At 64.5% G+C, this 224,243-nt stretch carries 223 protein-coding genes and 2 pseudogenes (2 of these 225 only partly in view); 112 read left to right on the top strand and 113 right to left on the bottom strand.

Annotated features, from left to right (window positions below; translation table 11 throughout):
- The 5 genes from AB4Y82_RS01890 to AB4Y82_RS01910 all read left to right on the top strand — a co-directional run.
- A protein-coding gene (locus AB4Y82_RS01890) for a GNAT family N-acetyltransferase (protein ID WP_441604171.1) crosses the window boundary here: on the top strand, positions 1-479 show its 3' portion. 130 nt of this gene lie to the left of the window's left edge; 479 of the gene's 609 nt are visible here — the last part of the coding sequence; its start codon lies beyond the left edge, outside the window; it ends in the stop codon at positions 477-479.
- A 207-nt stretch (positions 480-686) separates the two neighbouring features.
- The gene (gene mfd, locus AB4Y82_RS01895; RefSeq protein ID WP_441604172.1) at positions 687-4,139 is read left to right on the top strand and encodes a transcription-repair coupling factor; all 3,453 of its coding nucleotides are present in this window, start codon (positions 687-689) and stop codon (positions 4,137-4,139) included.
- An 814-nt stretch (positions 4,140-4,953) separates the two neighbouring features.
- Positions 4,954-5,871: a LysR family transcriptional regulator gene (locus tag AB4Y82_RS01900; RefSeq protein WP_441604173.1), complete on the top strand. Its 918-nt coding sequence runs from the start codon at positions 4,954-4,956 to the stop codon at positions 5,869-5,871.
- A gap of 59 nt (positions 5,872-5,930) precedes the next feature.
- Positions 5,931-6,350, top strand: a complete 420-nt coding sequence (locus AB4Y82_RS01905; protein ID WP_441604174.1) for a VOC family protein — start codon at positions 5,931-5,933, stop codon at positions 6,348-6,350.
- A 12-nt stretch (positions 6,351-6,362) separates the two neighbouring features.
- Positions 6,363-7,517, top strand: coding sequence for a calcium:proton antiporter (locus tag AB4Y82_RS01910; protein ID WP_441604175.1), 1,155 nt, complete (start codon positions 6,363-6,365; stop codon positions 7,515-7,517).
- A gap of 38 nt (positions 7,518-7,555) precedes the next feature.
- On the opposite strand, the gene egtD is transcribed toward AB4Y82_RS01910, so the two are convergent.
- From egtD to AB4Y82_RS01935, 5 genes are all read right to left on the bottom strand, one after another.
- Positions 7,556-8,542: an L-histidine N(alpha)-methyltransferase gene (egtD, locus tag AB4Y82_RS01915; RefSeq protein WP_441604176.1), complete on the bottom strand. Its 987-nt coding sequence runs from the start codon at positions 8,540-8,542 to the stop codon at positions 7,556-7,558.
- On the bottom strand, positions 8,539-9,792 hold the full coding sequence (gene egtB / locus AB4Y82_RS01920; RefSeq protein ID WP_441604177.1) for an ergothioneine biosynthesis protein EgtB: 1,254 nt from the start codon (positions 9,790-9,792) through the stop codon (positions 8,539-8,541). The genes egtD and egtB overlap by 4 nt, the downstream gene beginning before the upstream one ends.
- Before the next feature lie 246 nt (positions 9,793-10,038).
- Positions 10,039-10,392 carry a hypothetical protein gene (locus AB4Y82_RS01925; protein WP_441604178.1) on the bottom strand — a complete coding sequence of 118 codons (354 nt, stop codon included), beginning with the start codon at positions 10,390-10,392 and terminating at the stop codon, positions 10,039-10,041.
- A gap of 127 nt (positions 10,393-10,519) precedes the next feature.
- On the bottom strand, positions 10,520-12,715 hold the full coding sequence (gene rlmKL, locus AB4Y82_RS01930; protein WP_441604179.1) for a bifunctional 23S rRNA (guanine(2069)-N(7))-methyltransferase RlmK/23S rRNA (guanine(2445)-N(2))-methyltransferase RlmL: 2,196 nt from the start codon (positions 12,713-12,715) through the stop codon (positions 10,520-10,522).
- Positions 12,712-13,236: an alpha/beta hydrolase gene (locus AB4Y82_RS01935; protein ID WP_441604180.1), complete on the bottom strand. Its 525-nt coding sequence runs from the start codon at positions 13,234-13,236 to the stop codon at positions 12,712-12,714. Before AB4Y82_RS01935 ends, rlmKL begins: the two co-directional genes overlap by 4 nt.
- Positions 13,237-13,317: 81 nt before the next feature.
- Between AB4Y82_RS01935 and AB4Y82_RS01940 the strand changes: the two genes are divergently transcribed.
- Positions 13,318-13,884, top strand: a complete 567-nt coding sequence (locus AB4Y82_RS01940; protein WP_441604181.1) for an N-acetylmuramoyl-L-alanine amidase — start codon at positions 13,318-13,320, stop codon at positions 13,882-13,884.
- On the opposite strand, the gene AB4Y82_RS01945 is transcribed toward AB4Y82_RS01940, so the two are convergent.
- Positions 13,874-14,131 (bottom strand): helix-hairpin-helix domain-containing protein, encoded by a 258-nt coding sequence (locus tag AB4Y82_RS01945; RefSeq protein WP_441604182.1) that lies wholly within the window; start codon positions 14,129-14,131, stop codon positions 13,874-13,876. The two genes, AB4Y82_RS01940 and AB4Y82_RS01945, sit on opposite strands and share 11 nt — an antisense overlap.
- A gap of 126 nt (positions 14,132-14,257) precedes the next feature.
- On the opposite strand from AB4Y82_RS01945, the gene tesB reads away from it, so the two are divergent.
- The 3 genes from tesB (at position 14,258) to AB4Y82_RS01960 (ending at position 16,394) form a co-directional block, all read left to right on the top strand.
- Positions 14,258-15,121 carry an acyl-CoA thioesterase II gene (gene tesB, locus AB4Y82_RS01950; RefSeq protein ID WP_441604183.1) on the top strand — a complete coding sequence of 288 codons (864 nt, stop codon included), beginning with the start codon at positions 14,258-14,260 and terminating at the stop codon, positions 15,119-15,121.
- Positions 15,122-15,211: 90 nt separating this feature from the next.
- Entirely contained in the window at positions 15,212-15,604 is a 393-nt protein-coding gene (locus AB4Y82_RS01955; protein ID WP_441604184.1) for a putative signal transducing protein, read from the top strand.
- 79 nt (positions 15,605-15,683) lie between these two features.
- On the top strand, positions 15,684-16,394 hold the full coding sequence (locus AB4Y82_RS01960; protein WP_441604185.1) for an arginyltransferase: 711 nt from the start codon (positions 15,684-15,686) through the stop codon (positions 16,392-16,394).
- Between the two features lie 128 nt (positions 16,395-16,522).
- On the opposite strand, the gene AB4Y82_RS01965 is transcribed toward AB4Y82_RS01960, so the two are convergent.
- Positions 16,523-18,040: an FMN-binding glutamate synthase family protein gene (locus AB4Y82_RS01965; protein ID WP_441604186.1), complete on the bottom strand. Its 1,518-nt coding sequence runs from the start codon at positions 18,038-18,040 to the stop codon at positions 16,523-16,525.
- A 118-nt stretch (positions 18,041-18,158) separates the two neighbouring features.
- Positions 18,159-19,340, bottom strand: coding sequence for a formate-dependent phosphoribosylglycinamide formyltransferase (gene purT / locus AB4Y82_RS01970; protein WP_441604187.1), 1,182 nt, complete (start codon positions 19,338-19,340; stop codon positions 18,159-18,161).
- A 145-nt stretch (positions 19,341-19,485) separates the two neighbouring features.
- Here purT and AB4Y82_RS01975 point away from each other — a divergent pair, with 145 nt between their 5' ends.
- The 5 genes from AB4Y82_RS01975 (at position 19,486) to AB4Y82_RS01995 (ending at position 22,940) form a co-directional block, all read left to right on the top strand.
- The gene (locus tag AB4Y82_RS01975) at positions 19,486-20,982 is read left to right on the top strand and encodes a transglutaminase-like domain-containing protein (protein WP_441604188.1); all 1,497 of its coding nucleotides are present in this window, start codon (positions 19,486-19,488) and stop codon (positions 20,980-20,982) included.
- A 60-nt stretch (positions 20,983-21,042) separates the two neighbouring features.
- Positions 21,043-21,918 carry an SPFH domain-containing protein gene (locus AB4Y82_RS01980; RefSeq protein WP_441604189.1) on the top strand — a complete coding sequence of 292 codons (876 nt, stop codon included), beginning with the start codon at positions 21,043-21,045 and terminating at the stop codon, positions 21,916-21,918.
- Positions 21,908-22,099 (top strand): Arc family DNA-binding protein, encoded by a 192-nt coding sequence (locus AB4Y82_RS01985; RefSeq protein ID WP_121878824.1) that lies wholly within the window; start codon positions 21,908-21,910, stop codon positions 22,097-22,099. Before AB4Y82_RS01980 ends, AB4Y82_RS01985 begins: the two co-directional genes overlap by 11 nt.
- A gap of 92 nt (positions 22,100-22,191) precedes the next feature.
- Positions 22,192-22,395, top strand: a complete 204-nt coding sequence (locus AB4Y82_RS01990) for a hypothetical protein (protein WP_441604190.1) — start codon at positions 22,192-22,194, stop codon at positions 22,393-22,395.
- An 80-nt stretch (positions 22,396-22,475) separates the two neighbouring features.
- Positions 22,476-22,940: a DUF1203 domain-containing protein gene (locus tag AB4Y82_RS01995; RefSeq protein WP_441604191.1), complete on the top strand. Its 465-nt coding sequence runs from the start codon at positions 22,476-22,478 to the stop codon at positions 22,938-22,940.
- 6 nt (positions 22,941-22,946) lie between these two features.
- Here AB4Y82_RS01995 and AB4Y82_RS02000 read toward each other — a convergent pair whose 3' ends face one another.
- The gene (locus AB4Y82_RS02000; RefSeq protein WP_441604192.1) at positions 22,947-23,333 is read right to left on the bottom strand and encodes a DUF423 domain-containing protein; all 387 of its coding nucleotides are present in this window, start codon (positions 23,331-23,333) and stop codon (positions 22,947-22,949) included.
- A 111-nt stretch (positions 23,334-23,444) separates the two neighbouring features.
- Here AB4Y82_RS02000 and AB4Y82_RS02005 point away from each other — a divergent pair, with 111 nt between their 5' ends.
- Both AB4Y82_RS02005 and AB4Y82_RS02010 read left to right on the top strand, forming a co-directional pair.
- Entirely contained in the window at positions 23,445-24,032 is a 588-nt protein-coding gene (locus AB4Y82_RS02005) for an SCO family protein (RefSeq protein ID WP_441604193.1), read from the top strand.
- A complete protein-coding gene (locus tag AB4Y82_RS02010) occupies positions 24,029-24,478 on the top strand; it encodes a copper chaperone PCu(A)C (protein WP_441604194.1) in 450 nt (149 codons plus the stop codon). The genes AB4Y82_RS02005 and AB4Y82_RS02010 overlap by 4 nt, the downstream gene beginning before the upstream one ends.
- Before the next feature lie 114 nt (positions 24,479-24,592).
- Here the strand turns inward: AB4Y82_RS02010 and AB4Y82_RS02015 are convergent, their stop codons facing one another.
- From AB4Y82_RS02015 to AB4Y82_RS02045, 7 genes are all read right to left on the bottom strand, one after another.
- Positions 24,593-25,456, bottom strand: a complete 864-nt coding sequence (locus AB4Y82_RS02015; protein WP_441604195.1) for a cytochrome c oxidase assembly protein — start codon at positions 25,454-25,456, stop codon at positions 24,593-24,595.
- Between the two features lie 101 nt (positions 25,457-25,557).
- On the bottom strand, positions 25,558-27,456 hold the full coding sequence (locus AB4Y82_RS02020; protein ID WP_441604196.1) for a GldG family protein: 1,899 nt from the start codon (positions 27,454-27,456) through the stop codon (positions 25,558-25,560).
- A complete protein-coding gene (locus tag AB4Y82_RS02025) occupies positions 27,453-28,187 on the bottom strand; it encodes an ABC transporter permease subunit (RefSeq protein WP_441604197.1) in 735 nt (244 codons plus the stop codon). Before AB4Y82_RS02025 ends, AB4Y82_RS02020 begins: the two co-directional genes overlap by 4 nt.
- Positions 28,184-29,116: an ABC transporter ATP-binding protein gene (locus AB4Y82_RS02030; protein WP_046970580.1), complete on the bottom strand. Its 933-nt coding sequence runs from the start codon at positions 29,114-29,116 to the stop codon at positions 28,184-28,186. Before AB4Y82_RS02030 ends, AB4Y82_RS02025 begins: the two co-directional genes overlap by 4 nt.
- Positions 29,117-29,272: 156 nt before the next feature.
- Positions 29,273-30,619 (bottom strand): polyketide cyclase, encoded by a 1,347-nt coding sequence (locus tag AB4Y82_RS02035; RefSeq protein WP_441604198.1) that lies wholly within the window; start codon positions 30,617-30,619, stop codon positions 29,273-29,275.
- Positions 30,620-30,884: 265 nt separating this feature from the next.
- Positions 30,885-31,526 carry a response regulator gene (locus AB4Y82_RS02040; protein ID WP_046970578.1) on the bottom strand — a complete coding sequence of 214 codons (642 nt, stop codon included), beginning with the start codon at positions 31,524-31,526 and terminating at the stop codon, positions 30,885-30,887.
- A gap of 105 nt (positions 31,527-31,631) precedes the next feature.
- Positions 31,632-32,861, bottom strand: a complete 1,230-nt coding sequence (locus AB4Y82_RS02045; RefSeq protein ID WP_441604199.1) for a sensor histidine kinase — start codon at positions 32,859-32,861, stop codon at positions 31,632-31,634.
- A 210-nt stretch (positions 32,862-33,071) separates the two neighbouring features.
- Here AB4Y82_RS02045 and AB4Y82_RS02050 point away from each other — a divergent pair, with 210 nt between their 5' ends.
- The 9 genes from AB4Y82_RS02050 (at position 33,072) to AB4Y82_RS02090 (ending at position 40,955) form a co-directional block, all read left to right on the top strand.
- Positions 33,072-33,695 (top strand): GNAT family N-acetyltransferase, encoded by a 624-nt coding sequence (locus AB4Y82_RS02050; RefSeq protein WP_121878804.1) that lies wholly within the window; start codon positions 33,072-33,074, stop codon positions 33,693-33,695.
- Between the two features lie 8 nt (positions 33,696-33,703).
- Positions 33,704-34,471: a septum site-determining protein MinC gene (minC, locus tag AB4Y82_RS02055; protein ID WP_441604200.1), complete on the top strand. Its 768-nt coding sequence runs from the start codon at positions 33,704-33,706 to the stop codon at positions 34,469-34,471.
- Between the two features lie 43 nt (positions 34,472-34,514).
- Positions 34,515-35,330, top strand: coding sequence for a septum site-determining protein MinD (gene minD, locus AB4Y82_RS02060; protein ID WP_046970574.1), 816 nt, complete (start codon positions 34,515-34,517; stop codon positions 35,328-35,330).
- 5 nt (positions 35,331-35,335) lie between these two features.
- Entirely contained in the window at positions 35,336-35,605 is a 270-nt protein-coding gene (gene minE, locus AB4Y82_RS02065) for a cell division topological specificity factor MinE (RefSeq protein WP_441604201.1), read from the top strand.
- Between the two features lie 74 nt (positions 35,606-35,679).
- Positions 35,680-36,189, top strand: coding sequence for a hypothetical protein (locus AB4Y82_RS02070; RefSeq protein WP_441604202.1), 510 nt, complete (start codon positions 35,680-35,682; stop codon positions 36,187-36,189).
- Between the two features lie 90 nt (positions 36,190-36,279).
- Positions 36,280-37,650, top strand: a complete 1,371-nt coding sequence (locus AB4Y82_RS02075; protein ID WP_441604203.1) for an NfeD family protein — start codon at positions 36,280-36,282, stop codon at positions 37,648-37,650.
- A 23-nt stretch (positions 37,651-37,673) separates the two neighbouring features.
- On the top strand, positions 37,674-38,423 hold the full coding sequence (locus AB4Y82_RS02080; RefSeq protein WP_441604204.1) for a slipin family protein: 750 nt from the start codon (positions 37,674-37,676) through the stop codon (positions 38,421-38,423).
- Between the two features lie 142 nt (positions 38,424-38,565).
- On the top strand, positions 38,566-39,825 hold the full coding sequence (locus AB4Y82_RS02085) for a TIGR03862 family flavoprotein (protein WP_441604205.1): 1,260 nt from the start codon (positions 38,566-38,568) through the stop codon (positions 39,823-39,825).
- A gap of 188 nt (positions 39,826-40,013) precedes the next feature.
- Positions 40,014-40,955 carry an HDOD domain-containing protein gene (locus AB4Y82_RS02090; RefSeq protein ID WP_441604206.1) on the top strand — a complete coding sequence of 314 codons (942 nt, stop codon included), beginning with the start codon at positions 40,014-40,016 and terminating at the stop codon, positions 40,953-40,955.
- A 9-nt stretch (positions 40,956-40,964) separates the two neighbouring features.
- Here AB4Y82_RS02090 and AB4Y82_RS02095 read toward each other — a convergent pair whose 3' ends face one another.
- The 7 genes from AB4Y82_RS02095 to thpR form a co-directional block, all read right to left on the bottom strand.
- Positions 40,965-41,957, bottom strand: a complete 993-nt coding sequence (locus AB4Y82_RS02095) for an LLM class flavin-dependent oxidoreductase (RefSeq protein WP_441604207.1) — start codon at positions 41,955-41,957, stop codon at positions 40,965-40,967.
- 473 nt (positions 41,958-42,430) lie between these two features.
- Positions 42,431-43,606, bottom strand: a complete 1,176-nt coding sequence (locus AB4Y82_RS02100) for a YVTN family beta-propeller repeat protein (RefSeq protein ID WP_441604208.1) — start codon at positions 43,604-43,606, stop codon at positions 42,431-42,433.
- Between the two features lie 33 nt (positions 43,607-43,639).
- Positions 43,640-44,452, bottom strand: coding sequence for a creatininase family protein (locus tag AB4Y82_RS02105; RefSeq protein ID WP_441604209.1), 813 nt, complete (start codon positions 44,450-44,452; stop codon positions 43,640-43,642).
- Positions 44,453-44,635: 183 nt separating this feature from the next.
- Positions 44,636-44,848, bottom strand: coding sequence for an oxidoreductase-like domain-containing protein (locus AB4Y82_RS02110; RefSeq protein ID WP_441604210.1), 213 nt, complete (start codon positions 44,846-44,848; stop codon positions 44,636-44,638).
- Between the two features lie 20 nt (positions 44,849-44,868).
- Entirely contained in the window at positions 44,869-45,636 is a 768-nt protein-coding gene (locus AB4Y82_RS02115) for a class I SAM-dependent methyltransferase (protein WP_441604211.1), read from the bottom strand.
- Positions 45,637-45,730: 94 nt separating this feature from the next.
- The gene (locus AB4Y82_RS02120; protein ID WP_441604212.1) at positions 45,731-47,128 is read right to left on the bottom strand and encodes a M20/M25/M40 family metallo-hydrolase; all 1,398 of its coding nucleotides are present in this window, start codon (positions 47,126-47,128) and stop codon (positions 45,731-45,733) included.
- Between the two features lie 86 nt (positions 47,129-47,214).
- Positions 47,215-47,814, bottom strand: a complete 600-nt coding sequence (thpR, locus tag AB4Y82_RS02125) for an RNA 2',3'-cyclic phosphodiesterase (protein ID WP_441604213.1) — start codon at positions 47,812-47,814, stop codon at positions 47,215-47,217.
- Between the two features lie 150 nt (positions 47,815-47,964).
- Here thpR and AB4Y82_RS02130 point away from each other — a divergent pair, with 150 nt between their 5' ends.
- The 3 genes from AB4Y82_RS02130 to AB4Y82_RS02140 all read left to right on the top strand — a co-directional run bounded on the left by AB4Y82_RS02130 (position 47,965) and on the right by AB4Y82_RS02140 (position 49,503).
- Positions 47,965-48,366, top strand: a complete 402-nt coding sequence (locus AB4Y82_RS02130; RefSeq protein WP_441604214.1) for an ExbD/TolR family protein — start codon at positions 47,965-47,967, stop codon at positions 48,364-48,366.
- 192 nt (positions 48,367-48,558) lie between these two features.
- Positions 48,559-48,909, top strand: a complete 351-nt coding sequence (locus tag AB4Y82_RS02135) for a hypothetical protein (protein ID WP_441604215.1) — start codon at positions 48,559-48,561, stop codon at positions 48,907-48,909.
- A 36-nt stretch (positions 48,910-48,945) separates the two neighbouring features.
- Entirely contained in the window at positions 48,946-49,503 is a 558-nt protein-coding gene (locus AB4Y82_RS02140; RefSeq protein WP_441604216.1) for a Spy/CpxP family protein refolding chaperone, read from the top strand.
- Between the two features lie 52 nt (positions 49,504-49,555).
- Here the strand turns inward: AB4Y82_RS02140 and AB4Y82_RS02145 are convergent, their stop codons facing one another.
- Complete coding sequence (locus AB4Y82_RS02145; RefSeq protein ID WP_441604217.1) at positions 49,556-50,164, bottom strand: 2'-5' RNA ligase family protein; 609 nt, start codon at positions 50,162-50,164, stop codon at positions 49,556-49,558.
- Positions 50,165-50,332: 168 nt separating this feature from the next.
- Here AB4Y82_RS02145 and AB4Y82_RS02150 point away from each other — a divergent pair, with 168 nt between their 5' ends.
- From AB4Y82_RS02150 to AB4Y82_RS02160, 3 genes are all read left to right on the top strand, one after another.
- A complete protein-coding gene (locus AB4Y82_RS02150; protein ID WP_441604218.1) occupies positions 50,333-50,788 on the top strand; it encodes a hypothetical protein in 456 nt (151 codons plus the stop codon).
- Positions 50,789-50,899: 111 nt separating this feature from the next.
- The gene (locus tag AB4Y82_RS02155) at positions 50,900-52,420 is read left to right on the top strand and encodes a tetratricopeptide repeat protein (protein ID WP_441604219.1); all 1,521 of its coding nucleotides are present in this window, start codon (positions 50,900-50,902) and stop codon (positions 52,418-52,420) included.
- 83 nt (positions 52,421-52,503) lie between these two features.
- Positions 52,504-52,782: a GIY-YIG nuclease family protein gene (locus AB4Y82_RS02160; RefSeq protein WP_441604220.1), complete on the top strand. Its 279-nt coding sequence runs from the start codon at positions 52,504-52,506 to the stop codon at positions 52,780-52,782.
- An 81-nt stretch (positions 52,783-52,863) separates the two neighbouring features.
- On the opposite strand, the gene AB4Y82_RS02165 is transcribed toward AB4Y82_RS02160, so the two are convergent.
- Positions 52,864-55,170 (bottom strand): transferrin receptor-like dimerization domain-containing protein, encoded by a 2,307-nt coding sequence (locus AB4Y82_RS02165; RefSeq protein ID WP_441611092.1) that lies wholly within the window; start codon positions 55,168-55,170, stop codon positions 52,864-52,866.
- A gap of 266 nt (positions 55,171-55,436) precedes the next feature.
- Here AB4Y82_RS02165 and AB4Y82_RS02170 point away from each other — a divergent pair, with 266 nt between their 5' ends.
- The gene (locus AB4Y82_RS02170) at positions 55,437-56,057 is read left to right on the top strand and encodes a hypothetical protein (protein ID WP_441604222.1); all 621 of its coding nucleotides are present in this window, start codon (positions 55,437-55,439) and stop codon (positions 56,055-56,057) included.
- 4 nt (positions 56,058-56,061) lie between these two features.
- Here the strand turns inward: AB4Y82_RS02170 and AB4Y82_RS02175 are convergent, their stop codons facing one another.
- The gene (locus AB4Y82_RS02175) at positions 56,062-56,514 is read right to left on the bottom strand and encodes a GyrI-like domain-containing protein (RefSeq protein ID WP_441604223.1); all 453 of its coding nucleotides are present in this window, start codon (positions 56,512-56,514) and stop codon (positions 56,062-56,064) included.
- A gap of 233 nt (positions 56,515-56,747) precedes the next feature.
- On the opposite strand from AB4Y82_RS02175, the gene AB4Y82_RS02180 reads away from it, so the two are divergent.
- Entirely contained in the window at positions 56,748-57,458 is a 711-nt protein-coding gene (locus AB4Y82_RS02180; RefSeq protein ID WP_441604224.1) for a DUF899 family protein, read from the top strand.
- Between the two features lie 57 nt (positions 57,459-57,515).
- On the opposite strand, the gene AB4Y82_RS02185 is transcribed toward AB4Y82_RS02180, so the two are convergent.
- The 3 genes from AB4Y82_RS02185 to AB4Y82_RS02195 form a co-directional block, all read right to left on the bottom strand.
- The gene (locus AB4Y82_RS02185) at positions 57,516-58,490 is read right to left on the bottom strand and encodes an RDD family protein (RefSeq protein ID WP_441604225.1); all 975 of its coding nucleotides are present in this window, start codon (positions 58,488-58,490) and stop codon (positions 57,516-57,518) included.
- A gap of 105 nt (positions 58,491-58,595) precedes the next feature.
- A complete protein-coding gene (locus AB4Y82_RS02190) occupies positions 58,596-59,006 on the bottom strand; it encodes a VOC family protein (protein WP_441604226.1) in 411 nt (136 codons plus the stop codon).
- A gap of 170 nt (positions 59,007-59,176) precedes the next feature.
- Complete coding sequence (locus AB4Y82_RS02195; protein ID WP_441604227.1) at positions 59,177-59,560, bottom strand: nuclear transport factor 2 family protein; 384 nt, start codon at positions 59,558-59,560, stop codon at positions 59,177-59,179.
- A 199-nt stretch (positions 59,561-59,759) separates the two neighbouring features.
- Here AB4Y82_RS02195 and AB4Y82_RS02200 point away from each other — a divergent pair, with 199 nt between their 5' ends.
- On the top strand, positions 59,760-61,358 hold the full coding sequence (locus AB4Y82_RS02200) for an MFS transporter (RefSeq protein ID WP_441604228.1): 1,599 nt from the start codon (positions 59,760-59,762) through the stop codon (positions 61,356-61,358).
- A 34-nt stretch (positions 61,359-61,392) separates the two neighbouring features.
- Here the strand turns inward: AB4Y82_RS02200 and AB4Y82_RS02205 are convergent, their stop codons facing one another.
- Positions 61,393-61,935 carry a lipocalin-like domain-containing protein gene (locus AB4Y82_RS02205; protein ID WP_441611093.1) on the bottom strand — a complete coding sequence of 181 codons (543 nt, stop codon included), beginning with the start codon at positions 61,933-61,935 and terminating at the stop codon, positions 61,393-61,395.
- Between the two features lie 137 nt (positions 61,936-62,072).
- On the opposite strand from AB4Y82_RS02205, the gene AB4Y82_RS02210 reads away from it, so the two are divergent.
- Together AB4Y82_RS02210 and AB4Y82_RS02215 are read left to right on the top strand one after the other, a co-directional pair.
- Positions 62,073-63,005 (top strand): LysR family transcriptional regulator, encoded by a 933-nt coding sequence (locus AB4Y82_RS02210; RefSeq protein ID WP_441604230.1) that lies wholly within the window; start codon positions 62,073-62,075, stop codon positions 63,003-63,005.
- Between the two features lie 30 nt (positions 63,006-63,035).
- Positions 63,036-63,986: a Dyp-type peroxidase gene (locus AB4Y82_RS02215; protein WP_441604231.1), complete on the top strand. Its 951-nt coding sequence runs from the start codon at positions 63,036-63,038 to the stop codon at positions 63,984-63,986.
- Between the two features lies 1 nt (position 63,987).
- Here AB4Y82_RS02215 and AB4Y82_RS02220 read toward each other — a convergent pair whose 3' ends face one another.
- The 3 genes from AB4Y82_RS02220 to AB4Y82_RS02230 all read right to left on the bottom strand — a co-directional run bounded on the left by AB4Y82_RS02220 (position 63,988) and on the right by AB4Y82_RS02230 (position 67,011).
- Positions 63,988-65,763 carry a tetratricopeptide repeat-containing diguanylate cyclase gene (locus tag AB4Y82_RS02220; RefSeq protein ID WP_441604232.1) on the bottom strand — a complete coding sequence of 592 codons (1,776 nt, stop codon included), beginning with the start codon at positions 65,761-65,763 and terminating at the stop codon, positions 63,988-63,990.
- Positions 65,764-65,772: 9 nt separating this feature from the next.
- Positions 65,773-66,063 carry a hypothetical protein gene (locus AB4Y82_RS02225; RefSeq protein WP_441604233.1) on the bottom strand — a complete coding sequence of 97 codons (291 nt, stop codon included), beginning with the start codon at positions 66,061-66,063 and terminating at the stop codon, positions 65,773-65,775.
- Positions 66,064-66,201: 138 nt separating this feature from the next.
- Positions 66,202-67,011 (bottom strand): SAM-dependent methyltransferase, encoded by an 810-nt coding sequence (locus AB4Y82_RS02230; RefSeq protein ID WP_441604234.1) that lies wholly within the window; start codon positions 67,009-67,011, stop codon positions 66,202-66,204.
- A 471-nt stretch (positions 67,012-67,482) separates the two neighbouring features.
- Between AB4Y82_RS02230 and AB4Y82_RS02235 the strand changes: the two genes are divergently transcribed.
- A complete protein-coding gene (locus tag AB4Y82_RS02235) occupies positions 67,483-67,761 on the top strand; it encodes a hypothetical protein (protein WP_121878735.1) in 279 nt (92 codons plus the stop codon).
- A 50-nt stretch (positions 67,762-67,811) separates the two neighbouring features.
- Here the strand turns inward: AB4Y82_RS02235 and AB4Y82_RS02240 are convergent, their stop codons facing one another.
- Positions 67,812-68,807, bottom strand: coding sequence for a zinc-dependent alcohol dehydrogenase family protein (locus AB4Y82_RS02240; protein WP_441604375.1), 996 nt, complete (start codon positions 68,805-68,807; stop codon positions 67,812-67,814).
- A gap of 122 nt (positions 68,808-68,929) precedes the next feature.
- On the opposite strand from AB4Y82_RS02240, the gene AB4Y82_RS02245 reads away from it, so the two are divergent.
- Positions 68,930-69,784: a LysR family transcriptional regulator gene (locus tag AB4Y82_RS02245; RefSeq protein ID WP_441604235.1), complete on the top strand. Its 855-nt coding sequence runs from the start codon at positions 68,930-68,932 to the stop codon at positions 69,782-69,784.
- A gap of 12 nt (positions 69,785-69,796) precedes the next feature.
- Here the strand turns inward: AB4Y82_RS02245 and motB are convergent, their stop codons facing one another.
- Positions 69,797-70,825, bottom strand: coding sequence for a flagellar motor protein MotB (motB, locus tag AB4Y82_RS02250; RefSeq protein WP_441604236.1), 1,029 nt, complete (start codon positions 70,823-70,825; stop codon positions 69,797-69,799).
- Positions 70,822-71,691, bottom strand: coding sequence for a flagellar motor stator protein MotA (gene motA / locus AB4Y82_RS02255; protein ID WP_441604237.1), 870 nt, complete (start codon positions 71,689-71,691; stop codon positions 70,822-70,824). The genes motB and motA overlap by 4 nt, the downstream gene beginning before the upstream one ends.
- A 347-nt stretch (positions 71,692-72,038) precedes the next feature.
- Between motA and AB4Y82_RS02260 the strand changes: the two genes are divergently transcribed.
- Positions 72,039-72,605 (top strand): cytochrome P460 family protein, encoded by a 567-nt coding sequence (locus AB4Y82_RS02260; protein ID WP_441604238.1) that lies wholly within the window; start codon positions 72,039-72,041, stop codon positions 72,603-72,605.
- Positions 72,606-72,705: 100 nt separating this feature from the next.
- On the opposite strand, the gene AB4Y82_RS02265 is transcribed toward AB4Y82_RS02260, so the two are convergent.
- A complete protein-coding gene (locus AB4Y82_RS02265) occupies positions 72,706-73,056 on the bottom strand; it encodes a hypothetical protein (RefSeq protein WP_441604239.1) in 351 nt (116 codons plus the stop codon).
- A 223-nt stretch (positions 73,057-73,279) separates the two neighbouring features.
- On the opposite strand from AB4Y82_RS02265, the gene AB4Y82_RS02270 reads away from it, so the two are divergent.
- Positions 73,280-74,332, top strand: a complete 1,053-nt coding sequence (locus AB4Y82_RS02270; protein WP_441604240.1) for an alpha/beta fold hydrolase — start codon at positions 73,280-73,282, stop codon at positions 74,330-74,332.
- 21 nt (positions 74,333-74,353) lie between these two features.
- On the top strand, positions 74,354-74,719 hold the full coding sequence (locus AB4Y82_RS02275; protein WP_441604241.1) for a bleomycin resistance protein: 366 nt from the start codon (positions 74,354-74,356) through the stop codon (positions 74,717-74,719).
- Positions 74,720-74,804: 85 nt separating this feature from the next.
- Here AB4Y82_RS02275 and AB4Y82_RS02280 read toward each other — a convergent pair whose 3' ends face one another.
- On the bottom strand, positions 74,805-75,632 hold the full coding sequence (locus AB4Y82_RS02280; RefSeq protein WP_441604242.1) for a transporter: 828 nt from the start codon (positions 75,630-75,632) through the stop codon (positions 74,805-74,807).
- A 175-nt stretch (positions 75,633-75,807) separates the two neighbouring features.
- Between AB4Y82_RS02280 and AB4Y82_RS02285 the strand changes: the two genes are divergently transcribed.
- A complete protein-coding gene (locus tag AB4Y82_RS02285) occupies positions 75,808-75,996 on the top strand; it encodes a DUF1737 domain-containing protein (protein ID WP_441604243.1) in 189 nt (62 codons plus the stop codon).
- A gap of 70 nt (positions 75,997-76,066) precedes the next feature.
- On the opposite strand, the gene msrA is transcribed toward AB4Y82_RS02285, so the two are convergent.
- On the bottom strand, positions 76,067-76,576 hold the full coding sequence (gene msrA / locus AB4Y82_RS02290) for a peptide-methionine (S)-S-oxide reductase MsrA (RefSeq protein WP_441604244.1): 510 nt from the start codon (positions 76,574-76,576) through the stop codon (positions 76,067-76,069).
- A 573-nt stretch (positions 76,577-77,149) separates the two neighbouring features.
- Between msrA and AB4Y82_RS02295 the strand changes: the two genes are divergently transcribed.
- Entirely contained in the window at positions 77,150-78,529 is a 1,380-nt protein-coding gene (locus AB4Y82_RS02295; RefSeq protein ID WP_441604245.1) for an Hsp70 family protein, read from the top strand.
- A gap of 169 nt (positions 78,530-78,698) precedes the next feature.
- Complete coding sequence (locus tag AB4Y82_RS02300; protein ID WP_441604246.1) at positions 78,699-80,060, top strand: DUF2252 domain-containing protein; 1,362 nt, start codon at positions 78,699-78,701, stop codon at positions 80,058-80,060.
- 56 nt (positions 80,061-80,116) lie between these two features.
- Here AB4Y82_RS02300 and AB4Y82_RS02305 read toward each other — a convergent pair whose 3' ends face one another.
- The 9 genes from AB4Y82_RS02305 to AB4Y82_RS02345 all read right to left on the bottom strand — a co-directional run bounded on the left by AB4Y82_RS02305 (position 80,117) and on the right by AB4Y82_RS02345 (position 92,675).
- Complete coding sequence (locus tag AB4Y82_RS02305; protein ID WP_441604247.1) at positions 80,117-81,247, bottom strand: SRPBCC domain-containing protein; 1,131 nt, start codon at positions 81,245-81,247, stop codon at positions 80,117-80,119.
- On the bottom strand, positions 81,244-81,627 hold the full coding sequence (locus AB4Y82_RS02310) for an ArsR/SmtB family transcription factor (protein WP_441604248.1): 384 nt from the start codon (positions 81,625-81,627) through the stop codon (positions 81,244-81,246). Before AB4Y82_RS02310 ends, AB4Y82_RS02305 begins: the two co-directional genes overlap by 4 nt.
- 123 nt (positions 81,628-81,750) lie before the next feature.
- Positions 81,751-83,082: a hypothetical protein gene (locus AB4Y82_RS02315; RefSeq protein ID WP_441604249.1), complete on the bottom strand. Its 1,332-nt coding sequence runs from the start codon at positions 83,080-83,082 to the stop codon at positions 81,751-81,753.
- Between the two features lie 165 nt (positions 83,083-83,247).
- Entirely contained in the window at positions 83,248-84,360 is a 1,113-nt protein-coding gene (locus tag AB4Y82_RS02320) for a glycosyltransferase family 4 protein (RefSeq protein WP_441604250.1), read from the bottom strand.
- Complete coding sequence (locus tag AB4Y82_RS02325; RefSeq protein WP_441604376.1) at positions 84,357-85,064, bottom strand: polysaccharide deacetylase family protein; 708 nt, start codon at positions 85,062-85,064, stop codon at positions 84,357-84,359. Before AB4Y82_RS02325 ends, AB4Y82_RS02320 begins: the two co-directional genes overlap by 4 nt.
- Positions 85,065-85,984: 920 nt before the next feature.
- Complete coding sequence (locus tag AB4Y82_RS02330; protein WP_441604251.1) at positions 85,985-86,653, bottom strand: glutathione S-transferase; 669 nt, start codon at positions 86,651-86,653, stop codon at positions 85,985-85,987.
- Positions 86,654-87,324: 671 nt separating this feature from the next.
- Positions 87,325-90,792, bottom strand: a complete 3,468-nt coding sequence (locus AB4Y82_RS02335; protein ID WP_441604252.1) for a methylmalonyl-CoA mutase family protein — start codon at positions 90,790-90,792, stop codon at positions 87,325-87,327.
- A 219-nt stretch (positions 90,793-91,011) separates the two neighbouring features.
- The gene (locus tag AB4Y82_RS02340) at positions 91,012-91,947 is read right to left on the bottom strand and encodes an alpha/beta fold hydrolase (protein WP_441604253.1); all 936 of its coding nucleotides are present in this window, start codon (positions 91,945-91,947) and stop codon (positions 91,012-91,014) included.
- Positions 91,944-92,675: a TetR/AcrR family transcriptional regulator gene (locus tag AB4Y82_RS02345; RefSeq protein ID WP_441604254.1), complete on the bottom strand. Its 732-nt coding sequence runs from the start codon at positions 92,673-92,675 to the stop codon at positions 91,944-91,946. Before AB4Y82_RS02345 ends, AB4Y82_RS02340 begins: the two co-directional genes overlap by 4 nt.
- A gap of 68 nt (positions 92,676-92,743) precedes the next feature.
- Between AB4Y82_RS02345 and AB4Y82_RS02350 the strand changes: the two genes are divergently transcribed.
- The 5 genes from AB4Y82_RS02350 to AB4Y82_RS02370 all read left to right on the top strand — a co-directional run bounded on the left by AB4Y82_RS02350 (position 92,744) and on the right by AB4Y82_RS02370 (position 98,587).
- Positions 92,744-93,070 carry a YXWGXW repeat-containing protein gene (locus tag AB4Y82_RS02350; RefSeq protein WP_441611094.1) on the top strand — a complete coding sequence of 109 codons (327 nt, stop codon included), beginning with the start codon at positions 92,744-92,746 and terminating at the stop codon, positions 93,068-93,070.
- 207 nt (positions 93,071-93,277) lie between these two features.
- Complete coding sequence (locus AB4Y82_RS02355) at positions 93,278-93,643, top strand: YXWGXW repeat-containing protein (protein ID WP_441604256.1); 366 nt, start codon at positions 93,278-93,280, stop codon at positions 93,641-93,643.
- Between the two features lie 255 nt (positions 93,644-93,898).
- Positions 93,899-95,002, top strand: a complete 1,104-nt coding sequence (locus AB4Y82_RS02360) for a Glu/Leu/Phe/Val dehydrogenase dimerization domain-containing protein (protein WP_441604257.1) — start codon at positions 93,899-93,901, stop codon at positions 95,000-95,002.
- Positions 95,003-95,180: 178 nt separating this feature from the next.
- A complete protein-coding gene (yccS, locus tag AB4Y82_RS02365; protein ID WP_441604258.1) occupies positions 95,181-97,343 on the top strand; it encodes a YccS family putative transporter in 2,163 nt (720 codons plus the stop codon).
- An 86-nt stretch (positions 97,344-97,429) separates the two neighbouring features.
- Positions 97,430-98,587 (top strand): isovaleryl-CoA dehydrogenase, encoded by a 1,158-nt coding sequence (locus tag AB4Y82_RS02370; RefSeq protein ID WP_441604259.1) that lies wholly within the window; start codon positions 97,430-97,432, stop codon positions 98,585-98,587.
- 751 nt (positions 98,588-99,338) lie between these two features.
- Here AB4Y82_RS02370 and AB4Y82_RS02375 read toward each other — a convergent pair.
- Both AB4Y82_RS02375 and AB4Y82_RS02380 read right to left on the bottom strand, forming a co-directional pair.
- Positions 99,339-102,269 (bottom strand): annotated as a pseudogene (locus AB4Y82_RS02375) (S8 family serine peptidase).
- Positions 102,270-102,455: 186 nt separating this feature from the next.
- Positions 102,456-105,299 carry a S8 family serine peptidase gene (locus AB4Y82_RS02380; RefSeq protein ID WP_441604261.1) on the bottom strand — a complete coding sequence of 948 codons (2,844 nt, stop codon included), beginning with the start codon at positions 105,297-105,299 and terminating at the stop codon, positions 102,456-102,458.
- 225 nt (positions 105,300-105,524) lie between these two features.
- Here AB4Y82_RS02380 and AB4Y82_RS02385 point away from each other — a divergent pair, with 225 nt between their 5' ends.
- The 3 genes and pseudogenes from AB4Y82_RS02385 (at position 105,525) to AB4Y82_RS02395 (ending at position 108,917) form a co-directional block, all read left to right on the top strand.
- Positions 105,525-106,709, top strand: coding sequence for an acetyl-CoA C-acyltransferase (locus tag AB4Y82_RS02385; protein WP_441604262.1), 1,185 nt, complete (start codon positions 105,525-105,527; stop codon positions 106,707-106,709).
- 146 nt (positions 106,710-106,855) lie between these two features.
- Positions 106,856-107,116 (top strand): annotated as a pseudogene (locus AB4Y82_RS02390) (hypothetical protein); the annotation flags it as partial.
- A gap of 193 nt (positions 107,117-107,309) precedes the next feature.
- On the top strand, positions 107,310-108,917 hold the full coding sequence (locus tag AB4Y82_RS02395) for a carboxyl transferase domain-containing protein (protein ID WP_441604263.1): 1,608 nt from the start codon (positions 107,310-107,312) through the stop codon (positions 108,915-108,917).
- A gap of 60 nt (positions 108,918-108,977) precedes the next feature.
- On the opposite strand, the gene AB4Y82_RS02400 is transcribed toward AB4Y82_RS02395, so the two are convergent.
- Positions 108,978-109,163 carry a hypothetical protein gene (locus AB4Y82_RS02400; RefSeq protein ID WP_441604264.1) on the bottom strand — a complete coding sequence of 62 codons (186 nt, stop codon included), beginning with the start codon at positions 109,161-109,163 and terminating at the stop codon, positions 108,978-108,980.
- A 134-nt stretch (positions 109,164-109,297) separates the two neighbouring features.
- On the opposite strand from AB4Y82_RS02400, the gene AB4Y82_RS02405 reads away from it, so the two are divergent.
- The 3 genes from AB4Y82_RS02405 to AB4Y82_RS02415 all read left to right on the top strand — a co-directional run bounded on the left by AB4Y82_RS02405 (position 109,298) and on the right by AB4Y82_RS02415 (position 111,651).
- Positions 109,298-109,645 carry an ArsR/SmtB family transcription factor gene (locus AB4Y82_RS02405; RefSeq protein ID WP_441604265.1) on the top strand — a complete coding sequence of 116 codons (348 nt, stop codon included), beginning with the start codon at positions 109,298-109,300 and terminating at the stop codon, positions 109,643-109,645.
- A 6-nt stretch (positions 109,646-109,651) separates the two neighbouring features.
- Positions 109,652-110,605, top strand: coding sequence for an SRPBCC domain-containing protein (locus AB4Y82_RS02410; RefSeq protein ID WP_441604266.1), 954 nt, complete (start codon positions 109,652-109,654; stop codon positions 110,603-110,605).
- 137 nt (positions 110,606-110,742) lie between these two features.
- Complete coding sequence (locus tag AB4Y82_RS02415) at positions 110,743-111,651, top strand: tetratricopeptide repeat protein (protein ID WP_441604267.1); 909 nt, start codon at positions 110,743-110,745, stop codon at positions 111,649-111,651.
- A gap of 4 nt (positions 111,652-111,655) precedes the next feature.
- On the opposite strand, the gene AB4Y82_RS02420 is transcribed toward AB4Y82_RS02415, so the two are convergent.
- The 3 genes from AB4Y82_RS02420 to AB4Y82_RS02430 are packed head-to-tail and all read right to left on the bottom strand — an operon-like array spanning position 111,656 to position 114,038.
- Positions 111,656-111,955 carry a DUF6587 family protein gene (locus AB4Y82_RS02420; RefSeq protein WP_441604268.1) on the bottom strand — a complete coding sequence of 100 codons (300 nt, stop codon included), beginning with the start codon at positions 111,953-111,955 and terminating at the stop codon, positions 111,656-111,658.
- On the bottom strand, positions 111,952-113,796 hold the full coding sequence (gene feoB / locus AB4Y82_RS02425) for a ferrous iron transporter B (protein WP_441604269.1): 1,845 nt from the start codon (positions 113,794-113,796) through the stop codon (positions 111,952-111,954). Before feoB ends, AB4Y82_RS02420 begins: the two co-directional genes overlap by 4 nt.
- Positions 113,793-114,038 carry a FeoA family protein gene (locus AB4Y82_RS02430; protein WP_441604270.1) on the bottom strand — a complete coding sequence of 82 codons (246 nt, stop codon included), beginning with the start codon at positions 114,036-114,038 and terminating at the stop codon, positions 113,793-113,795. The genes feoB and AB4Y82_RS02430 overlap by 4 nt, the downstream gene beginning before the upstream one ends.
- 266 nt (positions 114,039-114,304) lie before the next feature.
- Between AB4Y82_RS02430 and AB4Y82_RS02435 the strand changes: the two genes are divergently transcribed.
- From AB4Y82_RS02435 to AB4Y82_RS02505, 15 genes are all read left to right on the top strand, one after another.
- Positions 114,305-115,351, top strand: a complete 1,047-nt coding sequence (locus AB4Y82_RS02435) for an MBL fold metallo-hydrolase (protein WP_441604271.1) — start codon at positions 114,305-114,307, stop codon at positions 115,349-115,351.
- Positions 115,352-115,425: 74 nt separating this feature from the next.
- A complete protein-coding gene (locus AB4Y82_RS02440) occupies positions 115,426-116,220 on the top strand; it encodes an enoyl-CoA hydratase-related protein (protein ID WP_441604272.1) in 795 nt (264 codons plus the stop codon).
- A 43-nt stretch (positions 116,221-116,263) separates the two neighbouring features.
- Positions 116,264-116,656, top strand: coding sequence for a VOC family protein (locus AB4Y82_RS02445; protein WP_441604273.1), 393 nt, complete (start codon positions 116,264-116,266; stop codon positions 116,654-116,656).
- Positions 116,657-116,692: 36 nt separating this feature from the next.
- Entirely contained in the window at positions 116,693-117,211 is a 519-nt protein-coding gene (locus AB4Y82_RS02450) for a cupin domain-containing protein (protein ID WP_441604274.1), read from the top strand.
- Positions 117,212-117,383: 172 nt separating this feature from the next.
- Positions 117,384-119,372 (top strand): ATP-binding protein, encoded by a 1,989-nt coding sequence (locus AB4Y82_RS02455; RefSeq protein ID WP_441604275.1) that lies wholly within the window; start codon positions 117,384-117,386, stop codon positions 119,370-119,372.
- Positions 119,373-119,456: 84 nt separating this feature from the next.
- Positions 119,457-120,167, top strand: a complete 711-nt coding sequence (locus AB4Y82_RS02460; RefSeq protein ID WP_441604276.1) for a hypothetical protein — start codon at positions 119,457-119,459, stop codon at positions 120,165-120,167.
- 37 nt (positions 120,168-120,204) lie between these two features.
- A complete protein-coding gene (locus AB4Y82_RS02465) occupies positions 120,205-121,101 on the top strand; it encodes a hydroxymethylglutaryl-CoA lyase (protein WP_441604277.1) in 897 nt (298 codons plus the stop codon).
- Positions 121,102-121,242: 141 nt separating this feature from the next.
- Positions 121,243-122,499: a sensor histidine kinase gene (locus AB4Y82_RS02470; RefSeq protein WP_441604278.1), complete on the top strand. Its 1,257-nt coding sequence runs from the start codon at positions 121,243-121,245 to the stop codon at positions 122,497-122,499.
- On the top strand, positions 122,496-123,260 hold the full coding sequence (locus tag AB4Y82_RS02475; RefSeq protein ID WP_441604279.1) for a LytR/AlgR family response regulator transcription factor: 765 nt from the start codon (positions 122,496-122,498) through the stop codon (positions 123,258-123,260). The genes AB4Y82_RS02470 and AB4Y82_RS02475 overlap by 4 nt, the downstream gene beginning before the upstream one ends.
- 42 nt (positions 123,261-123,302) lie before the next feature.
- On the top strand, positions 123,303-123,677 hold the full coding sequence (locus AB4Y82_RS02480) for a hypothetical protein (protein WP_441604280.1): 375 nt from the start codon (positions 123,303-123,305) through the stop codon (positions 123,675-123,677).
- 112 nt (positions 123,678-123,789) lie between these two features.
- Positions 123,790-125,064 (top strand): amidohydrolase family protein, encoded by a 1,275-nt coding sequence (locus AB4Y82_RS02485; protein ID WP_441604377.1) that lies wholly within the window; start codon positions 123,790-123,792, stop codon positions 125,062-125,064.
- On the top strand, positions 125,061-125,546 hold the full coding sequence (locus AB4Y82_RS02490) for a GNAT family N-acetyltransferase (RefSeq protein WP_441604281.1): 486 nt from the start codon (positions 125,061-125,063) through the stop codon (positions 125,544-125,546). The genes AB4Y82_RS02485 and AB4Y82_RS02490 overlap by 4 nt, the downstream gene beginning before the upstream one ends.
- A gap of 9 nt (positions 125,547-125,555) precedes the next feature.
- The gene (locus tag AB4Y82_RS02495; RefSeq protein ID WP_441611095.1) at positions 125,556-126,155 is read left to right on the top strand and encodes a YdeI/OmpD-associated family protein; all 600 of its coding nucleotides are present in this window, start codon (positions 125,556-125,558) and stop codon (positions 126,153-126,155) included.
- Positions 126,149-126,616 (top strand): GNAT family N-acetyltransferase, encoded by a 468-nt coding sequence (locus AB4Y82_RS02500; RefSeq protein ID WP_441604283.1) that lies wholly within the window; start codon positions 126,149-126,151, stop codon positions 126,614-126,616. Before AB4Y82_RS02495 ends, AB4Y82_RS02500 begins: the two co-directional genes overlap by 7 nt.
- Complete coding sequence (locus tag AB4Y82_RS02505) at positions 126,613-127,176, top strand: GNAT family N-acetyltransferase (RefSeq protein WP_441604284.1); 564 nt, start codon at positions 126,613-126,615, stop codon at positions 127,174-127,176. Before AB4Y82_RS02500 ends, AB4Y82_RS02505 begins: the two co-directional genes overlap by 4 nt.
- Positions 127,177-127,207: 31 nt before the next feature.
- On the opposite strand, the gene AB4Y82_RS02510 is transcribed toward AB4Y82_RS02505, so the two are convergent.
- Positions 127,208-130,288, bottom strand: a complete 3,081-nt coding sequence (locus AB4Y82_RS02510) for a hypothetical protein (protein WP_441604285.1) — start codon at positions 130,286-130,288, stop codon at positions 127,208-127,210.
- Here AB4Y82_RS02510 and AB4Y82_RS02515 point away from each other — a divergent pair.
- The 5 genes from AB4Y82_RS02515 (at position 130,287) to AB4Y82_RS02535 (ending at position 136,205) form a co-directional block, all read left to right on the top strand.
- Complete coding sequence (locus tag AB4Y82_RS02515; protein ID WP_441604286.1) at positions 130,287-130,694, top strand: hypothetical protein; 408 nt, start codon at positions 130,287-130,289, stop codon at positions 130,692-130,694. The genes AB4Y82_RS02510 and AB4Y82_RS02515 overlap by 2 nt on opposite strands.
- Before the next feature lie 194 nt (positions 130,695-130,888).
- Positions 130,889-131,650, top strand: a complete 762-nt coding sequence (locus AB4Y82_RS02520) for an SDR family NAD(P)-dependent oxidoreductase (RefSeq protein WP_441604287.1) — start codon at positions 130,889-130,891, stop codon at positions 131,648-131,650.
- Positions 131,651-131,822: 172 nt separating this feature from the next.
- A complete protein-coding gene (gene efpL / locus AB4Y82_RS02525) occupies positions 131,823-132,386 on the top strand; it encodes an elongation factor P-like protein EfpL (RefSeq protein WP_121878629.1) in 564 nt (187 codons plus the stop codon).
- 114 nt (positions 132,387-132,500) lie between these two features.
- Entirely contained in the window at positions 132,501-133,298 is a 798-nt protein-coding gene (locus tag AB4Y82_RS02530; RefSeq protein ID WP_441611096.1) for an N-acetylmuramoyl-L-alanine amidase, read from the top strand.
- Positions 133,299-134,120: 822 nt separating this feature from the next.
- Positions 134,121-136,205, top strand: a complete 2,085-nt coding sequence (locus AB4Y82_RS02535) for an FUSC family protein (protein WP_441604289.1) — start codon at positions 134,121-134,123, stop codon at positions 136,203-136,205.
- Between the two features lie 462 nt (positions 136,206-136,667).
- Here AB4Y82_RS02535 and AB4Y82_RS02540 read toward each other — a convergent pair whose 3' ends face one another.
- Positions 136,668-137,042, bottom strand: a complete 375-nt coding sequence (locus tag AB4Y82_RS02540; protein WP_121881800.1) for a YciI family protein — start codon at positions 137,040-137,042, stop codon at positions 136,668-136,670.
- Between the two features lie 196 nt (positions 137,043-137,238).
- On the opposite strand from AB4Y82_RS02540, the gene AB4Y82_RS02545 reads away from it, so the two are divergent.
- The 3 genes from AB4Y82_RS02545 to kynU are packed head-to-tail and all read left to right on the top strand — an operon-like array spanning position 137,239 to position 140,112.
- Positions 137,239-138,273: an amidohydrolase family protein gene (locus AB4Y82_RS02545; protein WP_441604290.1), complete on the top strand. Its 1,035-nt coding sequence runs from the start codon at positions 137,239-137,241 to the stop codon at positions 138,271-138,273.
- Positions 138,270-138,776, top strand: coding sequence for a hypothetical protein (locus AB4Y82_RS02550; RefSeq protein ID WP_441604291.1), 507 nt, complete (start codon positions 138,270-138,272; stop codon positions 138,774-138,776). Before AB4Y82_RS02545 ends, AB4Y82_RS02550 begins: the two co-directional genes overlap by 4 nt.
- 55 nt (positions 138,777-138,831) lie before the next feature.
- Positions 138,832-140,112 carry a kynureninase gene (gene kynU / locus AB4Y82_RS02555; protein WP_441604292.1) on the top strand — a complete coding sequence of 427 codons (1,281 nt, stop codon included), beginning with the start codon at positions 138,832-138,834 and terminating at the stop codon, positions 140,110-140,112.
- On the opposite strand, the gene AB4Y82_RS02560 is transcribed toward kynU, so the two are convergent.
- Positions 140,113-141,372 carry an MFS transporter gene (locus AB4Y82_RS02560; protein ID WP_441611097.1) on the bottom strand — a complete coding sequence of 420 codons (1,260 nt, stop codon included), beginning with the start codon at positions 141,370-141,372 and terminating at the stop codon, positions 140,113-140,115.
- Between the two features lie 116 nt (positions 141,373-141,488).
- Here AB4Y82_RS02560 and AB4Y82_RS02565 point away from each other — a divergent pair, with 116 nt between their 5' ends.
- Positions 141,489-142,394 carry a LysR family transcriptional regulator gene (locus tag AB4Y82_RS02565; protein WP_441604294.1) on the top strand — a complete coding sequence of 302 codons (906 nt, stop codon included), beginning with the start codon at positions 141,489-141,491 and terminating at the stop codon, positions 142,392-142,394.
- A 93-nt stretch (positions 142,395-142,487) separates the two neighbouring features.
- Complete coding sequence (locus AB4Y82_RS02570; protein WP_441604295.1) at positions 142,488-142,979, top strand: nuclear transport factor 2 family protein; 492 nt, start codon at positions 142,488-142,490, stop codon at positions 142,977-142,979.
- 92 nt (positions 142,980-143,071) lie between these two features.
- Here the strand turns inward: AB4Y82_RS02570 and AB4Y82_RS02575 are convergent, their stop codons facing one another.
- The 11 genes from AB4Y82_RS02575 to AB4Y82_RS02625 all read right to left on the bottom strand — a co-directional run bounded on the left by AB4Y82_RS02575 (position 143,072) and on the right by AB4Y82_RS02625 (position 154,575).
- Positions 143,072-144,337 carry a glutamate-5-semialdehyde dehydrogenase gene (locus tag AB4Y82_RS02575; protein WP_441604296.1) on the bottom strand — a complete coding sequence of 422 codons (1,266 nt, stop codon included), beginning with the start codon at positions 144,335-144,337 and terminating at the stop codon, positions 143,072-143,074.
- Positions 144,334-145,506 (bottom strand): glutamate 5-kinase, encoded by a 1,173-nt coding sequence (gene proB, locus AB4Y82_RS02580; RefSeq protein WP_441604297.1) that lies wholly within the window; start codon positions 145,504-145,506, stop codon positions 144,334-144,336. The genes AB4Y82_RS02575 and proB overlap by 4 nt, the downstream gene beginning before the upstream one ends.
- 44 nt (positions 145,507-145,550) lie before the next feature.
- Complete coding sequence (gene argH, locus AB4Y82_RS02585; protein WP_441604298.1) at positions 145,551-146,846, bottom strand: argininosuccinate lyase; 1,296 nt, start codon at positions 146,844-146,846, stop codon at positions 145,551-145,553.
- A gap of 65 nt (positions 146,847-146,911) precedes the next feature.
- On the bottom strand, positions 146,912-147,868 hold the full coding sequence (gene argC / locus AB4Y82_RS02590) for an N-acetyl-gamma-glutamyl-phosphate reductase (RefSeq protein WP_441604299.1): 957 nt from the start codon (positions 147,866-147,868) through the stop codon (positions 146,912-146,914).
- A 3-nt stretch (positions 147,869-147,871) separates the two neighbouring features.
- The gene (locus AB4Y82_RS02595) at positions 147,872-149,188 is read right to left on the bottom strand and encodes an acetylglutamate kinase (RefSeq protein WP_441604300.1); all 1,317 of its coding nucleotides are present in this window, start codon (positions 149,186-149,188) and stop codon (positions 147,872-147,874) included.
- Positions 149,189-149,195: 7 nt separating this feature from the next.
- Positions 149,196-150,290 (bottom strand): acetylornithine deacetylase, encoded by a 1,095-nt coding sequence (locus tag AB4Y82_RS02600; RefSeq protein WP_441604301.1) that lies wholly within the window; start codon positions 150,288-150,290, stop codon positions 149,196-149,198.
- A gap of 77 nt (positions 150,291-150,367) precedes the next feature.
- Positions 150,368-151,561: an argininosuccinate synthase gene (locus AB4Y82_RS02605; RefSeq protein ID WP_441604302.1), complete on the bottom strand. Its 1,194-nt coding sequence runs from the start codon at positions 151,559-151,561 to the stop codon at positions 150,368-150,370.
- Positions 151,562-151,602: 41 nt separating this feature from the next.
- The gene (locus AB4Y82_RS02610) at positions 151,603-152,082 is read right to left on the bottom strand and encodes an OsmC family protein (RefSeq protein ID WP_441604303.1); all 480 of its coding nucleotides are present in this window, start codon (positions 152,080-152,082) and stop codon (positions 151,603-151,605) included.
- Positions 152,079-152,702 (bottom strand): FMN-binding negative transcriptional regulator, encoded by a 624-nt coding sequence (locus tag AB4Y82_RS02615; RefSeq protein ID WP_441604304.1) that lies wholly within the window; start codon positions 152,700-152,702, stop codon positions 152,079-152,081. The genes AB4Y82_RS02610 and AB4Y82_RS02615 overlap by 4 nt, the downstream gene beginning before the upstream one ends.
- Before the next feature lie 2 nt (positions 152,703-152,704).
- A complete protein-coding gene (locus tag AB4Y82_RS02620; RefSeq protein ID WP_441604305.1) occupies positions 152,705-153,712 on the bottom strand; it encodes an N-acetylornithine carbamoyltransferase in 1,008 nt (335 codons plus the stop codon).
- 326 nt (positions 153,713-154,038) lie between these two features.
- A complete protein-coding gene (locus AB4Y82_RS02625) occupies positions 154,039-154,575 on the bottom strand; it encodes a glycine zipper 2TM domain-containing protein (protein WP_441604306.1) in 537 nt (178 codons plus the stop codon).
- Positions 154,576-154,806: 231 nt separating this feature from the next.
- Here AB4Y82_RS02625 and cysS point away from each other — a divergent pair, with 231 nt between their 5' ends.
- Both cysS and AB4Y82_RS02635 read left to right on the top strand, forming a co-directional pair.
- Complete coding sequence (gene cysS / locus AB4Y82_RS02630) at positions 154,807-156,195, top strand: cysteine--tRNA ligase (RefSeq protein WP_441604307.1); 1,389 nt, start codon at positions 154,807-154,809, stop codon at positions 156,193-156,195.
- Between the two features lie 657 nt (positions 156,196-156,852).
- On the top strand, positions 156,853-157,293 hold the full coding sequence (locus AB4Y82_RS02635) for a SufE family protein (RefSeq protein ID WP_441604308.1): 441 nt from the start codon (positions 156,853-156,855) through the stop codon (positions 157,291-157,293).
- A gap of 111 nt (positions 157,294-157,404) precedes the next feature.
- Here AB4Y82_RS02635 and dksA read toward each other — a convergent pair whose 3' ends face one another.
- On the bottom strand, positions 157,405-158,508 hold the full coding sequence (dksA, locus tag AB4Y82_RS02640) for an RNA polymerase-binding protein DksA (RefSeq protein ID WP_441604309.1): 1,104 nt from the start codon (positions 158,506-158,508) through the stop codon (positions 157,405-157,407).
- Between the two features lie 125 nt (positions 158,509-158,633).
- Here dksA and yidD point away from each other — a divergent pair, with 125 nt between their 5' ends.
- Positions 158,634-158,894, top strand: coding sequence for a membrane protein insertion efficiency factor YidD (gene yidD, locus AB4Y82_RS02645; protein WP_441604310.1), 261 nt, complete (start codon positions 158,634-158,636; stop codon positions 158,892-158,894).
- Complete coding sequence (locus tag AB4Y82_RS02650) at positions 158,884-160,221, top strand: dihydroorotase (protein WP_441604311.1); 1,338 nt, start codon at positions 158,884-158,886, stop codon at positions 160,219-160,221. The genes yidD and AB4Y82_RS02650 overlap by 11 nt, the downstream gene beginning before the upstream one ends.
- A 162-nt stretch (positions 160,222-160,383) precedes the next feature.
- Here AB4Y82_RS02650 and AB4Y82_RS02655 read toward each other — a convergent pair whose 3' ends face one another.
- The 8 genes from AB4Y82_RS02655 to efp all read right to left on the bottom strand — a co-directional run bounded on the left by AB4Y82_RS02655 (position 160,384) and on the right by efp (position 166,597).
- On the bottom strand, positions 160,384-160,845 hold the full coding sequence (locus AB4Y82_RS02655; protein ID WP_441604312.1) for a YbaY family lipoprotein: 462 nt from the start codon (positions 160,843-160,845) through the stop codon (positions 160,384-160,386).
- Between the two features lie 70 nt (positions 160,846-160,915).
- Positions 160,916-161,869 (bottom strand): GTP cyclohydrolase FolE2, encoded by a 954-nt coding sequence (folE2, locus tag AB4Y82_RS02660; protein WP_441604313.1) that lies wholly within the window; start codon positions 161,867-161,869, stop codon positions 160,916-160,918.
- Positions 161,870-161,986: 117 nt separating this feature from the next.
- Positions 161,987-162,826, bottom strand: coding sequence for a squalene/phytoene synthase family protein (locus AB4Y82_RS02665; protein WP_441604314.1), 840 nt, complete (start codon positions 162,824-162,826; stop codon positions 161,987-161,989).
- Positions 162,823-163,494: a phosphoglycolate phosphatase gene (gene gph / locus AB4Y82_RS02670; RefSeq protein WP_441604315.1), complete on the bottom strand. Its 672-nt coding sequence runs from the start codon at positions 163,492-163,494 to the stop codon at positions 162,823-162,825. The genes AB4Y82_RS02665 and gph overlap by 4 nt, the downstream gene beginning before the upstream one ends.
- Complete coding sequence (ubiG, locus tag AB4Y82_RS02675) at positions 163,491-164,213, bottom strand: bifunctional 2-polyprenyl-6-hydroxyphenol methylase/3-demethylubiquinol 3-O-methyltransferase UbiG (RefSeq protein ID WP_441604316.1); 723 nt, start codon at positions 164,211-164,213, stop codon at positions 163,491-163,493. Before ubiG ends, gph begins: the two co-directional genes overlap by 4 nt.
- Positions 164,214-164,244: 31 nt before the next feature.
- On the bottom strand, positions 164,245-164,499 hold the full coding sequence (locus AB4Y82_RS02680) for a YciI family protein (protein WP_441604317.1): 255 nt from the start codon (positions 164,497-164,499) through the stop codon (positions 164,245-164,247).
- 10 nt (positions 164,500-164,509) lie between these two features.
- Positions 164,510-165,850 (bottom strand): TRZ/ATZ family hydrolase, encoded by a 1,341-nt coding sequence (locus AB4Y82_RS02685; RefSeq protein WP_441604318.1) that lies wholly within the window; start codon positions 165,848-165,850, stop codon positions 164,510-164,512.
- A 177-nt stretch (positions 165,851-166,027) separates the two neighbouring features.
- Entirely contained in the window at positions 166,028-166,597 is a 570-nt protein-coding gene (gene efp, locus AB4Y82_RS02690; protein WP_441604319.1) for an elongation factor P, read from the bottom strand.
- Positions 166,598-166,678: 81 nt separating this feature from the next.
- On the opposite strand from efp, the gene epmB reads away from it, so the two are divergent.
- The gene (gene epmB / locus AB4Y82_RS02695; RefSeq protein WP_441604320.1) at positions 166,679-167,689 is read left to right on the top strand and encodes an EF-P beta-lysylation protein EpmB; all 1,011 of its coding nucleotides are present in this window, start codon (positions 166,679-166,681) and stop codon (positions 167,687-167,689) included.
- 152 nt (positions 167,690-167,841) lie between these two features.
- Entirely contained in the window at positions 167,842-169,884 is a 2,043-nt protein-coding gene (locus tag AB4Y82_RS02700) for an EAL domain-containing response regulator (RefSeq protein WP_441604321.1), read from the top strand.
- 665 nt (positions 169,885-170,549) lie between these two features.
- Here AB4Y82_RS02700 and rplS read toward each other — a convergent pair.
- From rplS to ffh, 5 genes are all read right to left on the bottom strand, one after another.
- Positions 170,550-170,942, bottom strand: coding sequence for a 50S ribosomal protein L19 (rplS, locus tag AB4Y82_RS02705; RefSeq protein WP_204635229.1), 393 nt, complete (start codon positions 170,940-170,942; stop codon positions 170,550-170,552).
- Positions 170,943-170,969: 27 nt separating this feature from the next.
- Complete coding sequence (gene trmD / locus AB4Y82_RS02710) at positions 170,970-171,737, bottom strand: tRNA (guanosine(37)-N1)-methyltransferase TrmD (RefSeq protein ID WP_426271161.1); 768 nt, start codon at positions 171,735-171,737, stop codon at positions 170,970-170,972.
- A gap of 33 nt (positions 171,738-171,770) precedes the next feature.
- Positions 171,771-172,286, bottom strand: coding sequence for a ribosome maturation factor RimM (rimM, locus tag AB4Y82_RS02715; RefSeq protein WP_441604322.1), 516 nt, complete (start codon positions 172,284-172,286; stop codon positions 171,771-171,773).
- A gap of 2 nt (positions 172,287-172,288) precedes the next feature.
- Entirely contained in the window at positions 172,289-172,543 is a 255-nt protein-coding gene (gene rpsP, locus AB4Y82_RS02720) for a 30S ribosomal protein S16 (protein ID WP_109125566.1), read from the bottom strand.
- 142 nt (positions 172,544-172,685) lie between these two features.
- Entirely contained in the window at positions 172,686-174,068 is a 1,383-nt protein-coding gene (gene ffh / locus AB4Y82_RS02725; protein ID WP_441604323.1) for a signal recognition particle protein, read from the bottom strand.
- 172 nt (positions 174,069-174,240) lie between these two features.
- On the opposite strand from ffh, the gene AB4Y82_RS02730 reads away from it, so the two are divergent.
- From AB4Y82_RS02730 to AB4Y82_RS02740, 3 genes are read left to right on the top strand one after another with little or no spacing between them, the layout of a single operon-like run.
- Positions 174,241-175,059, top strand: a complete 819-nt coding sequence (locus AB4Y82_RS02730) for a cytochrome C assembly family protein (RefSeq protein WP_441604324.1) — start codon at positions 174,241-174,243, stop codon at positions 175,057-175,059.
- A 10-nt stretch (positions 175,060-175,069) separates the two neighbouring features.
- Positions 175,070-175,930: a formyltetrahydrofolate deformylase gene (purU, locus tag AB4Y82_RS02735; protein ID WP_441604325.1), complete on the top strand. Its 861-nt coding sequence runs from the start codon at positions 175,070-175,072 to the stop codon at positions 175,928-175,930.
- Positions 175,931-175,941: 11 nt separating this feature from the next.
- A complete protein-coding gene (locus AB4Y82_RS02740) occupies positions 175,942-176,550 on the top strand; it encodes a glutathione S-transferase family protein (protein WP_441604326.1) in 609 nt (202 codons plus the stop codon).
- Between the two features lie 43 nt (positions 176,551-176,593).
- Here AB4Y82_RS02740 and radA read toward each other — a convergent pair whose 3' ends face one another.
- The 9 genes from radA to AB4Y82_RS02785 all read right to left on the bottom strand — a co-directional run bounded on the left by radA (position 176,594) and on the right by AB4Y82_RS02785 (position 183,360).
- The gene (gene radA, locus AB4Y82_RS02745) at positions 176,594-177,955 is read right to left on the bottom strand and encodes a DNA repair protein RadA (protein WP_441611098.1); all 1,362 of its coding nucleotides are present in this window, start codon (positions 177,953-177,955) and stop codon (positions 176,594-176,596) included.
- Positions 177,956-178,060: 105 nt separating this feature from the next.
- Complete coding sequence (alr, locus tag AB4Y82_RS02750; RefSeq protein WP_441604327.1) at positions 178,061-179,149, bottom strand: alanine racemase; 1,089 nt, start codon at positions 179,147-179,149, stop codon at positions 178,061-178,063.
- Positions 179,150-179,359: 210 nt separating this feature from the next.
- On the bottom strand, positions 179,360-179,575 hold the full coding sequence (locus AB4Y82_RS02755; protein WP_441604328.1) for a hypothetical protein: 216 nt from the start codon (positions 179,573-179,575) through the stop codon (positions 179,360-179,362).
- 10 nt (positions 179,576-179,585) lie between these two features.
- Entirely contained in the window at positions 179,586-179,738 is a 153-nt protein-coding gene (locus tag AB4Y82_RS02760; RefSeq protein ID WP_121878546.1) for a DUF3309 domain-containing protein, read from the bottom strand.
- A gap of 149 nt (positions 179,739-179,887) precedes the next feature.
- Positions 179,888-181,315, bottom strand: coding sequence for a replicative DNA helicase (locus tag AB4Y82_RS02765; protein WP_441604329.1), 1,428 nt, complete (start codon positions 181,313-181,315; stop codon positions 179,888-179,890).
- A 196-nt stretch (positions 181,316-181,511) separates the two neighbouring features.
- Positions 181,512-181,961 carry a 50S ribosomal protein L9 gene (rplI, locus tag AB4Y82_RS02770; RefSeq protein WP_441604330.1) on the bottom strand — a complete coding sequence of 150 codons (450 nt, stop codon included), beginning with the start codon at positions 181,959-181,961 and terminating at the stop codon, positions 181,512-181,514.
- A 220-nt stretch (positions 181,962-182,181) separates the two neighbouring features.
- A complete protein-coding gene (gene rpsR, locus AB4Y82_RS02775) occupies positions 182,182-182,412 on the bottom strand; it encodes a 30S ribosomal protein S18 (RefSeq protein ID WP_017462785.1) in 231 nt (76 codons plus the stop codon).
- Positions 182,413-182,426: 14 nt separating this feature from the next.
- Positions 182,427-182,864: a 30S ribosomal protein S6 gene (gene rpsF, locus AB4Y82_RS02780; protein ID WP_046972958.1), complete on the bottom strand. Its 438-nt coding sequence runs from the start codon at positions 182,862-182,864 to the stop codon at positions 182,427-182,429.
- A 169-nt stretch (positions 182,865-183,033) separates the two neighbouring features.
- Entirely contained in the window at positions 183,034-183,360 is a 327-nt protein-coding gene (locus AB4Y82_RS02785; protein WP_441604331.1) for a HesB/IscA family protein, read from the bottom strand.
- A 134-nt stretch (positions 183,361-183,494) separates the two neighbouring features.
- Between AB4Y82_RS02785 and asnS the strand changes: the two genes are divergently transcribed.
- The 7 genes from asnS (at position 183,495) to AB4Y82_RS02820 (ending at position 189,659) form a co-directional block, all read left to right on the top strand.
- Positions 183,495-184,910 carry an asparagine--tRNA ligase gene (gene asnS / locus AB4Y82_RS02790; protein ID WP_441604332.1) on the top strand — a complete coding sequence of 472 codons (1,416 nt, stop codon included), beginning with the start codon at positions 183,495-183,497 and terminating at the stop codon, positions 184,908-184,910.
- A gap of 8 nt (positions 184,911-184,918) precedes the next feature.
- On the top strand, positions 184,919-185,800 hold the full coding sequence (locus AB4Y82_RS02795; RefSeq protein ID WP_441604333.1) for a MalM family protein: 882 nt from the start codon (positions 184,919-184,921) through the stop codon (positions 185,798-185,800).
- Positions 185,801-185,838: 38 nt separating this feature from the next.
- Positions 185,839-186,153 (top strand): hypothetical protein, encoded by a 315-nt coding sequence (locus tag AB4Y82_RS02800; protein WP_441604334.1) that lies wholly within the window; start codon positions 185,839-185,841, stop codon positions 186,151-186,153.
- A gap of 25 nt (positions 186,154-186,178) precedes the next feature.
- Positions 186,179-186,967 (top strand): SDR family oxidoreductase, encoded by a 789-nt coding sequence (locus tag AB4Y82_RS02805; RefSeq protein ID WP_441604335.1) that lies wholly within the window; start codon positions 186,179-186,181, stop codon positions 186,965-186,967.
- Between the two features lie 142 nt (positions 186,968-187,109).
- On the top strand, positions 187,110-188,561 hold the full coding sequence (locus AB4Y82_RS02810) for an aldehyde dehydrogenase (RefSeq protein ID WP_441604336.1): 1,452 nt from the start codon (positions 187,110-187,112) through the stop codon (positions 188,559-188,561).
- A 13-nt stretch (positions 188,562-188,574) separates the two neighbouring features.
- A complete protein-coding gene (can, locus tag AB4Y82_RS02815) occupies positions 188,575-189,243 on the top strand; it encodes a carbonate dehydratase (RefSeq protein WP_441604337.1) in 669 nt (222 codons plus the stop codon).
- Positions 189,240-189,659, top strand: coding sequence for a RidA family protein (locus tag AB4Y82_RS02820; RefSeq protein ID WP_441604338.1), 420 nt, complete (start codon positions 189,240-189,242; stop codon positions 189,657-189,659). Before can ends, AB4Y82_RS02820 begins: the two co-directional genes overlap by 4 nt.
- Positions 189,660-189,722: 63 nt before the next feature.
- Here AB4Y82_RS02820 and AB4Y82_RS02825 read toward each other — a convergent pair whose 3' ends face one another.
- The 4 genes from AB4Y82_RS02825 to AB4Y82_RS02840 all read right to left on the bottom strand — a co-directional run bounded on the left by AB4Y82_RS02825 (position 189,723) and on the right by AB4Y82_RS02840 (position 193,668).
- Positions 189,723-189,977, bottom strand: coding sequence for a hypothetical protein (locus tag AB4Y82_RS02825; protein WP_441604339.1), 255 nt, complete (start codon positions 189,975-189,977; stop codon positions 189,723-189,725).
- 198 nt (positions 189,978-190,175) lie between these two features.
- Positions 190,176-190,958, bottom strand: a complete 783-nt coding sequence (gene hutG, locus AB4Y82_RS02830) for an N-formylglutamate deformylase (protein ID WP_441604340.1) — start codon at positions 190,956-190,958, stop codon at positions 190,176-190,178.
- Between the two features lie 44 nt (positions 190,959-191,002).
- Entirely contained in the window at positions 191,003-192,349 is a 1,347-nt protein-coding gene (gorA, locus tag AB4Y82_RS02835; RefSeq protein WP_441604341.1) for a glutathione-disulfide reductase, read from the bottom strand.
- Positions 192,350-192,408: 59 nt separating this feature from the next.
- Positions 192,409-193,668, bottom strand: coding sequence for an NAD(P)/FAD-dependent oxidoreductase (locus tag AB4Y82_RS02840; RefSeq protein WP_441604342.1), 1,260 nt, complete (start codon positions 193,666-193,668; stop codon positions 192,409-192,411).
- A gap of 80 nt (positions 193,669-193,748) precedes the next feature.
- On the opposite strand from AB4Y82_RS02840, the gene AB4Y82_RS02845 reads away from it, so the two are divergent.
- The 4 genes from AB4Y82_RS02845 to AB4Y82_RS02860 all read left to right on the top strand — a co-directional run bounded on the left by AB4Y82_RS02845 (position 193,749) and on the right by AB4Y82_RS02860 (position 196,788).
- Positions 193,749-195,083, top strand: a complete 1,335-nt coding sequence (locus tag AB4Y82_RS02845) for a hypothetical protein (RefSeq protein WP_441604343.1) — start codon at positions 193,749-193,751, stop codon at positions 195,081-195,083.
- Between the two features lie 95 nt (positions 195,084-195,178).
- Positions 195,179-195,751 (top strand): C40 family peptidase, encoded by a 573-nt coding sequence (locus AB4Y82_RS02850; protein ID WP_441604344.1) that lies wholly within the window; start codon positions 195,179-195,181, stop codon positions 195,749-195,751.
- Positions 195,752-195,896: 145 nt separating this feature from the next.
- Entirely contained in the window at positions 195,897-196,355 is a 459-nt protein-coding gene (locus AB4Y82_RS02855; RefSeq protein ID WP_441604345.1) for a MarR family winged helix-turn-helix transcriptional regulator, read from the top strand.
- A 4-nt stretch (positions 196,356-196,359) separates the two neighbouring features.
- Positions 196,360-196,788 carry an organic hydroperoxide resistance protein gene (locus AB4Y82_RS02860; RefSeq protein ID WP_046972943.1) on the top strand — a complete coding sequence of 143 codons (429 nt, stop codon included), beginning with the start codon at positions 196,360-196,362 and terminating at the stop codon, positions 196,786-196,788.
- Positions 196,789-197,593: 805 nt separating this feature from the next.
- Here the strand turns inward: AB4Y82_RS02860 and AB4Y82_RS02865 are convergent.
- Together AB4Y82_RS02865 and AB4Y82_RS02870 are read right to left on the bottom strand one after the other, a co-directional pair.
- A complete protein-coding gene (locus AB4Y82_RS02865) occupies positions 197,594-198,079 on the bottom strand; it encodes an FKBP-type peptidyl-prolyl cis-trans isomerase (protein ID WP_441604346.1) in 486 nt (161 codons plus the stop codon).
- Between the two features lie 48 nt (positions 198,080-198,127).
- Positions 198,128-199,369: an MFS transporter gene (locus AB4Y82_RS02870; protein ID WP_441604347.1), complete on the bottom strand. Its 1,242-nt coding sequence runs from the start codon at positions 199,367-199,369 to the stop codon at positions 198,128-198,130.
- 154 nt (positions 199,370-199,523) lie between these two features.
- Here AB4Y82_RS02870 and AB4Y82_RS02875 point away from each other — a divergent pair, with 154 nt between their 5' ends.
- From AB4Y82_RS02875 to AB4Y82_RS02885, 3 genes are all read left to right on the top strand, one after another.
- The gene (locus tag AB4Y82_RS02875; RefSeq protein ID WP_441604348.1) at positions 199,524-200,189 is read left to right on the top strand and encodes a class I SAM-dependent methyltransferase; all 666 of its coding nucleotides are present in this window, start codon (positions 199,524-199,526) and stop codon (positions 200,187-200,189) included.
- 171 nt (positions 200,190-200,360) lie between these two features.
- Positions 200,361-201,698: a DEAD/DEAH box helicase gene (locus AB4Y82_RS02880; RefSeq protein ID WP_441604349.1), complete on the top strand. Its 1,338-nt coding sequence runs from the start codon at positions 200,361-200,363 to the stop codon at positions 201,696-201,698.
- Between the two features lie 249 nt (positions 201,699-201,947).
- Positions 201,948-202,418 (top strand): pilin, encoded by a 471-nt coding sequence (locus AB4Y82_RS02885; RefSeq protein ID WP_441604350.1) that lies wholly within the window; start codon positions 201,948-201,950, stop codon positions 202,416-202,418.
- Positions 202,419-202,437: 19 nt separating this feature from the next.
- On the opposite strand, the gene rimJ is transcribed toward AB4Y82_RS02885, so the two are convergent.
- The 3 genes from rimJ to AB4Y82_RS02900 are packed head-to-tail and all read right to left on the bottom strand — an operon-like array spanning position 202,438 to position 204,633.
- Positions 202,438-202,989: a ribosomal protein S5-alanine N-acetyltransferase gene (gene rimJ / locus AB4Y82_RS02890; protein WP_441604351.1), complete on the bottom strand. Its 552-nt coding sequence runs from the start codon at positions 202,987-202,989 to the stop codon at positions 202,438-202,440.
- On the bottom strand, positions 202,986-203,834 hold the full coding sequence (fghA, locus tag AB4Y82_RS02895; RefSeq protein WP_441604352.1) for an S-formylglutathione hydrolase: 849 nt from the start codon (positions 203,832-203,834) through the stop codon (positions 202,986-202,988). Before fghA ends, rimJ begins: the two co-directional genes overlap by 4 nt.
- A gap of 49 nt (positions 203,835-203,883) precedes the next feature.
- A complete protein-coding gene (locus AB4Y82_RS02900; RefSeq protein WP_441604353.1) occupies positions 203,884-204,633 on the bottom strand; it encodes an SDR family NAD(P)-dependent oxidoreductase in 750 nt (249 codons plus the stop codon).
- Positions 204,634-204,752: 119 nt separating this feature from the next.
- Here AB4Y82_RS02900 and AB4Y82_RS02905 point away from each other — a divergent pair, with 119 nt between their 5' ends.
- Together AB4Y82_RS02905 and AB4Y82_RS02910 are read left to right on the top strand one after the other, a co-directional pair.
- A complete protein-coding gene (locus tag AB4Y82_RS02905) occupies positions 204,753-206,645 on the top strand; it encodes a DEAD/DEAH box helicase (RefSeq protein WP_441604354.1) in 1,893 nt (630 codons plus the stop codon).
- A gap of 473 nt (positions 206,646-207,118) precedes the next feature.
- A complete protein-coding gene (locus AB4Y82_RS02910; RefSeq protein ID WP_441604355.1) occupies positions 207,119-207,919 on the top strand; it encodes a dioxygenase family protein in 801 nt (266 codons plus the stop codon).
- Here AB4Y82_RS02910 and AB4Y82_RS02915 read toward each other — a convergent pair.
- Both AB4Y82_RS02915 and AB4Y82_RS02920 read right to left on the bottom strand, forming a co-directional pair.
- Positions 207,906-208,262, bottom strand: coding sequence for a cupredoxin domain-containing protein (locus tag AB4Y82_RS02915; RefSeq protein ID WP_441604356.1), 357 nt, complete (start codon positions 208,260-208,262; stop codon positions 207,906-207,908). The two genes, AB4Y82_RS02910 and AB4Y82_RS02915, sit on opposite strands and share 14 nt — an antisense overlap.
- Positions 208,259-209,200, bottom strand: coding sequence for a metallophosphoesterase family protein (locus AB4Y82_RS02920; protein ID WP_441604357.1), 942 nt, complete (start codon positions 209,198-209,200; stop codon positions 208,259-208,261). The genes AB4Y82_RS02915 and AB4Y82_RS02920 overlap by 4 nt, the downstream gene beginning before the upstream one ends.
- Positions 209,201-209,362: 162 nt before the next feature.
- On the opposite strand from AB4Y82_RS02920, the gene AB4Y82_RS02925 reads away from it, so the two are divergent.
- Both AB4Y82_RS02925 and AB4Y82_RS02930 read left to right on the top strand, forming a co-directional pair.
- Positions 209,363-209,911, top strand: a complete 549-nt coding sequence (locus AB4Y82_RS02925; protein WP_441604358.1) for a sigma-70 family RNA polymerase sigma factor — start codon at positions 209,363-209,365, stop codon at positions 209,909-209,911.
- Positions 209,898-210,683, top strand: coding sequence for an anti-sigma factor family protein (locus tag AB4Y82_RS02930; RefSeq protein WP_441604359.1), 786 nt, complete (start codon positions 209,898-209,900; stop codon positions 210,681-210,683). The genes AB4Y82_RS02925 and AB4Y82_RS02930 overlap by 14 nt, the downstream gene beginning before the upstream one ends.
- Positions 210,684-210,685: 2 nt before the next feature.
- On the opposite strand, the gene AB4Y82_RS02935 is transcribed toward AB4Y82_RS02930, so the two are convergent.
- The gene (locus tag AB4Y82_RS02935; protein WP_441604360.1) at positions 210,686-211,048 is read right to left on the bottom strand and encodes a YkgJ family cysteine cluster protein; all 363 of its coding nucleotides are present in this window, start codon (positions 211,046-211,048) and stop codon (positions 210,686-210,688) included.
- A 91-nt stretch (positions 211,049-211,139) separates the two neighbouring features.
- Positions 211,140-212,006 carry a KPN_02809 family neutral zinc metallopeptidase gene (gene ypfJ / locus AB4Y82_RS02940; protein ID WP_441604361.1) on the bottom strand — a complete coding sequence of 289 codons (867 nt, stop codon included), beginning with the start codon at positions 212,004-212,006 and terminating at the stop codon, positions 211,140-211,142.
- A 108-nt stretch (positions 212,007-212,114) separates the two neighbouring features.
- Here ypfJ and AB4Y82_RS02945 point away from each other — a divergent pair, with 108 nt between their 5' ends.
- Entirely contained in the window at positions 212,115-212,510 is a 396-nt protein-coding gene (locus tag AB4Y82_RS02945) for an MAPEG family protein (RefSeq protein ID WP_441604362.1), read from the top strand.
- A 78-nt stretch (positions 212,511-212,588) separates the two neighbouring features.
- Here AB4Y82_RS02945 and AB4Y82_RS02950 read toward each other — a convergent pair whose 3' ends face one another.
- On the bottom strand, positions 212,589-214,142 hold the full coding sequence (locus AB4Y82_RS02950) for a hemolysin family protein (RefSeq protein ID WP_441604363.1): 1,554 nt from the start codon (positions 214,140-214,142) through the stop codon (positions 212,589-212,591).
- A 229-nt stretch (positions 214,143-214,371) separates the two neighbouring features.
- On the opposite strand from AB4Y82_RS02950, the gene AB4Y82_RS02955 reads away from it, so the two are divergent.
- Positions 214,372-215,178 (top strand): CPBP family intramembrane glutamic endopeptidase, encoded by an 807-nt coding sequence (locus tag AB4Y82_RS02955; RefSeq protein ID WP_441611099.1) that lies wholly within the window; start codon positions 214,372-214,374, stop codon positions 215,176-215,178.
- A 14-nt stretch (positions 215,179-215,192) separates the two neighbouring features.
- On the opposite strand, the gene AB4Y82_RS02960 is transcribed toward AB4Y82_RS02955, so the two are convergent.
- The 8 genes from AB4Y82_RS02960 to AB4Y82_RS02995 form a co-directional block, all read right to left on the bottom strand.
- Positions 215,193-215,762 (bottom strand): Maf family protein, encoded by a 570-nt coding sequence (locus tag AB4Y82_RS02960; RefSeq protein ID WP_441604365.1) that lies wholly within the window; start codon positions 215,760-215,762, stop codon positions 215,193-215,195.
- Positions 215,763-215,792: 30 nt separating this feature from the next.
- A complete protein-coding gene (locus AB4Y82_RS02965) occupies positions 215,793-217,304 on the bottom strand; it encodes an acetyl-CoA hydrolase/transferase family protein (RefSeq protein WP_441611100.1) in 1,512 nt (503 codons plus the stop codon).
- 83 nt (positions 217,305-217,387) lie between these two features.
- Complete coding sequence (locus tag AB4Y82_RS02970; protein ID WP_441604367.1) at positions 217,388-217,837, bottom strand: GNAT family N-acetyltransferase; 450 nt, start codon at positions 217,835-217,837, stop codon at positions 217,388-217,390.
- A 113-nt stretch (positions 217,838-217,950) separates the two neighbouring features.
- Complete coding sequence (rlmH, locus tag AB4Y82_RS02975) at positions 217,951-218,421, bottom strand: 23S rRNA (pseudouridine(1915)-N(3))-methyltransferase RlmH (RefSeq protein WP_441604368.1); 471 nt, start codon at positions 218,419-218,421, stop codon at positions 217,951-217,953.
- An 85-nt stretch (positions 218,422-218,506) separates the two neighbouring features.
- Positions 218,507-218,899, bottom strand: a complete 393-nt coding sequence (gene rsfS / locus AB4Y82_RS02980) for a ribosome silencing factor (protein WP_121878472.1) — start codon at positions 218,897-218,899, stop codon at positions 218,507-218,509.
- A gap of 320 nt (positions 218,900-219,219) precedes the next feature.
- Positions 219,220-219,522 carry a hypothetical protein gene (locus AB4Y82_RS02985; RefSeq protein WP_441604369.1) on the bottom strand — a complete coding sequence of 101 codons (303 nt, stop codon included), beginning with the start codon at positions 219,520-219,522 and terminating at the stop codon, positions 219,220-219,222.
- Positions 219,523-220,014: 492 nt separating this feature from the next.
- On the bottom strand, positions 220,015-220,674 hold the full coding sequence (locus tag AB4Y82_RS02990; protein WP_441604370.1) for an NrsF family protein: 660 nt from the start codon (positions 220,672-220,674) through the stop codon (positions 220,015-220,017).
- Positions 220,675-220,679: 5 nt separating this feature from the next.
- Positions 220,680-221,261: a sigma-70 family RNA polymerase sigma factor gene (locus AB4Y82_RS02995; protein ID WP_441604371.1), complete on the bottom strand. Its 582-nt coding sequence runs from the start codon at positions 221,259-221,261 to the stop codon at positions 220,680-220,682.
- A gap of 306 nt (positions 221,262-221,567) precedes the next feature.
- Between AB4Y82_RS02995 and AB4Y82_RS03000 the strand changes: the two genes are divergently transcribed.
- The 3 genes from AB4Y82_RS03000 to msrB form a co-directional block, all read left to right on the top strand.
- A complete protein-coding gene (locus AB4Y82_RS03000; RefSeq protein WP_441604372.1) occupies positions 221,568-222,263 on the top strand; it encodes a hypothetical protein in 696 nt (231 codons plus the stop codon).
- Between the two features lie 124 nt (positions 222,264-222,387).
- Complete coding sequence (locus AB4Y82_RS03005; RefSeq protein ID WP_441611101.1) at positions 222,388-224,106, top strand: cytochrome c biogenesis protein DipZ; 1,719 nt, start codon at positions 222,388-222,390, stop codon at positions 224,104-224,106.
- A 29-nt stretch (positions 224,107-224,135) separates the two neighbouring features.
- Positions 224,136-224,243, top strand: the 5' end (the start) of a protein-coding gene (gene msrB, locus AB4Y82_RS03010; protein WP_441604374.1) for a peptide-methionine (R)-S-oxide reductase MsrB. 513 nt of this gene lie beyond the right edge of the window; the window shows 108 of its 621 coding nt (coding positions 1-108); it begins with the start codon at positions 224,136-224,138; its stop codon lies beyond the right edge, outside the window.

Below are 224,243 nucleotides of genomic sequence, written 5' to 3' on the forward strand. Positions count from 1 at the left end.
GTCGCGAGCTGTTCCTGCGCGGTATTGAGCCGGGCGATATGGCCGCCCTCAAGCGCCAGTTCTCGCGCCTGTCGCCGGAAGACATCCGCCGCCGCTTCCTGCACTCGATGGGCGAGCTGCCCGATTCGATGGCCCTGCGCCTGACGAATATCGATCCCGAGCTGGAAACGGCCTTCGTGCTGATGGACGAAACGGTGCAGCCGGCCGAGCTGCGCGGCGTCGGCCGCATCTTTGTGGACGAGTCCGCCAACAGTGCCGAGTTCTCGGTGCTGGTCGAGCATGACTGGGCCCGCCAGGGCCTGGGCGCCCTGCTGATGCAGCGCCTGGTCGACGATTGCCGCAAGCGCGGCCTGAGCGAGATCTGGGGCTATGTGCTGCTGGAAAATCGCCCCATGCTGCAGCTGTGCAAGGAACTGGGCTTCGTGCGCCGCCTGACGCCGGACGAACCCGGCACCGCGCAGATCTCGCTGCAGCTCTGAGGCGCCAGCCGCCCGGGCTTGTCGCGCACCCGGCGCGTGCCCATATAGAGAAGTCCATCCGCCCCGGCTCGTCCGGGGCGGTCGCGTTACACTTGCGCGCTTTCCGGTGTGGCTGGGGATGCTCTGATCAAATGCGCATGGGCGGCATGACTCCATGCGCATTTGATCGGCATCCCTGGCCGCCACGCCTCTGATTGTCGGGTTCGCATGACCAAGTCGATTCCCCACCCTTCCCTGCCCACCAGCCCCAAGCAGCGCCGTTTCTGGACGTCGCCGCACGGCTCCTCGCGCGCCCTGCTGGTCGCCGAAGCCGCGCGCACGCACCAGGGCCTGCTGGTCGCCGTTACGCGCGACACCCAGCGGGCGAGCGCGCTGGAGGACGAGCTGCGCGTGTTTGCGGGCAACCTGCCGGTGCTGCATTTCCCGGACTGGGAAACACTGCCCTACGACGTCTTCAGCCCGCACCCGGACATCGTCTCCCAACGCATCGCCACGCTTTACCAGCTGCCTACCGTGCAGCGCGGCGTGCTGGTGGTGCCGATCGCCACGCTGATGCAGCGCATCGCGCCGCGCAGTCACATCACCGGCGCAGGCCTGGTGATGAAGAAGAGCCAGAAACTGGATCTGGCCGCCGAACAGCGCCGACTGGAAGCAGCCGGCTACCGCAACGTGCCGCAAGTGGCCGAGCCAGGTGATTTTGCCGTACGCGGTGCGCTGATCGACATCTTCCCGATGGGTTCGGCCCAGCCCTACCGCATCGAGCTGTTCGACGACGAAGTGGAATCGATCCGCAGCTTCGATCCGGAAACCCAGCGCTCGCAACAGCAGGTCGACCACATCGAACTGCTGCCGGCGCGCGAATTCCCGCTCACCGAAAACGCCGCCAAGGATTTCCGCACGCGCCTGCGCGAACGCTTCCCGATCGACGTGCGCCGCTGCCCGCTCTATCAGGACATGAAGGAAGGCGTGACGCCGGGCGGCATCGAATACTACCTGCCCATGTTCTTCGAGCAGACCGCGACCTTGTTCGACTATCTCGCCGACAACGCCGTGTTCCTGCTTGGCGAAGGCGCGCTCGAATCGGCCGAACAGTTCTGGACGCAGACCGGCGAGCGCTACGACCAGCGCGCACACGATATCGAACGTCCGGTGCTGCCGCCGGCTGAGTTGTACCTGCCGCCCGAACTGCTGCGCGAACAGCTCAACAAGCGCCTGCGCATCGAAGTGGTGGAAAGCGGCCACGAGCATGCCCTGCCCACCGGCACGCAGCCCGCGCCTGAGCTGCCGCTCAACCGCAAGGGTGAGGAGCCGGGCACGTCGCTGCGCCACTTCCTGTCCAATTATCCGGGACGCGTGCTGATCACCGCCGATTCGGCGGGCCGCCGCGAAGCGCTGATCGAACAACTGGCCGGCGCAGGTCTCAAGCCCGAGACACTCGATGGCTGGCCGGCGTTTCTGGGCAACGACAAGCTGCGTCTTGCCATCACCACGGCAGGACTGGAACAAGGCTTCGCGCTGAACGATCCGGCGCTCACCGTACTCACCGAACGCGAACTGTTCGGCGAGCGCGTGCGCACGGAGCGCAAGCGACGCCGCGGCGCGGCGCGCGATCCGGAAAGCATCATCCGCGATCTCACCGAGCTGACCATCGGCGCGCCCATTGTCCACGTCGATCACGGCGTGGGTCGCTACCAGGGCCTGGTCTCGATGGAACTGGGAGGCATGGACGGCGAGTTCCTCATCATCGAATACGCCAAGGGCGACAAGCTCTACGTGCCGGTGGCGCAGCTGGGTCTGGTCAGCCGCTATACCGGTACCGCGCCGGAACTGGCGCCGCTGCATTCGCTGGGCGGCGATGCGTGGGAACGTGCGCGCAGGAAAGCTGCAGAGAAAGTACGCGACGTGGCCGCCGAACTGCTCGGCATCTATGCGCAACGCGAAGCACGCGGCGGCGAATCGATGCCGATCGATCGACAGATGGTGGAAGAGTTCGGCGCCACCTTCCCGTTCGAAGAGACACCCGACCAACAGCAGGCGATCGACTCCGTGCTGCACGATCTGGCCGCGCCACGCGCGATGGATCGCGTGATCTGCGGCGACGTGGGTTTCGGCAAGACCGAGGTCGCACTGCGTGCCGCCTTTGCCGCCGCCACGGCCGGCCGCCAGGTCGCGGTGCTGGTGCCCACCACCCTGCTCGCCCAGCAGCACTACCGCAACTTCGCCGACCGTTTTGCCGACTGGCCGGTCAAGGTCGACGTGCTGTCGCGCTTCAAGTCGGGCAAGGAAGTCAACGACGCACTCAAGCGCCTCGCCGACGGACAGATCGACGTGATCGTGGGTACGCACAAGCTGCTCGCGCCGGAGATCAAGTTCAAGAATCTCGGCCTGGTCATCGTCGACGAAGAGCAGCGCTTTGGTGTGCGCCAGAAAGAACAGCTGAAGAAGCTGCGTGCCGAAGTCGACCTGCTCACCATGACGGCCACGCCGATCCCGCGCACGCTCAATATGGCGATGGCCGGCTTGCGCGACCTGTCGCTGATCGCCACGCCGCCGGCCCATCGCACGGCCGTGCGCACCTTTGTTGCGCAATGGGAACCGGCACTCGCGCGCGAAGCATTCCAGCGCGAACTGCAGCGCGGCGGCCAGGTGTACTTCCTGCACAACGAGGTCGACACCATCGAGCGCGCCGCGCGCGAAGTGCAGGAGCTGATCCCCGAGGCACGCATCGGCGTAGCCCACGGCCAGCTTCCCGAACGCGAACTCGAACGGGTGATGGCGGATTTCCACCGCCAGCGCTTCAACGTGCTGGTGTGCACCACCATCATCGAAACCGGCATCGACATCCCCACCGCCAACACCATCATCATCAACCGCGCCGACCGCTTCGGCCTCGCGCAGCTGCATCAGCTGCGCGGACGCGTGGGCCGCTCGCATCACCGCGCGTATGCCTACCTCGTGGTCCCCGATCGCAAGGCGATGACGGCCGATGCCGAGAAGCGCCTTGAAGCGATCGCTTCGCTGGAAGAACTGGGCGCGGGCTTCACGCTTGCCACGCACGACCTGGAAATCCGCGGTGCCGGTGAGTTGCTGGGCGACGAGCAGTCCGGCCAGATCCAGGAAATCGGTTTTGGTCTATACACCGAGCTGCTGGAACGCGCCGTGCGCGCACTGAAGTCCGGCAAGGTGCCCGACTTCGATCTCAGCAGCGAACACGAAACGGAAGTTGAACTGCACCTGCCGGCGCTGATTCCCGATGACTACCTGCCCGATGTACACACCCGCCTGACGCTCTACAAGCGCATCGCCAGCGCCCGCAACGACGACCACCTGCGCGACCTGCAAGTGGAAATGATCGACCGCTTCGGCCTGCTGCCCGACCCCGCCAAGCAACTGTTCGCCATCGCCCAACTCAAGCTGATGGCAACCCCGCTAGGCATCCGCAAACTCGACTTCGGCGCCAATGGCGGACGCATCGTTTTCCGCGACAAGCCGGAAGTCGACCCCATGGCCATCATTCGCCTGATCCAGGGGCTGCCGCGCGTTTACAAGCTCGATGGCCAGGACAAGCTGAAGGTAAACCTGGAGCTGCCGGGGGCGACAGAGCGCATTCGCTCGGCGCATGAGGTATTGGTGCAGCTGGGAGCGCGCAGGCCGAACTGAAAGCCCGCGCGCTTTTCTCGCGACCTTCGATGAGCGCAGCGCGGACAACTCGCGCTGGTCTGTGGGAGCGCACCCTGTGCGCGACAGCCATGCTGCGGTGTACCGCTCCGTAGGTTTGTCGCGCACAGGGTGCGCTCCCACAAAGAGCCGACCGCAACTCCAGGTCCACGCCCCACGGCGTGCGCGCTCCCTTGTAGGAGCGGACTTGTGCGCGACCGCGGAGCGTGGGTGTATCGCTCCGTAGGCTGGTCGCGCACAAGTGCGCTCCTACAAAAAGACACCCGGCAAGACAAGCGTTGTTTTTCTCTTGATCCGGCTTTTGGCTCTACCCCCGGGGTCCCCGTATGACGCGGCGGGCGGGTGGAGGAAAGCCCGCAGGGTGGCCGCATGGATGCGGCCAGTTTTTCGACAGGACAGGGATGTCCTGTCGAAAAACCCCGTAACCCGCACGCGCACCTGGAGGGCCAAAGGCCCGGAAGGCGCGTCATCCGGGGGGCCCTTCTCTTTGGTTACTTTCTCTTGGGCAAGCAAGAGAAAGTAACCCGGCCTCCGGCAGGAGGACGGAAGCCCGCGGCAGGCGAGCCAGATCGCGATAACGCGACAACTAAATACCGAGGCTCTTGGTTCCTGCCGCGCAAGAACTACAAATAGAAACGTTCCCGCGAGCACCCGCCCCTCACCCCAACCCTCTCCCCTGCGGCGAGAGGGAGAAAGTCGCAGTCTGACGGGCACCCAAGCCAGCCGAAAGAAAGCCCACAACCAAACCCAACCCCTTGTCGTACCATCCCCCCACACTCGTTCGAAAGGCCCGAACATGTTGTCCGAAGACGAACTGGCCCTGCTGGAAGCCATTCGCGAAAGCGGCAGCCTCTCCCGCGCCGCCGCACGCCTCGGCAAAGCCCCCTCCACCATCTCGCACGCCGCCCGCCAACTCGAAACCCGCTTCGACGCCCTGTTGTTCGACCGCCGCCGCTACCGCCTGCAACTGACTCCCGCCGGCCAATTGCTCGCACTGGAAGCTGCGCGGCTGATGCAGGACGTGTCGCGCCTAAGCCGCCGCGTGAAGCAGATCGCCAGCGGCTGGGAAGACCGGCTGTGGATCGTCACCGATGAAATCATCGAGTTCGAACTCTTCTCACCCGTGATCCGCAGCTTCGATGCTCTGCAATCGGGTGTAGCCCTGCGCATGACGCACGAGGTGCTCGGTGGCACCTGGGAGGCGCTGCGCGATGGCCGTGCCGACCTCATCGTGGGCGCCACCAACGAGCCGCCGGTCATTCCGAAATTGCGCTGGTTCGAATTGGGCGTGATGGATTGGGTGTTCGCCATATCGCCGAGGCATCCGCTGGCCAAGGCTGGCGAGCCGCTGGAACGCGAAGTGGTCACGCGCCACCGCAGCGTGGTGGTGGCCGATTCATCGCGCAGCTCCGGCGGTCGCGCCTATGGCATGATCGGTGGGCAAGCCACGCTGGCGGTGCCGAGCATGGCGGCAAAGATCCATGCACAGAAAGAAGGCCTCGGCGTGGGCTGGCTGCCTCGCCAGCGCGTCGCCGGCTTGCTCAAGAGCGGCGAACTGGTGGAAAAACGCATGGCCGATCCACGCGAACCCAATGTGCTTTACGTGGCCTGGCGTGGCGACCAGGAAGGACGCGCCCTGTCGTGGTGGCTGGAACAACTGCGCCAGCCGCGCCTGGCCAAGCGACTGGTGCGCGGCATCGAAATCACCGGCTGAGCACGCCGCGTGACGCATCGTGGCAAGCTTGTTCGTGCATCGCGACCAGGAAGGTTTCCATGATCAGCAACCGCTCCATGCCGCCGGGCGTCATCATTCCCGAGCTGGCCTATCCCGATGTCCTGGCGGCCTCGGCCTGGTTATGCCGGGCGCTCGGCTTTCGCGAGCGCTTGCGCATCGGCGATCACCGCGTGCAGTTGATCTATGAGGGCACCTGCATCGTGGTCACGGAACGCGCCGATGGCGGCCACGTGGTCGATCATTCGCACGGTGTGATGGTTCATGTGGCAAATGTCGACGAGCATCATGCGCAGGCCACAGCCAACGGTGCGCGTGTGCTTCGCCCGCCTGCAGACTACCCCTATGGCGAACGCCAGTATTCGCTTGAAGACATCGGCGGCCATCGCTGGACGTTCTCGCAATCGATCGCCGATGTCGACCCTGCCAGCTATGGCGGCATACTGAGCGATACCCACTGAGCCGGAGCCATCATGACACTCGACTCGACTCTCACCGAAGAGCAGCCACTGTTGCAGCCGAAGATGTTCCTGCGCCCCGCCATTGCGTGGGCCACCGTGGCGATGTTCCTGATCTTTGGCTCGGACTGGATGCAGCACCTCAGCAACCACGCCATCGGCATCTCGCTGTTCGCGTGGCTGTTCGTGGTGATCGTATGGGGCTCGTTCGGCGTGGTGCACGAGGCGGAGGAACTGGCGGGCCTGCTCGGCGAGCCGGTAGGCACGCTGGTGCTCACGCTGTCCATCGTGTTGATCGAGGTGGTACTGATCTCCGCAGTGATGCTCGGCGCGGGCGATACGGCGACGCTCGCCCGCGACACCATGTACGCGGTACTGATGATCGTATTGAACGGCGTGGTGGGAATAGGCTTGCTGATCGGCGGCATGCGCCATCACGAGCAGGCGTACAACCTGCATGGCGCCTCCGCCTTCCTCGCGGTGATCATTCCGCTGGCGATGATCGCGCTGGTGCTGCCCAGCTTCACCGCCTCGACCCCGGACGGCTCGCTGACGCCAGTGCAGGCGGTGAGCTTCTCCATCCTCACCATCGGCCTCTATGGCTTATTCCTGTGGCTGCAGACGGGACGCCACCAGGGCTACTTCGTGGCGCCACGCTCGGACACCGACGCGATCGTGCCCGAAGAGCCTCCCGCGCCTCCGCGCCGCGCGCGCAAGGGCGAGATGGCGCTGCATCTGATCATGCTGCTGGTCAACATCCTGCCCATCGTGATTCTCTCCAAGAGCCTGGCCAAGGTGCTCGATTACGGGATCGCGGCGACGGGCGCGCCGCATGCGCTGGGCGGCGTCATCATCGCCATGCTGGTGTTCACGCCCGAAGGCATTTCGGCGCTCATCGCAATACGCCGCGACCAACTCACGCGCGCGATCAACCTGTGCCTGGGCGGCGCTGCATCGACGGTTGGCCTCACCGTGCCGGCCGTACTCGCCATCGGGCTGTTCACGGGCAAACCCGTAGTGCTCGGCCTGCCGCCGGCCAGCATGGTGGTGCTCGCTTCCACCCTGGTGCTGAGCACGCTGACCTTCTCTGGCTGGCGCACCACCATGCTCGAAGGCGCGGTGCACCTGTCGATGTTTGTGGTGTTCCTGGTGCTGGTGTTCAGCCCTTGAGAGTGTGAGCGCGCTTGTGCGCAAGCGCGCTCCATCGCTCAGGCGACGCGGGCGCCGGCGCGTACGAGATAGTAGACGGCGAACATGCCCTGCGGGTCGGTCCACTCATGGGCAATGGCGAGACCCGCCTTGCCGGCCAGCGCGGCGAAATCCTCGGGCGAGTACTTGCAGCTGTATTCCACCTGCATCGCCTCCTCCGCAGTGAAACCCACCTGCTGCTTGCCCACGCGCACCTTCTGGTCCTTGCTGCTCACGATGAAGGTTTCGATGCGGCCAGCCATCGCGTTGTAGTGCGCGCGATGACGGAACGCCGACAGGTCGAAGTCGCTGCCCAGTTCGCGGTTCAGACGCATCAGCAGGTTGAGGGTGAACTCCGCGGTGACGCCCGCCTTGTCGTTGTACGCCGCCTCGATGGTGGCGGTGTCCTTCTTCAGGTCGGCGCCGATCAGGATGCCGCCGTTGTCGCCCATCTCGCCGCGCATCTTGCGCAGCAGTTCGGCGGCGTCGCGCGCCTCGAAATTGCCGATGGTGGAGCCGGGGAAATAGATCACCGTGCGGCGCGGCGCACGCGGCGGGATCGGCAAGCGCAGCGGACGGGTAAAGTCCGCATGCAAGGCTTGCACCGGCACGCCCGGGAAGCGCTCGTTCAAGGCCTGGGTGCTGTTGCGCAGCGGCTCGGCGGAAATCTCCACCGGCACGTAGGACACCGGCGCGTGCAGATGTTCGAGCAGCATGCGCGTCTTGATCGCGTTGCCGCTGCCGTATTCGACCAGGCGCACGTCCTCGCCCAATACATCGGCGATATCGCCCGCATGCGCATCCATCAGCGCGATCTCGGCGCGCGTCAGGTAGTACTCGGGTTGCTCGCAGATCTCTTCGAACAACTGCGAGCCACGCTCGTCATAGAACAACCAGGAGGGCAATCGCTTGGGCTGCGCGCGCAGCCCGCGCTGCACGATGCCGAGCAGGTCGTCGACCGGTGGGCGGCGGTCATCGTCGCGGATATCGAAAGCTTGCACACTCATCGGTCCTGTCCCAGGCGTATCCCCATGAACTGCCAGCGGGCATGGGGAGGAAAGAAATTCCGGTACGTCGCACGTAGGTGTTCGCGGGGCGTCGCGCAAGAGCCACCGCGCAATACCCACTGTCCGTTCATGAATTTGCCGTTGTATTCGCCCAGCGCGCCAGCCAGCGGCCGGAAGCCGGGATAGCTCACATAGGGTGAGGCCGTCCATTCCCAGACATCGCCAAAAATCTGGAGCAGGCCGTCCCCGCCCTTCGCTGCTTGGGGATGGAACGACGTGGTATCAAGTAGGTTGCCCTGCACCGGCAAGGTGGCAGCCGCACTTTCCCACTCCGCTTCGGTGGGCAGGCGCATGCCGGCCCAGCGCGCAAACGCGTCGGCTTCGAAGTAGCTGATATGGCTCACCGGCGCATTCGGGTCGATCGCCTGCACGCCGGCCAGGGTGAATTCGCTGGCGAGATCTTCCTGCCAGTAGAACGGCCGCTGCCATTGTTCGCGGCTTATGGTGTCCCACCCTTCGGACAACCAAAGCGAGGGCTCCTCATAACCGCCGTCGTGCACGAAGGCCGCGTACTCGGCATTGGTCACCGGCCGGTTCGCCAGCGCATGCGGCTGCAACAGGCTGCGGTGCCGTGGCGATTCGTTGTCGAACGCGAAACCGCCGCCGCGGTGGCCGATCTCCACGATGCCCTCCTGGCCCGCGATGAAGCTCATGGGCACCGAGGTCGTCGCCGACGACGAGCTCAGCGGAGCGGTGTAGGCAGGCAGCAGCGGGTTGATGAAAAACGCATGCTTGATGTCGGTGAGCAATAGCTCCTGGTGCTGCTGTTCGTGCTCCAGCCCCAGTTCAATGATGCCCATCGTGGTGGCGTCCACATCCCGCGACAGCCAGTCGCTGACCGCCTCGTCCACCTTCGCGCGGTAGTCGCGTATCTGCGCGACGCCCGGGCGCGAGAGCAGGCCGCGGCGCGGGCGGGCGTGCATCGGACCCACACTCTGGTAGTAGGAGTTGAACAGGTAGTTCCACTCCGGATGCGGCGACCGGTAAGCCGGATCGCGCTCGAGCACGAAGCGTTCGAAGAACCAGGTGGTGTGCGCAAGATGCCACTTCGCGGGGCTGGCGTCCGGCATCGACTGCACCATCATGTCTTCGGGGGTGAGCGACGCACACAAGGCCATGCTGCGGGAGCGGATTCTCCGGAATCGCAGCGTCAGCGCCTCGGCTTGCGCGGCCGAATGCGCCAAGGTCATCGGGGCCTCCGGGAGGCGGTCACGGGGCCGTCGGACATGCCAGAGATTTTATGAAGACTCATACCGCGATCATTGCGCCGTGACATACGTAAACGATGCCGGACAGAACGTTCAAACGGTGTGATGTGAAGATGGCGAAACGTTGAAAAGTGCGCACCCGCGATGCTCCTTTGGTATCGCCACTGCCACAAAAAAGAAACCCGGCGCCAGGCCGGGTTTCTTCCGTATCAACGAACGCCTGCGCGATCAGTGACCGTAGTAGCGGTAGCCGCCGCGATTGTAGTAGCCGCGGTCGTGGTAACCACCGTGATGGTAGTAGCCGCCATGGCCACCCACCACGACGCCTACGGCCGGGTAAACCACCGGGCCACCGTAGACGGGACCGCCGTAGACGACCGGAGCCGGCGCGTAATACACCGGCGGAGGCGGTGCGTACACCACCGGGGCCGGAGCGTAATAACCCACGCCAACGGCCGGCAGACCGATGCCCACGTTCAAGCTGACGTGGCCCGCGAACGCCGGGGCAACGGCGACACAGCCAACGATCATGGCCGCGGCCACTGCAACGCGCTTGATGGTGGAAATCTTCGTCTTATTCATGAGTTTGTCTCCCAAGGGAGGCTTGATTCCGACAGAAGGATTGGACGTTGCCTTCTATCGCTCTTTGCCGGGATCAATGCTGTGACTTTTGCGCTGAATCCGGACTGAGTAGAAAGCGTGAAAATGCTTAACGCCTGGCCTTGTTCCTGACGTGGTTCACACTCTCGCCCCAAGGCGATTCCTGGGGATGCAGGCGCAGCAGCCAGCAGCCGTGGATATCGGACCGGCGGGTGAAATCAAACGGGATGCTGGGGGCACTCCAGTCCTCGATGATGAACCGTTCAGCCAGCGCCTCATGGTTCAGCTTGAAGCGGCGGAAGTTGTTCGAAAACACGATCACGCCATCGCTGGAAAGACGTTCCGCGCAAGCCAGCAGGAGCTGGGCGTGATCGCGCTGGACATCGAAGTCTTCCGCCCGCTTGGAGTTGGAGAAGGTCGGCGGGTCGACATAGATCAGCCCGTAGCGTTCCTTGTCCTGCTTGAGGAAGCTCATCGCGTCTGCCTGCATCAGGCGATGCTTGCCGCCGGTGAAGCCATTGAGCGCAAGATTGCGCGACGCCCAGTCCAGGTAGGTGGCCGACAGGTCCACGCTAGTGGTATCGCGCGCCTCGCCCGCCGCCGCATAGACGCTGGCCGTCGCCGTATAGGCAAACAGGTTGAGGAAGCGGCGGCCCGAGGCCAGCTCGCGGAGCTTGCCGCGCACCAGCCGGTGGTCGATGAACAGGCCGGTGTCCAGGTAATCGGTAAGGTTGGCAAGGAAGCGCAGGCCGCCTTCGGCCACCTCGATGAACTCGCCACGCTGGTCGAACTGGCCGTACTTGGAGCCGCCCTTGCCGCGCTCACGCGTCTTCAGCGCAATGCGGTCGCGCGGGACGCCCAGCACTTCGCCGGCCACGCGCACGATCTCGCGCAGGCGGTGGCGTGCCGTTTCGACGGGGATCTCGGCCGGTGCCCGGTACTCCTGGATGTGCAGCCAGGGCTCCGCGCCTTCCCTGCCGTAGACGTCGATGGCGGCCGCGTATTCGGGCAGGTCCTGGTCGTAAGCGCGCCAGCAATGGATGTCTTCGCGGTCAAGGCGCTTGCGCAGGTTGCGCAGGTTCTTTTCGAGGCGATTGCGCAGCATCTGCGCGCCTTCGGAAAGCGGCTTCACTTCGCGCGGGGTCTCGCTGCGCGCGTGCAGTTCAAACACCAGCAGCTGCGTTTCCAGGGCGCCGTTGTAGAGCGCGTATTTCTTTTCGGCGCGCAGCGGGATCGCCTGCCCCAGTTCCGCATCGCCTGCCAGCACGGCGGCGCGCCAGCCGGCAAAGCGCTCGCGCAGGGTTTCGCCCAGGGCGCGGTAAAGGCGCGGCATTTCCACGCGGTCGCCCAGACGCTCGCCGTACGGCGGGTTGGTGATCACCAGTCCGCGCGTATAGCCCGGCGGCGGCGACACATGGGTGGCGTCGTGCTTGTCTAGCGTGAGGAAGCCGGCGACGCCCGCTTCCTGCGCATTGCGCTTGGCCGTCTGCACCATGCGCGAATCCGCATCGCTGCCGAAGAAGCAGCTACGCAGGGAACGCAGGCCCGCTTCGGCACGCTGGCGCGCGTCATCGAGCAGGCTGCGCCAGACGGCGATGTCGTGCTGCGCCCAGCCCAGGAAACCGTAGTACTCGCGGTGCAGGCCAGGTGCCACATCCGCGGCCATCCAGGCGCCTTCGACCAGCAGCGTGCCCGAGCCACACATGGGATCGAGCAGCGCGCCGCCTTCGGCATAGATCTCCGGCCAACGCGCGCGCAACAACATCGCAGCGGCCAGGTTTTCCTTCAGCGGTGCTTCGCCCTGCACTTCGCGCCAGCCACGGCGATGCAGCGGCGAGCCGGCCAGGTCGAGCGACAGCGTCGCGCGGTCACGGCGCAGGCGAAGATTGATGCGCACGTCCGGCTCGTCGGTATCCACAGCGGGGCGCGAACCATCGCGCTGGCGGAACTGATCGACCACTGCGTCTTTCACGCGCTGGGCGATGAACTGGCTATGGGTGAGCTTGCTCTGCGCCGAATTGGCGTCGACCGCCAGGGTGGCGTGCGAGGCGAGGTGCTTTGACCAGTCGATCGCCTGCACGCCCGCGTAAAGCGCGTCGTCCGTGGCGGCGTCGAAGTCGGCCAGCGGCAATAGCACACGGCTGGCCAGGCGCGACCACAGGCAGGCCCGGTAAGCGGTCTCCAGCGTGCCGGCGAAATGCACGCCGGCCAATGCCTCGCGCACGTCTTCGGCGCCCAGCGCCACCAGTTCGTCGCGCAGCAGGTATTCGAGGCCCTTGGGGCACGTGGCAAAGAAAGCGCTCATGCGGCCGCCAAAGAAGTAAGGAACAAGCCGAACTGGTCGACGATGCGATCGACGCTGTCGCTCAGGCGGTGGTCGTCATCGACCACGATCAGAGGCAGTCGACGGCGGGCGGAGAAGCTGATCACCCCTTCGGGCGGGCAGACGTCATCGCGCCAGCCGTGGTAGAGCAAGGTGGGCACGCCCTCGGCCAGATCGAATGCCTGGCGGTAGCCGGGGATCTCGCTGGGCGTCGCCAACAGGAACAGGCCGGCCACCGGGCGCTGCAACGAGGCCAGGCCGGACACGAAGGAACCCATGCTGGAACCGACCAGGATCGGCGGCGCGTCGAGCGTATCGATGGCCGCCAGCAGACGCTCCACGCGCGGAGCCACCGAACCCGCGTAGCCCGGCAGGTCGTCGCTGCGATAGTCCGGACGCTGGGTTTTCCAGCCCAGGGACTCGGCGAAGCCGGCCAGCACGCTGACCTTGGTGGCGTCCGGACCGGAATCCGAACCGTGCGAAAGAATGATCTGGCCGCGCATCGCGGTCTCCACTACTGCGTCCATCTGGCCGCGCATGGTAACAGGCGACGTCCCGGCCCACCGTCGCTAGACTGCCAGCCCATGCCTCTGACCATCACAGATCAGCCCCTCCCCTACGTCTCCCTGCTGCCAGAGCGTCCCGCTGACGCGGTGGAGATGGTGGTCATCCACTGCACCGAACTACCCGATCTGGCCACGGCCCGCGAGTACGGCGAGCGTGTGCTCTATGACAGCGGCGCGGGCGCCAGCGGGCATTACTACATCGACCGCGACGGCAGCATTTACCGCTATGTGCCAGGCACCCGCGTGGCCCACCACGTGCGCGGCCACAACCCGTATTCCATCGGCATCGAACTGGTGAACCTGGGTCGCTACCCGGAGTGGTGGGATTCCCGCCGCCAGACCATGACCGAGCCCTACCCGCCTGCCCAGCTCGCCGCGCTGCGTGCCCTGCTGGCCCAGCTGAGGCAGGACTTCCCTCGCCTGCAGCTGATCGCCGGCCACGAGCAGCTGGACACGGACCGTCTGCCGGCCACCGACGATCCGGCCCTGGATGTGCCGCGCAAGCTCGATCCAGGCCCGCTGTTCCCCTGGGCCGAGGTGCTGGAAGGCAGTGGGCTGACCCGATGGACCCCGCCTAACGGCTAGACGTCAGCGGGGGCGAATGGCGAGCCAGCGCCACGGCCAGCATCACGGCGACGCGCGCCTGCGGGCTGCTGCGCCAACAGGTGGCGCCCAGCAGGGTGCTGATCTGCAGGAGCACGTCGTCGACCTCAACGCCGGCGAGTTGGTCCAGCGTGCTGATGCCGATCTGCTCCAGGCGGGATACCACCGCCAGGCCAACGCCTGGCACATCCAGCAGGCATTGGCGTTCCCAGTCTGAAAAGTGTTCCATCACCGCCCCCTTGGTCGTGGAGCGATGAATACCGTCGGCGCTATCCGCCCGTCTGCCAGCCCTTCCCGATCGCGACGGTCGGCGCGTCGCTATAATTCCCGGCCACCTATACCGAGCCTGCTCTCCATGACGGAAAACCACGTCCGCGAACTCGTCGACCTGCTCGAACTGGAGCGTCTGGAGGACAACCTGTTCCGCGGCCAGAGCCGGGACATCGGTACGCATTTCGTGTTCGGCGGCCAGGTGCTGGGCCAGGCCTTGTCTGCCGCCCAGCGCACCGTGGATGCCGATCGCGAAGCCCATTCGCTGCACGCCTATTTCCTGCGCGCGGGCGACATCAAGGCGCCCATCGTCTACAACGTGGAGCGCACGCGCGACGGCGGCACGTTCTCCTCCCGCCGGGTGGTGGCGATCCAGCACGGCCAGCCCATCCTCAACGGATCGATTTCCTTCCAGGTGCCGGAGACCGGCTTCGAGCATCAGTCCTCGATGCCCGAAGTGCCCATGCCCGAGGACATCGAGCCGATGCAGGCCGTGCCGCCGGAGCAGCTGACCAAGCTGCCGGAGAAGCTGCAGCGCTGGCTGGGCGTGGATGCGCCGTTCGAATTTCGCCATGTCTGGCCGCAGGACAAGCTGCATCCGACCAAGCGGCCGCCGATCCAGCACATCTGGTTCCGTCTTACCGCGCCGGTCAGCGATTCGCCGATGCTGCAGCGCTCGCTGCTGGCCTATGCCTCGGATTTCAACCTGATCGGCACGGCCACCCTGCCGCACGGCATCTCCTACTACACGCACAACGTGCAGATGGCGAGCCTGGACCATGCGCTGTGGTTCCATCGCCCGTTCCGGGTGGACGAGTGGCTGCTCTACTCGTTCGACAGCCCGACCGCCCAGGGTGCCCGCGGTCTGGCCCGCGGCCAGATATTCACCCGCGACGGCGAGCTGGTCGCATCGACCGCCCAGGAAGGCCTGATCCGCCTGCGCGGCTGAAGGGCCGCATCACCGTAGTAATATCGGGCTGGCCCTTCCCCGCGGCCAGCCATTCCCGTACCTGCCCGCCCGGCGAACCAAGGTTTCCTTATGCGTCAGCTCTATACCTCGCCCCGCCAGGAAAACATCGACCGGGTTGCCAAGCTCCTCAAGGAGCAAGGCATCGAGTGCACCATCGAAAACCGCTCGAACTACAACCGCGGGACCTACCAGCGCTTCAGCTATACCCAGCGTCAGGAGAACCGGGATAACTGGGCCCAGGTCTGGGTGACCCGGGCGGACGACTACACCCGGGCCCGCGCCCTGCTCAAAGAGCTGGGCATCGAGCCGGTGGTCCGGCACGCGGAGGAGCTGGCCCTGGCCCGCAACGCCACGCCGGACATGAAGCGCCAGGGCATGGCCAACCGGGTGCGCCGCATTGTCATGTTGGCGGTAGCGGGTGCCTTTGTGGTCCTGATGCTCCGGTATATGGGCGTCATCTGACACCGATTCGGCTCAGCCAATCGCCATATCAGATTTCCCCTACTGACACAGTGACGTGGACCGGACATAGAATCAGGCCATGCGCTCTGACCGTGTCCGCCTCTTCCAAACCCTGCCGCACGCCTGCGGCTACTTTGCCGAGCGCACGGCACAGAACCTCGTGATCGATCCGGCCGCGCCGCAGCTGGACCAGCTCTATGGTCCGGCGCTGGAGCGTGGCTTCCGCCGCGCGGGCGGACACCTCTACTACCCCTACTGCACCAGTTGCCGCGCCTGCACGCCCTGCCGCATCGACGTGGAGCGGTTCACGCCGGATCGCAGCCAGCGCCGCTGCCTCAAGCGCAACGAGGATGTGCAGGTGGTCGAATCGATGGCCGGCTACAACGCCGAACGCCACGCGCTCTACGAACGCTACCTGCGCCAGCGCCATCCCGGCGGCGGCATGGACGAGGCGGACGCCAGCGATTTCCGCCGCTTCCTCACCGCGCCGTGGAGCCCGACCATGTTCCTGGAATTCCGCCAGGGCTCGCGCCTGCTCGGCGTGGCGGTGACGGACGTTTGCCAGCAAGGGCTTTCRGCCGTCTACACGTTCTACGAGCCGGAGGAAACGTCGCGAGGCCTGGGCACCTTCGCGATCCTGCAGCAGGTCGCGCTGGCCAAGCGCCGCGGCCTGCCGTGGATTTATCTCGGCTTCTGGATCGCCGGCCATCCGAAGATGGACTACAAGCGCAAGTTCCGCCCGATGCAGATACGTACCAGCGAAGGCTGGACGGAGATGGCGGAAGGCTGAGGCTGGCGTTGCCTCTCTCAAACCCTGTGGGAGCGCACCCTGTGCGCGACAAGCTGACGGAGCGATGCGCCGCAGCGTGACAGTCGCGCACAGGGTGCGCTCCCACAGGTGTGGCGACTTTGTCGCGATTACGCCTGCGTCGCCCTCGGCACCACCGGATACGGATACAGCTTCACCAACGGTACCGAGATGCCGTCATCCCCCACCACGCGACAATGCGTGCGATTGAGCTGCCGCGGCTCATCGACACCGCAACTGTGCGCGATGATGCCGACCTCGTGCATCAGGTTGGTGGCGTAGTTGGCCACGCGCTCGCTCTTGTCGGCGACCACCAAGCCACGCTGCAGCTTTGGATTCTGCGTGGTCACACCCGTGGGGCACGTATTGCGGTTGCACTGCAGCGACTGGATGCACCCCAGCGACAGCATGAAACCACGCGCCGAATTGACGAAGTCCGCGCCCATCGACAACGCCCACGCCACGTCGTACGCGGTGATGCACTTGCCCGAACAGATCACCTTGATGCGTTCGCGTACGCCTCGCACCACCAGCAAGTCGACCAGTGCGGGCAAGGCCTCGTGCAAGGGCAGGCCCACGCCTTCCATCAAGGTTTGCGGCGCGGCGCCGGTGCCGCCTTCCGAACCGTCGACGATGATGAAGTCTGGTGCGTGTTCGATGCCGCGCTTGCCGATCTCGTCGCATAGATCCGCAATCCATTCCACGCCGCCAAACACCGCCTTGAAGCCGACCGGTTTGCCGGTGAGCTCGCGGATGTGATGGATCGCATCCATCAGCTCCTGCACGTTGCCGATGTCGAGATGACGGTTGGGACTCTGCGAATCCTGTCCCACCGGGATGCCGCGAATCGCAGCGATTTCCGGCGTTACTTTCGCGGCCGGCAATAATCCGCCCATGCCCGGTTTGGCGCCCTGGCCGAGCTTGATGCTGACCATCTTCACCTGCGGGTGCGCACAGATATCCAACAGCTTGTTGTCGTCGAGTTTGCCGTCGGGCGTGCGCACGCCGTACTTGGCCGTGCCGATCTCGAAGATGATGTCGCAGCCGCCTTCCAGGTGGTACGGCGCGAGACCGCCCTCGCCCGTGTCCATCCAGATGCCGGCTTTTTTCGCGCCGCGAGACAACGCACGCACGGCCGGCGCCGACAAAGCGCCGAAACTCATCGCCGAGATGTTGAAGAACGCGGCATGCGAATACGGTTCGCGAGAATAAGGGCCCAGCGTCACCGGCAGCGGATCGACGTGTTTTTCGCCCAGCGCGGGAAATGGCGCATTGACGAAAAACGGCACGCCCTCGCCACGCAGGTCGCGCGTGGAACCGAAGCTGTTGGTGTTGTCCACGTTCTTGGCCGCGCGATACACCCAGGTGCGCTGAGCACGGTTGAACGGCAGTTCTTCGCGATCGCTGGAATACAGGTACTGGCGGAAAAATTCACCCAGGTGCAGAAACCAGTAACGGAAGTGGCCGATCACCGGGAAGTTGCGCAGCACGGAGTTGCTGGTCTGGTTGCGGTCGACCAGCCAGACCACTGCGATGACCACGACCAGCAGCGCCAGCAGCACGAGGAACAGGGCGGCGAAAGTTTCCACCATCACCACCAGCCAATGGGCGAAGCCTGTCGGTTGCATCAATGTCTCCGTATGTTCGGCGTCTTGCAGGTCATCCATGCGGGGCTGGCACGATCTCCGGCACCCGCGACTCGTTCAACGATACAAGCGTATTCCTTTCACGCCATGCGCGAGGGCGTCAAAACGTAACGCGGATGAACTTGGCAGCGCGGATCGCTTTTGCCTTCGCGGCCTCCACATCTTCGTCGCGTGCCAGCGTCACCGCCATGCGACGACGGCCCTTCACGGCCGGCTTGCCGAAGATGCGCAGCTGGGTGTCTGGCTCCTGCAAGGCGTCGGCCAGCCCGTGGTACTGGGGCGCCTCGCCCTCGCCTTCCACCAGCACGGCGCACGATGCCGACGGACCCAGCTGGCGGATCACCGGAATCGGCAGCCCAAGGATGGCGCGCGCGTGCAGCGCAAACTCCGAAAGGTCTTGCGATATCAGCGTCACCAGTCCGGTGTCGTGCGGACGCGGGCTCACCTCCGAGAAGATGACGCTGTCGCCCTTCACGAAAAACTCCACGCCAAACACGCCCCAGCCGCCCAGCGCGCCGGTGATCGCCGCCGCCTGTCGCTGCGCCTCCTCCAGCGCGGCCGCGCTCATCGCCTGCGGCTGCCAGGATTCGCGATAGTCGCCGTCTTCCTGGCGATGGCCGATAGGTGCGCAGAAACTCACCCCATCCTTGTGTCGCACGGTGAGCAAGGTGATTTCGTAGTCGAAATCGACGAAGCCCTCGACGATCACGCGTCCCTTGCCGGCGCGACCGCCCGATTGCGCGTACTCCCAGGCGTGCTGCAACTCGCCAGCCTGGCGCACCACGCTCTGGCCCTTGCCGGAGGAGCTCATCACCGGCTTGATCACGAACGGCAGGCCGATGCTGGTTGCGGCGTCCTGGTACTCCGCTTCGGTGTCGCAAAACCGGTAGCGCGACGTCGGCAGCTTCAGTTCCTCGGCGGCGAGGCGGCGGATGCCTTCGCGGTCCATGGTGAGCCAGGCGGCGCGCGCGGTGGGAATGACGCGCAGGCCTTCTTTCTCCAGCTCGATCAGGGTGGGGGTGTGGATGGCTTCGATCTCCGGTACCACGAGATCGGGCTTTTCCTTTTCGATCAGCGCGCGCAGTGCGGCACCGTCCAGCATGTCGATGACGTGGCTGCGATGGGCCACCTGCATCGCCGGCGCGTTGGCATAACGATCCACGGCGATCACCTCGACCGCGTAGCGCTGCAACTCGATCGCCACTTCCTTGCCCAGTTCGCCCGATCCCAGCAGCAACACCCGCAGCGCATGATCGGAATAAGGCGTGCCAAAGGGCTTCATCGATGTCTCCGCGGAGGTGGCAAAGAACCATTGTAGACGGCAGCTCGCGCGATCGCGCGCGACTGCTTCGTCATCACGCAAATTCCATTGACGAAACACACGGACCGGCATTGACTGTAGGTGCACCGTCCCCACGGAGCGACCTATGCGCTACTGGCTTGCCGCGCTATGGATGGCATTCGCGCTGAGCTCTCCCCCTGTCGCCGCCGCCGGGGCGATGGAGAGCGGGCCCACCAGCAACACGACCTGGATGACAGTCATGCTGGCCGGCCGTCGCATCGGCCATCTGCGGATCGATCGCGTCAGCGACGGCAAGATCATTACCACCACGCAGGACCTGCAGATCGAGATCAACCGTTCCGGCCGCACCGTGCCGATGGCGGTGCTGACCCGCAGCGTGGAGACCCTCGACAGCCAGCCGCTGGGCTTTTATTCGCGCAGCACGCTTTCCAGCTCGGACAGCATCGTCGACGGCCAGCGCCAGGCCGATGGCCGCTACGCCATCACCACCACCGTGGCCGGACTAGCCAAGCAATCGACGCTGGCCTGGCCCACGGGTGCCCTGCTGAGTGATGGACAGCGACAAGCCATGGCTGGGGCGGCCAGTCGCCCGGGGCACTACGCGTTGAACTTGTTTGATCCGGCGAGCCAGGACGTGGCCACGGTGGACATCGAGGTGCTGGGCAACGAGCGCGTGTCGCTGCCCGATGGCGCTGAGGTCCTGAACCACCAGCGCGAAGTACTGCAGACGCCCCGCGGCGTTCAACGCATGGACCTGTGGGTCAATGCACGAGGCGAGACCCGCAAGGGTTCGCTGCAAATGCTCGGCCATCCCCTGGACATGCTCGCCTGCAGCCAGGCCTGTGCGCTGGCCCCGGTGCAGGACATCGACATGCTGCGCGCCTCCATGGTGGATTCGCCGCAGGGACTCTCATCGTCCATGCGCGCGGGCTTCCTGCGCTACGTCATCCACGTCACCGACGGCGATGCGCAGCCCCTGATCAGCACGGACGAACAACGCGTCACCTCGCTGGGGCATGGCAACTGGCTGGTGGATGTGGGCAACCCCGTCGCGGGCGGCCAGCCGGCGCCGGTGCCGGAAGACACGCAGCCCAATGCCTGGGTCCAGTCTGACGCACCGCCGATCCGCAAGCTGGCGGCGCAGGCGGTAATCGGGGCCGAAGACGATCTGCAGAAAATGATCCAGCTGCGCGATTTCGTCAGCGCCTATATCCCGCCCCATAGCCGCGACATCGGCTACGCGTCCGCCATGGAGGTGGTACGGGAGCGTGCGGGCGACTGCAAGGAACACGCCGTGCTGCTGGCGGCGCTGGCCCGCGCCGAACATATCCCCGCCCGCGTGGTGACCGGCATGGTCTATGCCGACCGCTACGCCGACAGCTCGCGCGTGTTCGTGCCGCACGCCTGGGTGCAGGCCTGGGTGCACGGGCGCTGGCAGAGCTTCGACGCTGCCCTTGGGCACTTCGACAGCACCCATATCGCGCTGGACAGCGGCGACGGCGATCCCTGGCACTTCTTCAACCTCGCCAACTTGTTCGGACAGATGCGCATTGCCCAGATCGGCACCGCGCCGGAGCAGACCGCGGCCACCATGAGCGGCACAGTCGCCACACGAGATTGACCCCTCCTTGAATTAGATATCATTTTGATATCTAATTGCCGCTCCCAGGGAGGAACCCCCATGAACGAACAGCAAGGCTTTTCGACCGCCGGCATCCCCACGGTCTTCTTCGTGCTACTCCTCGGCGCCCTCGGCCTGGCGCTGGAAGGCTACGGTCTGGTGCACGAGGCACCGGTCGTCGTCGCGATCGGCCTGGGCATCGCCATCCACCTGCTCGCCGGCTTCATGGCCAAGGGCTTCTTCCAGGTGGCCCCGAACGAAGGCCAGGTGCTGCAGTTGTTCGGCAAATACCACGGCACCGTGCGCGAGGAAGGCCTGCGCTGGACCAACCCGTTCTGCAGCCGCCGCCGCGTCTCGCTGCGCGTGCGCAACTTCGAAAGCAGCAAGCTCAAGGTCAACGATAGCGACGGCAATCCCATCGAGATCGCTGCCGTGGTGGTGTGGGAAGTGATCGATACGGCCGAAGCGGTGTTCTGCGTGGACGACTACGAGAACTTCGTGAACATCCAGAGCGAATCGGCTTTGCGCCAGATGGCCCAGAACTACCCGTACGATGCGCACGACGACGGCAAGCCTTCGCTGCGCAGCCACGGCGAGGTCATCAACAATCACCTGCGCGATGAAATCCAGGCGCGCCTGGAAAAAGCCGGCGTGCACGTGATCGAAGCGCGCATCAGCCACCTCGCCTATGCCCAGGAAATCGCCCAGGCCATGCTGCAGCGCCAGCAGGCCAACGCCATCGTGGCCGCGCGCGAACGCATCGTGGAAGGCGCTGTAGGCATGGTGGCGATGGCGCTGGACAAGCTCAAATCGCAGGGCGTGGTGGAGCTGGACGAAGAGCGCAAAGCCGCCATGGTCAGCAACCTGCTGGTAGTGTTGTGCGGCGATCGTTCCACGCAACCGGTGGTGAATGCCGGCACACTCTATGGCGGTTGAGAAAAAGGCTTATCCACTGCGTATCAGCGCTGCCGTGCTTGAAGCCATGCAGCGCTGGGCCGACGATGATCTGCGCAGCGTCAACGCGCAGATCGAATTCGTACTGCGCGAGGCCTTGCGCAAGCAGGGCCGCCTCAAGCGCGAGGCGTCCGAACCTGTACAGGATGACGACACCGATTGAAGTTGGCGGCCAGCGGCGTTTATCCCGCTTCGACGCAGCCTGCACGACACCGGCGCTACTTTCGTCGCTTCAGTGACGTCCGGAGAACCGCCATGGCCGAGAGCCAAACCTATCGCCTGCTGCCTGACGGCCCGGTGCTGTGCGAAACCTGCTCCAGCACAGGCGAGAGCGTGGAAATGGAACGCTACGATCCGCTGCCCGCCGAAGCGCAGCGGTGGTCGCAGGAACAGCGCACGGAACTGCAAAGCTACCGTTGCCCGGAGTGCGAAGGCGTGCAGGTGTTTCGCGTCGACTGAGCCAGCAGGCGCAAGAATCGGATGGCCGGAAAGGCTTGATCGCGCGACGCTGGGAGCCGTCCAATCCCAGGAGCTCCGTCATGCATTTCCGTCTTTCCGGCCTGCCCGCCGAACCGTTTGCCGAACTGTTTTCGCTGTCCGACGAAGCTCTAGCCCAGCGCCAGGCCATGCGCGTGGTGGCCGATCAGCCCCACGGCTATCCGTGCCGCATCAGCCTTACCGATGCCGAACCCGGGCAGCCGCTGGTCCTGCTCAACTATGAACACCAACCGGCCAACTCGCCGTTTCGTTCGACCCATGCGATCTACATCCGCGAAGGCGAACAACAATACGACCGCATCGATGAAGTGCCCGATCAATTGCGTCGCCGGCTGCTCTCGGTGCGCGGGTTCGACGAGCAAGGCATGTTGCGGGACGCCGACGTGGCCCAGGGCACGGCGCTGGAACCGCTGATCGAGCGCTTGTTTGCCGATCCGATCGTCGCCTACCTGCATATCCACATGGCGCGCCCCGGTTGCTACGCGGCGCGCGTGGATCGGGCCTGACTTTTTTCAGGCAGCGTCGCGGCCGGCCCGGGTAGACAGCGCGACGCCAAGCGCGATCCAGCCCACGATAAAGGCCACGCCGCCCAGCGGCGTGATCGCCCCGAACCACCGCGGCGCACCCAGCGCCAGCGCGTAGAGGCTGCCGCTGAACACCACGATGCCGCTGGCGAAAGCGGAGACGGCGACCCGGCGTGCGCGCCCCTTCGCCGTCATCACGGCGAAGGCGAGCGCGAGCGCATGCCAGAAGTGGTAGCTCACCGCCGTATGCCACAACTCGCTGCCGCGGGCATCCAGCACGTCACGCAGCGCGTGCGCACCGAACGCCCCCAGGATCACGGCGCTGGCGCCGGCCAGGCCGACCAGCACGCCTGTCGCATAGGCAGGTTGTCGCATGCGCATAGCTCCTCGGTTCGCCGCCATCCGGGCGGGCGGCCAGTGTCGTATGCTGCCCGGATGATTCCTATCGATTCTCGCACGAAGCGTTGTCGCACCCGCCGGTGGCTGATGCTGCTGATGCTTGCCGTCGGCACCTGCTTGCTGGCCGGCTGTCATCGCGACGACAACATCGAATGGCGACTCACCAATGTCACCGGCCACATGCCGGACCTCGACTTTCAGCTGGTCGACGACCACGGCAAGAAAGTCTCTGGCCAGGACTTCCGCGGCAAGGTGGTGCTGTTGTATTTCGGCTACACGCACTGCCCCGATGTCTGTCCGCTGACGCTCGCGCAACTGCACGTAGTGATGCAGCGTCTTGGCCCCTTGGCCGATGGCGCGCGCATCCTGTTCGTGAGCGTCGACCCCGCACGTGATACGCCCGAGATCATGCATGCCTACGTCAATGCGTTCGATCCGCGCGCGGTCGGCTTGTCCGGCACGCCGCGCGAGATCGAAGCGCTGAGCAAGCGCTATCGATCCGCCTTCACCCGCGAGCCTGATCGTGCCGACGGCCAGTATGAAGTGAGCCACAGTTCGGCCATCTATCTGTTCGATGACCAGGGCAAGGCACGCCTGCTGTCCACGCCCAACAACACGCAGGACGAAATGGTTCACGACCTGCATCTGCTGCTGAGTCCGGGATCATCGTCATGAGTCGTCGCATCACCCTGCCCTTGCTGGTTGCCAGCCTGCTGCTGACCACCGGCGTCGGCGCCACCGAAGCGGAACACATCCGCGCCAGCGGTGCATGGATTCGCGTGCTGCCCGGCGATCTTCCCGCCGGCGCTTACGTGGTGTTGGAAAATACCGGCGACCAGGCGGCCAGCCTGCGCGGGGCACATAGTTCGCGTTATGGCGAGGCCATGCTGCACCAGAGCAGCGGCGCGGGTGGCGTCAATCGCATGGCGATGGTCGATGAGCTTGCCATCCCGGCTCATGGGAAGGCTGAGCTATCGCCTGGCGGTTACCACTTGATGCTGATGAAGGCTGCTGCGCCGGTAACGATTGGCGAAAAGGTCAAAGTGACGCTTACCTTCGGTGACGGCAGCACGCTGGATGCCGATTTCGTGGCGCGACCGGCCAACGCCACCGGCGGATAAAACTCGCCCCACCACCTGTGGGAGCGCACCCTGTGCGCGACAGGTTCGGCAGCCGAGCGCTTGGAGGCTTCGCAAGCCCCGAGTCGCGCACAGGGTGCGCTCCCACAGTGAGGGTTATTGCTGTGCTGTTGCGGCAGATCGCCGAGACGGCCACGGCTTGCGCCGAATTCGCCCGCTGCGTGAGAGCCGCAACCATTGGCGCATCGCCAGCAGCCCACCGATGGATTCGATCAAGGCCGCCGGCACCCACATGATCACGCCGCCCACCAGCTGCGCGGTGAGCACGTTGAAAGTGAAGGCGCGGCCGCAGATTTCGAAGATCGGATAAAGGTCGGTCTTGGAGAAGGTGACGATGGCGCCGGCCAGGATCTGCGGCGTCATGGTGATGCCAGGCGACAGCACGCGGATGCCCGGCGTCATGCGGCCCGGTGGACGCGGCCGATGGTCGAGAACCAGCCACCAGTAGGTGAATCCGCTGGCCAGCATCGACCAGTTCATGAAGCGATAGATGCGCCAATCGAGCATGGCGAGCGTCTGCATCGACGGGATCAGCCAGACCAGGATGAACGCGACGAACAGCACCGTGGCCACCGCCGGGTTGCACCACACCGCACTCGCCATACGCCACGGCGCCGAACGCCGGATGGGATGCAGCAGGCGCAGGCGCCATGCGAACGGCAGGCCTTTGTGCAGCACCGTGCCGGGATACGAGGCAATGATCAGCAGGGGCGCCAGATGGTGCAGCAGGATCTGCTGGATGCGATGCATGAAGAACTCATGCTCGAAGAAGTAATCCAGATAGGTGTGCAGCGACACATAGATCAGCGCCATGCCCGTCCAGAACGACAGGCGGCGGCCAAAGCTCACCGGCAGGCGACGGCAGCCGCGCACATACAGCACGCAGCAGGCGATAAAGCCGAGCAGGAACACCCAGGAAAACTCCCAGGGCACGATCCACTTGAGCACGCTATCGATCATCGAACGTACCGGACCGTATCAGTGGCGACCAGCCATCATACGCGCCGTCCCGGACGCATCCACGGCAAGCGGCTGCGACACTTCAGCACTGCCTGTCACCTTCACGCGCGCCGCCTGCTGCGCCGCGAGCGACGCCAGCCATAGAGCAGGCCGATCACCGTCACCAGCGCCGGGATCAGCACGATATTGATGAACTTCAGGCGCAGGCCGAGCGCGTCGATCTCGGCGTTGAACTGGTGCTGCACATCGCGCAATTCCTTGTTGATCGCCAGCTGGCGCTGCAGGAACTGTTCGATCTCGGCGCGCTGCTCGGGACTGGCGGTGTCGCCCCGCCCTGCCGCCTTGGCCGGCTGCAGTTCGCTCAGGCGGGTACGCGTGACGGCAAGTTCGCGTTGCAGCTCCTGCTTCTTGGCCAGGTATTTCTGGTCGGCCGCGCTTTGCAAGGCGAGCACGCGCGTGAAGGGCCGCTGCGAACTCACCCGGCCATGGATGGAGAGCAGCGCCGAGGAACCACTGAGGTTATCGGCGATATTGGTGATCAGGTCGCCGTTGTTGGCGATCGCGCTCAACTGCGGCTGGCCCAGCAGGCTTTGCGCGTACGACACCCACAGGCGATCGCTCAGCAGGTCGGTATCAGCCACCAGGATCACTTCCGCATTGCCGACGCCCGGCACGTGCCCCTTCTGGCCGGCGCGTTCCGGGAAGGCGCTGGGAAACTGTCCGCGCACGCGTGCGGCGATCACATAGTGCAGGTTGTCGGGCTTGTAGTTGTCCAGCAGCCCGGCCGGGTTGTTGAGCGACTCGCGCACGCGCTCGCTCGACACCACCTCGGCATCCGTCGTCGACTGCATCAGTGGCTGCAGGCGCGAGGTGGTGCCCGGCGCGAGGTCGAAATAACCCACGCTGGACACATTGATGCGCTGCAGGCTCGCTGTGGTCACGTCATCGTGGTTGAGCTCCTGCTGGCCCAGGCCGAGCATTGCCGGATGGCTCATGGAGCTATTGTCGGCCAGTTCGATGCGCAGCGCGCGCGAACGGTCGAGCACCACTTTTTGCGGATCGTATTGCACGCCCCAGGCATCGAACAGGCGCGACAGATTCGAGTTGTGGTCGTCGGTGACGCCGCTGCTGTCGATGAACGGCGTGTTGTCCATCTCGGCCACCGGGTCCACGAACACCACCAGATGACCGCCGTTGAGCACGTATTGATCGATCGCGTACAGCGCATCGGCCGGCATGTGCTTGGGATGGATCACCAGCAACGCCTTGATGTCGGCGTCGATGTGGGTCAGCTTGCTCGGGTCGAACGACTTCACGTCGAACTGCTGGCCCAGCTGACGCATCACGGCCCACGGCTCCTCGCCGATCACCGGATTGCCCTGCACCGGCAGGCTGCTGATCACGCCGATATGCGGCTTGGACGGCTGGTCCAGCTCGTACAGCAGCTTGGCAATGTCGTATTCGAGGAAGGTTTCGCGCGATGGATCGAACAGCGCAATCGACTGCACCTTGGTGGGCAAGTGCGTCTCGCCGTCGCCATCGCCGTCCGCGTTCGAAGGCAGCGTGCTGCCCACCAGGCCGAAAAACACGCGCTCGCCGTTGGTGCCGCCGCTGATGGGCGACAAGCCATAGCCTTCCGCGCTGGCCTCGTCATCGGAATACGGCACGGGGTCGACAATCTGCAGGCGCAGGCGGCCATGCGCGCGCGCCACCATCTCCTGCAACATCTCGGCCACGCGCTGCTCATAGCTGCGCAGCTGCGGCAGGTCGCGCGTGGCATGGCTGGAGAAATAAAGCGTCAGGCGCAGCGGCGCATGCAGCCCATCCACGATATGCACGGTGCCCGGCGTCAGCGTGTAGAGCTTGTCCGAGGTAAGGTCGATGCGCCCCATGCGCCAGCGGCTGCTGGCAAGCACGAAAGTCACGAACACGATCGCCAGCAGCACCAGGGCCGCCGACAACACGGCGCGACGACTGAAATGGATGCGCCGCATGCTCATGGCGTCCTTTTCAGGTCGAGCGTGAGTACGCCGGCGATGAGCCAGGCAGCCATGCTCGCCACGAAGTACAACAAGTCACGCAGGTCGAGCACGCCACGCGAGATCGCTTCGAAGTGACGCACCATGCTCAAGTGCGCGAGGCCGTTCACCAGCTTGCGCGGCAACGCGCCCTGGAAAAACTCCATCACCTGCGGCTGCCCCACCAGGATCAGCAGGAAACACACCACCAGGGTCAGCACAAAGGCCACCACCTGGCTCTGCGTCACGGCGGACAAAGACGCGCCGATGGCGAGGAACGCCCCGGCCATCAGCCAGCTGCCGATATAGCCGGCGAGGATCACGCCGTTGTCAGGCGAGCCGAGATAATTGACGGTGATCCAGATCGGCAAGGTCAACACCAGCGCCAATCCTATGAACAGCCACGCGGCGAGGAACTTGCCCAGCATCGCCTGCGCCAGCGTCAACGGCAGGCTCATCAGCAATTCCAGCGTGCCGCCCTTGGCTTCTTCGGCCCACATGCGCATCGACACGGCAGGCACCAGCACCAGATAAAGCCACGGATGCATCACGAAGAAGGGCTGCAGGTCCGCCTGATTGCGTTCGTAGAAATCGCCCGCGTAAAACGTGAGGATGCCCGACAGCACCAGGAAGATCACCAGGAACACATACGCCACCGGCGTCACGAAATAGCTGCGCAGCTCACGGCGTGTCACCGCTGCGATCGGACTCATTCGCGGTTCTCCGCGCCGGTGGTGATCTGGCGGAACACTTCGTCGAGTCGGCCGCGTTCGAGCTGGATCTCCGACACTTCGAGCCCTTGCTGACGCAGCAGCGTCTCCACCGGTTCAAGGATGCGTTCACCCGGACGCGGAAACACGGTGATGCGACCGTCCATCGGATCGACCTCGATCGAGGACACCTGCGGCAGCCGCCCAAGCATTTCCTGCGATACGCCGCTGCCCGGCGCGCTGAAGGACACAGCGCCGTGATAGCGCGAGCGCGATTCGAGCTCGGCCGGCGTGGCATCCACCATCAGGCGGCCGTTGGCGATGATCACCACGCGATTGCACAAGGCGTGCACTTCCTCCAGCAAATGCGTGGAGATCAGGATGGTGCGATCGCGCGCCATCTGGTCGATCAGCTGGCGCACCGTGTGCTTCTGGTTGGGATCCAGACCATCGGTGGGCTCGTCGAGCATCAGCACCTGCGGGTTGTGCACGATCGCCTGGGCCAGGCCCACGCGGCGCTTGAGACCCTTGGACAAGGTATCGATGCACTGGTCGAGCACGCTCTCCAGTTGCAGCCCGCCAACCACGCGATCGAAGCGCCGCGAGCCCTCGTCGCGCTGCAAGCCACGCATGCGGATGATGAAGGACAGAAATTCGCGCACGGTCAGCTCGCCATAGCTAGGCGCGCCCTCCGGCAGATAGCCCAGCGCGCGCTTGGCCTTCAGCGGCTCCTTGCGCACGTCGTAGCCGCACACGCGCGCCGTGCCCGAGCTGGGCTCGAGGAAGCCCGCGATCATGCGCATGGCGGTGGTCTTGCCGGCGCCGTTGGGGCCCAGCAGCCCGAGCACCTGGCCCGGTTCGGCGCGGAAACTCAGCGAGTCCACCGCCGTGAGGGCACCATAGCGTCGAGTGAGCAGTTCGGTTTCGATCATGTCCTGTGGAGTCAGTCGCGTGCAAGTGCTGCGCGCATGGCTGCGGGATCGACCCGCACTGTAACCGAAAGTTCGCCCGGCCCGGCCCGCGCAGGGCCTGAAAATGAAAAGGCCCTTCCGAAGAAGGGCCCTTTCGAAGCTTGCCGCCGGAGCGACTTACTTGCCGGCGCTGGCGGCGCTGGCCGGAGCGGCGGTGCTGGACGAGGCCGGAGCCTGGTCGCTGCCGGTGTCGTCGAGCGACGGCGGCTTGATGCCCGCAGCCTGTTCCGGGGTCTGGTCCGGAGCCCAGCTCAGCGGCAGGTACACGTCGAACTCGGCGTACTGCGTGACCTGGTCGCCCTGCTTCACTTCCGGCTTGGCTTCGATGTCGTAGAAGCGATTGGTCACTTCGTCGAACTTGTAGCCGTGGGTCTGGGCATAGGCCTTCATCAGGTCGCGGGTCTGCGGCACGCCAGCGGCGGTACCGTTCCACACGGCCTTGAGGGCCGGGCCACCGAAGGCCAGATAAGCACGCACATCGTTGTCGACGATCAGGCGGCCGAAGCGGTCATGACCACCCGGAGTCGTGTCGCCGGCGGTGCTGCTCGCATCGGCGCTGGTGCTGGCCGCGGCGGCGTTGAGGTCCGGCGCCTTGGCGGCCACCAGCTCGACGGTCTGGCCGGCAACGTTCAGGCTCGTCGCGCTGATCGGCATGGCCACGTCGAACGAGTAGTTCTGGTCGCCGTAGTTGGTGGTGTAGATGATGCGCGGACCGGTGGTGGTCACGCCCAGCTTCTTGGCGGCGGCCTGGATCTGGCCAATCGCCTTGTCCGTCGCGTCATTGAGGGCCTCGAGGCCACCCTTGCGCTCGATCGAGGAGGACACCATCAGCACCGGCGTGGGCTGGGTCTGCTCGATGTACGGGATCAGCTTGGTGTAGTCCACGTTCTGGACCGCAGCCAGCACGTTCTGCAGGTTGTTCAGGCTGAACTGGATGAAGGCATCCGGGTCGCCATGAATGTACAGATTGGAATAGCGGTTGATCAGGTTGAAGCCGTAGTCGACGTCATACGACCAGGTCACCTTGGTCAGCTGACCGCGGCTGCCGTTGCGCTCCAGATCAAGCGTGAAGTGCTTGTCGTTGCCGCGCCAGTCGTTGTCGACGTTCCACACGATGGTGGACTTCTTGGCGGTCGAGTCGACCTTGTCGAAGCTCGGATCAGCGGAGGCGATGGTGAACTTGCCGTTGCCGACCTTGCCGTCATCGCTGGCCCAGCTGATTTCGGCGCCCGGGCCATAAGCCTTGCCCGAGAAATCAAACTTGATATTGCGGTCGTACTCGCGCTGCACGGAATACTCCGGGAAGCGGCGGAAATTGTTGAGCACGTCGTAGACCTGACGCATGTCCTTGCCAACGACCAACGACCGTTCGACATGGCCGCTGCCAGGCATCACCACGCCCACGACCACCGCCACGACGATGACGATGATTAGGGCAACAATAAACTCAAGAACACGCATCATTCCAGGATTCTCCGCACGTCTCTTCTGGTACACGGCACAAGGGCAGCCGCCGGAGACCGGCCCGCCACGGGAGATTCCCGAAGAATCACTGCCTGAACGGGGGTCGGCCAGCGCCGAAGTTTCCGATACTACTTGCTCCGGCGTCCAGCCGTAAAGACTGCCTGACACGGGGCTTCCAGACGCCTGCGAATGGCGTCCGGCAAGGCTCCGCAAGGATTCAGAGCCGGTTTGCGACCTCCGCTAGGTGAAGATCGCAAACAGGCTCTCAGACGATGCCGAGCTCCAGCGCCTTGAGCACCGCACGCGTGCGGTCGCGCACGCCCAGCTTGGAAAGAATGTTGGAAACGTGGTTTTTCACCGTTCCCTCCGCCACTTTCAAGGAGTTGGCGATCTCCTTGTTGCTGTAGCCGCCCGACAGCAGGCGCAGGATTTCCGTCTCGCGCTCGGTCAGCGGGTCGGGCTGTTCCAGGCTGGTGAACTGGTTCTGCATGCGGCCGACGCCGGCCAGCAGGCGCTGGGTGACCATGGGCGCCACCAGCGAACCGCCGGCAGCCACGGTGCGCACGGCCTCCACCAGTTGTTCCAGCGAGACGTCCTTGAGCAGATAGCCGCGGGCGCCGGCCTTGAGGCCTTGCAGCACGAGCTGATCGTCATCAAAGGTGGTGAGGATGATGGTGGGCGGCAATTCATTGCGGGCGGACAGCGCCTGCAGCACTTCGAGCCCGCTCATGTTGGGCATGCGCAGGTCCAGCAGCACCACGTCGGGCCGGATCCGCGGGATGTCCTGCACGGCCTGGGCGCCATCGGCGCATTCGGCCACCACGCGGATGTCCTCGGCCAGGTCCAGCAGTGATCGGACACCCTGGCGTACCAGGTTCTGGTCGTCAACGAGACAGACGGAAATCATCGCGGATCCTCGAAACGTAGGTGGCCGGCGTGCGATGCCCGCGGCCAACGGAGAAAACGATGCGGCTATCCAAGCAGCACATTTTTACACGACAACCCAGCAAGGCTACAGCATGCCCAGCGCGGGTGGCTCGAACCGTGACGGGGTGTGCGCGAGTTCCGGCAGCTCGCCCAGCGGCAGGCGCACGGTAAGCGCAAAACCCTGCAGCAGCGCCGGATCGACCATCACACTGCCCTCGAATTCGACCAGTCGCTCGCGCATGCCCGACAAGCCATTGCCCGGGCGGAAGTTGGTCGCGCCGCGGCCATCGTCGCGCGCGTAGAGCTCCAGCAGGTTGGCGTTGACGTAATCAAAGCGTAGCCACAGGTTGCGCGCGCCGGCATGGCGCGCGGTATTGGTGATGATTTCCTGGGCACAACGCAGCAGCACCTGGGCGCGACGGGGATCCTCCACGCTGAAGCGCGGCGGCGTTTCCATGTGGACGTTCAGGCCTGGCACGCCCTCGGTCAGGCTGCGCAAGGCGACGGTGAGGTCGATCGCGTCGTCCTGGCGCAGCTCGCTAACCACTTCGCGCACGTCCGACAGCAGATGCTTGGCGGTCACCTGCGCTTTCTGCACATGTTCGGCGGCCTGCGCGTTGACCAGGTGGCTGGCCACTTCCAGATTGAGGCTGAGCGCCGTCAGGTGATGGCCGACCAGGTCGTGGAGGTCGCGCGCAATGCGCATGCGCTCGGCGATGCGGGTGGACTCGGCCAGCAAGGCGCGGGTGGCGCGCAGCTCGGAATTGAGGCGCCGCTGCACTTCGCGCTCTTCGGCCTGCAGGCTGGCGATCATCGAGGTGAAGAACACCAGGGCCGAGATGCCCAGGTACATGCACACCTGCAGGAACGCCGTGACGATGGTCCAGCCCATGTAACTGGCGATGATCGGGATCAGCATCAGGTTCTGCAGCAGCATCCAGGCCAGTCCCGCGCCCACCGGCAGCTGCCAGGGCAGCACCACGGCGATCACCAGCATCAGCATGGCCGACAGGCCGCTCTGGCTGAACCAGCCCATGGCCACCGCCGAACCGGTCAGCACCACCAGCCCGAGCAGCTGGACGATGGAGGGGTAGCCGGTCTGGCGCGTCATGCCCGAGCGCCGGGTCAGCAGCAGATAGGTCACGCCGAAGATCAGGTAGGAAAGAATCCAGCCCGTGATATTCGGGTTGCTCCACCACGCACTGACCTCCGCCAGCCCGCCAGGACCGGAGAGCAGCGGCAGCGCGACGCAGAGGTACGTGAACAGACCAGCGTACCGGAGCAGCCGGATGTGATTAATGTTTGACCAGGCCATATGCGCATCATTCGCTACCCGCAGACTTGGTGCAATGCGTGAGAAGTCATTGCTCCACCCCTGCCAGAAGGCACAAAGGTTGGCGCTTTACAAAGGTTTTACATGGTGCGCCGTGTTATGTGCGGCCGCGTGGCGCATGTCATAATGCCGCCGTCACGCGGGGCCGATCCAACGGTCTTACTCTTCGAACCACACACAGCGGAGCAACGAATGGCCCTTGCCATCCGCGACGTGCGAGAGCACGACCTGGATGCCGTACTGGCGCTCAACAACGCCGCCGGCCGCACCATCCTCGCCCTGGACACCGCACAGCTGCGCTATTTCTACGACCACGCGGACTATTTCCGGGTGGCCGAAATCGATGGCCATCTTGCCGGTTTCCTGGTCGCCTTCCGCGAAGGTCGGGACTATGACAGCCCCAACTATCGCTGGTTCTGTGAGCACTACCCGCAATTTGCCTATATCGACCGCATCGTCATCGCCAACGCCTACCGCCGCCACGGCCTGGGTCGCATTTTCTATTGCGACGTCACCAGCTATGCGGAAGTGCGCGTGCCGCTGCTGACCTGCGAAGTGTTCCTGGAGCCCCGCGACGACGTGGTGGTGCTGTTCCACGGCACCTACGGCTTCCAGGAAGTGGGCCAGCAGCGCATGGGCAGCGACGGTCCCCAGGTGAGCCTGCTCGCCAAGGACCTGCCCAGCTACGCCTTCGTGCGAGAAACCTATCTGGACCACGACGGCCTTCCCGATGTGCCGTGGCTGGCCGAACGCCAGCACCCGTCCTCCTCCCCCGATACCACCCGGCGCCGCCTCGCGGGAGAGCGCCGCCAGTGAATGCAAAGATGGATCAACAAGACGCCTGTGACCTGCGCTTCGGCCAGGTCGGCATCGCCAACGTGCGCATCAAGCGCGTGGACGCAGCGGCGCTGTGCGAAGAGCTGGAACGCCGCGTTCGCGCCGCACCCCAGCTGTTTGCCCGCGCCGCCGTGGTGCTGGACCTCAGTCACCTGATGAACCTGCCCGACGACGGCACGGTCGACGCGCTGCTCGAAGCCGTGCGCAGCGCCGGCATGCTGCCCGTGGGCCTGGCCTATGGCACCAGCGAAGTCGATGCGCTCTCCCAGCGCATGGGCTTGCCGCTGATCGCCAAGTTCCGCGCCGCCTATGAGCCCGCCGACGGCGGCAGCATCGCACCGCCGGCACCGCCTGCCGCCGCTGCCGAACCCGTGCGTCGCACGGAGCCTGTGCGACAGGAAGCCGAGCCTGCTGCGCCGGTCACCAACGCCGGTGCGCAGCACTACGAAGGCACCGTGCGCTCTGGCCAGCAGGTGTATGCGCGCGATCGCGATCTGGTCGTCACCGGCGCCATCGCCAATGCTGCCGAGGTGATTGCCGACGGCAGCATCCATATCTACGGCAGTTTGCGCGGTCGTGCGATGGCCGGCGCACAGGGCGATGAGAAAGCGCGCATATACATTTCAGACTTCCGCGCGGAGCTGGTGGCCATCGCCGGTCACTACCGCGTGTTTGAACAAATTCCAAAAGACCTCGAAGGCCAGTCTGTGCGATGCTGGCTCGAAGGGGAAAAATTGCTGATCGCTAAGCTTTGACGATCAGTCATTACAACTACAAAGAACCATGCGGAGATGAGCCTTGACTGCTGAGATTATCGTTGTCACCTCGGGCAAGGGTGGCGTGGGCAAAACCACGACCAGTGCCTCGCTTGCCACGGGCCTCGCCATGGCCGGCAAGAAAGTCGCGGTGATCGATTTCGACGTCGGCCTGCGCAACCTCGACCTCATCATGGGCTGCGAGCGGCGCGTGGTGTACGACTTCGTCAACGTCGTGCACGGCGAAGCCACGCTCAAGCAGGCGCTGATCAAGGACAAGCGCTACGAGACCCTCTACGTGCTTGCCGCCAGCCAGACGCGCGACAAGGACGCGCTGACCCAGGAAGGCGTCGAGAAAGTGCTCGAAGACCTGGGCAAGGAAGGCTTCGATTACGTCGTGTGCGATTCGCCGGCCGGCATCGAAAAGGGTGCGCACCTGGCGATGTATTTCGCCGATCACGCCGTCGTGGTGGTGAACCCGGAAGTGTCCTCGGTACGCGATTCCGATCGCATCCTGGGCCTGCTCGCCAGCAAGACGCGCCGCGCCGAACGCGGCGACGGCGCGATCAAGCAGCACCTGCTGCTGACGCGCTACAACCCGGCCCGCGTGGCCGTGGGCGAAATGCTCAGCGTGAAGGACGTCGAGGAAATCCTCGGCATCAACGTGGTGGGCGTGATTCCCGAATCGGAAAACGTGCTGGCCGCCTCCAACGCCGGCGTGCCGGTGATCCTGGACGACAACTCGTTTGCCGGCCAGGCATACAGCGACACGGTTGCCCGCATCCTTGGTGAAGAACGTGCCCTGCGCTTCCTCGAGGTGCCGAAGAAGGGCTTCTTCCAGCGCGTATTCGGAGGCTGATCGGCATGGGTATTCTTGATTTCCTGAAGCGCAAGCCGGAACCCACCGCTGGACTCGCCAAGGAGCGTCTTCGCATCATCGTGGCTCAGGAGCGCTCCACCCGTGGCGCTCCCGACTACCTGCCGTTGCTGCGCAACGAGCTGCTCGAAGTGATCAAGAAATACGTCCACGTCGACCTCGACGCCATCAACATCAATGTCGAGCGCGACAGCGGACACGAGATCCTCGAGCTCTCCGTGGCGCTGCCCGAGAACACGCCAGCCAAGTCCATCTGAGATCGTGGCGCGGCACTGCCGCGCCACGCACTTCGCGATGTGCGTCGCCGCTGAACCACGGCGACTCTTTCCTCATGCCAGTTCCCACCTCTCCTCCTGACGAAGCCAGCGTGATGCGCCTAGCCGAGATCGGCTTCGATGCGCCTGCGCGCTTGCTTGCGCGTTACGGGCTTGCCCTGCAGCGCGTCGATATCGGCACGCCCATCCCCGGCAGTTTCTGGGGCGATGAGGAAGCTGGCATCATCGGCACGACGGTCTACGCACGCGATGACACCCCCGTGCATTCGTTGCTGCATGAAGCCGGTCACCTGATCGTGCTGCCGCCTGAGCGCCGCAGCGAGGTGCATACCGACGCCACCGATTCCGTAGCCGAGGAAGACGCCACCTGCTACCTGCAGATCGTGCTGGCGGATGAACTGCCCGGCGTGGGCCGCGAGCGCCTGATGGACGATATGAATGCCTGGGGCTATACGTTCCGGCTCGGCTCGGCCCAGGCCTGGTTCGGCGAGGATGCCGCCAATGCCCGGCAGTGGCTGGTGGAACACGGCCTGCTGAACCCGGACGGGCAGCCCGCGTTTAGCTGACCCAAGCGGGCCAAGCAAAACCTCCCGCTTATCTCACACCCAGACAACACCCGCTGGCGCAGTGTGATATCGCCAAACGGGAGACCGTGCGTGACACCATGGCTGAAGACAGCGGCCAGTGTGCTATGTGCCGCGATGCTGGCCTCAACCACGCTTGCCGGCGATGCCGCCGGTGGCTCGGCGCGTTCCGACGGTTTCGTGGCGCGCATCGAACTCAACGGCCCGATCGGCCCCGCCGCCGCGGAATACGTAGACACCTCTCTTCAACACGCCAGGCGCGACGGCGCAACGGCAGTGCTGATGCAACTGGACACCCCGGGTGGCCTGTCCGATTCGATGCGGCAGATCGTTGCCAGCATTCTTGCCTCCCCTCTTCCGGTAATTGGTTACGTGGCACCGGGCGGTGCCCGCGCCGCATCGGCAGGAACCTATATCCTCTATGCCTGCCCCATCGCCGCGATGGCGCCCGGCACGCATCTGGGTGCGGCCACGCCGGTATCGCTGGACGGCAGCGGCAAGCTTCCGCTGCCGTCGCCGGCGACATCCGCACCGGACGCAGCGCCACTGACGGGCGCCGATGCGGAATCCAACAAGGTGATCAACGACGCCAATGCCTTCATCCGATCGCTGGCGCAGCTCAACGGCCGTAATGCCGACTGGGCCAGCAAGGCCGTGCAAGGCGCGGCCACGCTGACCGCCGACGAAGCCCTGCAGAAGCATGTGGTGGATCTGGTGGCGCCCGATGCTTCATCGCTGCTCGCGCGCCTCGAAGGGCGTCGCGTGCACGTCGATGGCCAGGATGTCACGCTGCATCTGGCGGGGCTGCCCTTGCGCGACTATGCGCCGAACTGGCGCACGCATCTGTTGGGGCTGGTCACCCATCCCACCATCGCCTATCTGCTGCTGCTCGCCGGCATCTATGGCCTGGTGCTCGAGGCCTTCCATCCGGGCGTACTGCTGCCGGGCGTGGCCGGGGCCATCTGCCTGCTGGTCGGGTTATATGCCTTGCAGCTATTGCCGGTGAACTACGCCGGACTCGCCCTGATGATGCTCGGCGTGTGCCTAGTGCTGGCGGAAGCCTTGATGCCATCGGTGGGCGCCATCGGCATCGGCGGCGTGCTCTCCTTCGTCATCGGCTCGATCATGCTGTTCGATGCCGGTGTGCCCGGTTACGCCGTGAACCTGGGCGTGATCGCCGGCATGGCGCTGGCTGGCGTGGTGGTGCTGGCGCTCTTGTTGCGCCTCGTCGCGCGCGCCCGCCACACACGCAAGTTCAATGGCGACGAACGCATGCTGCTCAGCACCGGCGAATTGACCGAGCCGCTCGACGCGGCAGGCGATGGCTGGGCGCGCATCGGCGGCGAGCAATGGCGCGTGCATGGCGACGCCCCGCTGCCGGCCGGCTCACGTATCCGCGTGGTGGGGCGCGACGGCTTGCTGTTGCGCATCACCCGCGCCTGACATCGGCAACAAAGGAGAGGCTCATGTTTGGTTTCGTCGGCGTGATCGTGATCTGGGCTGTGGCGATGCTGTTCCTTTCGATCAAGGTGCTGCCCGAATACCAACGCGGCGTAGTGCTCACGCTGGGCCGCTACACCGGCACCAAGGGGCCGGGACTGGTGATCCTGATTCCCATCGTCCAGCGCATGATGCGGGTGGATTTGCGCGTCACCGTGATGGACGTGCCGCCGCAGGACGTGATCTCCCGCGACAACGTCTCGGTGCGTGTCAATGCAGTGGTGTACTTCCGCGTGGTGGAACCGGACAAGGCGATGCTGCAGGTGGCGGATTTCTTCCAGGCCACCAGCCAGCTGGCGCAGACGCGTCTGCGCTCGGTGCTGGGCCAGCACGAGCTGGACGACATCCTCTCGCAGCGTGATTCGATCAACCACAGCCTGCAGCAGATCCTGGACGAAGCCACCGATCCCTGGGGCATCAAGGTCAGCAATGTCGAGATCAAGGATGTGGATCTCAACGAGACCATGGTTCGCGCGATTGCCCGCCAGGCGGAAGCGGAACGCGAGCGCCGCGCCAAGGTGATCCACGCAGAGGGCGAATTGCAGGCGGCCGAAAAACTGCGCGATGCCGCGGCGATGCTTTCGCAGCAACCGCAGGCGCTGCAGCTGCGCTACATGCAGACCATGTCGGACATGTCCAATAGCGGCAAGGCCTCGACTATTGTGTTTCCGCTGCCGCTGGATTTGTTGAGGCCGCTGCTCGGCAAGGGCGACTGACCTTGTAGGAGCGCACTTGTGCGCGACCGCGTCGCGTGAGCGACGCCACCTTTCCGCCCGCCCGGTCGCGCACAAGTGCGCTCCTACAAGGGTGCGGTTGGCCTGGCTGTACAATGCCCGACCACCCGCCATCCGCCCCGCCATGTCCAGCACGCCCACCCACGTTCGCCTCGCCGTCATCGGCGGAGGCCCTGCCGGCCTGATGGCGGCGGAAGCGGCGCACGCGGCGGGCGTGGCGGTGGATGTGTTCGACGCCAAGGGCTCGGTGGGACGCAAGTTCCTCATCGCCGGCAAGGGCGGCATGAACCTCACGCACGGCGAAGCCAAGCCGGATTTCGTGCAGCGTTACGGCAAGCGTGCGCGAGAAGTGGGGGCATGGCTTGAGGATTTCGATGCGGACGACTTGCGCGCCTGGGCACGCCAGCTGGGCGTGGAGACCTTTGTTGGCACGTCCGGTCGCGTGTTTCCCAGCGATCTGAAAGCCGCACCTCTGCTGCGCGGCTGGGTACGCCGCCTGCGCGAGGATGGCGTGCGCTTTCATGTGCACCGCCGATGGCTAGGCTGGACGGACGACGGCTTGCTGCGCTTCGCCACGCCCGATGGCGAACATGCGGTGCGCGCCGATGCAGCGGTGCTTGCCATGGGCGGCGGCAGCTGGCCGGAACTGGGTTCGGAGGGTGCATGGCAGTCGCCGTTGCTTGCCCGCGGTGTCGATGTATCGCCCTTGGTGCCTTCCAACTGCGGCTTCGATATCGCCTGGAGCGAACATATCGCCGGTCGTCATGCCGGCGCACCGCTCAAGCCGGTAGTGATCCATCTGCGCGATGAGCATGGCCGCGAGCACGCGCGCCAGGGCGAATGCGTGATCACCGCCCACGGCATCGAAGGCAGCCTGATCTATGCTTTTTCCGCCTTGATCCGCGACGCCATCGCCGCGCACGGCCCCATCACCATCGAACTCGATCTTGCACCCGATCGCACGCTCGATCGCCTGCGCGCCGATCTGGCCAAGCCGCGCGGCAAACACTCCATGAGCGACCACCTGCGTCGCCAGACCGGGCTCACCGGGGTGAAGGCCGCGCTGCTGCACGAGGTGCTCGACCGGCAGCAATTCCACGATGTCGACACGCTGGCCCGCAGCATCAAGCGCCTGCCGCTGCGACTCACCCGCGCCCGTCCCATCGAAGAAACCATCAGCAGCGGCGGCGGCGTGCGGCTGGAAGCGCTGGACCCGCAACTGATGCTCGCCGCCCTGCCCGGCGTGTTCTGCGCCGGCGAAATGCTCGACTGGGAGGCGCCCACCGGCGGCTACCTGCTCACCGCCTGCTTTGCCAGCGGCCGCCGCGCCGGACTCGGGGCGGCGGCATGGATCAAGCATTTGCCCCCTGCTGCCGATAACTGAGCAGAGCGTCGCAGCGCGGCACAGTCGCACTACATTTTTTCCGCCAGCTGCCGATACCCCCAGCGTAGCGGGGGCCACACAGGGGAGCTGGCAGCACGATGATGGGAAACTGGTGGCGGGTATTCGGGCGTGAGCGCGCGGCAGAACCAGCAGCGACGCGGCCGGCTGCGCCCGAGCCGGAACTCCCGGTGGAAACCAGCCTGCCCCACGGGATGGTCTCGGGTGACGAGCTCGCGGAGCGTTTTTTCCGCTTCATCCTCAACCAGCCGGTCAACGCCGGCGACAGCGCCAACAAGCCGCGCGAACAGGCCGTTCTCCAGCGCCTGAAGGACCAGTGCGAGAACGGCCGCTTCGACGTACGCAGTCTGCCGCGCATGCCAACGGTGCTGCCGCAGCTGATGCGCGCCATGAAGAACGACAAACTCAGCGGCGCCCAGCTGGCCGACCTGATCAAACGCGATCCGGTGCTGGTGGGCGAAGTCATGCGCGTCACCGGCAGCGTCACCTATCGCACCGCCCATCCGGTGGGCAGTCTGCAGCACGCGGTCGTACTGCTCGGCCAGATCGGCCTGCGCCACGTGGTGACGTCTTACGTGATGAAGCCCATCCTGATGGCCAGCGCCGGTGCCAACGGGCAGATCGTGGGCCAGCGTCTATGGGATCACGCCGAACGCTGCGCGCACGCGGCGGTGTATCTCAGCAAGGGCCAGTGCGACGCTTTCGAAGCCTATCTGGTGGCCCTGGTCGGCTATAGCGGCCTGGGCGCCGTGGCGCGTTTGCTGGACAAGGAATTGCAGAACAGCGAACTGCCCGCCAGCTCAACGGCCTTCATCGATGGCTGCGTGCAGCTCGCCGCCGAACTCACCGTGCAGGCAGGCCAGCATTGGGATCTGCCGCCACCCGTGCAGGAAGCGCTGGTGGAACATTGCGAGCACGGCCATGCCGCGCTCACGCTGCCGATGAGTCGCGTGCTCTACGTCTCCCAGCGCCTCGCCATGAACCAGCTCCTCGCCGAACAAGGCCTGCTCGACAGCGAGGCTGGTTACAGCGAGGACCCGGTGGCCGCGTTTCCCGCGCAGCTGCTGGCGCGTTGCCAGCAGGACTTGCGCAGGAGTTTTGCGCCGGCCTGATCGGCGGCGTCAGCTCGACAGACGCTGCTTTACATCGGCCACGATGGCGTACGAGCGACAACGCGCCTCGTGATCGAACACGTTCGCGGTGATCATCAGCTCGTCCGGGCGATGGCGTTCGACAAACGATTCGATGCCCTGCTTCACCGTCTCGGCGCTGCCGATCACCGCGCAAGCGAGCGCATGCTCCACGCCGAATTTTTCGGTGGGCGTCCAGAAGTCTTCGATATTGTCGATCGGCGGCGGGATCAGGCCCGGGCGGCCACGACGCAGGTTGACGAAACTCTGCTGCTGGGTAGTGAACAGGCGCTTCGCTTCCTGGTCGCTTTCCGCCGCGACGATATTCACGCCGAGCATCGCGTACGGCGCGGCCAGGCGCGCCGAGGGACGGAAATCGCGGCGATACAGGGCCAGCGCATCGTCCATCGCGTCCGGCGCAAAGTGCGAGGCGAAGGCGAACGGCAAACCCATCGCAGCCGACAGGCGGGCGCTGAACAAGCTCGAGCCCAGCAGCCACACCGGCACATTGATGCCGGCACCGGGCACGGCGCGCACGGGTTGATGGGGTGTCGCCGGCTCGAAATACGCCAGCAATTCAGCCACGTCCTGCGGGAACTGCTCCGCGCTGTCGAAATAGCGGCGTAGCGCCCGTGCCGTGGCGTGATCGGTACCGGGCGCGCGCCCCAGTCCCAGATCGATGCGCCCCGGATACAGCGACGCCAGCGTGCCGAACTGTTCGGCCACCTGCAGCGGCGCATGGTTCGGCAACATGATGCCGCCCGCGCCGACACGTATGGTCGAGGTCCCACCCGCCACGTGACCGATCAGCACGGCGGTGGCCGCGCTGGCGATGCCTGGCATGTTGTGGTGCTCGGCCAGCCAATAGCGATGGTAGCCAAGCGCCTCGGCGCGACGGGCCAGATCCAGCGTGTTGGCGAAGGCCTGGGTGGTATCGCTGCCTTCGGTGACCGGTGCCAGATCGAGGACGGAGAACGGAATCATGGGGCTTCCTCATGCGGGAAGCCCCGATATTGGGGACGCTGTCCCCAATTGCCAGTGAGGCCGACCGACGTCTCAGCCCATTCGCCAGTTGCGCTCCTCGACGCGACCGCAGCGGCTGCATTCGCGGCGACCGGGTTCCGGCCGAGCCCATTGATGCTTGAAAACACGGCATAAAAGCCGTTCGAGCCACTGCTTCCCCTTCATGCCCACTCCCTGAATCGCATGCCAAAACGTGCTCTACGTCACAATTTAACAGTGGCATTCAGAAAAGGCGATAACAGCCGCATGACAGTTGGAAACTCGCCGTGTTTGACGCAAGTGCTTGCACCGGCCTGACTTTTTTCAGGCCGGTGCGGTCAACAACGACGGGAGACAGGCGTGGAACGCAGCATCAGCGTCCGCGCGGTCAATCGACTCCCGCTGCGGTTGAAGGACAGCAGCGGGATCGCGCGCCTATGCCAGCGCGCTCATGCTCAGCGCATGATGCCCGTGTGGCCCAGCGAGTAACGGCCCGGCTGCGGCCATACGGCGAGACCGTGCGGCTCCTGGCCCACCTTGATCTTGCGGATCTGGCCCGTGGCGGTGTCGATCGCATAGACCTCGTCGTCGAAGCGACCCGACAGCCAGAGCGTCTTGCCATCGGCGCTCACATTGCCCATGTCCGGGCTGCCGCCACCGGGGATCGGCCAGTTGGCCACCACCTTCTGCGAGGCGAAGTCGATCACCGACACGCTGCCCTTGCCGCCGCGCGGACCGTGCACCTTGTTGGAGCCGCGGTTGGCGACATACAGCTTGGTGCCGTCGCGGCTCGGGTACAGGCCATGCGTGCCCACGCCGGTCTTGACGAAGCCCACCTGCTTGAAGCTGGCGCCGTCGATCAGGTACACGCCATCGGCCATCATGTCGGCGACGTAGAAGGTCTTGCCGTCCGGGGACGAGCGGATGTCCTGCGGCATGCCCTTCTTGGACAGGTCCAGGTAACCGAGCACCTTGCGGTTGACCATGTCGATCTTCACCAGCTTGCCGGTGAACTCGCAGGTGAAGATGGCATAGCTGCCGTCGATGGCGAAGTCGGCGTGGTTGATGCCCTTGCAGTCCGGCGCGCTGAGGCTGGAATGCTCTTTCATGCTGTGAGCATCGCGGAAATCCAGGCGCGCGAACGCTTCGGCAACGACGATCGCTTCCTTGCCGTCCGGCGTGAAGTACATGTTGTACGGATCGTCCACCGGCACCGCCGTGCCCGGCTTGCCGGTGGCTGCGTCGATCGGCGTGAGGCTGCCGGTCTTCTTGCGCTCGGCATTGTTGGTGACCCACAGCGTGCGCAGATCCCACGACGGCACGACGTGCTGCGGGCCCTCGCCCACTTTGAACTTGTCCACCACCTTGTAGGTGGCCGGATCGATCACGTAGACATCGTTCGAACGCAGGTTGGGCACGTAGATGCGCGCCGGGTCGTTCTTCACGGCGGCGCTGAGGTGATTGAGCCCCGCTTCGCTGTACATGTTGGCGGCGTTCACCACCGGCGGCATGCCAGGGACGGTGGTGACGGACGAAGCCGCCAGGGCAGTGCCGGCCAGGCACGCAGCGGCAAGCGCCAACGGTGCGAGGCGGAACAGACGGGAGGAACGCAGGGATTTAGCGATGGCCATGGCTCACAACTTAGGTCGGGTGATTCGGGGAGGTCAGTGCGCCTGCGTGTCGCGACGCAAGGCATTCACTGTATTTACCACAATAGCATTCACGCCCAGCTGACCGAGGTCAGCCGCGGAGCGGCGCGGGTCGCCGCCATACACGCCATCGGCGGCGCCCAGCTTGGGGCCATCCTGCAACTGGCCAAGGCGCACCATCTGCGGGGCCACGGCAAGCTGCAGGGACGTATCGGCCAAACCGGCGTGCGTGCCGATCTCGTCATCCTTGATGCCGTGCTGGCGAAGGATCTGGTTGAAACCCTCCGATGAGGTGGCGTAGTACTCCGGCGGCACGATGACGCGCGCCTTGCCGCCCCAGGCTTTGTTCAACCTGGCGGCGACGCGGTCCAGATCCTTCAGATAGCCGCCGTGGTCGCCCAGCAGGACGATGTTGCGGAAGCCATGCACGGCAAAGCTTTGCGCGGCCGATTCCAGCATCTGCTCGAACACGGCATCGGGGATGGTGATGGTGCCGGGGAAACGCATATGCGAACTGGGTGGCGCGGTGCCACCTTCGGGCACGTAGGTCACCACGGGCGCCACCAGCGCATTGCCCAGACGTTCGGCGATCTTCTGCGAGAGGAAAGCTGCACGTGCGTTGTGCTTGCCCACGGCGATGTACGGGCCACTCTGCTCGGTGCCGCCGATGGGAATGATGATGGTGGTCTTGCCGGCCTGGACCTGATCGCGAATTTCGGTCCAGGTGAGGTCCTGCAGCTGCACGGTGTGCGGTGTCTGGGCGAAGGCGGCGTGGGCGCTCAGCAACAGCAGCCCGCAGGCAAGGGTTCGCAACGACGGGAAAGGCATCGGATGGTCCTGAAAAGCAGGCGCCAAGTGTAGAACGCCCCCCTGTGGGAGCGCACCCTGTGCGCGACAGCAATTTATCAGCGCCCCCCGCCCGTCGATCATCGCCAGGCGAATGATCAACACTGAGGCAGTCGCGCACAGGGTGCGCTCCCACAACAGTACGGCCTCGCGGTACCGCGACAATCAATCGGGCGAATGCAGCGGATGCCGCTCTTTCCACGCCGCCAGCGCTTCGCGGTATTTGCCCATGGCTTCATCGTAGAAATCGAAGATGCAGGGCACGCAGCCCTGGCCGCAGCAGTCTTCGTCGTCGGGGCGTTGCGGCGGAGTGGGTGGTGGATCGTCGGAGGGCGCGTTCGCGCCCTCCGTTACGGTGGTTTGCTGTAAATCAGTCAAATCGTAAGTACCGCTCAGAGTCAGCCGGGCTTGCGGAAACGATAGACGAACTGGTCGGTATGACCACGGATCGACTTGTCGAATACCTTGATGTTGTGCGGGTCTTTGGGATTGCGCAGCACGTCGCTTTCGCCGTCGAACACAAAGCCCACGGACTCGACCTGCTTCTTGACGATGGCCGGATCGATGCGATGCAAGGTGTCGGTGTCGCGCATCCCCGAACCGGCTTCGGCGACATGATCGACCACCACGAACAGGCCGCCGGGCTTGAGCGAATCGAACACCTGCTTGTCGAAGGTCACCGGATCGACGTTGCCCATGAACTTGTCCGGGTAGTCGTGGTAGTTCTGCGACGTGAAGACGAGGTCAACCTTGACCGGCGTCTTGAACTCCTTGGCCGGCACCATCAGTACACCGACATTGGCGTAATGCGGGTTGGCTACCAGCGCCTTGGAAGCCTGCACATCCGACTGCGCTTCCTTGCCGTATTCGTTGGGCCACACGGCGAAGACCTTGCCCTGGGGGCCGACCACGCCGCTGAACACGCGCGTGAAGTAACCGCTGCCGGGAATCAGGTCGACGACCGACTGGCCCGGCTTGACCTCGGCGAAGGCCATCAGATCGGCGATCTTGCGGCGATCATCGTTGACGGTGTCGTCCTTGCGCGCGGGATCGTTGACCGCGGCGGTGACGTACGAGGGGACCTCGGCTGGCGCCGGCGGGGTCGCCAGCGCCGCGGTGACAGGGAAAGCAAGAGCTACCAGCACTGCAAGGACGGTCGGACGCATGACGAACTCCGTTTTCAGTTGGGTATTGGGGGCGCTAGTTTGCGCCCCCTCAGCATAAACCGCTGCAGGAGTTTCGGCACGGTCCCAGGTCGCGTTATTTGCCGACCGCCGGACCCGCCAACGTGGTGAGCAGCACGTGCCAATAGGTCACGTCGTCATAGAACGACTTCACCGGCACGCGCTCGTTGAGGCCATGCGCGAACGCGTCGCTGTTCTTCATGAACATGCCGTTCACGCCATAGGTCGGGATGCCTGCTGCGCGGAAGTAGATGCCATCGGTGGCGCCCGATTCCTGCACCGGCGTGATCGCCACGCCCGGACGAATGGCATGCACCGCCTTGGTCACGGCCGCAACCACATCCGGACGCAGCGGCGAGGCATCGCTGGAAACCGCCTTGCCGATCAGGTTGACCTCTACCTTGGGACCCACCTGATCGGCCAACGTCTTGCGCACCGTCTCGATGGACACGCCAGGGAAGATGCGGCAGTTGATATTGGCGGTGGCCGATTGCGGCAAGGCGTTATCGGCGTGACCACCGCGCAGCATGGTGGCGACGCAGGTGGTCCGCGTCTTGCCCACTTCAGTAGGATCGGCCGCCAGCACGCTCGCTGCGTTGGCGTCATGCGGGTCCTTGGCGAAGTCGCGCATGGCCTGCCCCACTTTGCCTTGCGTGGTTGCGCCAAGTGCCTTGAACGAGGCGATGGTGGTGTCGTTCCACATCACCGGAAACTGATAACCCTGCACTTTCTTCAGCGCGTCCGCCAGTTCATAGATGGCGTTGTCGGCACGCGGCAGCGAACTGTGACCGCCCGCGTTGCGCGTGGTGAGTTCGAAATCCGCATAGGCTTTCTCAGCCGTTTGCAGGCCGAACACGAGCGGCTTGCCGTCTTCGCCGAGCTCGCCGCCGCCGGCATCGGTATTGAGCGCGAACTCCGCATCGACCAGGTCGCGATGATTCTTCACCAGGTCGTCCATGGTGTCCTGCGAGGTTTCCTCATCGCCCGTGTAGACGATGATGAGGTCGCGCGTGGGCACGAAGCCGGCCTTCTTGAGCTGGATGAAGTTCGCCGCGAGCACGGTGACGCCGCTCTTGATGTCTTCGGTGCCGCGCCCGTAGAAATAACCGTTTTCTTCGATCAGCTTGAACGGGTCGCGCTGCCAGTCTTCCGGCTTGGCGGTCACCACGTCCATATGCGCCATCAGCGCGATGGGCTTGCCGCCGGTGCCGTTGCCGCGATAACGCACCACCATCGCCGCCGTCTCGCCGTGCGGGATGATATGGATATCCGCATCGGGGAAACCCGCCGCGCGGAACTGGTCGGCGAGGTAGTTCGCCATCACCGGCACCTGCCCCTGCCCGATCTCCGTCTTGAACGCGATCAGGTGACTGAAGATGTCACGCGCCTGCGCCTGGTTGGCGTTCGGCGCGGCAGCCATGACGGGAAGCGCGACCGAGCAGGTCAGCACAGTAGCGAGCAAGGGTTTCAACATGGGCATCTCACCGGCGTCGGAAGGAGCCGTGAGTATGTCGTGTTACCCGGCCGCACGGCATCCTGCGGCGCGCCATGGCCCGCGGGCTATGGTGCCCGGAACCGCCAGGTGTCCAAGATCCGGTAGTCACCGCCGCCAACGACACTGTGCACCAACGAAAATCCTTCCACGCGCCAGCTGATCGGCGCGATCGCCATGGGCTCCGGCAGGCGGCCCCGGCTATAGGCAAAGGTCACATGCGGGGTGAACTGGCGTGACAGGTGTCGCCCCAGGCCGGCCAGCGACAACGTCTGTTGGAGGTCATTCCACAGTCGCTGCAGGCCTTCGGGTATGTGCAAGCAGCGCAGCACGCAAGGTGGTTCGCGACCATGGAAGGCCGCCGCCGAATCCAGCACCAGCTCAAAGGGCTGGGCCTGCACCTTGGCCCCGGCCGCCATCGCCGCCTTGGCGATGTCTTCGCGCAACATTGGGTGATCGCCAAGGAAATGCAGCGTGGCGTGATAGCGCGACGAGCGGATCATGCGCGCATGCAGATGCTGCTCGGCCGCCACCCGCGCAGCCGCGGCCTCGATGCGTTGAGCCACGGCAGCGTCCGGCATCAGGGCGAAGAACAGGCGGTGGACTTGCGGCGGGGTGTGGCCACCCAGCAGATCAGGCTGGCGATCGGAAGAAGATGGGCGGTTCATGCAGACACGACGTGGGGCTAGCGGTACACGATACCGCACACGACGACCCTACTTGCGCGACACCCGGCCGTCGGGAGTAATCTGGTCCCGCCGGCTCATCCCCAGGTCCGGCGTCCCACATCGATGCCATTCACGCGGTAAGGAGGAAGTATGGCTTTCTCTGCACGTGTTTCCGATGCTCCGCTCGCCCAGATCAACGTGACGCCACTGGTGGATGTGCTGCTGGTGCTGCTGGTCATCACGATGATCACCTCGCCCGTACTCACCCACAAGTTGAAACTCGACCTGCCGCAGCCGGGCCGCAGCAACCACGCCGCGACGTCCGAAGCGGTACGGTTGTCGATCCAGGTGGACGGCTCGATGACCTGGAACGATGTGCCGATCGATGCCGCGATGCTGTCATCGCAACTGGCGATCGCCGCGCACCAGGGCGAACCGCCGCGACTGCAGCTTGATCCCGCCGATGGTGCGCCCTATCAGTCTGTGGCCAGCGTGATCTCGGCGGCCAAACGCGCAGGCCTGGAGAAGATCGACTTCGTATCCACGCGCTAGCATCAACACCGGCGAGGACGTTGCGGCGTCCTCGTCGCTGTCGTGACAACGCAAATGTCACGCGGCAGCGACATAAGCAAACCGTTCCCAAAGTCGTATGAAAATGCGGCGACGTATTGTGCTGGCGTGCACATGGCCAGACCTACGCTTCCCACGTGCGACACCACCGCCGCACGGCCGGAGGGAACGTAGATGAAACACCACTCGTCCATCGCACTACATCACAAGCTTGCCGCCGCCGCGATGGCTGTGGCCTGGATGGCGCTGCCGCTGCCGGCGCTGGCGCAGTACCACCATGGCCCGCCGCCGCATTACGACCACCACGATTATCACAGTCATTACGACAATCACTACGACTATCACCATGACCACTACGACCATTACGACAATGGCGGAGCCGTGGTTGCCGGCGCACTGCTCGGCGTGGCCGCAGGCGTAGCGATCTCCAACGCCAATACGCCGCAGCCGCCGCCGACGGTGATTTACACCTCGCCGCCGCCACCGCCGCCGCCGGGTGTCGTCTATTACAACGACGGCTACTAGAACGCTGCCGCCATCCACTGCACAGGAACTCCGACGATGAAAACCACTCTTCGCAGTTTGACCCTGCCGGCGCTGGTGTCCTTTGCGCTGGTGGCCGCTCCCGCATGGGCGCAACAAGCCGCACCAACCACCGCGCCTGCCGCGCAGAAATTGCCCACGGCCACGCCGCCGGGTGCGCAGGACCATGGGCAGAAACACGCTGATGCGGTCGAGCGGCGCATTGCTGACCTGCACGCGCAACTGAAGATCACCGACCAGCAGGCCAAGCCCTGGGATGCCTTCGCGCAGACCATGCGCGACAACGCACGCAAGGCCGACGAGGCGTTCCGCGAACGCGCGCAGAAGCTGCCGACCATGAGCGCTGCCGACGCCATGAAGTCCTATGCCGATCTCACCGAGACGCATGCGGACAATATGAAGAAGCTCTCTTCCTCCTTCAGCGATCTGTATAGCGCGCTCTCGCCTGAGCAAAAGCAGATTGCCGATGCGATGTATCGCAACCCCGCCGGCGGCCCGAAGGGCGCCGGCCCTCACAAGGGCGGCAAGGCGAGCAAGAGCGTACCGGCTGGGGCTACTTCAAGCGCGCATAGCTGATCCACCGCTGCACCAACGAGACGCGGCACGGCAATCGTCGTGCCGCGCTTTTCTATTGCGCGCTGCGGGCGGGTTCCTGTGCATCTTCGAGCGCAACACGGCGAACGCATTGCAATGGCCCAAGTTGATCGCGAGCGTCGTAGGTGACGTACTGGAGCTCGCTGGCCTGCAGCGAGGGAGGTGGCGCCCTGACATCATCCAGCCGTTGCCGCAGTTCAGCCGCGGATACGCAGCGGCGATACAAACCCAGGGTGATGTGCGCGACATAGGGCGACTGCCTGATTTCGGCGCTGCATTCCCCCAGGACACCCCGCCACCTCGCCAGTCGTCCCATGGGATCGCCCACGGGAATGAAGGCAGCGCTGGCGAAGCTGTCCACTCTTGCGAGAGGCAGGCTGCACGCGACACCTGCGTCTGCCTCAAGCAGAGCCACCTGCTGCCCGAGCCGTTGCAGGGGAAAATCGTCGTCACGCTCTCCTTCGCCATGAAAGCCGCAGACGAATACCGTCAGATGCGCCTGTCGACGCGGGCTCGGATGCAGCAAGTCCGCCAACTGGTTGCGCGCGACCCGGATGTACTCGAGCAGTTCCGTATCGACCACGGGAACGATCCAGACGCCGTAGCGCAGGCGCCCCCGGCGCCAATGCGGGTAGTCGCGCAAATCAGCCACCAGGGTTTGGGCGGGTGCTGCCGTGGAGTCGGAAAACAACATGGATCGATGCTATCGATTTCGCCCGGTTGGTAGTGGCCGGCGACCCTGCAAAGAGTCATGTCGCCCGCCGGCCTGTATGCGTTTAGAGTAGCGGCGCCAGACGCCACGGAGAACACCATGACTCGCTCGCGTCATCCCCTGCTCACAGCCATCCTCTGGGGTGGCGTGGTCGCCGGCACGCTGGACATCGGCGCCGCCTCGCTCATCAGCGGTTTCAGCCCCGTCGTGATCCTCAAATACATCGCAGCCGGCTTGCTCGGCAAGGGCGCGCTCGCAGGCGGCCCAACGGAAGCGGCGCTGGGCATGCTGCTGCAATGGGCCATGTCGCTGGTGATCGCAGCCGTGTTCGTGCTGCTCGTGGGCCGCCGCGTGGCCGCCACGCGGCAGTGGCCCATCTGGGGCATAGCCTACGGCGTCGTGGTGTTTGCGGTGATGAATTACGTGGTCGTGCCATTGTCCGCCTTGCACAAGGTGCCGCACTTCAGCGTCTTCAGCTTCGTGGCCAACCTCGCGGCGATGCTGCTGTTCGGCTGGATCATCGCCCTGTTCGCCAGGACCCGGCTTTCCCCTTGATGGCTGTGGCCTCCCGCGACGGTGGCCAGCGCACTTAGAGGACGGCTCTTGCGGAGTCGCCACGTCCCTCGTCTTCGGGCACATTTGCCGTTGACACCGGGGGGAGTCTTCATGCGCAAAACAGCCGTCTTCTGCACGCTGCTGGCCATCGCCAGTGGCGCCTCAGCATCCACCACCAGCAAGCCGCCGGCACCGCCCGTCAGCACCGCCCAGAGTACCGATGCCGCGAAGGAAAACCTGCGCGTCGCCATGATCTACATCGGCAGCAACAATCTGAAAGCCGCCACGCAGGCGGTCGACCAGGTACTGCAGCAAGAGGACTTCGAGCGATTGCCGGAAAAGATTCGCTATGCCGCGCAGCTGATGGCTGGCGCCATTGCCGAGGAGCAGGGCGAGCACAAGAAGGCCTATGGGTATCTGGTGCGCGCGACCGCCCTGCCTGAAGCCGACGGCGAGGCCTGGTTCACCCGGCTGAGCAGTGCCTATGCACTCAAGGACTATGCCGATAGCGCCGTCTGCGTCACGACGATTGCGCAGCGATGGCCGGACAAACTCGGTGACATCAACGAGCGCGCCGTGATCACCATCGAACGTGAGTTGATGGATGGCAACCATGCTTCGCAGCGACTCGCTTATTTGCAGGCGCTATTCGATGCGCGATGGAAAGACTCGGACGGCGAGCCCAACGAGTTATGGCAGGACCTCGCCACGCTCCAGCTGGCCAATGGCCACACCAGGCAGGCGGCAGCGGCGGCCGCACGCATCGACTCGGCCCGCACCGTGCTGTCCATGCGCGTGGACAAACGCTTCGATGCGCTGACTCGCGCCGATCAGAAGCACTACGACGTCGATCGCATGCTGGCCCGTGAAATCGACAGCGCACGGGCACAGATGCAGTCCACTCCACACAAGCTTCGTCCGACGGTGCGCCTGCAATCGCTGCTGCTGAGCGCTCGGCGCTACGACGAAGTGTTGGCGCTCGCCGATGCGGTGATCGCCAAGACGCAGGATGGCAACGGCAGCGCGACCTACGAGGATTTCGACAAGCAGTACATCTGGCTGCTCGACGAACGCTCGCGTGCACTGGCCCGACTCGGGCGTTGGGACGAGGCGGTGGAACAGTGGCAGCGTGCCGCCCGCCGCCCCGAAGACGGCGGCATGAACGTGAGCCAGATCATCAACCTTGGCCAGTTGTATGCCGACCTGAAGCGTCCCGGCGAAGCACTCAGCACCGTGCAGGAGCTGGGCAGCATGAGCCCCTATGGGCGCATGCAATTGGAGATCGTGCGACTGGAAGCGGCCATCGTCCAACAGGACCAGGCGGCCATCAGCATGCATTTGACCTATATGCGTGAGCACCGCAAGGACGCCATCACCACCTGGCAGGCGGCATTGTTGCTGAGCAACCATCTGGACGAGGCGGTCGACCTGCTGATCGAACGCCTCAAGAACGAGGAATGGCGAAGCCAGGCGCTGGACGATATGCAGATATATGCCGACATCCGCACCACGCCCATGGACACCGAACGTCTGCGGCGATGGCGCGATGTGATTGCGCGTCCCCAGGTGCAGAACGTGCTTGCGGGCGTCGGCCGGGTGGAAACCTTCCATCTGGATCCCACCGAAACCTGATGGCCCTGCGTCGCCGGGGCTCGACCGCCCCGTCGCCATGCACGTAGGATGACGTGCCGGCGTTGCCCACGAATGCAGACCTCATGCCCCGCTCCACAGGCCCCTGGCTTCTCTACCTGATCGAATGCCGTGACGGCACCTACTACGCCGGCATCACCAACGATCTTGAGGCGCGCTACCAGGCGCACGTGAGCGGCAAGGGCGCGCGCTATACGCGTTCGCACCCTCCGCTGCGCTTGATCGGTTCGCGTGCCTATGAAAATCGCGCGGCAGCGTCGCGTGCGGAATGGGAAATCAAGCAGCTGCCCAGGCACAAAAAGATCGGCTATCTGGACGGCGCAGCTGTCGCTCCATCCGTGTAGGAGCGCACCCTGTGCGCGACCGCCGCCTGGAGGGCGGCCGCTTTGCCGGGTGGTCGCGCACAAGTGCGCTCCTACAGGGGGTTACGACTTCTTCAGCATCGCGGTGATTTTGTCCAGCTGTTCGCGGTAGCCATCCAAAATCTTGGCGGTGGCCTGCGCGTACTGGTTGGCCTCCTCCCAGCGACGTCCCTCGATCGCCTCGCGCACGCCAGGTACCGTTTTCACGCCATAGCCGGTGAGCATGCCCGGCGCGTAGATCATGTGGCGGAACCAGGGACGCGCCGGCAGACCGGCAGCGCTGGTCAGCGACTGCTCCATCTTCCCCATCAACGCATTGAGCTGCTGCTGTTGAGCGGCGGGCAGGTTGAAGCCAGCCGCGGCGCGCTGGCTGTAGGCGGCTTCGAAGGCCTGTGCGCTCTTTCTCAGCTTGCGCGTCGCATCGTCCAGCGGTGCGAGTTTGATCTCCGGCACATCGCTATCGCGCTCGGGCGCCAGCTGCGGCCGGGTGGGATCGGATACCAGTGCATAGGCGTGCTTGTCCAGCAACTGATGTTGCTGCTCGGTGTCCTTGCGTGTATCGGCGACCAGTTGATGCAACTGCTCCACATAGCGATTGAGCGTGTCGCTGAAGTCCTCAAAGCGCATCGGCAGCACGGTGGCGTCCGCGGTGCGCAGCACGATATGACCTGCGACCTTGGACAGCGCCACGCCGTACTGGAAATCGGGATCGCCGAAGCGCACGTAGTGATCGAAGGAGTCGTACGCCGAGTGATAGACGCCCTCGTTGTCTTCCTCGCCGCTGAAGCCCAGGTCCAGCGATGCAATGCCCAGGTGTTCGAGGAAGGCGCTGTAATCGGAACCCGAACCAAGCGCACTGATCGGCACGTCGCCACCGGCCGCGGCGAGCTTGGCGGCCTCCTTGGTTTCGGGCTTGGCGTCTTTGGCGGCGCCGCTGACCATCATGTGCGCACGCATGCGTTCGAGCACGCTGCCCTTGGTCTCCGGATCGGTCACGCCTGCAGCCACCTGGTTCACCAGATGCTGGTAGGAATGGCTGCCGCCGGCATCGAGAAAACCGCGGCTGTTGGTATCGGAGTTGAGATAGAGCACGGCCTTCTGCTGCAACTCGTCGGCATGGGTTTCCGCCCATTCGGTGGAGCCGAGCAGGCCGGCTTCTTCACCATCCCAGCTGGCATAGACGAGTGTGCGCTGCGAGCGCCAGCCCTGCTTGTAGAGCGCGCCGATGGCCTTGGCTTCGGCCAGCAGGGCGACATTGCCTGCCAGCGGATCCCAGGCGCCGAAAACCCAGCCGTCGTGATGGTTGCCGCGCACGATCCAGCGATCGGGCTCGGTGGAACCCTTGATGGTGGCGATCACGTCGTATACCGGCTTCTGGCCCCAATCGGACTGCACCGTCAAATGCACCGGCGCCGTACTCGGCCCCATGTGATAGGTGATCGGCAGCGAACCGCGCCATCCGCCCGGCGCCACCGGTCCGCTGAGTGACTTCAGCAGCGGCGTGGCATCGGCATAGGAAATCGGCAATACCGGAATCTTGAGGATGGTCTTCGCTTCGCTCAGCGACAGACGCTTGGCATCGTCGGTGGAACCGATGCCGGGGGTGAGCGGATCACCGGGATACTGCTGCATGTCGGCCACCGAGCCGCGCTGCACGCCATCTTCCGGACGCCAGCCGCCATGCGGATAGGTGTCGCCTGCGGCATATCCGTCCTCATGCGGGTCGGAATAGATCAGGCAGCCCACGGCACCGTGTTCCTGCGCCAGTTTGGGCTTGAGGCCGCGCCAACCCGCACCGTAGCGCGCAATGACGATCTTCCCGCGCACGTCGATGCCACGGCGGGCGAGGTCCTTGTAGTCGTCGGGCATGCCGTAGTTCACGTAGACCAGCGGCGCGCTCACATCGCCGTCGCCGCCATAGACGTTGTACGGCGGCAGCACGCCGTCCTTGATGCTGGAGGTGGCATCGCCTGCCACTGCCGGCTCGTGCAGCTTGGCGGTGAACGGGTGCGGGCCCTTCAGTTCCAGCGCCACTTTCTTGGGCGTGGGATAGAGCACGTTGAAGGTTTCGATATGGGCGTCCCAGCCCCACTCCTTGAACTTGGCCAGCATGAATTCCGCATTGGCCTTGTCGTGCGGCGATCCCACCTGGTTGGGAGCAGAGGACATCTGCTTGAGCCACTCGCGCTGGTCGGCCGGATCGAGCAAGGCATCAAAGCGTTGCTCCAGGCTCTTCTGGGCCGCCGCGCCGTCGCTGGTGAAGCCCAACAGGCCGGCGTCCTCATGGCCAGTGCCATCGGCACCCAGGGCGCTGCCCATGCAAGCCAGCAGGCAGGCCGTCAGCAACGGCCGTAGCGTCAAACGGGTCATGCGTTTCTCTCCCCAGCGGTGGCACAGTGAATACGCGGCGCTCTCTCGCCGCGTGGACGTTCAATGTTGTCGTGGCACTTATACCTTGAGGCCGTGGACAACCGTCTAGGACAAAGGTCATGGATCGGCCTTGCGCGTCTGGCCATGGCAATCGAAAAGGATCCGCCCCAAGCCTCCGGACCACTGAAGTTTGGCGCCCAGGCGCCGATAAACACCGTGTCACCCCGGCAACGGTGTGACACCAACCCCTTTCTGGCGGGACACCCATGCTGCAGACCGCGCCCAACATCCCGTATCTCAAAGCCGCATGGGCAGCCTTCGCCGGCATCAGCGGCGCCAACGCCAAGCAGAGCTACGAGGCGGCGGGCCTGAGCTTCACCCGCATCAATCACTCCACCCTGGTGCGCAAGAACGAGGTGCAGGTCTCCACCATGCCCGTTCACTACACGCGGCATGAGCTGCGCGTGGGTTTCCTTGGCCGCATCGAGAATGAAGTGCGCAAGGCCGTCAACGAGATGGAAGCCGTGTTCTACGGCGAGCTGTGCCTGCCCGATGGCCACCACCTGGTGATCGAGCTGGAGGAATGTCTGCGCTTGCTGCGCCGCCGTGGCAACCGCTCGCTGTCCATCCTGATCGAACCCGATGGCTCGGCGCCGCTGGCCGCGTGCATGCGGGTGGAGATGCGGGTGTTCCTCGATGCGCCGCGCGCCTGCCTGTTTGCCAACGCCGCGGGTCCCACCACCCAGGGCTGGGTCGACCTGCTCGAGGAAGCCCCCAAGCGCGCCCGCACGCCGCGCGCCAACCACTACGCCGAGCTCGCTCACCTGATCAGCGTCACGCTCAACGACGCCTTCGCCTCGTTTCCGCGAACCCAGTTGGCCGCCTAAGCGTTTATTCCACCGGGATGTACAGATCGGTCTCGGACGTCGGATCGTCCGGCGAAACGAAGCGCTCGTCGTAGCGTTCGAATTCCACGCCGGCACGCGCCTTGAGGCCCAGCTTGGGCAGCAGGCGGGTATGGATGGTCTGGAAACTTTCGCCGATGCGCGTGGCCACGCCGCGATGGGTGAACACACCGTACTTCTGCGCCGGCACCTGGAATTTCACCATGCCTTCGGGCACCGGCGCGTCATCGGCCACCGGCAGGCCCGCCACGTATCGCAGCATGCCATCGGGCAGTGGCGCGCAGACGCCGTAGGACACACCGGGCTGCGAGCGCAGGCCGATCTCGTGTTCCCGCGGCAGGAAGCGCTCCCACAAGGGCCCGATCCCGTTCGGGCTGCGGGCGATGTGCTCCAGTCCGACGACCGTGAAAGCAGGCAACGACACAATCCGATGATCCATGGCGCAGACGTCCTGGCAGCAGCGTTGAACGAGCCCCCAGCCTACGGCACTGGGCGTATGTGACAACAGGGTGAAAGTGGCCACTTGCATCGACCGGCCGTTTTTGTCTCCGCCGCGCGGGCGATGTCGATCTGGCCCGGGCCTGTTCGTCATGAAGTTAGACGCGACCTTCGCCCCAGCCCGCGAGGATGCGTTGCGCCCATCTTCCGCTGCCTGCCCCGAGGATATCCGCCATGACTTCAGCCGCCACCCTGGTCCCCGTTGCCGAACTGGTCAAGCGCAACGGCGTGACCTTTGCCCGCGAAAGCGCGGCCTACCGTCACGCCCGTGATGCCTTGCTCGCCGAAGAAATCCAATTGCGCCGCCATATCGAGCGCGTAGCCGAACAACGCCGCGCCCTGCCGCCCGGCCCCGAAGTGCAGGGCGACTACCGGTTTGTCGGCGAGCAAGGCCCGGTCGATTTCGCCGGCCTGTTCGGCGACAAGCAGACCCTGGTGACCTACAACTACATGTTCGGCCCCCAGCGCGAGCGCCCCTGCCCGATGTGCACGTCGCTGCTGGGTGCATGGAACGGCGAAGCACGCGACATCCAGCAACGCGTGGCGCTGGCCGTGATTGCCCGCTCGCCGATCGAACGCCTGCTTGCGTTCAAGCAGGAACGCGGCTGGCGCGATCTGCCGCTGTACTCGGACGCCAACGGCCAGTTCAGTCGCGACTACGGCGCCATCGCCGACGACGGCAGCGATATCCCAGCCTTCTGCGTATTCACGCGCCGCGACGGCCATATCCGCCTGTTCTGGGCCGGCGAAATGGGCGGAGAAACCGCCGACCCCGGCCAGGATCCGCGCGGCGCGCCTGACCTTATGCCGATCTGGACCATTCTTGACTGCGTGCCTGAGGGCCGCGGCGGCAACTGGTATCCGAAACTCGATTACGGCACTTGAGCGCATGCAGCGGTCGGGGCGTGGCAACCACCCCGACCGCTGCCGAGACAGACAAGGTCAGTGCGTACCGGCGGGCGCCGACGTCCCACCTTCAGCCGCCAAAACAAGTTCGCCCGGACGGTATATGTAGCTATGCATGACTGTGCCGTGCGCGATGCCCATGCTGTAGCCATAGTTGAGCGACACCCGCACGCTGTCATCACCCGAAAGATCGAGATGGCTGGCGGCGATGATGTCGGCAAAGCTGCGTGCCATATCGGCTCGCTCTACCAAAGATTCGTCCAACTGAATCGTGGCCACGATGGAATGCACGGGCGCGTGCCCATTGAAGCTCACGGCCATCTGACTCAGTGTCGCGGCGCGCACGTGGGGCTGGGCCAGCATGGCGTTCTGCACCGGTACCATGGCTTTCAGGTCATCGCTCAGGAATCGCGGCCCGATGAACGGAACCGCCAGTGCCAGTGCCGCCAAGAGCCCGACGAATGCCCAATGACCCTGCCACATGGTCGCGAAGCGTGGCTGGCCATCCTCCCTGGTGGCGCGAACCACATAAGTAGCCACCACCAGGTCATGCAGCGACTGCCGCGTGCGACGGTTGAAAACGAACAGGTAGATGATCGCCAATTCACCGAAGCCAGCGATGGCGCCGATGGCATAGGTCAGGGGATGAAAAGGCGTCGCCGCAAAAGGTATGCAAGCCAGAAAATACGGCGTACCCAACACGGCATAACGCATCACCGAACGTGGCAGCGCAAGCAAGTCACCGTCCTTATCCACGACGCGCACGCCAGCAACCATCTTGCCCAGCGTCTGCCCGCCCATCACATGGCTATTGCCGATGCCGAAATACAGCAGGGCCATGGCGAAGCCGGGGATCAACGCATAGCCACCGGCCCTCGCCAGCGGGTCGAACAACAACGCACCGACCAGCATGCCGATCAGGCCCAAAACGATGACATCGAACAAAAAAGCGCCTGCGCGCCGCCAGAATCCGGCGATCGCGAGATCGCCCACCGCATTCCCCTGACTCACATCCAGCTCCCCTTGTGGCTGCTGGATCAGCATCTTGCCCTAAGTCACCAACAAGCACAGCTACCCGTTCTTCTGCATCCGCAGGGGAACGGGTAGCTGGCGGTATCACTCGCCGGGCGTCTTCAAACAATTAACCATCCAGGCCTTGCCATAGCGATCGGTGAGCATGCCGAAGCGGTGCGCCCAGAAGGTTTCGGCGATGGGCATGCCGACTTCACCGCCATCGGATAGCGCCTTGAACACGCGCTCGGCTTCGGCGGGATCGTCGACGCTGATATTCACGCAACCGGTGGAGCGTGTGGTATGCGGCGGGCCGTCCGCACCCATCAGGATGCTATGAGGCGTTTCCAGCTGCGAATGCATCACGCGGCCGTGCGTTTCCGGCGGCATCTGCGCGGCCATGGGCGACTCGCCGTAGGTCATGCGCATGGTGATCTTGCCGTTGAACGCCTTGGCGTAAAAATCTAACGCCTCGCGTGCCTGGCCGTCGAAATCGAGATAGGGAATGAACTGCATGTGGCTGCTCCGGCTGCGTGGGGACTGAAAGCCTCTTTAAGCCATCGCCATCAGTCATGGCGATGGCTTGAGGCCATCCATGGATACGTGCCTCAGATCGCTCCAAGGCACGCGTTCCCAAGAATGACGAACGAGCGTCTCAGGAATCGACACGCATCGACAGCGAGCCATCACTGCTCCAGTTCCACCCACTGCGCACGCCACGCCGGTGCATCGAAAGGATCGGCGAAGTACTGAACCTCATGCGCCACCTTGCCGTCGCGAAACTCCATGATGCTCACCGTGAAGGCCCGCTTGCCCTGGTAGTTGATCTCGTATTCGCTCACCCACAGATTGCCCTCGCCCACGATGCGCCGGACCTTGAACCCCGACGGCTTGCCCGGATGATGGCCGCGCAGTGCCTGCAAATTGCGTCGACCGCGAATGACCTCGCCCGACTGCGGGTACTCGCACACGGCGTCGTCGTGATAAATGTCGTGCTCGGCGTCGAGATCGCCCGCTGCCGAGGCGGACCAGTGCCGGTCGATGGCCGTCCGAATGCTTTGCGTATCCATCATCGGCCTCCGGCGAATCCGCGCGATGGCGACTTCAGCGCCCGATAGCGCTGTGACGCCCGGGTGAAGAGAGGCATCAACGCATGCCTCTTGAAGCAACCTGCAGCGTGCACTCGCGCGGCGTGCCGCTCAAGTGCCTCCAGCGCGCGCGCACCGGCGGCGGAGTAAGCTCCGTCGGATTGAAATTCCGGTGGTGACGATGAGCCAGATCGGAAAGCCTCCCTGCGACGACGGGATCATCCTCAGCGGTGCGCCGGCAGTGCCTTGTTCGACACCGTCGCGACACTGGACGCTGGTGGCGGCGATACTCGGCTCCAGCCTCGCCTTCATCGACGGCACCGTGGTCAACGTCGCGCTGCCGGCCATCCAGCGGGACCTGGGCGCCACCACGGCTGACGCGCAGTGGGTGATGGAGTCCTACGCGCTGTTTCTCGCCGCGTTGCTGCTGGTGGGCGGCGTGTTGGGCGATCGCTTTGGGCGCAAGCGCATCTTCATGCTCGGCACGGCGCTGTTTACGTTGGCCTCGGTGGCCTGCTCAATGTCGACTGCGGTGGGCCCCCTGATCGCTGCTCGCGCCGTGCAGGGCATCGGAGCTGCCCTGCTGGTGCCCGGCAGCCTGGCCTTGATCAGCGCGAGCTTTCCACAAGCCGAACGTGGCGCCGCCATCGGCACGTGGTCGGCTTTCAGTGGCATCACGGCAGCGATCGGGCCGGTGATCGGAGGCTTTCTGGTCGATCACTATTCCTGGGTATGGGCTTTTCTGGTCAATGCGCCGCTGGGTGTCGTGCTGTTGGCGATCTGTGCAGCGAAGGTACCGGAGAGCAAGGGTGGCCTCGACGTAGGCCCTATCGATGTGCGTGGCGCCAGTCTGGTGACCATTGGCCTGGCGGGCCTGGTGTTCGCCCTTATCGAGGCACCGATGCGTGGCTGGACGGCGACGCCGATCTGGATGGCGCTCGTGATCGGCGTTGTCGCGCTGCTGCTCTTCAAGCGCGTGGAGGCTGGCCTGGCATCGCCCATGCTGCCGATGACGCTTTTTCGCGAGCGTGATTTTGCGGGCGCCAACCTGCTTACGCTGTTGTTGTATGCCTCGTTGGGCGGCAGCCTGTTCTTTCTGCCGCTAAACCTGATCCAGGTGCAGGGCTATAGCGCCACGGTGGCGGGTGCGGCCTTGCTGCCGTTTATCGCCATCATGTTTTTGTTGTCGCGCTGGGCGGGCACCCTGGTGGACCGGTTCGGCTCCAAGCTTCCGCTGGTGGTCGGGCCTTGCGTGGCTGCCGTTGGATTCGCCATGTTTGCCTTGCCATCTGTCCAGAGCGACTACTGGAGGAGTTTCTTCCCGGCCGTCTGCGTACTCGGACTGGGCATGAGCGTCACGGTGGCGCCGTTGACCACAACCGTGATGAACGCCGTGGGCAAGGATCGCGCGGGCACGGCATCGGGCATCAACAACGCGGTGTCGCGTACTGCCGCCCTGCTCGCGGTAGCGCTGTTCGGTTTCGTGCTGACCGTGGTTTTCAATGCGACCCTGGATGACCAACTGGCTGGGCTGCACGCGCCGTCGGAACAGGTGGCCGCCATCGTCGCGCAACGCCAGAAGCTGGCCGGCATCGTGATGCCTGACGGCTACCCGGCAGCGACCACCGCGGCCTTGAAGCGCGCCGTGGACGTGTCGTTTGTCGCCGGCTTCCGCTGGGTGATGCTGATTTCGGCAGGGCTGGCTTTGCTGAGTGCGATCAGCGCCTGGGTGTTGATCGAGGGCAAGCCAGCCACGCCAAAAGTGGCCGATCCAACATAGGCCCCATCGCTATCGAGGCGCGACGACAACACGCTCAGTCATGCACGCGCCGCCACACCACCTCGCCATGAGCACCCTCGGCGGCGCCGCTGGATGGCTTGGCCACGGTATAGGTCAGTTCGTCTCCGCTGATGGTGTACTTCGAGTCACCGCTCTTGCCGTCCCAGTTCGGGAACGTCGCATGCACGATCGCGCTGTGCATCGCGTTGGCGTCGGCGCTCACGTGGCCGTAGTGCGCATTGCTGTCCATCGACGCGGCGCGGTACTCATCCGGCGTGCCTTTGGATTTGTCGTTCGCCGCGAACGGCATGCGCCTGGCCCGTACGATCTGCATCATGTAGTCGCCCTGCGCATTGATCAGCCACATGCCCTCCGGATGTGGCCCGTACAGTTCCACGCGGTGGCCGTCCGGATAGACGTTGTCGCAACGCACCAGGGTCCAGGCGCCGACCAGCTGCCTGGGCACGGTCATGGCGGTGGCTTGCGGTTGGGTGGCCTCCTGGGCGGCAGCCGCGAACGGCGAGGCGGTCGCCAGGGCAAGACAGGCGATCAGTAGCGGGAATTTGGCGCGGGACATGGCGACACCTTGGGTGAGGGAGCGTAAGCGGCATGGTCCCCTGCCCGTCTGATTTTGATAATGGGTCCGGATCTTGATTGACCTTCAAAGAATGTTTGAAGATGATCCGTCATGCCCCTGCAGCAGGACCGGATCGGATGAACCGCCTGAGCGACATGCAACTGCTCGTCGACGCGGCGGACCTCCATAGTCTGTCCGCCGCCGGCCGCCGCGCGGGGCTTTCTCCTGCCGCCGCCTCCGCCTGCGTGCAACGGGTCGAGGCCATGCTGGGCGCACGGCTGTTTGAGCGCACGACGCGGCAACTGCGCCTCACCGATGAAGGGCGCATCTATATCGCCTCCTGCCGCATGGCCATCGAGACCATGCAGGAAGCCGAACGCGCGGTGCGCAGCGGCACCGATCTTGTCAGCGGGACGCTGCGCGTATCGGCGCCTTCCGATCTGGGGCGCAACCTGCTGGTGGACATCCTTGATCGCTTCATGGGCCTGCATCCGGACGTGCGCATCGTGCTGACCCTGTCCGATTCGCTGTCGCGCTTCGTACCGGACGATATCGACGTCGCCATCCGCGTCGGCGCGCTGGAAAACAGCGACATGGTGGCCCGTCACCTGGCCGACAGCTGGCGCGTGGTGTGCGCCGCGCCAGCCTGTATCGAGCGCCATGGCATGCCTGCCCACCCGGACGATCTGGCCGAGCTGCCCACGCTGGTGCTTACCACCAAGGCCGGTCCGCGCCATGAGTGGCGCCTCGGCGAGCACCTCGTGCGCGTGCGCCGATACCACGAGTGCACCGATAGCGAAGTCATCCGCCGCTGGGCCGTGCTTGGGCACGGTTTTGCCTATCGGCAACTATGGGCGGTGACTGCCGATGTACGCGCGGGCAGGCTGCAGTTGGTCCATGCCCCGGCGTGGTCTGCGCCGGCGCCCATCCATGCGATCTATCATCCCAATGTGTTTCAGCCGCCGCGGGTGCGGCGCTTCGTCGAATTCCTGCATGCGGAGATCGCCGAACGCCTTCCCGCCAACGCCGAAGAGGCGATGGCGTTTGCCTCACGCCCGATCAAGCGCTAGTACCGAAACTTCAACGACAAGGAGCGAAGGGTGACTTCCATCGTGACGCAACCGGTTGCTGCGCGGCTCACGCATGCCGCCATTTTTCTCGTGGTGACGCTGCAGCCGGATGCGCGCAGCGGCGAGGCTGTGCGAGCGCTGTGCGGCGATATGGCATCGCTGTTGCGCGCCATTGGCTTTCGCAATCCGGACCGGCGCCTGTCCTGCGTGATGGGTTTTGGCTCCGATGCCTGGGACCGGTTATTCGGCCAGCCGCGACCCGCCAATCTCCATCCGTTCCAGGAGATCAAGGGCGTGCACCATGCGGTCTCCACGCCGGGCGACCTGCTGTTCCATATCCGCGCCACGCATATGGACCTGTGCTTTGAACTGGCCACGCAAATCATGTGCCGCATCGGCGACGTGGCGACGGTCGTGGACGAGGTGCACGGCTTCAAGTATTTCGACGAGCGGGATTTGCTCGGCTTCGTCGACGGCACTGAAAACCCGGTCGACCAGGGCGCACTCGATGCCACCATCATCGGCGACGAAGATCCCGCGTTCACCGGCGGCAGCTATGTGATCGTGCAGAAATACCTGCACGACATGAAGGCGTGGAACGCCCTGCCGGTCGAGCGCCAGGAAACCATCATCGGCCGCAAGAAGCTCTCGGATATCGAGCTGGACGATTCGGCCAAGGCGACCTATGCACACAACGTGCTCACCAGCATCGAAGAGAACGGCGAATCGCTGGAAATCGTACGGGACAACATGCCCTTCGGCGAGGTCGGCAAAGGCGAATTCGGCACCTATTTCATCGGCTACGCCCGCTCCCCAGCGCGAATCGAACGGATGCTGACGAATATGTTCGTGGGCCAGCCACCGGGCAACTACGATCGCCTGCTCGACTTCAGCAAGGCGGTGACGGGATCGTTGTTCTTCGTGCCGTCGGCAACGTTTCTCGACAATGTACCCACGCCCGAGAGCGGCGCAGGCAGCTAGCTCAGACCCGGACCAGGCCGTCGCTTTCCGTATCGGTCATGACGCGATTGCGCCCCGTGCGCTTGGCGCGATACAGCGCCGCATCCGCCTCTTTGCGCAGGCGTTGCAGCTCATAGCCGCAGCTATCGGTCGCTGCCAGGCCGATGCTGGCGGAGAAGGCGACCAGTCCGCCATCGCTGGACACCGGCGTCGCCTCGATCGCCGTGCGGATGCGGTCGGCAATCGCCATGCCCTGCTCTTGCGAGCAGTCGGGCAGCAGGATGCCGAACTCTTCGCCACCCAGGCGGCCAAACAAATCGGTCGGCCGAAGCTGGCGTTTGCACAACGCAACCGTGTGCTTGAGCACCACATCGCCGGTCGCGTGGCCATGCGTGTCATTGATCTGCTTGAAGTGATCCAGGTCGATCGAGATCAGGCAGGCGCCGCCATGGCGCTTCTCCAGCACGCGCAGCACACGTTCGGCCTCGCTCACGAAATGCTGGTGATTGAAGATGCCGGTAAGACCGTCGTGATAGGAAAGCATCTTGAAGCGCAGCTGCGAGCGCTTGATGCGCAGCAGCCAGAACACGATGGATACCAAAACCAGCAGCAGCAAGGTGATGTAGAGGCGGCTGGTCTCGACCGCCTTGGTGTCCAGCGCCTGCTGCAGGCGAAGAATGCTGTTCTGTTTGCTCAGCCCTTCCGTCTCCAGCTTCTGCGCCAGCATGTGTTGCTGCACGGCGGCGTAAGCCAGCGTCCTGGCGCTGATACTGTCGATATAGCCCTTGTCCTGGGCCACGTAGCGTTCGTAGTAGGAAAGGGTGGTCTGCGCATTGCCACGCTTCTTCTCAATCCGGTACAGCACGCCATAGGATTCGCGCATCCACTCGCTGACTTCGTCCGGGCTGCTCATGGCAAGCACGGCGAGCGCCGCTTTGCGGGCGCTGTTGTCGTCGTTCAACTTTTCATAGGCAACCGCCAGCTGTACCTGCACGGCGCGCATATGGGAGTAGTAACGGTTGGCGTTGATGCTGGGCAGCATCTGGGTCAGCAGCTCAACCGCCTTGGTCGGCTGCCCTTCGGTCAGGTATCGCTCGCCCTTGATCAGCCTCAAGGTGTTGGCGAATACCGGCTGTCCGGCGGCCACGCAGGTATCGATGCCCTCCTGCAACTTCGGGCTGTCGGAGGTAAGTCGATTGCTCTTGTCGAGCGCACCGATCTCCATGGATAGCGGATTGCACAAGGTTTCGCCGGGAGGCAGTGTCTCCTCCATCATGGTGGCGTATTTCACGGCCAGGTCGCTCTGACCGGCAAACACCATCAGCTGGGACAGGTTGGCAAGCACCGTGAATCGGGCCAGGTTGTCCGTGATGTTGGGCAAGTCCGTCGCCAATTGATTGGCTAGCGTAAACGCCTCTTCGTAATGACTGTTGATCCCCAGGTTGTGCATCAGCAAGGCCGACGCCTTGGCTTTGAGCACCGCATCGCCCGAGTGATCGATGACATCGCGCAGCATGTCATTGGCCTTGGCCGCATCACCCTCAAACGCCGTCTGCCACGCTTCGAGATAACGCAGATACCAATGCTGCTGTGGCGCCAGCGACGATGCCTCGCCGCGAATCTGCGCCAGCATCTGTAGAAACCGCGGATGGTCGCTGGTGCGCACCCGTTCGGTCTGTTGCAGGAACGCGGCGGGATCAGCGATCTGCGCCGACGCTTGTGCCACGTCGATCAGCACGCAGAAGGCCAGGCCCGCCAAAGCGAGCCATGGCCAACTGCGGTGCCACGAACGCGGCATGCTGCTCGCCTAGCCTTTGGGCGTCGCCGTACGTTCCGGCTGGGCCGGGTCGAGCGGCTCCCCTTCGTCCTCGCGTTCCGGCTCGTCGCCTTCGGGGAACGTCTGGGAACTCTGCGTCACATGCATGACCCGCTTCCCCAGCTCCTGCGACAGCCAGCCACTGTCGCCGGACGCCACCGCCGCCATGAGCGCTTCAGATGCTTCGGCCGCTTCCAGCGTGGCGTTCAATTCATCAGCCGAGGCGTGACGCAGCGTAGCGTCCTGGCCAATGGCCTCCAGCCAATCCATCGTGTCAGTCATACGTTTCCCCCGGTTTTCTTCCGATGATGGTCTTGCAACTGCCTGTCGGATTCTGCGTCCCACAGCACGCAGCACCCGCCAGCACCCTGTCATCGCACCCCGCGCCCTTCCCGCGTGGCATGCGACTACTGTATCCCGTCAGGCCGGTAAACCGGCCTTTTCCAATTCGTCCAGCGCCGCCAGGCGTGCCTGGATGGCCAGGTTTGGCTTGAGCTTTTCCGCGGGCGGCAGCACCACGGTTTCCTCGGCCGGCAATTCGATATGAGGCAGCTCCCGCAATGGGACGCGCCGTATGCGCGGTTGCTGGATCGGCAAGGTCGCTGCGCGATAAACGATCACCTCGTGGTCCAGCGGATAGTGCTCGCTGAGCAGTTCCACCAGCACCTGCCGATAGGCCGAACCGGTCTGGAAGCGCGCCAGCGAACGATCTCCCACCAGGCCCACCTGCCACAGCACCAGGTAGCAGGTCGGGTCGATGCGGCGTTCAAACAGCAGCAACTGGCTGGCCTCGTAATGCTGGCAGCCGAACCGGCCCGGGTCGATGCCGAGATCCGCATACAAGCAGTCCTCGGCAGAAATGCCCGGCTCCATATGGGCCGCATACCCTTCGGCGCGCGCCGCTTCGATGGCCTTGTGCGGCGACCACGCGAAGATGCCGGGATGCCCATAGAACACGCCGCAGACGCGCTTGCCGGCACGCACTTCGGCCATCATCAGGTCGACCCATTGCCGGTACGTGGTCAGGCGCGACTTGCCTTCCTGGTAGTAGGACTGAAGGCTGCGTACGTCCGGATGCATGCGCTGCAGCCACATCTCCACGATGCCGTCGGAGACACCGGCAAACACCACGTCCGCCTGCGCGATATGACTGCGCGCCAGAGGCGTCAGGTGCGAACCCAGGGTCATGCCCAGGCCTACACAAGCCAGGCTGCCACGATGTCCTTCCATAGGGGGCTGAGTCGCAGGATTTGTCATCGCGTGATAGTAGGGCAATTCTGTGACGCTGCGCACGCCAAGAGGCATATGACAAACAGAAAAGCCCCTCTTCTGCGTACGTCATCGAACCAGGTCCTGGCGACGCCACGGTCTTCACCATACGCTGCTGCAAAACGGCTCCCCACGGCCGTTCGCGAGAACGGGCCGACAGCTGTCCGAAAGAAAAGCTGTCGCGTCTTCGTCGTCGGCAGCGTCCTTGCTGCGGCCTTCGCCAGATGGCCGAGGTCGCGGCGGCGGCCTCGCTGATCCGGCCTTCCGTACGGTAACCGGGCGGCGTGGCAGCACCATGGAGAGCGCACTATCGCGGAGAGATTTGGGGCGTTTTTGCCGCCGCGCCCCTATACATGCGCAGTCATGAAATCGTCGCTTGCAGTCCCGCCGGGCACCCGGCAAGCTTCCTCGTTTCCCCAAACCGGAAGTGTCATGTCCTCACAAGAAAACATCCTCCAGATCATGCCCGCCACGGGTTGGGTTGCCGTGTTCGACGAAGACGGCGACGAGAGCGCCGAGGCGCTGGTGTGTTTCGCGCTGGTGGAGTCGGTGCGCAACGGCAGCACGCAGCGTGACGTGCGCCCGATGCTGGCCAACGGCAAGCAGGTGAGCTTTGCCGATGCGGCGCCCAATTTCCTGCGCGTCGAAGAACTCGAAACCTTCGAGGACGAAGGCGAGGAAGAGGAAGACGAGGAAGACGGCGAGGAGTAATCCTCTTCGGTTCACCCTGGAACGGCCGGCACTCGCCGGCCGTTTTCGTTTCAGGGCGCGACGTCGATCACCACTTTGCCGCGTGCCTCGCGCCGCTCGATCAGGGCATGGGCGTCGGCGACCGTGTCGAGGTTGAAGTGCCGTGGATCAACGAACGGTACGATCTTTCCCGTCTCGGCAAGGCGAGTGATCTCGCGCAGGATCCCGCCGTGATGCTCGCGGCCTTCGCCGCTCAGCAGCGGCAACAGCGTGAACACGCCCGAGTACGTGCCGGCCCGAAACGACAACGGCGCCAGCGCGTGCGTGCCCCAACCGAGCGCGCTCACCACATGGCCAAAGCGTTTGACAGCCTTGAACGAGGCATCCAGCCCCTCGCCGCCCACGGTGTCGTAGACCAGGTCAAAACCGCGGCCCTGGGCATGCTCGGCCACGTAGCGCTCCACCGGCGTGCCGCGTTCGATGGGCGTCGCCCCCCAGACGCGGATCTGCGCGGCCTTCGACGCCGAGTCAACGGCGGCCACTGTCGCACCGAATGCGCGCGCCAGCTGGATGACGGCATGGCCCACGCCGCCGGCGCCCTGCACGAGCACATGCTGCCCTGCTTTCAGCTGGGCGCGATCGATCAGACCTTCCCATGCGGTGATGAAGGCCAACGGCAAGGACGCCGCCTCGCGCATGGTGAAGTGGGCCGGCTTAGGCGCCAGCAGGCGCGCATCCACCGCGGCGTACTCGGCCAGCGAACCCTGCACGCCGCCCACGCCTCCCGTCATGCCATAGACCTCCTCGCCTGCGCGAAACGCGCTGACGCCCGGCCCGACACTCTCCACCACGCCCGCCATGTCGATTCCAAGGATCGCCGGCAGCGGGTGCCGCGCGTGCTCGGCCTTGCCGTCGCGGATCTTCAGGTCCAGCGGATTGACCGCACTGGCCAGGATACGCACCAACACCTGCCCCTCGCCGGGATTGGGCCGCGCGATGGCCGTGCGGCGGAAGGTTGGGCCGTGCTGCTCCAGCACAGCGGCCTGCATGGACGGGTTTGCATTCATGGCCAAGGCCTCTCGTTCGGATGCGTCCAAGCTACGCCAGTCCAAATTGCATGAAAACTAAATAAATCGCATGCTATCCATGCAACTTTGCATGGCACACTCAACGGGCGGGGAACACGACGATGGAGTGGAGCGACCTGCGCATTTTCCTCGCGATCGCCCGCGAGGGCACGTTGGGCGCCGCGGCGCGCACGCTGGGACAAACCCAGCCCACCATGGGCCGGCGCTTGCGCGCCCTGGAAGCGGCGATCGGCCAGACCCTGTTCCAGCGGACCAGCGATGGTTTTGTACTCACCGAGGAAGGCCTACTGGTATGCCGGCACGCCGAGCGCATGGAACAGGAAGTACTCAGTTTCCAGCGCGAACTGGCCGGCCAGCAGCAGGAGCTCGATGGCCTGCTGCGCATCACGTCTTCCGATTGGTTCGGCGCCCAGGTGTTGGCGCCCGTACTCGCCGAGTTCGCGCAGCAACATCCGCGCGTCACGGTGGAACTGCTCACGGACACCCGCCAGCTCAGCCTGGCGCGCCGCGAAGCGGATCTCGCCTTTCGCATCAAGCCATTCGACGAGCCCGACGTGGTCTCGCGAAAACTGTTGCGCATGCACTATGGCGTCTATCTGCACAAAGGCGCGCGCAAACCGAAAGTCGGCGACGGCAAGGGCGCATCTCTGATCACCATGGACCAGGCGTTCGGCGAGCTGCCCGACGTGAGCTGGCTGCGCGCACAGTTTCCCAACGCCAGCGTCGCCTTCCGCAGCAACGCCCGCGACGTGCACGCACGCCTGTGTGCCAGCGGCGCCGGCCTGGCGGTGTTGCCGCGGCCGCTGGGCGATGCCACGCCAGGCATCGAACGCCTGCCGATGAAAGAAGAACCACCCACGCGCGATACCTGGATCGGCTATCACCGCGATCTGCGGCGACTGGCACGATTGCGCGCCCTGCTCGATCTGGTCATCGATCGGCTGGCCAGCGATTAAGCCGGGCACGCCTCACGGCGAGTCGGCGTGAACCTCTGCAGCAGCACCTGCGTTGCCACCGGCGGCGCCCGTTCCCGATACGGCAATGATGGCCGGTTTCGCCGGCACGATGGATGCCATCGCGGGCAGCAACGCAGGCGCGTTGTGTTCGACGCCAGCGCTTTCCTGCGACAGCGAGGCGGCCTCCGCCTGCCGATTCATCACGATGATGCTGATGCGACGGTTGATCGGGTCGCCGGGGTTCACGCGATCGAATGGCACCGAGGCGGCCAGTCCGACCACGCGTGCGATTTTTTCTTCGCTGAGGCCGCCGGAGAGCAAGGCGCGCCGCGCCGCGTTGGCGCGATCGGCGGACAACTCCCAGTTGCTGTATTGATGATCGCTGCTGTACGGGGCGTCGTCGGTGTGACCGGAGAGGCTGATGCGATTGGGCACGCGATTGATGAAGCCGGCGAGCTCCTGCAGGATCGTCGTGGTGTAGGGCCGCAGTTGTGCGCTGCCCAGGTCGAACATCGGGCGATTCTGCTTGTCCACAATTTGCACGCGCAGACCTTCAGGCGTGATGTCGAGCAGCAACTGATCCTTGAACGGCGCCAGCGCCTGGCTCTTCTCGATCGCCGCCTCCAGCTGCTGCATCAACTCTTCCAGCCGCGCGCGTTCCTGCTTGCGCGCTTCCTTTTCGATTTCTTTGGGATCGGCGCTCGCCGCCGCTGCGCCCTGGCGATCCTTGCCTGGCCCATGCGGCAAATCCAGCGCACCACCGGCCTTGATCATGCTGGTGCTGGCGCCGCCCGGCCCCATCTGGCCCGGCGGGGCCATGGTGGCCGTGCCCTGCAGCATGCTGGGGTTCTTGAAGTATTCGGAGATGGCCGCGCGCTGCTCGCGCGTGCCCGCGCCGATCAGCCACATGACCAGAAAGAACGCCATCATCGCGGTGACAAAGTCGGCATAGGCGACCTTCCAGGCGCCACCATGATGGCCATGCCCGTGCCGCTTTTTGCGGCGTATGACGATCAGCGGTGGTTCGCCCTGCTCGCTCACGTGGCCGCCTTGGCGCGCGGCGACTTGAGATGTTCCTCCAGATCCTGGAAGCGCGGCCGGGTGTTGGTCGCCAGCGACTTGCGCGCAAACTCCACCGCCACCTTGGGGTTGTAGCCGCGCAGATTCGCCAGCAGTGCAATCTTCACGCACTCGAAGGCGCGGCCATCCTCCTGCACCCGGTTTTCCATCGCTGCGCCCAACGGGCCGATGAAGCCGTAGCAGAGCAGGATGCCAAGAAAGGTGCCGACCAGCGCGCCGGCGATATGCATGCCGATGCGCGAGGTGTCGCCATCGAGCTGTCCCATGGTGGTGACGATGCCCAGCACCGCCGCCACGATGCCAAAGCCGGGCAACGCATCGGCGAGCTTGGTCACCGCCAGCGCAGGCGCCACCGCTTCGTGATGATGGGTTTCCAGCTCCACTTCCAGCAATTGTTCGAGCTCATGCGGATTCATGCTGCCGCCCACCATCAGGCGCAGGCAATCGGTGGTGAACTCGATCAGGTGATGCTCGCGCTGCAGGCGCGGATAGGCGGAAAACAGCGGGCTCGCTTGCGGATCCTCGATGTGCTCCTCCACGCCGAGCAAGCCTTCTTTGCGGATCAGGCTGAACAGCTCGTAGAGCATCGACAGCAGATCCACATAGTCCTGCTTGTTGTACTTGGGCCCTTTCAGCAGCCCGCCCACATCACGCAATGCGGCCTTGACCACCTTGGACGAATTGGCCGAAAGAAACGCACCCAGCGCGCCGCCGCCGATGATCAGCAGCTCATACGGTTGCCATAAGGCAAGGATCTGGCCGTGCGACAGCACAAAGCCGCCGAGCACGCACGCGAGCACCACTACTGCACCGACCAGTACCAACATTTTCGCTCCGGGATACGGAGCCAATCACTCCGCGCTCACGTTTTATCGGCGCAGCTCCACGGAAGTTTAGAAAACGCTTTCATCCCATCGCCGCCCATGGGCGGTCTTCACGTCGACTTCCGCCTGCGCGCCCACCATGGCGAAACCTGGGCCACCGCGGATGGCCCTTGTGAAGTCGGCGTCGAGCAGACGCAGGGGCGTTTCGAAGATGAAACATGCTCAGGCCTCGATGCCAGGCATCGACACCTTCGTCTGATGGATTTACGCATCGCGATGATTTGTGATCCTGCCGATGAACTGACGTCCGCAGACCACGCGCGTCCACGACAACCATGCGAGGAGTAGCCATGAAGCGCACAAGCAAGCTCGCCATTGCGACCACCGCCGTCATGCTGGTGGTATTGGGTGGATCGGCCCTGTATGCGCAGGACAAGGCCAAAGCCGGCGTCAGCATCAAAGACAAGTACTCGCTCGTGTCGCCCAGCGGTGTCGCCTTCGCCGACTTCAAGGGCTATGAAGACTGGTCCGTGGTCTCCTCCGCACGTACCGACGAAGTGCTCAAGGTGATCGTCGCCAACCCGATCATGATCCAGGCCTACAAATCGGGCATCCCCGGCAATGGCAAACCCTTCCCCGAGGGTTCCAAGATCGCCAAGCTGCAGTGGAAGTTCAAGAAGAGCACCGAAGCCCCGTTTGCCGTGGACGTGCCAGACGTCTTCACCCAGGCTTTCGTCATCGAGAAAGACAGCAAGCGATTCCCCAAGAGCGCCGGCTGGGGCTATGCGCTGTTCGATTTCGACGCAACCACCAGCACCTTCACAGCCGACCCCACCGGTGTCTCCGATTGCGGCCACACCTGCCACGTAAAAGTGTCCGCCAAGGATCACATCTTCCATCCGTATCAGATGCGTTGAATCGCACCGGGGGCAGATAGAACCATGCAGCGCGCGTTGATGCGCGCTGCTGGGGTCACGCCATCGATTCCCCGAGCCTTCCTCAAACGGAAAGCGCCGCTTACGCTCGAAACGACCCACGCAACGCTTCGCGCATATATCGGACAAACGACGTTGTCTTGCGCAGCACGGCGCCTAGTGGATCATCAGACACGTAGGCTGTCCGAAAGAACTCCAGCAACGGGTCGCGCGAGATCACCAGCGCGACAATCAACTGCATTTCCAGCAGCGCGAGAAAAACGTCGATGCCAACGGAGTCGATACAGATCGCCGTGGGTACGGCTTCGGGGTGGCATAGGAGGGCCAACACCACGGCGGTAGTCGCCACGCCAATCAGCCATTTCCCTAGATCTTTGCGCCACTCGGCGGCCAGCGCTTCCGGGGTAAACCACGGCGGATCCAGCCAGGCCATATCCCTTCCCTGTTGGCAGCTAAGCGTGGGGCAAACGGCCCTCTCCCAGCGCCAGCATGGAGGCACTCGGCCGGCTACAAAAGGGGGCCGGGTCGTTTTGTATCCCAATGTATCGACAGGCTTGTCTGGTACACGAACTTTCAATTCCCCCGCGCCTCCACACAGAGCAGACACAGGGACATGGTCTTCTATGTGGGCACACCAACCCGCAGGGAGATGTTTCATGTCGGATCAGATCAATCAGCAGCGCCGGACCTTCCTGGGAGCAACGGCCATGGGACTTGCGATCGCCCCATTCGGCCTCGCGTCGCTCGCCAGTGCGCAGACGGCCAAACCGGCTGACACCACGGTCAAGCACAGCGTCACGGGCGGCCACACATCATTCAAGCCGCTGAAGCGCGTGAAGGCCGGCGTACTGGATGTGGCCTATGCGGAAGACGGCCCGGCCAACGGCAAGCCCGTGCTGCTCCTGCATGGCTGGCCATATGACATCTACAGCTTTGTCGATGTGGCGCCCATCCTCGCTGCCGCTGGTTATCGCGTGATCGTTCCCTACCTGCGCGGCTACGGTGACACGCATTTTCTCTCGGCGGACACCAAGCGCAATGGCCAGCAGGCCGCACTCGCCGTCGATGCCATCGCGCTGCTGGATGCGCTCAAGATCGACCAGGCCGTCGTCGCCGGTTTTGACTGGGGCGCCCGCACGGCGGACATCCTGGCTGCGCTGTGGCCGGCGCGCTGCAAGGCGCTGGTATCGGTCAGCGGTTATCTGATCGGCAGCCAGGAACTCAACCGCGCGCCGCTGCCGCCCAAGGCCGAGCTGCAGTGGTGGTATCAGTACTACTTCGCCACCGAGCGCGGCGAAGCCGGCTACGCCAAGTACACGCACGATTTCGCCCGCCTCATCTGGCAACAGGCATCGCCGCAATGGGCGTTCGACGATGCGACTTTCGCGCGCTCGGCCACGGCGTTCGACAATCCCGACCAGGTGGCCGTGGCCATCCACAACTACCGCTGGCGTCTGGGCCTGGCCGAAGGTGAGGCGCAGTATGACGCGGTGGAAAAGAAACTCGCCGCGCTGCCCACCATCGGCGTGCCGACGATCACGCTGGAAGGCGACGCCAACGGCGCACCGCACCCTGACCCGAGCGCGTACGCCAAGAAGTTCACAGGCAAGTACGAGCACCGCCTAGTCACCGGCGGTATCGGCCACAACCTGCCACAGGAAGCACCCGAAGCATTCGCCAAGGCCGTGATCGACGCCGATCATCTGTAAGCCATCGCCAAGGAGCGAGCCATGCCTGAGATCATCGCGTCCACCTTCGTGCTGGCCGTCAACGATCTGGAGATATCGCGACGTTTCTACATCGACAAGCTGGGCTTCGAAGAAAGCCTGCGCGTCGATGGCTGGTCCTTCCTGCAACGCGGCGCCTGCCGCCTGCGCATCGGCGATTGCCCGGACGCACAACCTATCTCGCAGTGCCAGGATCACTCCTGGTTTGCCTATCTGCACGTGAGCGATGCCACCGCCCTTTATCGGGAAGTGCTGTCGAAGCACGTGCCGATCTGGCATGCGCTGGACGACAAGCCATGGGGCATGCGCGAGTTCGCTATCGTGACGCCCGATGGTCACCGCATCGTATTCGGTGAACCAGTTCGCTGAGTGCTCGCACGCTAAGCGACAGCGCGGCGACCGGCTGGATCGCATTCATCCCATGAGGATCTCGCCGCTCTGGTTGTCAGTCGGCTTACTGCGGAAACAGCAAGGTCACTACTGCGCGATAACCCCAGCCGTGCGGACTGGCGGCGCTGCTGGCCACCCAGTAGCGCACGCCGCCGGTAAAGCTCACCGGCAGCCTGCCCATCCTGGTCAGCTTGGCCACCGTGAAGTTCAGCGGCACCGCGGCTTGATGCGCGTGCCAGTCATAGGTGGACTCGGCATTTACGCCGTAGGTCCAGGCGGTAGGCGTGGTGTAGGACAGGAACGGCTGGAAGAACAGGCTGCTCAACGGAGCGCGGTCGCGATTGTTTTTCACACTGGCAATCGACCAGATCTGGTTGGTCAAAAAGCCGTATGTGAAACCTTTGGACTGCTTGAGCAGCACCAGCGTGGGTCCAAGTCCCCACTTCTTCGCACCCAGGAGATCATCCGTGGCCGTGGGCAACAGGAAGGCGGGACCGGCGCCCCAGATGATGCCGCCGGCGCCCGGTGCTTTAGGCGAAAAAAACAGACTCTGCGTGATATCGCCAATGCCCGACTGACTGCCGGCGCCAGGCGAGATGTCGGCCTGACTGGTCACCGGAAGTATCGTGCGGGAGATCATGTTCCAGTCGTCGCTGATGGAAATCGGCACCACCGGCTGGATGTTCATGGTCAGTCGGTGACCGCGTTCATCGGGTCCGATCTTGCTGTCGTAGTTGAACTGAAACGGCGCACTGATCAGCGACGCCACGGGGTTCGACAATTTCTTGGCCAGGTCGGCTGAGTCATTGCCCGCTGCCTCGTCCGAAGCAGACTGCGCGTGTGCGGCGAAGGAAAGCAGCGCAAGCGCCAACGAGAGATGTCGATATCGCAAGGCGCTCTCCGTCTTTGGTCCCTGTAGCCGGTACTTTCCTTTGCAGCCAGCAAGAAGTACATGCGGGGAAATACGGGATGAAACCAGGTGTTTCTACCTAGTGCGCGATCAGGCTGATCCACACCTTGCGTACACTCAAGCGCCGCAGCAACTGTCAAGTTCGAGGAGACTTCGCATGTCCAACACGCCACCCGATGGTCTACCGCGCTACCGCCTGCTCACCGGCAAGGATGACGCCGCGTTCTGCCAGCGGGTCTCCGAGGCGCTGGCGCTGGGCTACGAACTCTACGGGTCGCCCGCGGCCACCTTCAACGGCGAACATGTAGTGGTTGCCCAGGCCATACTCTGGCCCGGGCACGACTAGCGGCATGTCGCGCCTATGCGTCAAAAAAAAAGGGGCGGTCGCTTGGACCGCCCCTTCCATCACTCATTGATTACTGCACGCGCCGAGGCAGGGTCCACTCCGCTCGCGGGAAGTGGCAGGTGTAGCCGTTGGGAATGCGTTCCAGATAGTCCTGGTGCTCCGGCTCGGCCTCCCAGAACGGACCGGCCGGCGTGACTTCGGTGACCACCTTGCCGGGCCACAGACCCGAGGCGTCGACATCGGCGATGGTGTCTTCCGCGACCTTCTTTTGCTCGTCGCTGAGATAGAAGATCGCCGAGCGGTAGCTCATGCCCACGTCATTGCCCTGGCGGTTCCTGGTGCTGGGGTCGTGGATCTGGAAGAAGAATTCCAGAATCTGGCGATAGCTGATCACGCCGGGATCAAACACGATCTCCAGCGCCTCGGCGTGCGTGCCGTGATTGCGGTAAGTAGCGTTGGGCACATCGCCACCGGAATAGCCCACGCGCGTGGACAACACGCCCGGGTAACGCCGCAGCAAATCCTGCATGCCCCAGAAGCAGCCGCCAGCCAGGATCGCCGTTTCGGTTTTCGTGCTCATGTGTTGGTCCTTCCCATAGGTGACAGTGGTGCGCGGCGGGGCTGGCATGCCGTCGACAGACCCAGGTGCTTAGTGCCAGAAACTCCCCAACGCAGCTGACCTCCAATGTGGTGTTTGCCGCCGACGTTCTCAAGCGAGACGGCCGCGGACCTACTCTCGGCGATGAGGTCCAAGGCGGCGATGGGCCTGGGCGCCACTCAGCCACCATGAGCCGCGGGTAGTCCCATCCCTACGACACCCGTCCTGTGCCACATGGGGAATGGCGCATTGCGCGTGATGGGCGCACTGTGCACCCCGCTTCAGCAGATGCTCGCTCAGGCCAAAGACCCGATGGTGTCGACGGTCAAGCCGATGAGCCCGTTCTACGTTCAGCACGCCGGAAGGCGCACTGACGCCCGGCCGCGACATCGCACATGCTTATAACCCGGGGGTTGGGCATGTGCGATTGCCGCGGCGCTGCCGGGATACCGCCCCATTGAGCCGCGCTCGCAGATGGCATGAGACGCACCATCTCGGCACGCCATCGCCAGACCTGAGATAATGGTTGATTGCCCCTAAGCGCGCGGCTTCTCTATGCACATCGGCATCGACTTCGGCACCAGCTATTCGGCGGCCGCCGCCATCATCGGCGGCGAACTCACGCTCGTGCGCTTCGGCGCCGCCGAGCAGTTCCGCACGGCCGTGTATTTCCCCGAACTGGTGCCTGACCCGAACGACTTCGAGCTCACGCCCGAGCTGGAAGCGCAGATGGAAGCCCATATGCGCTCGGCCCGACTCGATCTGCGCCGACTCGCTGCGGCAGGCAACGAGGCGGCCCGCTCGGACGCCGACCTGCGCCGCGATGCCTTGCGCGTGGTCCGCCGCCAATGGATGGAAGAACAGGCGCGCGCGGCCACCGCCTCGGTCGCCAGCTTCCAGCATGCGCTGTTCGGCGAAGACGCGGTGGAAGGCTATCTGGAAAGCGGCGGCGGCAACCTCATCGAATCGCCCAAGTCGATGTTCGGCTATCGACTGGACCCGCAGGTGCGCAAGGTGATCGTGCACATTGCCACGCATATTCTCGAGCACATTCGTCTCACCGCCAGCCGCCAGTTCGGTGAAGCCGTGCGCGGCGCGGTGATTGGACGCCCGGTGGAATTCCGCAGCTCGATGGGCGCGGCAGGTTCCGAACAGGCCATGGAGATTCTGCGCGAAGCGGCGGCGGCGGCGGGTTTTGACGAGGTGAGTTTCCTGGAAGAGCCCGCCGCAGCGGCCATGCATTACCACAAGAGCCTCAGCGACCGGCAGCACGCGCTGATCGTGGACATCGGCGGCGGCACCACCGACGTGACGCATGCGGAGCTGGGTGGCGACGCATCGCCGTTCATCGCGCGCAATTGGGGCCTGCCCAAGGGCGGCACCGATCTGGACGTGGGCGTGAGTCTGCACAGCTTCATGCCGCTGATGGGCAAGGACATCGTGCGCATTCCGCAGCACCAGTTCGTGGAAGCGGCCAGCGTGCACAACCTGCCCAAGCAGCGCGAGTTCCGCAAACAGAACTATCGCCTGGTCGCCGCGCCCTATGGCCCACGCCTGCGTGCCCTGCAGGAACTGGGCGCCACCACGCGGCTCAATCAGACGGCCGAACGCACCAAGATCATGCTGAGCAGCGACATCACCCATCGTGCGCCGCTGGATTTCATCGAACACGGCCTCGCCGTGGACACCACGCGCAGCGATCTGGACACGGCCATCGAGCCCTTCCTCATCCAGCTGGAGCGCACACTCACCACCGTGCGCGACGACCTGGCCACCCTGCCCGCCAGCGTCTTCCTTACCGGCGGCACCTCGCGCTCGCCCCAGGTCAAGGCACGCGTGCAGTCGTGTTTCCCCGAGGTTCCGCTGGTGCACGGCGATCCGTCGCTGGGCGTGGTGTCCGGGCTGGCAGTGGCGGCGAGCGAAGTCACCGCCTGACCCGCTTCAGCGGACGCACTGTCGTTCGTCCCCATCCTTGACGACGTCGCAAGGTCTTGCCGGCCTTGCCAGCGTCATGCCGCTGTCACCCCGCATTGCTTGAATCCGCGGCGACCTTGTCCGGCGCGGGTGGTCCGCGCCTGGTTCACGCATCCGGGGGGATGACCCAATGAAGAAGGCCTTGTTGGCACTGGCTACGGCCGGCCTGCTGTTCGCTTCGGCTGCCCAGGCAGCCACGTCGCGTACCAGCTGGGTGGTATCGCAGATCTACAACACCAATCATCCGCTGGCCGCCACGGACAGCGCCGAACTCGCCACCAAGATGTCGACCATGGCGGCGAGCGCGTTCAACTTCTATCGCGGCACTGACCACATCTTCTACCAGGACATGACCACGCTCCCGGCGTCGGCGTATACGACGTCACAGACGGGTTTCACCTGGATCGGCGGCGATGCGCACATCGGCAATTTCGGTGCGTGGCAGGACAGCAGCGGCAACAACGTGTTCTCTGCCGACGATTTCGACGAGGGCTATCTCGGCCAGTACGTGTGGGACCTGCGCCGCCTCGCCACCAGCATGGTGCTGGCCGGCCGCGCCAACGGCATTGCCGACAGCGACATCACCACCGCGATCAATACGATGGTGTCGGCGTACATGAGCGAGATGAACGACTTCAAGGGCAGCAGCGACGAGCTGAGCTTCCAGCTGAAGAACGGCAATACCTCCGGCGCCGTGCAAGACACCATCAGCGATTCCAAGGGCGACTCGCGCGCCAGCCTGCTGAGCAAGTACACCCAGGTGAGCGGCAGCACCCGCACCTTCCAGACCATCGCCGGCACCCTTGCCGCGGTCAACAGCAGCACGTACAACGCCATCGTGGCGGCGATGAACAGCTATATCAGCAGCATTTCATCGTCCAAGCGCTACGCGGCCAGCTATTACCAGGTGAAGGATATCCGCCAGAAGCTCGGCTCCGGCGTGGGCAGCCTGGGCAAGCTGCGCTACTACGTGCTGATCGAAGGCCCATCGACGTCGACCTCGGACGATGTGATCCTCGAGCTCAAGCAGGAACTGGGCAGCGTGGTGGCAGAGGCCGACAACGGCCAGCTGCCTGCCGCCGATTACAGCAACAACGAGGCCAATCGCGTCGCGATGACCGCCAAGGCGCAGACCCTCAACGCGGACGTCTTGATCGGCTACGCCACCATCAATGGCATGGCCTTTTACTTCCACGAGAAGTCGCCGTTCGAGGAAGATTTTGACTACACCCAGCTCAGCAGCGCGGGCAAGCTCAACACGGCAGCCACGTATCTGGGACAGGCACTCGCCTCGGCGCACGCGATCTCCGACCAGGACTACAACAGCGCCATCGTGTCGTACAGCATCGACAAGCAGATTACCGCTGCGGTCAGCAGCACAAGCGGACTTCAGTCGGAATTGTCGACATTCGCTTTCAACTACGCGGCCCAAGTTTCGCTGGACTGGCAGTCGTTCGTGAGTGCCTATAACGCAGGCACGCCGCTCTATTGAGTGCTGCGAGGCCGGAGCAACGGCAGCGTTGCTCCGGCCGGCTTACTCATCATTCGTTACGCAGCGCTCGCCTTGCGCAACGGCGTGACGTTGGAGGCGGCGCGATCGCCCTCGACGGCAGCCTCCGCCGCGATGAAGCTGGGCCGTGCCTGTATCACCCGCATGGCTCGCTGCACGTTGCGATATTTCGCCAACAGGCCTGGGCCTTCCGGCGTCTGCGCCAGCGAATAGAGCAGCGGCGCGGCGAGATAGTCGGCGATGCACGGTGTGTTGCCGACCAGGAAATCGCGCTGGCCGTAGCCTGCATCCAACGTGGCCAACAGGCGGTCGATATCGGGCAACGCAGCGTCGATGATGGCGCGGTCCGGCTCGGGGCCCGATGGAAACATGTATTGCAGGATGAAGCGCGAGACGATGGCGTCGTAGCCGTAATCGTCCAACACGCTGTACCACTGCTCCGCCCTGGCGCGCGAGGTGACGCCACTGGTGGGCAGCAGATCCGGTCCATCGAAGGCTTCGTCGATGTAGCGCAGGATGGCGCGCGTTTCATAGAACTGCAGCGGGCCGTCGTACATGGCCGGGATGCGGCCGAACGGATGGATCGCATCGGCCTCGGCCGAATGCGGGGCCACCGACTTGAGCGCGTACGCCACGCCCTTCTCCGCCATCGCCATGCGTACGGCACGCACGTACGGGCTGATCGGACTGCCCACCAACACCACAGATCCGGCTGAGCCATCTGGATCGAGATAGTCCGCCAGCCGGTTGAAGACAGACGTCCAACCCTGGTTGTGGTCGTCGCGGATGGCCGCATCGGGGAAGCCGGTGTGGCGCATGTGCAGCTGCGTGCCGCCGTCTTTCTCGGTCAGCGTCACCTCGATCAGCGTGGTGCGCGCAGCGAGGTCGCCTTCGCCATCCCAGGCCCAGGTGTAGGCGAGGAACTTGGGCCGCTCGATCACCTGGTAGGTGCCGCTGGAGCCGTGCACGGTGCCGTCCTTCTTCACCATGGTGACGCGGTAGCGTCCGCCCACTCGCACATCGGTCGCCACCTCGCCAACATGCAGGCCGCGTGGGCAGTGCCATGCGGCAAGCGCGGATTCGTCAGTGAAAGCATCGAACACTTTCTCCCGCGGCGCGCGGATGAAGCGGGTCATTTCCAGCTCGAACGTTGCAGCTTGGGTGCTCATGGCTTTTTCCTCGGTACACGTGGGGCGCCTTTGCCACGCTTCTTTGCATCGGCGCGATGGGTCTGTTCGACAAACTCAACCAGTCGATCCAGGCTGTCTTCCCAATGACGGCGATAGGCCTCCAGCCAATCGTGCGCGTCATGCATGGGCTCCGCCCGGAGACGGCAGATACGCCAGCGGGCGTCCACTTCCCGTGCGATCAGGCCGGCGCCTTCCAGCACGCGCAGGTGCTTGGATATGGCCGGTGCCGACATGTCGAAGGGTTCGCCCAGCTCACCGACGGTGGCGTCGCTCCTGGCCAGGCGGGTCAGGATGGCGCGTCGCGTGGGGTCGGCCAACGCGCTGAAGGTGAGCGACAAGCTGTCTTGGGTAGTGGCCATGGTCGTCAATTAACCACTTGGTTAATCGACAGTCAAGCACTTTTTTGTCGCGACGGCGTGAACGCGCGATCGATGCAAGCCGCGGGATGGCGCTGGCGGCCACGCGCCGCCAGCGCGGGTCGATCAGAACTTGTACGAGATCATCACGCGGTTATAGGTGAACGACTCATTGCCCGGATTGAGGTTGGCGATGCCGCCCACCGAGCGCTCCCAGCGGTCGCGCAACTGCAGGCCTTTGAGCACGCTGTCCATGTTGTAGATGATGTCGAAGTACAAGTCGTGGCTGGTGCCGCGTTCGACCGAGTCGTACTTCGCGTAGGCCGCCACCAACTGCAGCTTCTTGTCGAAGAAGTTGTATTGCGCCCGGCCCTTCCATGCGTGGCCCGGGCCGATTTCGACCAGGCCGCGAATCATCGACGTGGTGAACAGGGGATCGGTCGCGTAGTTGACCGTATACGGCGAGATGAGCGCGCCATTGCCGACCGCACCGGATTCGCCTTCGAGCTTGTTGTACGAGAAGTCGATGCGGCCGTCATAGATCGACGTACCGATGTCCGCACCCCACGCTTGGGCCTTCACCCGGTCGCCCCCCACGCCCACCAGCTTGGTATGGGTCTGCACGAGGATGTTGTCGCTGCTGCTGTTCTCTTCGAGCGCCTGTACGGCGATGAAGGGATTGAACGGCGTGCCGGTGGTGAACGTATAGCTGCCGTTGACGTAACCCATTCGCGCGAAGCGCAGGAAATCGTAGTACCAGGCTTCGCCCTTGAAACCGCCGGCGGTGTAGTTGGTGCCAGCGGCCCAGGTGCCGTTGGCTTCGGGCGCCGTCAGCGGCAGCGCGCCGTTATTGCCGTACATCGAATCGCCGCTGTATTTCGACGGGTAGTACAGGTTGTCGTCGTACATGCCGTTCGAGGTTCGACTCTTCCAGCTGAAGGTGCGGATGGCGAAGATGTTCCAGTCTTTCAGCGGCGTGAATTGCGCCAGCGCCGCGTTGTACGACGAAGGAATCACGCGCGAATCATTGCCGCCCATCCACGGCGTATTGAGGTACTGGTAACCGCCACGGAACAGAAACCAGTCGCGCTTGAACTGCAGATAAGCCTGACTCCAGGCACCCAGCGAACTGTTGGGGCCCATCAGCGAGGTGTCGACCTTGGCGGGGTTGTCGTCCTTGGTGCCCAACATATTCGCGGTCACGAACGAGCCGCCGACACTGAAGCCACCCCAGAACGCGCCGGTCTGTGCGTTGATCAATGCCGCCAGTGAGAGTGCATGTGCGTCGGGTGTAGCCGGCGTGTCGTACAGTCGGTCGAAGTCGTAGAGACGCAACTCGCCATCGACGTGGCCGTTGGTGAAGATGTCGTTGAAGCTATTGTTATTGCTATTGCCATCGGCATGCGCGCCGGTCGCGCATACGGCGAAGGCCAGGGCAACTGCCAGCTTGCTGCGCATGTGTTTCTCCCCACGTAAGCGCTCGGAAAAAACGGACGCGCGCGGCCAACCCGCCGGCGCTATCACCTCAGAGTGTAGACGGTTTATGACAGTGAGATGACAGCGCAGCAAGCTCTCTTTATGAGCATTTGCCATGACCACATGGACGTAAGTTCTTGAGCCTGCTCAGGTGGCGATGTGATGCAGATGGGGCACCGGTGCGCCACCAAATCGCAGCAGCCATTCGAAATCTCGTGCGACTGCCACATTGCTGAAACACTCCATCACATGGACGCGCGCGGCGACACCCATGCGGCGAGATAGCTCGGGGTCGCACATGGTCACGATCGCATCCCGCCAAGCGGCGATATCGCCTGGCTCGATCAGCAACCCGGTGACGCCATCTTCCATGGTTTCCGGAATGCCGCCGATGCGACTGCCTAGCACCGGTACCCCGCACGACTCTGCTTCGATGGCCACACGGCCAAACGTCTCCGGTTCCACCGAGGGAAAGGCGAGGAAGGAGAATGCCGGGCAATAGCGCGCCGTGTCGTCCACCCAACCGGTGAAGTGATGCCGCGTCGCCGCACCGCCCTGCTCGGCCATGCCATGCAGCATGTGTTCTTCCGGACCATTACCTACCCACAGCACGTGCAGGCGCGGTTCTCTGGCCATGGCGGCATTGGCAGCCTGCATGAGTTGCGCAACACCCTTGCCGCCGTGCATGCGTCCGGCGTAACCCATCACCACGGCGTCTTCGGGTATGCCAAATTCGCGACGCACCTGCGCCTGCCGCTGCGGATCGGGACGATAGAGGTTGGTGTCGACCGGGTTATATGAGATGTGCACGAGATCCGGCGGCACGCCTCGCGCGAGGTAAGCATCTCTGGCGTATTCAGATACAGCGATGAAGCGCTGCGCCAATCGCGGCACGCCATACTCGGACAACTTGCTCATGCGCGGATTGCGATGGCGGAACAAGGCCACCGGCGTACCGGTGAGGCGACCGCAGACGATCAAGGGCCAGTATTCCTTGCCGAAGTTGCCCACCAGCCAGTCGGGCGCGAATTGCGCGATGCGATGAAGCACGGTGGCATAGCCGCGCACATCGAACGCATTGCGGAATGTGCTGGGAAAGGTGGCAATACCGGCCGATTGCATCCCTGCGCCGATCAGGCCATGGCGGGACACGATGCTTTCCACCTGATGCCCGGCCTGCGACAGCGCACGCGCCAAGGCCACGAAATGCGTGGCAGCTCCCGTGTTCTCGGGATTGGTTCCAACGAAGAGCAGCTTCATGCGCGTCGATCCTCATAACCGGTGAGGACCTTGGCTGCCACCTGCGGCAACACGTGATGGCGCGCCACCTGGATGCGCGGCAGGCGCCACAGATCGATCGTCGCGCTGGCACTCGCGCGCCCGCGATCCGTCGTCGTCGCGGCGACATAACCTGCGTCGCGCGTGGCATCCACCGCTCGATCGTCGTAATCGCCGTACGGGTAGCAGAACTGTGTCACGCCGACGCCGAGGCGATCTTCCAGCTCGGCCTTGCTGCCATGGATCTCGTCGCGCTGCTGTTGATCCGTGCACTGGCTCAGGCGCACATGCGTGCGCGAGTGCGCGCCCACCTCCATACCGCCGTCATGCCACGCGCGCAGTTGCTCGACGGACATCAGCGGCTTGCGGATACCGAGCTTCTCGCCGTCCCAGGCGTTGTACTGCCCGAGGTAACCACTCACCGCATAGCATGTGGCGGTGAAACCATGGCGACGCAGCGTGTCCAGCGCGGATTCGAGATTGTCGACGTAGCCATCGTCGAGGGTCAGTACGGCCACCTTGCCTGTGCGCTCACCGCGCAGGTAAGGCATCGCATCGGACATCGACAGGCCGCGATAGCCCAGCGCTCGCAGCATGGCCATCTGTCGCGAGAACTTGGCGGCCGATACATAGAGACTGCGGTAGACATCGATGCCGTCGGGCACCGACGCAATATTGTGATACATCAAGATGGGGAGTTTCACGACGCGCCTTCGGATGAAGTAACAGGGAAAGTCTGTGTCCCTGTTACTCCGCGAGAGCTGCAGCCACCTTTCGCTTGCTTGCACCGACTTGTCGCTTCACACAGCGTTTTAACTGCGTACGTCTGTAACTTACAAAGGACTTTCGCGAGCATGAAGCGCGGCTGTCTAGCGCGTGCTCGGCGCGTCGAACGATGGACGTCCATCTCGCATGAGACGGAGCGCTGCAAGCAAAGCGATGGTTCGTTGTTTCGAAAGATCCAACGAACGGCGCGTCGCAATCTTTACGCGATTTATATGCCGCACGCGGCTGGGCGATATCGATTCTTTACGAATCGCCTGACGACAATATCGACATGGCGATCCACACAAACCGCTCCCGCGCTATCGGATGGCGAACTGCCGGCATGGTGCTGTCGGGCCTGCTGTTCGTGCTCTCCATCGTTCAACTGATCTTGCGACCTGGCGATGACGCAGCTGTATGGCGCGGCCTCGCCCTGTCGTCGCTTTATCTGTTGATATGCCTCAGTCAGCGCCGCCTGTTCGCCCCTGCGCGAACGCGACACAACCGGCGACTGCGTTAGCAGGAACTCACGCTGTAAGCGGATTCGTCCCATCGGCGTTCTCGATACGGCCAGTGGTCGCATCGGCGTGCCGGCATGTCGGTGAGATCAGGAAGGCTTGCAGCCGGGCGGCCGCAGGTCGGGTGAGCGGGCAGCAACCATGCACCTGCGGCACCGGTTGCAAACCTTCCTGATTTCGTCGCATCGAAAGCGGCGATGACGTGGCGCAAAAAATGCGCTCTTGCGGGCAACGCCGTGCGCTTGGACAGGGTCCATCACCAACCCACCCAAACGCAGACCCCCGGCCAGCCCCCGCAAGAGCGCACTCTTTGAACCACGCCATCAGCCCAGCGTGTAGGGACCGCCACGCTCCAGCGCACGTCGATACGCCGGACGCTGCTGCACGCGCTTCACAAACGCGGCGATGTGCGGAAGCTTGCTGCGCAGTCCGCTGCGCGCCATGGCTGCCTCCATCGGAAAGCTCATCTGTATGTCCGCCGCGCTGAATTCACTGCCGACGAACCAGCCGGTCTGCGCCAGTTCGTTGTTGACGTAATTCAGATGCAAGGCCAGCTGCGGATCGACAAAGGTCGACTGCAGCCTGTTGGCGATCTGCCTCGCGATGGGCCTGGCGAAGAACGGCATCGGCGCCGAGGCAATACGCGACGCCACCAGCTTCAGCAGCAGCGGCGGCATGGCCGAGCCTTCGGCGTAATGCAGCCAATACGTAAAGCGGAGGCGCTCAGGCATATCGGGCAGCGGAGCCAGTCGACCGGTGTCGTAACGGTCGACCAGGTATTCAATGATGGCGCCCGACTCCGCCAGGATCTGCCCGTCGTCTTCGACCACCGGCGATTTTCCCAAGGGATGGATGGCGCGCAATGCCGGCGGCGCCAGCATGGTCTTGGGATCACGCTCGTACTTGCGCAGCTCATACGGCACATCCAGCTCTTCCAGCAGCCAGAGCACACGCTGGGAACGGGAGTTGTTGAGATGGTGGACGATGAGCATGGGTGCCGCCAGCGAGGTGAAAATCGGAGGCTAGCATGGCGGTGGATGGCCGGGTGTGCGGGAGAGCGCGGTGGCAGCAGTGAACAGAGTCCGTCGAATCGCTGCGCCGATGCTCGGTGACCAGGGCTTGTCTGTGGGAGCGCACCCTGTGCGCGACCGCCACGCCTGGGTGTATCGCTCCGTAGGCTTGTCGCGCACAGGGTGCGCTCCCACAAAGGACCGATCAGCGGCTTTGATGCGACAGCCGCGACGTACCCCTTGTAGGAGCGCACTTGTGCGCGACCGCGGCGCTGGGATGTATCGCTCCGTCGGCTGGTCGCGCACAAGTGCGCTCCTACAAGGGCGCCGCGTGGCCCAGCAACGTCGCGCGTTGTTCGGCTCTTGATCCCCGGGGTCCCCGTATGACGCGGCGGGCGGGTGGAGGAAAGCCCGAAGGGTGGCCGCAGGGATGCGGCCGGCCTCCGGCAGGAGGACGGAAGCCCGCGGCAGGCGAGCCAGATCGCGGTATCGCGACAACCGAACACCGAGGCTCTGGATGACCAGCCATCCGGCTGTTGAAGAGCGCTTCCGGCCTGCGCCGGGATGACAAAAAAAGCCGCCCCGATTGGAGCGGCTCTCTCAGAACCTGACCTTGTCCCACCCCTTCACCAACAGAAGAGAAAAAAGGCCAATCACATATTCCGCCGATACTCCCCACCCACGTCATACAACGCATGACTGATCTGCCCCAGCGAGTTGTACTTCACCGCCTCGATCAACTGCTCAAACACATTGCGCCGATCACGCGCCGTCTCCTGCAGCACCTTCAGGCTCTCCGGCGCCAGCTCATTGCGCGCCTTGCCAAAGGCCAGCACGTTGTCGATCTGCTGCCCTTTCTCGCCCTCGGTGGAACGGATGAGCTCGATCTCGGTGGCGATCTCGCCGCCGTGGTCCTTGGGCAGGAAGGTGTTCACGCCGATCAGCGGCAGGCTGCCGTCGTGCTTCTTCTGCTCGTAGTACATCGACTCTTCCTGGATCTTGCCGCGCTGGTACATGGTGTCCATCGCGCCGAGCACGCCACCGCGCTCGCTGATCGCCTCGAACTCCTTGTACACCGCCTCTTCGACGATGTCGGTAAGCGCATCCACGATGTGGCTGCCCTGCCAGGGGTTCTCGTTGAAGTTGAGGCCCAGTTCCTTGTTGATGATCATCTGGATCGCCACCGCGCGACGCACGCTCTCTTCGGTCGGGGTGGTGATGGCTTCGTCGTACGCATTGGTGTGCAGGCTATTGCAGTTGTCGAACAAGGCATACAGCGCCTGCAGCGTGGTGCGGATGTCGTTGAACTGGATTTCCTGCGCGTGAAGCGAACGGCCCGAGGTCTGGATGTGGTACTTCATCATCTGGCTGCGCGCGCTGGCGCCGTAGCGCTCGCGCATCGCGCGGGCCCAGATGCGGCGTGCCACGCGGCCGATCACGGTGTATTCCGGATCCATGCCGTTGGAGAAGAAGAACGACAGATTCGGCGCGAAATCGTCGATGCTCATGCCGCGCGCGAGATAGTACTCGACGATGGTGAAGCCGTTGCTCAGCGTGAAGGCCAACTGGCTGATCGGGTTCGCGCCGGCTTCGGCGATGTGATAGCCGGAGATCGACACCGAATAGAAGTTGCGCACCTTGTGGTCGACAAAATACTGCTGGATGTCGCCCATCATGCGCAGCGCGAACTCGGTGGAGAAGATGCAGGTGTTCTGCGCCTGGTCCTCTTTGAGGATGTCCGCCTGCACCGTGCCGCGCACGTTCTGCAGAGTTTCTTCCTTGATGCGCGCGTAGGTGTCCGCATCCACCAGCTGGTCGCCGGTGATGCCGAGCAGGCCGAGGCCCAGGCCTTCGTTGCCCTTGGGCAGCTCGCCCGAATACTGCGGACGGCCGTTCGGGAACATCGAGGCGATCTTCTTGTCAGCCTCAGCCCAGCGCGCCGGGTCTTCCTTCAGATACTTCTCGACGTTCTGGTCGATCGCGGTGTTCATGAACATCGCGAGGATGATCGGCGCCGGCCCGTTGATGGTCATCGACACGGAGCTGCTCGGCGCACTGAGATCGAAGCCGGAGTACAGCTTCTTCATGTCATCGAGCGTGGCGATATTGACGCCGGAATTGCCGATCTTGCCGTAGATGTCCGGACGCGGCGCCGGGTCTTCGCCGTACAGCGTCACCGAGTCGAACGCCGTGGACAGGCGCGTGGCCGCACCGCCCTGGCTCAGGTAATGGAAGCGGCGATTGGTGCGCTCGGGCGTGCCCTCGCCCGCGAACATGCGGGTGGGATCTTCACCCGTGCGGCGATACGGATAGACACCGCCGGTATACGGGTAATAGCCGGGCAGGTTCTCGCGCATCAGGAAGCGCAGCAGGTCGCCCCAGTCCTTGGTCTTGGGCGGCGAGACCTTCGGGATCTTCTGGTGGCTCAGCGATACGCGGTAGTTCTCCACGCGGATCACCTTGTCGCGCACCTTGTATTCGTTGACCTCGTCGGTCACCGACTTGTAGCGCTTGGGCCAGTCGTGCAGCAGGTGGATCGCTTCGTGGCTGAGCTCCTTGATCGCCGCGTTGTAGCGCTGGCGCAGGGTCAGCAACGTACGATCGGCGCCCTCTTCGTGCAGCGCCTCGGATTCATAGCGGGCCAGCTCGCGCGGCAGGTGCGTATCGCCCAGTTCCTTCAGCGATTCGTAGTAGTGCTGGGCTTTGCTGGCGAACTCCGCCTCGTGCTCGATCTCTTTGTTGATGCCGCGACCCTGCTCGGCGATCTCTGCAAGGTAGCGCACGCGGCTACCCGGAATGAGCACGGTGGCGCGCGGCTCCTTCAGCGTGGTGTCGAGCTTGGGCGTCCACTTCTCCGCCGGCAGGCTGAGCTTCTCGCGCATCAGGCGGCACAGATTGCTGAACATCCAGGTCACGCCCGGATCATTGAACTGGCTGGCGATGGACGGATACACCGGCACCTGTTCGTCGGTGAGCGTGAACGCGGTGCGGTTGCGCTTCCACTGCTTGCGCACGTCGCGCAGCGCGTCTTCCGCGCCGCGCTTGTCGAATTTGTTGAGCACGATGAGCTCGGCGAAATCGAGCATGTCGATTTTCTCGAGCTGGCTCGCCGCGCCGTAATCGCTGGTCATCACATAGGTGGGGAAATCCACCAGGTCGACGATCTCCGAATCGCTCTGGCCGATGCCCGCGGTTTCGACGATCACGAGGTCGTACGGCTGCGCCTTGAGGAAATCGATGCAATCGCGCAGCACGGCGCTGGTCGCAGCGTGCTGGCGGCGCGTGGCCATCGAGCGCATGTAGACGCGATGGCTGCGCAGGGAGTTCATGCGGATGCGATCGCCCAGCAGCGCACCACCGCTACGGCGACGCGTCGGATCCACCGCAAGCACGGCGATGCGCATCTCGGGGAAAGCGTGCAGGAAGCGCAGCAGCAGTTCGTCCACCACCGAGGACTTGCCCGCGCCACCGGTACCGGTCACGCCGAGCACCGGCGTGTGCTTGCCGGCCATCTTCCACTGCTTGCGCAGGTGTTCCAGTTCGGCCTCGGCCAGCTCGCCTTCTTCGATGGCCGACAGCACGTGGCCCACGGCGATCTCATTGCTGATGTCGACCATCGGCGTGACGACGCTGGCTTCTTCTTCCTTCGCGCGCTTCACCGCGGCGGCGCGCGTGCGCAGCATCACGTCTTCGATCATCTCGGTGAGGCCGAGCTTCATGCCGTCGTTCGGGTGATAGATGCGCTCGACGCCGTACGCCTGCAGCTCGCGGATTTCTTCCGGCGTGATGGTGCCGCCGCCGCCACCGAATACACGGATGTGCGAGGCATGCTGTTCCTTCAGCATGTCGACCATGTACTTGAAGTACTCGACGTGGCCGCCCTGGTAGGACGACAGCGCGATCGCATCGGCGTCTTCCTGCAGCGCGGCGCGTACCACGTCTTCCACCGAGCGGTTATGACCGAGATGAATGACCTCGGCGCCTTGCGCCTGGATGATGCGACGCATGATGTTGATCGCAGCGTCGTGGCCGTCAAAAAGACTGGCGGCGGTGACGAAGCGCAACGGGCGGCTTTCCGCGTGGGCGGCGCTGGCAGAAACGTGCTGGGCGGGGGAACTCATGGGGACTCCGGGACTGCGGGTGCGTCGGACCCACCATTTTAATGGATGGTTGCGTTTGGAACATGTTGCGGCGCGGAGGGGCGCTGATTGGCAACGGTTTTCGGGGTTTGGGCGACAACCGTGCGCAGAGGTATCGTGAGAGGTCTGTCGCGCACAGGGTGCGCTCCCACAACAGGCGACCGCCTCCTGTGGGAGCGCACCCTGTGCGCGACGGGCGCCTCAATCGACTCCAAACGGCAGGTTTGGCGAAGACACCACGCGCTCCCCGACGCTCTCGCCTCGCAGAAATGCCAGCGACGCCTCGATCACCTCGGGCGCATCGAGCACTTTGTGATGCCCCAGCCCCTGCGTGGTGAACAGACGGGCGCCGCGCCAATGGCGTGCATAGCGCTCGCCTTCTGCCCATGGCACGTCGTGGTCGTCCAGGTCATGCACGATCAGGCCGGGCTGACCGAGCGACGGCAGATGGCGATGCACCTGCAGATCGTGAATATTGATGCCGGTCATGGCCTCCAGCCCGTCATGCAGGCGGCCGCTCAGATGTTGGCCCAGGCGCACGAATTGGGTGAAGCGCTGCGTGGCCGCCACCGGATCGGCGGCGGGCGCGATCAGGATCAGCTTCTTTGCATGCCAAGCCTCACCCTGGGCCATCGTCGCAGCCGCACCGCCCAGCGAATGGGCGATGGTGAGCGCCGCGTTGCCAAAGTGACGGCCCACTTCGCGCACGGTCTCGATGAAATCGGGCAAGGTGCAATGGCGGCCATCGCTCAGGCCATGCCCTGGCTGATCGAACGCCACCAGCGCATAGCCCATCTCGCGCAAGGGTTCGATCCAGGGCAGATAGCGCAGGCCAAAGCTTGACCAGCCATGCACCAGCAACACATAGGGCTGGCGCGACGGATCACCCCATACATAGGTGGCGATGCGCTTGCCATGCACGTCCAGCTCGCCGCGCTGCATGTCCTGATCCGGCCTGGCCGCCTGCGCGCGTGCTCGGCTGCTGGCGAAGGGCGTCACGAAGATGCGCACCGCGCCTTTGACCGCGCGCTTCGGCGCGATGCGACTGCCCAGTGCAAAACCGGCGCGCACGACGCCCAGTTTGAAGGCGCCGGGCCCGCGGCGGTGAGGCTTGGCCGAAGTGGTTTGGCGGTTCATGGCGTGACACTCCGCGCAGCGCGAGGGCTGTAGCTGTTGATGAGGCGCTCGAAGCCCGCCAGCGTGTGCCGGCGCGCTTCATCGAAACCGAACAGGGCCGCGTCGTGATGCAGGCCCAGCATGAGTGCGTAGATCTCAAAGGCCAGCTGAGGAGCGTCGGTGTCGTCGCTCAGCTCGCCGTTTGCCACGGCATGTTCGATGGCGCGGCACATCTCCTGCCGCCAGCCCGATTGCTGCTTGATCACCACATCGCGCAAGGCGCCCTCGCGGCCGTCATATTCACTCGCCGCGGTGAGCAGCACGCAGCCGCTCTGGTATTCCTGCGCCCACGCCACCCAGTTGGTGACAATGGCGCGCACGCGGGCAAGGCCGCGCGGCAGTTTCAGCGCAGGCCATTTCACGTTCTGCAGAAACCGCAGCTGCCCGGTTTCCAGGACGGCCAGCTGGAGCTCCTCGCGCGACCCAAAGTGCGCAAACAAACCGCTCTTGGACATGCCCACGTCTGCCGCCAGCGATCCGATGGACAGCCCTTCCAGGCCGTCGCGGCGCGCCATGTCGTAGGCGTGATCGAGGATGAGTTCGCGCGTGGCGGCGCGTTTGCCGAGGGTCGTAGCGTTCATGGACAATAAAATAGCACGATCGTTCGTTCTTTTCGCGTCAAAAATCTGAATGGATCGCAGCGATTTGCCCGCGCGAACCTGAACGAGCCCGGCGGCGACGGTCAACAAGGCAAGGAAATACGCCGTTCCCCGTCGTGAGGCCGCGGGGTGCGGCCGTCAACCAAGGAGACTTCATCATGCTGAGCATTACCCGCAAACTCGCCCTGCTCGCCGCTCTTGGCGTCGCCAGCGCGGGCGCCATGAGCTATGCCCCGACCGCCACGGCTGGCGTGGATGTCTCCGTCGGCATTGGTGTCGCACCGCCGCCGCCGCGTTACGAGGTCGTGCCGCCGCCGCGCGCGGGTTATGTGTGGGCGCCGGGTTACTGGCGCTGGGATGGCGGTCGCCACGTCTGGATGGGCGGCGCCTGGGTCCGCGCCCGCCCTGGTTACGTCTATCACCAGCCGCACTGGGAACACGCCCGCGATGGTTGGCGCATGCATAACGGTTACTGGGGCCGCTGATTTTCAGCTTCGTGCGGGCGGCGCAATGCCGCCCGCTTCCCAACCAGAGTGCTCGTCCAAAGTGAGCGCGCCGCCCGCACCCGGGCGATCGCAAGTATTTGCCACGAAAGAGAAAAACCTGCGACGGCGTGAAAGCTGATGCACAGCCTTGCGCGTCATGGTTCCGCGCCGCAGCTCCCTTCATTCAAACAGAGAGGCCATTCATCCATGTCGATGTCTACGACGATTCGTTTCGCCGCACTCGCCACCGTCATCATGCTGGCCAGCGGCTGCGTGGTTGAACAACCCGCGCCGCGCCGCCGCCCCGTCATTGTCGAACAACCCGCGCCGGCCCCTGGCTACGTCGAAGTGATTGCCCCGCAGGCGCCGCCGGCCGTAGTGATCGAAGAAGAACCCGCCCCGCGGCCTGGCTATATCTGGGCCCGCGGATACTGGCACTGGAACGGTCGCAAGTACGTCGCCATGCACGGGCATTGGGAGCCGGCGCGTCCGGGCTATCACTATGTGCACCCGCACTATGTGCAGCGCGGCGACGGCTGGCACCTCAGCGTAGGCGTGTGGGCACAGGGCTAAGCGGCAACCGCCGTGGCGACGCCGTTTCGCAGGCGTCTGCGCTTGGTTCGCAAGCCCGTACGGCCGCGCTTTGATGCGCCGCGGCACCAGTGTTCCCCCGCCGCGTATTAGAATTGGGAACTCGATTCATCGCCCCAGCCCTGCTGGGGCGTTTGAGTTTCAGGCGTTTTCAGCCTTGGCGGGTCCGCGCTGCACCGTACCCGCCGCCATTCCGGCGTGCCGTCCCCGGGCACACAACTTGGAGTTTCCGTTCCAATGATTTTCGAAACCATCGCCAAAACGGGTCACGAAGAAGTCGTCTTCTGCCATAACAAGGACGCTGGCCTGAAGGCCATCATCGCGATCCACAACACGGTGCTGGGCCCTGCGCTCGGCGGTCTGCGCATGTGGCCGTACAAGACCGAGCAGGACGCGGTGAATGACGTGCTGCGCCTGTCGCGCGGCATGACCTACAAGAACGCCGTGGCCGGCCTGAACCTGGGCGGTGGCAAGGCGGTGATCATCGGCGATCCGAGCAAGGACAAGTCCGAGGCGCTGTTCCGCGCGTTCGGCCTGTTCGTCAACTCGCTCAATGGTCGCTACATCACCGCCGAAGACGTCGGCATCGACGTCAACGACATGGAATACGTGTTCCGTGAAACCGAATACGTGACCGGCGTGCACCAGGTGCACGGCGGCTCGGGCGACCCGTCGCCGTTCACCGCGTTCGGCACGCTGCAGGGCCTGATGGCCGCGCTGCAGGTCAAGCACGGCAACGAAGACGTGGGCAAGTACAGCTACGCCGTGCAGGGCTGCGGCCACGTGGGCAGCGAGTTCATCAAGCTGCTGCGCGAACAGGGCGCCAAGGTGTTCGTCACCGACATCAACAAGGATGCCGTGCAGCGCTGCGTGGATGAGCTGGGCTGCGAAGCCGTGGGCCTGGACGAGATCTACGACGTCGACGCCGATGTTTACTCGCCGTGCGCCCTGGGCGGCACGCTCAACGACCAGACCATCGACCGCATCAAGGCCAAGATCATCTGCGGCGCGGCCAACAACCAGCTGGCCACCGACGCCATCGGCGACGAGCTGCAGCGTCGCGGCGTGCTTTACGCGCCCGACTATGCCGTCAACGCCGGCGGCGTGATGAACGTGTCGCTGGAAATCGACGGCTACAACCGCGAGCGTGCGATGCGCATGATGCGCACCATCTACTACAACCTGGGCCGCATCTTCGAAATCTCCAAGACCGAAGGCGTGCCGACCTACAAGGCGGCCGACCGTCTGGCCGAAGAGCGCATCGAAGCGATCGGCAAGATCAAGCTGCCGACCATGGGCCACCACGGTCCGCGCTTCGCTGGTCGCATGCGCGGTCAGTAAGTACTCGCGGCAGGTTTGAAGAAAACGCCGGCCTCGTGCCGGCGTTTTTTGTTGGCCCGCGACCACCTCCTGTGGGAGCGCACCCTGTGCGCGACTGCATGTCCGACAGGTTGTCGCACGCCCCGTCGCGCACAGGGTGCGCTCCCACAGGAAAGAGGCGGCATCGTATGCTGGCGTCATGCTCTCCTCCCTCGCCTACCGCTGGCGCCGCGTGCGCGGTTCCGACCGCTACGCCGAATGCCTGCGCGTCTTCCTCGCCTTAAGCGGCGCGGTGGCCTGGTGCTTTGGCACCGGACACATCGAAGCGGTGGTGTCGGTCCTGCTGGGCATCATCGCCTGTGCACTGGCCGAGACCGAGGACCACTGGCGCAGCCGCCTCACCACCTTGCTGCTCACGCTGGCCTGCTTCGCGTTCTCGGCGATGGCCGTGCAATGGTTGTTTCCCTACCCCGCGCTGTTTGCCATCGGCTTGCCGCTGTCCACCTTCGCCCTGGTGATGCTGGGCGCCGCGAGCGAGCGCTACGCCACGGTGGCTGGCGCGACGCTCCTGCTGGCGGTGTACACCATGATTGGCGCCGACCAGGCGGTCAGTGGCCCCTGGTGGTATCAGCCCGCCCTGCTCCTGGCGGGCGCGTCCTGGTATGGCGTGCTGTCGTTGCTGTGGAGTGTGCTGGCGCCGCAGCAGGCGCTACGCCTGTCGCTGGCGCGGTTGTTCGATGCGCTGGCCGATTGCATGGAAGGCAAGGCGGCACTCTTTACACCCGTCCACGGCGTCGATCGCGAAGCGATGCAATGGGCGCTGGCGATGCAGAACGAACGGGTGGTGGAAGCGCTCAACGACACGCGACTGATGCTGGTCGATCGCATCGGTGCACGCCGCCCCCGCGGCGCCATGGCCGCGCGACTGCAGATGTACTTCCTCGCGCAGGACATCCACGAGCGCATCAGTTCCGCCCATTACCCCTACGATGCGTTGGCCGAGGCCCTATTTCATAGCGACGTCTTGTTCCGCTGCGAACACCTGCTGCGGCTGGAAGCACAAACCTGCCGTCAGCGAGCCGAGGCGCTGCGTTTTCACACCAAGCCCACCGCCACGAACCGTGCCGACAGTGTCGCCACGGTGAGCGATCTGCACAGCGCGCTCGACGCGTTGCGCGAGCAAGCCAAACCACCACCGGCACATCTGCTGCGCGCGGTGGATGCACTGGTGCGCAATCTCGCTTCGATCCAGCAACTGCTGGCCAGTCATGCGCCGCATGGACTCAGCGGCAGTCGTTCGGAACGACTGCTGCAACACCCGGGTCCGCAGTCGATCACCGATGCGTGGGAACGCATCCGCATCCAGTTGACGCCGCGGTCGTTTCGCTTTCGCCATGGCGTGCGCCTCGCGCTGGCGCTGCTGGTGGGTTATGCGGTGCTGCTTGCGATGCATCCGCGGCATGGCTATTGGATCCTGTTGACCACCCTGCTGGTGTGCCAGCCCAGCTATGGCGCCACCCAGTTGCGGCTCGTGCAGCGCGTGCTGGGTACCGTCGTCGGTCTCGTGCTCGGCTGGGCCACGTTGAAGCTGCTGCCGTTCGGCCCATGGCAGATGCCGCTGGTGGTGCTGTCGGGCGTGATCTTTTTCGCGGCACGACTGCGCCGCTACACCACCGCGACAGCCGCCATCACGCTGTTCGTGGTGCTGTGCTTCAACCAGGTGGGCAGCGGTTACGACGTGATGTGGCCGCGCCTGCTGGACACCTTGATCGGCACGGCCATCGCCGCGCTGGCCATGCGTCTGGTACTGCCCGACTGGCAGGGACGCCGCTTCGACGAGGTGCTGTCCGATACCGTGCGTGGCGATGCGCGCTATCTCGAACAGATCATCGCGCAGTACGCCAGCGGTCGTCGTGACGATCTGAACTATCGCATTGCCCGTCGCGACGCGCACAACGCCAACGCCACGCTTAGCGCCGTCCTCGCCAACATGCTGCGCGAACCAGGGCGCCACAGCCGCGGCACGGAAAGCCTGCTGCGATTTCTGTCGGCGGCGCATACCTTGCTGGGGCAGCTGTCTGCGCTCGGCGCCAATCGCCAAATCATTGCATCGCCGGCAGCGCGCGACGCCGTGGTTCGCGCCGGTGACGCTGCGGTCAAGGCGCTGGCGCAACTGGGTGATGCGCTGGCCAACGGTCTCACGGCGCAGGTCACCACCGACGATGCCGCATGGCTGGAGCCCTTCGCCGCCAGCGCTGACGACGATGCAGCCCGCCTCGCGCTGGGCCAGCTTGCGCAGGTACTGGTCCAGCGCGACCGGCTTGCCGAGCTGGCGAATACACTCAATACCTCCGATGCCTGACCCCCGAGGGCTTGTGCGTCGCGCAACGGCTTGTTAAGGCCGCCGCGGTACCATGGAGATCTTCCGCAATTCCGGAGTTTGAAGGCATGCGTCCGTTTCCACTGGGTGAAGAGATCGATCTGTTGCGTGACAGCGTGCACGCGTTCGCCGAGAAGGAGATCGCTCCCCGCGCTGACCACATCGATCGCGAGAACCTGTTTCCCGCCGACCTGTGGCGCAAGTTCGGCGACATGGGCCTGCTCGGCATCACCATTCCGGAAGAATACGGCGGCACCGGCATGGGCTTCCTCGCGCACATGGTGGCGATGGAGGAAATCTCGCGCGCCTCCGGCTCGGTCGGTCTTTCCTATGGCGCGCACTCCAATCTGTGCGTGCAGAACATTTTCCACAACGGCAACGAAGCACAGCGTCGCAAGTACATCCCCAAGCTTTGTTCGGGCGAGTACGTGGGCGCGCTGGCGATGAGCGAACCGGGCGCCGGTTCCGATGTCGTCGGCTCGATGAGCTGCAAGGCGGAGAAGAAGGGCGACGTGTGGGTCGCCAACGGCTCCAAGATGTGGATCACCAACGGCCCCGATGCCGACGTGCTGCTGGTCTACATGCGCACGGCGCCGCGTCCGGCGGGCAGCCGCTGCATGACGGCCTTCATCGTCGAAAAAGGCATGAAGGGCTTCAGCACCGCGCAAAAGCTCGACAAGCTCGGCATGCGCGGCTCCAACACCTGCGAGCTGGTGTTCGAGGATTGCGAGATTCCGGAAGAGAACATCGTCGGCGAAGTGAACGAAGGCGTGCGCGTGCTGATGAGCGGCCTGGACACCGAGCGCCTGGTGCTCTCCGGCGGCCCCATCGGACTGATGCAGGCGGCGCTCGACATCTCCCTGCCCTATGTGCGCGAGCGCAAGCAATTCAACGCACCCATCGGCACGTTCGGCGTGATGCAGGCAAAGATCGCCGACATGTACACCGCACTGCAGAGTTCGCGCGGTTTTGCGTACATGGTCGCCCAGCAGTTCGACCACAACGTAAAGTCCCGCATCGACCCCGCCGCGTGCCTGCTCAATGCATCGGAGAACGCGGTAAAGGTGGCGCTGGAAGCGATCCAGACCCTCGGCGGCAACGGCTACATCAACGAGTTCCCGGCAGGCCGCTTGTTGCGCGATGCAAAGCTCTATGAAATCGGCGCAGGCACCAACGAAATCCGCCGCATGCTGATCGGCCGCGAGTTGTTTCACGGCAAGGAGTGACAGCTGGGATTTGCGAAAAGGCAGTCCCACTTCCCGACGGGAAGTGGGTGAAGTGAAGTGCATGGAGTTACCGGGGCTGTTGTAGGAGCGCACCTTGTGCGCGACCAGCCTACGGAGCGATACACCCCAGCGCGGCGGTCGCGCACAAGTGCGCTCCTACAAGGGAGCACCCGCGCCGTGGCTCACGGTTTCAACCATGCGAGCCGCTTGCCTGTGGGAGCGCACCCTGTGCGCGACAAACCTACGGAGCGGTACACCACAGCGTGGCTGTCGCGCACAGGGTGCGCTCCCACAGACAAGCAGGCGTGGCAGAGTGAATGAGCGATGCCTAAGGCCGATGCGCAGCGAGGCCTCGCTTTAAGTCCTCAGCGATTCGGGCGCGTTGCGCAGCGCTTGGAAGTATCCCCTGTGTACCCTCGGAGGTTGTCCCTCAACGACGCACCTCAAGCGTTCGGGCTTATCCCAACACGATGCTGCGGGCGTTATCAGGCCATTCTCTTTGGGTTACTTTTCTCTTGGGCCAGCAAGAGAAAAGTGACTCGGCTGCCGGCAGGCAGTCGAAACGCCCGCCGCGTAGGCGGCACGCCGGCGGTAACGCGTCAACCAGAAACCGAGACTCTGGATGACCAGCCATTCGGCTGCTGAACAGCGCCTCCCGCCTGCGCCGTGATGACGAGATCGAACCGTTCCCGCGAGCACCCGCCCCTCACCCCAACCCTCTCCCCGACGGGGAGAGGGAGAGAGAGCTACGTCAGAAATTCAGCCGATAATTGAGCATCCCCATCATCCCCTGGCTGTTCTGCCCAAAATACTGATCCATCCCAAACTGCAGGCTAGAACGCGCCGACATCGTCCAGTCGAGCGACAAGCCCACCTGCCCTTCATAGCGCGACAACCCCACGCCACCGACAGGCGCCCACTGGTCAACACCAGTGAAGCTCGCGTCGAACACGTCACCATGCATGGCAAAGGCCTGCTGCCATTGCGCGCGCGCCTGAAGGCCGAGGCTGCCGCCACCGGCGAGCGACCAGGTATGACCCGCACGCACGCCGAAGCCGGCCTGCCAACGCTCCACATCCTGCTCGCCGCTCTTCAGGCCGAAGCCGTAGCCGCCCAGTTCATTGAAGCCATCGCGCTGGATGTGCGCGTACTGCATGTTGGCGTAGGGCGTGATCTGGATGCCGCCGAACGAGGTACGCAGGCCGCTTTCGCCCTAAGCCACGGTGTAGCGGCCGTTGGTATCGCTGGCCACGCCTGACACGTCGCTGCCGAGCTCAAGGTGACGGCGCATATTCTCCCGGTACGTGCCGTAACCGAGTCGACCCATGCTGTACCAGTTGTCCTGCATGACGCCGCCGTAGAGCATGCCTTCGACGGCATTGCTCTGGCCCTGGTCCGCGAATTCAGCGAGACGGCCCAGGCCCTGGCTCTGGCTCACGGCAAAACCCAGCACGCCGTTGCTGCCGAGCTTGCGGTCCTGGCCGGCCATCCATCCGCTGAGGTCGTAGCCCACGTCGCCGTAGCCGCTGCGGCTCATGCTGCCGTGGTAACCCAGCGTCTGCGCCCAGCCGCCGGTCGTGCGCGTATCGACCAGCCCGTCGAAATGATCCGACAGCGCACGCGTACCGGCATCGATCGCTTCGAAGGTCATCGCCGCACTGGCGGCGTGCAGCTGGCCCGAAAGGCTTTCCAGCGACTGCTGCAAGGCCGCGGTGGTCTGCGTCTGCTGCAGGCTGGCTGCGCCATGCATGAAGTCCGTGCCTACCGGCGTGCCGCCGATCGGTGGCGTGCCCTGCCCCAGCTGGGAGTTGATTGCGCCAAAGGCATTGTCGACGCGCTGTGCAGCACCATACGAAGCGGTGGTGTAGGTCATGCCATTGACGGCACTGGCCTGCACCTGGGTCACGTTGAGCCACGCGCTGTTGCTGTCGTAGTTGAGCGTGGCCGCGAGCAGCACGCCGGAGGCCACATCCAGCCCGGTGAACTGGCCCGTGAGTCCACCCTTGGCGGTGAGCACGTTGGTGTGCGAGTTGGCCACATAGCCTTGCATGGCGCCAATCACATAAAGATTGCCGCCAACGAGCACGGCCTGGCCATCGATATTGAGCGAACGCCCCAACTCCAGCGCGAGTCGACCGGTTTGGCCGTCCGTGGCAGTGAAGCCCTGGTAGTAGCTGCCGCTGATATGTACGTCACCGCCGGCCACCACCAGCGTGCCCAGGTTCTGGACGTCCGCACCGAAGCTGTGCGCGCCGCTCATGATCGCATCGACATGGTCGATGTAGAGGTTGCCGGCAATCGACGGTGCAACCAGCGCACCGTGCTCGATGAACGTGTCGCCGGTATAGCTCGGGTCCTGAGTCAGCGTCAGCGTGCCGGTGCCGTCTTTGGTCAGACCGCCGCTACCACTGATCGCATTGCCCCAGGTGGAGTTGATGTTGAGCGTGACGTCGAAGTTGCCCCAGTCGAACTTGGCCGGACCCAGGATGGCCTTGCCCACGTCGAGCTCGCCATAACCGAAGGTGGAGTCCACGCCTGGCGCACCCAGATCGTCCGCCGTGCCCAGCAGAGTCTGGCGCACCTGGTCGTTGGTGAAGTACGGGAACGCCTGCCACACCACCGCTGCCGCACCGGATACGGCAGGCGCAGACAGCGAAGTGCCTTCGACGATCCAGTAAGTCTGGTTGCTGGTGGTGTCGTCCTTGCCGCTGACAACCACGTTGCCCGGCGCGGCCAGGCAGTAGTTCATGGCCACGCCGCACTTGTTCGAATAACTCGCCAGCTGCGTGGGGTTGCTGCTGTCCAGGGCGACGACGGCCAGCCAGCCTTTCTGCAGATCCTCCGCGCCCGGCATGCTGGGCAGCGCGGCGATGGTGCTGGGATTGGGCAGTGAATCATTGCCTGCCGCAAACACCACCAGGCCGCCGCCGTTGACGAACGGCGCGTACGCATCGTGGAAGCCCTTGGTCGTGGCGGTGTCGCTCGCGTCCCAGGTAATGCCACCCCAGGAGTTGTTCATCACCTTCACGCCGGCATTGATCAAATCCTGATTGATGTAACCGAACGGCACGGCATCCTGCCCCGATACCGTGGACGGCGGCGTCGATCCGTCATCGTCGGGCGCCTTGTCGGAGATGATGCGTGCCGACACGAGGCTGGCGCCCGGTGCAATGCCGCCCGCGAATTTGCCGAAGGCGCTGCCGGCGGCAATTTCCGAAACCCAGGTACCGTGGCCGACGACATCGTCCACCGACAGGTTGTTGGTCGCCGGGTTGATATAGGTCAATTCCTGGGTGACCTTGCCCGCCAGCGCCGGGTGGTTGCGCATGATGCCGCTGTCGACCACGCCGATGGTCACGCCTGTGCCAGTGAAGCCGGCACTGCGGGCGGCATAGGTATTGGTCAGCGACAGCTGCGCATCGAGCGGCGGCTGCGTGAGCGGCGGCGTGGTGGGCGGCGTGGTGGGCGGTGTTGTTGGCGGTGGCGTGCTGCCACCCGACCCTGGACCCGTGGGCGGAGAGTAACCCGATCCAGGCGGTGAATAACCCGGCCCCGGTGGTGTATAGGCAGGGGCCGGCTTCACATTGCCGTTGCCGCCGCCACCGCAGGCACTGAGGCCCAGCGCCATCCATACCAATACGGAAACCTGGCGGAAACGCATTCCGCCCAGACCACTCTCCATTGTTCCCCCTGCGCCCCCTTAGGGCATCCCTTGCATCCATGGCGCGGCGGCCTGTTACCTGGACTCCGCCAGCACCTCCCTGACTAATCTTCGCACAACATGGTGCGAAAAATTCCTAGAGGTTCACAGGATGAAAAAGCCCGCATCGCAGCGATGCGGGCCGGTAGAACCGCGCCTCATTCGGGGTCAGAACGACAGGCGATAGGCCAGCGTGTCCATCCTGCCGTGCTCATGCTCGGCGACGTACTGATCCATTCCCAGCGACAGGCGGGAGCGATGCGAGATCGCCCAGTCCACACTCAGCCCGGCCTCGCCGCCATAGCGGGACAGGCCGATGCCACCGACCGGCGCCCATTGATTGAGCACTGCAAAACTCGCATCAAGCACATCGCCGCGCATGCTGAAGGCGCGCTGCCAAAGCATGTGCGCCTGCACGCTCAAGCTGCCGCCGCCCGGCAACGACCAGTCGCGGCCCGCGCGCAGGCCGGCGCCTGCCTGCCAGCGCTCGATCGTCTGCGACGCGGCTTTCAATCCGAAGCCGGCACCGCCGAGTTCGTCGAAACCATCGGTGCGGATATTGGCGTATTGCAGATTGGCATATGGCGTTATGCGCACACCGCCCCACTGCATCCGGTAGCCGCTTTCGCCATAGGCAATGTCGTAGGTACCGTTGGTATCGCTGGCGACACTTTCCACATCGCTGCCCAGCTCGAGATGGCGACGCATGTCCTCGCGATACGAGCCCATGCCCAGCCGTCCCATCGCATACCACTGGTTCTGTACGAAACCACCGTAAAGCATGCCTTCCACCGCGCGGCTGCGGCCCTGGTCGGCGAATTCGTCGAGGCGTCCCAGATCCTGGCTTTGGCTCACCGCAAAACCCATGACCCCATTGCTGCCCACGCGGCGATCCTGGCCGGCCATCCAGCCGTTAAGGTCATAGCCCACGCTGTTGTAGCCACTGCGATTCATGCTGCCGTAGCTACCCAGCGTCTGCGTCCAGCCGCCGGCGGTATAGACCTCGCCCAGCTGGTCGAAGCGTTGCGATAGCGCACGCGTCCCTGCATCCATCGCATCGAAAGTCATCGCTGCGCTCGCCGCGTGCAGCTGGCCCGACAGTGAATTCAACGACTGCTGCAAGGCAGCGGTCGTTGCGGTTTGCTGCAGGCTTGCTGCGCCATTGATGAACGAGGTCGGCAGCGGATTGCCGGTGACGGTGGTGCCCGAGCTCACCTGCGTGTTGATCTGATTGAACGCGCCATCGATGCGCTGCGCGGCGCCAAACGAGGCCGGCGTATACGTCATGCCCGTCACCGCCGAGGCTTGCACCTGGGCCACGTTCAACCACGCGTCCGTGCTGTTGTAGTTGAGCGTGGCGCTGAGCAATACGCCGGTGGCCACGTCCAATGCGGAGAACGTGCCGGAGATGCCGGCCCTGGCCGTCAGCACGTCCGTATGCGCATTGGCCTGATAGCCCGAATTGATGCCCGTGACGTAAAGATCGCCACCGCTCAGCGTGGCCGCGCCACCGACCCGCAACGCCGAGCCCAGCGATACCGCCAGCCGACTGCCCGCCTGTTGCGCATAGTTGCCGGCCACGTTGACATCGGTACCGGCCACCGCCAGCACGCCGGCATTGGTGACTGATCCGGCTATCGATGGTGTACCGCTCAACACGCCTTGGGCGCCAATGCTCACGCTCGATGCCAACGATGCAGCCACCAGCATGCCGCCCTGCACCTGGGTCAAGCCGGTATAACTGGACGGCTGGGTCAGCGTCAGCGTGCCCGTGCCCTGCTTGATCAGGCCGCCGGCGCCGGAGATGGGATTGTTCCAGCTTGAGCTGCCGCTGAAGCTGACAGTGACGTCGCCCCAGTTGAATTGTTCCGGCCCATTGACCGCCTTGCCCACGTCGAGTTCGCCGTAGCCAAAGGTGGCGTTCGGCTGCGAGCCGCCCAAGGGATCGGCGGTACCGAGCAAGGTCTGGCGCACCAGATCGTTGTTGAAATAGGGGTAGGCCTGCCACACCAGGGCAGCCGCGCCGGAGACTTGCGGCGCCGCCAGCGAGGTGCCTTCGACAATCCAGTAGGTCTCGTTGGCCGTGCTGGTATCGCTCTTGCCGCTCACGATCACATCGCCGGGCGCGGCCAGGCAGTAGTTCATCGCGATGCCGCATCGGTTCGAATAGCTGTCCAATTGAGTGGGGCTGTTGCTGTTGATTGCCACCACGGTGAGCCAGCCCTTCGCCAGATCCGGCGCCAGGCTCGGCAGCGCCGCGATGCTGCTGGGATTGGCCTGCGAATCATTGCCCGCCGCAAACACCACCAGGCCGCCCCAGCTATTGATGAAGGTGTTGTACGCGTCGTGGAAACCCTGGGTGGTGGCGGTGTCGCTGGCGCTCCAGCTGATGCCGCCCCAGGAGTTGTTCATCACCCTGACGCCGTTGGCGATCAGATCGGCATTGACCTGGCCCAGCGGTATCGCATCGGACGAATTCACCGGCGCCGGTGGCGTGGAGCCATTATCGTCGGGCGCGCTGTCGTCGATGATGCGTGCCGACACGATGTTCGCGCCCGGGGCGATGCCGCCGACGAACTGGCCAAAGGGCTTGCCCGCCGCGATCTCGGCCACGTAAGTGCCGTGTCCGTTGACGTCATCGACCTTGAGGTTGTTGGTGGCGGGATTGACGTAGGTGAGTTCCTTGATCACGCGCCCCGCCAAAGCCGGGTGGGTGGAGGTCACGCCGGTATCGACCACGCCGATGGTGACGCCCGCCCCGGTGTAGCCGGCGGCGTGCGCAGCATTGGTGTTGGTGAGCGTCAATTGCGCATCGACCGGCGGTGGCGGCGCGGTGGAGGCCGGTGGCGGCGCCGGAGCCGGCGCGGGTGCCGGCGCGGGTGCCGGCGCGGGTGCCGGCGGCGAGGGTCTGGTGTTGCCACCACCGCCGCCTCCGCAGGCGCTCAGCCCCAGAGCCAGGCAGACCCATACCGCGCCACGACGGTACCGAAACCCCTGCATCACCGTATTCATAAGGCCCCCGCCCCACTGAATCACGTTCAAGATGACTGCCCTGCGCGCGTCTCCCTGGTATTGGCCACGCGCGCCTCCATATTTGCACAACGAAATCGCAACTAAATGCCTGCAAGATCCCGCTGGTATCGCAAAGAGGGCCGGTTTGCCCCGGTTACTGGCGGGCTGCGATAATTCTCGGATTAAACCGGGGCCTCGCCCCATCAAGTACTTGCGGAGATCCCCATGTCGGACGTCAGCGTTGTCATCGTCGGTGCCAAGCGCACTGCCATTGGCTCCTTCCTCGGCCAGTTCACCGGCGTACCCACCCCCACCCTGGGTGCCACCGCCATTCGTGCCGCGATCGAGCAGTCCGGTCTGGCCCCCGCCGATGTCAGCGAAGTCATCATGGGTTGCGTGCTGCCGGCCAACCTCGGCCAGGCCCCTGCCCGCCAGGCCTCCCTGGGCGCCGGCCTGCCGGTGGCCGTCGGTTGCACCACCATCAACAAGGTCTGCGGCTCGGGCATGAAGGCCCTGATGCTGGGCCATGACCTGATCAAGGCCGGTTCGGCCTCGGTGGTGGTCGCTGGCGGCATGGAGTCGATGACCAATGCACCGCATATGGTCAATGCGCGCACCGGCATCCGCTACGGCGATGGCACCCTGGTCGACCACATGGCGTGGGATGGCCTCACCAACCCGTACGACGGCAAGGCCATGGGTGTGTTCGGCGAGCTGTGCGCCGACAAGTACCACTTTACCCGCGAGGAGCAGGACACCTATTCGAAGGAGTCGGTGGACCGCGCCAAGGCCGCCCAGGCGAACGGCGCATTCGCCGGCGAAATCGTTCCGGTCACCGTCTCCAGCCGCAAGGGCGACATCACGGTCGACACCGATGAGCAGCCGGGCCGTTCGGACACCAGCAAGATCTCGTCGCTGAAGCCGGCGTTCCGCAAGGAGAATGGCACCATCACGGCTGCCAGCTCTTCGAGCATCTCCGATGGCGCCGCCGCACTGGTGCTGTTGTCAGCCGATGACGCAAAGACGCGTGGGCTCAAGCCGCTCGCTCGCATCGTCGCCCACGCGACCCATTCGCAGGAACCGGAGTGGTTCACCACCGCGCCGGTCGGCGCACTGCATAAGGTGTTGGAGAAGGCCGGCTGGAAGGCCAGCGACGTCGACTTGTTCGAAGTCAACGAAGCCTTCGCCGTGGTGGCCATGGCTGCGATGCGTGAGCTGGACATCGCGCGCGACAAGATCAACGTCAACGGCGGCGCCTGTGCATTGGGCCATCCGATCGGCGCCAGCGGTGCCCGCCTGGTGGTCACCCTGCTCAATGCTTTGAAGACCCGCGGCCTCAAGCGCGGCGTGGCGTCGCTGTGCATTGGTGGTGGCGAAGCCACGGCCGTTGCGGTGGAACTGCTCGACTAAGCCCTTGATTGGCGGTCCCACCGGTGGCCGCCGATGAAAGCGGGGTTAACCATTTTTGCCCGTTCACACAAAGATGTGGCGGATTTTCCGCGAAAGCGCTATTAATACGCCCGCCAAACGGCATTCCACGGCAAAGGAGATTCAACATGAAGTTCACGCGTACCCTTCTCGCCTCTGCGCTCGTCGCGCTGCTGGCGGCTTGCAGCAACGGCGCGCAGGATTCCGCGCAGGACGCTCAGAAGTCGGCTGACCAGGCTCAGCAGGCTGCTGACCAGGCTCAGAAGGCTGCTGCTGCTCCGGCAGAGGCTCCGGCCGCAGCTCCCGCTTCGACCGCTGCTGCTCCGGCCGAACAGCCTGCGCCGACCCCGGCTTCGACCGCTGCTGCTCCGGCTGCTGCTTCGACCGCTGGTCACTAAGTACACTCGTGTACTTCTAAAACCGGCCGCCTTGTGCGGCCGGTTTTTTTTTGCCCCATGCAAAGGCAGCGGCCAGTCTTTGTGCGTAAGTGAAAGTACGTGCCCCTTCTATGCTGCGACGCCGATTTAGCCCTCGGCCATGGGCCGCTATGATCGACGTTTCCCACCAAGGCAGCCTGAGCCCATGAGTGTCATTGCGTCGCAGATCGACCCCCGCGCCCCGGATTTCCAGGCGAGCAGCGCGCAGCTGAAGGGACTGGTGGACGACCTGCACCGTGAGCTGGCTCGCAGTGCGGAAGGCGGCGGCGAGAAGGCCCGCGCCAAGCACACGGCCCGCGGCAAGCTGCTGCCGCGCGAACGCATCCGCGCCCTGCTCGATCCGGGCTCGCCCTTCCTCGAGCTCTCGCCACTGGCCGCCCATGGCATGTACGACGATGCCGCGCCGGCAGCCGGCATCATCACCGGCATCGGCCGGGTCAACGGCCTGGAAGTGGTCGTGGTCGCCAACGACGCCACGGTCAAGGGCGGCACCTATTTCCCGATCACGGTGAAGAAACATCTGCGGGCGCAGGAAGTCGCGCTGGAAAACCGCCTGCCCTGCATCTACCTGGTCGACTCCGGCGGCGCCTTCCTGCCGCTGCAGGACGAGGTGTTTCCGGACAAGGAGCACTTCGGCCGCATTTTCTACAACCAGGCACGCATGTCGGGCCTGGGCATTCCGCAGATCGCCGTGGTGATGGGCTCGTGCACCGCCGGCGGCGCCTATGTGCCGGCCATGAGCGACGAGACCATCATCGTGCGCGAGCAGGGCACGATCTTCCTGGGTGGCCCGCCGCTGGTGAAGGCCGCCACCGGCGAAGTGGTCGATGCCGAGGCGTTGGGCGGCGCGGATGTCCATACGTCTATTTCGGGTGTCGCCGATCATTACGCCGAGAACGACGCGCACGCGCTCTCCATCGCGCGGGACATCGTCGCCAGCCTCAACCGCAAGAAAGACATGCCGCTGGCCCTGCGCGCGCCCTGCGAGCCGCTGCACGCCGCCGAGGAACTGTACGGAGTGATCCCGCAGGATAGCCGGCGCCCGTTCGATATCCGCGAGGTCATCGCACGCATCGTGGACGGCTCGGAGTTCCACGAGTTCAAGGCCCGCTACGGCAAGACCCTGGTATGCGGCTTTGCGCATATCCACGGCTATCCGGTAGGCATCATCGCCAACAACGGCATCCTGTTCTCCGAGTCGGCTCTCAAGGGCGCGCACTTCATCGAACTGTGCAACCAGCGCAACGTGCCGCTGGTATTCCTGCAGAACATCACCGGCTTCATGGTCGGCAAGAAATACGAGAACGCGGGCATCGCCAAGGACGGCGCCAAGATGGTGACCGCGGTGGCGTGCTCGCACGTGCCCAAGTTCACCGTGGTGATCGGTGGCAGCTTCGGTGCCGGCAATTACGCCATGTGCGGCCGCGCGTACGGCGCACGCTTCCTGTGGATGTGGCCAAACGCGCGCATCAGCGTGATGGGCGGCGAGCAGGCCGCCTCGGTGCTGGCGACGGTGCGCCGTGACGGCATCGAAGCGAGCGGCAAAAGCTGGAGCGCGGAGGAAGAAGAAGCGTTCAAGGCGCCGATCCGCGACCAGTACGAACGCCAGGGCCACCCCTACTACGCCAGCGCGCGCCTGTGGGATGACGGCATCATCGATCCAGCCGATACGCGCCGCGTGCTCGGCCTGGCGATCTCCGCCTCGCTCAATGCGCCGATCGAACCGCAGCGCTACGGCGTGTTCCGCATGTAAGCGTCAACGTTCGCCTGGCCACAAGGGCGGGCGAACGAGTTCAGGTCACGCTTGAGGCATTCAGCGCGGAACGCGCAACGAGGACTCGCGCAAGGCGGTCTCGTGATCCACTTCGTCGTGCCCGGCGATGTCCAAGGTGTCGACCACGTTGTGGCCGGCCGGATGGTGGACATGCGTCGGCGAAATGATCACATCGGAGAGATCGCCGTCGGGCACGGCCGTCTCGGTGTTGGGCGTGTGCTGCATGGGTGGCTCCTGAGTAACCGCGCGAGTTTAGCGATCTGTCGTCTCATCCGCACCGAGGGCACGCACAGGGCCTGGTCGGCCCACATTCAACCAAACGGTTGACATTCGACTGAGCGAGGCGGATATTCAACTCCATGGTTGAATATCCGATGCCCACCCTGGACACCGTCTTCCAGGCCCTCACCGACGGCACCCGCCGCGCCATGTTGCGCAGCCTGGCCGACGGCGACCGCAATATCGGCGAACTGGCCGCGCCGTTCGCGATGTCGCTGGCCGCAGCCTCCAAGCATGTGAAGGTGCTGGAGCGCGCGGGCCTGGTGCGCCGTCTGGTCAAGGGTCGCACCCATATCTGTCGTCTGGAACCGGGGCCGCTCGCTGCCGCCGATGAATGGCTGCGCTTCTACGAGCAGTTCTGGAACCGCAAACTCGATGCGCTCGAGGCCTTGCTCGAGGCCGAGGACAGCGCCCTGCCCAAAAGGTAATTGTCGATGAGCACGCTACGAACCCTGCGCATCTCCCGCCATTTCGACGCCAGCCCGGAACGCGTCTTCGATGCATGGCTCGATCCCGCCACCGCTGGCCGCTGGCTCTATTCCGCGCCAAACGGCGAGATGGTGAAAGTGGATATCGACGCGTGCGTCGGTGGCCATTTCAGTTTTATCGACAGGCGCGATGGCGAAGACGTCGAGCATGTCGGCGAGTATCTGGAAATCGATCGGCCGCGGCGGCTCGTCTTCACCTTTGCGGTGCCCAAGTATTCCGAGGCCACTACGAAGGTCAGCATCGACATCGTCCCGTCCGGATCCGGTTGCGAACTGCGCATGCTGCATGAAGGCGTGTTGCCGGAATGGGCCGATGCGACGCAGGAAGGCTGGGGTGGCATCCTCGCCAAGCTCGCACAAAAGCTGCAGCGCGATCCCCCGCGCCAGTTGCTTGCCGCAGACACGGCGCGTTTCGAACGCCTGCTGCCAGGACCGATCGAGCGTGTGTGGTCCTATCTCACCGAATCGGACAAGCGCGCGCAATGGCTGGGCAGTGGCGCGATGGAGCAACGCGTGGGCAGCGAATTCCAGCTGCGCTTCGATCACGCCCAACTGTCGCAGACGCCGCTGCCGCCGCCAGCCCGATTCGCATCGATCGCTGCCGGCAAGACCACCCATCACCGCGTCATCGCCTGCGAGCCGCCAACCCTACTGGCGATCTCCTGGGGCGATGCACAGGAGCCTTCGGAAGTCAGCTTCGAGCTCGCACCCGCAGGTGAACAGGTTCGCCTCACGGTGACGCACAGCAAACTCAAGGCCACCGATATCGCCGGCGTCAGCGGCGGCTGGCATACCCACCTCAATATCCTGGAGGATCGTCTGGACGGCCATTTGCCGCAGCCGTTCTGGCCGGTCTTCAGCCATCTGCTGGCGCGCTACGAACAACTCCCCCATCGCTGACGGGGTGGGCGATCGACAGGTTGCCGGCGCGCTTTCCTGCGATGCGCCCGCCGGCAACCATGCGATTGAATGGCGCCACGGTTGGGAGTAATTTCGACTCGCTGCTCCACCCCAGGCAGACGATGCGAGGTGTCGCCATGACCGTGCGAAATCACCTGTTGCAAGCGCCGTTCTCCGCCATCCTGCTGGCCGGGTTGTGGCTCTCCCCTGCCCTGCATGCCACGGACACTGCGCTGCCCACTATCCCCATCGACACGAAGGCGCCGCCGCCGAAAGTGGTGAGCTACAGGGCCACGCCGGACGTCCCCACCAGCCGCACCGATCCGTTCAATCGACCGGAAGACGACGGCCGTCCTGGCGAATACTTTTTCTATCTTGGCGCGCTGGCCAACCAGAAGCACGACTACGAGCACGCCATCGCGATGTACAAGGTGTCGGCCTCGTGGGCGTACAAGCCGGCCGAATACAACCTGGGCGTGATGTATCTCAACGGCCACGGCTCGCCGGTCGACCTGCCGCGTGCCATGGCCTGGTTCGCACTGGCCGCCGAGCGCAACGAAACGCAGTACGTCTACGCCAAGCAATTGCTCTACGCGAATATGACGCCGGAGCAGTTCGAACAGGCCAATGTGATATGGCGCGAACTGTTGCCGACTTATGGCGACGCCACCGCACTGGTGCGGGCCAAGGCGCGCTGGCGTGAGGTGCTGATGTCGGCGACCGGCTCGCGCGTGGGCTCGGCAGCGCCACACCTGGTCGTGGGTGGCACCACCGGCAGAAACAGCCACGAGTCGCCGATCAGCTATGACGTTGGCAACGGTGGCATGCAAGCCTTCACCGCCGGTGAAGTCACCGGCGTGCATCAGACGGATGGCGTCATCGCCTATGAACAGTTGCGCGCCAGCGATGACCCGTACGATCCGAAGTTCGCCTCTTACCTGCTCTCGGGCACGGTGACGGTGGGCATTCTTACGCCGGTCAAGTCGGACGACCCGGCAACGCACAAGATCAATCCGCCGATGGAACTGCCGGGGAACCGTCAGTAAGTTGCTACTTGCCGCGCGGACGGAAATGAAGAGGCTGCACGTCGCGCGCGGCAGCCGGCGGCTTGGGACCGCAAGAGCCACAGGTATCGCAACCATCGCTGCAATTGCCGCTGGCCTGCTTGGGCTGCAGGCGGTGTGCCAGCGCACGCTGCCATGCCGCGCTGCCCTGCCGGTCAAGACGCAGCGCCAGCGATGCCAGCCAGCGGCTGGTCAACTTCGGCGCCAGTTTACGTAGCGTGATCCATGCGCTGATCAGCACGATCGCGCCGATGATCACGTATTGCACGAGCAACCCAGTACTCATGTCAGCCAGCTTGTGATCTGGTAAGTGAGGAACGAGGCGACATACGCCACCACGAACATGTAGCCAAACGAGATGCCCACGTTGCGCCACGAGTTGGTCTCGCGGCGGATCACCGCCAGCGTGGACATGCACTGCGGCGCAAACGCGAACCACACCAGCAACGACAACGCGCTGGCCAGCGAGAAGTTGGCCGCCAGCGCCTGCGCCAGGCCGGCGCCATCGGCACCGTCGCCACCGACCGCATACACCGTGGCGAGCGCGGCCACGGCGGTTTCACGCGCGGCAAAAGCGGGAATCAACGACACGCTGATCTGCCAGTTGAAACCCAGCGGCGCAAAGATGAATTGCAGGCCGCGCCCCATGTAACCAGCGAAGCTGTAGTCGATCGCGGGACCGGTGGCGCCTGCCGGCGGCGACGGGAACGTGGACAGAAACCACATCAGCACGGTCAGGCCGAGGATGATGCCGGTGAGTCGCTTGAGGAAGATCGTGCCGCGCTCCCACAAGCCCAGTCCCACATCGCGCAGCTTGGGCAGCCGATACGACGGCAGCTCCATCAGCAAGGCGTGCTCACTGCGATCGCGGCGCAGCTTCTTCATCACCCAGCCCACCAGCATCGCGCCAAGAATGCCTGCCGCATACAACGCGAACAGCACCAGGCCCTGCAGGTTGAAGATGCCCAGCACGCGATGAGTGGGTATGAACGCACCGATCAACAGCGCATAGACGGGAAGACGCGCGGAACACGTCATCAACGGCGCGACGAGGATCGTCGACAGGCGATCGCGTGGGTCGGTGATGCTGCGCGTGCCCATGATGCCGGGAATGGCGCAGGCGAAGCTGGAAAGCAGCGGAATGAAGGAACGCCCGGTCAGCCCCACCGACACCATCAGGCGATCGAGCAGGAAGGCTGCGCGCGGCAGGTAGCCGGACTCCTCCAGCACCAGGATGAAGAAAAACAGCACCAGGATTTCCGGCAGGAAGCCGATCACCGTGCCGAGGCCGCCGAACACGCCGTCGACCAGCAGGCTCTGCAGCGGACCGGCCGGCATCCACGCGGTGGCGTGCTCGCCCAGCCAGCCGAAGCCGTCGCCGATCAGATCGGTCATCGGCTTGCCGGCGGCATACACCGCCTGGAACACCAGGAACATCACCAGGGCAAGAATGGCCAGGCCGAACACGGGATGCAGCGCCCAGCGGTCGAGCGCGTCGTCGATCTCCGCCGTGGCGCGCGGCATGGTCACGGTGGCTGTCATCAGCTCGCGCACCTGCACATGCAGATCGGCGCGGCTTTCGGCGTCATCGGACTGCGCGGGCGCGGCCTGCGGAATCTCACCGTCCACCTGGGCGATCAGCGCTCTTACGCCGTCGCGTTTCACCGCAACGGTTTCCACCACGGGAATGCCCAGGCGTCGCGCCAGTTCCGGCACGTCGATGACGATGCCGCGGCGACGCGCCGCATCCATCATGTTGAGCGCCAGCACCACGGGGCGACCGAGGCGCTTCACTTCGAGCACGAAGCGCAGGTGCAGACGCAGGTTGGTGGCATCGGCTACGCAGACGATCAGATCGGGAACGGCCTCGCCCGGATAATTGCCTTCCAGCACGTCGCGCGTGATCTGCTCATCGGGGCTGGTGGCGTCAAAGCTGTAGGTGCCGGGCAGGTCGAGCAGCTGCAGCACGCGGCCGGAAGGCGCCGTGAATCGGCCTTCCTTGCGTTCCACCGTGACGCCAGCGTAGTTGGCCACCTTCTGGCGACCGCCGGTGAGCTGGTTGAACAGTGCGGTCTTGCCGCAGTTGGGATTGCCGACCAGGGCGATACGCAGCGTGCCCGCACTCATCCAGCGTTCTCCGACTGGACCTGCACGCGCTCCGCCTCTTTGCGGCGCAACGCGAAGCGCGTCGAGCCGATCTGGATCAGCAAGGGATCTGCCCCCAGCGGGCCCTGCGCCACCACGCGGACCGGCTCGCCCGCCACGAAGCCCAGGTCGCGCAGGCGCTGCGCAATCGGGTCGGAAGCGTGAGCATCATCCACTCGGTCCACCACGGCAGTAGCCCCTTTCGGAAGATCGGACAGGCGCACTGGTCACCAACTTAAATAAGAATGGTTCGCATTGTACATGAGCCATCCGGGTACTGCAGCGCGGCCGGATGCCGCCTATAGGCCCGTTAAGCCGCAAGAACATGGGGCTGAACCGCCACCATCGAGGCCGCCTTGGAACTGGCAGCCACCGCCCCGATAGCAGTGAGGCAGGCCATCGCAAGCCACTGCGACGCCGCTACCCCATGGATACCGAGGTTCACATGGCTCTATTCGCCAGACACGCAAGCGGGTTACGTCTCGAACGCATGCAAGCTTCCTCGCAGTACGCCGGCGAAGCCTTTGCCAATACCTATCCGTCCAGCACACCGCGCGTGGCCGACGACAAGCCTTCGCTGGTCGATTTCATTTTCCACGGCGAAGGACGCACGCCACCCCGGCCACTGCCCTCGCTCGATCCGCGTGCCGCGTGGACGCGCCCGGTGGAAACCGGCCTGCGCAGCACCTGGCTTGGCCATTCCACCGTGCTGCTGGAAATCGACGGCGCGCGCGTGCTCACCGATCCGGTCTGGGGTGAGCGTGCCTCGCCGTTTTCATTCATGGGCCCAAAGCGCTTCCAGCCCGTGCCGGTGGCGATCGACAAGCTGCCGCCGCTGGATGCCGTGCTGATCTCGCACGATCACTACGACCATCTCGATTACCCGAGCATCCGCGCGCTGGCGAAGCTGGACGTGCCCTTCATCACCTCGCTGGGCGTGGGCGTGCACCTGGAAGCCTGGGGCGTGCCTGCCGAGCGCATCACCGAACTGGACTGGTGGGAAAGCACCACGCTGCCGTGCGGACTCACCCTCACTGCCGCGCCGTCGCACCACTTCTCTGGCCGCAGCCTGCACGATCGCAATGCCACGCTGTGGTCGTCCTTCGTGTTGCGCGGCGAACGCCATGCGGTGTTCTTCAGCGGCGACACGGGCCTGTCGCCGCATTTCAGCGAGATCGGCGAACGACTCGGGCCGTTCGACCTGGTGATGATCGAAGTGGGCGCGTTTCACCCGTCGTGGGGCAGCGTGCACCTGGGCCCCGACAATGCCATCAGCGCGTGGCGCCAGTTGGGCAGCGGCCGCTTTCTGCCGGTGCACTGGGGCACCTTCAACCTGGCCATGCATCCATGGGCCGAGCCGGCCGAGGTCTTGCTGGCCCGGGTCCCGGAGGGCCTGGTGATGCCCCGCCTGGGCGAGGCGATCGAACCTGCGCAGTTTGAAACGGTGCAACCGTGGTGGCGCGAACTGAGCGCCGAACACTCCAAGGGATGCGCACGGCAAGCCGCCGAATTCCTGGTGCTGCCGGCCAAGGACTAAGCCCCGCATCCCCGGCCCACGAGATGGTCGGGGATGGTTCGGTTTACGATGGCGCTCCCCAGCAGGAGCTTTCCATGGCCAGCAGCATCCAGATCGCCGATCACGGCAGCGTGCGCCGCATCGCACTGAATCGCCCGCAGGTGCACAACGCCTTTGACGACGGCCTGATCGCGGAGCTTACCGAGGCGCTGCAGCAAGCCGGCGCGGACAGCGCGGTACGTGCCGTGGTGCTCACCGGCGAAGGCGCCAGCTTTTCCGCCGGCGCGGATCTCAACTGGATGCGCGGGATGGCCGGCGCGAGCGAAGCGGAGAATCGCGAGGATTCGCTGCGCCTCGCGACCCTCATGCGCACATTGCAATACCTGCCCAAGCCCACCATCGCCCGCGTCAACGGCGCGGCGTATGGCGGCGGCGTGGGCCTGGTGGCGTGCTGCGATATCGCCATCGGCGTGGACAGCGCGCGCTTCGGCCTTACCGAAGTGAAACTCGGCCTGGTGCCGGCAGTGATTTCGCCGTATGTCATTCACGCCATCGGCTTGCGACAGGCGCGTCGCCTGTTTGTCACGGGCGAGTTGTTTGATGCCGCCACGGCGCTGCAGATCGGCCTGCTTCATCAGTGCGTGCCTACCGATCAACTGGATAGCGCGGTGGACGCTGCGGTTGCGTTGCTTTCAAAGGCCGGACCGGTGGCGCAGGCGCAAGCCAAGCAGCTGGCGTTGCGCATGGCCGGCGCCGATGCGGCGCAAGCGGAAACCACCGATCGCGAAAACGCTGCGCTGATCGCGCGCCTGCGTGTATCGGCAGAAGGTCAGGAAGGGTTGGGCGCGTTCCTGGCCAAACGTGCTGCTGCATGGTGTGCGGCAGACTGATACGTCACCCCCGTTGACCGATTCTTTCGTCAGGAGCGACACGATGATCGACCATGTCGGATTGCAGGTTTCCGGTTACGAACGCAGCCGCGAGTTCTACCGCAAGGTGCTCGCCACGCTGGGCGGCGACTTGGTGATGGAGGTAACCGAGGAGCAGACGGGCGACGGTTCGCACGCCGGATTCGGCATCGCCGGGCGCCCGACGTTCTGGATTGGCACCTCGCAGACCGCCCACGCCAGCGGCGCCGTGCACGTGGCATTCACGGCCCCCAACCGCGCTGCCGTGATGGCTTTTCATCGCACCGCCATGGAGGCGGGCGCCACCGACAACGGCGCGCCGGGCCTGCGTCCGCATTACCACGAGCACTACTACGGCGCCTTCGTGCTCGACCCCGATGGCCACAATATCGAAGCGGTCTGCCACCAGCCGGGCTGACGCCGCAGACAACGACCACTCCATGGAGACCACGCCATGACGCATCCGATCATCAATATCGCCGACGTCCAGCTGCAGCCGTTTCCGCCGGGCATGGGTCCCACCGGCGACACCGCCGAGCGTTTCGAAGCGCGCATGGGTCGCTTCGGTCCACAGATCGGCGCAAAAAAACTGGGCTATAACATCACCGCGGTGCCGCCCGGCAAGCGTGCGTTTCCGCTTCACTGTCATCGCGTCAACGAGGAAATGTTCTTCATCATCGAAGGCAGTGGCGAAGTGCGCTTCGGCGAGGAACGCTATCCGATCCGCGCGGGCGACGTCATCGCCTGCCCGCCCGGCGGCCCGGAGAAAGCGCATCAGATCATCAATACCGGCGCGACCGAGATGCGCTATCTCGCAGTGAGCACCAAGGAGTCGCCGGAGATTTGCGAATACCCCGATACCGGCAAGATCGGCATCCTGGCGGAATATCCGCCGGCGGCCGATGGCACGCCGCAGGGCTTTCGCATGGTGACGCGGGCCGATATGCAGGTGGGGTACTGGGACGGGGAGTAAACCCCTCAGTCCTGTGGGAGCGCACCCTGTGCGCGACGGGCGAACGGTGAGGCAGCCTTGTCGCGCACAGGGTGCGCTCCCACAGGGACGGAGGGGCCATGTTGCGCCGCGCATCGGCTCCAACGCGCCAATCTGTTAGTTTTGGCAGCTTCGCATCATCCCCGGAAGCCGCATGTTCGAGCGCGTACTCATTGCCAACCGTGGCGAGATCGCCTGCCGTGTCATCCGCACCTGCCGGCGCCTGGGGATCCACACCATTGCGGTGTATTCAGAGGCCGATGCCAATGCGCAGCATGTGCGCCTGGCCGATGAGGCCTGGCCGATCGGTGGCCCGCGCCCGACGGAATCGTATCTGCGCGGCGAGACCATTCTCGATGTGGCGCGCAAGAGCGGTGCGCAAGCCATCCACCCGGGTTACGGCTTTCTTTCCGAGAACACCGCCTTTGCACGCGCCTGCGCCGATGCCGGCATCGCCTTCATCGGTCCACGCCCCGAAAGCATCGACGCCATGGGGTCCAAGGCGGCCGCCAAGGCGCTGATGGAACAGCATCAGGTCCCCTTGGTGCCGGGCTATCACGGCGCGGATCAGTCCGCCGAAGTGCTCGCCGAGCAGGCGCGTCGCACCGGCTTCCCGTTGATGATCAAGGCCGCGGCCGGTGGCGGCGGCAAGGGCATGCGCATCGTGCGCAGCGAGGCGGAGTTCGTCGATGCCTTGGCGTCCGCGCAGCGCGAGGCGGCCAGTTCGTTCGGCGACACGCGCGTCATCCTCGAACGTTATGTGGAGCATCCACGCCATATCGAATTCCAGGTGTTCGGCGACACGCAAGGCAACGTCATCCATCTCAATGAGCGCGAATGCTCGGCGCAGCGGCGCTACCAGAAGGTGCTGGAGGAAACGCCCTCGCCCTTCCTCGACGACGCACGCCGCGCTGCCATGGGCGCTGCCGCTGTCGCCGCGGCGAAGGCGGTGAACTATGTCGGCGCGGGCACGGTGGAATTCATCGTCGCCCAGGACGGCGAGTTCTTCTTCATGGAGATGAATACGCGCCTGCAGGTCGAGCACCCCGTCACTGAGGAAACCCTGGGCCTGGACCTGGTGGAATGGCAGCTGCTCATCGCCGCCGGCCACCCCCTGCCGCTCGCGCAAGAGCAGATCAAGGCACATGGCCATGCCATCGAAGTGCGCCTGTATGCGGAGGATCCGGACCAGAACTTCCTCCCCGGCTCCGGCAAGCTGGTGAAGTTGCGTCTGCCTGCGCCGTCGCGCCACGTGCGTCTGGATGGCGGCGTGATTGAAGGCGACACGGTCACCATCTTCTACGACCCGATGATCGCCAAGCTCATCGTATGGGATGTCGATCGCGCGCAAGCCCTGCAGCGCTTGCGCGATGCGCTGATGGCGAGCGAAATCGTGGGGCCGAAATCCAATATCGCCTTCCTCGAACGACTCTCGCGCCACCCGGTGGTGGTCGAAGGACGCATCGACACCGGCTATCTCGACCGTCATCTGGACCAGTTCCTCGCGGGCGATGTGGCACCGGCGGCATCCGTGCTGTTTGCCGCGGCCGTGGCTGCACTGATGCACGAAGAGACCAGTGTGACCTCCAACGCCAGCGATCCGCATTCGCCCTGGTCGCGCGCTGACGCGTGGCGTGTGGGGCATGCCGGCAAGCGCATCGTGGCCTTGTCGCTGCATGGCCAGCGCCATGAAGTGGAAGCCCATGGCCATGACGGCAACTATCAGCTGCGCTATGCCGACGCATCCTGCGACGTGCAAGGCGCTCGCCTTGGTGCGGACGCATTGAGCGCACGTTTCGACGGTGAGGCCATGCGCGTACCGGTACGCGCGGACGCCTCCCGCGTGACCGTGCACGACACGCAAGGCTATCGCTATGCGTTCGAGCGCGCGCCCGCCTTCGCCTGGGAATCGAAGGAAGCCGCCGGCGGCAACCAGATCACCGCACCGATGCCAGGCCGTATCGTGCTGGTGAAGGCCAATGCGGGCGATACCGTCGAAGAAGGCCAGGAATTGCTGGTGATGGAGGCGATGAAGATGGAGCTTGCCTTGAAGGCGCCGCGCAGTGGCAGCATCGCCAGCGTGCACGCGACCCAGGGCGACTTCGTCGAAGCGGATACGGTGTTGCTGCGCTTCGCCGACTGAAAGCGCGGATTGACGCCGCGTCGACAACACAATCTCGACGCTTGCCCCATCGCCCGGGTCCTTGCCCGGGGCTGGGGAGAATCCATGCTCGCGCATTTTCGTGGCTTGCGGTCGACGATATTGCTCGCCCTGATCGCCCTCCATCTCCTGTCTGCCTGTGGCAAACACGAGAGTGAAGCTGCATCGACTGCCGATAACGGACAGGCGGACGCAGCAAGGCAGGCGCAGGAAGAGGCCGCCTCTACGGCCAAATGCGCGGACAACCCCCTTGCCCAGGCCCTGCCTCCCAAGGACGACATCGGCGGCCTGCCGTTTCGATCATGGGATTGCACGCCTGCCAGCATTCGCGCGGTTTACGGCAAGAACGATGGCAAGCACGTCGAAATCTCCGTCAGCGACACGCGCCCGGTCGACAGCAGCGCCACAGCAGGCACAGAGGACGTCAACCGGCGCACGCGCGACATGCAACGCTCGGTGACGCGGCAAGCCATCGAGATGCTGACCATCATGACCGATCCGATGCAGACCAATGCCGAATCGTTTCGCTCCCTGGGCGGGCCCGATTACGCACCCGTGCTGGTGCATAACTCAACGCCCGATTCCTTCGTCATCCACGTCACGGCACAGTCGGAAATCGGTCCGGCCCAAGCCGTCGCGCTGTTCAACGATCGCTACGTGGTCACCTTGCAGTCCACCGACCACGGCAGCGCGCTGACCGGTCTGACCACGCCGCAGGCGCAGGCGCTGTATCTGCCGTTCATCCAGCAATTCCACCCCGAGCGACTGCCACATTAATGCGCCGCCACGGGCCTGACGCGCTATGCTGCTCGGCATGAGCACGAACCATGTCCGCATTGTCGAAGTCGGCGCACGCGACGGCCTGCAGAACGAGAAAACCCTGCTGCCCGCCGACGTGAAGATCGCGTTGATCGATCGCCTTTCCAGCACCGGCCTGAAGACCATCGAAGCCACCAGTTTTGTCAGCCCCAAGTGGGTGCCGCAACTGGCTGACGCCGCCGAGGTGTTCCAGGGCATCCGCAAGGTCCCCGGCGTGAGCTATCCGGTGCTGGTGCCCAACGAGCAGGGCTACGAGCGCGCCCGCGCCGTGGGTGTCACCGAGATCGCGATCTTCACTGCCGCTTCCGAAGCGTTCAACCGCAAGAACATCAACGCCTCGATCGATGAATCGATCGAGCGTTTCCTGCCAGTGATGGCTCGCGCGAAGCAGGACGGCCTGAAAGTGCGCGGCTATGTCTCCACCGTGCTGGGCTGCCCGTATCAGGGCGATGTGCCGGTCAGCGAGGTGGTACGCGTGGCGCGTCGACTGCACGAGGTGGGCTGCTACGAAGTCTCGCTGGGCGACACCATCGGCGTCGGCACGCCGGCCAAGGCACGCGCCATGCTGAAGGCAGTGGCACAGGAGGTACCGATGTCGGCCCTCGCCGTGCATTTCCACGACACCTATGGGCAGGCGCTGGCCAATATCCTCGCCTGCCTGGAAGAAGGCGTGCGCGTGGTCGACAGCGCGGTATCGGGTACGGGCGGCTGTCCCTACGCCAAGGGAGCCACCGGCAACGTCGCCAGCGAGGACGTGGTCTACATGCTGCACGGCCTGGGCATGGAAACCGGCATCGATCTGGACATCCTGGTGGCCACCGGCGCCTGGCTGGCTGGCCAGCTGCACAAGGAAACCGCCAGCCGCGTGACGCGGGCGCGCACCGCGGCCTGATCCGTCGGCGCCTGCGCGGCGCCCTGCTTCATCCCGGCCCCGGCCCGTTTCGTCGCCCCAAGGGCCGGTTCCGTCGAAAACCACGCGCCAGCGCCAAAGCAGCTGGTTATGCTCCGACGCATCCCAATCAAGGACGTCGTGATGAAGAGCGTTTTCTTCGTAGCCCGCCTGGTCGTGTTCTGGTTCTTCGTGCTGCTGTTTGTGGCCTTGTTGCTCGCCAACAGTCCGCCGCTGCGCTACAGAGACACCGGGGCCATGTTCGTCCTGCTTATCTTCCTCACCCTGGTGATGGTAGTGACCAGCGCAGTGACCCATCTGCGCCGCGTGCGCCTGATCGCCGGGCATCTCGACGACAGCACCATGGGCAACCGCCAGCGGCGGCAGATCGAGATACCGCTGGAAGCCGGCGAAGCCTTCGACCTGCTCGATGCCGCCATCCGCGAACTGCCGCGCAGCGAAGACGTGGAAAGCGCACGCGACAGCCTGCAGATCCGCGCCAAGGTACAGCGCCCCAAGGCCTATGGAACTAATCCGTTCGAACGTCTCGACCCGTCGCTGTGGTTTGGTCACGTGCGCAACCAGATCTTCGCCACGGTCACGCCGCGCGAGGGTTCGGGCAGCGTCACGCTGATCTGCGAGCCGGAAGCCGGCGCATGGACCGACTGGTTCCGCGTGGACGACGGCACCAACCTGGAAAACGCCGAGGCCATCACGCGCGCCATCACCCGCCGCATCGCCGAGAAGCGTCGCCAGGAACAACGCCGCGCCACCCAGACGGAAAACGAGAAAGAGCGCACCGTGGCCCGCCTCAACCTGCTGCATGCGCAGGTGGAGCCGCACTTTCTCTACAACACGCTGGCCAGCGCGCAATACCTCACGCGCACCGATCCGCTACAGGCCGACCACATGCTCGGGCATCTGATCCACTATCTGCGCCACTCCCTGCCGCAGCGCGACGATGCGCTGTCCCTGCTGGGCGATGAGCTGGAACGCACCCGCGCCTATCTGGAAATCATGCGGCTGCGCATGGGGCCGCGCCTCTCGCTGCAGATCGACGTACCCGACGCGCTGCGCGCCATCGCGATGCCGCCGATGATGCTGCAGACGCTGGTGGAGAACGCGATCAAGCACGGCCTGGAGCCTAAGCCCGGCGGCGGCACGGTGTGGATCCTGGCGCGCCGCGACGACAACACAGTGTCCATCACGGTGGCCGACGATGGCCGCGGTTTCAGCGACGCCAGCGGGGGCACCGGCATCGGCCTGAAGAATGTGCGCGAACGTCTGCGCCTGATCTATGGCACGGACGCTTCGCTCTCGGTAGTCAGCAATGCGCCCGAAGGCGTGGCCGCCACCATCACCCTGCCCCTGCGCAACGAAACCACGGAACCCGCGTCGTGACCACTGCCATTCTTGCCGAAGACGAAACCCTGTTGCGCACGGCGCTACGCGATCTGCTCGCGCGGGTCTGGCCGGAATTGGAGATCGTCGCCGACTGCGAAGACGGCGCCAGTGCCCTGGAAGCGATCAGCGAACATCGTCCCGACATCGCCTTTCTCGATATCCGCATGCCGGGGCTCAGCGGACTGGAAGTCGCCGAAGCTGCCGCCGAGGCGAGTCCGCAAACGCAGGTGGTGTTCACCACCGCCTACGACCAGTACGCGATCGATGCATTCGAACGCGGCGCCGTGGACTATCTGCTCAAGCCCATCACCGAGACCCGGCTCACCGCCACCATGCAGCGCCTGCAGACGCGCGCCGCACCCCGCGCGACCGATGCTGCAGCTCTATCGCAGCTGCTGCGCGATGAAATGCTGCAGCCTGGCACACGCGCCGAGCCGCTCACCTGGATCACCGCCAGCAACGGGCGCGAAACGCGCCTGATCATGGTGGACGACGTCGCCTATTTTCGCGCCGACAGCAAATACACCATCGCCATGACGGCCGACGGCGAGGCGCTGCTGCGCAAGCCCATCCGCGAACTGGCGGCGGTACTCGACCCCGCCGTGTTCAAGCAGATCCACCGCTCCACCATCGTCAACCTGCGCGCGGTCGCATCGATCGTTCGCGACGACACCGGCAAGGGCACGCTGCGGCTCAAGCAGCGACCCGAAACACTGGTGGTGAGCCAGCCATTCATGACGCTGTTCCGAAACATGTAAGTACCGGAAACCTTCCCCTGCCGAGCATCACAAGAGGTCACCATGGAAAAGCTGATCCTTTTGTTCTATCTGGTGTTATCCCTCACCGGTTTCGAACCCACACGCACCGTCGTCACCCACGAACTGACCCACGGGATCGACCTGATCTACAGCAAGATCCAGATCTCCGGCGAGCTGGCCACGTTCCGCTGCCTGCGCAGCCAGAGCGGCCTGTGCCACTTCACCGTACTGCCCGGCTCGTGCAGCACCAGCCACGTCGCCTGCGAACCACCGATCACCGTCTTCACCATGCGCCAGGGTGATACGTTGTTGTTGACGCGTCTTCCCGACGATTTCGCCAGCTGCGTCACCTCGGCACCGACGGCCGAAGGCGCCTGCGCGCGGCAACTCGCCGGCGCGGGTCGCCCCGCCCTCTGAACCGCGGTCTCGCGGCGCAGTGCCGAGCCTCGCTAGAATCGGCAGGAGCGACGGGCGGGAGCGAGCAATGCGGTGCAAACAGCGTCAAGGTTGGATCGGCCTGCTGACGGCCATGGCCATGGCCAGCGCCACGGCGGCGACCGCGGTGCCACCCAAGGGCGATGTGCTGCTGGTGCCTGACCGCGTCTGGACCGCTGACGGCGACGCTGCGCATGCGGGATGGGCCGTGCTGGTGCATGACGGCGCCATCGCCGCCGTGGGACCGGCGGACAGCCTGAAGGCACCGGCCAGCGCCCAACGCATCGCCCTGCCCGGCACCACGCTCACGCCCGGCCTGATCGACCTGCACTCGCATGTCTTCCTGCATCCGTACAACGAGACACTGTGGAACGACCAGGTCCTGAAGGAGCCGCAGGACTACCGCACACTCGAAGCCGCCGCCCATGCGCGCGCCACGCTGATGGCGGGCTTCACGACACTGCGCGATCTGGGCACGGAGGGCGCCGGCTTCGCCGATGTCTCGATCAAGCGTGCGATTGACGAAGGCATGATTCCGGGGCCACGCATGTTTGTTGCCACCCGCGCCATCGTGGCGACGGACAGCTATGGACCGGGTCCACGCGGCTTCCGTCCCGATATCGATCTGCCCGGCGGCGCGCAGGAAATCAGCGGTGTGGACGAGGCCATCCGCGCCACCCGCGAACAGGCTGGCCACGGCGCCGACTGGATCAAGCTCTACGCCGACTACCGCGTAGGCGCCGATGGCAGCACGCAGCCGACGCTATCGCTGGCGGAAATGAAGGCCATCGTGGATACCGCGCACCTGTCGGGCCGTCCGGTGGCTGCGCATGCCTCCAGCGACGAAGGTGTACGCCTCGCGGTGGAAGCGGGCGTGGACACCATCGAGCACGGTTATGGCGCCAGCGAGGCCACGTTCCGCCTGCTCAAGCAGCACGGCACGGCGTACGAACCCACGCTTACCGCGGTGGAAGCCACCGCGCAGTATTTCGAGCACTACGTGCCGGGGCAAAGCGAACCCACCGCGCGCATGAAAGAAGCCGAGCACGCGTTCCGCACCGCGCTCAAGGTTGGCGTGATCATCGGTAACGGCAGCGATGTGGGCGTGTTCACCCATGGCGACAACTGGCGCGAGCCGGTCAATATGGTGCGCGACGGCATGACGCCGCAGCAGGCTTTGCACGCCGCCACCAATATCGCGGCACGCATCCTGCGCCAGCAGGACAAGTTCGGCCGCATCGCGCCCGGCCTGCGGGCTGACCTCGCCGCATTCACGGGCGATCCCAGTACGCATATCGACGATCTCCAGCATCCCGTCTTCGTGATGAAAGACGGCAGCCTCTACCGCACACCACAAGCCACGCCATGACCGACTTCCTGATCCGCCCCATCGAAGCACGCGACAACGCCGCCGTCGCCGACATCATCCGCACCGTGATGCCGGAATTCGGCGCCGACGGCCCGGGCTTCGCCATTCACGATGCCGAAGTGGGCACCATGTACGAAGCCTATACGCGCCCACGCAGCGCCTACTTCGTGGTGGAACGCGATGGCATGGTGATTGGCGGCGGTGGCGTCGCGCCGCTGGAGGGCGGCGAAGCGGATGTGTGCGAGCTGCGCAAGATGTATTTTCTACCCGAGGCGCGCGGCATCGGCGCCGGCAGCGCCATGATGCTGCGCTGCCTGGATGCCGCCCGCGAACGCGGCTTTCATCGCTGCTACCTGGAAACGCTCACCGGCATGGATGCGGCCCAGGCGCTGTATCGTCGGCACGGCTTCCGCACGATTTGCGCGCCGATGGGCGGCACCGGACACTTCAGCTGCGACCAGTTCTATCTGCGCGATTTGTAGGAGTACCTCATGGCCCGCGATCACCGCATCGATGCCTACATCCTTCAGGCGCCGCCGTTCGCCCAGCCCATTCTCGAGCATCTGCGCGACGTGGTGCACGAGGCCTGCCCGGAGGTCGAGGAAGGCATCAAATGGAGCATGCCGTTCTTCAGCCTCAATGGCTCGCCGATGTGCCAGATGGCGGCATTCAAGCAGCATTGCACGTTCGGTTTCTGGCGGCACAAGGAGGTCACCGGCAGCGATCGGGCGGATGGCATGGGCCAGTTCGGCAAACTGACCTCGCTGAAGGATCTGCCGGCGAAGAAGACCCTGATCGCGCTGATCCGCAAGGCCAGAGCCTTGAACGAAACCGGTGTAAAGGTCTCCCGTCCCAAGGCCGCACCCAAACCCGCACCGACACTCCCGGATGATGTCGCCGCGCTGCTGGCGATGAAGAAGCACGCCGCCGCCCGCAAGACCTACGAGGGCTTTCCGCCCAGCGCGCAACGCGACTACGTCGAGTGGATCACCGAGGCGAAGACCGAGGCCACGCGCCAGAATCGCATCGCCAGCACGCTGGAGTGGCTCGCCGAAGGCAAGCGGCGCAACTGGAAGTACGAAGCATGCTGAAGGCGCCGCTACTGCATTTTGAGCTCGACGACCCCACGTCGCCGGATGTCGCCCTGTTGATCCGTGAATTGGACGGCTATCTGGCGGAGCTCTATCCCTCGGGCAATATCCGCCACATGACGGCCGAGGAACTGAGCCAACCCAATGTCAGCTTCCTCACCGCCCGCGTGGATGGCACGCCGGTGGCATGCGGTGCCTTCGTGGCGCACGAGGACTACGTGGAAGTAAAGCGCATGTACGTGCTGCCCGCCTGCCGTGGATTGGGGCTTGGCAAGCAATTGCTCGAAGCGTTGGAATTGGAAGTCGCACGCTCCGGCGGCCGCATCCTGCGCCTGGAAACCGGCACGGCGCAAACCGAGGCGCTGGAACTCTACGCACGCGCCGGCTATCGTCGCTGCCCACCGTTCGGCGAACACCAGTCCAACCCGCGCAGCATCTGTATGGAGAAGCATCTCGCATGATCCGCATTGCCCACGCCGACGATGCGGCGGCTGTCCACGACATCTATACGCCCTCGGTGCTCCACGGGGTAGAAACCTTCGAGACCGAGTTACCTGGGATAGACACGATGCGCGAGCGCATCCTCACGCGCCTGCGCTACTACCCGTGGATCGTCTGGGAAGAGGAAGGCCGCGTACTGGCCTATGCCTATGCCAGCCGCTTCCGCGAACGCGCCGCCTACGACTGGATCGCGGAGACCTCGATCTACGTACACGCCGATGCACGCCGCCGCGGCATCGCGCGCAGGCTCTACGGCACACTGCTCGACGTGATGCGCCTGCAAGGCATCAACCAGGCCGTCGGGGTAATCACCCTGCCCGGCCAAAGCAGCGTGACCATGCACGAAGCCATGGGCTTCACGCCGGCCGGCGTGTGGCGTAGCTCCGGTTACAAGCTCGAGCAATGGTGGGATGTCGGCGTATGGCAAAAGGAACTGCAGCCGACGCAGACGCCGCCGCAGCCCGTGACGCCATTCCCCGCGGTAGACGCTGAGCAACTGAAGGCTCTTTTCACGGCATAAGCCTTCGGCCAGTGCCGGGCCCGTTTTGCGCTCATCGCAGCGAGTTGATCGCCTTCACCGCGCTGTTCAGCCAATCCCAGGCATCGGGCAGAAACACGGTGATCAGAATGGACCCCATCGCCAGCAACTTTGGCCACAAGGCGGACAACGCCCCGCCAAAGGTCAAATGGTCCTCATCGTTGGTGAACATGCGTCCCAGCAAATAGTCCTTCTCCAGCGTCAGCACGCCGTAGGTGATGGCGGCAAAGCCGAGCACCATCAAAATGGCCGCCGCCGTCGTCTGCAAACGCTCGTAAACCGGTGGATAGACCTGGATCAACATCAGCGTCACGGTGGCGCCCAGCACCGCGCACCACGCACTGGACCTTACCGCCGTACCGGCCAGTTTCATCTGCGCTACCAGGACGGCCTGCCATTGGCGAAGCTTTTCCTTGTCAAACAAGGGATCGATCGTGCCGTCGAGCAAGGCATTCGTCTGCCGCACCCAGGCGGCAAAATCTGGCCTGCGCAGCGCGTTGTAGTTGTCGATGCGCATGACAGCGTTGAACGGGCTGCGCGGTCGCTCATCCAGCAGCTTGGGCGTTGGCCATTCCTTGACTGTCGTGGATTCCTGCACGGCAGTCACCGTCCTGCTGAGCTCCAGGCTCATGCAGCGCCAGCGGTCCAGGCCTTCCAGGTAGAGAACCAGGAAGAAGCCACTGCTGCCCAGCACGAACGCGCCGGCAAACGCGGAGAGCCAGACCGAATGGGCCCCGCTTGGCCGGTAGTCGTTGACGCAAAGCACCAGCACGAGCAACAGGAGTGCCGTGGCGATCGAAGCGCGGTAGTACGGGCGGTGCCGGAGGCGAACCTTGAGACGCGACGAGGGGTTCACGTGCTCAGCGATAGCAAGGCAATAGGCATTCCACACCCTCATCCGAACGCAACAGAACGCCATGAAACACGCATAGGCAAGACACAGGCAGATCAACGCCCAGCCATCCGTGCCATGCGCAAGGTCCGTGTCGCCGGGCGTCGCCGGAGGAAACATGACGATGATCTTGTACGCGGCAATGAGGATGCCGAACGCGGCAAAAGCGATCCAGGGCACCAGCCAGATCCAGCTTGTCCTTGGCTCGCCTGCCAGCTTCGATGATGCTTGCGCGCCGTTTTGCGTCTTCAACATGTCCATCCAGCGCATGGCGTGGCGGCTGAGCGGGAGCGTTGCCAGTTCGGGCGTGCGCCCGTTGCGAACCAGCCATATGGCCGTGACCAGCAGGATGCCAAGCACGATGCCCATCGACAGGTAGACCGGCTGCTGCAGTTGCATGCGGGTATCGGCAACGATGGGAATGTCGCCGAATCTCCTGCTTGTCCGCTGGGCTTTACTCTCGTTTTGTTCCTTGCCCTGGACTTTGCTCTCGGTTACTTCGTCGCCCTGGACTTTGTCCGCGCTTTGTTCGTCGCCCCGGCCCAGACCCGACTCGTCGACACGCTGGAAGCCTGCCAATGTCGCCACCAGCATATTGGGTCGGTTGGGCGAGGCGTCACTAGGGCAAATCAGACCCACGACCGCGCGAAACATGTTGGCCGCGTAATCCGTCGGAAACGAGAAGAAGCGTCGATTGCCAGACTGGCTGCATTCGTTCGAAGACACCCCTGGCGCGTTGCCGACTGAACGATCCGCCGCCTGCTCGCGTGGCCGCGCATCGGGGTCATCCTTGGGGAAGCAGTCCAGCCCTGAAGCGTTCAGGCAAAGCAGGCTCTTGCCGGCCGGCATGATGATGCTCCCGCGGCTCATGGCGCGGTAGTCGGGATGCACCATCAGGTTGTCCTGCTCCAGCACCACCGGGAGCGCGCCAGGAAATGCATTGCGTATCTCGCTCAGCAGGAACAGGCGATCGCGCACATCGGTGGCCACGATGACGACCGCCGCAGGCGTGACATAGCGCTGCAGGGCGTCGAAGGTCTGGTAAAGCATCAGCTCGTCCGAACGCGAGCTCAAGCTGGGCTGATACGTCGGCGGTTGATCGACTCCGGTTTCCACACCGGTCAGATCCAGCTCGAGCAACCGCTCGGGGAGCAAGCTGCGACGTTGCTTGCTCTCTTCCTGTTTGAGCTGGACATGCTCGGAGCGAATAGCGGCGATGTTCGGCGGAAACTGCACGCTGATGAACTGCACCTCGCCTTTCTTCGCCGATGAGGACGCCGGCGCCGGCGATGACGAGGGCGGCGAAGCCGATGAGGACGGCGGCGATGGCGATGATGAAGGCATCGCCAGCTTGGAAGCGCCCAAGCCAAAACTGGATTCTTCGCTGAGTATGACTACTTTGTCGTTGTCGTGAATCCGGCTTTCCAGATAGCGCTTCACGCGTTTCAACTGATCCCCGACGCTGTAGGCCAGCGGCGTATAGGCCAGCGTGACGAATGGTTTCAAATCGTTCGTGGCGAGGTAAGCGTTCTGTACGATCTGATCGTTGCTGTCGACGCTTGCGGAAGGTGCCCTGAGGAGGATGTTCAGGTGGCCGACGCCCTGGCATCCGGCCGTCGCCGTTTTCGCGGCCTCCATCGCATGTTCCCTTGCGTCCGTGGCGACCTTGCTCAGTGCCGATGCCATTGATTCCATGGCCCCGGAAAAAGTGGGACCGATCACGGCAAGGTTTGCATCGCACGACCAGGAGACGCCCTTGGTCGGCGCCTTCCAGGCAATCTGGTCGCAATCGATCTGGTTAAGCGCCTCGGGCAGCGCGTTAGTCTCCTGGCGATTGCTCGCGTCCAATGCCATCGCACAACGTGCAGCGCGAATGAATGACTCCGGATGAATGCCAAAGCTCGGTGTCTCGCCTACCAAAAACAGCGCGTAATAGGTCGACTCACAGGCATCGGCGTTTGCTTGCGTGTCCGTTCTGGATTTGCAGTTGCGCCAGTTGTCCTTGCGAAAAAGCATCACGCTGGGCAGCGTGCGGCGGCTCGCCTCCGTTTCATTGGCAGTGGACTTGCCGTCGGGTGATCGGGGCGCCCAGGTGAAAGCAAAACCGTCCAGCACGAATTCCTTGGCCTGAAACGCAGCCACGAGTGCGGTCAGCTCGGTGTCAAAGGACCGGCCAAGCCGCGTCTCCACGGGATCGGGCATGGTCACCACGGCGGCGTGCACATTGATGGCGGCATTGCTGGGCAAATGTTCGAAAGGCCGCAATGGATGCGGCAGCTCGGACGCCGCCACGAAATACGATGACGAAGTCACTGCGGGCGGCGCGACCGACGAAGCGGCCGCGGCAACGACGCTGGCTTCCCCCGAAGCTTTCGCTCCGATGGCCGGTGCAGCGCCGATCAATGTGGCGACGAGCAGCCATCGCGCCAACAGCGCCACGAAAGAGCCCTTCGACACCGCTGCCGAGGCCACCGGTATTCCCACTGATACAGCAGCTCCCTGGGCGGGATGGATCATGGCGACTCTCCCTTTTGCGATCGCGCCACTCATCTCACTGCGCTTGTTCTACGCCACAAATCAGCCAAAAACCCTTGGAAGCATGGCTTAAGCCGCGGCACCAAAGGACATACGTATAACCAACTACGTACCCTGTCGAAGCGACGCGGTGGCTCCTGCAGGCAGTGCCCGGCACGCACCGCCCGGGGTCTCTCTATGGCCAAAAAGCGCCACGGAGCAAGGGGTGGCGTCTGATGCGCCCTGCTGCGCTACCATTAGCGTTTTCCACCGCGTTTTGGACTCCCTATGCAGCTCAATCAGGTCAAGGCGATCATCACCGGCGGCGCCTCCGGTCTCGGCTACGCCGTAGCCCAGCATCTGGTCGCCAATGGCGCCAAGGTGGCCCTGTTCGACGTCAACGAGGAAAAGGGCCAGGAAGCCGCCACGGCGCTGAAGGGCCACTTCTTCCGCACCGACGTCACCTCGGAGGACGGCGTGTCCGCCAACGTCGCCGCTGCGCGCGATGCGATGGGCGGCCTGAACGTGCTGGTCAACTGCGCCGGCATCCTGGGCGCGGGCCGCATGCTCGGCAAGGATGGCCCGATGCCGCTCAACACGTTTGCCACCACGGTGCTGGTGAACCTGGTGGGCAGCTTCAACGTCGCCAAGGCTGCTGCCTCGCTGATGCAGAACAACGATACCGGCGAAGACGGCGAGCGCGGCGTGATCATCAACACCGCTTCCGTCGCTGCGTTCGAAGGCCAGATCGGCCAGGCCGCGTATTCCGCCTCCAAGGGCGGCGTGGTCGGCATGACGCTGCCGATGGCGCGCGAACTGTCGCGCTTCGGCATCCGCGTGGCCACGATCGCCCCGGGCATCTTCTGGACGCCGATGGTCGACGGCATGCCGCCGCAGGTGCAGGAATCGCTGTCGGCATCGATCCCGTTCCCGTCGCGCCTGGGCAAGCCGGACGAATTCGCCAGCACGGTGGCCTTCATTCTCGGCAATCGTTATATCAATGGCGAGACGATCCGCCTTGATGGCGCGGTGCGTTTGCAGCCGAAGTAACCCTACCAAACCGTCATTCCGGCGCAGGCCGGAATCCAGTGACTGTATGGCGCGGTTGTCGCAAATGGCGTGGGCGTATACGTTGGGCCGCGCGATAACCTGACACCACGCAACTGGATTCCGGCCTGCGCCGGAATGGCGATCAAGAACTCACCCATCCGGTCCTACATCCATGAAAGCTTCCGACGTCAAGAAAGGCAACGTAGTCGAACACGACGGCACCGTGTACCAGGTGCGCGATATCGAGCGCAGCTCGCCGACCGCGCGTGGCGGCAACGTCACGTTTCGCTTCACCATGTATTCGATCCCCGGCGGTCGCAAGTTCGACCTGAGCCTGCGCGCCGATGACGATCTCAAGGAAATGGAGCTGGTGCGCCGCGAGGCGAACTTCTCGTACATGGACGGTGAGGCATTCGTCTTCATGGACAATGAAGACTTCACCCAGTACCTGCTTTCCACCGAACTGGTTGGCGATAACGCCGGCTATATCGTGGAAGGCGTCGAAGGCTACTACGTGCAGCTGATCGACGATGCACCGGTGGGCCTGCAGGTGCCGACCAGCGTGACGCTGACCGTGGTCGACACCGCCCCGGAAATGAAGGGCGCCAGCGCCACCAAGCGCACCAAGCCGGCCAAGCTCAATACCGGCATCGAAATCCAGGTGCCCGAGTACATCAGCAACGACGAAAAGGTGTGGGTGAACACGCTGACGGGCGAGTTCGCCGGCCGCGCCTGATCGGCGCTGCAGGTTGGACACGAAAGCGCCGGGGAAACCCGGCGCTTTTTGTTTGGCTTGACGCGGTGGCGCAGCTGCGGCACGTTCGCCTCTTCCCGCCCAGGAATGAATGCCGTGTCGCGTCCCCACGCTCCGCATGCTCGTTTCTTTCGTACTCGCCATCTGCTGACGCTGGTGCTGCTGGCGCTGGCGCTTTCGGCGTGTGCACCGGCGCCCGTACGCAATCCCATCGCACAGTGGGTGCTCTCGCCCAATTTCGATGCGCGCCGTCCGGTGCTCATCGTGATTCATTTCACCAACGAGCATTCCGCCGAGCAGGCGCTGCACACGTTGCGCACGGCCAACAGCGGCGGACCGGTGAGTTCGCACTATCTGATCGGCAACGACGGCCACCTCTATCAACTGGTCGCCGATAGCGAGCGCGCGTGGCACGCCGGCGCGGGACGCTGGGGCACGATTACCGACGTGAATTCGGCCTCCATCGGGATCGAGCTGGACAATGATGGCGACTCGCCGTTCACCCAGGTGCAGATCGACAGCCTGCTGCGCCTGCTGGCCGACCTCACGGATCGCTTCCGTATTCCGCGCACGCAGATCATCGGCCACGAGGATCTCGCGCCCGGCCGCAAGGACGATCCCGGTCCGCGTTTTCCATGGCAACAACTGGCGCAGGCGGGCGTTGGCCTGTGGCCGCGGGGCACGCTGGTGGACCCGCCGGCGGGGTTTGATCCGTGGGCGGCGTTGGGGTTGATTGGGTATCCGCTGGACGATCGGGCGTCCACGGTGCGCTCGTTCCATCATCATTTTCGGGGGATGGATGGGGATGCGTTGGACGCGCAGGATCTGCGCATTTTGTTCAACTTGTCGCAGCAGCTTGGGGCTGGTGGTGGGGTGATGCCGGTGGCGGGCTAAGCGCTTTGCGCCACACTTCTCCCTCTCCCCTGCGGGGAGAGGGTTGGGGTGAGGGTTGGGGTGAGGGTTGGGGTGAGGGGCGGGTGCTCGCGGGAACGTTTCTACATTGCCGTCGTCGCGGCGTACACCGGGATCTAGAGCCTCGGTGTTTAGTTGTCGCCTCTCCGCCAGGGTGCCGCCTACGCGGCGGGCGTTTCGAACGGCTGCCGCCGCTCGAGTCACTTTTCTTTTGCTGGCCCAAAAGAAAAGTAACCCAAAGAAAATGGCCTGATAACGCCGGCAGCATCGTGTTGGGATAAGCCCGAACGCTCGAGGCGCGTCGTTGTGGGACAACCTCCGAGGGTACACAGGGGGTACTTCCAAGCGCTGCGCAACGCGCCCGAATCGCTGAGGACTTAAAGCGGGGCTTCGCTGCGCGTTGGCTTTGGAGCCTCACAATTCAATAGGGTGCCGCGCCTGGCGCTTGTCTGTGGGAGCGCACCCTGTGCGCGACAGCCACGCCTGGGTGTACCGCTCCGTAGGCTCGTCGCGCACAGGGTGCGCTCCCACAAAGAGCCGATCGGAACCAGCCTGCGCGATCCTTTGTAGGAGCGCACTTGTGCGCGACCGCAGCGCCGGGATGTACCGCTCCGTAGGTTTGTCGCGCACAAGTGCGCTCCTACAACAGGTCCCGGCAACGCCAGTGCACTTCACTTTCCCCTCCGTCGGGAAGCTGCCCAGCCCGTGCGCCCTACCCGACCAGCCACGGATCCCTGGCCCGTCGCGTTCGCTTCAGGCTGTTTGAGGCAGAATCACTGCACTGACTAGGAGTCTTGTCGCGTCATGTCTTCGACGGGTTATTCGCTGCGCGCCACGGTCGTCGACAGCCTGCTCACGGCCAAGCGACCTGACGTGCCGGTGCGTGTGGTCGTGCGCAACACCGCGGCCGTGGTGCTGCCGCTGGCGATTGGCATACTGACAGGGCATCCGGGCATCGGGCTGGGTATCGGCGCTGGCGCGCTGGACACCATGTTCTCGGACCAGCCGGGACCGTATCGCCAGCGCATGACGCGCCTGCTGCTGGCATCGCTGGCGGCCGGCCTGGCCTCGCTGATCGGCTTTCTGATCGGCGACCAGTTGATACCCATCCTGGTCGCCACGGCGGCGTTCGGATTTTTCGGCGGCCTGCTGGTGGTGTTTGGTCCGGACATGGCGCGCGTGGGCATGACCAGCATGATCCTGCTGGTGGTCACGGCCGCCACGCCACGACCCTTGGCCGAAGCGCTGGGCGCCTCGGCCCTGATCTTTGCCGGCGGCCTGCTGCTGACCCTGTTTTCCGTGGCGGCCTGGCCGCTGCAGCGCTATCGCCCTGAGCGGCACGCGCTGGCCGCGGTCTATCGCGGCTTGTCGACGCTGGCGCGCCAGCAGGAACACGACGACGCCGACGTACCCGCGCTCACCGACGCCATGACCACGCTGCAGCACACGCTGCTGGGGCGGCACCACGCGCGCGGCCGCGCGATGGAGGCGTTCGGCGTGCTGCTGGAACTGGCCGAACGCATCCGCCTGGAACTCACCGCGATGGCGGAGTTGCGCGCCAATGCCACCATCCACGCCATGTTCCGGGGCGACGCCGCGCGCGTGCTCGGGGCCATTGCAGACGCTCTGGAGCTTGCCGAATCGCCGCGCCAGGCCGAGCACGCCCTGCAGACCTTGCAGGCGAGCGAGAACGCCCTGCTTGGCAACGGCGGGGACGCCGATGGCCTGGCCACGCATATCCATGCTTTGTCTGGTCAGCTCGCTGCCGCGGTGCGCAATGCCAACTGGGCAGGCAGCCGCGGTGAATTGCGCGCGGCCGCGGCGGAGACGCCGCTACCGACGGCACTGCGCAGCAGTTCGGCGCGCGCCACGCTGCGTGCCAATCTCACGCCGCATTCGGTGGCATTCCGGCATGCCGTGCGCACCGCCGTGACACTCACCGCCACGCTGTTCGTTTCGCGCGAGCTCGGCCTGCCGCATGGCTATTGGCTGCCGATGACCGCGGCCATCGTGCTGCGTCCGGATTTCGCCGCCACCTTCAACTTTGGCCTGTTGCGCGTGGTCGGCACCATCCTGGGCCTGTTGCTCACCACCGCCCTGCTGCATTTCACGCCGCATGACATGTGGGCGCATCTGCTGTTGATGGCTGTGCTGTGCATGGGTTTTCGCTATCTGGCCACCGCGCACTACGGCATCGCCGTGGCGGCGCTTACCGGCACCGTGGTGATCCTGTTGTCGTTCGAAGGCGTCAATTCCAGCGATGCCGTGCTCGATCGCGTGATCAACACCGCGCTCGGCAGCGGCATGGCCTTGCTCGCCTATGTGCTGTGGCCCACCTGGGAACGCGCGCGTGCGCGTGCGGCGCTATCGGACATGCTCGATGCCTATGCCGATTACCTCAACGCGCTCGCCCATCCCGAACGCCGCGATCACCGCCGGGAAGCACGCACTGCCGCACGCACGGCACGCAGCAATGCGCAGGCCTCGCTGGACCGCATGCGCGCGGAACCGGCCACGCCGGCAACCCTGCTGGAACTGGCCAACGCGCTGTTCGCCAACGGCAATCGCCTGGCCCGCACGGCGATGACGCTGGAGGCGCTGATCGATGATCACCACAGCCTGCCGGAAACGGCGGAAATGTGCGCGTTCGTCGACCACAGCGCCAAGGCTCTGCATGAAGTCGCTTCGGCCTTGCGCACGCAGCGTGCGCCGGAGCAGCTGCCCGATCTGCGCGGCCTGCAACGCACCCTGGCTGCGCTGCTCAACATGGCGGAAGACCGCCAGGCCGCCGAGCTGCTCGCGCGCATCAGTGATCGGCTGGTGGATAACGTGAATACGCTGGCGCATATCACCGGACGCAGCCATAGCAAGTCGACGGCGACGGCCTGACCGAGCGAGCCACACCTTGTGGGAGCGCACCCTGTGCGCGACGGCCCAGCGAAGAGGTAGCGGCGCAGCTCCGCGGTCGCGCACAAGGTGCGCTCCTACAAGGGCTCCGTAAACGCCAGGCGCCACGCTTGCATTGTGGGAGCGCACCCTGTGCGCGACGGCCCAGCGAAGAGGCAGCGGTGAGGCTCCGCGGTCGCGCACAAGGTGCGCTCCCACAAGGGCTCCGTAAACGCCAGGCGCCACGCTTTCATTGTGGGAGCGCACCCTGTGCGCGACGGCCCAACAAAGAGGTAGCGGCGCAGCTCCGCGGTCGCGCACAAGGTGCGCTCCTACAAGGGCTCCATAAACGCCAGGCGCCACGCTTTCATTGTGGGAGCGCACCCTGTGCGCGACGGCCCAGCGAAGAGGTGGCGGCGAGGCTCCGCGGTCGCGCACAGGGTGCGCTCCCACACGGGTTACGCTTTACGCCCCGACGCGCCGGCGCACGGCATCGATATCCCGCACCGGCCGCACTTCGATGCGACCCGTGCGCGCCCACGGAAATTCCGCGGCGATGCGCACGGCCTCGGCCATGTCGGCCGCCTCGATCAGGTTGAAGCCGCCGAGGTATTCCTTCGCTTCGGCAAACGGGCCGTCCATCACACTCATGGTGTTGTCGCGCATGCGCAGCGATTTCGCCTGGGCCGGCGGTTCAAGCTGCATGGAATCGAGCAGATGGCCTTCGGCGCGCAGTTCGTCGGCATGGACGAAGCAGCCGTGCATCATCGTGTCGAACTCACCCGGCGGCAGGGCCTCTAGCAGGCTGTCGTCGTTATAGATCATGACCAGAAACTTCATGTTGCCTCCGATGGCTGCGGACGTCGTCGCGCTCGCCATCATGCCGCCAGCCGTGACGGCTTGCATGTGCAATCGGGCCTAAGTTCAGCCGGCAGGAATCTCGCCACAGCTGAGTCGGGCCGCCCGCCTCCCCCGGACGGCGTTTTACGCTGCACCGCGCCGAGACGGCACCGCGCCCCTGACTTACACTCGGCGCATGCTCAAAATCGACACGCACGCCCATATCCTCCCCCGCGACTGGCCCAACCTCGCCGCCAAGTTCGGCGACGAGCGCTTTCCGGTGATGATCCACAACGACGGGCGCCATCGCATCTACAAGGATGGCAAGTTCTTCAGAGAGGTATGGGACTCGGCGTTCGACGCACAACAGCGCATCGACGACTACGCCCGCTTCGACGTCAGCGTGCAGGTGGTCTCCACCGTACCCGTGCTGTTCTCGTATTGGGCGCCCGGCTATCAGGCGCTGGAACTGCACCGCCATCTGAACGACGAGACGGCGCGCATCTGCAACGACCATCCGCGTCACTACGCCGGCATCGGCACGGTGCCGCTGCAGTCGCCCGACCTGGCCATCCGCGAGCTGGAGCGCTGCATCGACGAACTGGGCCTGCAGGGCGTGCAGGTCGGTTCGCACTGCAACGATTGGAACCTGGACGCCCCCGAACTGTTTCCCTTCTTCGAGGCAGCCGCCGACCTGGGCGCCGCGGTGATGGTGCATCCCTGGGACATGATGGGCGCTGCCAGCATGCCCAAGTACTGGCTGCCCTGGCTGGTGGGCATGCCGGCCGAACAGTCGCGCGCGGCCTGCTGCCTGGTATTTGGCGGCGTGCTGGAGCGCCTGCCGCGGCTGCGTGTGATGCTGGCCCATGGCGGCGGCAGCTTCCCGTGGACCATCGGCCGCATCGAGCACGGCTTCCGCATGCGCCCCGACCTGGTCGCCACGGACAACCCGCGCAATCCTCGCGAATACCTGCAACGCCTGTTTTTCGACTCCTGCGTGCACGACCCGGCCGCCCTGCGCTATCTCCTGGATGTGACAGGGGTCGATCGCGTGATGCTGGGGACCGACTATCCTTTCCCGCTGGGGGAGCAGCATCCGGGCAGCGGCATCGAGTCACTCGGGCTCGACGACCACGACCGCGCGCGACTCTTCCACGGCACCGCCCTGGAATGGCTGGGGCTGCCGCTGCAGCGTTTCGAACCTCACCCTCACGCACAGGAAAAGGCATGAGCTTGTTCCGCACTTTGGTTATCGCCGGCGCCCTCGTGTTGGCCGGAACCGCCCACGCCGCTGATGTCAGCATGGCCGGCGGCAGCGTCACCTTCAGCACGCCCGACCAGTGGATGGGCATCATGGAAACGCAGGGCGATCCGGAAGTACGCGTGTTCCAGGTACCCGACCCCTCGCCCAACGGCGCCAGCAGCCTCGCCCGTATCAGCGTCACGGTGAAGCAGGTGGGCAATGCCGGCGAGTTCCAGCAGTACGTGAGCGGCGCCATGGGCAAGGCCAAGGCCCTGACCGGCTACCAGGCCGCCAGCGGCGGCACGCCGGACAACTTCGTCTATACGGCGCAGGAAAACGGCGCGCAGTACAGCTATAGCGAGCGCTACTGGTTCAAGGACAGCCATGCCATCCAGCTGCGTTGCGTGCGTCCCGCGCAAGGCCAGGCCGGCGCAGCGTGGCGCGCTGCGTTCGACAAGGGCTGCGACGCCATCGCCGCACGCATGAAGTAAGTCGTCATCCACGTCGTGCCCGCGCTGGGCGCGACGCTTCAGCAAGAGATTCCCGATGTCCGCTCCGTTCGAAGCCACCCTCGCCTGGGCGCAGACCCAGGATGCCGCCGATCCGCTGCGCGGCTTCCGCGACGAATTCCTGATACCCAGGCACGAGGGCCGCGACGGCCACTATTTCTGCGGCAATTCGCTGGGCCTGCAGCCGCGTGCCGTGCGCCCTGCGCTGAGCGCCGAGCTCGACTCCTGGGCCGATCAGGCGGTGGAAGGCCACTTTCGCGGCGACTTGCCGTGGATGGATTATCACGAGTTCGTGCGCGACGACCTCGCCAGCGTCGTGGGTGCGCAGCCGTCCGAAGTGGTGGCGATGAACACCCTGGGCGTGAACCTGCACCTGATGATGGTGAGCTTTTATCGGCCCACGCCGGAGCGGCACGCCATCCTGATCGAAGCGGGCTCGTTTCCCACCGATCGTTATGCGGTGGAATCGCAGGTGCGTTTCCATGGCTACGATCCGGCCACCTCGCTGATCGAGCTGCAGGGCGACGAGGCCAACGGCGTGATCTCGATGGACGCCATCGAACGCGTGCTGGCCGAACATGGTTCGCGCATTGCGCTGGTGATGCTGCCGGGCGTGCAGTACCGCACGGGTCAGGCCTTCGACCTCGCTGCGATCACGCGTCTGGCCAATCGCCACGGCTGCATGGTGGGTTTCGACCTGGCGCATGCCGTGGGCAATCTGCCGCTGCAGTTGCACGACAGCGGCGCGGATTTCGCCATCTGGTGCAGCTACAAATACCTCAACAGCGGCCCGGGCGCGGTCGGCGGCGCGTTCGTGCATGAGCGCCACGCACGCACCACCCTGCCGCGCTTCGCCGGCTGGTGGGGACACGACAAAACCTCGCGTTTCCAGATGGGTCCGCAGTTCGTGCCCACCTATGGCGCCGATGGCTGGCAGCTGAGCAATCCGCCGATCCTCGCGCTGGCGCCGCTGCGCGTGTCGCTGGAAATCTTCCGCCGCGCCGGCATGGGCAGGCTGCGCGAGAAATCGCTGCGGCTCACCGCTTATCTGGAATGGCTGGTGCAATCCCAGTTGAGCGACGTGCTGGAAGTGGTGACGCCGAGCGATCCGTCGCGTCGCGGGTCGCAGCTGTCCATCCGCGTGCTCGGTGGCCGCGCCCGTGGTCGCGCACTGTTCGATGATCTGGTGGAGCACGGCATCATCGGCGACTGGCGCGAGCCCGATGTGATCCGCATTTCGCCGACGCCGCTGTACAACCAGTTTGCCGACTGCGTGGCGTTCGTCGAAGCCACGCGCCGCTGGGCGCAGCGCGGCTGATCAGGCGGCGCGGCGCATGCCGCGCCATGTCGTCGCGTCGAGCGCAAAGGCCAGCACGCACAGGACCAGGGCGACGCAGCACACGCCTGTCCATCCCGCCGCAGCCCATGCGCTGCCAGCAACGACTGCGCCCCCGCCACCACCGATGAAGAACACGCCGACGAACAAGCCATTGAGTCGGCTGCGCGCGGCCGGATCAAGCATGTTGATCGCACGCCGCCCCAGCGTCTGATCACCGATGGCGCCGGCATCGATCACGATGGCCGCCAGCACCAGCAGGCCCAGCGCCAACAACGGATGTTGCATCACATTCATGCCGAACCAGCCCGCGCCAGCGATCCCAGCAAGCACGAAGCCTGCTGTCGCCACGACGTGAGAGATCGGCATGCCCACCGCGCTATGACCGCGATCGCCCGCCTTGCCTGCCAACGGTGCCACCACCGTGCCGGCCACACCGGCGAGAGCGAACCACGCCAGGCTGCGGCTATCGAGTAGAAACGGTGCCTGCACCAGGCGCAGCGCGATGCCGGTCCAGAATGCACTGAAGGCCGCCATCATGATCGCCGCCGAGACAGCGTAGCGACGCAACACCGGTTCATCGCGCCACAGCGTCCACAGCGACGCGATCAGCCCGCGATACGAGGTATGCACCGGCGGCTGTCGCCGCGGCAGCGCGAACCACAGCGCCAGGGCGAGCAAGCCGTCGAACACGCCTAGCAAGCCGTAGCACGCACGCCAGCCCCACGCGCCTTCCACCAGGCTGGCGAACGGACGCGACAACAGAATGCCGAGCATCACGCCGCTCATTACGTTGCCCACGGCGCTGCCGCGATGCTCGGGCCTCGCCATCGCTGCGGCCAGCGGGACCAGGATCTGGATCGCGCACGACGTGGCCCCGGCCAGGCACACGGCCAGCAACAACCACCACGCCTGCTGCGCCAGCGCCGCAGCGCCCAGCGCCAACGCGCAGGCCAGCAGCGTGATCGTGGTCAGGCGACGGTTCTCGAACAGATCCGCCAAGGGCACGAGGAACAACATGCCGACGGCGTAACCCAGCTGCGGCAGCATCGCGACCAGGCCGGTGAGCGACGGGCGCAGGTGCATCGCGCGCGCCACCGGGCCAGCCAGGGGCTGCGCCGCCGTGAGGTTGATGATGATCACGCCCACCGCGAAGGCGAACAGCAGGGTCAAGGGCGTGGTGAGCTCGGAGGGCACCTCGTTGGGCACGGCATCGATACGGCGTCGGGAGAGGTATTGCATGTCTGGGCCTTGCCAATCGATAGGCCTGCGATGCTAAATACCCTGGCATCATGATGACAGTGAATAATCATCATAGTTTTCATGCGCACTTCGCATACTTGGCAGGATCATCGGGCATGAACACGCGGGATGTCAGGGCGTTTATCGCGGTCGTGGACACCGGCTCCATCGTCCAGGCGGCAGCACAACTGCACCTCACCCAACCCGGCGTGACGCGTCGCGTGCAAAGCCTGGAGGCCTTGCTGGGCATCGAGTTGCTGGATCGCCAGTCCAAGCCCCTGCGCCCGACCGCGGCGGGACGCGAGATCTACCAGAAGGGTCGCGACCTGCTGCACGCGGAAGCCGACCTGCTCGCGCTGGCACGCGCCGACACCGAGCCTTCCGGCGAATTGCGGCTGGGCATGCCACCGTTCCTGGCGGAGCGCGCACTCACCACGCCGATCGACCTGCTCCGCTCGCGCTATCCCGGCCTCGCGCTGCGCATACATTCGGCTTGGTCGCCCGGCCTGGTTGAGCAGGTGGAAACAGGCTTGCTGGATGCTGCTGCCGTGGTGCTGTCCGAGCACACGCCGCCACCGGCGAGCATGACCACCCACGCCTTCGATCGCCAACCCTTGCGCATCGTCGCCGCACCTTCGCTGGGCCTGCGTGCGCGCGCCACGCTCAAGGATCTCGCTGAGTTTCCCTGGGTGCTGAGCCAGAACGGTTGCGGCATGCGCTCCACCCTGCGGCGAGCCATGGAAGAACGCGGACTGCCGTGCAACGTGGGTGTGGAAGCGTTCGGGGCGGATCTGCAGCTATCCCTGGTCGCGCGTGGCGCAGGTATCGGCATCATCACGCCCGATCTGTTGGCCGCGAGCAGTTATCGCAGTCAATTGAAGCTCGTCACCGTCACCGACTTCGAGCTGGACATGATCGCCTGGCTGGTTCACCGCGCCCTGCCACCCCGCCTGGAAGCCCCCGTTGCCCTGTTGCTGGAGCAGCTCAAGGCAGTGATGTCGCGGCGGCCGAAATCGCGTTGAACGCCAAGGGCAGACGGACGTCCATCCATAAGGCATGGATGCGAGGACTGGTCGGTTGAGCCATGATGGCCGCATCCACGACAAGGAATGGCCATGCGCAACGCACTGCTCGTCCGTCTGATCGGCCTGATCGCCCTACCGATGGCCGCCTGCCTGGCCTATGCCCAAACACCTGCCGCCATCCCCTCTGGCGACGAACTGACCCGCACCATCGCTTCGCTCGACAGCAAGGTCTTCGACGCCTACAACCACTGCGACCTGAAGACCTTTGGCGAGTACTTCAGCGATGACGTCGAGTTCTACCACGACAAGGGTGGGCTGATGACCTCGCGCGACGCCATCGTCGATGCGACCCGGCGCAATATCTGCCACAAGGTGCGCCGAGAACTGGTCGGCAGCATCGAGGTGTATCCGATCAAGGATTACGGCGCGATCGAGATCGGTACCCACAAGTTCTGCCAACTTGAGTCCGGCAAGTGCGAAGGCATGGGCAAGTTCTTCCATATCTGGCGCTACCAGAATGGTCGGTGGCAGCTGACGCGCGTGGTGAGTTACGACCATCGGCCAATCGAGCCTGCGAAGTAAGCGCCCCCTCTCCCCTCCCCTGTGGGAGCGCACCCTGTGCGCGACTGACCTTGCCTCAAGTCCCAGTCGCGCACAGGGTGCGCTCCCACAATTTAAGGGATACGGCTCTCCGGGTGCCGCACCTGCCCTTCCCCACGCACCACAAATCGCTCGATCGTGAGCGACTCCGCGCCCATCGGCCCGTACGCATGCAGGCGCGTGGTGGAGATGCCGATCTCCGCCCCCAGCCCCAGCTGCCCGCCATCGGAAAAACGCGACGACGCATTGACCATCACCACCGCCGAACGCAGTGACTGCACGAAACGCTGCGCCGTCGACGCATCGCTGGTGGCAATGACCTCAGTGTGATCGGAGCCGTAGCGGTGAATATGCGCGATCGCCTCATCGAGACTGTCCACGACGCGTAGCGCGATGATCAGGTCGAGGAATTCGGCCGCGTAATCGTCTTCGCCGGCAGGATTCGCTTCGGGCACCAGCGCGCGGGTCGCTTGATCGCCGCGCAACTCAACGCCACGTTCGCGCAGAGCAGCTGCAGCCCGAGGCAGGAAGGCGTCTGCCACATCGCGATGCACCAGCACCGTCTCCAGCGCATTGCACACGCCGGGACGCGACGTCTTGCCATCGATCAGCAGATTCAAAGCCAGCGCCAGATCGGCAAGGCGATCCACATACAGGTGACACACGCCCTTGTAGTGCTTGATCACCGGCACGCGCGCGTGCTCGGTCACGAAGCGGATCAGGCCCTCGCCGCCGCGCGGGATGGCGAGATCGACCAGATCGCTCAACTGCAGCAGCGACACCATCGTCTCGCGGCTGAGATCTTCCACCAAGGTGACGGCCGCCGTCGGCAAGCCGTGCGCGCCGAGCGCCTCGTGCAACGCGGCAGCGATGGCGCGATTGGATTGGATGGCTTCGGAACCGCCGCGCAGGATCACCGCGTTGCCAGCCATCAGGCACAACGCCGCAGCATCGGCGGTGACGTTGGGACGCGCTTCGTAGATCATCGCGATCACGCCAAGCGGTATGCGCACGCGCTCCACAGTGACGCCATTGGCAAGCGTCTCCTGTCGCGTGACGACGCCCACCGGATCGGGCAGCTGCGCCACGTCGCGCAAGGCCTGGGCGATACCGGCAACGCGGGCCGGGTCGAGCCGCAGGCGATCCAGCATGGCACCCTGCAGGCCTTTGCCGGCGGCGTGTTGCATGTCCTGCGCATTCGCGCCAAGCACCTCGTCTATGCGGCGCTCAAGCGCACCCGCCATGTCATTCAACAGTGCGCGCTTGGTTGGCGTATCGAGCATGGCCAACGCCGGCACCGCGTCGCGGCAGGCCAGCGCCAACGAACGGATGTCGCTCATGCGTCGATATCTCCGGTGGTCTCGATGTCTGCCGTGGTGGCGAGATCATCACGATGCACGATTTCTGCGCCGTAGCTGTAGCCCAATACGGTTTCGATGTCGCGGCTATGTCGCCCTGCCAGACGCTTCACTTCGCCGGCGCCGTACTGGCTCAGCCCCCGCGCAATCGCACGCCCCTGCTCGTCGACGATCTCGACCAAGTCACCCCGATGGAAATCGCCGTTCACAGCACGCACTCCGCCCGGCAAAAGGGACGCTCGCCCACCGGCAAGAGCACGTACCGCACCGGCGTCCACCTGGATGCCTCCCGGGGCCGCGGGTGCATGGCGCAGCCAGTATTTGCGCGCCTGCATGCGACTGCGCCCAGCGGCAAAGAAAGTACCGTGTAGTTCACCGTTGGCGAGCGCCTGCACCGCGACCGGGTTGCGGCCACTGAACAGCGCCGTGGGGATGCCTGCAGCGCCGGCCTTGGACGCCGCCTCAAGCTTGGTGTGCATGCCACCCGTACCGACCGCACTACCGCTGCCGCCCGCCATGGCCAGGATCTCGGGGGTCAGCGCTTCCACTCTCAGGACGGGCAACGCTGCGGGATCGCGGCGCGGATCGGCCGTATAAAGCGCATCGATATCGGAAGCAATCAGCAGCAGGTCAGCGTCGACCAGGGCGGCAACGATGGCGGCAAGATTGTCGTTGTCGCCCAGCTTCAACTCATCGACTGCGACCGTGTCGTTCTCGTTCACCACCGGCAATACGTCGAGCGCCAGCAGCTCGCGTAGCGTGGTGCGGGCATTGAGGTAGCGGCGACGGCTACGCAGGTCGTCATGGGTCAGCAGCACCTGGGCCACCGGACGCGTGCTGAGCGATTGCCACAACGCAATCATGGGCGCCTGGCCCAACGCGGCAAGCGCCTGGCGCGCCGCCAGATCACCGCCACTGGGCGCATGCGCCCGCAGCTGCGCCCGCCCCGCCGCCACCGCGCCGGACGACACCAGCACCACCTGACGGCCCGCCTCGCGGCTCGCCTGGATGAAATCCGCCAGCGTTGCGGCATAGGCCGCAGTGAGACCGCCGCCATCGGCTGCGAGCAGATTGCTGCCGACCTTCAACACGGCACGACGCCAGGAAGGCAGCGCCTGCGGAGAAACCTGCGTGCGCTGCCCCTCGTTCATGGTTCGGCACTTCCCGTACTGTCGGTCTTCATGCCGCTCACCGTTTAGCCGTCCAGATGGCTGAGTCTAGCGCGCAATTCGTCCAGGCGCAGGTCGTTGCCGGAACCGGGCGACACGCGAGCGGCCAGGCTGCCCTCGGGCGTGCGCCCTGCACCTGCCGAGGCGGCGGCATCGGCCGCTGCCCGATAGGCGTCGCGGAACGGCACACCGGCGGCGGCCTGCTCGATCGCCACGTCGGTGGCGTACATGGCCGGCTCGATCGCGGCTCGCATGGCCGGCTCGTTCCACTCCATGCGGGCCAGCAGATCCGGCACCAGCTCCAAAGCGGCCAGGCCGTGACGGCAGCCATGGAACAGCGAGCCCTTGGAGAACTGCAGGTCGCGCTGGTAGCCCGACGGCAGCGAGAGCAGCTGCTCGATCTCGGTGCGCGCAGCAGCCACGCTGGCATAGCTGGCGCGCAACAGCTCGACGACATCCGGATTGCGCTTGTTCGGCATGATCGAGCTGCCGGTGGTGTATTCGGACGGCAGCTTGACGAAGTTGAACTCGGCGGTGGTGAACAGCGACAGGTCCCACGCCATGCGGCGCACATCCAGCAGCGCACCGGCAATCGCCTCAAGCACGGCCATCTCGAACTTGCCTCGCGAGAGCTGCGCATAGATCGGCGACACCTGCATGCGGGCAAAGCCCAGCGCCTGCGTGGTGTGTTCGCGATCCAGCTTCAAGTTGACGCCATAGCCCGCGGCGGTACCCAGCGGATTGGCATCGATCAGCAGCGCCGTCTGCTTCGCACGCAGCGCGTTGTCGATAAAACCCTCGGCAAAACCGGCAAACCACATGCCGGTGGACGACACCACCGCGCGCTGCAGATGCGTATAGCCCGGCAGCGGGACTGCCGGCTGCGCGGCACGATCGAGGCAGACTTGCGCAATGGCGCGGCAATGCTGCTCAAGCGCGGCCAGCTGTTCCTTCAGCCACAGGCGCGTGGCGACCAGGATCTGATCGTTGCGGCTGCGGCCGGTGTGTACGCGGCGGCCGGCATCGCCGAGGCGCTCGGTAAGGCGTGCCTCGATCGCCGAATGGCCATCCTCATAGCGATCGTCCAGCACGAACGACCCGGTACGGAAATCCTCAGCCAGAGCATCCAACTCACGCTTGAGCGCGGCAGCTTCGTCAGCGCTGACCACGCCGATATTGGCCAGACCTTCGACATGCGCCTTGCTGGCAGTGATGTCGTGCAGGAAAAACTCGCGGTCCAGCAGCACGTCGTCGCCGGCAAGAAACGCCATGATGCGGGCGTCGATCTTGATGTTGGATTTTTGCCAGAGGGGTTGGGTCATCGGGGAATCCTGCAATCGTTGTGTGACGCTATCTTTTGCACGTCCGGAGCAAGCCGGAATGACGATCAAGTGGTCGGAATCGCGGTGTACTCGTCCACGCCAATGGCGCGATTGATGTTCTGCATGGCCTGCGTCGCCGCACCTTTCAACAGGTTGTCCAGCGTCGCCACCACCACCACGCGCTTGCCGTCGTTGGACACCGCGAAACCGCCGATATCGACGTGATGTTTGTTGGCGATCTGGCTGACCCAGGGCGCCTCATCCACCACATGCACCAGCTTCTCGCCCTCATAGGCGCCGTTGAAGCGCTTGACGATGTCCTCACGTGCCACGGGACGCGCCAGGTAGAGGTTGGTGGTGACCGTCAGGCCACGGAAGTGCGGCGCCACATGCGGCATGAATTCCACCGGCACATTGAGATGGCGGCTCGCCTCCTTCTCGTGCATATGGCCGGTAAGCGAGTACGGCATCAGGTTGTCGCGCAGTTTTTCCGGATTGTTCTTGTCCGAGGGCGTGGTGCCCGCGCCGGAGTAGCCGGACACACCGAAACTCACTGGCGGCGCGGCGAGCAGGTCTTTCAACGGCGCAATGGAAAGCTGGATGGCGGTGGCATAGCAGCCCGGATTGCTGATGCGCTTCTCGCCACGCCACAACTGGCGGGTGAGTTCGGGCAGACCGTAGTACCACTTCTCGTTGAAACGATAGTCGGCCGAGAGGTCGACGATCAGCGTATCCGGCTTGGCCTTGTCGATCGCCTCGACATAAGGCGCCGCCTTGCCGTTGGGCAAGGCGAGCACCACCACGTCCGCCTGCTGCGCCGCCACGGCCTCGGCATCGAGGTTGGTGTAGCGCAACTCGCCGGTGTAGCCGTCCACATGATCGGCCACGCGCTGGCCATCCAGCTCGCGCGAAGAAACGAAGGCCAGCTCCAGCGACGGATGCGCCGCCACCAGGCGGATCAGTTCGGCGCCGGTGTGGCCGCGCGCGCCCACGATGCCAATGCGATGTCGAGTCGTGCTCATGATTCAATCCACCAGGGTCGGCAGGCGCTGCGCGCAATGGGCCACGCAGCGGGCGATCGTGTCGAAGTCGTCGAGGCCGTACCAGAACACTTTCCAGCTCGGCTGCTTGAGGCAGCCGTCCGATTCGGCGTAATAGAAATGGTTCACGCTGTTGCCGTGACGCGAGCGCCAGAACAGCTGCGGATTCTCCTCGCGCATCACCTGCCACACCGCGCGACCCAGGCCTTCGCCCTGCGCATCGTCGAGCACGGCGAACTTGTCCAGATACGGCAGACCCTCTTCCATGGTGAGTATCATCGCGGTGCGATAGTTTTCACTCACGTAGACACGGAAAGGCTTAGTGCGCTCGAAGTAATCGGGCACCAGGGTGCGGCCGAAGCTCGATTCGATCAGCTCGCGCATGCGACCCAGATCGATACCTTCCCACGACTCGAAACGCTTCACCTTTTCGCCGCGGCGGACCAGGGTGCCCGAACCCTTGTGGGTGAACAGTTCCTTGGCCAGCTCAGAGGGCTTGGTGATCGACACCGACGAGGTCAGCGGCAGATCATTCAACAGGTCGGCAATCTGTTCGATCTTCAGACGCATGCCGCCGTTGATCCACGGCTGCGACATCAGGTGCTCGAATTCCGTGCTCAGGTTGATCGAGTCGATGATCTTGCCCTGATCGTCCAGCAGACCGCCCGTGCCGGTGAGAAACACGATCTTGTACGGCTGCAGCACGCGCACCAGTTCGTTGGCGGCAAAGTCGGCGTTGACGTTGAGGATCTGGCCCTCTTCGGTTTCGCCCAGGCTGGCGATCACCGGAATCGAACCGGCACGCAGGCTCGCCTCGATCGGCGCCAGGTTGATCTGGCTGACCTTGCCGACCAGGCCATAGGTATCGCGGTCGATATAGCTGGCCGTGAACACGCCCGACGGCACCGAAGTGGCGCGCGTATCCATGGTCTGCAGGGCTTCGACCAGGCGCAGGTTCTGCTCCTGGAACACCTTGCGCACGATGGACAAGGCCTTGGGCGTGGTCACGCGCAAGCCGTTCACGGTGTGCTTCTCGATGCCCGCGGCCGACAGCTCTTCGTCCAGCTGCGGGCCGGCGCCGTGCAGCACGATCGGCGTCAGGCCTACCTGCTGCAGGAAGGTGAGCGACGAGGTAAGCGCGGGCAGATCATCGCGCAGCACCGCGCCGCCAACCTTCACCACGGCGAAGCGCTTGGCGTCCAACTGCGAGAAACGCTTGAGGTATTGCTGGATCTCCTTCGCGCTACCCATGCTCGAAAGCAGGCGAACGATGGTTTTCCTTGTGTGCTTGTGGGCTTCCACTTCGGTCTTAGCTCTTATCGATGATGCGGTAAATGGTGTCGGCGTAATGCTGCAATTGATCCAGCGCGACCCACTCGTCAGCGGTATGCGCCTGGGCGATGTCCCCTGGGCCGTACACAAAGCTGATGTAGCCGGCCGCGGAGAACAGCGCCGCTTCGGTCCAGAAGTCCACGGCATTGCCGATCGGGATATTCAGCTCATCGGCCAGATCGCGTGCGGCCAGGCGGCGTGCTTCGGCCGTGGCCGTGTCGCCTGCAGGCAACGAGTCGCCGCGAAACAGTTCCTGGAACTCCACCGGCTGCGGCTCCACCAGCGTGCGGAAGGTCTCCAGCAGCTGGTCAGGCGCCATGGTCGGCAACGGACGGAAGCCGAAACGCACATCGGCGGACGGCGCAATCATGTTGGCCTTGATGCCGCCGTCGACGCGACCGATGTTGAAGCGCAGACCCGTGAGGCCGCCAAAGCGCTCGTGCGCCTGCTTTTCCACGTAGTCGAGCGCAGCAGCACCCCAGCGCACCGCCTGGTGCACCGCGCTGTCGCTGGGCTTCTGCTCGCCCGAGGCGTGACCGGCACTGCCCTTGAAGCGCATTTGCACCGAATGGATGCCACGATGCGCGAGCACGGCTTCGCCCTTGGTCGGCTCGGCCACGATGATGGCGTCGTAAGCCGGCTTGTCCTTGAGGAAGCCGGCGATGCAACGCGGGTCGTTCGCTTCTTCATCGGTGGACAACAGCAAGGCCATATCGCCGCGGGTGACGTTCGCGACCGCAACGAGCGCAGCAGCAGCGCCCTTGATATCGCAAGCACCCAGCCCGATCGCCCGGTCTTCAGTCAAGCGCAGCTCATGCGGGCTCGCCGTCCAGTGCGGCGAATCGGGCACGGTATCGAGGTGCACGTTGAACAGCACCTTCGGCTTGCCGCGCACGGCGTAAAGCGTGACGGCGCCAGCGCCGTAGTCAGTCACGGATACGTCGAAGCCCGGCAGGTTTTCCCGCAGATAATCGAAAATGCCGCCCGTGCCGATCTCGCGCGGCGGGTTGCGCGTGTCGTAGCCGACCAGCGCGCGTAGATGTCGAAGAGTGTCGTCCAGTAGTGCGCTCATGCGATCCGTCTGGTGGTGTCTGGAATGTCACGACGAAACCGTCGCCCCGGCACATGCCGGGACGACGCGTCGCACGATCAGCTACGGTTGATTTCAGCCCACAGCGTGCTGCTCATGCCGAACAGCTTGATGAAGCCTTCGGCTTCCTCCACACCCCAATCCGCAGACTGCGCATAGGTGGCGCCCTTGGCGTTGAGGATGTGCGGCGAGCGCACTTCCACCGCCGTCACCTGAGCGCCGGAAGTTTCCAGCACCACTTCACCGTTGACCTGGCTCTGGCTGGACGAAAGGAACGCCTCCAGATCGGTCTTGATCGGATCGTGGAAGAAGCCTTCGTACACCACTTCCACCCACTTGCGCGCCACTTCCGGCTTGAAGCGGTTCTGCTGCTTGGTCAGCACGGCTTCTTCCAGTGCGCGGTGCGCGGCGAGCAGCGAGATCAGGCCCGGCGCTTCATACACGATGCGACCCTTCAGGCCGATGGTGGTGTCGCCGGTGTACATGCCGCGGCCCACGCCGTAGGGCGCGAACAGCTCGTTGAGCTTGGCCAGCAGCTTGTCGCCCGGCAGTTTCTGGCCATTGAGCGACACCGCCTCACCCTTTTCGAAACCAAGGGTGACGGTGAGCTTTTCAGACGGCCATTCGGCGCGCGGCTTGCACCAGCCACGGGCGCCTTCGCCCGGCGTCTTCCAATGGTCGATCTCGCCGCCGGACAGCGTCACGCCCAGCAGGTTCTCGTTGATGGTGTAGCTCTTCTGCTTGGCGCGCACTTCGAAGCCGCGCTCCTCCAGATAGGCCTGCTCATAGGCGCGCGTCTGGGTGTGTTCCTTCTGGATCTCGCGGATCGGCGCCACGATCTGGTAGTCACCCAGCGCCTTCACGGCCAGGTCGAAGCGGACCTGATCGTTGCCCATGCCGGTGCAGCCATGCGCAATCGCCTTGGTGCCCAGTTCCTTGGCGCGCGCAATGGCAGCGTCCACGATCAGGTAGCGGTCGGACACCAGCAGCGGATACTGGCCCTGGTAGGCCTCGCCCGCCTGCACGAACGGCTTGACGAAACCGTTCCAGATCGCCGGACCGCCGTCGACGGTGACATGGCTGGCCACGCCCAGTTCCTTGGCGCGCTGTTCGATATAGGCGCGCTCCTCGGCATCCACGCCGCCGGTATCGGCGAACACGGTATGCACGGCCCAGCCGCGCTCCTTGAGGTAAGGCACGCAGAAGCTGGTGTCGAGGCCACCGGAGAAGGCGAGAACGATGTCTTTGCTCATGACTTGCGAATCCTGAGATGGAAGGCTAAACGGATAATGGATTACTTTGATTCAACCACGATGCGCGGTTCCACGCGCACCGGAAAATTCACGGAATTGGCGATAAAGCAGCCGTGGTGCGCAGCGTCGTGCGCGGCCTCGGCCTTGGCCGGATCGCTGTCGGCGGTGATGGTGACCACCGGATGCAACACCACTTCGGTGAAGTGACCGCCATGCGTGTCGGTCTCCATCGTGCCTTCGGCGCTATCGGTGTATGCCGTCACCACTACGCCTGCCAACACCGCCTGATGCAGGTAGGACAGCATGTGACAGGTAGACAGTGCCGTCACCAGCATGTCTTCCGGGTTGACCTTGCTGGCATCGCCGCGAAACATCGGATCGGACGAGCCCTCGATGGTCGGCTTGCCCTCGATGCGAATCTCGTGATCGCGACCATAGCCCTGGTAAGTCTTGGTGCCGGTGCCCTGATTGCCAGTCCAGGTCACGTCGACCTTGTAGTGATGCTGATGCGTGTGGCTCACGACCTTCCCTCTTCTTGCTTGGACATGAGATCGGCCAGCTCCGCATCGCCGCGACCAGCGCGTTGCCCGAGGCCAGCCACCACACCGGCGCGATTCGCCGCCGGGTGGTTCTGGTTCAACTTGAACTTGCCTTCGATGCGCTCGACGGAAATTTCCAGCCCGGAGATGGCGCGCAGCATCTTCTCGATGTGATCTTCCGGCGCGTCGGAGACGTGCCAGGGCGCCGGAAGACCGGCCTCGTGACGATCGGTCAGACGCTCCAGCAACTGGCGCAGCCAGGTGGCGTCCTCGATCACACGCAGATGACCATGCACATGCACCACGGCGTAGTTCCAGGTGGGCACTTCGCGATGGGTTTCCTGCTTGCTCGGATACCAATTGGGACTGATATAGCCGTCCGGACCGCGAAAGATCACCAGCACTTCGGCCCCGTCCAAGCGCGCCAGTTCATTGCCGCGCGCGACATGGCCGTGCAATTTTCCATCCACCAGTTCAATCGGCAGATGATTCGCTGCGAGGCCGTCGTCGCCCTGCACCACCACGGTGGCGAACGGGTACGCACGCATCAGCGCGTGCAGCGCCTCGCTGTCCGTCTGCTTGAAGTGCGCGGGCTGGTACATGCTCAGGCCTGGCCGATCAACGAAGCCATCACCGCCTTCTGCACGTGCAGGCGGTTTTCGGCTTCATCGATGGCGATGCACGCGGGCGAATCCATCACAGCGTCGGTGGCCTTGATATTGCGGCGCAACGGCAGGCAATGGCTGAAGAGACCGTTGTTGGTCAAGGCCATCTTCTGCTCGTCCACGATGAAGTGCTTGTGTGCATCGCGGATCGGCTTTTCCTGCTCCCAGCGGCCGAAGAACGGTAGCGCGCCCCAGCTCTTGGCGTACACCACGTCGGCACCGCTATAGGCTTCTTCGATGTTGTGGCTCACCTTCAGCGAACCGCCGTTTTCCCTGGCGTTCTGATAGCCGAATTCCATATAGCGCTCATCGAGCACGTAGTCTGGCGTGGGGCACAGCAAGGTCACGTCCATGCCCATCTTGGTGGCGATCAGCAGCGCGGAATTGGCCACCGCCGTGTTGAGCGGCTTGGGGTGGTAGGTCCAGGTGAGCACGTACTTCTTGTTCTGCAGGCTGCCCAGGTGTTCCTTCATCGCCAGCGCGTGGGCGAGCTCCTGGCACGGGTGGGTGATGGTTTCCATGTTGATCACCGGCACCGTGGCGTACTTGGCGAACGCCTTGATCACGTTGTCCTGGCGATCCACCGCCCAGTCCTGGAATTTCGGGAAGGCGCGTACGGCGATCAAATCGACGTAACGCGACAGCACGCGGGCCACTTCGGCGATGTGCTCTTCGGTGTCGCCATCCATCACCGTGCCCACCTCGAACTCGATCGGCCACGCGTCCTTGCCCGGCGCCAGCACGATCGCATGGCCACCCATATGGAAGGCGCCGAGCTCAAAACTCGTACGCGTGCGCATCGAGGGATTGAAGAACATCAGCGCCACCGACTTGCCGGCCAGCTGCTGTCCGCGCGGCGAGCGTTTGAACGCTGCGGCCTGCTCGAGCAACGCGTCGATCTCGGCGCGACTGTAATCCTGGGTGGTCAGAAAGTGGCGAAGCGTCATGAGGAAGTTGCCTTTGTCCAATCGTCGGAATCCGGAAACAAAAAAACCCGGCTGCTAGCCGGGTTTTATCGTCGATACACGTGAAACGCGTGCGACAGCCTACCCGGCCATAAAGCGGCGCAGCGGTCGGCGAGCACGCGACGTCATCCCAGCGGCCATGCGGGCGCTAGTGAGGACAGTGGCGGTATAGACGGCTGCGGACATGGGTGTTCCGGGAGGTTGAATCGTGATGATGACGGGATTTCCGCTGCCATGCAACAACGAATGCCCCTGATCGCGGCACCCGACACCAAATCGCCGCCCGGAGGCGGCGATAGACGGGGATCTCAGTCGGCGGGAGAAACGCTTACCCGCACGCGCAGGCGCTCGCCGGGGTCGTAATTGAGCCGGGACAGGTACACCTCGCCCCGATAACGATATTCCACGTCGTAGCCCATGATGCGGCGCTGCTCGCTCACCGCCGCCACCTGGCGGCAATGGGTTTCGGTGGACTCGTACTCGCCACCGCCGGACTGGGTGGCGCTGTTGCCCACCGCGCCGCCGGCGACCGCACCGGCCACCGTCGCCGCCGTGCGGCCATTGCCGTGACCCACCGTGCTGCCCAGCACGCCACCGACCACGGCACCCAGGATGGTGCCCGCCGCCGAGCCCTGGCTGGGCGCCTGGCGGACTACCTGCTGGTCATAGCATTCCTGGCGCGGCACTTCGGTACGGGCCACGCCATACACGGGATCGACGCGCAGCACATCCGCCCAACCGTAATGGGTGTTGTCGTCATTTTGATTCTGATAGCGCGCATCCTGCGCAAATACGCCAGTGGTCATTACGGACAGCACGAGCGCAGGGAACAACCACTTGGTCATTACGACCTCCGCAGGAAGCAATTCGGGCGCATCTCTGCACCTCATAGCATCCATTGCAGCAAATTCACGCTGAATCGACGCTTAGAGCTTTTCTTACGCTGCCTGCCCCTGTCCGGCCTACCGCTGCCAGAGCAGTCCCTATCCCCAGCGGAGGCCCCTGCGGCTTGTTAAGATGCGCGACCGGCTTGCGCCCGCCTGGCGCCTGCTCCCACCGTCCGGACCACCCGACCGATGCCGATTTCGCTCCACAACAGCCTGACGCGCCGCGTAGAAACGTTCACCCCGCTCGACCCGGAACGGGTCACCATGTATCTGTGCGGACCGACCGTCTACAACTACGTGCACATCGGCAACGCGCGTGGGCCGGTGGTGTTCGACGTGCTGGTGAAGCTGCTGCGGCGCCATTATCCGAAGGTGGTCTACGCCCGCAACATCACCGACGTCGACGACAAGATCAACACCGCCGCCCAACAACTGGGCGTGGGCATCGAAAGCATCACCACCCGCTACGCCCAGGCCTATCGGGAGGACATGGCGGCGCTGGGCATTGCGCCGCCGGACGTGGAGCCGCACGCCACCGCTCACATGCCGCAGATGATCGCGATGATCGAGCGCCTGATCGCCAGCGGGCATGCTTATGCCGCCGAAGGGCACGTGCTGTTCTCGGTGGATTCGTATGCCAAGTATGGCGAGCTGTCGGGCCGCGATCCGGAAGAATTGCTGGCCGGCGCCCGCGTCGAGATCGCCCCGTACAAGCAAAATCCCGGCGACTTCGTGCTGTGGAAGCCCTCCACCCCCGACCTGCCCGGCTGGGACAGCCCCTGGGGCCGCGGCCGCCCGGGCTGGCACATCGAGTGCTCGGCGATGAGCGAAGCCCACCTGGGCGACACCATTGACATCCATGCCGGCGGCGTCGACCTGCAATTCCCGCATCACGAGAACGAGATCGCCCAGAGCACCTGCGCCCACGGCGGCAAGGTGTTCGCACGCTACTGGCTGCACAACGGCATGCTCACCTTCAGCGGCCGCAAGATGTCCAAGTCGCTGGGCAATGTGATGCTGGTGCACGAACTGCTCAAGGAACACGCGCCCGAAGCCCTGCGCCTGCTGCTCCTGCGCGGCCACTACCGCCAGCCGCTGGACTGGTCCGACACCGCCATCGCCCAGGCCATCAGTACCCTGGATGGCTGGTACCGCGTGTTGCGCGACCTGGTCGATGTGGAAGTGGACACTAGCGCCCTTCCCATTCCTGCCACGGTGGAAGCCGCCCTGTGCGACGACCTCAACACTCCGCAGGCGCTCGCTGAGCTGTCCCAGCTCGCTGATGCCGCGCGCCAGGCTGGCAGCGCCGAAGAACGCCGCGACGCCAAGGCCGCCCTGCTCGGCGCAGGCGCCGTACTCGGCCTGCTGCAGCAGGATCCCGAGGCGTGGTTCAAGCAGACCAGCGGCGCCACCGAAGTGGATGCATCACGCGTCGAAGCCCTGCTGGAAGAACGCCGCACTGCGCGCGCCAGCAAGGATTTCAAGCGCGCCGACGCTATTCGCGAAGAGCTCACGGCAATGGGCGTGGCCATTGAAGATGGTGCGCAGGGGACGCGGTGGAGTGTGGTGAAGGGGTGAGGTGAAGTGCCAATCCTTCGCTCTTTCCTCAAAGCCTCTCCTAGAACCCCCCTCGCGAACACCCGGCGGAGCGGTAAACCCCAGCGCTGCGGTCGCGCACAAGTGCGCTCCTACAAGGGAGGGCGCAGGTTCGTGGATGGCGGATCAATCTTGCCGGTCGGCTTCTTTGTGGGAGGGCACCCTGTGCGCGACAAACCTACGGAGCGGCACACCGCAGCGTGGCTGTCGCGCACAGGGTGCGCTCCCACAGACAAGCGCTAGGCGCGGCACCAAGTGCGGCACGTGCGAGCCCAAGCCAAAGCGAAGCGAGGCCCCGCTTTAAGTCCTCAGCGATTCGGGCGCGTTGCGCAGCGCTTGGCAGTACCCGCTGTGTACCCTCGGAGGTTGTCCCACAACGACGCGCCTCAAGCGTTCGGGCTTATCCCAACACGATGCTGCCGGCGTTATTCGGCCATTTTCTTTGGGTTACTTTTCTTTTGGGCCAGCAAAAGAAAAGTGACTCGGTCGGCGGCAGCCGATCGAAACGCCCGCCGCGTAGGCGGCACGCTGGCCTCGAGGCGACAACCGGGCGATATCGCTACTGGGTCGCGGCCTGCGCCGGGACGACGAATCAGGCCCAAAACACCGAGAAACCCCCAAACGCGCGATAATCCCCCCATGAGTGCCCTCGCCCCCTCCAGCGCCCAACAAGCGCAACAAGAAATCGTCGACGAATTTGCCTTCTTCAGTGATTGGACCGAGCGCTACCAATACCTGATCGACCTGGGCAAACAACTCCCCGCCTTCCCCGAAGCGCTGAAAATCGAGGAATACCGTGTGCACGGCTGCCAGTCCATGGTGTGGCTGGTCCCCAGCGGCGATGCGAACAACCTGCATTTCCAGGCCACCAGCGATTCGGCCATCGTGTCGGGCCTGATCGCCCTGGTGCTGCGCGTGTATTCGGACCGCTCCGCGCGCGACATCGTCGCCACCGAACCGCGCTATATCGAAGCGATCGGCCTGGCCAAGCATCTTTCGCCCACGCGCTCCAACGGCCTCGCCGCGATGCTGGCCAAGATCAAGGCGTACGCGGCGGCCAGTCTGGGCGACAACAAGTAGCCACCACGGCGCGCACCAAGGCACAGCCGACACTGGCCGGCCTGTGGCCAAACAACAAAGCCCCGCACGAAGCGGGGCTTTGTCTATGACATCAACGTCGAGCGCGCGACCTCAGTCGCCCATCTGCTTCTGCAGATGTTCGCGGCGTTCCTGCGCGTCCAGCGACAGGGTGGCGATCGGGCGGGCGTCGAGGCGCTCCAGGCCGATCTCTTCGTCGGTTTCCTCGCAGTAGCCGTATCGACCTTCTTCGATACGGCGCAGCGCCTTGTCGATCTTGGAGATCAGCTTGCGGTAGCGGTCGCGCGTGCGCAGTTCCAGCGAGTTTTCGGTCTCGCGGGTGGCACGCTCGGCCTCGTCGCCCACGTCACGCACCTCGTCACGCAGGTTTTCCATCGTCTGACGCGACTCTTCCACGAGCTGCTCACGCCATTCGCGCAACTTGTTGCGGAAGTACGCGAGGTGCTTGGGGCTCATGTACTCCTCGTTGTCGTTGTTCGAGGGGCGATAACCCTTGGGCAGGTCGATCAGGGTCGTGGAAGGCAGCGCATAGCGACCGTCTTCGCGGGTGATGCCATTGTCGAGAGTTGCGGTTTTATTCATCGAGGACTGCTGGGCTTTCTGAGTTTTGATAGGGGTATGACGAGCGGTTGCGCTGGCCACTTTGCCCGAGAAGGGCGACGTCGCCGGCTTGCTCGGCTCCTTGTGGGTCACTGCAACCGCCTTCGGAGCCAGCGCTGACTGCCTGGCAGCGGCAGGCTGCTTGGCAGGGGCGGCGCTGGCAGCCGGCTTGGCGGGTGCTGGCTTGGCCGTCTTGGCCGGTGCGGGAGCCGGCTTCACCGGCTTGGTCACCGACTTGGGCGGCTGCTTCTTGGCGGGCGCCGCAACCTTCTTGGCGACCGGCTTTTCAGTTTTCTTGGCGACGACCGGCTTTTTGACCGGAGCCGCCTTCTTGGCTACTGGCTTGGGGGCGGGCTTCTTGGCGACGCTCTTGGCCGGAGCCTTGGCGACCGCCTTCTTGACGGCAGGCTTGCTGGCGGCGACCACCTTCTTCGCCGGCGCTGTCTTGGCAGCCGGTTTCTTGGCGGCAGCGGCCTTGGCCGGTGTCGAACTTCGCCCGGCGGCTGGCTTCTTGCCGGCCTTGGCGTCTTTCACCTTGCCGGCAGGCTTTCCCTTCTGCGGCTTGGTGGCTGAAGCACTACGCGTCGTTTTCGCCATTTCCCTTCACCATTTTAGCCTTGGCGGCCGGGTGTTATAGCCCATGCGGCTTACACCAGCAACCGTGCTTCTGGAATACTTGCGACACTACAAGCCGCAAGCTGTTTCGGCAGCGTCAAACCGTCGTGACCCGACTGATACTTTTACTGCTCAGCTTCTACAAGCGCTGGCTAAGCCCCCTGCTGGGTCAGCGCTGCCGCTTCCATCCCAGCTGTTCCGATTATGCACGGATTGCGGTTGTGCGCTTCGGTCCGCTCAAGGGTGGCGCACTTACCGGCTGGCGTCTATTGCGCTGTCAACCTTTGTGCGAGGGCGGTGAAGATCCCGTGCCGGAGCACTTTACTTTCCGTCGTTGCCGCACCCCAGGAGATAACCATGTCCACTGACTGGCTGATCAAGAACGCCGAATTGGTCAATGAAGGCCGCCGTTTCCACGCCGACGTCCGCGTGAAGCAAGGCCGCATCGAGGCCATAGCCGGCGATCTGGATGCCCGCCCCGGCGAAAAAGTGGTCGATGCCAGCGGCCTGTGGCTGTTTCCCGGCATGATCGACGACCAGGTCCACTTTCGCGAACCGGGCCTGACCCAGAAGGCCGATATCGCCCACGAGTCGCGCGCCTGCGCCGCCGGCGGCATCACCAGCTTCATGGAGATGCCCAACACCAAGCCGCCTGCGCTCGATCGCGAGACGCTGGAGGCCAAATACGCACTGGGCGCGCAAAACTCGGCCGTGAACTACGCCTTCTACATGGGCGCCAGCAACGACAACCTCGAAGCCATCAAGAGCCTGGACCCGCTGGCCGCGCCGGGCATCAAGGTGTTCATGGGCGCCTCTACCGGCAACATGCTGGTGGACAACCCCGAGGTGCTGGACGGCATCTTCAAGTACGCGCCCACCCCGATCATCACGCACTGTGAAGACACACCGATGATCGACGCCAACCTGGCCAAGGCGCATGCGAAGTACGGTGACGATATTCCCGCCTGGGAACATCCGCTGATCCGTTCGCGCGAGGCCTGCATCAAGTCCACCCGCCTGGCCATCGAACTGGCCAGGCGGCACAACAGCCGCCTGCACGTGCTGCACATTTCCACCGCGGACGAACTGGCGCTGTTCCAGCCGGGCCCGCTCAAGGGCAAGCGCATCACCGCGGAAACCTGCGTGCACTTCCTGCATTTCGATGATCGCGACTACGAGCGCCTGGGCTTCTTGATCAAGTGCAATCCGGCCATCAAGACCTCGGCCGACCGCGAGGCCATCATCAAGGCGCTGGCCGAAGGCCGTCTCGACGTGTTGGCCACCGACCATGCGCCGCACCTGCTGGAAGAGAAGCACCAGCTCTACGACAAGGCGCCGAGCGGCCTGCCCTTGGTGCAGTACGCGCTACAGGCGGCACTGCAGCGTGTGTTCGAAGGCAAGCTGACGCTGGAGCGTGTGGTGGAAGCGGTGACGCATGCGCCGGCCACCTTGTTCGACGTGAAGGAGCGCGGCTATCTGCGGGAAGGCTATGCGGCGGACCTGGTGCTGGTCGATCCGAACAAGCCGCACACGGTGACCCGCGAGGAAGTACTGTCCAAGTGCGGCTGGACGCCGTTCGAGGGCTACACCTTCAACAGCTCGATCGCGGCCACGTTTGTGAACGGCCAGCGCGTTTGGGATGGCAGCAGCGTCGACCAGAGCGTGCGCGGACAGCGACTGAGTTTTAGCCGCTAATCTCCTCGAGCGTCCATCTCCCTCACCGTCATTCCGGCGCAGGCCGGAATCCAGTAGCGAACCCGTTGAGTTATCGCGATAGCCCACATTCTTGAAAGGCTTCGCGAAAACCTGATACAGCGGCCACTGGATTCCGGCCTGCGCCGGAATGACGAGCCAGGGTTACGGCATGGCCTTGAGCGTGATGCTCACGGGACCATTCTCGCCGGAGCGGCCCAGCACGCTGGTGCGCGTGTCGTTGATGGCGAGCAGCTTGTCGCCCTGCTGCAGGCGAACGCCAATCGCGAAATCCACGCCGTCTTTCAATTCGGCCGGGTCATAGCTCAGCATGAATTCCACCGGCGATGCGCCCACCGGCTGGATGCGCTCTTCCGCCACCGTACGTGCTGCCACATCCTGGCGACTCACGTCAGCCAGCGTCACGATCAGCACCGCATCCGCAGGAATCGCCTGCGGCAGGTCGTAACGCACATCGCCCACCATGGTCTTCATCAGCGCCTGGTGCACGGGCGCTGCAGGGGCGGCCGTCGCGGTCGGTGCGTCTTCCTTGTGGCGGTGCGAGAACATCGAGCAGGCCGACAGCGCGAGCACGGCTGCGGCCAGCAAAGGAAGACGAAACGACATGCGACTCTCCATGGGGGAAGGCCCGGTGACGGGCTCCCGCCATGCTATCAGGCCGCCGTTAAAGCAAGGCTCAGGCGCAGCCCTTGCCCGCGTAACCGCCTTCTACGCCCTTGCTGGCATAGGCGACGGCATCGTGCGGATGCAGGCTTTCCTGGTGCTCCACGCGGATATGGAAGTCGCTCAGCGCCTTGTCGACGTCCAGCGCCTTCTGGATGCGGCGCGCCGCGTCCTCGCAGAACATCAGGTTGCCGCCATTGGCGAGCGCGAACGCCTGCTCGTCTTCGCGCTTCACCGCGGTTTGCACGGGCGTGCCCAGCGCTTGTTCGGTGACGTTGATCAGGTCGATCAGGTTGAAGGCGGCGCCTGCCGCCGGACGCACGCGCAAACGAGCGACGCTGCGCTGGGCATGCGGCGTGGCCACGATGCCCTTCTCACTGCCCAGCCAGGCCAGCACGGCGCTGTGATCGAGCGGTTTGCCCGCCTCGAAATCCCTGGCGAACTGGTCCTGGATCAACTGGCGCGACAGCGCGGCCGATGCCGGGCAGGTCGACGAATAAACAATCTCGGTGCCGAACTCCAGCAGGAATTCGTCGCCGATCATGCTCGCCTCGATGGTCACCGGATACGAACGCCAACCGCTGTTGGCGCTGCGCAAGGCGGGACGACGCACCAGGTGCTCAAAGCGGATGCTGAGGCAGGCGCGATCGGAGAGATCCTTGTGCGATTCCAGGAAACCGCGCAGCAGATCGCGCAGGGTATCGGTGCCGAGCGTCTTGCTGCTCAGCGCCTCCTCCACCTGCAGGTAGAGACGCGACATGTGGATGCCACGCTTGTCCGGGCGACGCAGATTGACGAAGGCGCCGACGCGCGCGCTGGCGCGCTGCACGTCGCCGTCGCCGGCATCGAAACGCACCGGCACCTCGATGCCATCCATTCCCACCCAGTCCAGCTCGCCGACGAGATGCGGCTGGGCATGGACTGCCACGTCGGGCAGCAGGCGGGCGGTGTTTTCCTCGGTGTACATGGGTGAATCCTATGTGGTCCGACTGGCGGTCTTAGCGCCTGGGAGACCTCAATTTTGGGGCACCATCGGTGCCTCGCAATAGTGGCGCACGGGAAACGCTGCGTCCGGAGCGCTCTCTCAACCTTTCGCGCGTTGCCAGGCACGCGCGGCCTGCCAGGCTTGCCAGGTCACGCCCAGCCCCTGCCTGCCCTGCCCCTTGCGCAGCACATCGAGCGGATCGGCGGCCTTGCGCGCCGTGGCGACCAGGGCACGTCCCTGGCGCGATTCCAGCCCGCGGAAGGCGCTCAATGGTCCCGGCAGGCGCTCGGCATCACGCCAGGCGGCTCCCAGATCGTCCAGCTGCGCGCGCACGGCGGCGTTGCGCAGATCGCTCGATTCACGCAATTGCTGGCGGCTCAGGCCGAATTTCGCCAGGCGCGACATCGGCAGTGCGAGGCGGTCGCGATCGACATCCTCCTGCAGGCGCAGCAGCGAATACAGCAGATGCGACAGTGTTGCCACGCGCGTTGCCCGCACGCTGGATGCCTGGTCGCCAAACCACCAGGCGGTTTCCAGATCGGCCAGGGCACCGTGCAACAGCGAGCCGGCCGCGATCTGAGCCGGGAAATCCGCTGCCGTGCCCTCTTCCAGTTGCCCCATCGCCGCCAGCACCGGAGCGACCCAGCGTTCCGCGGCAATCTCGTGCGCGCGGTCGCTGTCGAACAGCACCTGGGTCAAGGGATGACGCCCGCCACTGGCCGCTGCGCCGGATAGCTCCTCGGCCCACCAGTTGAGTTTGCTGGCCGCCACGTGTGGCTCGCGTATGCCGTACGCCGCCGCGAGCAATTCCTGCTCGAGCGCCGCCAGCGCGATATGGCCGGGATAGCTGTTCTGATCGACGAATGCCAAGGCAATACGCTGCTGCGGCTGCACGGCCAGCCACTTGTCGATATAGCTCTGCAGCGCAGTGCTGCTCACGCAATCACCTTCAGGCGGCCAGTGAGCTCGGACGGATGATCGACCACCAGGTCCGCGTTCCACTCGGACGGATCGCCACCATCCAGATAACCCCAGCGCACGGCCACGGTGTACAGGCCCGCCGCCGCGCCCGCCAGCACATCGCGGCGATCATCGCCCACGAACAGGCAGCGCGACGGATCAAGCCCTGCACGCTCGCACGCCAGCAACACGGGCGCGGGATCGGGCTTCTTCACCGGCAAGGTGTCGCCGGACACGACCGCCGCCGCGCGCGGCGCCCAGCCGATGCGCACCAGCAGATCGTCGGTAAGAAAACCTGGCTTGTTGGTCACCACGCCCCAGCGGATGCCCTGCGACTCCAGCGACGACAACAGCTCATCCACGCCCTCGAACGGACGCGTGTGCTCGGCCATCATCACCTGGTAAAGCTCGAGATAACGCGGCATCAAGGCCGCCAGCGCGGCATCATCGATATCGGGAAACGCACAGCGCAGGATCGCCCGCGAGCCGCGCGAGACAACTTCGCGCACCATCGCATACGGCGGCGCGGCCACCTGCATTTCCTCGCACTGTGCCTTCAGCGCGGCGTAGAGATCGGGAGCGCTGTCGAGCAAGGTGCCATCGAGATCAAACAGCACACCCTGGATGTTTTCGGGAAATGACTTCATGCGGGCTTTCGTGCGCTGATCAGGTAATTGACGGCCGTGAGGCGGCTCAACCACGCCTTGCGGCTGATCGGGTTGTAGCCCAGCCCCGAGACGTCATCGACTTCCAGTCCGGCATGTCGCATCAAGCGTCCCAGTTCCGACGGCTTGAGGAATTGTGCGTAGTGATGCGTGCCACGCGGCAGCATGCGCATGATGTATTCCGCACCGAGAATCGCCGCGCCGAACGCGGCCGGCGTGCGATTGAGCGTGGACATCACCACCACGCCGCCCGGCTTCACCATGCGTACCAGGTCGCCGACCAGGGCAGCCGGATCGGGCACGTGCTCGATCAGTTCCATGCAGCACACGGCGTCGAAAGTTTCCGGCTCGGCGGCAGCCAGTTCGGCCGACGACTGCACGCGATAGTCGATGTCGAGATTGGGCGTTTCCAGTCGCGACTCGTGCATGTGCAGTCGCGCGATCTCGATCACCTTCTCGCCCAGATCGATACCGGTGACGCGCGCGCCGGCCTTGGCCAGCGCCTCGCTCAGCAGGCCGCCGCCGCAACCGACATCGGCCACGCGCGCGCCGCGCAGATCCAGCCGATCGGCGACATAAGCCGCGCGCACCGGGTTGAGATCATGCAGCGGACGGGACTCGCCATCGGGATCCCACCAACGCGCGGCGAGCTTGCCGAAGCGGGCGATTTCCTCAGGACTGACATTGGTTGCGGCTTGCATCGAAAGCATCCTTCAAAGCTGTGCGCGGAGCTTAGCGCGCGTTCCATTCGTAGACGGTGATGTCCCAGCCGCCACGGGTGTGGGCCGGGTCCTGGTGGACGATGGCCAGGGCCTCGTCCATATCGACTGCACGCACCAGATAGGCGCCGCCGGACTTGTCGCCGAAGGCACCCGTCATTTCCAGACGGCCGCCGGCGCGCAAGCCTTCAATGAAATCCTTGTGCGGCTGCACGATGGCCGGATCGAAATCCGCGCGTCGCATCATCATCACCAGATAGCGGTTCATCGCGCCCCTCTCAACCCGCATCGATCGCGGCGATGCGTTCGCGCCAGGCATGCGTCTTGGCGAGCACGGCGTCGGTGTCGATATCGGTGAGGATGCGGCCGGCCAGCTTGCGTACGCCGTTGATCCACACGTCGGTGACCTGATGGCGGCCGACGGCATAGGCGAGCTGCGAGGCGATGTGGAACAGCGGCTGCGTTTCCAGATCGGACAGACGAACAGCGGCCAGATCGGCCTGCTTGCCCGCTTCGATGGAACCGATGCGATCTTCCAGACCCATCGCGCGGGCGCCGTTGAGGGTGGCCGCACGCAGCGCATAGGCCGCATCGAAGGCCGCCGCATCGTTGGCCACGGCCTTGGCCAGGAACGCAGCCGTACGCATCTCGCCAAACATGTCCAGATCGTTATTGGAGGCGCAGCCGTCGGTGCCAATGGCGACATTCACGCCGGCCTGGCGCAGCTTCTCCGCCGGGCAGAAGCCCGAGGCGAGCTTGAGGTTCGATTCGGGGCAATGCACCACGGATACGCCCGCTGTTGCGCAAGCCTCGATTTCCGCGTCGTTGAGCTGGGTCATGTGCACGGCGATCAGGCGATCGTTGACCAGGCCCAGCTTCTGCAGTCGCTGGAACGGGCGCAGGCCACTCTTGGCCTTCTCTTCTTCCACTTCATGCGCGGTTTCATGCGTGTGCAGATGCACCTGGATGTCGAGTTGATCGGCCAGCACGCGGATGCGTTCAAAGCTTTCGTCCGACACGGTGTACGGCGCATGCGGCGCAAACGAGGTGCTCACCAGCGCATCGCCGCGGAAACTGTCGTGCACTTCGATGGCACGATCGAAATATTCGTCCTGCGTCTTCGCCCAGGCCGTAGGGAAATCGATCACCGGCAGACCAACCACGGCACGGAAACCCATGCGGCGATAAGTGGCGCCAATCACGTCCGGGAAGAAGTAGTTTTCGTTGGCGCAGGTGGTGCCGCCGCGAATCATCTCGGCCACCGCCAGTTCCACGCCATCGCGTACGAACTCCGGCCCGATCACCTGGCCTTCGACCGGCCAGATGTGCTTCTGCAGCCACACCATCAGCGGCAGATCGTCGGCGAGGCCGCGCAGCAGCGTCATCGGGTTGTGCGTATGGGTATTGATCAGACCCGGGATCAGCACGTGCTCGCCCAGCTCCACGCGCTCACGCGGTGCATAGGCGGCGCGCGCATCGGCAATCGGCAGCAAGGCCACGATGGCGCCTTGATCCACCGCCACAGCGTGATGTTCGAGCACCACGGCATGCGGTTCCACCGGCACGACCCAGCGCGCTTCGATCAACAGGTCGACGGTTTGCGGGGCGTTCTGGCTCATCCGGTGGCTCACTTTTCTTGTGTTGGATACGACATGGGGCGGATCACCTTGCGGTGGCCGCCCCATGATTGCCTGACTTCGTTACCGCTCAGGCTTCGTCATTATTCCCGCGCACCTGCCAAACAGGGACCGCAGGCATGACGTAATGGCAGGCCGCGCAAGGCGCGGGCCGATACGTCACTTGCCGACGCGGCTGACGTATTCGCCCGTGCGGGTGTCGACCTTGATCATTTCATCGGTGCCGACGAACAGCGGCACGCGGACCACCGCGCCGGTTTCCAAGGTGGCCGGCTTGCCGCCGCCGCCCGAGGTGTCGCCACGCACGCCCGGATCCGTCTCGGTGATCTTCAGTTCGACGAAGTTCGGCGCCTGCACGGAGATGATTTCGCCGTTGAACAGCGTCACCACGCACTCTTCCTCGCCCTTCAGCCACTTCACGGCATCGCCCATGCCAGCCTTGTTGGCCTGGTGCTGCTCGAAGGTTTCCTGCTGCATGAAGTGCCAGTACTCGCCGTCGGAATACAGGTACTGCATATCGGTGTCGACGACGTCGGCGACTTCGAAGCTGTCGCTGGACTTCATGGTCGATTCGCTGGTGCGGCCGTTCTTCAGGTTGCGGATGAAGATGCGGGTGAACGCCTGACCCTTGCCGGGCTTGATGAAATCGGCGTCGGTAATGACCCAGGGGTCATTGTTGTGAAGGATCTTCATTCCCTTCTTGACGTCGTTGAGACCGGCGGTGGCCATGCTGAACTCCAGATGTGACGCCGCCCGCAGGCAGCTAGAATAGGTGGTTTCCCGGGCACTGGGCCCGTTTCAAGACCCATTATGATAACCGCAAGCCATGCCGCCCGCCTATCTGTGCCCGGACCCGACTGGCGCACGCTGTGGCGCGAGGCCGTCACCGATCCGCAGGAATTGCTGGCCTTGGTAGGTCTGGAAGCGCTGGCCCACCGGTTGCCGGCAGACGATGCCGGCTTTGCCGTGCGCGTGCCGCGTGGCTTCGTGGCCCGCATGCGCCGTGGCGATCCGCTCGACCCCCTGCTGCTGCAGGTCCTGCCCCAGCTGGCTGAGCTGGACCAGGTGCCGGGGTTCGGCGTGGATGCGGTGGGCGACATGGCCGCCCGGTCTGCCCAGGGCGTGCTGCACAAATACGAAGGGCGCGCCTTGCTGATCGCCAGCGGCAGCTGCGCCATCAACTGCCGCTACTGTTTCCGTCGCCACTTCCCCTATGGCGACGAAATGGCCGCCGCCGGCCAGTGGCGCAAGGCGCTGGAGCACGTGCGCCAGGACAGTTCCATCAGCGAGCTGATCCTCTCCGGGGGCGACCCGCTGTCGCTGGCCACCACCAAGCTGGACGAGCTCACCCGCGGCCTGGCCGAGATTCCACACGTGACCCGCCTGCGTATCCACACCCGTCTGCCGGTGGTGCTGCCCGAGCGCGTCGACGAGGCCTTTGGCCGCTGGCTGGGCGAGCTGCCACTGCAGAAGGTGGTAGTGCTGCACGCCAATCACGCCAATGAGTTCGATGCGTCCGTTGATGCCGCCTGCGCCCGCCTGCGGGAGATGGGCGCCACCGTGCTCAACCAGTCGGTGCTACTGCGCGGCATCAACGACGACGCCGACACCCTGGCCGCCCTGTCCGAGCGGCTGTTCGCGGCGGGCGTGCTGCCCTATTACCTGCATCAGCTGGATCGCGTGCAGGGGTCGGCGCATTTCGAGGTCGACGATGCCCGGGCCCTCGCCCTGGTCGACGCCATTCGTCAACGCCTGCCGGGCTATCTCGTTCCCAAGCTGGTCCGCGAGGTGGGCGGCGAGGCATCGAAGCGGCCCCTGTAACAGAAGGCCGGCACAGTTGTGGGCCGCGTCACTCCCGGAACAATTCCGCTGGCAGTGACCGGAAGAATCCGTTACAACCACGGATGGCACGCGCCCTGCTGACACGGCAGGTATCAGCAGCAGCGGCGAACAACGGATAGCTCGACGAGCCCATGAAAACCGACCAGGTCATAAAGATACTTTTCATCGAAAAGTCAGTCGAAGACGCGGAACAGATCATCAGCCTGCTGCGCAACAGCGGCATCGCGGTTCGACCGGCACGCGCCACCAGCACCGAGCAGATCACCGCCGCCCTGGACGAGCTGGGCCCTGACATCGTCTTGTTCGACCCATCGGTGGGCACGCTGGAGCTGCGCGAGGTGTCGCGCATGCTCGATGCCCACGGCCGCGACCTCTCGCTGATCGCACTGGTCGGCCAAGTGGACAACGCCACCATCACCGAGCTGTTCGTCAACGGCGCCCGCAGCGTCGCGCTGCGTCCGCAGCCCAAGCAGCTGATGGCGGTGATCCAGCGCGAATTCGATGCGCTCAATGCGCGCCGCCAGCTGCGCCGCCTGGAAACCGCGCTGCGCGAATCCGAGCGCCGCTGCGATGCGCTGCTCGATTCGTCCACCGACGCCATCGCCTATGTGCACGAAGGCATGCACGTGCGCGCCAACCAGGCCTATCTGGACACCTTCGGCTATACCGAGTTCGATGACCTGCTCGGCCTGCCCGTGCTGGACATGATCAGCCCGAACGACGCCGACGAATTCAAGAACACCCTCAAGGGCCTGTCCAAGGGCGAGAAGGTCAACGGCGCCATCGAGCTGCAGGCGCGCCGCGCCGACGCCACCAGCTTCAAGGCGAGCGTGGAATTTGCGCACGCCATCTTCGAAGGCGAGCCCTGCCTGCAAGTGGTATTCCGCCGCCATATGGTGGACGCCAACGTCATCGAACAGCTGCAGCGCGATCCGGTCACCGGCCTGTTCAACCGCTCGCGCATGCTCGAATGCATCGACGAAGCGGTGGCCGCGGCCACCCAGGGCACCAAGGGCCAGTCGCTGCTGCTGATCGAGCCTGACAACTGGCAGAGCATCGTGGCAGGCGTCGGCCTGTCCAAGGCCGACGAGCTGCTGGCCGCCTTTGCCAATCGCGTGGAAGGCCAGCTCACCGCCCAGGACACCGCCGGCCTGTTGGCGGAACACACGGTCGGCGTGCTGCTGCATACCCGCAACGACGAAGGCATCAAGCAGTGGATTGCCGGCCTGCAGCAGGCCATCGCCGGGGGCATCTTCGACCTGGGCTCGCGCTCCATCACCATCACCGCCAGCATCGGCGGCAGCCTGCTGGGCGAGCGCAACGCCAATACCGAACTGCTGCTCAACCAGGCCAGCCAGGCCCTGCGCAACGCGCAGAGCCAGGGCGGCAATCGCAGCGACCTGCATGATCCGGCGGCCCGCGAAAAGGCCGACGAAGAGCGCGAGCGCTACTGGCTGGGCGTGATCGACCAGGCGCTTATTCAGAACGAATTCGTGCTGTACCACCAGCAGACGATCAGCCTGCAGGATGCCGAAGGCGAGTTCTCCGAAATCCTGCTGCGCCTCAATGGCCCGCAGGGCGAGGTACTCCCCGGCTTCTTCATGCCGATCGCCGAAAAACACAACCTCACCCCGGCGATCGATCGCTGGGTGCTGAACCAGGCGATCGAACATCTGCGCGCCCGCGATCGCATGGGCCAGCCGACGACGTTCTTCGTCAAGCTCACCTCCGGCTCGCTGGAAGACAAGGCGCTGCTTCCCTGGCTGGGCGAACGCCTCAAGCAGGCCGCGCTCAAGCATGGCCAGCTCGTGCTGGAAATGACCGAGAGCAAGGTGGTGACCGCCCTGCGCCCGGCGCAGGAATTCATCCAGGCCTGGCAGAAGTTGGGCGGCCAGTTCGCGCTCGAGCAGTTCGGCTCAGGCCTCAACTCGTTCCAGCTGCTCAACCACATCAATGCCGACTATCTGAAGATCGACCGCAGCTACATGGCCGACCTGCCGCAACAGCAGGAAAGCCAGAAAAAGGTGGCCGACATCTGCCGCCAGGCACGCGAGCTGAAAAAACAGACCATCGCCGAATGGGTGGAAGACGCCGCCAGCACCTCGCTGCTGTTCGCCTGCGGCGTGGACTTCGTGCAGGGCAACTTCCTGCAGGAACCCCAGCGGTTGGCTTGAGGGGACTCAGTCCCAGGGCGGCCTTTCAAAAAAGCTCGCCTGATGAAGTCACTCCGCGAGCACCCGCCCCTCACCACCGTAAAGGTGGCAATGCCCCAGCCCTCTCCCCCGAGGGAGAGGGGAAAAAACTGTGGGAGCGCACCCTGTGCGCGACAAACCTACGGAGCGATACATCCCAGCGTGCCTGTCGCGCACAGGGTGCGCTCCCACAGGTAAATCGCAAGGGTGACCTCGACGCGCTGACCAAAGCGACGCGTAGCGAGCCCCGCTTTAAGTCCTCAGCGATTCGGGCGCGTTGCGCAGCGCTTTGAACTACCCGCTGTGTACCCTCGGAGGTTGTCCCATGACGACGCGCCTCGAGCGTTCTGGTTTATCCCAACACGATGCTGCGGGCGTTATCAGGCCATTTTCTTTGGGTTACTTTTCTTTTGGGCCAGCAAAAGAAAAGTGACTCGGTCGGCGGCAGCCGATCGAAACGCCCGCCGCGTAGGCGGCACGCTGGCGGAGAGGCGACGACCAAACACCGAGGCTCTGGATCCCGGCCTGCGCCGGGATGACGAGCAGAAATCAGGTCTCTTCGGACGGCGGGCCAAAAAAGCCCAAACAAAAACCCCGCGGATCGCTCCGCGGGGTTTCGTCGAATCGAATCGAAAGAGGCGCCCGAATTACTCGGCAGCAGCCTTCTTCTTCGCAGCCTTGGCGGCCGACACAGCAGCCACGTCTTCCTTGATGCGGGCAGCCTTGCCTTCCAGGTTGCGCAGGTAGTACAGCTTGGCGCCACGCACCTTGCCCTTGCGCTTCACTTCCAGCGAGTCGATGGCCGGGCTGTGCGCCTGGAACACGCGCTCCACGCCCGTGCCGTGCGAGATCTTGCGCACGGTGAAGGCCGAATGCAGGCCGCGGCTGCGCTTGGCGATGACAACACCCTCGAACGCCTGAACGCGCTCGCGGTTGCCTTCCTTCACCTTCACGTTGACCACCACGGTGTCACCAGGGCCGAATTCCGGCAGCTGGCGGGTGATCTGCTCGGCTTCGAACTGTTCGATGATCTTGTTCATGGCAACACCTGTCTAATTTCTGCGCCCTTAATGGGCCGTATCGTCGTGCCGCGTCTGCTGAGCATGCTCGCGGCGGAATTCGTCCAACAGCGCTCGGGATTGTGCATCCAGCGCGCGCTGCGCCAAAAGATCGGGACGCCGCAACCAGGTCCGTCCCAGCGATTGCTTCAGGCGCCAGCGACGAATGGCCGCGTGGTCGCCGGAGAGCAATACGTCCGGCACGTCTCCCAGTGCGTCATGCACCGGCTTTGCATAGTGCGGGCAATCCAGCAGTCCGTCCGAAAACGAATCCTGCTGCGCCGACTGCGCGTCATTCAACGCACCGTCCTGCAAGCGGCCCACGGCATCGATGATCACCGCGGCGCCAAGCTCACCGCCGGACAGCACATAATCGCCGATAGAAAGCTCTTCGTCGACCTCGTGCGCCAGCAGACGCTCGTCCACACCTTCGTAACGCCCGCAGAGCAAGGCGATGCGCGGCAACTTGGCCAGCGCTTCCACCCTACCCTGCGTCAACCTCGCGCCCTGCGGGCTGAGGTAGATCACATGCACCGGTTCCGGTGCGGCCTCGCGCACTGCCTTCAAGGCATCGCGCAAAGGCTGAATCAGCATCACCATGCCGGGCCCGCCGCCACAGGTGCGGCCGTCCACGGTGCGGTAATTGTCGGTGGCGAAATCGCGCGGGTTCCAGGTTTCCACCTGTAGCAGCTCACGCTGCTGGGCCCGCCCCACCACGCCAACGGCAGCACACTGACGCATGAAGTCGGGAAACAACGTGACGACATCGATGCGCATGATCCTCAACCCTTGATGCAGCGCGTGGCGCGCTCAGAATTCAGGATCCCAGTCCACCACCATGCGCCCGTCGGACAAGTCCACCGAACGCACATAAGATCCCTGGATGAAAGGCACCAGCCGCTCGCGCGTACCGTCCTTCACTACCACGACGTCGTTGGCGCCGGTTGCGAACAAATGACTCACTCGCCCCAGTGCCACGCCTTCCGTGGTGACGACCTCGAGACCTTCGAGATCGACCCAGTAATACTCATCCTTGCCAGGAGGTGGCAGCAGCTCGCGGGAGACATAAATGTCCTGCCCGACCAACGCTGCCGCCGTATCCCGGTCGTCCACTCCGGGCAGCTGGGCTACCAGCCCTTTGCCCTGCGGACGACCCTTCACTCCTGCGATCTCCGTTTCCGCACCCGGCGCCGAACTCAGCAGCCAAGGTTGGTAAGTGAAGATCTTCGTGCGGGGCTCAGTCCAGGATTCGATCTTGAGCCAGCCCTGCACGCCGTACAGCCCGACGATGCGTCCCACCAGGACGCGCCGACCGGCTGCCGTCATACTCAGGCAGCCTGCTGCTTGCCGGCTTCCTTGACGAGGGCGGCGACCTTGTCGGTCAGCTGCGCACCCTTGCCCACCCACTCCTGCACGCGGGCAACGTTCAGCTCAAGGCGCTTGTCCTTGCCCGAAGCAACGGGGTTGTAGAAACCGACGTTCTCAATGCTGCGGCCGTCGCGCTTGTTGCGCTGATCGGTGACAACGATGTGGTAGAACGGACGGCCCTTGGCGCCGCCGCGCGAAAGACGAATCTTGACCATAAGTAAAAGCTCCAGAGTTGCCGGGATGCCGGCAGCACGCACTCAGCGGTGCGCGGTGAACGCGGCATTTTAATGAATTTTGAGGAAAAAGGAAGAGCTGGCAGGCAAATTCGGCCAGATTGACTGGCCGGACCGTTCAGTCTCAGCGCATCGGGGGCAAACCACCGCCCATGCCGCCCATGCCCTTCATGGCGCCACGCATCTGGCGCAACAGGCCCTTGCTGCCGCCCTTGGACAGCTTGGACATCATTTTTTCCATCTGCATGTACTGCTTGAGCAGACGGTTGACGTCGGCCGGCTGCGTGCCCGAGCCGCGCGCCACGCGGGCACGGCGCGAACCATTCAACAGATCCGGATGACGGCGTTCTTTCTTGGTCATCGACTGGATGATCGCGACCATGCGCTTGATCTCGCCGTCGTTGACCTTGGATTTGACGCTATCGGGCAGGCCCGATACGCCCGGCAGCTTGTCCATCAGGCCGGCCAGGCCGCCCATATTGGACATCTGCTCGAGCTGGTCGCGCATGTCGTTGAGATCGAAGCGCTTGCCCTTGATCACCTTCTCGGCGAGCTTCTGCGCCTTTTCCTGGTCGACCTTGCGCTCCACTTCCTCGACCAGCGACAGCACGTCGCCCATGCCCAGGATGCGCTGCGCGACGCGGTCGGGATGGAACGGTTCCAGCGCATCGGTCTTCTCGCCCGCGCCAAGGAACTTGATCGGACGACCGGTGACATAGCGTACCGAGAGGGCCGCACCGCCACGGGCGTCACCGTCGGTCTTGGTGAGCACCACGCCGGTGAGCGGCAGCGCCTCGGCAAACGCCTTGGCGGTGGTGGCCGCGTCCTGGCCGGTCATGGAGTCGACCACGAACAGCGTCTCGACCGGCGTGATCGCGGCGTGCAACGCCTTGATCTCGGCCATCATCGCCTCGTCCACATGCAGGCGGCCGGCGGTGTCGACCAGCAGCACGTCGACCACTTCGCGGCGGGCCGCAGCGATGGCGGCCTTGGCAATATCAACGGGATTCTGGCCGGCCTCGGACGGGAAGAACTTCACGCCGACCTGCTCGGCCAGCGTGCGCAGCTGCTCGATGGCGGCCGGACGATAGACGTCGCAGCTCACCACCATCACCTTCTTCTTTTTGCGCTCGGTGAGGAAACGCGCGAGCTTGGCCACCGTGGTGGTCTTACCCGCACCCTGCAGGCCCGCCATCAGCACGACGGCCGGCGGCTGCTGGGCAAGATTGAGCTCTGCATTGGCAGTGCCCATCACTGCCGTCAGCTCGTCGCTGACCACCTTCACCAGCGCCTGGCCCGGCGACAGGCTCTTCATCACTTCCTGGCCGACGGCACGCACCTTCACGCGCTCGATCAAGGCCTGCACCACCGGCAGGGCGACGTCGGCCTCCAGCAACGCAATGCGCACTTCACGCATCGACTCGCGGATGTTTTCCTCGGTCAGGCGGCCACGGCCGCGCAAGCGGTTGACGGTGGTGGAGAGGCGTTGGCTGAGGGACTCGAACATGGTCAGGCCGGTGGGCGGAAAAGGTCGATTATAGCGGGATGGCAACCGCTGGTGCGGGCGTGGGGCGGGCCCGTTCAAATTGGGACGAGGGATGGCCGATCGCACGTCCCCAAACCATGCGGACGGCGCCCCGTCACAACGACGTGCCCCCTCTACCCACCCCCAAGGCCCCATGCCACACTCGCCCGCTATGGCCGCCACCGTCCTTTTTGCCCTGCTCGCCATCGTGCTCTACCTCACCGCAGCGACGGCTTTGGCCCGGCCGCTGCTCGGAGGTGGGCAACCATTGAACCGCTCCGCGCTGCTGCTGGCTGGCAGTGCCGTGCTGCTCCACGCCGGCACCCTGCTGGGCGCCCATCGCGGCGCGCTCGACCTGCATTTCTTTTCCGCGCTGTCGCTGGTCGCCTGCGTGGTCTCGGCCTTCACCCTGGTGGTGAATATCTGGCGACCGGTGGCCGCGCTCGGCGTGATCGTATTTCCGCTCACCGCCTTGCTGCTGGGGCTGGACATCTTTGCCGCTCCTGTCACGGCGCCGCTGCCGCTGGAATGGCAGATCAAGCTGCATGTCACGGTGGCGCTGCTGGCTTTCAGCGTGCTGTCCATCGCCGCGGCGCTGGCCATCCTGCTCGCCGTGCAGGAGCGCGCGCTGCGCCATCGCCAGGTGGGCACCTGGATGCGCGCGCTGCCACCGCTGACGCTGACCGAGACGCTGCTGTTCCGGCTGATCGGCGCCGGTTTCCTGCTGCTCACGCTCACCTTGCTCACCGGCATCCTGTTCGTGGACAACCTGTTCGGCCAGCACTTGATCCACAAGACGGTGCTGTCGATCATCGCGTGGCTGGTGTTCGGCACCCTGCTCATCGGCCGCTGGCGGCATGGCTGGCGCGGCCGTAGCGCGGTCAATCTCACCCTGGTGGGCATGGGTGTGCTGCTGCTTGCCTTCTTCGGCACCAAGGCGGTGCTGGAACTGATTCTTCATCGGACGCCATGAAGCGCATGCCATGATCATTCCCGGCCAGTTCGTCCTGACACTCTCCTGTCCTGACCGTGCTGGCATCGTGGCGGCAGTGTCGAACCATCTGGCCGCAAACGGCGGCAACATCATCGAAGCACAGCAATTCGGCGATGCCGAGACGGGCCGCTTCTTCATGCGCCTGGTGTTCGAAGACGCCGAACGCGACCTCGACGCGCTGAAGCCGGGTTTCGAGGGATTCGCCCAGCAACTGGGCATGCAATGGATGCTGCGCAATCGTGCGCAACGTCGGCGCGTGTTGCTGCTGGTGTCCAAGTTCGACCACTGCCTGGCCGATATCCTCTATCGCTGGCGGATCGGCGAGCTACCGATGGATATCGCCGGCGTCATTGCCAACCATCCGCGCGAAACCTATCGCCATTTGGATCTCGACGGAATTCCTTTCCACTACCTGCCGGTGGACCGTGACAGCCGCGCCGACCAGGAAGGCGCACTGGCCGCACTGATCGAGCAATCGCAGGCGGATCTGGTGGTGCTCGCGCGCTACATGCAGATTTTGTCGCGCGAGCTGGTGCAAACACTCGCTGGCCGCTGCATCAACATCCATCACTCGTTCCTGCCCGGCTTCAAGGGCGCCCGTCCGTATCACCAGGCGTACCGCCGCGGCGTCAAGCTGATTGGCGCCACCGCGCATTTCGTCACGGCCGAGCTGGACGAAGGCCCGATCATCGAGCAGGACATCGAACGGGTCACCCACGCCGATACGCCGGAAGATCTCATTCGCATCGGCCGTGACATCGAGCGCCGCGTGCTCGCGCGCACGCTGCGGCTGTATCTGGACGACCGCGTCTTGCTCAACGGCAGCAAGACCGTCGTCTTTCATTCCTGACGGAGGTGTTCGTGGAACTGATCGGCATGCTCGATTCACCGTACGTGCGCCGCACTGCCATTTCGCTGCGGCTGCTGGGCATCCCCTTCACGCATCGCTCGATGTCGGTGTTCCGGCATTTCGATGAGTTCCAGCAGATCAATCCGCTGGTGAAAGCGCCCACGCTGGTGCTGGACGATGGCTGCATGCTTACCGAGTCGGGCCTGATCATCGACTGGGCCCAGGCGCAAAGCGATCGCGTCGCATTGATGCCGACGAATGCAGCCGACCGGCAACGCGCACTGCGCCTCACCGGTATCGCGCTCGCCGCCAGCGAAAAAGCCGTGCAGATCGTCTACGAGGACAAGCGCGATCCGGACAAACGCGACGAAGGCTGGATCAAGCGCGTCAAAGGGCAATTGCATGCGGCCCACGATTTGCTGGAACGCGAACTGAGTGGTGTCGACGGCTGGATCTTTGGAAGCGAACCAGGCCAGGCCGATGTGACCATCGCCGTTGCCTGGGGCTTCACGCAATTGGTGGCAGCCGATGTGATCGATGCGAAGGCTTATCCGCAGTTGGCGGCGTTTTCAGCGCGCGCTGAACTGCACCCGGATTTTGCGGCGCTGCCGCCTGTGTAAGGCGGCAGATCTCCTGTGGGAGCGCACCCTGTGCGCGACAAGCCTACGAAGCGATACACCCAGGCGTGGCTGTCGCGCACAGGGTGCGCGACTTCTTCGGCGCATTCGCCTTCGGCACGATGGCCTTCTGAAACCCATGATGCGCTGCTTCCTTCAAGCGCTCATCGCCATTGGGCACCGGCCGGATCTCTCCGGACAAACCCACCTCGCCGAACGCGACGGTCTTCTCCGGTAACGGTCGATCGCGCAGTGACGAGAGCACGGCCAGCAGCACCGGCAAATCGGCAGCGGTTTCCTGCACGCGGATGCCGCCGACCACGTTGACGAAGACGTCCTGATCATACGCCGCCACGCCGCCGTGGCGATGCAATACCGCCAGCAACATGGCGAGACGGTTTTGCTCCAGGCCCAGCGCAACGCGGCGCGGATTGCCCAGCGAGGACTGGTCCACCAGCGCCTGCACTTCGACCAGCAAGGGACGCGTGCCTTCGCGCGTCACCATCACAGCGCTGCCCGAGGTCGGGCCGCTGTGGGCAGAGAGGAAAATCGCCGACGGATTGGGTACTTCGCGCAAGCCTTTTTCCGACATCGCGAACACACCCAGCTCGTTCACCGCACCGAAGCGGTTCTTGAAGGCGCGCAGCACGCGGAAGCGGCTGCCGGATTCGCCTTCGAAATAAAGCACGGCATCCACCATGTGTTCGAGCACGCGAGGACCGGCGATGCCGCCCTCTTTCGTCACGTGTCCGACCAGGAATACCGATGTGCCGGTTTCCTTGGCGAAGCGCGTGAGCTTGGCCGCCGATTCGCGTACCTGGCTGACGGAACCGGGCGCCGCGGTGAGCAGTTCCGTCCAGATCGTCTGGATGGAGTCGATCACCAGCACGCGCGGGCGGGTGCTCAGGGCCTGTTCGATGATCCGCTCGATACAGGTTTCCGCCAGCGCATGCAGCGGCGCCAGCGGGAGATCGAGTCGCTGCGCACGAGAGGCGACCTGGCCGAGTGATTCCTCACCCGTCACGTAGACGCTGGGAATCCGCGCGCCCAGCGTCCCCAGCATCTGCAACAGCAAGGTCGATTTGCCGATGCCCGGATCGCCGCCGATCAGCACGACTGAACCATCCACCAGGCCACCGCCCAATACGCGGTCCAGCTCGCCAATGCCGGTGAGCGTGCGCATTTCCGCATCCAGCGCCACCGCCGTCAGCGGCGTCACCTTGGGCGAACCGGCCGCCGCGCCTGCGTAGCCGGTGGTGCTGCGCGCGGCGCCGGCGGATTTCACGGCAGGATGCACCACAATTTCGCTCAGCGTATTCCACACGCCGCAGTCCACGCACTGGCCCTGCCATTTGGAATGCTCCGCCCCGCAGTCGGTGCAGACATAGGCGGTCTTGGCTTTGGCCATGCTTGGATTCCTGATCGGAGGTGCGGGCGAATGACCCAGCTTAGCGGGCCGGCATCGCATACCGCGAGACATTCGGTCTGCGTGGATTGAGCGCCTTGCGCCCGCTCAGGCTTCGTCTTCCACGAACAACACGCGCTTGGTCATGCCGCAGGTGAGGTCATAGGAGATCGTGCCCGCTTGTGCGGCGATGATTTCCACCGGCAGCTCCGGACCCCACAGCGTCACGCGGTCGCCCACTTTGGCGTGCGGCGCGTCGCGCAGATCCAGGGTGATCAGGTCCATCGATACGCGACCGATCAAGGGCACCTGGCGATCGCCCACCCGCACCGGCGTACCGGCCACCGCACTGCGTGGATAACCGTCGCCGTATCCCACTGCGGCCACACCCACGGGCATGTCTTCGGGGCAGGTCCAGGTGCCGTTGTAGCCGATGTGCTCGCCTTTGCCGATGCGATTGATCGCGATCAGCCGCGTGCTCAGCGTCATGGCCGGACGGAAGCCGAAATCGGCGCCGGTTTTGCCATCCACGACGGAAAGGCCATAGAGCAGGCCGCCGGTACGCACCCAGTCGCCGCGCGCTTCGGTCCAGCCCAGCACTGCTGCGGAATTGGACAAGGAGCGCGGCCCGCTCAACCCGCGGGTGGCGTCATTGAAACGACGGATTTGCGCGGGCGTTTCGATGCCGTCGAACACTTCCGATTCGGCGAAGTGAGTCAGCAGGCCGATCTCCGGATCGATGCCGGGCATGGCGGCCAGCTGTGCGTGGACGAAGGCGACGGTTTCCGGCGCAAAGCCCAGGCGATGCATGCCGCTGTCCACTTTCAGCCAGACGCGCAGCGGACCACGCGATGGCGAAGCTTCCTTCAGCCAGCGCAATTGTTCTTCGTGATGGATCGCGGCATCGAGATTCAGGCGCTGCATCTCGGCGATGTCGCTGGCGTGATCCGGACCGGAGAGCACCACGATGCGCTGGCGATGTCCTGCCGCGCGAAGGCGCAAACCATCACCCAGGGCCGCTACCGCAAAGGCATCCGCCTCGCCATCGAGCGCACGCGCGACGCGCTCCAGGCCATGCCCGTACGCATCCGCCTTGACCACCGCCATGACCTTGGCCGGCGCGGACATCTGCTTGATGCGGGCGAGGTTGTGGCGCAAGGCGCCCAGATGGATGGTGGCGACGGTAGTGCGACTCATGCCTGGCTTTGCGCCCGACCGGGCACGGTGAGGAGTGGGAAAAGTTGGGCCGGAGGGCCTGGAGCAGGACTGGAAGCTTACCAGTCCTGTCCGGCCATCCGGCCCGATGCGCCCAACCTAGCCTGCCGGTCCGGCACTCCCGGGGCGCCCCCGTGGCAATCCCCGGGCAACGGCTACCCTCACCAGTAGCCACACCACCCAACATGGTGTTCAGTGATTGTCGCGCGACTGGCAACGCTCCACGGCGACACGACGTGCCTTGTCGTACTCGTGCTGGGTCATCGCACCGGATGCCAGCGCATCCTGCAGGTCGGTCATCTGCTTGCCGCAGGTCTCGTTGTTCTGCACTACGCGAGTGCTGCTGCCACAGCCGGCGAGTGCCAGCGATGCGGCGACGAGAAGCGCAGGAATGATGATTCGGTTCATGGCATCGCCCTCACAAGACGCCCAGGACCAGGAGCACGATCAGGATGATCACGATCAACCCCAGTCCGCCGCTCGGGCCATAACCCCATCCGCGGCTATACGGCCAGGTCGGCAGCGCGCCAAGCAGAAGCAACACGACGATGAGTAGGAGGATAAGCGACATGTGTTGTGCCTCGTCCGGGAAACCGGTGACGAGGTTGCACCGCAGGATGTGAATCCGGCACGGGATTCATGTGCACTGGATGCATATGCCGGGGACGGTACAGGTGCCGTTCCTTTAACGAAACGGGACCTGTACGTCGGACGAGGCGCTTATTCGAATGCGCCTACGAAAGAATCGGGCGCGTAATTCTCGAACTTGGTGTAGTGACCGAGGAAGGTCAGCTTCACCGTGTCGGTGGGGCCGTTACGCTGCTTGCCGATGATGATTTCGGCCAGTCCGCGGTCGGGCGATTCCTTGTTGTAGTACTCGTCGCGGTAGATGAACATGATCACGTCCGCGTCCTGCTCGATAGCGCCTGATTCGCGCAGGTCGGACATCATCGGACGCTTGTCGGCACGCTGTTCCAGCGAGCGGTTCAACTGCGACAGGGCAATCACCGGGCAATTGAGTTCCTTGGCGAGACCCTTGAGCGAGCGCGAGATTTCCGAGATCTCGGTCGCGCGGTTTTCCTTCATGCCCGGCACCTGCATCAGCTGCAGGTAGTCGATCACGATCAGTCCGAGGCCGCCGTGCTCGCGATGCAGTCGGCGCGAACGCGAACGCAGCTCGACCGGCGAGAGACCGGGCGTGTCATCGATGAAGATCTTCGCTTCGGACAGCAAGGCAATCGCATTGGTGACGCGCGGCCAGTCTTCCTCGGCCAGGTCGCCATTGCGCAGGTGCTGCGCGTGGATGCGGCCGACCGAGGAAATCATACGGAAGGCCAACTGCGAGGCCGACATTTCCATCGAGAAGATGGCCACGGCCTTCTTGCCGCGCATCGCCGCCGCTTCGGCGATATTCACCGAGAATGCCGTCTTGCCCATCGAAGGGCGCGCCGCGACGATGATCAAGTCGGACGGCTGCAAACCCGAGGTGAGTTCGTCCAGATCCGAAAAGCCGGTGGAGATGCCGGTGAGCTGGCCCTTGTTCTCGAAGCGTTCGGAGAGGATGCGGAAGGCGTCCTTCACGGCCTCGCGCATCGACACGGTGTCTTTCTTGCCGCGCGCACCGGACTCGGCGATCTTGAAGACGGCCTGCTCGGCGCGCTCCAGCACCTCCTGCACGCCCATGCCATCGGGCTGGTAGCCGTCCTCGGTGATGCCGGTGCCGGCGTCGATCAGCTGGCGCAACACCGACTTCTCGCGCACGATTTCCGCGTAGGCGGCAATGTTCGCCGCACTCGGCGTGGTGTTGGCCAGTTCGATCAGGTAGGCGGCGCCACCGACCATGTCGGCCAGGCCGTTGGCCTCGAACCAGTCGCCCAGGGTCACCGCGTCGCACGGCATGCCCTTGCCCGCCAGCTCGGTGATGGCGCGCCAGATCAGGCGATGGTCCTTGCGGTAGAAATCCTGCTCGGCGAGGCGGTCGGCCACCTTGTCCAGCGAATCGGGCGACAGCATGAGGCCGCCCAGCACCGCTTGTTCCGCGTCGATCGAATTCGGCGGTACGCGCAGTGCATCGATGCTGGACAAAGGTTTGCGCTCGGAACGACCGCGGCGCTCGGGGCGGTCGGAACGATCGGAAACGAAGGACATCGAGATTCCTCGCAGCGGTTAGCTGCATTGCCGGCGGCGTGCTGGGTACAGAGCATACGCGGCGCCATCTCAGGCGACGAGACAATAACTCTGTGGATAAGCTGTGGTTCGTTGTGGATAAGCCGCTTACCAAACCCCGAAAAGCAGACGGGCGCCTTGAAGGCGCCCGTCTGGGACTTGCAAGCGACGGGGCGACTTACTTCTCGCCGACCACGATCACCTTGACCTGAGTCTGCACGTCGGCATGCAGAGCGATCACCACCTCGAACTCGCCGGTGTGGCGGATCGGGCCCTCGCCCTGGATCACTTCGCCCTTGTGCACGTCATGACCGGCGGCCGCGAGGGCCTCGGAGATTTCGCGCGGACCGACCGAGCCGTACAGCTTGCCTTCCGGACTGGCGTTGGCGGTGATGGTCACCGACACGCCTTCCAGCTTGGCCTTGCGGCCTTCGGCGCCGGACAGCTGCGAGGCAGCCTTGGCTTCGTACTCGGCGCGGCGCTTCTCGAAAGCTTCGAGGTTGGCGGCGTTGACCGGCACGGCCTTGCCCTGCGGCAGCAGGTAGTTACGGCCATAACCCGGCTTCACGCTGACCTTGTCGCCAAGGTTGCCGAGGTTGCGGACTTTTTCGAGAAGAATCAGTTCCATGGGTATTCCTTTTCGTTAGCACCGGTGTGGCCCGGCGCAGCCTGGACGGTTGTCCGAAGAGTCTTTCACTCCTTCTCCCCTGCGGGGAGAAGGCTGGGATGAGGGGCCAATCTTGCGGCATGGCTAAATCGAAGCGAGCTTCGTAGCAGCTATATCGCGAGCACCCGCCCCTCATATCAGTCCTCTCCCCGGAGGGGAGAGGAAGTTAAAAGCGCACGACTTAGACGTCGTGGTTATCCGTGTACGGCAGCAGAGCCAGGAAGCGGGCGCGCTTGATAGCGGTCGCCAGCTGACGCTGGTAGCGAGCCTTGGTGCCGGTGATGCGGCTGGGAACGATCTTGCCGTTCTCGGTCACGTACTGGCGCAGGGTGTTGAGATCCTTGTAGTCGATCTCTTTGACTTTTTCGGCCGTGAAGCGGCAGAACTTGCGGCGGCGGAAGAACTTAGACATGTCTTGGCTCCTGATCAGTCGTCGCTGTCGCGATCGTTGTCGCGGTCTTCGCGGTCACGGCGTGCCGGACGCTCGTCACCGTCGCTATCGTCATCGCGGCGACGCGAGGACTTGGCGTCATCCTTTTCCTTGGACTTCAGGATGAAGGACTGCTCGGTATCGGCTTCGTCACGGCGAACCACCAGGTGGCGCAGCACGGCGTCGTTGAAGCGGAAGCCCGACTCGAGCTCGTTCAGCGCGTTCTGGCTCACTTCGATGTTGAGCATGACGTAGTGAGCCTTGGCCAGGTTCACGATGGGATACGCCAGCTGACGGCGGCCCCAGTCTTCCAGGCGGTGGATCTTGCCGCCGTCGGTCTCGATCAGCGCCTTGTAGCGCTCGATCATCGCCGGAACCTGTTCGCTCTGGTCAGGGTGGACCAGAAACACGACTTCGTAATGTCGCAGGGACATCGTGTGGTAACTCCTTGTGGATGCGGCCCTTTCAGGCCTGGCAGCCTCCCGCACTATGCGGTGAGGCAAGGTTCCATCCATGCCTTGACGGCCTGGACAGAAGCGGAAGTGTAAGGGATTTCAGGGGTTTGGGGCAAGCAGATGACGATCTGCCTGCGCGCGCAGTGTCTCAGCCGACGGTGAAACTCTCGCCGCAACCGCATTCGCCGGTTGCGTTGGGGTTGTGAAAGACGAAGCTCGCGTTGAGGCCCTGGCGCTGGAAGTCGATTACGGTGCCGTCGATCAGGGGCATGCTCTTGCCGTCGACGATGAGCTTCACGCCGTCTACCTCGACCATCTCATCGCCCTCACCCACCACTTGAGCCAGGTCGACCACGTAACCGAAGCCGGAGCAGCCGGTCTTCTTCACGCCAAAGCGCACACCCGCGGCACTGGGCGTGCCGGCAAGGAAGGAGCGCATGCGTTCGCTGGCGGCGGGCGTGATGGTGATGGTCATGGGCGTTGCGACTACCGGAAGGGGAGATTGTCCGAAATCAGACGTTAAGGGTCGAACCTGAACGATCCGTAGATTATCATGCAAGGTTCGTCTTACGTGCCGATATGCCGGCACTCAGCAGGAGTTTCAATCCAATGACGGCGGTTAGCCCGATTCTATCGAGCGTGAAGCAGGCTCTTTCCGGCAGCATCGCTGCCGGCAGCACCGTGACCGTGCGCGGCTGGGTCCGCACCCGGCGCGATTCCAAAGCGGGCCTCTCGTTCGTCAATGTGAGCGACGGCTCCTGCTTCGACCCCATCCAGGCCGTGGTCACCAGCGAAGTGTCCAACTACGAGAGCGAGGTGAAGCACCTCACCGCCGGCGCGGGCGTGATCGTCACCGGCACCCTGGTCGCTTCGCAGGGCAAGGGCCAGAGCTTCGAGATCCAGGCGACGGACGTCATCGTCACCGGTTTCGTCGACGATCCGGAAACCTACCCGATCCAGCCCAAGCAGCACTCGATGGAATTCCTGCGCGAAGTGGCGCACCTGCGCCCGCGCACCAACCTGTTCGGCGCCGTGACCCGCGTGCGCCACACGATGATGACGGCGATCCACCGCTGGCTCACCGAGCAGGGCTTCTTCTGGATTAATACGCCGATCATCACCACCTCCGACGCGGAAGGTGCGGGCGACATGTTCCGCCTGTCCACGCTGGACCTGGCCAACCTGCCGCGCACGCCGGATGGCAAGATCGATTTCCGCAAGGATTTCTTCGGCCGCGAAGCGTTCCTGACCGTGTCCGGCCAGCTCAACGTCGAGGCTTACTGCCTGGCGATGAGCAAGGTGTACACCTTCGGCCCGACCTTCCGCGCCGAGAACTCCAACACGCCGCGCCACCTGGCCGAGTTCTGGATGGTGGAGCCGGAAATCGCCTTCGCCGACCTCAACGCCAACGCCGACTGCGCCGAGGGTTTCCTCAAGGCCATCTTCAAGGCCGTGCTGGATGAGCGTCAGGACGACATGGCGTTCTTCGCCGAGCGCGTGCAGCCCGATGCGATCAGCCGTCTGGAAGCCTTTATTGCCGAACCGTTCGAACGCATCGATTACACCGAGGCGGTGGAAATCCTGAAGAAGTCCGGGCAGAAATTCGAATTCCCGGTCGCCTGGGGCATCGACCTGCAGACCGAGCACGAGCGCTATCTCGCCGAGAAGCACGTCGGTCGCCCGGTGGTGGTGATGAACTACCCCGAGCAGATCAAGGCGTTCTACATGCGCCTCAACGACGACGGCAAGACCGTCGCCGCGATGGACGTGCTGGCCCCGGGCATCGGCGAGATCATCGGCGGTGCGCAGCGCGAAGAGCGCCTGGATTACCTTGACCGCCGCATGACGCAATTCGGTCTCGATCCGGCCACCTACGGCTGGTACCGTGATCTGCGCCGCTATGGCACGGTGCCGCACGCTGGCTTTGGCCTGGGCTTCGAGCGCCTGCTGGTATACGTGTGCGGCCTGTCCAATATCCGCGATGCCATTCCCTTCCCGCGTGCGGCGGGTACAGCCGAATTTTGAGATCCCTCATGCGTTATCGACTGATCACTGCCACCGCCCTGTTCGCGCTCACCGTGCTGGCGAGCGGCTGCCATAGCGTGAAAGCGCTGGTGCCGCCCAATCTGCGCCCGCCCGAAAATGGCAACGGCAGCCTGGATCAGGCGAAGCAAGCCCTGCAGCAGGCCACGCCCTGCTGCACGACCTTTGCCGACTTCTCCTACCAGGACGCCCTGCCCTGGCAGCCCAAGAAGTTCGCGCTGGGACCGGGCAGCATGGTGGCCAACCTCAATGGGGACCGCAGCTACTTCCTGAGTTTCAGCCTGCCGCGCGAATCGCAGCTGCCGTACCGCGTGGCGGTGAAGTCAGAATTGAACGGCCGCTGGCTGCGCGCCAGCTATCTGTTTGCGCCGACGCTGGTGGTGCTGGACGAAGCGTTCCAGCCGATCGACAGCAAGGACGTGAGCCTGTGCGAACACATGGGCTGGACGGACGCCACCACCGGCGCGTTCGGCAGCGTGGACATCACCGACAAGCGTGCGCGCTATCTGGTGCTGTACAGCTCGGCCAAGCAGCAATCGGGCAGCACCTACTGGGAGCAGTCGCCGGCAGCATTCTCGGCGGAGGCACCGGTGAAGATGGCGGCGGCCGGCACCTTCAAAGTGCCGCACGGGCCCGACGGCACCGTGTGGATCGGCATGATGGACAAGACTTACCAGGACGCCGTGAACAACGCGATCTGCGCCAAGCCCGAACAGGGCAACGGCGTGCTGAGCACGCTGCGCGAGGCACTTCCGCTGCCCGGCATCGGCAGCGACAGCAAGAAGTCCGAGGCGCCCAAGGCTCCTGCGACGTCGAGCGGCTCCAACAACACTGACGCTACGTCGGCAACCAATAACTCGACCAACGGCTGAGTTCGGGTCGGCCCACCATCACCCACCACGGACTCGGCATGCTTCCGCTTTATCTCTCGCTCCTTTCCGCCGGCGTCATCTGCTTCCTGCTGCATTTCAGCTCGCAGTATCTGATCGCCTCGCTGCTGCGCCGCCGTCATCCGAACGAGTGGAAGATCATCGCCGAAGCCGACGGCAAGCCCACCAACGCCGTGCGCACGTGGATGCGTCTGCAGCTCGCGCTGCGCTCGCCGGTGCTGCCGGCGCTGGAAGACAACGGCATCACGCGCTGGCGCCTGGTCTGGCGCTACAGTCTGTGGGCCGCGTGGCTGTGCTGGTTCGCCGCCCTCGCTGTGCAATGGACCGCGCGATAACCCTCACTCCCAAGAGGAGCATTCCATGCAGCTGGATTTGAGTGGACGACATGCTCTGGTGTGTGGCGCCTCGCAAGGCATCGGGCGCGCCAGCGCGGTGGAACTCGCCGAGCTGGGCGCCAGCGTCACCCTGCTCTCGCGCTCAGCCGATGCGCTGAAGGCCGCGACGGATGCATTGCCGCGCAAACACGGCCAACAGCATCGCTGGTTTGCGGTGGATATGACGCAGACCGATGCATTGCGCGACGCGCTGGCGGATATCGTGGCCGCCCAGCCGATCGAAATCCTGATCAACAACACCGGCGGCCCACCGGGCGGCCCGGCGCACAGCGCTACCGCCGAGGCCTTCGAGAACGCCTTCCGCCAGCACCTGCTGGCAGGCCAGACGCTGGTGCAGGCGCTGCTGCCGGGCATGCGGGCCAGCGGCTACGGCCGCATCGTCAACGTCATTTCCACCTCGGTGAAGGAACCGATCGTGGGCTTGGGCGTGTCCAATACCGTGCGCGCCGCGGTGGCGGGCTGGGCCAAGACATTGGCCGGCGAGCTGGCCGTCGACGGCATCACCGTCAACAACGTGCTGCCGGGCTATACCCGCACGGCACGCCTGGACGAGGTGCTTGCCGGGCGCGTGCGCAGCAGCGGCAACAGCGAAGACGAGGTGGCCCAGGGCATGCTCGCCACGGTGCCTGCGCGCCGATTCGGTGAAGCTTCGGAAGTGGCGGCAGTAATCGCCTTCCTGTGCACGCCGGCTGCGGGGTACGTCAATGGCGTGAGCATTGCCGTGGATGGTGGACGTACCCGTTCGCTGAGTTGATCGCGGACCCAACCCTGTGGGAGCGCACCCTGTGCGCGACGGCTACGCCGTGTCGCACAGGGTGCGCTCCCACATTCACATTGAATCGGGCATACGCCAGCGTCCGGTGCAATCGGAGCCCGCAGGTCTTAAGCTTGCGCAGATGCCTACCCTGCGCCTCGCCAACCTGATCGACGGCCGCCTTCAGGCGCCGCGACATGATCGCTGGCTGGACGTGTACGAACCGGCCACCGGCCAGGTTTTCGCCCACTGTCCCGACTCCACCGCCGAAGACGTTGCCGACGCCGTGGCCGCCGCCGCGCGCGCCGCGCCCGAGTGGGCGGCAACGCCCGCCGAGCAGCGCGCCAGCCTTATGCATCGGCTGGCCGATCTGATCGAAGCGCGCATGGACGAATTCGTGGCGCTGGAATCGCGCGACAGCGGCAAGCCGCTGAGCCAAGCGCGCAAGCTCGATATTCCTCGTGCGATCTCCAACCTGCGTTTCTTCGCCGCCGCCATCATCAGTTGGGGCAGTGAGTCGCATGCGATGGAAGCCGGTGCGATCAACTACACGCTCCGCCAGCCGTTGGGCGTGGTCGGCTGCATCAGTCCGTGGAACCTGCCGCTGTATCTGTTCAGCTGGAAGATCGCCCCGGCGCTTGCGGCCGGCAATACGGTCGTGGCCAAGCCCTCGGAGATCACGCCCTGCACCGCTGCCTTGCTTGGTGAGCTGAGCATCGAGGCGGGCTTTCCGCCTGGCGTATTCAACATCGTGCAAGGCCGCGGACCGACCGTGGGCCAGGCCATGGTTGAGCACCGGTCGGTCAAGGCCGTGTCCTTCACCGGCAGCACGCGCACCGGCGCGCAGATTGCCGCCGTGGCCGCGCCGCAATTCAAGAAGGTATCGCTGGAGCTTGGCGGCAAGAATCCCGCCGTGGTGTTCGAAGACGCCGACCTCAGCGACGCCAATCTCGACACCATCGTGCGCTCGGGCTTCGCCAATCAGGGCGAGATCTGCCTCTGCGGCTCGCGTCTGCTGGTGCAACGTTCCATCTACGACACCTTCCGCGAGCGCTACCTGGCACGCGTTCAGGCGCTGCGGGTGGGCGATCCGAACGAAAGCGCCAGCGATCTTGGCGCACTGGTCTCGCGCGAACACTTCGACAAGGTGATGGGCTGCATCGCCACGGCTCGCGAAGAAGGCGGCCGCATTCTCTGTGGCGGCGAGTCGGTGACCGTGGATGGCCGCTGCGCCGACGGCTGGTTCGTCGCACCGACCGTCATCGAAGGCCTGGGCAATGGCGCCACCACCAACCAGCAGGAAATTTTCGGACCCGTCGTCACCCTGATTCCGTTCGAGGACGAAGCCGAAGCGCTCGCCATCGCCAACGGCACCGGTTACGGCCTGGCCGCCTCGGTGTGGACGCGCAACCTGTCGCGCGCACATCGCTTCGGCGCCCAACTGGATTTTGGCATCGTGTGGACCAACTGCTGGCTGCTGCGCGATCTGCGCACGCCCTTTGGCGGCACCAAACAATCGGGCCTCGGTCGCGAGGGCGGCGCCGAAGCGCTGCGCTTCTTCACCGAGCCCAAGAACATCTGTATTCGTTATTGATGAGAGCGCCATCGTGAAAAGTCCCCTGCAGAATCTACTCGACAGCAACCGTCACTGGTCCGCTGCCATGGTCGAACAGGACCCGCGCTTCTTCGAACGCCTCGCCCAGCAGCAGGCGCCGAAGTATCTGTGGATCGGTTGCTCCGACTCGCGCGTGCCAGCCACGCAGATCGTGGATCTGCCGCCGGGCGATATCTTCGTGCAGCGAAATGTCGCCAACGTGGTGTCGCATACCGATCTCAATTGCCTGAGCACCATCCAGTTCGCCGTCGACGTGCTCAAGGTCGAGCACATCCTGGTGGTGGGCCATTACGGTTGCGGTGGCGTGCAGGCGGTCCTCGACGATCGCCGCCTGGGCCTGGTCGACAACTGGCTTCGCCATGTCGGCGATGTCGCGCAAAAGCACAAGCAGCTGCTCACCTCGATCGACCTGATGAATCTGCGCAATGCTCGCCTGTGCGAACTCAACGCGATGGAACAGGTGGTCAACGTCTGCCACACCACCATGGTGATGGATGCCTGGGAGCGCGGGCAGAAGCTCTCCGTGCACGCGTGGTGTTACAGCCTGTTCGATGGACACGTCAACGATCTGGGCATGCATGTGAGTTCGCGCGAAGGACTGAGGCCCGCCTACGAGCACGCCATGCAGCGCCTGGGCACGATTCCCGAGTTCAATCGATGAGCAACGTCGTCCGCACCGATCAGGCCCCGGCGCCGGTGGGCGCGTATCCGCATGCGCGGCGAGTCGGCGATCTGTTGTTTCTCTCCGGCGTCGGCCCGCGCACGCCCGGCAGCAATGCGATTCCCGGCAATGTGTATGACGCTGCCGGCAAGCTGGTGGACTACGACATCGAAGCGCAATGCCGGCAGGTGTTCGCCAATGTGCGCGCCGTGCTCGAAGCAAGCGGCGCGCGCTGGGAAGACCTGGTGGACGTGACGGTGTTTCTTACCGACATGGGGCGTGATTTTCCCGCGTACAACAAGCTTTATGCGGAATACTTCGCGGGCGTCGACGCTTGTCGCACGACGCTGGGCATCACGGCACTGCCCACGCCGATAGCCATTGAATTGAAGTGCATCGCTGCACCGAAGGCCTGAGGCAGCGCACACAAAAAAAGCCCCGGCATGCGAATGCCGGGGCTTTCCTTTTACAAGAGCCGCTTAGTGACTGGCTTCAGTCTGCGGCAGCGTGGACTTGGCCGTGCGCTTGGCGGACTTGCTGCCCTTGGGCTTGGGCTGGCCGTTGTTGGTGGACTTGCTCTTCTTGTGCTTGTGTGACGACGAGCTGGCGGGCGCTGGTGTGGCCGAAGCCGACTTGGCGGCGGGCGCAGGCTGCGGGGCTGCGTCCTGAGCCAACAGGGAACCGGTGAAAGCCATGCCTGCCAGCAGCAGGGAAGCGATCGCGAACTTGCGCATGTGTGTGAGCCTCGACGTAATGAGCCTGATGTTCGTGCCGCGCACCGATCGGAATGGGCCGATCCGTGCATCGCGACGGCTAAAACATCGCACGTTTGGCAGCAGCCCGGAACTGGATTTTTCCAGCATGCGCGCGAGATTTCCGCAGGCCACGTCTTGACATTGCAAGACCCTAACAAGGGTCGAATGTTTTTGCGCTTACGCCACGCAGAGCGCGAGCAGGCGCGCGATGGTTTCCTGCACTTGCACGGCGCTGGCTTCGGCATACGCGAAGCTGTCTTCGTCCATGTAATTGATCTGCGATAGCTCCAGCTGCACGGCCTGCACGCCGCTGTCGGGCTGCCCGTAATGGCGCGTGATGTAGCCACCCTTGAAGCGTCCATTCACCACGAAGCTATAGCGGGACTGGGTTTCCAGCACATCCTTGAGTTGCTGCTGCAAGGCCGCCGAGCAGCTCGCGCCCTCGGCCGTACCCAGGTTGAAGTCGGGCAACTGCCCCTCGAACAACATGGGCACGCGGCTACGGATGGAATGCCCGTCCCAGAGCACCACACGGCCGTGCGCGGCACGCAATCGTTCAAGTTCTTGCGATAGCGCGTCGTGATACGGACGCCAATACGCATTTACCCGACGTTGTATTTCTTCCGCCGTCGGTTCAGCTCCATCGAGGTAAAGCGGCTCACCATCGAAGCCGATGGTGGAGACAAGACCGGTTTCGCGCTTGCCGGGATACAGCGCATGACCGTCCGCGGGACGATTGAGGTCGACCACGTAACGCGATGCCACCGGACGGATCACGCTCGCCCCCAGTGCCTTGGCGAGCGGCTCGTACAGCCGCCCCACGTGCCAGTCGGTATCGACCGAGCGCTGCGCGTCGGGTCGCATGCGCGCGGCGATGTCATCGGGAATATGGCTGCCGTCGTGCGGCAGGCTGATGAGCAGCGGCGCGGTGCCGCGATGTAGCGTGTAGGTGGCAGTCATGGGTGAAGTTTACCGTGGCGCGGGAAAAGCCGATGTTGGCTCGCTCAGTTGATCAACACCAGTTCTTCGGCCGAACTCGGATGGATGGCAATGGTGTCTTCCAGATCCCGCTTGCGCAGGCCCATTTTCAGCGCGACCGCAAAGCCCTGCAGCATTTCGTCCGCGCCTTCGCCGAGCACATGGATGCCCACCACGCGCTCGTCGTCGCCTTCGGTGACGACCTTCATCAAGGTCGGATGTTTCCGCCCTGCCACGGCCCATTTCATCGGCGTGAATTTCGCGCGGTGCACGTGCACTTTGTCACCATGGAATTGGCGCGCCTGCGCTTCGGTGAGGCCGACGATCGCCAGTGGCGGCTCGGCGAAGACGACACTGGGAATATTGTCGTAATCGAGCCGACTGTCGGGTTTGCCGCCGAACAGTCGATCGGCCAGTCGTCTTCCCGCCGCCACCGCCACCGGTGTGAGTTCCGGGCGTTCGGTGACATCGCCGACGGCGAAGATGCCTTCGACATTGGTGGCCTGCCAGGCGTCGGTGACGATGTGGCCCCATTCGTCCACGTTGACGCCAGCGGCATCGAGATCCAGCCGGTCGCTGTTGGGTACGCGGCCGATCGCCCACAACACGGCGTCATACGGTCCGCAGGGGCCATTGACGTCATCGTCGATCATGAGGTTTTCGCCATCGCGATGCAGGCCCGTCACTTTCACCTGGTTGGTGATGCGGATGCCCGCGTCGCACATGTGCTGCTCAAGCGCATCGACCAGTTCCGCATCGAAGCTCGTGAGCATGCGATTGCGCACGTGCAGCGTCACCTCGCTGCCCAGCGCGTTGAGCAGTCCCGCGAATTCGATGGCGATGTAGCCCGCGCCAATGACGGCAATGCGCTTGGGCAAGGTGCGCAGCGCAAAAATGTCATCGGACACCATGCCCAGATCGAAGCCGGGTATATCCAGGCGATGCGGACGGCCGCCGGTGGCAATCACGATTTGCGGGGCACGCAATTCTTCTCCGCACGAAGTGGCAATCGTGTTGGCGGACACGAAGCGCCCCGTTTCGGTGAACACCTGGATGCCGCCCTCTTCCAGGCCCATCGCGTAACGATGGCGGATGTTGTCGATGTAGTGCTGGCGCAGCTGGCGGAAATGTTCCCAGTCGAGCGCGCCGGGCTGGGACGCAAAACCATAGTCCACCGCGAGCCGTTGCTCCTGCGCCAGCTGGCCGGCGAACCACAGCGCCTTCTTGGGCACGCAGCCGACATTGACGCAGGTGCCGCCCAGTGCGCTGGGTTCAAGCAAGGCGACGCGTGCGCCATGGCGCGCGGCACGGAATGCGGCCCCCAGGCCACCCGAACCACCACCCAATACGATCAGATCAAACGTTTCCGCCATGCCGCTCTCCGGTTTGCGCCATTGAAGTTAAGCGAGTCTGCGAGCAGGCCGCGTCAAGATCACACGCCAAAGCGCGACGGTGCGTACGGCGAGGGATCGATTGCTGGCGTCGCGCCGCGCAACATCGATGCCACCAGTTCGCCCGTGGCCGCCGACATGCTCACGCCAAGCATGCCGTGCGCCGTGGCCAAAGTGAGATTGGACCAGCGGGAGCTGGGGCCGATGATTGGCACCTCGTCCACACTCATAGGACGCCAACCCCACCACTCTTCCTTCAGTTCGGGCCCTTCGGGCACGTGCAGCCCCTGGGCGGCGCCTCGACGCAAGGCATCCAGACGCGTGCGGTTGAGGCCCTCGGCATAGCCGGAAAACTCCATCGTGCTGCCCAGCCGGAAGCCGCTGTCCCAGGTGGTGACGCACACGGCGGCCTCGCGCAATACCAGCGCGTGGCGCGGCGCCACGGCGGGACGCGAATAAGTGATCGAATAGCCTTTGCCTGGTTGCATGGGCAGGCGCAGGCCGAGCGAGCTCGCGGTCAACGGCGACCAGGCACCGAGCGCCATCACCACACGCTCGCCACGGAACACACCGCGGGTCGTGCGCACGTGGTCGATACGATTGCCGTCAAGGCCAAAGCCGTCGATGCGGGCGCCCGATTCGACGATGCCACCCAGCTCCGTCACGCGGCGCGCGAGTTCGGCGGCGTACCGGTCTGGTCGCAGACGTGCGTCGTCCGGGTGGAAAAGCCCGCCGGCAACGCCGGGTTTAAGCGCGGGCTCGCGCTCTTCCACGGCCTCGCCGCTCAAGCGCTCCACCGCTACACCCAGGCGATCGAGCACCTGGGCGTGGTGACGCTCGTCTGCCTGCAACGCCCCTGCCGAGCGGTAGACATACAGCTCCCCTTCTTCGCCGAACTCGCAGTCGAACCGCTCGTCGCGCACGAGGCCCGCAAGTAATCCGCGCGAGCGTTGCAGGATGGCTGAACGTGCTTGCGCGGCATGTTCGAAATCGCGCCAGTTGCAGTGGCGGGCAAAGCCGAGCAGCCAGCGCAGGCGCGGGCCGTCAAAGCGTGGGTTGAGGTAGAGCGGTGCATCCGCCCGCAGCATCGAGCGCAACGCCACGCCAAACATGCCCGGCATGGCCAGGGGCGCCGCGTGGCTGGGGGTGATCGTTCCACAATTGCCGTGCGAACTGCCGCAGCCCGGGGTACCCTGCTCCAGAACGCGCACGGTAGCCCCAGACTTCAGCAGGTAGTAAGCGCAGGCCAGGCCGATGACGCCACCGCCGAGAACCAGCACATCACTGCGTGAATCATCCATCGGACTATTGTAGCGTCGCCATGACCCACTCCTGACCTTGAGAGATTAGCGCGATGGGAACGTCAGAGCAGTCCAGCAGGATGTTGGTACGGTGGCGTTCGGCGATGCGCTGCGCGGCGGTACTGGCGGCGTGCGCGGCGGGTGCGGTGCACGCCCAGGCCGCCAAGCAACAACCCGCGCCGACACAGACAGCCACGCAACCCGAGGGGCCGGCCACCGCATCCTCGGCCACCGCCGTGAGTCGCGACCTGTTCACGGAAACCGCGCACATCAAGAACGACCTTGCGCGCTACCTGTACCTGCGCGAAGTGATGCCCCAGCTCACCAAGGACGATCGCCTCATCGATCAGCAGCTGCTGGCGACCGTCGAGGACGAGCTCGGCTTCTACGACGAAGCCATCAACGACTTTCCGTTCGACAACCGCGTGCAGACCCCGGTGACCCTGCCCACGCCGGCCGACTGGGTGACCGCCGACGCGGCGACCGAGATCGCCAAGCTGACGACAGACCGGCGCATCGTGTTGATCAACGAAGCTCACCACGACGCCCATACCCGTGAGCTCACGCTGGCCTTGCTGCCGAAGCTGCGCGCGGAGGGCTTCACCTATTTCGCTGCCGAGGCGCTGGCCAACGGCGACACGGAGCTCATGAAGCGCGGCTATCCCATTGCCAGCAGCGGCAGCGAGTATCTGCACGAGCCGATCTATGGCCAGATCATCCGGGAAGCGATACGACTGGGCTTCAAGGTGGTGGCCTATGAGTCCGACGCCGATGCCCTGGCTGATCGCGAATCGGGCCAGGCGCAGCTGCTCTATCGCCAGGTGTTCAAGAACGATCCCAAGGCGCGCCTGTTCGTGCATGCCGGTTACGCCCATATCGACAAGGCCGTCGGCAACCTGGGCAAGACCATCAAGCCGATGGCCATGCAGCTCAAGCAGCTGACTGGATTCGATCCGCTGTCGATCGACCAGACTCGGTGGCGCGACATCGGCCCGATGCCCAAGACGGATCTGTACAACCAGCTGTCCGCCGCCTTCCCCGTCGACAAGCCTTCGGTGCTGCTCAGCCGCCAGAACGGCAGCGTGTGGGCATCGGACCCGGATCGTCACGACGTCGACGTGATCCTTCCGCGTTCCGGCCACCAGCGCCGCCCCCACTGGCTGGAACTGGGTGGCGCACGGCAGACCCGGGTGATCTCCAGTGAGATGTGCCAGCGCCAGTTCCCCTGCATCGTGGAAGCCCGCTACGCCAATGAGAGCGACGACGCCATCCCGGCAGATCGCTACGTGCTGCTGACCGACAACGTGATGAACTCGCTCTACCTGTGGCCGGGCGAGTACAGGCTCAGCAGCCGCGACAGGGAAGGCCGCAAGCTCAGTGAGCGGCGCATCACCGTGAACCAGCCCGGCTCATGACGTCCGGAGATCGCACCTCCAGCGATCACTTAGAACTTTCTTCCAACTTATTGATTTGATAACCTCGGGCTCGTCTCAAGACCAGGGAAGACGAGATGCGCCCCAACTTCGCCCATCCTGCCTGTGCGCACTTGGCATGGTGGCGTCTTGCGCAACGCGCCCTGGTCGTCGGCGCCGTCCTGCTGCTCGCGGCCTGCGCCAGCAGCAGCCGGCGCCCCGAGCCCACCTACAAAGATTCCCGCTCCTCCCTGGCCAATTTGCCCGCTCGCGCCCCTAGCGGCGCCACCGGTACGGCCAACGATGTGTTGTTCCGCGCCATCGCGCTGGTCGGCACGCCGTACCGCTGGGGCGGCAATACGCCCGACAGCGGCTTCGATTGCAGCGGCCTGGTCGACTACATCTACCGCAATGCGGCGGGTCTGAGCCTGCCCCACAGCTCCCGTGAAATGTCGCAATTGAGCGGCGAGCGGGTTCGCCAGATGAACGAGCTGATGAGCGGTGACCTGGTCTTCTTCGGTGGTTCGGGTGGCATCAGCCACGTGGGCGTCTACGTAGGTAAAGGCCGCTTTGTGCATGCGCCCAACAGCGGCGGCACGGTGAGGCTGGACGATATCGACGGCCCCTACTGGCGCGACCATTTCGAGTTCGGCAAGCGACTGCTCGACTGATCCGGCGCTCGTCGGGCCAGCCAGCGCGCCGCCACGCCTGTCGCGCTTCACACCCCGCATTCCCAGGCCACTTTAGGCTCCGCCTATCGTTTCGATTGAGAAATTGAATTGTACACAATTTAATTTTGCGCTTAGTATCTCTCCTATGAAACGGCAACCGACCCCCAACCAGCTCCTGCTCGACCAGCAACTGTGCTTTGCGCTGTATGCCGCGTCGCGCTCGGTCACGGGGCTGTACCGGCCGCTGCTCGAACCGCTGGGCCTGACCTATCCGCAGTACCTGGTGATGCTGGTGCTGTGGGAACGCGACGGGCTCACCGTGGGCGAACTCGGCCAGCGCCTCCAGCTGGATTCCGGAACGCTCACACCCCTGCTCAAGCGTCTGCAGACCGCCGGCCTGGTGGCACGCCAGCGCCGCAAGGAAGACGAGCGCGTGGTGGATATCCGTCTTACCGACGCCGGCCTGGCGCTACGCGACAAGGCCAGCGGCATTCCCGAATGTCTCGCGCAGTGCATGCAGCTCTCACTCGATCAGATGCAAACCCTGCGCGATGAACTGAAGCGACTTACCCAACAGATCCAACTCTCCCCAAGCGAGGACTAAACCCATGAACATCAGCAAGATTCTCTACACCGCCACCGCCACCGTTCACGGCGGCCGCGAAGGCCACGCCAAGAGCGACGACGGCGTGCTAGACCTGCAGCTGGTCGTGCCCAAGGGCCTGGGTGGTCCGGGTGGCCAGGGCAGCAACCCCGAGCAGCTGTTCGCCGCCGGTTATGCCGCCTGCTTCGAAGGCGCCGTGCGCTTCGTGGCCCGCCAGCAGAACGTGACGCTGAAGGACGCCTCGGTGACCGCGCACGTGGGCATTGGTCCGCGCGAACCGACGGGCTTTGGCATCGCCGTGAAGCTGGAAGTGAATCTGCCGGGTATCGACCGCGCCGTGGCACAGGAACTGGTCGACACAGCGCATCGTGATATCTGCCCTTATTCGCATGCGACGCGCGGCAATGTGGATGTGGAAATCACGCTGGTCTGATCTGGTATTCCAGGTTGGAAACGATGACGGCACCGCGAGGTGCCGTTGTTGTTTGTGGCCTGTGTCGACGCGAGGCAGGAGCAGCGGTGTGCGCGATCTGCAGGTTTGGAGATTTCGCTTCGTAGGCGTTGCGCACAGGGTGCGCTCCCACAAAGAGCCGACCGGCAACGTTGATCCGTTATCCCCAGACCTGCCAACCCTTGTAGGAGCGCACTTGTGCGCGACCGAGGCGCTGGGATGTAGCGCTCCGTCGGCTGGTCGCGCACAAGTGCGCTCCTACAAGGGAGCTGCTTGGCCCAGCGACGTCGCGTTGTACGGCTCTTGATCCCCGGGGTCCCCGTATGACGCGGCGGGCGGGTGGAGGAAAGCCCGAAGGGTGGCCGCATGGATGCGGCCAGTTTTTCGACAGGACAGGGATGTCCTGTCGAAAAACCCCGGAGCCCGCCCGCGCACCTGGAGGGCCGTAGGCCCGGAAGGCGCGTCATCCGGGGGCCCTTTCTTTTGGTTACTTTTCTTTACTCCGGGCACCCTGCCCTCCGCCCTTCGGGCCGGCTTCGCCGTTCGCACGCGCTCCTGCGCGTGCGTGGGCAAGCAAAGAAAAGTAACTCGGCTGCCGGCAGGCAGACGAAACGCCCGCCGCGTAGGCGGCACGCTGGCGACAAGGCGACAACCGGAGACGATCGCTACTGGATCCCGGCCTGCGCCGGGATGACGAGCAAAAAAAAGCCGCTCCGTCTGGAGCGGCTTCTATTAGGCCTACCTTTATCCCTAGCCCCTCCCCAAAGGAGAAAGCCGACGGAAAAAATTAGTGCACCTCCGCACCCGGCGGATGCGCATGCCCATGCGAAATCTCTTCCTCAGTCCCATCGCGCACTTCATTGATGGTCACATCGAAATTCAGCGTCTTGCCCGCCATCGGATGATTCAAGTCAACGTCGACCGTGGTCATGCCGACCTTCTCCACCACCACCACGCGGTGGCCGCCTTCCTTCAGCGCCAACACCGTGGTCATGCCCGGCTTGAGCTTGGCAGCCTGCTGGAAGTACTTCTTCGGCACGCGCTGGGTCATGCCCGGCTGGCGCTCGCCATAGCCCTCGGCGGCGGCGACTTCGACCTGCAGGTTTTCGCCTGCTTCATGGTCTTCCAGCGCCTTTTCCAGGCCCGGGATCAGCTGGCCGTGGCCGAGCAGTACCCATAGCGGTTCGTTACGGTCGAGGGAGCTCTCGACCTTTTCACCGTCCACCGTCAGCGTGTAGTGGAGCGAGATGACCTTGTCCTTGCCAGCCTTCATTGCATGTCTCGTGATGGATCAAACGCTGAATTCTAGCAGCCTGCCCGGCTACTCGCCCGTGCCCGGCGGGGAGCGGCCAAAGCGGGCGCCACGGGCCTCGGGACCCACCCAGGCCAGGAAGGCCAGCAGCACGGCGACGGCGGCCATCCAGGCCGACATGGCGAATGCCAGGCCGCCATGTTGCCGGGCGATCCACAGCTGGGCATTGGCCGTCACCGCGGCCAGCAGGTTGCCGGTCTGGTAGGCAAAGCCGGGCAAGGTGCCCCGCATGCCCTCGGGGGCCAGTTCGTTGAGGTGCGTCGGCACCACACCCCAGGCGCCCTGCACCATCACCTGGATCAGGAACGCACCCAGCGCCAGCAGCGCCAACGTATTGCCGTACATCCACAGGGGAATCACCGGAATGGCGAGCAAGGCGGCCAGGATGATGGCCTTGCGCCGGCCGATGCGCTCCGACAACGCGCCGAAGAACAGGCCGCCCACCAGTGCACCGAGATTGAGCATCGCCACCAGCATGAAGGCCGCGCCCGAGCCGGTGGGCAGATGCAGGCCCTCCTCCTCGAAGGTGTGGTACAGGTCCTGCGAGCCGTGGCTGAACATGTTGAACGCCATCATCAGCAGCATGAGATAGAGGGCGAGCTTCCAGTGGCCGCGCATCGATTCGAGCAGGCCCTTTTTGTCCTTGGCCGCGCGTTCCTGTTTCCAAACTTCCGACTCCGGCACGCTGCGGCGGATGTACAACACCAGCAGCGCGGGCAAGGCGCCGACGATGAACAACCCGCGCCAGCCGATGTGATCGACCAGCAGCCAGTTCACCAGCGCGCCCAGGAAGAACCCGACCGGGTAGCCACTCTGCAACAGGCCCGACACCACGCCGCGCGCCTTGGGCGGAATCGATTCCATCGCCAGCGATGCGCCGATGCCCCATTCGCCGCCCATCGCCACGCCAAACAGGAAACGCAGCACCAGCAGCATGGTGAGCGAGGTGGAGAATGCCGTGGCCAGCTCGAACACCGAAAACAGAATCACATCGAGCATCAGGATGGGACGCCGGCCATAGCGATCGGCCAGGCGCCCGAACAACAGCGCACCGATGGGACGCGCCGCCAGCGTGAGCAACAGACCGAATGCCACTTCCTGATTGCCGACGTGGAATTCCTGCGCCACGCCCACGATTACGAAGGTCAGCAGGAAATAATCGAACGCATCCAGCGTCCAGCCCAGGAAGCTGGCCAGCACGGTGTGCCGCTGGGTGGTGGTGAGCTCCCGAAAGGGCGCGAACGGCGACATGTGTTGCTCCACGGTGAAGGATCACGACCGCCCGGGCGGCTCGCAGGGCGCCAAGCGAACCATCACCGCCGCCCTAGCGCAAGCCGGGAGTAGTGCCGGCCAAAGTTTGAAGGCATGCTCGCCTTCACATCACGCAGCCATGGAGTGGGCTGACATGTCGCCCATGGATGCCACCCTGTATCGCATCGCCAACTCGTACGACCACTGGCTCCAGCGCCGCTACGTCAAGGGCAAGCTGGCGGCCGACCCTGCGTACGCGGCGACGGCGGCCCTGGTGATGAACCGGCCGATGCCACTGCTGGACATCGGCTGCGGCATCGGCCTGCTCGGCCAATACCTGCATGCGCGCGGCGTCGTCACGCGCTACCTGGGCGTGGACAACGACTCGCGCAAGATCGACGCTGGCAACCGCGCCTTGCGGCAATCGGGTCTCGATGGCGTGCTGCAGCTGCGCCAGACCGATGGTGTGGCGGAGCAGCCCATACGCGGCCATGTGGCCCTGCTCGACGTGCTGCACTACCTGCCCCGCGACGGCCAGCGTGCATTGCTGGAGAACGCCATGGTGCATGTCGCCCCGGGCGGCCTGCTGGTGATACGCAACGTGCTGCGCGAACGCAGCTGGCGTTATGCCCTCACGCGCGTTTCGGAGTTCTTCCTGAGCGCCAGTGGCTGGATGCGGGTGGGCGCCCAGCACTATCCCAGTGCCGACGAGCTGCGCGGGCAGCTCGAGGCCGCCGGTCTTTCGGTCAGCATCCGCTCGCTGCACGGCAAGATGCCGTTTGACAGCTACCTGGTGGTGGCAGAGCGGGCACGGGCCTGAAGACCCCGAAACCAGGGCTTCACACCCGGCCCTGGCGACCCGGTTTGGCAAACCAAGCAGCTAATTCAGAATTGCGCTATACTCCCCTGTCACGACCTTCCGTCGTGCCTCCCCCTTACTGATACTGCAACGCGGTTCGATTCGAACGCTCCGGGTTGCTCTGGAGCTTCCATGACTTTCGAATCGCTGGGCCTTGCGCCCGCGTTGTTGCGCGCGCTTGCCGACCAAGGCTACGCCGTCCCTACCCCCATCCAGGCTGCGGCCATTCCGGTTGTACTGGAAGGCGGCGACCTGCTCGCTGCTGCCCAGACCGGTACCGGCAAGACCGCGGCGTTCGCGCTGCCGCTCTTGCAGCACCTGTCCAACGCCGGCGCCACCCAGACCCGTCGCCCTCGTGCCCTCGTGCTCACGCCCACGCGTGAACTGGCGGCCCAGGTGCACGAGAACCTGCGCGACTACGGCAAGTACCTGCGCGTCAGCAGCACCACCATCTTTGGCGGCGTCAGCATGGGCCCGCAGATGCAGGCGCTGCGTCGCGGCGTGGACGTGGTCATCGCCACGCCGGGCCGCCTGATCGATCACATGCAGCAGCGCTCGCTGGATCTGTCCGGCGTGGAAGTGCTGATCCTGGACGAAGCCGACCGCATGCTCGACATGGGCTTCCTGCCGGCGCTCAAGCGCATTCTGTCCGCCGTGCCCAAGCAGCGTCAGACGCTGCTGTTCTCGGCCACTTTCGCGGGCCCGATCAAGGCGCTGGCGATGCAGTTCATGCATCAGCCGCGCGAAGTGTCGGTGACCCCGGCCAATAGCGTGGCTACGACAGTTACGCATCACGTGCATCCGGTGGACGCGGGCAAGAAGCGCGACCTGCTGCTGCACGTGCTGTCGCAGGACAGCCGCCGCCAGACCCTGGTGTTCAGCCGCACCAAGCACGGCGCCGACAAGCTGGTGACGTTCCTGGGTGCTGCCGGCCTGCGTGCCGCCGCCATCCACGGCAACAAGAGCCAGAACGCGCGCACGCGTGCGCTGAGCGATTTCAAGACTGGCCGCGTGACTGTGCTGGTGGCGACCGATATCGCGGCTCGCGGCATCGACATCGATCAGCTGCCCATCGTGATCAACTTCGACCTGCCGATGGTCGCGGAAGACTACGTGCACCGCATCGGCCGCACCGGTCGCGCTGGCGCCGAGGGCATGGCCGTGTCGCTGGTGAGCCATGACGAGTCGGGCCTGCTGCGTGACATCCGCAAGCTGCTCAAGCAGGACATCGCCTTCAGCGACGTGCCGGGCTTCGAGCCGTCGCATCCGCTGCGCACGGACGCCGCTGCACCGCGTCCGGTGCAGGGCCAGCGCCAGGCGCGCCCGGCTGCTCGCCCGCAGGGTGGCCGTCCGCAGGGGTCGCATCGCCCGCACGGTCATGGCTCGGGCCATGGCTTCGGCGGCGGCGAGCGTCCGGCCGAAGGCAACCGCAAGCGTCAGCGCCGCGGTCGCCCCGCTGCCAAGGCGTAAGCACGCCCCATGGTGAGGCCTCGCGCTCAGGCGCCGAGGCCTCACGCTGTACCAACAGCCCCACTGGGCTGTGCAAGTTACCTGCGCTATTTCCTGAACCGTGACGCGTCATGTTGGCCCGAGTGCCAACGAACTATGCGAAGGTGTGCGCACGCCCTTGTGGCGTAGCTGCCCAAATAGCTTTGACGAATCTCTCATTCGCTTGCCACGGGATTTGTCCAAACATAGTCACGGTAAAGGAGCATCGAGATGAGCGGCGAACGATCCAAGCCCATCATGATCGGCCTTGCACTACTCGCCATCGTGGCCGTGGTCGCCACCATAGCGATTCCCACCTGGCGCAATCATCACGTGTCCGAACGCCTGGACGAAGCACTCCAGTCCGGTGAAGCGGCAAAGCTGGTAGTGATGGAAGCCGCCACCGTGCGCGGCGGGCTGAGCCAGCTCAAACCTGGCGACCTCACCTTCAACGCCACATCGTCGGTCAGTGCGTATACGTCGAAGATCGACGTCTCCGAAACCGGGCGCATCACCATTGCGACGCAGAACACCGGCGCGACACCCGACCCCGTTTTTCTTCTCACACCCCTGGACAATTCAGCGGCCGGCGGCAATGCCCCGGTGGTGTGGAGTTGCGACATCATTGCCGGCGCCACCCAATGGATGCCTGCACGCTGCACACGCCCCGCATTGCCGGCATCGGCTTCCACCAAGGGCTGAGTCGCGCGCGCCCGGGTAGCTACGGCTCTCGAATGCGCGAGGTGAGTACGTGGTCTTCCCACACGCCGGCGATCTGCAGGTAGCGCTTGGCATAACCTTCGCGCTCAAAACCAAGCCGCTCCAGCAAGCGACCGCTGCGTTCATTGCGCGGCATGTAGTTGGCCATCACACGATGCATGTCCAACTGATGGAAGGCCCAAGGCAGCGCCGTTTCCAATACTTCCTGCATCAAGCCCTGCGATTGCCTGCGCTGGGCCACGCTATAGCCCAGGTGACAGGCCTGGAACGCACCGCGCACCACGTTGGCGAAGGTGAAGCTGGCGAGGATTTCCTGGCCCGACAGGTCCAGCGCAAAGAACGGATAGGCCCGATCCAGCCGCACGGCCTCGCGCGATTCCGCCAACGTCTGCACGCAGTGGTCAAGGGTGTAGTAAGCGTCGTCGCGCAACGGTTCCCAGGGCGCCAGATGCTCGCGGTTCTGCTCGCGATAACGCAGCAGTTTCCACGCATCGGCCACCTCGACCAGCCGCAGCACCGCGCGGCGCGTGGTGATGGGATGCAACACGCTCACAACGCCCCCAGCGCCTCGGCGTGATGACGAAGGTGGTCGTCGATGAAACTGGTGATGAAGTAGTAGCTGTGGTCGTAACCGCCATGCCGGCGCAGCAGCAAGGACTGGCCGCCTTCGGCGCAGGCCTGGTCAAACAACTCGGGCTTGAGCTGGGTGGCGAGAAAGCCATCGGCTTCGCCCTGGTCGATCAGGATGGTGCCGTCGAAACGGTGCGTACGCACCAGTTCGCAGGCGTCATAGTCCGCCCAGGTTTTCACATCGTCGCCAAGGTAACGCGGGAATGCCTTCTGCCCCCACGGCACCTGGCTAGGCGCCACGATCGGCGCGAAGGCCGATACCGAGCGGTATCGATCCGGATGGCGCAAGGCGATGGTGAGCGCGCCGTGGCCACCCATCGAATGGCCGGTGATGCCGCTGCGGGCGATATCGGCAGGAAAATGCCCTGCAATCAGCGCAGGCAGTTCATCCACGATGTAGCTGTGCATGCGAAAGCGCGACGACCACGGCGACTGGGTGGCATCGAGATAGAAGCCGGCGCCCTCGCCGAATTCCCAGTCACCCGTGGCGCCGTCCAAACCCGTCTGGCGCGGGCTGGTATCGGGCATCACCAGGATCAGCCCCAACTCGGCGGCCAGCCGCTGGGCGCCGGCCTTGATCGTCGCGGTTTCTTCCGTGCAGGTCAGGCCGGCGAGGAAATACAGCACCGGGCACGCCTGCTGTGCCGCTTGCGGCGGCTGGAACAGCGCAAAGCGCATCGGTCCGCCGCAACTGTCCGATTGATGTCGGTAAAACCCCTGCACGCCACCGTGGCAGCGTTGCTCGGAGATCGTTTCGATCCCTGTCATGGTCAATCCTTGTGCTGAAACAGAGCCTGCCAATGATAATGCGCTTGTCTCAGCGCTCCTGGTCGGTGGGCCGCATCAGCACTTCGTTGATGTTGACGTGTGAAGGACGCGACACGCAGAACGTGATGGCCTCCGCCACGTCCACCGACTGCAGCTGGCGCATGCTGTCGGCCCAGGCGTTGAGGTTGTCCTTGGTGACAGCGTGGCCGATGTGGTCGCGCAGTTCCGTCTCCACCACGCCGGGCTCGATCACGGTGACGCGGATATTGTGCTGGTAGACCTCGCGGCGCAACGCTTCGGAAAACGCCACAACGCCGAACTTGGTCGCCGAATACGCGGCGGCGTTGGGATTGGCCACGCGCCCGGCCGTCGACGAGATATTCACGATGTGACCGTCGCGGCGCTGGCGCATGCCGGGCAACGCAGCCTGCGTGGAGGCGATGAGGCTGAGCACGTTCAGCTCCAGCATGTGACGCCAGCGGCCGAGATCGGCCTCTTCGACTGGCTCCAGATACATCACGCCGGCGTTGTTCACCAGAATGTCCAGGCGGCCGTAACGCGCTTCCGTCTCGGACACGATGCGCTGGGCTTCGTGCTCGTCGGCGAGATCGGCCACGAGCACGAGCGGATCGGCGCCCAGCGCTTGCAGCTTCACGGCCAGCGCCTCCAGACGGTCGCGACGACGGGCCGCGATAGCAACCTTTGCCCCCGCCTCAGCCAGGTCCAGCGCGGTGGCCTCACCTATCCCCGACGAGGCGCCAGTGACCAGCGCAACTCGACCATCAAGACGTCCAGACATGAATAATCCTCACCCAATAGCCATCAGCTAGCACAAAAATCCCGGCGCGACCGGGCCAGCCTGTTACAATACCGTCATTCTCCCGCATGCCCTCGTGCATGCCATGTCGAGGTTCCCCCATGTCCTCCCCGTCTTCCGATTCCCAGCCGGCAGCCGTCGGCTTTGCTGCGCTTGGCCTTCATCCGGAGCTGCTGCGCGCACTCACCGATGTCGGCTATGAGTCGCCCTCGCCGATCCAGGCCGCCACCATTCCGCCGCTGCTGGAAGGTCGCGACGTGCTTGGCCAGGCGCAGACCGGCACCGGCAAAACCGCCGCGTTCGCGTTGCCGATTCTTTCGCGCATCGATTTGAAGCCCGGCAAGCCGCAGGCGCTGGTGCTGGCGCCGACGCGCGAGCTGGCCATCCAGGTGGCTGAAGCGTTCCAGCGTTACGCCACGCACATGCCAGGCCTGCAGGTGTTGCCGATCTATGGCGGCCAGAGCTATGGCCCGCAGCTGCACTCGCTCAAGCGCGGCGTGCAGATCGTGGTGGGTACGCCCGGCCGCGTGATCGACCATCTCGATCGCGGCACGCTCGACCTGTCCGAGCTGAAGTTCCTGGTGCTCGACGAAGCCGACGAAATGCTGCGCATGGGCTTCATCGACGACGTCGAGAAAGTGCTGCAGGCGACCCCGCCGCAGCGCCAGGTGGCGCTGTTCTCCGCCACCATGCCCACGCCGATCCGCAAGATTGCGCAGCAGCATTTGAAAGATCCGCGCGAAGTGACGATCAAGTCGTCGACCACCACCGCGGCGAATATCCGCCAGCGTTACTGGTTCGTCAGCGGCATGCACAAGCTCGACGCGATGACCCGCATCCTCGAGGCCGAGCCGTTCGACGCGATGATCATCTTCGCGCGCACCAAGTCGGCCACCGAAGAACTGGCCGAGAAGCTGCAGGCGCGAGGTCTTGCCGCCGCCGCCATCAACGGCGACATCGCGCAGGCTCAGCGCGAGCGCGTGATCCAGCAGCTCAAGGACGGCAAGCTCGACATCCTGGTGGCCACCGACGTGGCCGCGCGTGGTCTGGACGTGGAACGCATCAGCCACGTAATGAACTACGACATCCCGTACGACACCGAAAGCTACGTGCACCGCATCGGCCGCACCGGTCGCGCGGGTCGCAGCGGTGAGGCGATCCTGTTCGTCACGCCGCGCGAGAAAGGCATGCTGCGCGCGATCGAACGCGCCACCCGCCAGCCCATCGAAGAGATGAAGCTGCCGACGGTGGAAGCAGTCAACGACGTGCGCATCGCCAAGTTCAAGCAGCGCATCAGCGACACCATCGCGGTGGGCGAACTGCAGCTGTTCCAGCAGCTGATCGAGCAGTACGAGCAGGAACACAATATCCCGGCCGTCGAAATCGCTGCCGCGTTGGCACGCATCGCCCAAGGCAACCAGCCGCTGCTGCTGACGCCGCCGGCCAAGCGCGAATTCACCCCGCGCGAACCGCAGGGTCGTGAACGCGAGCATGGCCGTGACCGGGGCGAGCGCGAGCATCGCGGTGAACGCGAACATCGTCCGCACGATCGCGACAGTGGCCCCCGCGATTTCACGCCGCGCCCCGTGCGCCCGCATCACACGGAAGAAGGCAAGCGTACCTTCCGCGTGGAAGTGGGCCATGAGCACGGCGTCAAGCCGGGCAACATCATCGGCGCCATCGCCAACGAAGCCGGCCTGGAAAGCGGCCACATCGGCCGCCTGAGCATCCGCGGCGAATACAGCCTGATCGACCTGCCCGACGGCATGCCGGCCGAAGTGTTCCAGCACCTGCAGAAGGTGTGGGTGAGCCAGCAGCAGCTGCGCATCAAGCCGTGGGACGGCGATGACAGCGGCGCCGGCGATGCCGCTCCGCGTCGCCAGGGTGGCGGTTTCCGTCCGGGTGGCGGCTTCAACAAGAAGCCGGGTGGCGGAAAGCCGCGGCCGCAGGGGCATGGTGCGGGCGGTAATAAGGGGCCGCGTCGCGCGAAGTAAGCGCGGGGCCTTGTGTGCCTGACATCGCCAGCCACATCAAGAACCAAATCACGCCCGGCATTGCCGGGCGTTTTTTTGTAGGAGCGCACTTGTGCGCGACCAGCCTACGGAGCGGTACATCCAGGTGGTGCGGTCGCGCACAAGTGCGCTCCTACAAGGGGACGCAGGTTCGTGGATGGCGGATCAATCCTGTCGGTCGGCTCTTTGTGGGAGCGCACCCTGTGCGCGACAACCCTACGGAGCGGTGCACCGCAGCGTGGCTGTCGCGCACAGGGTGCGCTCCCACAGACAAGCAGGCACGTCAGACGGAAGAAGGGGTGACTAAAGCCGATGCGCAGCGAGGAGATGACAAGTGCAGGGGCGAACGCCAACCCAACCATCGTTCCCCTCCAGTGACGCATCGTTCACCCCACGCACGCTGCAATTCCCCGCCAAATCCCTAACCTAGGGTGGTCCCCAAAAGGTACGCCACCATGACCACCCTCCCCAGCCTCTACATCTCCCACGGCTCGCCCATGACCGCGATCCAGCCCCGTCGCGTGGGCGAGCGGCTGGCCGAGCTCGCGCGCGAACTGCCCCGCCCCAGGGCCATCGTGATTGCCACGGCGCACTGGCTGGCGCGACAGCCTCATGTGGGTGGCGCCTCGCGGCCCGAGACCATCCACGATTTCTATGGCTTTCCGCAGGCGCTGTTCGACATCCAATATCCGGCGAAGGGGGAGCCGGCACTCGCTGCCCATGTCACCGAACTGCTCGACAAGGCCGGCCTGCCGACCACGCTTGATCCCACGCAGGGCCTGGATCACGGCGCCTGGGTGCCGTTGCGCCTGCTCTACCCCGACGCCGACATCCCTGTCGTTCCCCTCTCCATCCAGCCGCAGCTGGGGCCTGCCCATCAATACGCGGTGGGTCGCGCGCTGGCGCCTTTGCGCAACGACGGCGTGCTGGTGATCGGTTCGGGCAGCATCACGCACAACCTGCACGATTTCCGCGCCGGCTACAGCGAAGAGCGCGAGGCGCCGTACGTACGACCGTTCATCGAATGGATCGAGAACAAGTTGTCCGCGGGTGACGTGCCCGCCCTGCTCGACTATCGCCGTCAGGCGCGGTTTGCCGAACGCGCGCATCCCACCGACGAACACCTGCTTCCGCTGTTCGTGGCGCTGGGCGCGGCGGGCGAGGGCTCGCACGCCCAGCGCATCGATGCCGGCATCGAATATGGCCTGCTCGCGATGGATATCTACCGCTTCGACAGCGCCTTCACTTCACGATAATCGTGCCGACCATCATGGGATGGATGGCGCAGTAGTACGCATAGGTGCCAGCGTGGTCGAACGTGATGGCGTAGCTGTCGCTGGTGTCGAGCGCCTTTGACGTCGCAAACTGATTGCCCGCGCTGACCACCACGTGCGGTTCTTCATCAAGATTGGTCCACACCACGCGCGTGCCCGCCGTAATGGTCAAGGTTTTCGGAGCAAACGCGAAATCCTTGATGTCCACCACGGCGGGCTTGGCGGGCGTGCTCTTCGCTGCATTGGCAGCCAGCGCCGGCGAGGTTGTCGCGGCGGCCACTACCAAGGTCGTGATCACCGAAAGCGACCATGACATCACGTTCATGCCATCACCTCTTCGGTCACGGCCAGCGCGTGGCTGCCCTGCACGTGGCGCACGTCGCGTATACCCAGATAGCGATGCAGGTCGTTCGGGGCGACGTCCTTCATCGGACCCGGCGCAGGCGCCGTGCCTGGTGCAGGCTGCGGATAGGCGGTGGAGCGCGCGGTGTAGAACGTGATGCTGCCTTCCACCTTCTGCTGGATCTGGTGGATGTGGCCGTTGAGCACGCTCACCGAACCGAAGCGACGCAGATAGCTCACCGCTTCATTGCTGTCATCCGTGCCCCAGCCCCAGTCCGTATAAAGCGGCCATAACGGCATGTGCGCGAACACCACCAGCGGCGTGTCGGCGGAAAGTCCGGCGAGATCCTTCTTCAGCCATGCCAGCTGATCGGCGCCGAGCGAGCCCAGGCCTCCGGCTTTCAGATTCAGCACGTTGATGAGTCCCACGAAATGCACGCCGTGGTGGTCGAAGCTGTACCAGCCGCCACTCTGTTGGCGTTCGCCAAAACGGCGGAAGTATTCGGCGCCGTTGTCGCCGATCACGTCGTGTTCGCCGGGCACGTAGAACACCTTGGCCATGCGCGCGTCCTGCATGATGCCGGACAGCGCGTCGAATTCCTCCGGTCGCGACAAATGCGTAAGGTCACCCGTATGCAGCACGAAATCGGGCTCCTTCTTCTGCGCGTTGATCATCGCCAGCGACTGTCGCAGCGTGCCGGCCACATCCATGTTCGGCGCCTTGTGAAAGCCGATATGCGAGTCGCTGATCTGCACGAAGCTGAAAGTGGAGTCGGCAGCAGTGGCCGCTCCCTGTGCCGTCAGCGGCTGGGCTTTCAATACGCCGCCGTGCATCAGCCATAGCGTGCCGGCACCGGCCCACGCCATGCATTTGAGGAACTGGCGGCGGTCGCCGGCCTCGAGGTCTTGAATGTCGTCCATCGTCGGATCTCCGCTAGTGGCGACAGACACTTCGTCCGCGCCCTAAGCCAAATACCCGCCGATGCACCGGTCTATTCCCGGCACGTGCCGCGAAAAGCGCGTTGGAATAAAGTGGCCGCAACCGGGGTATACCCACTTATGCCATCCCAGCCGACCGCCAGCATGAGAGCCGCCGACGCCGCACGAAGCGCACGCTTCGAGGCGCAGGTGGTGCCGTATCTGGACGCGGCGTACAACCTCGCCCACTGGCTCGCACGCAATCCCAGCGATGCACAGGATGTCGTGCAGGAAGCGATGCTGCGCGCGCTGCGCTATTTCGACAGCTTCCGCGGAGGCGACGTGCGCGTGTGGCTGCTGGCGATCGTGCGCAACACGTTTTACACACTGCGCAGCCGCACCCCGCAGGATGCGTTGCACGACGAACTGGACGAGGCGGTGCATCCGCTCATCGACGATGGCCCGTCACCCGAAACCCTCACCCTGCTTGCCGTGGACGTCGGCGCACTGCAGGCGGCGCTGGAACGGCTGCCGTCGCCCTTGCGCGAAATCCTGGTACTGCGTGAACTGGAAGAATGCTCATACAAGGAAATCGCGACCATCACCGGACAGAAGATCGGCACGGTGATGTCCCGTCTTGCGCGTGCCCGCGATCGCTTGCGGGCCGAACTCACCTGCCGGCCCAAGGAGGTACGCCGTCATGATCTGCGATGACGCCGGGCTGCTGTTGCACGCCTATCTCGACGACGAACTGGATGCTGCCAGCAGTGCTGCGATGGCTCGCCACCTGCACGAGTGCAGCGCGTGCAAGTCCCGTTACGAGACCTACGCCATCATGCAGAAGGCCTTGTCCGAACCGGCGCTGTATCGTCGCGCGCCGGATGCATTGCGAGCCCAATGGACGACGCCTGCGGCAGCTGCGGCGCCTCCAAAGGTGACACCGATCACTGTGCGGCGACGCACACCTGTCGCGTTCGCAGCGGCAGCGGGCTTTGCCGCTGCGGTGCTCCTCTCCGTGCCGGCGTGGCTGCATTGGCTGCCCACGCGCGGTGGGGACGATGCCATCGTCGCCCAGGCCATTTCCGGCCATGTGCGCTCATTGCAGGGCGAGCATCTGATGGACGTGGTGTCGACCGACCAGCACACGGTCAAGCCCTGGTTCGAGGGCAAGCTCGACTTCTCGCCGCGGGTGAAGGATCTGGCCGCCGAAGGCTTCCCGCTGGTGGGTGGCCGCCTCGATGCACTGGAAGGCCATAGCGTGGCCGCGCTGATCTACAAGCGTCACCTGCATGTGATCAACCTGTTCCAGTGGCCCGCCGAAACTCGCCCGACCGCGCAGGCCGCCAGCCAGGAGCACGGTTACACGGTGATCCGCTGGACCGGCGACGGCATGCACTACGTAGTCGTCTCGGACGTCAACGAAGGTGATCTGAAACAGTTCGTGCTGGCCTTCCAGAACGAGGCCAACCCGCTGATGGGGCGCTGAGCTCAGTCGCCGGACACGGCCTCCGGCCAGTGTTCCGGCGTCAGCGGCGGCAGCCCATGGCCCAGCCGTGCCTTGTCGCATTGGGCGCTGGGACGGCCAAACTCCCACGACGGTTCCACTTCGCGGCACACCGAGGGCCGGCGCTCGTAGATGCCGCAATGGGCCGCTGTTCCCACCTCGCCCTGCAAGGCGACGCAGCGCGGCCGCGAGGCCTGGGTGCCGCGCATGACCAGGCGATGCGGGTCGAGCGTCTCGGTGAACTCTGGCGGCACCACGCCATCCAGCGACGCGTCCGCCTCGGACCAATGAAAGGCCACGCGGAAAAAGGCGCAACAGGCACCGCAACTCAGACAGGGATGCAACATGCAGATCGTTCGAAAGCGCACCCCGAGGCGCGCAGGCGGCCATTCTAAAACGTCGAAGGCCCGCATGGCGGGCCTTCGACGTGCTTGGACCTCAAGGCTCGCCTGCGAACGTATTGCAGCTGGCGATATCGCCGCTCTGGAACCCGGCGGTAAACCATTTCACGCGCTGCGCCGAGGTACCGTGGGTGAACGAGTCCGGCACCACCCTGCCCTGCGCCTGCTGCTGGAGCGCGTCGTCGCCGATCTTGCTGGCCGCGTTGAGCGCCGATTCGATATCGCCCGGCTGCAGCCACTGCAGGCGCTGCTGGCTGTGGTTGGCCCACACGCCGGCGAAACAGTCGGCCTGCAGCTCCTGGCGCACCGACAAGCCATCGGCGCCTTCCATCCGCGCACCACGGCGACGCGCCTGCTCCACCTGGTCGAACACGCCAAGCAGGTTCTGCACGTGGTGGCCCACCTCGTGCGCAATCACGTAGGCACGGGCGAAGTCGCCGGCAGCATGGAAGCGGCTTTGCAGTTCCTCGAAAAACGCCACGTCGAGGTAGACCTTCTGGTCGCCGGGACAATAGAACGGCCCCACTGCGGTGGACGCCGCACCGCAGGCGGTACGCACCCCGCCGCTGAACAAGTCCAGCTTGGGATCGACGTATTGCCGTCCGTGCGCGGTGAAGATGTCGCTCCAGGTTTTCTCGGTGGATCCAAGAATCGCGCTGACAAAATCCTTGGTCTGCGGATCGACATTGGCCGGCTGTCCACTCGGCGCGGCAACTTGCTGCCCGCCACTGTCGACCTGGCTCAGCAGAGCGGTCGGATCCTTGAAAAACACCAGGCCGAGGATCGCCAGAATGACGATGCCACCAATGCCCAAGCCGCGACCGCCGCCGAAACGGGGACCGCCACCACCACCGCCGCTGTCGACCTCGACGTTCTGACTCCGCTCGCCCTTCTGCCAATCCATACGAAGGCCCTCGCTCATCCAACGATGGCAAGACGATAACCCCTCGCGCCCCCTCCCGCCATTGGCACGCGATGGCTACAGTGGGCGACCTTTCCCTGAGTACCCGCCATGATCCAGCACCTGCCCGCCGTCGTCGTCCTGCTGACGGTCCTGCTCCAGTTCGGCACGGTCTGGGCCACCGGACATGCCCGCGAGAAATATGGCGTCAAGGCGCCGGCCATCGACGGGCATCCGGCGTTCGAGCGCGCCTGGCGGGTGCAGATGAACACGCTGGAATCGACCGTGATCTTCCTGCCTACCCTGTGGCTGGCGGTGCAGTACGGCTATCCGCTGTGGGCTGGCGTGGCGGGCCTGGTCTGGGTGGCCGGCCGCGTTTGGTACGCGGTGGCTTATCTGCAGGATGCGGCGAAGCGTGGGCCGGGTTTTATGGTGTCTTCGATGGCGTGGGGCGTGACGCTGATATTGGCTGTTATTGGTTTGGGGCGTGCGCTCTTAATCGGTTGAGGCGAAAGGCGTCGCGCACAGGGTGCGCTCCCACAGGGCAAGGTTGTTGTGGGAGCGCACCCTGTGCGCGACGCTCTCTCATTCGATCGGATTCACCTTCAGCCGCTCGATGCGTGCGCCGTCCATCGCCACCACTTCGAAACGCAGGCCTTCGCTGGTGAAGGCATCGCCTGCGCTGGGCAGTCGGCCCAGCTGCTGTAGCACGTAACCCGCCAGGGTAGAAAAACTATCGTCGCCGGTCAGCTTGAAACCGAGCAGGTGTTCGACGCGGCGCAGGTCGAGGCTGGCGTCGAGCAACCAGGCTCCGTCGGTCTCCTGCACGGCGGCAGGATCACCGCTCTCATCATCCGGAAACTCGCCCGCGATCACTTCGAGCACGTCGGTGGGCGTGACCAGTCCGAGCACGCTGCCGTATTCGTCCACCACCAGCGCCACTTGCAGCGGTGAGCGGCGGAACTCTTCGATCAGGCGCAGCACGCTCAGCGATTCGAGCACGGTGAGCGGCTTGCGCACCACCTGATCCACGTCGATATGGCCATGTTCGAGCAGGCTCGCCAGCAGGTCGCGCGATGATGCCACGCCTACCAACTGGTCGAGATCATCGCCCGCCACCGGCAGCCATGCATGACTGGATGCAGTGACTTCCGCGCGCAACTGCTCGACGTTTTCGCGCGGGTCGATCCAGTTGATTTCCGGCCGCGGCGTCATGATGGAACGCACCGGCCGATGCGCCAGATCCAGCACACCCTGCACCATCGCCAGCTCGTCCTTGCCGAACATGGCGACGTTGCCTTCGGGTTTCGCCGCGGTGGCTTTGGGCGCGACATCTTCGTCGTCGCCGCCGGCGCCCAGCAGGTTCAGCACCGCCAGCGCGGTGCGATCGCGCAACGTGCGCGCGCTGCCCAGCAGGCTGCGCTGGCGATTGCGGCGCATGGTCTGGTTGAACGCCTCGATCAGGATCGAGAAGCCGATCGCCGCATACAAATAGCCCTTCGGTATATGAAAACCGAAGGCCTCCGCGACCAGGCTGAAACCGATCATCAGCAGGAACGACAGGCACAGGATCACCACGGTCGGCCGCGCATTGACGAAGTTGGTGAGCGGCTTGCTGGCGCTGATCATCAGGATCATGGCCACCACCACGGCGATCATCATCACCGAGAGATGATCGACCATGCCCACCGCGGTGATCACCGAGTCGATCGAGAACACCGCATCGAGTGCAACGATCTGGGCGACTACCAGCCAGAAACGCGCCGGTGCGCGCTTGGCCGCATCGTCATGGTCGGCCGCCTCCAGGCGTTCGTGCAGCTCCACGGTCGCCTTGAACAACAGGAAGGCGCCGCCCAGCAACAGGATGATGTCGCGCCACGAGAACGATACGGCGCCCAGCGTGAGGACGGGCGTGGTGAGCTTCACCAGCCATGACATCGCGCCCAGCAGCGCCAGTCGCATGACCAGGGCCAGCAAGAGGCCGAGCACGCGGGCCTTGTCGCGTTCTTTCGCCTGCAGCTTGTCGGCAAGAATCGCGATGAAGACGAGATTGTCGATGCCAAGCACGATCTCCAGCACCACGAGGGTGAGCAGACCTGCCCAGACAGTCGGGTCGGACAGCCAGTCAAATGCAAACATGGGCTGGCGCCTGAGCGCCGATTTCCTCCTTGGATCGTCCCGTCACTATACAAGGCGATCCCGTGAACGCGATGACAGCCAGCGGGCCGAGCGCGGCACACCTGCGCGGACCGTGCCAAAGGACAGGATTGGCACGCGCAGCAGCAGGGTCTAGCGTGATCGTGTCCGTCGGCAGGGGTGAAACCTGCCGACGCAACCACTCTGCGCGCGTGCGCTCTGGATCGACTCGATGGACGCGAACCGCCTGACTGATCTGCCCGTTTCGCCATCCCCATCGACCTCGCGCGCGCCCACTCCCGGGCAAGCCATCGCCCTGATCGTGCTGTATTTCGTGCTCCAGCTTGCCGTGGGTAGCGCGATCACACTGATCGCTGGCATCGTCGGCGCGTTGCGCGGGGGCGGCGGGCTCGGCGCGATCATTCCCATGGGTCGTCACTGGCTGGGCCAGCCGGATATGACGGCGGCAGCCGTGATCGCGACGCTGCTGATTTCCGCCTCGGTGATCGTGCACTTCGCGCGGCGCTGGTGGCCTGAGCGATGGATCGAGGGCGCGCCGCCAGGACTGGGCTTCACGTCTACTCCACATATCGCCTTCTACGTGGCGGCACTCGCCGCGGGCGTGATGATGCCTATCGTCGGCGGCATGCTCACGCAATGGCTGGCGCAGGGACACGAGGTGAGCCAAGACATCAAGCAGCTGGGAGCCAATACCTCGATGGCGTTGCGCCTGCCGCTGGCCGTGCTGGTGATCAGCCTGGGTCCGCTGGTGGAGGAACTATTGTTCCGCGGCGTGCTGCTGTCGGCCGTGGCGCGCTACACCGGCAATGGCATGGCCATCGTGCTGTCGGCCTTGCTGTTTGCCTGTGTGCATCTGCCGGATCTTTCGTTTCTCTGGTACGCCCTGCCCAACCTGGCCTTGCTCGGCCTCATCCTTGGCTGGTTGCGCGTGCAGTCGGGGTCGATCTGGCCGGCCGTGGTCGCCCATGGCATGAACAACCTGCTCGCCGTGGTGTCGTGGTTCGTGATGAGCCACTGAGCTTGACGCTTGGATCAGGCAGCAATCAGCGAGTGCGCTCGCAGCAGTCGCGCGGTCTCGTAAATGGGCATGCCCATGACACCCGAATGGCTGCCATCCAGGTGTTCGATCAGCTTGGCGCCATGCCCCTGGATGCCATAGGCACCGGCTTTGCCGAACGGTTCGCCGGTGGCGATGTAAGCGGCAATGGTCGCGTTGTCCAACGGCGGCATGCTCACGCGCGAAAGACTGGTATCGGACCATTCGCCTGAACGCGTGACCAGCCATACGGTGGAGATCACTTCGTGCACGCGGCCCGAGAGGCGACGCAGCATGCTGGCGGCATCCTCCGCATCGTCGGGCTTGCCGAACACTTCGTCATCGAGCACGACCTCGGTATCTGCACCGAGCACGGCAGCACCGGTCTCTTCCAGTGCAGCGAGTCCGGCGCGGGCTTTCTCGCGTGCCACGCGGCTTACGTAGTCGCGCGGCGTTTCTCCCAGCAAGCGCTGCTCGGGTACATCGACATCGACAATGCGGAAGTTCACGCCGATCTGTTCGAGCAGCTGGCGACGGCGCGGCGATTGGGAGGCGAGATAGAGCATGTGCAACAACCCCGGGGGAGGCAGGAACCCCTAAGGTCTCATATCGCCGCTGTCGAGGAAACGCTGATGCCACGACAGCGCCTCCTGCAACAGATGCGGCGTGTGCTTACCGCGGCTGTCATGCAGCGCGCGATCGACATAGTCCTGCAACATCGGGCGATAGTGAGGATGCGCGCAGCGCTCGATCACCACCTTGGCGCGCTGGCGCGGCGACAGGCCGCGCAAATCGGCCAGGCCCTGCTCCGTCACGATCACCGACACATCATGCTCGGTGTGATCGACATGGCTCACCATCGGCACGATGCAGGACACTGCGCCGTTCTTGGCGGTACTGGGCGTGAGGAAGCACGACAAAAAGCCGTTGCGCGCAAAGTCGCCCGATCCGCCGATGCCGTTGATGATGCTGGTGCCGGCGACGTGGGTGGAATTGATATTGCCGTAGATATCCGCTTCCACCATGCCGTTCATGGCGATGCAGCCGAGGCGACGCACCAGTTCCGGATGATTGGAGATCTCCTGCGTGCGCAGAATGATGCGCTGGCGGAAGAAATCGATCTTGGCCAGAAAGCGCTCGATGCCCGCCGGGCTCAGCGAGAACGAGGTGGCCGAGGCCACCGACAACACATCGTTCTCGAGCAGATCGAGCATGCCGTCCTGGATCACTTCGGTGAATGCGCTCAACCCGCTGAAACCGCCTTCCTGCAGCCCGGCGAGCACGGCGTTGGCGATATTGCCCACACCGGACTGCAGCGGCAGCAGCTGCGGATGCAGCCTTCCCTTGGCGATTTCGTGACGGAAGAATTCAATCAGGTGGCCCGCGATCTGTCGCGAGCAATCATCCAGAGGCGCGAACGCGCTATTGCGGTCGGGAGCGTTGGTCTCGACCACCGCGATGACTTTGCTTGGATCCAGCCGCAGATATTTTTCGCCAATGCGATCGTCCGGCTTCAGCAGCGGAATCGGCTTGCGGTTCGGCGGCAGCGCCGTGCCGTAGTAGATGTCGTGCATGCCGTCCATTTCGAGCGGCTGCCAGTGATTGACCTCGACGATCACCTTGTCGGCCAGATCGAGCCAGGTCTTGTTGTTGCCCACCGACGAAGATGCCAAAAGGCTGCCATCCGGCATGATCGCCGTGGCTTCGATCACAGCCAGATCGAGCTTGCCGAAGAAGCCGAACCACGCGTATTGCGCGACGTGACTGAGATGGATGTCCAGGTAATCCATCTCGCCGCGATTGATGCGTGCGCGCAGCTCCGGATCGGACTGATACGGCAGGCGCAGATCGATGCCGTCGGCACGCGCCAGCGCACCATCGAGTTCGGGTGCCGTGGATGCGCCAGTCAACACGCGCACGCGGAACGGTTCGCCATGCTCGTGCGTCGCCACCATGCGCGCGGCGAGCGCCTGAGGCACCGCTTTGGGATAGCCCGCACCGGTAAAACCGCTCATGCCGATCGTCATGCCGTGATCGACACGTTCAGCGGCCTTGGCGGCCGTCATGACCTTGGCGGCCAATCCTGCATGGCGGATGCGCTTGTCCACGTTGAGTTCTCCTGCACGGCAACCGCCCGATACTACCGCGCGGTAACGTCAAACTCTCGACAAGCTAGACGATGGTCGATGCATCAGAAGCGGATGAAATACTCGCGGAATTGTTCGTCCCGCTGCCATCCCAAGGACTCGTACAAATGCTGTGCAGGCGTATTGGTATGCGCCGTGGCGAGCGTCATGCCGGCCGCGCCAATGGCGCGCGCGAAGTCCATCGCCTCGTGCATCAGTGCCGCAGCCACCCCGCGTCGACGCGCGTGGGGTGCGACAAACAAATCGTTGAGCAGATAGCTGCGCGACGTGCGCACCGACGAATACATCGGATATAGCTGAACAAACCCCGCGCCTTCACCATCGGCGTTCATCGCGAATATCACAACCGAATCATGCTGCTGGAATCGCTCGCGCAGAAAGCGCGTGGACCGTTCCAGATCACTCGCCTGCCCATAGAACACGCGATACGCATCGAACAACGGCGCCACGAGGTCGAGGTCGTGGATGGTGGCCTGGCGTACCGTGATGGACATGTGCAACTCCCGCGAACCGCGTTGTTGCAACCAGTATGCGTGGCGAGCCGGGGCGCGCCTATGACCACTTGCCGTGGAAAACACGGCTGGCTGGTCGATGTCCCGCTGCCCGCTTACGCACGGTGATACGGATGACCGGCCAGCAAGGTGGTGGCGCGATAAAGCTGCTCGGCGAGCACCAGACGCACCAGCATATGCGGCAGCGTGAGCGGCCCGAGCGACCACGACTGGTCAGCACGCGCCAGCACCTCGGGCGCGTGACCATCCGGCCCGCCAATCAGAAACGCGAGATCGCGACCGGACATGCGCCACTTGGCGAGCTGCGCCGCGAGATCCTCGCTGGACCAGGTCTTGCCGCGCCCGTCGAGCGCGACCACGTGGATGTCGCGCGGCAACGCGGCCAGGATCGCCGCGCCTTCGTCCTGGATCGCACGCGCGTCATCGCGCCCCTTGCCGCGGATGCCGGGCTTGAGTTCGATCAATTCCAGCGGGAGCTCGTGCGAGAGACGCTTGCGGTATTCGGCAAAGCCTTCGGCGACCCAGGCGGGCATGCGTTCGCCGACGGCGATCAGACGGGCGCGCATGATTGACGATCCAAAAAACGGGAAAATAAGCGGCAGGCCGCGCGCGTTGAACGGCGCACGGCGCTCGCCGCCGCTGGGCGGGCCCTTAGCCCGCGTTGGCGACTTCGGTGTCCATGTCGCGGTCACCCACCGTCCACAGCCGTTCCAGGCCGTAGAACTCGCGGATGCGCGGCAGCATGACGTGGACGATCACGTCACCCAGGTCCACCAGTACCCATTCGGCTTCGCGCTCGCCTTCCACGCCAAGCGGCATCACGCCCGCCTGTTTGGCGAACTTGACGACTTCGTCGGCGATGGATTTCACATGGCGCGCGGAGGTGCCGGAGGCGATGACCAGCAGATCGGCGATGGAGGTCTTGCCGCGGACATCGATTTCACGAATGTCCTTGGCCTTCAGTTCGTCCAGCGCGTTGATGACTTGCTGACGAACGACCGCCGTGGTGGCGGATTTGGTGCTGCGCTTGGCAGTCTGACTCAAGTGCGTTTGCCTCGATGCGGGATCGACGCGCGGGATCGCGCAATACCAGTATACCGGACCACCTTGAAGCGCATGTCAAACAGAAAAAACCAGCCGCCAGGGCACCCGATACCCTCGGTCCTTCGCCCGACGGGGCCAAACGGCTCAAATTACGGCCATTTTGCGCTTCTGACCGTCCCCGGCGGGACACTGAAAAAGCCTGCCTCGACACCCAACTGAGGTAGCTCGTGCATCCGCAAGCGGGCGAGCCCCGGCAGACACAGGCAAAAAAAGAGGCCCTCTCCGTGGAGAGAGCCTCGTCATTTTTCAGCGCGACGGTATCAGTGGCCGGCGGTGGACGCAGCGGCAGGCGCGGCGCTCTTCTTGGTGTTGTGCTGCTTCTTGTGATGCTGGCTGCTGGCATCGCTCTTCATCGAGTCGCTGCTCATCGAATCGCTCTTCATCGCGTCGCTCTTCATCGAATCGCTGCTGGACTTCATGGCGTCCGAGCTGGACTTCATCGCGTCCTTGCTGGCGTCCTGGGTCGACTGCGGCGTGGTGCTCTGTGCCATCACGGGGGACATGGCAAGACCGAACACAACGGCGCTCGCGAAGGCGAGTACGGCGTAACGGGAAACTTTCATGGGTAGGTATCTCCAGAAGCGGTGAGGTAACCGTGCGGTTGGGCCGCACTTCCATGGAACAGCCGCCATCGTCCCTCCCGAACGACCACGGCAAACCGGCTGCGAGTACATCCACACCGGCCACGCCGCATCAGCATTCCTGCACGATGCGAACGGCCCATCCCTGGTCCGTCAATCCACAATCAACGGATCGCTTGATCCGCGCCCCTTCCGGAGCGGAAGCCTATACCCATGCATGACAAGCGCAGGTGGCGTTCGAACCACCCCATTCAGTTTGAATACGGGCAAATCGGCAGCAATAAATTGCGATTGTTGCGGTGCGTGCGGAGCGCCGCTGCGGCGGCCTGCTTTGCGCCACGGCGCCTCGTTGCCCAATGCCGGCCTGCCGTCGGAGCCTCCTTGGCCACGCGTCGTGGCGGCTCTGCCGTGTTGCGACGCAACACCTGTTTTGCCGTGACTAGCGGCGGCTTTTGATTCAGCGTGGGCGGCGATTTATTTCAGCGCAGGCTGCAGCAGGCGCCCGCCCATCAGCGCATTGACCAACACCACGATGGCCACCGCCATCGCGTGCGTGAGCAGATCGGTGGCCGCCACCGCGTAGGCATGGCAGATCTCAAGCAAGGCGGCTGAGGCGGCCGCGGACGCCAGGCCGATCATGATGGCCGCCAGCACAGGGCGTAGAGGACAGGCGCGACGCAGCAGCCAGATCAACAACACCGACAGCGGCACCGACAAACTGATGATGAAGATCAGGCAGTCGCTGGCCTCGTTGAAGGCGGCGATATGCGCCGATGGCCCCAGCCAGTCGCGTATGCAGCCCAGCCCGCTGGCGCCCACCCACAGCAACAGGCCGGGCAAGGGCAGCCAGGCCCAACGCGAGGAGCGTCCCGGCACGCCCAGCGTAAACGCTGCCCATGCCGCGCATACCGCCGTGATCACGGCACCGACGCCCGCGATGGCGATATCCGGCGCGGCCTCGAAGCGGCGCATCATGTGGCTGGCGCCAAAGTGAGCCAACAGCCCTGCCGCGATCACCGCCACCGCCACCAGCCAGCCGAGCGTGCGCACCCACGGGGGCGGCAAGCGCCGCACCGGCGAGAGCTGGTCGCCCAGTGAATGGATCAGTGACTCGGGGAGTCGGGGTTCGGCCATGGTGCTCAGGATTCTCCGTGGAAACGCGACCGCAGCGCCTTGAGCGCGCGATGCAGGTTGACTTTCAGCGCGCCGGTCTGGCGCCCCGTCTCGGCGGATGCCTCCGCCAGCGATCGTTCTTTCAGTCCCAGTTGCTCGATCGCCTCGCGCTGACCCGGCGGCAACGAGGCAATCGCATCGTGCAGCCGCTGCGCTTCCTGTTCGCGTTCGGTCGCCGCGGTCGCATCGTCGGCGTCCGGGTGCATGTCGTACGCATGCTCGTCATGTATTTCGCGGCTGCCGCGGCGCCCCTGGCTGCGCAGCGCATCGATCGCACGTCGACCGGCCAGCGCGGAGAGCCAGGCGTCGTACGAACGCGACGGATCATACGTATGGCGCACGCGATGCACGGTGAGCAGGGTTTCCTGCACCACATCGTCGAGCTGATCCGCCGCCACGCCCTTGCGACGGGCAGCGACGCGGATCAGCGGCACCGAGGACGCCAGCACCTGCTCATAGGCGCGCCGGTCGCCACCTTGTGCCGCAGCCATCCACGCGGCGCGCTCGCGCTCCTGCGTGTCGCTGATGGGAGCAGCAGCGTCGCTCACGGTTGAATCGATCCTGGCCCAGCGGGAAAGGACGATATCTAGACCTATTGAGTGGGTTGCGGTCAAGGTGGCGGACATAGGTGAGCGTCGCAGGTACTCACTGCCTATTCGATGCGGGCCGGGTCCCGGTTACCTGCCTGCGGCTGTCCGCCCTGCCCGCTGTGTGCGGCAAAGACCTCCTCCACGCCGTCGCCTGGCGGCTTTTGAGAGGCATCCGATAGCCCTCCGTTCCTCCCCGCTGGCCTAATGCGCGCCGAGCCTGTCTCCCCCGCAGGCCGCTCGTTTTCAATCGCAAGGAACGCTCCAATGAAGAAGATCCTCTCGGCGATGGCGCTGGCCGCCTTCATCGCCCCGCTGGCTGCGCAGGCTACTGACGGCAACGGCATCGGCTACACCTATGTGCAGCTCGACTACGTCAACGTGACCGGCTCGGGCCACTACGCCAAGGCCGACGGCGCATCGCTCAGCGGTTCGTACCAGTTCGCCAACAACTTCCAGGTGTTCGGCAGCTACAGCGATCTGCGCTCGCCCACGTATTCCAGCAGCGACTACGCCTCGGGCTACACCTATGGCTCGACCGACAAGTTCAAGGACCGCCCGTGGTCGCTGGGCATGGGTTATGCCGCTTCCATCGGCTCGCAGGCCGACTGGGTGACCCAGGTGTCCTACATGCATGATCACGTCAGCGACCACTACTGCGACTGGGTCAGCTCGGCCAACTATTCGGATCGCCGCTGCGGCAACGTCAGCACCAACGGCAACCTCTGGGCCATCAACACTGGCGTGATGGGCCGCGTGATGAATAACCTGGTTGCCAATGCCTATATCGGCTACAGCAACGGCGGCCGCTACAGCCACGGCGGCCCGGGCATCCTGGGCAAGGTGTATGCCGACTTCGGCCTGGTCTACAGCTTCAACCCGACCTGGGCGCTGCATGGCGGCGTACGCGTGAACAATGACGGCACCGAGAACATCAGTGTGGGCGCACGCGCCAGCTTCTGATCGTTGCCCGCAAAGCAAGCCACGAGGCCCGGCCATGCGCCGGGCCTTTTTGTTGATGGCGCATGTAACCTGAGACAACTCCCGGACGAATGATCCGGTGACATCCCCTCGGACCTGCCGCGCCATGCTCGTGTTGATCCTCGCCTATCTCGGCGGTGTACTGACCATCCTCAGCCCGTGCATCCTGCCGGTGCTGCCGTTCGTGTTCGCGCAAGCCGACCGGCCTTTCGCGCGCAACGGCCTGCCTATGCTGCTGGGCATGGCGCTGACCTTTGCCCTGGTCGCCACGCTGGCGGCCGTGGGCGGCAGCTGGGCGATCCAGGCCAACCAGTACGGACGCATCATCGCGATGGTGGTGCTGGCGGTGCTCGGCCTGACCCTGCTCTCCACGCGGCTGGCCGAATGGATCAGCCGTCCGTTCGTGGCGCTGGGCAACAAGCTGTCGCAGCACTCGGATGAAAACGATTCGATCTGGTCGGCCGCCGGCCTGGGCATAGCGACCGGCTTGCTATGGGCTCCGTGCGCAGGCCCCATCCTTGGACTCTTGCTGACCGGCGCGGCGCTCAACGGCGCCAGCCTGCAAACCTCGTTGCTGCTGCTCACCTATGCCGCGGGCGCAGCCACTTCGCTGGCCTTGGCGCTGGTGATCGGCGGTCGCGTGTTCTCGCTGATGAAGCGCTCATTGGGCGCTGGCGAATGGGTGCGGCGCGCACTGGGCGTGCTGGTGCTTGCCGGCGTGGCCGTGATTGCCCTTGGCCTGGATACCGGCGTGCTCACGCGCGTGGCGCTGGCCAGCACGGGTGGCATCGAGCAGAAGCTGATCGACGCGGCCCGTCCGGCGCCTGCGCCGCAGCCCGTGGTCAAGCAGGGCGACCCATTGCCGATCGAAGGCGAACTGCCGTCGCTGGAAGGCGCGACCCAATGGTTCAACACCGCGCCGCTCACGGCGCAGTCGCTGCGCGGCAAAGTCGTGCTGGTCGATTTCTGGACGTATTCGTGCATCAACTGCATCCGCGCGCTGCCCTATGTGCACGCATGGGCGGACAAGTACAGGGATCACGGCCTGGTGGTGATCGGCGTGCATGCTCCTGAGTTTGCGTTCGAGAAAGATCCGCAAAACGTCAGCAAGGCCATCAAGGATCTGGGCGTCGATTACCCGGTGGCGCTCGACAACAACTATGCGATCTGGAAAGGCTTCAACAACGAGTATTGGCCGGCGCACTATTTCATCGATCCGCAAGGCCATATTCGCCACCACCACTTTGGCGAAGGCGAGTACGAGCAGAGCGAGGACGTGATCCGTCAGTTGCTGACCGAGGCCGGCCAGAAGAATCTCCCGGGCGGCTATGTGCAGCCGGGCGCCGAGGGCGCGGAAGCAGCAGGTTCGGGTGATGCCATGCGCTCACCGGAAACCTATGTCGGTTACGCCCGTGCCGAGAACTTCGCGGGCGGCCAGGTGGCGCATGACGATGTATGGACGTACCACGCACCGAAGACCTTGATGACCAACCAGTGGGCGCTGAACGGGCGCTGGACCGTCCGTGACGAAAGTGCGCGACTGGACAGCGCCAACGGTGGCATTACCTACCGCTTCCGTGGACGCGACCTGCACCTGGTACTGGGCCCTGGCCATGACGGCAAGCCCGTGCGCTTCCGCGTGACCATCGACGGCAAAACGCCAGGCGCCGATCACGGCATGGATACCGATGCCGACGGCAACGGCACGGTGGGCTCGCAGCGTCTCTACCAATTGGTTCGCCAGGCCAACGGCACGGGTGAGCGCACGTTCGAGATCACCTTCCTCGATCCCGGCGTGCAGGCCTACGCCTTTACCTTCGGCTGATTCACCTCACTAACCTCACGGAGGTTGCCATGTCCCGCACTCAGGACATCGTGAAACTGGAGCGTCGCCGTTTTCTGCGCGCGGCGCTCACAGGAGGAGCTTTTGCTGCCATTGGAGGCTTTGCGTTACCGACGCTG

The sequence above is a fragment of the Dyella sp. 2YAF14 genome (assembly GCF_052114725.1).
Taxonomy (GTDB): domain Bacteria; phylum Pseudomonadota; class Gammaproteobacteria; order Xanthomonadales; family Rhodanobacteraceae; genus Dyella.

Excerpts from the sequence above, each read along its gene's own strand:
- mfd (WP_441604172.1), top strand. The coding sequence starts at position 687 with ATGACCAAGTCGATTCCCCACCCTTCCCTGCCCACCAGCCCCAAGCAG.
- AB4Y82_RS01900 (WP_441604173.1), top strand. The coding sequence starts at position 4,954 with ATGTTGTCCGAAGACGAACTGGCCCTGCTGGAAGCCATTCGCGAAAGC.
- AB4Y82_RS01905 (WP_441604174.1), top strand. The coding sequence starts at position 5,931 with ATGATCAGCAACCGCTCCATGCCGCCGGGCGTCATCATTCCCGAGCTG.
- AB4Y82_RS01910 (WP_441604175.1), top strand. The coding sequence starts at position 6,363 with ATGACACTCGACTCGACTCTCACCGAAGAGCAGCCACTGTTGCAGCCG.
- egtD (WP_441604176.1), bottom strand. The coding sequence starts at position 8,542 with ATGAGTGTGCAAGCTTTCGATATCCGCGACGATGACCGCCGCCCACCG.
- egtB (WP_441604177.1), bottom strand. The coding sequence starts at position 9,792 with ATGACCTTGGCGCATTCGGCCGCGCAAGCCGAGGCGCTGACGCTGCGA.
- AB4Y82_RS01925 (WP_441604178.1), bottom strand. The coding sequence starts at position 10,392 with ATGAATAAGACGAAGATTTCCACCATCAAGCGCGTTGCAGTGGCCGCG.
- rlmKL (WP_441604179.1), bottom strand. The coding sequence starts at position 12,715 with ATGAGCGCTTTCTTTGCCACGTGCCCCAAGGGCCTCGAATACCTGCTG.
- AB4Y82_RS01935 (WP_441604180.1), bottom strand. The coding sequence starts at position 13,236 with ATGCGCGGCCAGATCATTCTTTCGCACGGTTCGGATTCCGGTCCGGAC.
- AB4Y82_RS01940 (WP_441604181.1), top strand. The coding sequence starts at position 13,318 with ATGCCTCTGACCATCACAGATCAGCCCCTCCCCTACGTCTCCCTGCTG.
- AB4Y82_RS01945 (WP_441604182.1), bottom strand. The coding sequence starts at position 14,131 with ATGGAACACTTTTCAGACTGGGAACGCCAATGCCTGCTGGATGTGCCA.
- tesB (WP_441604183.1), top strand. The coding sequence starts at position 14,258 with ATGACGGAAAACCACGTCCGCGAACTCGTCGACCTGCTCGAACTGGAG.
- AB4Y82_RS01955 (WP_441604184.1), top strand. The coding sequence starts at position 15,212 with ATGCGTCAGCTCTATACCTCGCCCCGCCAGGAAAACATCGACCGGGTT.
- AB4Y82_RS01965 (WP_441604186.1), bottom strand. The coding sequence starts at position 18,040 with ATGCAACCGACAGGCTTCGCCCATTGGCTGGTGGTGATGGTGGAAACT.
- purT (WP_441604187.1), bottom strand. The coding sequence starts at position 19,340 with ATGAAGCCCTTTGGCACGCCTTATTCCGATCATGCGCTGCGGGTGTTG.
- AB4Y82_RS01975 (WP_441604188.1), top strand. The coding sequence starts at position 19,486 with ATGCGCTACTGGCTTGCCGCGCTATGGATGGCATTCGCGCTGAGCTCT.
- AB4Y82_RS01980 (WP_441604189.1), top strand. The coding sequence starts at position 21,043 with ATGAACGAACAGCAAGGCTTTTCGACCGCCGGCATCCCCACGGTCTTC.
- AB4Y82_RS01985 (WP_121878824.1), top strand. The coding sequence starts at position 21,908 with ATGGCGGTTGAGAAAAAGGCTTATCCACTGCGTATCAGCGCTGCCGTG.
- AB4Y82_RS01990 (WP_441604190.1), top strand. The coding sequence starts at position 22,192 with ATGGCCGAGAGCCAAACCTATCGCCTGCTGCCTGACGGCCCGGTGCTG.
- AB4Y82_RS01995 (WP_441604191.1), top strand. The coding sequence starts at position 22,476 with ATGCATTTCCGTCTTTCCGGCCTGCCCGCCGAACCGTTTGCCGAACTG.
- AB4Y82_RS02000 (WP_441604192.1), bottom strand. The coding sequence starts at position 23,333 with ATGCGACAACCTGCCTATGCGACAGGCGTGCTGGTCGGCCTGGCCGGC.
- AB4Y82_RS02005 (WP_441604193.1), top strand. The coding sequence starts at position 23,445 with ATGCTGCTGATGCTTGCCGTCGGCACCTGCTTGCTGGCCGGCTGTCAT.
- AB4Y82_RS02010 (WP_441604194.1), top strand. The coding sequence starts at position 24,029 with ATGAGTCGTCGCATCACCCTGCCCTTGCTGGTTGCCAGCCTGCTGCTG.
- AB4Y82_RS02015 (WP_441604195.1), bottom strand. The coding sequence starts at position 25,456 with ATGATCGATAGCGTGCTCAAGTGGATCGTGCCCTGGGAGTTTTCCTGG.
- AB4Y82_RS02020 (WP_441604196.1), bottom strand. The coding sequence starts at position 27,456 with ATGAGCATGCGGCGCATCCATTTCAGTCGTCGCGCCGTGTTGTCGGCG.
- AB4Y82_RS02025 (WP_441604197.1), bottom strand. The coding sequence starts at position 28,187 with ATGAGTCCGATCGCAGCGGTGACACGCCGTGAGCTGCGCAGCTATTTC.
- AB4Y82_RS02030 (WP_046970580.1), bottom strand. The coding sequence starts at position 29,116 with ATGATCGAAACCGAACTGCTCACTCGACGCTATGGTGCCCTCACGGCG.
- AB4Y82_RS02035 (WP_441604198.1), bottom strand. The coding sequence starts at position 30,619 with ATGATGCGTGTTCTTGAGTTTATTGTTGCCCTAATCATCGTCATCGTC.
- AB4Y82_RS02040 (WP_046970578.1), bottom strand. The coding sequence starts at position 31,526 with ATGATTTCCGTCTGTCTCGTTGACGACCAGAACCTGGTACGCCAGGGT.
- AB4Y82_RS02045 (WP_441604199.1), bottom strand. The coding sequence starts at position 32,861 with ATGGCCTGGTCAAACATTAATCACATCCGGCTGCTCCGGTACGCTGGT.
- AB4Y82_RS02050 (WP_121878804.1), top strand. The coding sequence starts at position 33,072 with ATGGCCCTTGCCATCCGCGACGTGCGAGAGCACGACCTGGATGCCGTA.
- minC (WP_441604200.1), top strand. The coding sequence starts at position 33,704 with ATGGATCAACAAGACGCCTGTGACCTGCGCTTCGGCCAGGTCGGCATC.
- minE (WP_441604201.1), top strand. The coding sequence starts at position 35,336 with ATGGGTATTCTTGATTTCCTGAAGCGCAAGCCGGAACCCACCGCTGGA.
- AB4Y82_RS02070 (WP_441604202.1), top strand. The coding sequence starts at position 35,680 with ATGCCAGTTCCCACCTCTCCTCCTGACGAAGCCAGCGTGATGCGCCTA.
- AB4Y82_RS02080 (WP_441604204.1), top strand. The coding sequence starts at position 37,674 with ATGTTTGGTTTCGTCGGCGTGATCGTGATCTGGGCTGTGGCGATGCTG.
- AB4Y82_RS02085 (WP_441604205.1), top strand. The coding sequence starts at position 38,566 with ATGTCCAGCACGCCCACCCACGTTCGCCTCGCCGTCATCGGCGGAGGC.
- AB4Y82_RS02095 (WP_441604207.1), bottom strand. The coding sequence starts at position 41,957 with ATGATTCCGTTCTCCGTCCTCGATCTGGCACCGGTCACCGAAGGCAGC.
- AB4Y82_RS02100 (WP_441604208.1), bottom strand. The coding sequence starts at position 43,606 with ATGGCCATCGCTAAATCCCTGCGTTCCTCCCGTCTGTTCCGCCTCGCA.
- AB4Y82_RS02105 (WP_441604209.1), bottom strand. The coding sequence starts at position 44,452 with ATGCCTTTCCCGTCGTTGCGAACCCTTGCCTGCGGGCTGCTGTTGCTG.
- AB4Y82_RS02115 (WP_441604211.1), bottom strand. The coding sequence starts at position 45,636 with ATGCGTCCGACCGTCCTTGCAGTGCTGGTAGCTCTTGCTTTCCCTGTC.
- AB4Y82_RS02120 (WP_441604212.1), bottom strand. The coding sequence starts at position 47,128 with ATGTTGAAACCCTTGCTCGCTACTGTGCTGACCTGCTCGGTCGCGCTT.
- thpR (WP_441604213.1), bottom strand. The coding sequence starts at position 47,814 with ATGAACCGCCCATCTTCTTCCGATCGCCAGCCTGATCTGCTGGGTGGC.
- AB4Y82_RS02130 (WP_441604214.1), top strand. The coding sequence starts at position 47,965 with ATGGCTTTCTCTGCACGTGTTTCCGATGCTCCGCTCGCCCAGATCAAC.
- AB4Y82_RS02135 (WP_441604215.1), top strand. The coding sequence starts at position 48,559 with ATGAAACACCACTCGTCCATCGCACTACATCACAAGCTTGCCGCCGCC.
- AB4Y82_RS02140 (WP_441604216.1), top strand. The coding sequence starts at position 48,946 with ATGAAAACCACTCTTCGCAGTTTGACCCTGCCGGCGCTGGTGTCCTTT.
- AB4Y82_RS02150 (WP_441604218.1), top strand. The coding sequence starts at position 50,333 with ATGACTCGCTCGCGTCATCCCCTGCTCACAGCCATCCTCTGGGGTGGC.
- AB4Y82_RS02155 (WP_441604219.1), top strand. The coding sequence starts at position 50,900 with ATGCGCAAAACAGCCGTCTTCTGCACGCTGCTGGCCATCGCCAGTGGC.
- AB4Y82_RS02160 (WP_441604220.1), top strand. The coding sequence starts at position 52,504 with ATGCCCCGCTCCACAGGCCCCTGGCTTCTCTACCTGATCGAATGCCGT.
- AB4Y82_RS02165 (WP_441611092.1), bottom strand. The coding sequence starts at position 55,170 with ATGACCCGTTTGACGCTACGGCCGTTGCTGACGGCCTGCCTGCTGGCT.
- AB4Y82_RS02170 (WP_441604222.1), top strand. The coding sequence starts at position 55,437 with ATGCTGCAGACCGCGCCCAACATCCCGTATCTCAAAGCCGCATGGGCA.
- AB4Y82_RS02175 (WP_441604223.1), bottom strand. The coding sequence starts at position 56,514 with ATGGATCATCGGATTGTGTCGTTGCCTGCTTTCACGGTCGTCGGACTG.
- AB4Y82_RS02180 (WP_441604224.1), top strand. The coding sequence starts at position 56,748 with ATGACTTCAGCCGCCACCCTGGTCCCCGTTGCCGAACTGGTCAAGCGC.
- AB4Y82_RS02190 (WP_441604226.1), bottom strand. The coding sequence starts at position 59,006 with ATGCAGTTCATTCCCTATCTCGATTTCGACGGCCAGGCACGCGAGGCG.
- AB4Y82_RS02195 (WP_441604227.1), bottom strand. The coding sequence starts at position 59,560 with ATGGATACGCAAAGCATTCGGACGGCCATCGACCGGCACTGGTCCGCC.
- AB4Y82_RS02200 (WP_441604228.1), top strand. The coding sequence starts at position 59,760 with ATGAGCCAGATCGGAAAGCCTCCCTGCGACGACGGGATCATCCTCAGC.
- AB4Y82_RS02205 (WP_441611093.1), bottom strand. The coding sequence starts at position 61,935 with ATGTCCCGCGCCAAATTCCCGCTACTGATCGCCTGTCTTGCCCTGGCG.
- AB4Y82_RS02210 (WP_441604230.1), top strand. The coding sequence starts at position 62,073 with ATGAACCGCCTGAGCGACATGCAACTGCTCGTCGACGCGGCGGACCTC.
- AB4Y82_RS02220 (WP_441604232.1), bottom strand. The coding sequence starts at position 65,763 with ATGCCGCGTTCGTGGCACCGCAGTTGGCCATGGCTCGCTTTGGCGGGC.
- AB4Y82_RS02225 (WP_441604233.1), bottom strand. The coding sequence starts at position 66,063 with ATGACTGACACGATGGATTGGCTGGAGGCCATTGGCCAGGACGCTACG.
- AB4Y82_RS02230 (WP_441604234.1), bottom strand. The coding sequence starts at position 67,011 with ATGGAAGGACATCGTGGCAGCCTGGCTTGTGTAGGCCTGGGCATGACC.
- AB4Y82_RS02235 (WP_121878735.1), top strand. The coding sequence starts at position 67,483 with ATGTCCTCACAAGAAAACATCCTCCAGATCATGCCCGCCACGGGTTGG.
- AB4Y82_RS02240 (WP_441604375.1), bottom strand. The coding sequence starts at position 68,807 with ATGAATGCAAACCCGTCCATGCAGGCCGCTGTGCTGGAGCAGCACGGC.
- AB4Y82_RS02245 (WP_441604235.1), top strand. The coding sequence starts at position 68,930 with ATGGAGTGGAGCGACCTGCGCATTTTCCTCGCGATCGCCCGCGAGGGC.
- motA (WP_441604237.1), bottom strand. The coding sequence starts at position 71,691 with ATGTTGGTACTGGTCGGTGCAGTAGTGGTGCTCGCGTGCGTGCTCGGC.
- AB4Y82_RS02260 (WP_441604238.1), top strand. The coding sequence starts at position 72,039 with ATGAAGCGCACAAGCAAGCTCGCCATTGCGACCACCGCCGTCATGCTG.
- AB4Y82_RS02265 (WP_441604239.1), bottom strand. The coding sequence starts at position 73,056 with ATGGCCTGGCTGGATCCGCCGTGGTTTACCCCGGAAGCGCTGGCCGCC.
- AB4Y82_RS02270 (WP_441604240.1), top strand. The coding sequence starts at position 73,280 with ATGTCGGATCAGATCAATCAGCAGCGCCGGACCTTCCTGGGAGCAACG.
- AB4Y82_RS02275 (WP_441604241.1), top strand. The coding sequence starts at position 74,354 with ATGCCTGAGATCATCGCGTCCACCTTCGTGCTGGCCGTCAACGATCTG.
- AB4Y82_RS02285 (WP_441604243.1), top strand. The coding sequence starts at position 75,808 with ATGTCCAACACGCCACCCGATGGTCTACCGCGCTACCGCCTGCTCACC.
- msrA (WP_441604244.1), bottom strand. The coding sequence starts at position 76,576 with ATGAGCACGAAAACCGAAACGGCGATCCTGGCTGGCGGCTGCTTCTGG.
- AB4Y82_RS02295 (WP_441604245.1), top strand. The coding sequence starts at position 77,150 with ATGCACATCGGCATCGACTTCGGCACCAGCTATTCGGCGGCCGCCGCC.
- AB4Y82_RS02300 (WP_441604246.1), top strand. The coding sequence starts at position 78,699 with ATGAAGAAGGCCTTGTTGGCACTGGCTACGGCCGGCCTGCTGTTCGCT.
- AB4Y82_RS02305 (WP_441604247.1), bottom strand. The coding sequence starts at position 81,247 with ATGAGCACCCAAGCTGCAACGTTCGAGCTGGAAATGACCCGCTTCATC.
- AB4Y82_RS02310 (WP_441604248.1), bottom strand. The coding sequence starts at position 81,627 with ATGGCCACTACCCAAGACAGCTTGTCGCTCACCTTCAGCGCGTTGGCC.
- AB4Y82_RS02315 (WP_441604249.1), bottom strand. The coding sequence starts at position 83,082 with ATGCGCAGCAAGCTGGCAGTTGCCCTGGCCTTCGCCGTATGCGCGACC.
- AB4Y82_RS02320 (WP_441604250.1), bottom strand. The coding sequence starts at position 84,360 with ATGAAGCTGCTCTTCGTTGGAACCAATCCCGAGAACACGGGAGCTGCC.
- AB4Y82_RS02325 (WP_441604376.1), bottom strand. The coding sequence starts at position 85,064 with ATGTATCACAATATTGCGTCGGTGCCCGACGGCATCGATGTCTACCGC.
- AB4Y82_RS02330 (WP_441604251.1), bottom strand. The coding sequence starts at position 86,653 with ATGCTCATCGTCCACCATCTCAACAACTCCCGTTCCCAGCGTGTGCTC.
- AB4Y82_RS02335 (WP_441604252.1), bottom strand. The coding sequence starts at position 90,792 with ATGAGTTCCCCCGCCCAGCACGTTTCTGCCAGCGCCGCCCACGCGGAA.
- AB4Y82_RS02340 (WP_441604253.1), bottom strand. The coding sequence starts at position 91,947 with ATGAACCGCCAAACCACTTCGGCCAAGCCTCACCGCCGCGGGCCCGGC.
- AB4Y82_RS02350 (WP_441611094.1), top strand. The coding sequence starts at position 92,744 with ATGCTGAGCATTACCCGCAAACTCGCCCTGCTCGCCGCTCTTGGCGTC.
- AB4Y82_RS02355 (WP_441604256.1), top strand. The coding sequence starts at position 93,278 with ATGTCGATGTCTACGACGATTCGTTTCGCCGCACTCGCCACCGTCATC.
- AB4Y82_RS02360 (WP_441604257.1), top strand. The coding sequence starts at position 93,899 with ATGATTTTCGAAACCATCGCCAAAACGGGTCACGAAGAAGTCGTCTTC.
- yccS (WP_441604258.1), top strand. The coding sequence starts at position 95,181 with ATGCTCTCCTCCCTCGCCTACCGCTGGCGCCGCGTGCGCGGTTCCGAC.
- AB4Y82_RS02370 (WP_441604259.1), top strand. The coding sequence starts at position 97,430 with ATGCGTCCGTTTCCACTGGGTGAAGAGATCGATCTGTTGCGTGACAGC.
- AB4Y82_RS02380 (WP_441604261.1), bottom strand. The coding sequence starts at position 105,299 with ATGAATACGGTGATGCAGGGGTTTCGGTACCGTCGTGGCGCGGTATGG.
- AB4Y82_RS02385 (WP_441604262.1), top strand. The coding sequence starts at position 105,525 with ATGTCGGACGTCAGCGTTGTCATCGTCGGTGCCAAGCGCACTGCCATT.
- AB4Y82_RS02395 (WP_441604263.1), top strand. The coding sequence starts at position 107,310 with ATGAGTGTCATTGCGTCGCAGATCGACCCCCGCGCCCCGGATTTCCAG.
- AB4Y82_RS02400 (WP_441604264.1), bottom strand. The coding sequence starts at position 109,163 with ATGCAGCACACGCCCAACACCGAGACGGCCGTGCCCGACGGCGATCTC.
- AB4Y82_RS02405 (WP_441604265.1), top strand. The coding sequence starts at position 109,298 with ATGGTTGAATATCCGATGCCCACCCTGGACACCGTCTTCCAGGCCCTC.
- AB4Y82_RS02410 (WP_441604266.1), top strand. The coding sequence starts at position 109,652 with ATGAGCACGCTACGAACCCTGCGCATCTCCCGCCATTTCGACGCCAGC.
- AB4Y82_RS02415 (WP_441604267.1), top strand. The coding sequence starts at position 110,743 with ATGACCGTGCGAAATCACCTGTTGCAAGCGCCGTTCTCCGCCATCCTG.
- AB4Y82_RS02420 (WP_441604268.1), bottom strand. The coding sequence starts at position 111,955 with ATGAGTACTGGGTTGCTCGTGCAATACGTGATCATCGGCGCGATCGTG.
- feoB (WP_441604269.1), bottom strand. The coding sequence starts at position 113,796 with ATGAGTGCGGGCACGCTGCGTATCGCCCTGGTCGGCAATCCCAACTGC.
- AB4Y82_RS02435 (WP_441604271.1), top strand. The coding sequence starts at position 114,305 with ATGCAAGCTTCCTCGCAGTACGCCGGCGAAGCCTTTGCCAATACCTAT.
- AB4Y82_RS02440 (WP_441604272.1), top strand. The coding sequence starts at position 115,426 with ATGGCCAGCAGCATCCAGATCGCCGATCACGGCAGCGTGCGCCGCATC.
- AB4Y82_RS02445 (WP_441604273.1), top strand. The coding sequence starts at position 116,264 with ATGATCGACCATGTCGGATTGCAGGTTTCCGGTTACGAACGCAGCCGC.
- AB4Y82_RS02450 (WP_441604274.1), top strand. The coding sequence starts at position 116,693 with ATGACGCATCCGATCATCAATATCGCCGACGTCCAGCTGCAGCCGTTT.
- AB4Y82_RS02455 (WP_441604275.1), top strand. The coding sequence starts at position 117,384 with ATGTTCGAGCGCGTACTCATTGCCAACCGTGGCGAGATCGCCTGCCGT.
- AB4Y82_RS02460 (WP_441604276.1), top strand. The coding sequence starts at position 119,457 with ATGCTCGCGCATTTTCGTGGCTTGCGGTCGACGATATTGCTCGCCCTG.
- AB4Y82_RS02465 (WP_441604277.1), top strand. The coding sequence starts at position 120,205 with ATGAGCACGAACCATGTCCGCATTGTCGAAGTCGGCGCACGCGACGGC.
- AB4Y82_RS02470 (WP_441604278.1), top strand. The coding sequence starts at position 121,243 with ATGAAGAGCGTTTTCTTCGTAGCCCGCCTGGTCGTGTTCTGGTTCTTC.
- AB4Y82_RS02480 (WP_441604280.1), top strand. The coding sequence starts at position 123,303 with ATGGAAAAGCTGATCCTTTTGTTCTATCTGGTGTTATCCCTCACCGGT.
- AB4Y82_RS02485 (WP_441604377.1), top strand. The coding sequence starts at position 123,790 with ATGGCCATGGCCAGCGCCACGGCGGCGACCGCGGTGCCACCCAAGGGC.
- AB4Y82_RS02490 (WP_441604281.1), top strand. The coding sequence starts at position 125,061 with ATGACCGACTTCCTGATCCGCCCCATCGAAGCACGCGACAACGCCGCC.
- AB4Y82_RS02495 (WP_441611095.1), top strand. The coding sequence starts at position 125,556 with ATGGCCCGCGATCACCGCATCGATGCCTACATCCTTCAGGCGCCGCCG.
- AB4Y82_RS02500 (WP_441604283.1), top strand. The coding sequence starts at position 126,149 with ATGCTGAAGGCGCCGCTACTGCATTTTGAGCTCGACGACCCCACGTCG.
- AB4Y82_RS02505 (WP_441604284.1), top strand. The coding sequence starts at position 126,613 with ATGATCCGCATTGCCCACGCCGACGATGCGGCGGCTGTCCACGACATC.
- AB4Y82_RS02515 (WP_441604286.1), top strand. The coding sequence starts at position 130,287 with ATGGTCACCACGGCGGCGTGCACATTGATGGCGGCATTGCTGGGCAAA.
- AB4Y82_RS02510 (WP_441604285.1), bottom strand. The coding sequence starts at position 130,288 with ATGCCCGATCCCGTGGAGACGCGGCTTGGCCGGTCCTTTGACACCGAG.
- AB4Y82_RS02520 (WP_441604287.1), top strand. The coding sequence starts at position 130,889 with ATGCAGCTCAATCAGGTCAAGGCGATCATCACCGGCGGCGCCTCCGGT.
- efpL (WP_121878629.1), top strand. The coding sequence starts at position 131,823 with ATGAAAGCTTCCGACGTCAAGAAAGGCAACGTAGTCGAACACGACGGC.
- AB4Y82_RS02535 (WP_441604289.1), top strand. The coding sequence starts at position 134,121 with ATGTCTTCGACGGGTTATTCGCTGCGCGCCACGGTCGTCGACAGCCTG.
- AB4Y82_RS02540 (WP_121881800.1), bottom strand. The coding sequence starts at position 137,042 with ATGAAGTTTCTGGTCATGATCTATAACGACGACAGCCTGCTAGAGGCC.
- AB4Y82_RS02545 (WP_441604290.1), top strand. The coding sequence starts at position 137,239 with ATGCTCAAAATCGACACGCACGCCCATATCCTCCCCCGCGACTGGCCC.
- AB4Y82_RS02550 (WP_441604291.1), top strand. The coding sequence starts at position 138,270 with ATGAGCTTGTTCCGCACTTTGGTTATCGCCGGCGCCCTCGTGTTGGCC.
- kynU (WP_441604292.1), top strand. The coding sequence starts at position 138,832 with ATGTCCGCTCCGTTCGAAGCCACCCTCGCCTGGGCGCAGACCCAGGAT.
- AB4Y82_RS02560 (WP_441611097.1), bottom strand. The coding sequence starts at position 141,372 with ATGCAATACCTCTCCCGACGCCGTATCGATGCCGTGCCCAACGAGGTG.
- AB4Y82_RS02565 (WP_441604294.1), top strand. The coding sequence starts at position 141,489 with ATGAACACGCGGGATGTCAGGGCGTTTATCGCGGTCGTGGACACCGGC.
- AB4Y82_RS02570 (WP_441604295.1), top strand. The coding sequence starts at position 142,488 with ATGCGCAACGCACTGCTCGTCCGTCTGATCGGCCTGATCGCCCTACCG.
- AB4Y82_RS02575 (WP_441604296.1), bottom strand. The coding sequence starts at position 144,337 with ATGAGCGACATCCGTTCGTTGGCGCTGGCCTGCCGCGACGCGGTGCCG.
- proB (WP_441604297.1), bottom strand. The coding sequence starts at position 145,506 with ATGAACGAGGGGCAGCGCACGCAGGTTTCTCCGCAGGCGCTGCCTTCC.
- argH (WP_441604298.1), bottom strand. The coding sequence starts at position 146,846 with ATGACCCAACCCCTCTGGCAAAAATCCAACATCAAGATCGACGCCCGC.
- argC (WP_441604299.1), bottom strand. The coding sequence starts at position 147,868 with ATGAGCACGACTCGACATCGCATTGGCATCGTGGGCGCGCGCGGCCAC.
- AB4Y82_RS02600 (WP_441604301.1), bottom strand. The coding sequence starts at position 150,290 with ATGAGCGCACTACTGGACGACACTCTTCGACATCTACGCGCGCTGGTC.
- AB4Y82_RS02605 (WP_441604302.1), bottom strand. The coding sequence starts at position 151,561 with ATGAGCAAAGACATCGTTCTCGCCTTCTCCGGTGGCCTCGACACCAGC.
- AB4Y82_RS02615 (WP_441604304.1), bottom strand. The coding sequence starts at position 152,702 with ATGTACCAGCCCGCGCACTTCAAGCAGACGGACAGCGAGGCGCTGCAC.
- AB4Y82_RS02620 (WP_441604305.1), bottom strand. The coding sequence starts at position 153,712 with ATGACGCTTCGCCACTTTCTGACCACCCAGGATTACAGTCGCGCCGAG.
- AB4Y82_RS02625 (WP_441604306.1), bottom strand. The coding sequence starts at position 154,575 with ATGACCAAGTGGTTGTTCCCTGCGCTCGTGCTGTCCGTAATGACCACT.
- cysS (WP_441604307.1), top strand. The coding sequence starts at position 154,807 with ATGCCGATTTCGCTCCACAACAGCCTGACGCGCCGCGTAGAAACGTTC.
- AB4Y82_RS02635 (WP_441604308.1), top strand. The coding sequence starts at position 156,853 with ATGAGTGCCCTCGCCCCCTCCAGCGCCCAACAAGCGCAACAAGAAATC.
- dksA (WP_441604309.1), bottom strand. The coding sequence starts at position 158,508 with ATGGCGAAAACGACGCGTAGTGCTTCAGCCACCAAGCCGCAGAAGGGA.
- AB4Y82_RS02650 (WP_441604311.1), top strand. The coding sequence starts at position 158,884 with ATGTCCACTGACTGGCTGATCAAGAACGCCGAATTGGTCAATGAAGGC.
- AB4Y82_RS02655 (WP_441604312.1), bottom strand. The coding sequence starts at position 160,845 with ATGTCGTTTCGTCTTCCTTTGCTGGCCGCAGCCGTGCTCGCGCTGTCG.
- folE2 (WP_441604313.1), bottom strand. The coding sequence starts at position 161,869 with ATGTACACCGAGGAAAACACCGCCCGCCTGCTGCCCGACGTGGCAGTC.
- gph (WP_441604315.1), bottom strand. The coding sequence starts at position 163,494 with ATGAAGTCATTTCCCGAAAACATCCAGGGTGTGCTGTTTGATCTCGAT.
- ubiG (WP_441604316.1), bottom strand. The coding sequence starts at position 164,213 with ATGCAAGCCGCAACCAATGTCAGTCCTGAGGAAATCGCCCGCTTCGGC.
- AB4Y82_RS02680 (WP_441604317.1), bottom strand. The coding sequence starts at position 164,499 with ATGAACCGCTATCTGGTGATGATGATGCGACGCGCGGATTTCGATCCG.
- AB4Y82_RS02685 (WP_441604318.1), bottom strand. The coding sequence starts at position 165,850 with ATGAGCCAGAACGCCCCGCAAACCGTCGACCTGTTGATCGAAGCGCGC.
- efp (WP_441604319.1), bottom strand. The coding sequence starts at position 166,597 with ATGGCCACCGCCGGTCTCAACGACGTCAAGAAGGGAATGAAGATCCTT.
- epmB (WP_441604320.1), top strand. The coding sequence starts at position 166,679 with ATGATAACCGCAAGCCATGCCGCCCGCCTATCTGTGCCCGGACCCGAC.
- AB4Y82_RS02700 (WP_441604321.1), top strand. The coding sequence starts at position 167,842 with ATGAAAACCGACCAGGTCATAAAGATACTTTTCATCGAAAAGTCAGTC.
- rplS (WP_204635229.1), bottom strand. The coding sequence starts at position 170,942 with ATGAACAAGATCATCGAACAGTTCGAAGCCGAGCAGATCACCCGCCAG.
- trmD (WP_426271161.1), bottom strand. The coding sequence starts at position 171,737 with ATGCGCATCGATGTCGTCACGTTGTTTCCCGACTTCATGCGTCAGTGT.
- rimM (WP_441604322.1), bottom strand. The coding sequence starts at position 172,286 with ATGACGGCAGCCGGTCGGCGCGTCCTGGTGGGACGCATCGTCGGGCTG.
- rpsP (WP_109125566.1), bottom strand. The coding sequence starts at position 172,543 with ATGGTCAAGATTCGTCTTTCGCGCGGCGGCGCCAAGGGCCGTCCGTTC.
- ffh (WP_441604323.1), bottom strand. The coding sequence starts at position 174,068 with ATGTTCGAGTCCCTCAGCCAACGCCTCTCCACCACCGTCAACCGCTTG.
- AB4Y82_RS02730 (WP_441604324.1), top strand. The coding sequence starts at position 174,241 with ATGCCACACTCGCCCGCTATGGCCGCCACCGTCCTTTTTGCCCTGCTC.
- purU (WP_441604325.1), top strand. The coding sequence starts at position 175,070 with ATGATCATTCCCGGCCAGTTCGTCCTGACACTCTCCTGTCCTGACCGT.
- radA (WP_441611098.1), bottom strand. The coding sequence starts at position 177,955 with ATGGCCAAAGCCAAGACCGCCTATGTCTGCACCGACTGCGGGGCGGAG.
- alr (WP_441604327.1), bottom strand. The coding sequence starts at position 179,149 with ATGAGTCGCACTACCGTCGCCACCATCCATCTGGGCGCCTTGCGCCAC.
- AB4Y82_RS02755 (WP_441604328.1), bottom strand. The coding sequence starts at position 179,575 with ATGAACCGAATCATCATTCCTGCGCTTCTCGTCGCCGCATCGCTGGCA.
- AB4Y82_RS02760 (WP_121878546.1), bottom strand. The coding sequence starts at position 179,738 with ATGTCGCTTATCCTCCTACTCATCGTCGTGTTGCTTCTGCTTGGCGCG.
- AB4Y82_RS02765 (WP_441604329.1), bottom strand. The coding sequence starts at position 181,315 with ATGTCCTTCGTTTCCGATCGTTCCGACCGCCCCGAGCGCCGCGGTCGT.
- rplI (WP_441604330.1), bottom strand. The coding sequence starts at position 181,961 with ATGGAACTGATTCTTCTCGAAAAAGTCCGCAACCTCGGCAACCTTGGC.
- rpsR (WP_017462785.1), bottom strand. The coding sequence starts at position 182,412 with ATGTCTAAGTTCTTCCGCCGCCGCAAGTTCTGCCGCTTCACGGCCGAA.
- rpsF (WP_046972958.1), bottom strand. The coding sequence starts at position 182,864 with ATGTCCCTGCGACATTACGAAGTCGTGTTTCTGGTCCACCCTGACCAG.
- AB4Y82_RS02785 (WP_441604331.1), bottom strand. The coding sequence starts at position 183,360 with ATGACCATCACCATCACGCCCGCCGCCAGCGAACGCATGCGCTCCTTC.
- asnS (WP_441604332.1), top strand. The coding sequence starts at position 183,495 with ATGACGGCGGTTAGCCCGATTCTATCGAGCGTGAAGCAGGCTCTTTCC.
- AB4Y82_RS02795 (WP_441604333.1), top strand. The coding sequence starts at position 184,919 with ATGCGTTATCGACTGATCACTGCCACCGCCCTGTTCGCGCTCACCGTG.
- AB4Y82_RS02800 (WP_441604334.1), top strand. The coding sequence starts at position 185,839 with ATGCTTCCGCTTTATCTCTCGCTCCTTTCCGCCGGCGTCATCTGCTTC.
- AB4Y82_RS02805 (WP_441604335.1), top strand. The coding sequence starts at position 186,179 with ATGCAGCTGGATTTGAGTGGACGACATGCTCTGGTGTGTGGCGCCTCG.
- AB4Y82_RS02810 (WP_441604336.1), top strand. The coding sequence starts at position 187,110 with ATGCCTACCCTGCGCCTCGCCAACCTGATCGACGGCCGCCTTCAGGCG.
- AB4Y82_RS02820 (WP_441604338.1), top strand. The coding sequence starts at position 189,240 with ATGAGCAACGTCGTCCGCACCGATCAGGCCCCGGCGCCGGTGGGCGCG.
- AB4Y82_RS02825 (WP_441604339.1), bottom strand. The coding sequence starts at position 189,977 with ATGCGCAAGTTCGCGATCGCTTCCCTGCTGCTGGCAGGCATGGCTTTC.
- hutG (WP_441604340.1), bottom strand. The coding sequence starts at position 190,958 with ATGACTGCCACCTACACGCTACATCGCGGCACCGCGCCGCTGCTCATC.
- gorA (WP_441604341.1), bottom strand. The coding sequence starts at position 192,349 with ATGGCGGAAACGTTTGATCTGATCGTATTGGGTGGTGGTTCGGGTGGC.
- AB4Y82_RS02840 (WP_441604342.1), bottom strand. The coding sequence starts at position 193,668 with ATGGATGATTCACGCAGTGATGTGCTGGTTCTCGGCGGTGGCGTCATC.
- AB4Y82_RS02845 (WP_441604343.1), top strand. The coding sequence starts at position 193,749 with ATGTTGGTACGGTGGCGTTCGGCGATGCGCTGCGCGGCGGTACTGGCG.
- AB4Y82_RS02850 (WP_441604344.1), top strand. The coding sequence starts at position 195,179 with ATGCGCCCCAACTTCGCCCATCCTGCCTGTGCGCACTTGGCATGGTGG.
- AB4Y82_RS02855 (WP_441604345.1), top strand. The coding sequence starts at position 195,897 with ATGAAACGGCAACCGACCCCCAACCAGCTCCTGCTCGACCAGCAACTG.
- AB4Y82_RS02860 (WP_046972943.1), top strand. The coding sequence starts at position 196,360 with ATGAACATCAGCAAGATTCTCTACACCGCCACCGCCACCGTTCACGGC.
- AB4Y82_RS02865 (WP_441604346.1), bottom strand. The coding sequence starts at position 198,079 with ATGAAGGCTGGCAAGGACAAGGTCATCTCGCTCCACTACACGCTGACG.
- AB4Y82_RS02870 (WP_441604347.1), bottom strand. The coding sequence starts at position 199,369 with ATGTCGCCGTTCGCGCCCTTTCGGGAGCTCACCACCACCCAGCGGCAC.
- AB4Y82_RS02875 (WP_441604348.1), top strand. The coding sequence starts at position 199,524 with ATGTCGCCCATGGATGCCACCCTGTATCGCATCGCCAACTCGTACGAC.
- AB4Y82_RS02880 (WP_441604349.1), top strand. The coding sequence starts at position 200,361 with ATGACTTTCGAATCGCTGGGCCTTGCGCCCGCGTTGTTGCGCGCGCTT.
- AB4Y82_RS02885 (WP_441604350.1), top strand. The coding sequence starts at position 201,948 with ATGAGCGGCGAACGATCCAAGCCCATCATGATCGGCCTTGCACTACTC.
- fghA (WP_441604352.1), bottom strand. The coding sequence starts at position 203,834 with ATGACAGGGATCGAAACGATCTCCGAGCAACGCTGCCACGGTGGCGTG.
- AB4Y82_RS02900 (WP_441604353.1), bottom strand. The coding sequence starts at position 204,633 with ATGTCTGGACGTCTTGATGGTCGAGTTGCGCTGGTCACTGGCGCCTCG.
- AB4Y82_RS02905 (WP_441604354.1), top strand. The coding sequence starts at position 204,753 with ATGTCCTCCCCGTCTTCCGATTCCCAGCCGGCAGCCGTCGGCTTTGCT.
- AB4Y82_RS02910 (WP_441604355.1), top strand. The coding sequence starts at position 207,119 with ATGACCACCCTCCCCAGCCTCTACATCTCCCACGGCTCGCCCATGACC.
- AB4Y82_RS02915 (WP_441604356.1), bottom strand. The coding sequence starts at position 208,262 with ATGAACGTGATGTCATGGTCGCTTTCGGTGATCACGACCTTGGTAGTG.
- AB4Y82_RS02920 (WP_441604357.1), bottom strand. The coding sequence starts at position 209,200 with ATGGACGACATTCAAGACCTCGAGGCCGGCGACCGCCGCCAGTTCCTC.
- AB4Y82_RS02925 (WP_441604358.1), top strand. The coding sequence starts at position 209,363 with ATGAGAGCCGCCGACGCCGCACGAAGCGCACGCTTCGAGGCGCAGGTG.
- AB4Y82_RS02930 (WP_441604359.1), top strand. The coding sequence starts at position 209,898 with ATGATCTGCGATGACGCCGGGCTGCTGTTGCACGCCTATCTCGACGAC.
- AB4Y82_RS02935 (WP_441604360.1), bottom strand. The coding sequence starts at position 211,048 with ATGTTGCATCCCTGTCTGAGTTGCGGTGCCTGTTGCGCCTTTTTCCGC.
- ypfJ (WP_441604361.1), bottom strand. The coding sequence starts at position 212,006 with ATGGATTGGCAGAAGGGCGAGCGGAGTCAGAACGTCGAGGTCGACAGC.
- AB4Y82_RS02945 (WP_441604362.1), top strand. The coding sequence starts at position 212,115 with ATGATCCAGCACCTGCCCGCCGTCGTCGTCCTGCTGACGGTCCTGCTC.
- AB4Y82_RS02950 (WP_441604363.1), bottom strand. The coding sequence starts at position 214,142 with ATGTTTGCATTTGACTGGCTGTCCGACCCGACTGTCTGGGCAGGTCTG.
- AB4Y82_RS02955 (WP_441611099.1), top strand. The coding sequence starts at position 214,372 with ATGGACGCGAACCGCCTGACTGATCTGCCCGTTTCGCCATCCCCATCG.
- AB4Y82_RS02960 (WP_441604365.1), bottom strand. The coding sequence starts at position 215,762 with ATGCTCTATCTCGCCTCCCAATCGCCGCGCCGTCGCCAGCTGCTCGAA.
- AB4Y82_RS02970 (WP_441604367.1), bottom strand. The coding sequence starts at position 217,837 with ATGTCCATCACGGTACGCCAGGCCACCATCCACGACCTCGACCTCGTG.
- rlmH (WP_441604368.1), bottom strand. The coding sequence starts at position 218,421 with ATGCGCGCCCGTCTGATCGCCGTCGGCGAACGCATGCCCGCCTGGGTC.
- AB4Y82_RS02985 (WP_441604369.1), bottom strand. The coding sequence starts at position 219,522 with ATGAAAGTTTCCCGTTACGCCGTACTCGCCTTCGCGAGCGCCGTTGTG.
- AB4Y82_RS02990 (WP_441604370.1), bottom strand. The coding sequence starts at position 220,674 with ATGGCCGAACCCCGACTCCCCGAGTCACTGATCCATTCACTGGGCGAC.
- AB4Y82_RS03000 (WP_441604372.1), top strand. The coding sequence starts at position 221,568 with ATGAAGAAGATCCTCTCGGCGATGGCGCTGGCCGCCTTCATCGCCCCG.
- AB4Y82_RS03005 (WP_441611101.1), top strand. The coding sequence starts at position 222,388 with ATGCTCGTGTTGATCCTCGCCTATCTCGGCGGTGTACTGACCATCCTC.